Annotated in this window: 207 protein-coding genes, 3 tRNA genes, 3 rRNA genes, 1 other RNA gene and 3 pseudogenes (1 of these 217 running past the window's edge); 86 read left to right on the forward strand and 131 right to left on the reverse strand. The window is 63.1% G+C overall.

Annotation, left to right across the window (positions count from 1 at the left end; genetic code table 11):
• A partial coding sequence (locus RQP54_RS02655) for a hypothetical protein (protein WP_315676624.1) occupies positions 1-180 on the forward strand: 180 nt, incomplete at its 5' end.
• Between the two features lie 3 nt (positions 181-183).
• Here RQP54_RS02655 and rrf read toward each other — a convergent pair.
• The 6 genes from rrf to RQP54_RS02685 form a co-directional block, all read right to left on the reverse strand.
• Positions 184-296: ribosomal RNA gene (gene rrf, locus RQP54_RS02660) — 5S ribosomal RNA — on the reverse strand.
• 152 nt (positions 297-448) lie between these two features.
• Positions 449-3324: ribosomal RNA gene (locus tag RQP54_RS02665) — 23S ribosomal RNA — on the reverse strand.
• 331 nt (positions 3325-3655) lie between these two features.
• Positions 3656-3731, reverse strand: a tRNA-Ala gene (locus RQP54_RS02670).
• 25 nt (positions 3732-3756) lie between these two features.
• Positions 3757-3833, reverse strand: a tRNA-Ile gene (locus tag RQP54_RS02675).
• Positions 3834-3935: 102 nt separating this feature from the next.
• Positions 3936-5466 (reverse strand): 16S ribosomal RNA (locus RQP54_RS02680).
• The 16S, 23S and 5S rRNA genes sit together here with 2 tRNA genes alongside, the layout of an rRNA operon.
• A gap of 665 nt (positions 5467-6131) precedes the next feature.
• Positions 6132-7574 (reverse strand): mannose-1-phosphate guanylyltransferase/mannose-6-phosphate isomerase, encoded by a 1443-nt coding sequence (locus RQP54_RS02685; RefSeq protein ID WP_315676625.1) that lies wholly within the window; start codon positions 7572-7574, stop codon positions 6132-6134.
• Between the two features lie 123 nt (positions 7575-7697).
• Here RQP54_RS02685 and RQP54_RS02690 point away from each other — a divergent pair, with 123 nt between their 5' ends.
• Together RQP54_RS02690 and miaB are read left to right on the forward strand one after the other, a co-directional pair.
• On the forward strand, positions 7698-8069 hold the full coding sequence (locus RQP54_RS02690; RefSeq protein WP_315676626.1) for a hypothetical protein: 372 nt from the start codon (positions 7698-7700) through the stop codon (positions 8067-8069).
• Positions 8070-8159: 90 nt separating this feature from the next.
• Positions 8160-9488, forward strand: a complete 1329-nt coding sequence (miaB, locus tag RQP54_RS02695) for a tRNA (N6-isopentenyl adenosine(37)-C2)-methylthiotransferase MiaB (protein ID WP_315676627.1) — start codon at positions 8160-8162, stop codon at positions 9486-9488.
• A 103-nt stretch (positions 9489-9591) separates the two neighbouring features.
• On the opposite strand, the gene RQP54_RS02700 is transcribed toward miaB, so the two are convergent.
• Both RQP54_RS02700 and ffh read right to left on the reverse strand, forming a co-directional pair.
• Positions 9592-10311, reverse strand: a complete 720-nt coding sequence (locus RQP54_RS02700) for a transporter substrate-binding domain-containing protein (protein WP_315676628.1) — start codon at positions 10309-10311, stop codon at positions 9592-9594.
• A gap of 146 nt (positions 10312-10457) precedes the next feature.
• Positions 10458-11822 (reverse strand): signal recognition particle protein, encoded by a 1365-nt coding sequence (gene ffh / locus RQP54_RS02705; protein WP_315676629.1) that lies wholly within the window; start codon positions 11820-11822, stop codon positions 10458-10460.
• Between the two features lie 76 nt (positions 11823-11898).
• Here ffh and RQP54_RS02710 point away from each other — a divergent pair, with 76 nt between their 5' ends.
• The 8 genes from RQP54_RS02710 (at position 11899) to RQP54_RS02745 (ending at position 21901) form a co-directional block, all read left to right on the forward strand.
• Positions 11899-12702: an inner membrane protein YpjD gene (locus RQP54_RS02710; protein ID WP_315676630.1), complete on the forward strand. Its 804-nt coding sequence runs from the start codon at positions 11899-11901 to the stop codon at positions 12700-12702.
• Between the two features lie 11 nt (positions 12703-12713).
• Positions 12714-12935: a PP0621 family protein gene (locus tag RQP54_RS02715; protein ID WP_315677735.1), complete on the forward strand. Its 222-nt coding sequence runs from the start codon at positions 12714-12716 to the stop codon at positions 12933-12935.
• A 108-nt stretch (positions 12936-13043) separates the two neighbouring features.
• Positions 13044-14684, forward strand: a complete 1641-nt coding sequence (locus RQP54_RS02720; protein WP_315676631.1) for a sensor histidine kinase — start codon at positions 13044-13046, stop codon at positions 14682-14684.
• Positions 14663-16120: a sigma-54 dependent transcriptional regulator gene (locus tag RQP54_RS02725; RefSeq protein ID WP_315676632.1), complete on the forward strand. Its 1458-nt coding sequence runs from the start codon at positions 14663-14665 to the stop codon at positions 16118-16120. Before RQP54_RS02720 ends, RQP54_RS02725 begins: the two co-directional genes overlap by 22 nt.
• Positions 16110-16712: a 1,6-anhydro-N-acetylmuramyl-L-alanine amidase AmpD gene (gene ampD / locus RQP54_RS02730; RefSeq protein ID WP_315676633.1), complete on the forward strand. Its 603-nt coding sequence runs from the start codon at positions 16110-16112 to the stop codon at positions 16710-16712. The genes RQP54_RS02725 and ampD overlap by 11 nt, the downstream gene beginning before the upstream one ends.
• Before the next feature lie 239 nt (positions 16713-16951).
• Positions 16952-19876: a ribonucleoside-diphosphate reductase subunit alpha gene (locus RQP54_RS02735; protein WP_315676634.1), complete on the forward strand. Its 2925-nt coding sequence runs from the start codon at positions 16952-16954 to the stop codon at positions 19874-19876.
• A 134-nt stretch (positions 19877-20010) separates the two neighbouring features.
• On the forward strand, positions 20011-21195 hold the full coding sequence (locus tag RQP54_RS02740; protein ID WP_315676635.1) for a ribonucleotide-diphosphate reductase subunit beta: 1185 nt from the start codon (positions 20011-20013) through the stop codon (positions 21193-21195).
• 64 nt (positions 21196-21259) lie between these two features.
• A complete protein-coding gene (locus tag RQP54_RS02745) occupies positions 21260-21901 on the forward strand; it encodes a histone (protein WP_409997520.1) in 642 nt (213 codons plus the stop codon).
• Positions 21902-21952: 51 nt separating this feature from the next.
• Here the strand turns inward: RQP54_RS02745 and RQP54_RS02750 are convergent, their stop codons facing one another.
• The 6 genes from RQP54_RS02750 to RQP54_RS02775 all read right to left on the reverse strand — a co-directional run bounded on the left by RQP54_RS02750 (position 21953) and on the right by RQP54_RS02775 (position 26973).
• A complete protein-coding gene (locus tag RQP54_RS02750) occupies positions 21953-22903 on the reverse strand; it encodes a zinc-ribbon and DUF3426 domain-containing protein (RefSeq protein WP_315676637.1) in 951 nt (316 codons plus the stop codon).
• A gap of 41 nt (positions 22904-22944) precedes the next feature.
• A complete protein-coding gene (gene prmA, locus RQP54_RS02755; RefSeq protein WP_315676638.1) occupies positions 22945-23826 on the reverse strand; it encodes a 50S ribosomal protein L11 methyltransferase in 882 nt (293 codons plus the stop codon).
• Between the two features lie 8 nt (positions 23827-23834).
• Positions 23835-25184: an acetyl-CoA carboxylase biotin carboxylase subunit gene (accC, locus tag RQP54_RS02760; protein WP_315676639.1), complete on the reverse strand. Its 1350-nt coding sequence runs from the start codon at positions 25182-25184 to the stop codon at positions 23835-23837.
• Between the two features lie 11 nt (positions 25185-25195).
• The gene (gene accB / locus RQP54_RS02765; RefSeq protein ID WP_315676640.1) at positions 25196-25666 is read right to left on the reverse strand and encodes an acetyl-CoA carboxylase biotin carboxyl carrier protein; all 471 of its coding nucleotides are present in this window, start codon (positions 25664-25666) and stop codon (positions 25196-25198) included.
• Positions 25667-25823: 157 nt separating this feature from the next.
• Positions 25824-26384 (reverse strand): TlpA disulfide reductase family protein, encoded by a 561-nt coding sequence (locus RQP54_RS02770; protein ID WP_315676641.1) that lies wholly within the window; start codon positions 26382-26384, stop codon positions 25824-25826.
• Complete coding sequence (locus RQP54_RS02775) at positions 26374-26973, reverse strand: hypothetical protein (RefSeq protein ID WP_315676642.1); 600 nt, start codon at positions 26971-26973, stop codon at positions 26374-26376. Before RQP54_RS02775 ends, RQP54_RS02770 begins: the two co-directional genes overlap by 11 nt.
• 34 nt (positions 26974-27007) lie before the next feature.
• Here RQP54_RS02775 and mpl point away from each other — a divergent pair, with 34 nt between their 5' ends.
• Positions 27008-28399, forward strand: coding sequence for a UDP-N-acetylmuramate:L-alanyl-gamma-D-glutamyl-meso-diaminopimelate ligase (gene mpl / locus RQP54_RS02780; RefSeq protein ID WP_315676643.1), 1392 nt, complete (start codon positions 27008-27010; stop codon positions 28397-28399).
• A gap of 147 nt (positions 28400-28546) precedes the next feature.
• The gene (locus tag RQP54_RS02785) at positions 28547-29014 is read left to right on the forward strand and encodes a hypothetical protein (RefSeq protein ID WP_315676644.1); all 468 of its coding nucleotides are present in this window, start codon (positions 28547-28549) and stop codon (positions 29012-29014) included.
• A gap of 50 nt (positions 29015-29064) precedes the next feature.
• Here RQP54_RS02785 and RQP54_RS02790 read toward each other — a convergent pair whose 3' ends face one another.
• The 3 genes from RQP54_RS02790 to rodA all read right to left on the reverse strand — a co-directional run bounded on the left by RQP54_RS02790 (position 29065) and on the right by rodA (position 33030).
• Positions 29065-30195: a 3-deoxy-7-phosphoheptulonate synthase gene (locus RQP54_RS02790; RefSeq protein WP_315676645.1), complete on the reverse strand. Its 1131-nt coding sequence runs from the start codon at positions 30193-30195 to the stop codon at positions 29065-29067.
• A 211-nt stretch (positions 30196-30406) separates the two neighbouring features.
• Positions 30407-31867, reverse strand: coding sequence for a metalloprotease TldD (gene tldD / locus RQP54_RS02795; RefSeq protein WP_315676646.1), 1461 nt, complete (start codon positions 31865-31867; stop codon positions 30407-30409).
• A gap of 8 nt (positions 31868-31875) precedes the next feature.
• Positions 31876-33030, reverse strand: a complete 1155-nt coding sequence (rodA, locus tag RQP54_RS02800) for a rod shape-determining protein RodA (protein WP_315676647.1) — start codon at positions 33028-33030, stop codon at positions 31876-31878.
• A 59-nt stretch (positions 33031-33089) separates the two neighbouring features.
• Between rodA and RQP54_RS02805 the strand changes: the two genes are divergently transcribed.
• The 7 genes from RQP54_RS02805 to ruvC all read left to right on the forward strand — a co-directional run bounded on the left by RQP54_RS02805 (position 33090) and on the right by ruvC (position 39670).
• Complete coding sequence (locus RQP54_RS02805) at positions 33090-33683, forward strand: YqiA/YcfP family alpha/beta fold hydrolase (RefSeq protein ID WP_315676648.1); 594 nt, start codon at positions 33090-33092, stop codon at positions 33681-33683.
• Between the two features lie 41 nt (positions 33684-33724).
• On the forward strand, positions 33725-35767 hold the full coding sequence (locus tag RQP54_RS02810) for a ribonuclease catalytic domain-containing protein (protein ID WP_315676649.1): 2043 nt from the start codon (positions 33725-33727) through the stop codon (positions 35765-35767).
• Positions 35768-35769: 2 nt separating this feature from the next.
• The gene (locus RQP54_RS02815; protein ID WP_315677736.1) at positions 35770-36624 is read left to right on the forward strand and encodes a TonB family protein; all 855 of its coding nucleotides are present in this window, start codon (positions 35770-35772) and stop codon (positions 36622-36624) included.
• Positions 36621-37358, forward strand: a complete 738-nt coding sequence (gene mtgA, locus RQP54_RS02820) for a monofunctional biosynthetic peptidoglycan transglycosylase (RefSeq protein ID WP_315676650.1) — start codon at positions 36621-36623, stop codon at positions 37356-37358. Before RQP54_RS02815 ends, mtgA begins: the two co-directional genes overlap by 4 nt.
• A gap of 67 nt (positions 37359-37425) precedes the next feature.
• Positions 37426-38037, forward strand: a complete 612-nt coding sequence (locus tag RQP54_RS02825; RefSeq protein ID WP_315676651.1) for a lysophospholipid acyltransferase family protein — start codon at positions 37426-37428, stop codon at positions 38035-38037.
• A 12-nt stretch (positions 38038-38049) separates the two neighbouring features.
• Positions 38050-39039, forward strand: a complete 990-nt coding sequence (locus RQP54_RS02830; protein ID WP_315676652.1) for a phosphatidate cytidylyltransferase — start codon at positions 38050-38052, stop codon at positions 39037-39039.
• Between the two features lie 67 nt (positions 39040-39106).
• Positions 39107-39670: a crossover junction endodeoxyribonuclease RuvC gene (gene ruvC, locus RQP54_RS02835; RefSeq protein WP_315676653.1), complete on the forward strand. Its 564-nt coding sequence runs from the start codon at positions 39107-39109 to the stop codon at positions 39668-39670.
• A 16-nt stretch (positions 39671-39686) separates the two neighbouring features.
• Here ruvC and RQP54_RS02840 read toward each other — a convergent pair whose 3' ends face one another.
• From RQP54_RS02840 to dksA, 20 genes are all read right to left on the reverse strand, one after another.
• The gene (locus RQP54_RS02840) at positions 39687-39860 is read right to left on the reverse strand and encodes a hypothetical protein (RefSeq protein WP_315676654.1); all 174 of its coding nucleotides are present in this window, start codon (positions 39858-39860) and stop codon (positions 39687-39689) included.
• Positions 39861-39874: 14 nt separating this feature from the next.
• Positions 39875-40798 carry a UDP-3-O-acyl-N-acetylglucosamine deacetylase gene (gene lpxC, locus RQP54_RS02845; protein ID WP_315676655.1) on the reverse strand — a complete coding sequence of 308 codons (924 nt, stop codon included), beginning with the start codon at positions 40796-40798 and terminating at the stop codon, positions 39875-39877.
• A 56-nt stretch (positions 40799-40854) separates the two neighbouring features.
• Entirely contained in the window at positions 40855-42102 is a 1248-nt protein-coding gene (ftsZ, locus tag RQP54_RS02850; protein ID WP_315676656.1) for a cell division protein FtsZ, read from the reverse strand.
• Positions 42103-42279: 177 nt separating this feature from the next.
• Positions 42280-43509, reverse strand: coding sequence for a cell division protein FtsA (gene ftsA, locus RQP54_RS02855; protein ID WP_315676657.1), 1230 nt, complete (start codon positions 43507-43509; stop codon positions 42280-42282).
• A 24-nt stretch (positions 43510-43533) separates the two neighbouring features.
• Positions 43534-44319 carry a cell division protein FtsQ/DivIB gene (locus RQP54_RS02860; protein WP_315676658.1) on the reverse strand — a complete coding sequence of 262 codons (786 nt, stop codon included), beginning with the start codon at positions 44317-44319 and terminating at the stop codon, positions 43534-43536.
• Positions 44316-45284, reverse strand: coding sequence for a D-alanine--D-alanine ligase (locus RQP54_RS02865; protein WP_315676659.1), 969 nt, complete (start codon positions 45282-45284; stop codon positions 44316-44318). Before RQP54_RS02865 ends, RQP54_RS02860 begins: the two co-directional genes overlap by 4 nt.
• A complete protein-coding gene (gene murC / locus RQP54_RS02870) occupies positions 45281-46714 on the reverse strand; it encodes a UDP-N-acetylmuramate--L-alanine ligase (protein ID WP_315676660.1) in 1434 nt (477 codons plus the stop codon). Before murC ends, RQP54_RS02865 begins: the two co-directional genes overlap by 4 nt.
• On the reverse strand, positions 46711-47787 hold the full coding sequence (gene murG, locus RQP54_RS02875; protein ID WP_315676661.1) for an undecaprenyldiphospho-muramoylpentapeptide beta-N-acetylglucosaminyltransferase: 1077 nt from the start codon (positions 47785-47787) through the stop codon (positions 46711-46713). Before murG ends, murC begins: the two co-directional genes overlap by 4 nt.
• 175 nt (positions 47788-47962) lie before the next feature.
• Entirely contained in the window at positions 47963-49210 is a 1248-nt protein-coding gene (gene ftsW / locus RQP54_RS02880; RefSeq protein WP_315676662.1) for a putative lipid II flippase FtsW, read from the reverse strand.
• Positions 49207-50718, reverse strand: a complete 1512-nt coding sequence (murD, locus tag RQP54_RS02885; protein ID WP_315676663.1) for a UDP-N-acetylmuramoyl-L-alanine--D-glutamate ligase — start codon at positions 50716-50718, stop codon at positions 49207-49209. The genes ftsW and murD overlap by 4 nt, the downstream gene beginning before the upstream one ends.
• A 12-nt stretch (positions 50719-50730) precedes the next feature.
• A complete protein-coding gene (gene mraY / locus RQP54_RS02890; protein ID WP_315676664.1) occupies positions 50731-51909 on the reverse strand; it encodes a phospho-N-acetylmuramoyl-pentapeptide-transferase in 1179 nt (392 codons plus the stop codon).
• Between the two features lie 25 nt (positions 51910-51934).
• Positions 51935-54853 (reverse strand): bifunctional UDP-N-acetylmuramoyl-L-alanyl-D-glutamate--2,6-diaminopimelate ligase MurE/UDP-N-acetylmuramoyl-tripeptide--D-alanyl-D-alanine ligase MurF, encoded by a 2919-nt coding sequence (murF, locus tag RQP54_RS02895; RefSeq protein WP_315676665.1) that lies wholly within the window; start codon positions 54851-54853, stop codon positions 51935-51937.
• A complete protein-coding gene (locus tag RQP54_RS02900) occupies positions 54853-56589 on the reverse strand; it encodes a penicillin-binding protein 2 (RefSeq protein ID WP_315676666.1) in 1737 nt (578 codons plus the stop codon). Before RQP54_RS02900 ends, murF begins: the two co-directional genes overlap by 1 nt.
• Positions 56586-56915, reverse strand: coding sequence for a cell division protein FtsL (ftsL, locus tag RQP54_RS02905; protein ID WP_315676667.1), 330 nt, complete (start codon positions 56913-56915; stop codon positions 56586-56588). Before ftsL ends, RQP54_RS02900 begins: the two co-directional genes overlap by 4 nt.
• The gene (gene rsmH / locus RQP54_RS02910) at positions 56912-57832 is read right to left on the reverse strand and encodes a 16S rRNA (cytosine(1402)-N(4))-methyltransferase RsmH (protein ID WP_315676668.1); all 921 of its coding nucleotides are present in this window, start codon (positions 57830-57832) and stop codon (positions 56912-56914) included. Before rsmH ends, ftsL begins: the two co-directional genes overlap by 4 nt.
• Positions 57833-57841: 9 nt before the next feature.
• Positions 57842-58270, reverse strand: a complete 429-nt coding sequence (gene mraZ, locus RQP54_RS02915) for a division/cell wall cluster transcriptional repressor MraZ (RefSeq protein WP_315676669.1) — start codon at positions 58268-58270, stop codon at positions 57842-57844.
• 313 nt (positions 58271-58583) lie between these two features.
• On the reverse strand, positions 58584-59918 hold the full coding sequence (hslU, locus tag RQP54_RS02920) for an ATP-dependent protease ATPase subunit HslU (protein ID WP_315676670.1): 1335 nt from the start codon (positions 59916-59918) through the stop codon (positions 58584-58586).
• A 4-nt stretch (positions 59919-59922) separates the two neighbouring features.
• On the reverse strand, positions 59923-60468 hold the full coding sequence (gene hslV, locus RQP54_RS02925) for an ATP-dependent protease subunit HslV (protein WP_315676671.1): 546 nt from the start codon (positions 60466-60468) through the stop codon (positions 59923-59925).
• Between the two features lie 41 nt (positions 60469-60509).
• Positions 60510-62207, reverse strand: a complete 1698-nt coding sequence (locus RQP54_RS02930; protein WP_315676672.1) for an STAS domain-containing protein — start codon at positions 62205-62207, stop codon at positions 60510-60512.
• A gap of 53 nt (positions 62208-62260) precedes the next feature.
• Positions 62261-62746 (reverse strand): RNA polymerase-binding protein DksA, encoded by a 486-nt coding sequence (gene dksA / locus RQP54_RS02935; protein ID WP_315676673.1) that lies wholly within the window; start codon positions 62744-62746, stop codon positions 62261-62263.
• 10 nt (positions 62747-62756) lie between these two features.
• On the opposite strand from dksA, the gene RQP54_RS02940 reads away from it, so the two are divergent.
• Positions 62757-63368: a hypothetical protein gene (locus RQP54_RS02940; protein WP_315676674.1), complete on the forward strand. Its 612-nt coding sequence runs from the start codon at positions 62757-62759 to the stop codon at positions 63366-63368.
• Positions 63369-63589: 221 nt separating this feature from the next.
• On the opposite strand, the gene RQP54_RS02945 is transcribed toward RQP54_RS02940, so the two are convergent.
• The 6 genes from RQP54_RS02945 to dapF form a co-directional block, all read right to left on the reverse strand.
• Entirely contained in the window at positions 63590-64672 is a 1083-nt protein-coding gene (locus RQP54_RS02945; RefSeq protein WP_315676675.1) for a GTP-binding protein, read from the reverse strand.
• Between the two features lie 74 nt (positions 64673-64746).
• A complete protein-coding gene (locus RQP54_RS02950) occupies positions 64747-65928 on the reverse strand; it encodes a class I SAM-dependent rRNA methyltransferase (protein ID WP_315676676.1) in 1182 nt (393 codons plus the stop codon).
• Positions 65929-65950: 22 nt separating this feature from the next.
• A complete protein-coding gene (locus RQP54_RS02955) occupies positions 65951-66262 on the reverse strand; it encodes a hypothetical protein (protein WP_315676677.1) in 312 nt (103 codons plus the stop codon).
• Positions 66263-66302: 40 nt separating this feature from the next.
• Positions 66303-67259 carry a tyrosine recombinase XerC gene (locus RQP54_RS02960; protein ID WP_315676678.1) on the reverse strand — a complete coding sequence of 319 codons (957 nt, stop codon included), beginning with the start codon at positions 67257-67259 and terminating at the stop codon, positions 66303-66305.
• Between the two features lie 2 nt (positions 67260-67261).
• Complete coding sequence (locus tag RQP54_RS02965) at positions 67262-67960, reverse strand: DUF484 family protein (protein WP_315676679.1); 699 nt, start codon at positions 67958-67960, stop codon at positions 67262-67264.
• Positions 67957-68844, reverse strand: a complete 888-nt coding sequence (gene dapF, locus RQP54_RS02970; protein WP_315676680.1) for a diaminopimelate epimerase — start codon at positions 68842-68844, stop codon at positions 67957-67959. Before dapF ends, RQP54_RS02965 begins: the two co-directional genes overlap by 4 nt.
• 108 nt (positions 68845-68952) lie before the next feature.
• Between dapF and RQP54_RS02975 the strand changes: the two are divergent.
• Together RQP54_RS02975 and RQP54_RS02980 are read left to right on the forward strand one after the other, a co-directional pair.
• Positions 68953-69816: pseudogene (locus RQP54_RS02975) on the forward strand (MBL fold metallo-hydrolase); the annotation flags it as partial.
• Entirely contained in the window at positions 69813-70847 is a 1035-nt protein-coding gene (locus tag RQP54_RS02980) for an RNA pseudouridine synthase (RefSeq protein WP_315676681.1), read from the forward strand. The pseudogene RQP54_RS02975 and the gene RQP54_RS02980, both read left to right, overlap by 4 nt.
• Positions 70848-70891: 44 nt before the next feature.
• Here RQP54_RS02980 and RQP54_RS02985 read toward each other — a convergent pair whose 3' ends face one another.
• Positions 70892-71320, reverse strand: coding sequence for a CBS domain-containing protein (locus RQP54_RS02985; RefSeq protein WP_315676682.1), 429 nt, complete (start codon positions 71318-71320; stop codon positions 70892-70894).
• A 51-nt stretch (positions 71321-71371) separates the two neighbouring features.
• Positions 71372-71811, reverse strand: an RNA gene (gene rnpB, locus RQP54_RS02990) — RNase P RNA component class A.
• A 107-nt stretch (positions 71812-71918) separates the two neighbouring features.
• Between rnpB and cysK the strand changes: the two genes are divergently transcribed.
• From cysK to RQP54_RS03010, 4 genes are all read left to right on the forward strand, one after another.
• The gene (gene cysK, locus RQP54_RS02995; RefSeq protein ID WP_315676683.1) at positions 71919-72836 is read left to right on the forward strand and encodes a cysteine synthase A; all 918 of its coding nucleotides are present in this window, start codon (positions 71919-71921) and stop codon (positions 72834-72836) included.
• A 133-nt stretch (positions 72837-72969) separates the two neighbouring features.
• Positions 72970-73305 carry a cupin domain-containing protein gene (locus RQP54_RS03000; protein ID WP_315676684.1) on the forward strand — a complete coding sequence of 112 codons (336 nt, stop codon included), beginning with the start codon at positions 72970-72972 and terminating at the stop codon, positions 73303-73305.
• A gap of 74 nt (positions 73306-73379) precedes the next feature.
• Complete coding sequence (locus RQP54_RS03005; RefSeq protein WP_315676685.1) at positions 73380-75200, forward strand: NAD(P)/FAD-dependent oxidoreductase; 1821 nt, start codon at positions 73380-73382, stop codon at positions 75198-75200.
• A gap of 62 nt (positions 75201-75262) precedes the next feature.
• Complete coding sequence (locus RQP54_RS03010; protein ID WP_315676686.1) at positions 75263-77089, forward strand: diguanylate cyclase domain-containing protein; 1827 nt, start codon at positions 75263-75265, stop codon at positions 77087-77089.
• 48 nt (positions 77090-77137) lie between these two features.
• Here the strand turns inward: RQP54_RS03010 and htpX are convergent, their stop codons facing one another.
• From htpX to RQP54_RS03050, 8 genes are all read right to left on the reverse strand, one after another.
• Positions 77138-78016, reverse strand: a complete 879-nt coding sequence (htpX, locus tag RQP54_RS03015; RefSeq protein WP_315676687.1) for a protease HtpX — start codon at positions 78014-78016, stop codon at positions 77138-77140.
• A 100-nt stretch (positions 78017-78116) separates the two neighbouring features.
• Positions 78117-78887, reverse strand: a complete 771-nt coding sequence (locus RQP54_RS03020) for a DUF3025 domain-containing protein (protein WP_315676688.1) — start codon at positions 78885-78887, stop codon at positions 78117-78119.
• Positions 78888-78902: 15 nt separating this feature from the next.
• Complete coding sequence (pyrC, locus tag RQP54_RS03025) at positions 78903-79934, reverse strand: dihydroorotase (protein WP_315676689.1); 1032 nt, start codon at positions 79932-79934, stop codon at positions 78903-78905.
• A 24-nt stretch (positions 79935-79958) separates the two neighbouring features.
• A complete protein-coding gene (locus tag RQP54_RS03030) occupies positions 79959-80927 on the reverse strand; it encodes a LysR substrate-binding domain-containing protein (protein WP_315676690.1) in 969 nt (322 codons plus the stop codon).
• A 31-nt stretch (positions 80928-80958) separates the two neighbouring features.
• Positions 80959-81267, reverse strand: a complete 309-nt coding sequence (locus RQP54_RS03035; RefSeq protein ID WP_315676691.1) for a hypothetical protein — start codon at positions 81265-81267, stop codon at positions 80959-80961.
• On the reverse strand, positions 81264-81869 hold the full coding sequence (locus RQP54_RS03040) for a hypothetical protein (RefSeq protein ID WP_315676692.1): 606 nt from the start codon (positions 81867-81869) through the stop codon (positions 81264-81266). Before RQP54_RS03040 ends, RQP54_RS03035 begins: the two co-directional genes overlap by 4 nt.
• 64 nt (positions 81870-81933) lie before the next feature.
• Positions 81934-83793: an ABC transporter ATP-binding protein/permease gene (locus tag RQP54_RS03045; RefSeq protein ID WP_315676693.1), complete on the reverse strand. Its 1860-nt coding sequence runs from the start codon at positions 83791-83793 to the stop codon at positions 81934-81936.
• 10 nt (positions 83794-83803) lie between these two features.
• Positions 83804-85018: an MFS transporter gene (locus RQP54_RS03050; RefSeq protein WP_315676694.1), complete on the reverse strand. Its 1215-nt coding sequence runs from the start codon at positions 85016-85018 to the stop codon at positions 83804-83806.
• A gap of 79 nt (positions 85019-85097) precedes the next feature.
• Between RQP54_RS03050 and RQP54_RS03055 the strand changes: the two genes are divergently transcribed.
• The 7 genes from RQP54_RS03055 (at position 85098) to RQP54_RS03085 (ending at position 92457) form a co-directional block, all read left to right on the forward strand.
• Complete coding sequence (locus RQP54_RS03055; protein WP_315676695.1) at positions 85098-85514, forward strand: acyl-CoA thioesterase; 417 nt, start codon at positions 85098-85100, stop codon at positions 85512-85514.
• A 191-nt stretch (positions 85515-85705) separates the two neighbouring features.
• The gene (locus tag RQP54_RS03060) at positions 85706-86602 is read left to right on the forward strand and encodes a branched-chain amino acid ABC transporter permease (RefSeq protein ID WP_315676696.1); all 897 of its coding nucleotides are present in this window, start codon (positions 85706-85708) and stop codon (positions 86600-86602) included.
• Positions 86603-86692: 90 nt separating this feature from the next.
• Positions 86693-87769, forward strand: a complete 1077-nt coding sequence (locus RQP54_RS03065) for a branched-chain amino acid ABC transporter permease (protein WP_315676697.1) — start codon at positions 86693-86695, stop codon at positions 87767-87769.
• Positions 87766-88593 (forward strand): ABC transporter ATP-binding protein, encoded by an 828-nt coding sequence (locus tag RQP54_RS03070; RefSeq protein WP_315676698.1) that lies wholly within the window; start codon positions 87766-87768, stop codon positions 88591-88593. Before RQP54_RS03065 ends, RQP54_RS03070 begins: the two co-directional genes overlap by 4 nt.
• On the forward strand, positions 88590-89387 hold the full coding sequence (locus RQP54_RS03075) for an ABC transporter ATP-binding protein (RefSeq protein ID WP_315676699.1): 798 nt from the start codon (positions 88590-88592) through the stop codon (positions 89385-89387). The genes RQP54_RS03070 and RQP54_RS03075 overlap by 4 nt, the downstream gene beginning before the upstream one ends.
• 4 nt (positions 89388-89391) lie before the next feature.
• Entirely contained in the window at positions 89392-91248 is a 1857-nt protein-coding gene (locus RQP54_RS03080) for a long-chain fatty acid--CoA ligase (RefSeq protein ID WP_315676700.1), read from the forward strand.
• A 36-nt stretch (positions 91249-91284) separates the two neighbouring features.
• Positions 91285-92457: an ABC transporter substrate-binding protein gene (locus RQP54_RS03085; protein WP_315676701.1), complete on the forward strand. Its 1173-nt coding sequence runs from the start codon at positions 91285-91287 to the stop codon at positions 92455-92457.
• A gap of 108 nt (positions 92458-92565) precedes the next feature.
• Here the strand turns inward: RQP54_RS03085 and RQP54_RS03090 are convergent, their stop codons facing one another.
• From RQP54_RS03090 to RQP54_RS03105, 4 genes are read right to left on the reverse strand one after another with little or no spacing between them, the layout of a single operon-like run.
• Positions 92566-93063: a thioesterase family protein gene (locus RQP54_RS03090; protein WP_315676702.1), complete on the reverse strand. Its 498-nt coding sequence runs from the start codon at positions 93061-93063 to the stop codon at positions 92566-92568.
• A gap of 9 nt (positions 93064-93072) precedes the next feature.
• Positions 93073-94242 carry an acyl-CoA dehydrogenase family protein gene (locus RQP54_RS03095; protein WP_315676703.1) on the reverse strand — a complete coding sequence of 390 codons (1170 nt, stop codon included), beginning with the start codon at positions 94240-94242 and terminating at the stop codon, positions 93073-93075.
• Complete coding sequence (locus tag RQP54_RS03100) at positions 94239-95144, reverse strand: SDR family oxidoreductase (protein ID WP_315676704.1); 906 nt, start codon at positions 95142-95144, stop codon at positions 94239-94241. Before RQP54_RS03100 ends, RQP54_RS03095 begins: the two co-directional genes overlap by 4 nt.
• Complete coding sequence (locus RQP54_RS03105; RefSeq protein ID WP_315676705.1) at positions 95141-95815, reverse strand: TetR/AcrR family transcriptional regulator; 675 nt, start codon at positions 95813-95815, stop codon at positions 95141-95143. The genes RQP54_RS03100 and RQP54_RS03105 overlap by 4 nt, the downstream gene beginning before the upstream one ends.
• Before the next feature lie 112 nt (positions 95816-95927).
• On the opposite strand from RQP54_RS03105, the gene RQP54_RS03110 reads away from it, so the two are divergent.
• Both RQP54_RS03110 and RQP54_RS03115 read left to right on the forward strand, forming a co-directional pair.
• On the forward strand, positions 95928-99167 hold the full coding sequence (locus RQP54_RS03110; RefSeq protein WP_315676706.1) for a PAS domain S-box protein: 3240 nt from the start codon (positions 95928-95930) through the stop codon (positions 99165-99167).
• Between the two features lie 124 nt (positions 99168-99291).
• A complete protein-coding gene (locus RQP54_RS03115) occupies positions 99292-103671 on the forward strand; it encodes an EAL domain-containing protein (protein ID WP_315676707.1) in 4380 nt (1459 codons plus the stop codon).
• A 28-nt stretch (positions 103672-103699) separates the two neighbouring features.
• On the opposite strand, the gene RQP54_RS03120 is transcribed toward RQP54_RS03115, so the two are convergent.
• The 16 genes from RQP54_RS03120 to RQP54_RS03195 form a co-directional block, all read right to left on the reverse strand.
• A complete protein-coding gene (locus tag RQP54_RS03120) occupies positions 103700-105961 on the reverse strand; it encodes a cytochrome c3 family protein (RefSeq protein ID WP_315676708.1) in 2262 nt (753 codons plus the stop codon).
• Between the two features lie 100 nt (positions 105962-106061).
• Positions 106062-106910 (reverse strand): NAD(P)-dependent oxidoreductase, encoded by an 849-nt coding sequence (locus RQP54_RS03125; RefSeq protein WP_315676709.1) that lies wholly within the window; start codon positions 106908-106910, stop codon positions 106062-106064.
• 71 nt (positions 106911-106981) lie between these two features.
• Positions 106982-107746 (reverse strand): enoyl-CoA hydratase, encoded by a 765-nt coding sequence (locus tag RQP54_RS03130; protein ID WP_315677738.1) that lies wholly within the window; start codon positions 107744-107746, stop codon positions 106982-106984.
• 89 nt (positions 107747-107835) lie between these two features.
• Positions 107836-108642 carry a thioesterase family protein gene (locus RQP54_RS03135; protein ID WP_315676710.1) on the reverse strand — a complete coding sequence of 269 codons (807 nt, stop codon included), beginning with the start codon at positions 108640-108642 and terminating at the stop codon, positions 107836-107838.
• Complete coding sequence (locus tag RQP54_RS03140) at positions 108639-109541, reverse strand: alpha/beta fold hydrolase (RefSeq protein ID WP_315676711.1); 903 nt, start codon at positions 109539-109541, stop codon at positions 108639-108641. The genes RQP54_RS03135 and RQP54_RS03140 overlap by 4 nt, the downstream gene beginning before the upstream one ends.
• A 138-nt stretch (positions 109542-109679) precedes the next feature.
• A complete protein-coding gene (locus tag RQP54_RS03145) occupies positions 109680-110873 on the reverse strand; it encodes an acetyl-CoA C-acyltransferase (RefSeq protein WP_315676712.1) in 1194 nt (397 codons plus the stop codon).
• 37 nt (positions 110874-110910) lie between these two features.
• Positions 110911-111465 carry a DUF4442 domain-containing protein gene (locus tag RQP54_RS03150; protein ID WP_315676713.1) on the reverse strand — a complete coding sequence of 185 codons (555 nt, stop codon included), beginning with the start codon at positions 111463-111465 and terminating at the stop codon, positions 110911-110913.
• A gap of 1 nt (position 111466) precedes the next feature.
• Positions 111467-113866: a 3-hydroxyacyl-CoA dehydrogenase/enoyl-CoA hydratase family protein gene (locus tag RQP54_RS03155; protein ID WP_315676714.1), complete on the reverse strand. Its 2400-nt coding sequence runs from the start codon at positions 113864-113866 to the stop codon at positions 111467-111469.
• A gap of 63 nt (positions 113867-113929) precedes the next feature.
• Positions 113930-114370, reverse strand: a complete 441-nt coding sequence (locus RQP54_RS03160; protein ID WP_315676715.1) for a DUF2147 domain-containing protein — start codon at positions 114368-114370, stop codon at positions 113930-113932.
• A gap of 35 nt (positions 114371-114405) precedes the next feature.
• A complete protein-coding gene (locus tag RQP54_RS03165; RefSeq protein WP_315676716.1) occupies positions 114406-116202 on the reverse strand; it encodes an acyl-CoA dehydrogenase C-terminal domain-containing protein in 1797 nt (598 codons plus the stop codon).
• Between the two features lie 55 nt (positions 116203-116257).
• Positions 116258-116950, reverse strand: a complete 693-nt coding sequence (locus RQP54_RS03170; protein ID WP_315676717.1) for a TetR/AcrR family transcriptional regulator — start codon at positions 116948-116950, stop codon at positions 116258-116260.
• 105 nt (positions 116951-117055) lie between these two features.
• Positions 117056-117685, reverse strand: coding sequence for a nucleoid occlusion factor SlmA (gene slmA / locus RQP54_RS03175; RefSeq protein ID WP_315676718.1), 630 nt, complete (start codon positions 117683-117685; stop codon positions 117056-117058).
• Between the two features lie 54 nt (positions 117686-117739).
• Positions 117740-119176 carry an ATP-binding protein gene (locus tag RQP54_RS03180; RefSeq protein WP_315676719.1) on the reverse strand — a complete coding sequence of 479 codons (1437 nt, stop codon included), beginning with the start codon at positions 119174-119176 and terminating at the stop codon, positions 117740-117742.
• The gene (locus RQP54_RS03185) at positions 119173-119889 is read right to left on the reverse strand and encodes a response regulator transcription factor (RefSeq protein ID WP_315676720.1); all 717 of its coding nucleotides are present in this window, start codon (positions 119887-119889) and stop codon (positions 119173-119175) included. The genes RQP54_RS03180 and RQP54_RS03185 overlap by 4 nt, the downstream gene beginning before the upstream one ends.
• A gap of 57 nt (positions 119890-119946) precedes the next feature.
• A complete protein-coding gene (gene argB, locus RQP54_RS03190; RefSeq protein ID WP_315676721.1) occupies positions 119947-120828 on the reverse strand; it encodes an acetylglutamate kinase in 882 nt (293 codons plus the stop codon).
• Between the two features lie 76 nt (positions 120829-120904).
• Positions 120905-121462, reverse strand: a complete 558-nt coding sequence (locus RQP54_RS03195; protein ID WP_315676722.1) for an H-NS histone family protein — start codon at positions 121460-121462, stop codon at positions 120905-120907.
• A 20-nt stretch (positions 121463-121482) separates the two neighbouring features.
• Here RQP54_RS03195 and RQP54_RS03200 point away from each other — a divergent pair, with 20 nt between their 5' ends.
• From RQP54_RS03200 to RQP54_RS03215, 4 genes are all read left to right on the forward strand, one after another.
• Complete coding sequence (locus tag RQP54_RS03200) at positions 121483-122010, forward strand: phasin family protein (RefSeq protein ID WP_315676723.1); 528 nt, start codon at positions 121483-121485, stop codon at positions 122008-122010.
• A gap of 111 nt (positions 122011-122121) precedes the next feature.
• Entirely contained in the window at positions 122122-123366 is a 1245-nt protein-coding gene (locus tag RQP54_RS03205) for a patatin-like phospholipase family protein (protein ID WP_315676724.1), read from the forward strand.
• A 13-nt stretch (positions 123367-123379) separates the two neighbouring features.
• Positions 123380-124045, forward strand: coding sequence for a TetR/AcrR family transcriptional regulator (locus RQP54_RS03210; RefSeq protein WP_315676725.1), 666 nt, complete (start codon positions 123380-123382; stop codon positions 124043-124045).
• 30 nt (positions 124046-124075) lie between these two features.
• Positions 124076-124831 (forward strand): hypothetical protein, encoded by a 756-nt coding sequence (locus tag RQP54_RS03215; protein WP_315676726.1) that lies wholly within the window; start codon positions 124076-124078, stop codon positions 124829-124831.
• On the opposite strand, the gene RQP54_RS03220 is transcribed toward RQP54_RS03215, so the two are convergent.
• Positions 124823-126358, reverse strand: a complete 1536-nt coding sequence (locus tag RQP54_RS03220; RefSeq protein WP_409997521.1) for a wax ester/triacylglycerol synthase family O-acyltransferase — start codon at positions 126356-126358, stop codon at positions 124823-124825. The genes RQP54_RS03215 and RQP54_RS03220 overlap by 9 nt on opposite strands.
• Positions 126359-126519: 161 nt before the next feature.
• Between RQP54_RS03220 and RQP54_RS03225 the strand changes: the two genes are divergently transcribed.
• A complete protein-coding gene (locus RQP54_RS03225; RefSeq protein ID WP_315676727.1) occupies positions 126520-126774 on the forward strand; it encodes an acyl-CoA-binding protein in 255 nt (84 codons plus the stop codon).
• A gap of 66 nt (positions 126775-126840) precedes the next feature.
• Here the strand turns inward: RQP54_RS03225 and RQP54_RS03230 are convergent, their stop codons facing one another.
• Entirely contained in the window at positions 126841-127164 is a 324-nt protein-coding gene (locus tag RQP54_RS03230; protein ID WP_315676728.1) for a polyhydroxyalkanoic acid system family protein, read from the reverse strand.
• A 21-nt stretch (positions 127165-127185) separates the two neighbouring features.
• Between RQP54_RS03230 and RQP54_RS03235 the strand changes: the two genes are divergently transcribed.
• Positions 127186-127515 carry a DUF1840 domain-containing protein gene (locus RQP54_RS03235; protein WP_315676729.1) on the forward strand — a complete coding sequence of 110 codons (330 nt, stop codon included), beginning with the start codon at positions 127186-127188 and terminating at the stop codon, positions 127513-127515.
• Positions 127516-127521: 6 nt separating this feature from the next.
• On the opposite strand, the gene RQP54_RS03240 is transcribed toward RQP54_RS03235, so the two are convergent.
• The 7 genes from RQP54_RS03240 to RQP54_RS03270 form a co-directional block, all read right to left on the reverse strand.
• Positions 127522-128775, reverse strand: a complete 1254-nt coding sequence (locus RQP54_RS03240; protein ID WP_315676730.1) for a phenylacetate--CoA ligase family protein — start codon at positions 128773-128775, stop codon at positions 127522-127524.
• An 89-nt stretch (positions 128776-128864) separates the two neighbouring features.
• Entirely contained in the window at positions 128865-129677 is an 813-nt protein-coding gene (locus RQP54_RS03245) for an ABC transporter ATP-binding protein (protein WP_315676731.1), read from the reverse strand.
• A 193-nt stretch (positions 129678-129870) separates the two neighbouring features.
• Positions 129871-131202 (reverse strand): ABC transporter substrate-binding protein, encoded by a 1332-nt coding sequence (locus RQP54_RS03250; RefSeq protein WP_315676732.1) that lies wholly within the window; start codon positions 131200-131202, stop codon positions 129871-129873.
• Between the two features lie 59 nt (positions 131203-131261).
• On the reverse strand, positions 131262-132338 hold the full coding sequence (locus RQP54_RS03255) for a branched-chain amino acid ABC transporter permease (RefSeq protein WP_315676733.1): 1077 nt from the start codon (positions 132336-132338) through the stop codon (positions 131262-131264).
• A 129-nt stretch (positions 132339-132467) separates the two neighbouring features.
• Positions 132468-133397, reverse strand: a complete 930-nt coding sequence (locus tag RQP54_RS03260; protein WP_315676734.1) for a branched-chain amino acid ABC transporter permease — start codon at positions 133395-133397, stop codon at positions 132468-132470.
• Between the two features lie 22 nt (positions 133398-133419).
• Positions 133420-134205 carry an ABC transporter ATP-binding protein gene (locus RQP54_RS03265; protein WP_315676735.1) on the reverse strand — a complete coding sequence of 262 codons (786 nt, stop codon included), beginning with the start codon at positions 134203-134205 and terminating at the stop codon, positions 133420-133422.
• 14 nt (positions 134206-134219) lie between these two features.
• Positions 134220-136166 carry an AMP-dependent synthetase/ligase gene (locus RQP54_RS03270; RefSeq protein ID WP_315676736.1) on the reverse strand — a complete coding sequence of 649 codons (1947 nt, stop codon included), beginning with the start codon at positions 136164-136166 and terminating at the stop codon, positions 134220-134222.
• 164 nt (positions 136167-136330) lie between these two features.
• Between RQP54_RS03270 and RQP54_RS03275 the strand changes: the two genes are divergently transcribed.
• The 3 genes from RQP54_RS03275 (at position 136331) to RQP54_RS03285 (ending at position 138382) form a co-directional block, all read left to right on the forward strand.
• Positions 136331-137059: a Crp/Fnr family transcriptional regulator gene (locus tag RQP54_RS03275; protein WP_315676737.1), complete on the forward strand. Its 729-nt coding sequence runs from the start codon at positions 136331-136333 to the stop codon at positions 137057-137059.
• A 59-nt stretch (positions 137060-137118) separates the two neighbouring features.
• Positions 137119-137367 (forward strand): DUF3297 family protein, encoded by a 249-nt coding sequence (locus RQP54_RS03280; protein ID WP_315676738.1) that lies wholly within the window; start codon positions 137119-137121, stop codon positions 137365-137367.
• 67 nt (positions 137368-137434) lie between these two features.
• The gene (locus RQP54_RS03285; protein ID WP_315676739.1) at positions 137435-138382 is read left to right on the forward strand and encodes a pseudouridine synthase; all 948 of its coding nucleotides are present in this window, start codon (positions 137435-137437) and stop codon (positions 138380-138382) included.
• Positions 138383-138403: 21 nt separating this feature from the next.
• Here the strand turns inward: RQP54_RS03285 and RQP54_RS03290 are convergent, their stop codons facing one another.
• Complete coding sequence (locus RQP54_RS03290; RefSeq protein WP_315676740.1) at positions 138404-138619, reverse strand: hypothetical protein; 216 nt, start codon at positions 138617-138619, stop codon at positions 138404-138406.
• Between the two features lie 214 nt (positions 138620-138833).
• On the opposite strand from RQP54_RS03290, the gene htpG reads away from it, so the two are divergent.
• The 9 genes from htpG (at position 138834) to RQP54_RS03335 (ending at position 150326) form a co-directional block, all read left to right on the forward strand.
• A complete protein-coding gene (gene htpG / locus RQP54_RS03295) occupies positions 138834-140804 on the forward strand; it encodes a molecular chaperone HtpG (RefSeq protein WP_315676741.1) in 1971 nt (656 codons plus the stop codon).
• Positions 140805-140970: 166 nt separating this feature from the next.
• Positions 140971-142584 carry a peptide ABC transporter substrate-binding protein gene (locus tag RQP54_RS03300; protein ID WP_315676742.1) on the forward strand — a complete coding sequence of 538 codons (1614 nt, stop codon included), beginning with the start codon at positions 140971-140973 and terminating at the stop codon, positions 142582-142584.
• A gap of 108 nt (positions 142585-142692) precedes the next feature.
• Entirely contained in the window at positions 142693-143613 is a 921-nt protein-coding gene (oppB, locus tag RQP54_RS03305; RefSeq protein ID WP_315676743.1) for an oligopeptide ABC transporter permease OppB, read from the forward strand.
• 1 nt (position 143614) lies between these two features.
• Positions 143615-144526, forward strand: a complete 912-nt coding sequence (locus RQP54_RS03310; protein WP_315676744.1) for an ABC transporter permease subunit — start codon at positions 143615-143617, stop codon at positions 144524-144526.
• A gap of 2 nt (positions 144527-144528) precedes the next feature.
• Positions 144529-145521, forward strand: a complete 993-nt coding sequence (locus tag RQP54_RS03315) for an oligopeptide/dipeptide ABC transporter ATP-binding protein (RefSeq protein ID WP_315676745.1) — start codon at positions 144529-144531, stop codon at positions 145519-145521.
• Positions 145514-146509, forward strand: coding sequence for a murein tripeptide/oligopeptide ABC transporter ATP binding protein OppF (gene oppF / locus RQP54_RS03320; protein WP_315676746.1), 996 nt, complete (start codon positions 145514-145516; stop codon positions 146507-146509). Before RQP54_RS03315 ends, oppF begins: the two co-directional genes overlap by 8 nt.
• 81 nt (positions 146510-146590) lie before the next feature.
• Positions 146591-147043, forward strand: a complete 453-nt coding sequence (locus tag RQP54_RS03325; RefSeq protein ID WP_315676747.1) for an FKBP-type peptidyl-prolyl cis-trans isomerase — start codon at positions 146591-146593, stop codon at positions 147041-147043.
• Positions 147044-147218: 175 nt separating this feature from the next.
• Entirely contained in the window at positions 147219-149456 is a 2238-nt protein-coding gene (locus RQP54_RS03330; protein WP_315676748.1) for an SLC26A/SulP transporter family protein, read from the forward strand.
• Positions 149457-150047: 591 nt separating this feature from the next.
• The gene (locus RQP54_RS03335) at positions 150048-150326 is read left to right on the forward strand and encodes a hypothetical protein (protein ID WP_315676749.1); all 279 of its coding nucleotides are present in this window, start codon (positions 150048-150050) and stop codon (positions 150324-150326) included.
• Here RQP54_RS03335 and RQP54_RS03340 read toward each other — a convergent pair.
• Positions 150323-150829, reverse strand: a complete 507-nt coding sequence (locus RQP54_RS03340; RefSeq protein WP_315676750.1) for a hypothetical protein — start codon at positions 150827-150829, stop codon at positions 150323-150325. The two genes, RQP54_RS03335 and RQP54_RS03340, sit on opposite strands and share 4 nt — an antisense overlap.
• Positions 150830-150915: 86 nt before the next feature.
• Here RQP54_RS03340 and RQP54_RS03345 point away from each other — a divergent pair, with 86 nt between their 5' ends.
• Complete coding sequence (locus RQP54_RS03345) at positions 150916-151314, forward strand: hypothetical protein (RefSeq protein ID WP_315676751.1); 399 nt, start codon at positions 150916-150918, stop codon at positions 151312-151314.
• 30 nt (positions 151315-151344) lie between these two features.
• On the opposite strand, the gene RQP54_RS03350 is transcribed toward RQP54_RS03345, so the two are convergent.
• Genes RQP54_RS03350 through RQP54_RS03360 form a run of 3 tightly spaced genes read right to left on the reverse strand, consistent with a single transcriptional unit; the run spans position 151345 to position 154089 of the window.
• Entirely contained in the window at positions 151345-152031 is a 687-nt protein-coding gene (locus tag RQP54_RS03350; protein WP_315676752.1) for an HAD family hydrolase, read from the reverse strand.
• The gene (locus RQP54_RS03355) at positions 152028-153374 is read right to left on the reverse strand and encodes an aspartate aminotransferase family protein (protein ID WP_315676753.1); all 1347 of its coding nucleotides are present in this window, start codon (positions 153372-153374) and stop codon (positions 152028-152030) included. The genes RQP54_RS03350 and RQP54_RS03355 overlap by 4 nt, the downstream gene beginning before the upstream one ends.
• On the reverse strand, positions 153364-154089 hold the full coding sequence (locus RQP54_RS03360; protein ID WP_315676754.1) for an FCD domain-containing protein: 726 nt from the start codon (positions 154087-154089) through the stop codon (positions 153364-153366). The genes RQP54_RS03355 and RQP54_RS03360 overlap by 11 nt, the downstream gene beginning before the upstream one ends.
• A 144-nt stretch (positions 154090-154233) precedes the next feature.
• On the opposite strand from RQP54_RS03360, the gene RQP54_RS03365 reads away from it, so the two are divergent.
• The 8 genes from RQP54_RS03365 (at position 154234) to RQP54_RS03400 (ending at position 163082) form a co-directional block, all read left to right on the forward strand.
• Complete coding sequence (locus RQP54_RS03365) at positions 154234-155265, forward strand: putative 2-aminoethylphosphonate ABC transporter substrate-binding protein (RefSeq protein WP_409997522.1); 1032 nt, start codon at positions 154234-154236, stop codon at positions 155263-155265.
• Positions 155266-155327: 62 nt separating this feature from the next.
• Positions 155328-156419, forward strand: coding sequence for a putative 2-aminoethylphosphonate ABC transporter ATP-binding protein (locus tag RQP54_RS03370; RefSeq protein ID WP_315676755.1), 1092 nt, complete (start codon positions 155328-155330; stop codon positions 156417-156419).
• A gap of 13 nt (positions 156420-156432) precedes the next feature.
• Positions 156433-158088: a putative 2-aminoethylphosphonate ABC transporter permease subunit gene (locus RQP54_RS03375; protein ID WP_315676756.1), complete on the forward strand. Its 1656-nt coding sequence runs from the start codon at positions 156433-156435 to the stop codon at positions 158086-158088.
• A 13-nt stretch (positions 158089-158101) separates the two neighbouring features.
• Positions 158102-159214, forward strand: a complete 1113-nt coding sequence (locus RQP54_RS03380; RefSeq protein ID WP_315677741.1) for a 2-aminoethylphosphonate--pyruvate transaminase — start codon at positions 158102-158104, stop codon at positions 159212-159214.
• Positions 159211-160437: an FAD-binding oxidoreductase gene (locus tag RQP54_RS03385; RefSeq protein ID WP_315676757.1), complete on the forward strand. Its 1227-nt coding sequence runs from the start codon at positions 159211-159213 to the stop codon at positions 160435-160437. The genes RQP54_RS03380 and RQP54_RS03385 overlap by 4 nt, the downstream gene beginning before the upstream one ends.
• Before the next feature lie 23 nt (positions 160438-160460).
• The gene (gene phnX / locus RQP54_RS03390) at positions 160461-161273 is read left to right on the forward strand and encodes a phosphonoacetaldehyde hydrolase (protein WP_315676758.1); all 813 of its coding nucleotides are present in this window, start codon (positions 160461-160463) and stop codon (positions 161271-161273) included.
• Positions 161274-161352: 79 nt separating this feature from the next.
• Positions 161353-162066, forward strand: a complete 714-nt coding sequence (locus RQP54_RS03395) for an NUDIX domain-containing protein (protein WP_315676759.1) — start codon at positions 161353-161355, stop codon at positions 162064-162066.
• Positions 162063-163082 (forward strand): transporter, encoded by a 1020-nt coding sequence (locus RQP54_RS03400; protein WP_315676760.1) that lies wholly within the window; start codon positions 162063-162065, stop codon positions 163080-163082. Before RQP54_RS03395 ends, RQP54_RS03400 begins: the two co-directional genes overlap by 4 nt.
• Positions 163083-163169: 87 nt before the next feature.
• On the opposite strand, the gene RQP54_RS03405 is transcribed toward RQP54_RS03400, so the two are convergent.
• The 11 genes and pseudogenes from RQP54_RS03405 to RQP54_RS03455 all read right to left on the reverse strand — a co-directional run.
• Positions 163170-163568, reverse strand: a complete 399-nt coding sequence (locus tag RQP54_RS03405) for a hypothetical protein (RefSeq protein ID WP_315676761.1) — start codon at positions 163566-163568, stop codon at positions 163170-163172.
• 268 nt (positions 163569-163836) lie between these two features.
• Positions 163837-164901, reverse strand: a complete 1065-nt coding sequence (locus RQP54_RS03410; protein WP_315676762.1) for a serine/threonine protein kinase — start codon at positions 164899-164901, stop codon at positions 163837-163839.
• Positions 164901-166040 carry a M14-type cytosolic carboxypeptidase gene (locus RQP54_RS03415; RefSeq protein WP_315676763.1) on the reverse strand — a complete coding sequence of 380 codons (1140 nt, stop codon included), beginning with the start codon at positions 166038-166040 and terminating at the stop codon, positions 164901-164903. Before RQP54_RS03415 ends, RQP54_RS03410 begins: the two co-directional genes overlap by 1 nt.
• Before the next feature lie 37 nt (positions 166041-166077).
• Positions 166078-167568, reverse strand: a complete 1491-nt coding sequence (locus RQP54_RS03420; RefSeq protein WP_315676764.1) for a M48 family metalloprotease — start codon at positions 167566-167568, stop codon at positions 166078-166080.
• Between the two features lie 55 nt (positions 167569-167623).
• Positions 167624-168871: a methyl-accepting chemotaxis protein gene (locus RQP54_RS03425; protein WP_315676765.1), complete on the reverse strand. Its 1248-nt coding sequence runs from the start codon at positions 168869-168871 to the stop codon at positions 167624-167626.
• A 6-nt stretch (positions 168872-168877) separates the two neighbouring features.
• Positions 168878-170836, reverse strand: a complete 1959-nt coding sequence (locus RQP54_RS03430) for a DUF3604 domain-containing protein (protein WP_315676766.1) — start codon at positions 170834-170836, stop codon at positions 168878-168880.
• Positions 170837-170868: 32 nt separating this feature from the next.
• Positions 170869-171873 (reverse strand): HupE/UreJ family protein, encoded by a 1005-nt coding sequence (locus RQP54_RS03435; protein ID WP_315676767.1) that lies wholly within the window; start codon positions 171871-171873, stop codon positions 170869-170871.
• Positions 171873-172754: a peptidyl-prolyl cis-trans isomerase gene (locus RQP54_RS03440; RefSeq protein WP_315676768.1), complete on the reverse strand. Its 882-nt coding sequence runs from the start codon at positions 172752-172754 to the stop codon at positions 171873-171875. Before RQP54_RS03440 ends, RQP54_RS03435 begins: the two co-directional genes overlap by 1 nt.
• Positions 172755-172764: 10 nt before the next feature.
• On the reverse strand, positions 172765-174201 hold the full coding sequence (locus RQP54_RS03445) for a coniferyl aldehyde dehydrogenase (RefSeq protein ID WP_315676769.1): 1437 nt from the start codon (positions 174199-174201) through the stop codon (positions 172765-172767).
• Between the two features lie 25 nt (positions 174202-174226).
• The gene (locus tag RQP54_RS03450; RefSeq protein ID WP_315676770.1) at positions 174227-174574 is read right to left on the reverse strand and encodes a hypothetical protein; all 348 of its coding nucleotides are present in this window, start codon (positions 174572-174574) and stop codon (positions 174227-174229) included.
• Between the two features lie 43 nt (positions 174575-174617).
• Positions 174618-176420 (reverse strand): annotated as a pseudogene (locus tag RQP54_RS03455) (carboxypeptidase regulatory-like domain-containing protein); the annotation flags it as partial.
• Positions 176421-176587: 167 nt separating this feature from the next.
• Between RQP54_RS03455 and RQP54_RS03460 the strand changes: the two are divergent.
• Entirely contained in the window at positions 176588-177616 is a 1029-nt protein-coding gene (locus RQP54_RS03460; protein WP_315676771.1) for a helix-turn-helix domain-containing protein, read from the forward strand.
• 35 nt (positions 177617-177651) lie between these two features.
• Here the strand turns inward: RQP54_RS03460 and RQP54_RS03465 are convergent, their stop codons facing one another.
• The gene (locus RQP54_RS03465) at positions 177652-178116 is read right to left on the reverse strand and encodes a hypothetical protein (RefSeq protein ID WP_315676772.1); all 465 of its coding nucleotides are present in this window, start codon (positions 178114-178116) and stop codon (positions 177652-177654) included.
• 188 nt (positions 178117-178304) lie between these two features.
• Between RQP54_RS03465 and RQP54_RS03470 the strand changes: the two genes are divergently transcribed.
• The 7 genes from RQP54_RS03470 (at position 178305) to RQP54_RS03500 (ending at position 185599) form a co-directional block, all read left to right on the forward strand.
• Positions 178305-178886 (forward strand): chalcone isomerase family protein, encoded by a 582-nt coding sequence (locus tag RQP54_RS03470; RefSeq protein WP_315676773.1) that lies wholly within the window; start codon positions 178305-178307, stop codon positions 178884-178886.
• Positions 178883-179722, forward strand: a complete 840-nt coding sequence (locus tag RQP54_RS03475) for an alpha/beta hydrolase (RefSeq protein WP_315676774.1) — start codon at positions 178883-178885, stop codon at positions 179720-179722. The genes RQP54_RS03470 and RQP54_RS03475 overlap by 4 nt, the downstream gene beginning before the upstream one ends.
• A 34-nt stretch (positions 179723-179756) precedes the next feature.
• Entirely contained in the window at positions 179757-180431 is a 675-nt protein-coding gene (locus RQP54_RS03480) for a hypothetical protein (RefSeq protein ID WP_315676775.1), read from the forward strand.
• Between the two features lie 38 nt (positions 180432-180469).
• Entirely contained in the window at positions 180470-181642 is a 1173-nt protein-coding gene (locus RQP54_RS03485) for a zinc-binding dehydrogenase (RefSeq protein WP_315676776.1), read from the forward strand.
• A 49-nt stretch (positions 181643-181691) separates the two neighbouring features.
• Positions 181692-183335 carry a 3-(methylthio)propionyl-CoA ligase gene (locus tag RQP54_RS03490; RefSeq protein ID WP_315677742.1) on the forward strand — a complete coding sequence of 548 codons (1644 nt, stop codon included), beginning with the start codon at positions 181692-181694 and terminating at the stop codon, positions 183333-183335.
• 32 nt (positions 183336-183367) lie between these two features.
• Positions 183368-184750 (forward strand): ATP-dependent RNA helicase DbpA, encoded by a 1383-nt coding sequence (dbpA, locus tag RQP54_RS03495; RefSeq protein ID WP_315676777.1) that lies wholly within the window; start codon positions 183368-183370, stop codon positions 184748-184750.
• A 114-nt stretch (positions 184751-184864) separates the two neighbouring features.
• Positions 184865-185599, forward strand: a complete 735-nt coding sequence (locus RQP54_RS03500; protein ID WP_315676778.1) for a substrate-binding periplasmic protein — start codon at positions 184865-184867, stop codon at positions 185597-185599.
• A gap of 5 nt (positions 185600-185604) precedes the next feature.
• On the opposite strand, the gene RQP54_RS03505 is transcribed toward RQP54_RS03500, so the two are convergent.
• Complete coding sequence (locus RQP54_RS03505) at positions 185605-185982, reverse strand: Gfo/Idh/MocA family oxidoreductase (RefSeq protein ID WP_315676779.1); 378 nt, start codon at positions 185980-185982, stop codon at positions 185605-185607.
• A 206-nt stretch (positions 185983-186188) separates the two neighbouring features.
• Here RQP54_RS03505 and RQP54_RS03510 point away from each other — a divergent pair, with 206 nt between their 5' ends.
• The 6 genes from RQP54_RS03510 to RQP54_RS03535 all read left to right on the forward strand — a co-directional run bounded on the left by RQP54_RS03510 (position 186189) and on the right by RQP54_RS03535 (position 191370).
• Positions 186189-186425, forward strand: a complete 237-nt coding sequence (locus RQP54_RS03510; RefSeq protein WP_315676780.1) for a hypothetical protein — start codon at positions 186189-186191, stop codon at positions 186423-186425.
• An 80-nt stretch (positions 186426-186505) separates the two neighbouring features.
• Positions 186506-187369, forward strand: a complete 864-nt coding sequence (locus RQP54_RS03515; RefSeq protein WP_315676781.1) for an alpha/beta hydrolase — start codon at positions 186506-186508, stop codon at positions 187367-187369.
• Between the two features lie 61 nt (positions 187370-187430).
• Positions 187431-188600, forward strand: coding sequence for a DsbA family protein (locus RQP54_RS03520; RefSeq protein WP_315676782.1), 1170 nt, complete (start codon positions 187431-187433; stop codon positions 188598-188600).
• A 79-nt stretch (positions 188601-188679) separates the two neighbouring features.
• Complete coding sequence (locus RQP54_RS03525; RefSeq protein ID WP_315676783.1) at positions 188680-189897, forward strand: saccharopine dehydrogenase family protein; 1218 nt, start codon at positions 188680-188682, stop codon at positions 189895-189897.
• A 31-nt stretch (positions 189898-189928) separates the two neighbouring features.
• Complete coding sequence (locus tag RQP54_RS03530; RefSeq protein WP_315676784.1) at positions 189929-190750, forward strand: SDR family oxidoreductase; 822 nt, start codon at positions 189929-189931, stop codon at positions 190748-190750.
• Between the two features lie 17 nt (positions 190751-190767).
• Positions 190768-191370, forward strand: a complete 603-nt coding sequence (locus RQP54_RS03535) for a glutathione peroxidase (protein ID WP_315676785.1) — start codon at positions 190768-190770, stop codon at positions 191368-191370.
• A 46-nt stretch (positions 191371-191416) separates the two neighbouring features.
• Here RQP54_RS03535 and RQP54_RS03540 read toward each other — a convergent pair whose 3' ends face one another.
• Both RQP54_RS03540 and RQP54_RS03545 read right to left on the reverse strand, forming a co-directional pair.
• Positions 191417-192808 carry a diguanylate cyclase gene (locus RQP54_RS03540; protein WP_315676786.1) on the reverse strand — a complete coding sequence of 464 codons (1392 nt, stop codon included), beginning with the start codon at positions 192806-192808 and terminating at the stop codon, positions 191417-191419.
• A gap of 118 nt (positions 192809-192926) precedes the next feature.
• On the reverse strand, positions 192927-193910 hold the full coding sequence (locus tag RQP54_RS03545; RefSeq protein ID WP_315676787.1) for a helix-turn-helix domain-containing protein: 984 nt from the start codon (positions 193908-193910) through the stop codon (positions 192927-192929).
• A 101-nt stretch (positions 193911-194011) separates the two neighbouring features.
• Between RQP54_RS03545 and RQP54_RS03550 the strand changes: the two genes are divergently transcribed.
• The gene (locus tag RQP54_RS03550; protein WP_315676788.1) at positions 194012-194527 is read left to right on the forward strand and encodes a cysteine hydrolase family protein; all 516 of its coding nucleotides are present in this window, start codon (positions 194012-194014) and stop codon (positions 194525-194527) included.
• Between the two features lie 212 nt (positions 194528-194739).
• Positions 194740-195852 (forward strand): GGDEF domain-containing protein, encoded by a 1113-nt coding sequence (locus RQP54_RS03555; protein WP_315676789.1) that lies wholly within the window; start codon positions 194740-194742, stop codon positions 195850-195852.
• A gap of 280 nt (positions 195853-196132) precedes the next feature.
• On the opposite strand, the gene lpdA is transcribed toward RQP54_RS03555, so the two are convergent.
• The 5 genes from lpdA to icmF all read right to left on the reverse strand — a co-directional run bounded on the left by lpdA (position 196133) and on the right by icmF (position 205001).
• Positions 196133-197536, reverse strand: coding sequence for a dihydrolipoyl dehydrogenase (lpdA, locus tag RQP54_RS03560; RefSeq protein WP_315676790.1), 1404 nt, complete (start codon positions 197534-197536; stop codon positions 196133-196135).
• 274 nt (positions 197537-197810) lie between these two features.
• Positions 197811-199154, reverse strand: a complete 1344-nt coding sequence (locus tag RQP54_RS03565) for a dihydrolipoamide acetyltransferase family protein (RefSeq protein ID WP_315676791.1) — start codon at positions 199152-199154, stop codon at positions 197811-197813.
• A gap of 3 nt (positions 199155-199157) precedes the next feature.
• Positions 199158-200180: an alpha-ketoacid dehydrogenase subunit beta gene (locus RQP54_RS03570; RefSeq protein WP_315676792.1), complete on the reverse strand. Its 1023-nt coding sequence runs from the start codon at positions 200178-200180 to the stop codon at positions 199158-199160.
• A 2-nt stretch (positions 200181-200182) separates the two neighbouring features.
• Positions 200183-201418, reverse strand: a complete 1236-nt coding sequence (locus RQP54_RS03575; protein ID WP_315676793.1) for a 3-methyl-2-oxobutanoate dehydrogenase (2-methylpropanoyl-transferring) subunit alpha — start codon at positions 201416-201418, stop codon at positions 200183-200185.
• A gap of 280 nt (positions 201419-201698) precedes the next feature.
• Complete coding sequence (icmF, locus tag RQP54_RS03580; protein WP_315676794.1) at positions 201699-205001, reverse strand: fused isobutyryl-CoA mutase/GTPase IcmF; 3303 nt, start codon at positions 204999-205001, stop codon at positions 201699-201701.
• A 135-nt stretch (positions 205002-205136) separates the two neighbouring features.
• Between icmF and RQP54_RS03585 the strand changes: the two are divergent.
• From RQP54_RS03585 to RQP54_RS03595, 3 genes and pseudogenes are all read left to right on the forward strand, one after another.
• A pseudogene (locus RQP54_RS03585) lies at positions 205137-205637 on the forward strand (MBL fold metallo-hydrolase); the annotation flags it as partial.
• Between the two features lie 174 nt (positions 205638-205811).
• Positions 205812-206249, forward strand: coding sequence for a rhodanese-like domain-containing protein (locus RQP54_RS03590; protein ID WP_315677743.1), 438 nt, complete (start codon positions 205812-205814; stop codon positions 206247-206249).
• A 32-nt stretch (positions 206250-206281) separates the two neighbouring features.
• A complete protein-coding gene (locus RQP54_RS03595; protein ID WP_315676795.1) occupies positions 206282-207061 on the forward strand; it encodes a type III pantothenate kinase in 780 nt (259 codons plus the stop codon).
• A 42-nt stretch (positions 207062-207103) separates the two neighbouring features.
• On the opposite strand, the gene RQP54_RS03600 is transcribed toward RQP54_RS03595, so the two are convergent.
• Positions 207104-208297, reverse strand: a complete 1194-nt coding sequence (locus RQP54_RS03600) for a M20 aminoacylase family protein (protein WP_315676796.1) — start codon at positions 208295-208297, stop codon at positions 207104-207106.
• A gap of 64 nt (positions 208298-208361) precedes the next feature.
• Between RQP54_RS03600 and RQP54_RS03605 the strand changes: the two genes are divergently transcribed.
• Positions 208362-210446 carry a molybdopterin oxidoreductase family protein gene (locus RQP54_RS03605; RefSeq protein WP_315676797.1) on the forward strand — a complete coding sequence of 695 codons (2085 nt, stop codon included), beginning with the start codon at positions 208362-208364 and terminating at the stop codon, positions 210444-210446.
• Positions 210447-210505: 59 nt separating this feature from the next.
• On the opposite strand, the gene ilvD is transcribed toward RQP54_RS03605, so the two are convergent.
• From ilvD to rplN, 19 genes are all read right to left on the reverse strand, one after another.
• Complete coding sequence (gene ilvD / locus RQP54_RS03610; RefSeq protein ID WP_315676798.1) at positions 210506-212365, reverse strand: dihydroxy-acid dehydratase; 1860 nt, start codon at positions 212363-212365, stop codon at positions 210506-210508.
• Between the two features lie 123 nt (positions 212366-212488).
• Positions 212489-212565: transfer RNA gene (locus RQP54_RS03615), tRNA-Met, on the reverse strand.
• A 19-nt stretch (positions 212566-212584) separates the two neighbouring features.
• The gene (gene rplQ, locus RQP54_RS03620; RefSeq protein WP_315676799.1) at positions 212585-212980 is read right to left on the reverse strand and encodes a 50S ribosomal protein L17; all 396 of its coding nucleotides are present in this window, start codon (positions 212978-212980) and stop codon (positions 212585-212587) included.
• A gap of 81 nt (positions 212981-213061) precedes the next feature.
• A complete protein-coding gene (locus tag RQP54_RS03625; RefSeq protein ID WP_315676800.1) occupies positions 213062-214051 on the reverse strand; it encodes a DNA-directed RNA polymerase subunit alpha in 990 nt (329 codons plus the stop codon).
• A gap of 102 nt (positions 214052-214153) precedes the next feature.
• Positions 214154-214777: a 30S ribosomal protein S4 gene (gene rpsD / locus RQP54_RS03630; protein WP_315676801.1), complete on the reverse strand. Its 624-nt coding sequence runs from the start codon at positions 214775-214777 to the stop codon at positions 214154-214156.
• Positions 214778-214856: 79 nt separating this feature from the next.
• On the reverse strand, positions 214857-215261 hold the full coding sequence (rpsK, locus tag RQP54_RS03635) for a 30S ribosomal protein S11 (protein ID WP_315676802.1): 405 nt from the start codon (positions 215259-215261) through the stop codon (positions 214857-214859).
• Between the two features lie 16 nt (positions 215262-215277).
• On the reverse strand, positions 215278-215643 hold the full coding sequence (gene rpsM / locus RQP54_RS03640) for a 30S ribosomal protein S13 (RefSeq protein ID WP_315676803.1): 366 nt from the start codon (positions 215641-215643) through the stop codon (positions 215278-215280).
• 24 nt (positions 215644-215667) lie between these two features.
• Positions 215668-215781, reverse strand: a complete 114-nt coding sequence (gene rpmJ / locus RQP54_RS03645; RefSeq protein WP_084795560.1) for a 50S ribosomal protein L36 — start codon at positions 215779-215781, stop codon at positions 215668-215670.
• 114 nt (positions 215782-215895) lie between these two features.
• A complete protein-coding gene (secY, locus tag RQP54_RS03650; protein WP_315676804.1) occupies positions 215896-217203 on the reverse strand; it encodes a preprotein translocase subunit SecY in 1308 nt (435 codons plus the stop codon).
• Positions 217204-217229: 26 nt separating this feature from the next.
• Positions 217230-217661: a 50S ribosomal protein L15 gene (gene rplO, locus RQP54_RS03655; RefSeq protein WP_315676805.1), complete on the reverse strand. Its 432-nt coding sequence runs from the start codon at positions 217659-217661 to the stop codon at positions 217230-217232.
• 11 nt (positions 217662-217672) lie between these two features.
• Complete coding sequence (gene rpmD, locus RQP54_RS03660) at positions 217673-217855, reverse strand: 50S ribosomal protein L30 (protein ID WP_315676806.1); 183 nt, start codon at positions 217853-217855, stop codon at positions 217673-217675.
• 14 nt (positions 217856-217869) lie between these two features.
• Positions 217870-218394, reverse strand: coding sequence for a 30S ribosomal protein S5 (gene rpsE, locus RQP54_RS03665; RefSeq protein WP_315676807.1), 525 nt, complete (start codon positions 218392-218394; stop codon positions 217870-217872).
• Positions 218395-218411: 17 nt separating this feature from the next.
• On the reverse strand, positions 218412-218777 hold the full coding sequence (gene rplR, locus RQP54_RS03670) for a 50S ribosomal protein L18 (RefSeq protein WP_315676808.1): 366 nt from the start codon (positions 218775-218777) through the stop codon (positions 218412-218414).
• Positions 218778-218788: 11 nt separating this feature from the next.
• Positions 218789-219322 carry a 50S ribosomal protein L6 gene (gene rplF, locus RQP54_RS03675; protein WP_315676809.1) on the reverse strand — a complete coding sequence of 178 codons (534 nt, stop codon included), beginning with the start codon at positions 219320-219322 and terminating at the stop codon, positions 218789-218791.
• 19 nt (positions 219323-219341) lie between these two features.
• A complete protein-coding gene (gene rpsH, locus RQP54_RS03680) occupies positions 219342-219737 on the reverse strand; it encodes a 30S ribosomal protein S8 (protein ID WP_315676810.1) in 396 nt (131 codons plus the stop codon).
• 17 nt (positions 219738-219754) lie between these two features.
• Positions 219755-220060: a 30S ribosomal protein S14 gene (gene rpsN / locus RQP54_RS03685; protein ID WP_315676811.1), complete on the reverse strand. Its 306-nt coding sequence runs from the start codon at positions 220058-220060 to the stop codon at positions 219755-219757.
• An 8-nt stretch (positions 220061-220068) separates the two neighbouring features.
• Positions 220069-220608, reverse strand: coding sequence for a 50S ribosomal protein L5 (gene rplE / locus RQP54_RS03690; RefSeq protein ID WP_315676812.1), 540 nt, complete (start codon positions 220606-220608; stop codon positions 220069-220071).
• A 2-nt stretch (positions 220609-220610) separates the two neighbouring features.
• Positions 220611-220931, reverse strand: a complete 321-nt coding sequence (gene rplX / locus RQP54_RS03695) for a 50S ribosomal protein L24 (RefSeq protein WP_315676813.1) — start codon at positions 220929-220931, stop codon at positions 220611-220613.
• A 9-nt stretch (positions 220932-220940) separates the two neighbouring features.
• Positions 220941-221309 carry a 50S ribosomal protein L14 gene (gene rplN / locus RQP54_RS03700; protein WP_315676814.1) on the reverse strand — a complete coding sequence of 123 codons (369 nt, stop codon included), beginning with the start codon at positions 221307-221309 and terminating at the stop codon, positions 220941-220943.
• A gap of 305 nt (positions 221310-221614) precedes the next feature.
• Here rplN and proC point away from each other — a divergent pair, with 305 nt between their 5' ends.
• On the forward strand, positions 221615-222427 hold the full coding sequence (gene proC / locus RQP54_RS03705) for a pyrroline-5-carboxylate reductase (RefSeq protein WP_315676815.1): 813 nt from the start codon (positions 221615-221617) through the stop codon (positions 222425-222427).
• Between the two features lie 45 nt (positions 222428-222472).
• On the opposite strand, the gene RQP54_RS03710 is transcribed toward proC, so the two are convergent.
• From RQP54_RS03710 to RQP54_RS03720, 3 genes are all read right to left on the reverse strand, one after another.
• Positions 222473-223396: a LysR family transcriptional regulator gene (locus RQP54_RS03710; RefSeq protein WP_315677744.1), complete on the reverse strand. Its 924-nt coding sequence runs from the start codon at positions 223394-223396 to the stop codon at positions 222473-222475.
• 141 nt (positions 223397-223537) lie between these two features.
• Positions 223538-224722, reverse strand: coding sequence for a CaiB/BaiF CoA-transferase family protein (locus tag RQP54_RS03715; RefSeq protein WP_315676816.1), 1185 nt, complete (start codon positions 224720-224722; stop codon positions 223538-223540).
• Between the two features lie 19 nt (positions 224723-224741).
• Positions 224742-225725, reverse strand: a complete 984-nt coding sequence (locus RQP54_RS03720; RefSeq protein ID WP_315676817.1) for a GIY-YIG nuclease family protein — start codon at positions 225723-225725, stop codon at positions 224742-224744.
• Positions 225726-225976: 251 nt separating this feature from the next.
• Between RQP54_RS03720 and RQP54_RS03725 the strand changes: the two genes are divergently transcribed.
• Both RQP54_RS03725 and RQP54_RS03730 read left to right on the forward strand, forming a co-directional pair.
• Positions 225977-226738: a haloacid dehalogenase type II gene (locus RQP54_RS03725; RefSeq protein ID WP_315676818.1), complete on the forward strand. Its 762-nt coding sequence runs from the start codon at positions 225977-225979 to the stop codon at positions 226736-226738.
• A gap of 28 nt (positions 226739-226766) precedes the next feature.
• The gene (locus RQP54_RS03730) at positions 226767-228974 is read left to right on the forward strand and encodes a malate synthase G (protein WP_315676819.1); all 2208 of its coding nucleotides are present in this window, start codon (positions 226767-226769) and stop codon (positions 228972-228974) included.
• 137 nt (positions 228975-229111) lie between these two features.
• Here the strand turns inward: RQP54_RS03730 and RQP54_RS03735 are convergent, their stop codons facing one another.
• Positions 229112-229779 carry the 3' portion of a hypothetical protein gene (locus RQP54_RS03735; protein WP_315676820.1) on the reverse strand. 3520 nt of this gene lie beyond the right edge of the window, so 668 of the gene's 4188 nt are visible here — the last part of the coding sequence; its start codon lies off the right edge, out of view; the stop codon is at positions 229112-229114.

Below are 229779 nucleotides of genomic sequence, written 5' to 3' on the forward strand. Positions count from 1 at the left end.
AAGGATCTCAAGAAGTCTTTCTTCTTGTTTTGCTTCGCAGCGATCAGCGAAGCCTTGTATTATGACACAGTTTTTTGCAACCCGTCAAATTTTTTGCGTTTTTTTCAGCACTCAGCTCTCATCGAGACACCTAACGCTGAAAAAAACGCCCCAGCGTATGCTGGGGCGTTTTCGGCATAAATAGCCTGACGATGACCTACTTTCGCACGGGAACCCGCACTATCATTGGCGCTGAGGCGTTTCACTGTCCTGTTCGGGATGGGAAGGAGTGGGACCACCTCGCTATGGTCGTCAGGCATAACTTTTTGTCTTCGTGACTGGGTCAGGAAGACCAATTCATAGAGCTAATCAGCTTGTCTTTACGACGCTGTTCATTGCTGAACAGTCATTTGAATGCGTCAACTTGGCATAACTATTCTTTGAGACACAACTTGTGAATCAAAGTTATAGGGTCAAGCCGCACGAGCAATTAGTACAGGTTAGCTTAACGCATTACTACGCTTCCACACCCTGCCTATCAACGTCCTGGTCTTGAACGACTCTTTAGGGGGCTCAAGGCCCCGGCAGATCTCATCTTGAAACGAGTTTCCCGCTTAGATGCTTTCAGCGGTTATCTCTTCCACACATAGCTACTCGGCAATGCCACTGGCGTGACAACCGATACACCAGAGGTGTGTCCACTCCGGTCCTCTCGTACTAGGAGCAGGCTTCCTCAAATCTGCAGCGCCCACGGAAGATAGGGACCAAACTGTCTCACGACGTTTTAAACCCAGCTCACGTACCTCTTTAAATGGCGAACAGCCATACCCTTGGGACCGGCTACAGCCCCAGGATGAGATGAGCCGACATCGAGGTGCCAAACACCGCCGTCGATATGAACTCTTGGGCGGTATCAGCCTGTTATCCCCAGAGTACCTTTTATCCGTTGAGCGATGGCCCTTCCATACAGAACCACCGGATCACTATGTCCTGCTTTCGCATCTGCTCGACTTGTCAGTCTCGCAGTTAAGCACGCTTATGCCATTGCACTATCGTCACGATGTCCGACCGTAACTAGCGTACCTTCGAACTCCTCCGTTACGCTTTGGGAGGAGACCGCCCCAGTCAAACTGCCTACCATGCACTGTCCCCGATCCAGATAATGGACCTAGGTTAGAACCTCAAACACACCAGGGTGGTATTTCAACGTTGGCTCCATAAGATCTAGCGACCCTACTTCAAAGCCTCCCACCTATCCTACACAGATCTGTTCAAAGTCCAATACAAAGCTACAGTAAAGGTTCATGGGGTCTTTCCGTCTTTCCGCGGGGAGATTGCATCATCACAAACATTTCAACTTCGCTGAGTCTCGGGAGGAGACAGTGTGGCCATCGTTACGCCATTCGTGCAGGTCGGAACTTACCCGACAAGGAATTTCGCTACCTTAGGACCGTTATAGTTACGGCCGCCGTTTACTGGGACTTCAATCAAGAGCTTGCACCCCATCATTTAATCTTCCAGCACCGGGCAGGCGTCACACCCTATACGTCCACTTTCGTGTTTGCAGAGTGCTGTGTTTTTAATAAACAGTCGCAGCCACCGATTTTTTGCAACCCCTTTTAGCTCCAGACGCGAGGTCCTTCACTGACTTGGGGCACACCTTCTTCCGAAGTTACGGTGTCAATTTGCCGAGTTCCTTCTCCCGAGTTCTCTCAAGCGCCTTAGAATACTCATCTCGCGCACCAGTGTCGGTTTGCGGTACGGTCGTCAATAGCTGAAGCTTAGTGGCTTTTCCTGGAAGCAGGGTATCACTCACTTCGGCAGCAAGCTGCCTCGTTATCACTCCTCATCTAAGCCCGGCGGATTTGCCTACCAGGCACGACTACAAGCTTGAACCAACATATCCAACAGTTGGCTGAGTTAACCTTCTCCGTCCCCACATCGCACTATTGATCGGTACAGGAATATTGACCTGTTTCCCATCAGCTACGCATCTCTGCCTCGCCTTAGGGGCCGACTCACTCTACGCCGATGAACGTTGCGTAGAAAACCTTGCGCTTACGGCGAGGGGGCTTTTCACCCCCTTTAACGCTACTCATGTCAGCATTCGCACTTCTGATACCTCCAGCAGGCTTTACAACCCACCTTCACAGGCTTACAGAACGCTCTCCTACCACTTGCAATAAATTGCAAATCCGCAGCTTCGGTAACTGGCTTAGCCCCGTTACATCTTCCGCGCAGGACGACTCGATCAGTGAGCTATTACGCTTTCTTTAAATGATGGCTGCTTCTAAGCCAACATCCTGACTGTTTTAGCCTTCCCACTTCGTTTCCCACTTAGCCAATTTTAGGGACCTTAGCTGGCGGTCTGGGTTGTTTCCCTCTTGAGTCCGGACGTTAGCACCCGGTGCTCTGTCTCCCAAGCTGTACTCAACGGTATTCGGAGTTTGCATTGGTTTGGTAAGTCGCCATGACCCCCTAGCCAAAACAGTGCTCTACCCCCGTCGGTAATACTTGAGGCACTACCTAAATAGTTTTCGGAGAGAACCAGCTATTTCCAAGTTTGTTTAGCCTTTCACCCCTATCCACAGCTCATCCGCTAGTTTTGCAACACTAGTCGGTTCGGACCTCCAGTACCTGTTACGGCACCTTCATCCTGGCCATGGATAGATCACTTGGTTTCGGGTCTACACCCAGCGACTGGACGCCCTATTCGGACTCGATTTCTCTACGGCTTCCCTATTCGGTTAACCTTGCCACTGAATGTAAGTCGCTGACCCATTATACAAAAGGTACGCAGTCACCCTTGCGGGCTCCTACTTTTTGTAAGCATGCGGTTTCAGGATCTATTTCACTCCCCTCCCGGGGTTCTTTTCGCCTTTCCCTCACGGTACTAGTTCACTATCGGTCAATGATGAGTATTTAGCCTTGGAGGATGGTCCCCCCATATTCAGACAGGATTACACGTGTCCCGCCCTACTTTTCTCTAGCTCAGTACCACACAGGTCATTTCACGTACGGGGCTATCACCCACTATGGCCGCCCTTTCCAGAGCGTTCCGTTATGTCTTGCGCTATCACTAGAAGGCTTCTCCGATTTCGCTCGCCACTACTTTCGGAATCTCGGTTGATGTCTTTTCCTCGAGCTACTGAGATGTTTCAGTTCACCCGGTTCGCCTCGCATGACTATGTATTCATCATGCGATACCTTTCGGTGGGTTTCCCCATTCGGAAATCTCCGGATCAAAGCTAATTTGCCAGCTCCCCGAAGCTTATCGCAGGCTATCACGTCCTTCGTCGCCTATCATTGCCAAGGCATCCACCACATGCTCTTATTCACTTGACCCTATAACTTTGACCACTCTTTCAAGCACTCAAGTTATCTTCAAGGAATATTGACAGGTCTCTCACCTGTCGCGTTATGCCGCATTCAAATTGCTTTGAATGATTCGAATTTCAAACGTGAAGTTTGATATTCATTTTGACGCAATCAAATATGTCGCTGGCGGCACGGTGTGCACTAAACCTTTACGAATGTGCACTTTCCGCCAGCAACGCTGATTAAACTCTATGAATTGTTAAAGAACAGCCTGTTGATCAGTTAATACCAAACAACAATAAAGAAGTCTTCTCAAACTGCTTTATTGTTGATGCACAAACATCAACGCGATAAGGATTGGTGGAGGTGACAGGACTCGAACCCGCTACCTACTGCTTGCAAAGCAGCCGCTCTCCCAGCTGAGCTACACCCCCAAAACCAGAAGTACGTTGGACGACGTGGTGGGTCTGGTTGGTCTCGAACCAACGACCCCCGCCTTATCAAGACGGTGCTCTAACCAACTGAGCTACAGACCCAAGCCGGTCACCAGTGACCAGGCCACAAGTAGCCCGCATCGTTAGCGACAACCTTCCAACAACCGATAAGTGTGAGCGCCTGCTTGAGTTGCAGTTTTCCAGAAAGGAGGTGATCCAGCCGCACCTTCCGATACGGCTACCTTGTTACGACTTCACCCCAGTCACGAACCCTGCCGTGGTAATCGCCCTCCTTGCGGTTAGGCTAACTACTTCTGGCAGAACCCGCTCCCATGGTGTGACGGGCGGTGTGTACAAGACCCGGGAACGTATTCACCGTGACATTCTGATCCACGATTACTAGCGATTCCGACTTCACGCAGTCGAGTTGCAGACTGCGATCCGGACTACGACTGGCTTTATGGGATTAGCTCCCCCTCGCGGGTTGGCAACCCTTTGTACCAGCCATTGTATGACGTGTGTAGCCCCACCTATAAGGGCCATGAGGACTTGACGTCATCCCCACCTTCCTCCGGCTTATCACCGGCAGTCTCATTAGAGTGCCCTTTCGTAGCAACTAATGACAAGGGTTGCGCTCGTTGCGGGACTTAACCCAACATCTCACGACACGAGCTGACGACAGCCATGCAGCACCTGTGTTACGGCTCTCTTTCGAGCACGAAGCCATCTCTGGCAACTTCCGTACATGTCAAAGGTGGGTAAGGTTTTTCGCGTTGCATCGAATTAAACCACATCATCCACCGCTTGTGCGGGTCCCCGTCAATTCCTTTGAGTTTCAACCTTGCGGCCGTACTCCCCAGGCGGTCAACTTCACGCGTTAGCTTCGTTACTGAGTCAGTTAAGACCCAACAACCAGTTGACATCGTTTAGGGCGTGGACTACCAGGGTATCTAATCCTGTTTGCTCCCCACGCTTTCGTGCATGAGCGTCAGTACAGGCCCAGGGGATTGCCTTCGCCATCGGTGTTCCTCCGCATATCTACGCATTTCACTGCTACACGCGGAATTCCATCCCCCTCTGCCGTACTCCAGCCATGCAGTCACAAATGCAGGTCCCAGGTTGAGCCCGGGGATTTCACATCTGTCTTACATAACCGCCTGCGCACGCTTTACGCCCAGTAATTCCGATTAACGCTCGCACCCTACGTATTACCGCGGCTGCTGGCACGTAGTTAGCCGGTGCTTATTCTTACGGTACCGTCATGAGCCCCCTGTATTAGAGAGAGCCTTTTCGCTCCGTACAAAAGCAGTTTACAACCCGAAGGCCTTCATCCTGCACGCGGCATTGCTGGATCAGGCTTGCGCCCATTGTCCAAAATTCCCCACTGCTGCCTCCCGTAGGAGTCTGGACCGTGTCTCAGTTCCAGTGTGGCTGGTCGTCCTCTCAGACCAGCTACAGATCGTCGCCTTGGTAAGCTTTTACCCCACCAACTAGCTAATCTGATATCGGCCACTCCAATCGCGCGAGGTCTTGCGATCCCCCGCTTTCATCCATAGATCGTATGCGGTATTAGCACAGCTTTCGCTGCGTTATCCCCCACGACTGGGCACGTTCCGATACATTACTCACCCGTTCGCCACTCGCCACCAGGATTGCTCCCGTGCTGCCGTTCGACTTGCATGTGTAAGGCATGCCGCCAGCGTTCAATCTGAGCCAGGATCAAACTCTATAGTTCGATCTTGAATTTTTTCGCTCTTTCGAGCAACTCATAAAAACGGAATTGAAGTGAACTTCACTTCTATCTCTATGAGCGTTTACAGGTCATTTAAGACCCGGTTCCGTAGAACTTGGCAACTACCAACAAACGCCCACACTTATCGGCTGTAACTTGTTAAGGATCTCAAGAAGTCTTTCTTCTTGTTTTGCTTCGCAGCGATCAGCGAAGCCTTGTATTATGACACAGTTTTTTGCAACCCGTCAAATTTTTTGCGTTTTTTTCAGCACTCAGCTCTCATCAAGGCACCTAACGCTGAAAAAAACGCCCCAGCGAGCTAGGCTCGTCATTGGGGAGGCGGGATTGTATACCAAGAATGTGGCTTGTCAGCAAAAAATCAAGCGCCGCTCAAAGTTTCTTTGGCAGGCCGGCACTATAAATTAGCGCAGAGTCTTTCTGTAAGGGCAGATACTCGCTGCCATACCGGGGCGCCTGAAGGCGGCAGCGTCCCTAACATAAACAACCCTACGCCGCGCCCTCCCTCAGCCGGCAAGCGACTGCCTTTGGGATACACACCCCAGAAAACGAAGGGCGGCATTCCACAAGTTCAAACGATGAAAAATTCATGAAGCCCACCGATGAACGCCGGAGGCGATTCCAGTAGATCGAGTAACTTGCAAAGCCCATCAAGTGCCTCGTCCATAGGCGTCCTCCAGTCGAACGATGTCGTCTTCCCCGAGGTAGGCTCCAGACTGGACTTCGATGATTTCCAGCGGAACCTTGCCGGGGTTGGCCAGTCGGTGCACCTGACCAACAGGGATGTAGGTGCTTTGGTTTTCGGTCAGCAATAGGGTGTCGTCGCCATTCGTTACCTGCGCGGTTCCTCGAACCACGATCCAGTGCTCGGCGCGGTGGTGGTGCTTTTGAAGGCTCAGGGATGCACCGGGTTTGACCACGATACGCTTGACCTGGAAACGTTCGCCAGCATCAATGCTGTCATAGGCTCCCCAGGGACGGGCCACACGGCGGTGGTGCTGGGCCTGGGGAATGCCTGCCTTTTCCAACAGAGCGACAACGCTTTTGACTCCTTCGGCCTGCGCACTCGATGCCACCAGCAAAGCGTCGGCCGTGTCCACGATGAGCAGGTTGTCGGTTCCCAGTGCCACCACGGGGCGGTGTGGCGCGTGTACGTAGGTGTTGCTGGCGCTCACGACAAAGCCCTGGCCGTGGATGCGGTTACCCTGGGCATCGGCTGGACTGAGTTCGGCCACGGCGTTCCAGCTGCCGACATCGCTCCAGCCGCCAGTGAAGGGCACCACGGCCACGGCGCCCGCCGTTTGCGCAGCGTGCTCCATGAGCGCATAGTCAATGCTCTCGCTGCGGCAAGCAGCGAAGGCTGTGGCGTCGATACGGCGGAAGTCACCATCCGAGGTCTGCGTTGCAAATGCAGCGCGACAGGACTGAGCAATGTCGCTCGCATGCGCCTCCAGTCCGGCCAACAAAACATCGGCACGGCACAGGAACACGCCTGCGTTCCAGAAATGACCGCCTTCGAGCAGCATCGCCTGCGCGCGGTCGGCCTGGGGTTTTTCGATGAAGCGGCGCACAGCGCGGGCGTGCGGGTCGCCGCCCAAGGCCTCGCCCTGCTGGATGTAGCCATAGGCGGTGCTCGGAAAGCTCGGCTGCACCCCAAAGGTAACGATGGCGCCACCATGCGCCGCAGCCAGCCCGTGGCGCACGGTGTCGGCAAAGGCATGGGCGTCAGGAATGTGGTGGTCGGCGGGCAGGAACAGCAGCAGATCCTGTGGCGCCACGTTCAATGCGGCCCAAGCCATGGCAGCCGCAGTGTTGCGTGCCACGGGCTCCAGCAGGATGGTGCTGGCGGCATTCGCGTCCGCACTCTCCACACACTCTTGCACCAGGAAACGATGGTCTTCACTGGCCACCACCAGCGCATGCGGGCCCACCAAGGCGGCACGTTCCAGGGTCAGCGCCAGCAGACTCTTGCCGCCGACCAGCGGGACAAATTGCTTGGGCAGACTCTTACGGGACAGAGGCCACAAGCGCGTGCCACTGCCACCGCACAGGACGACACTGGTAATAGAAGCGTTAGTAAGCGAAATCGTCATGGAGTTACAACCCGGTTACGGCGACAGCGCCGAAGGCAGAAGATGATGGACTGGATTGTCGCCGATCCCCCAAAGGCTAAAATGACCACCCATCCCCTCCCGATCAGCCTCTGGATAGTCACCATGAACCGCTGCCTCCGTACCCTTCTGGCCCCCGCGGCCATCGTGCTGACCCTGGGCCAGGCCCAGGCGCAGGACATCATCCGCCAGACCATCCCTGGCAATGCCCAGCTCGGCGTGATGCAGGTGACCGTCCCGCCCGAGGTACTGATAGACGGCAAGGTAGACAGGCTCTCACCCGGCTCCCGCATCCGGGCCGAGAACAACATGATGGTGGTCTCCGGCGCGTTGTCGGGTCAGAAGTTGCTGGTGGCCTATGTGCGCGAACCCCAGGGCATGCTGCACGACGTGTGGATCCTGAACGCTGCCGAACGCGCCGCCGTGCTGCAGAAGCAGCAGGCCGGCCCCCCTGCAACAACCTCCTCCGGCAACTGAAAGCGGCCGCCCCACACAGGGGCAAAATCCTGACCTAGCCCGCACAAACATTGCGGCAATAGCTCCTATTTCAATAGCGACTGCAATACCATGGCGAAAAAAGTGTTCATCAAAACGTTCGGCTGCCAGATGAACGAGTACGACTCGGACAAGATGGCCGACGTGCTGGGCGCTGCCCAGGGCTACGAACCGACCAATAACGTGGACGAGGCTGACCTGATTTTGTTCAACACCTGCTCGGTACGCGAGAAGGCACAGGAGAAGGTGTTTTCCGACCTGGGGCGCATCAAGCACCTCAAGGCCAAGGGTGTGCAGATCGGTGTCGGCGGCTGCGTGGCAAGCCAGGAAGGCGAAGAGATCATCAAGCGCGCTCCCTATGTGGACGTGGTGTTCGGCCCGCAGACCCTGCACCGTCTGCCGGAACTGCTGGAGGCGCGACGCACACAGGACCGCTCGCAGGTGGACATCAGTTTCCCCGAGATCGAGAAGTTCGACCACCTGCCTCCCGCCAAGGTCGACGGCGCATCCGCCTTTGTTAGCATCATGGAAGGCTGCAACAAGTACTGCAGCTACTGCGTGGTGCCCTACACGCGCGGCACCGAAATCAACCGTCCTTTCGAGGACGTGCTGGTGGAAGTGGCGGGCTTGGCCGACCAGGGCGTGAAGGAAATCACCCTGCTGGGCCAGAACGTGAATGCCTGGCGCAACCCCATGGGCGCCACAGCCGAGATGGCCGACTTTGCCACTTTGCTCGAATACGTGAGCGACATTCCCGGCATCGAACGCCTTCGCTTCACCACCAGCCACCCCAACGAATTCACGCCCAGCCTGATTGCCGCCTACGAGAAGCTACCCAAACTGGTGAGCCATCTGCACCTTCCGGTGCAGCACGGCAGCGACAAGATCCTGATGGCCATGAAGCGCGGCTACACCGCCATGGAGTACAAGAGCACAGTGCGCAAACTGCGGGCCATCCGCCCGGACATGCGCATGAGCTCGGACTTCATCGTCGGATTCCCAGGCGAAACCGAGGACGACCACGCCAAGCTCATGAAACTCATGGACGACGTGGTGTTCGACAACAGCTTCAGCTTCATCTACAGCCCACGCCCCGGCACGCCGGCGGCCAACCTGGCCGATGACACCCCGCACGAGGTCAAGCTACGCCGACTGCAGGAAGTGCAGGCCAATATCAACGCCAACATCACCCGCATCAGCGAAAGCCTGCGCGGTAGCACCCAGCGCCTGCTGGTGGAAGGTCGCAGCAAGCGTGACGGCAGCGAACTGATGGGCCGCACCGAATGCAATCGGGTAGTGAACTTTGCGGCCCCCGAGCGCCTGATCGGCCAGATGGTGGATGTGAAGATCACCGACACCCGCACGTATACGCTGCGGGGCGAGGTTCTGACGCGCCCTTGACACTATCGAATCGCTATAACGTTGATAGCTAGTTACGCAATATCTACGCCGACTCCAGTCCATTTTTAACAGTATTCGGCGACTGCAAAACCAACACCAAGCGCTACCTGGACGTCAGCGCCCATGGGTAGCCATGAAGGTATTTGTCCACCACGGCCCGGATCGCATTGCGCTTCTCCAGGCGCTGCACCGCCTCCCGGAGCGCCTGTAGCACGGTCGGGTCGGCATTGGCCTTGCAGAAGAATAACTCGAAATACTGCGTACTCAACACCAAGGGTGGCCCCAACTGCTCCTTGGCAATGCCGAGTTTGATCGCGTTGTAGTACAGGCCCACCGACGACCCGATTCCGGCATCCAAGCGGTCCCGCATCAACATCCGCATGGTCTGTGCATAGTCGTTGACCTCGTATTTCTGGATCCTCGGGTCTGCATCGAAGGCGGGGTCAAACCGCCCTCCACGCGGAACCCCCACCGTTTTGCCCGCCAATTCGGCCAAGCTGCGCCATGCATTGGGCGCACGACCCACCACGATTGTCGGCAGGCCCAGCACCCGCGTCACCGCTATGGCGCCTTCGGCCAAATCGGCATTGCCGTAGCGCAAGACAAAATCCGCATCACCACGTACCACGGACAAGGCTGTGCGCTGGTAAGGCTCGATACGGTTGGTAGAGGCATAACCAGCTTCCGTGGCGATCAGGTTGCCGATCTCGAACATCATTCCTGTGGGTTTTCCGTCTTCAGCAAAGAATCCGAACGGTGCCGACTCGATGGTCACGATGCGCAGTTCGCGCGCCCAGCCCGCTCCGGCGCCGAACCCAATCATGGCCCACACTGCGAGGCACAACCTCCATCCCTTGCTCATTGGTTCCCCCTAAACGATGGATGCCCATTCCCAGCACCCACTGTTGACCGGCAGCACCGATTCCAGAAAGCAGCTGCCCGTTGCGCCGACCCTTCGCGCCCAACCGATCAGAATGGCATCTTGGGCATGCCCTTCATGCCACCCATGCGCTTCATCATCTTCATCAGGCCGCCGCCCTTCATTTTCTTCATCATCTCCTGCATCTGCTCGAATTCCTTGAGCAGGCGGTTCACGTCCTGCACCTGAACACCGGCCCCTGCGGCGATACGGCGCTTGCGCGTGGCCTTGATGAGTTCGGGCTTGCGGCGCTCCTGTTTGGTCATGGAGCAGATGATGCCTTCCTTGCGCTTGATGTCGCGCTCGGCCTTGTCCATGTCGACCTGGCCGGCCTTGGCCGCCAGCTGCGAAGGCAGCTTGTCCATGAGGCTGGAGAGGCCGCCCATCTGCTTCATCTGCTGCAGTTGGGCCAGGAAGTCGTTGAGGTCGAAACCGCCACCGCCCTTGACCTTTTCAGCCAGCTTCTTGGCGGCTTCAATGTCGACACCGGCCGTGACCTGCTCCACCAGCGCCACGATGTCGCCCATGCCCAGGATGCGCCCGGCGTGGCGCTCGGCGTCGAATACCTCCAGGCCGTCGATCTTTTCGCTGACACCGGCAAACTTGATCGGGGCACCGGTGATTTGGCGCACCGACAAAGCGGCACCACCCCGGGAATCGCCGTCCAGTTTGGTCAGCACAATGCCGGTGAGTGGCAGAGCCTCCTTGAACGCCTTGGCGGTGTTGGCGGCATCCTGGCCCTGCATCGCATCGACGACAAACAGCGTTTCCACCGGATGGATGGCGGCATGCAGCTGCTTGATTTCTGACATAAGCGCTTCGTCAATCGCCAGCCGCCCTGCCGTATCGACCAACAATACGTCAAAGAAGTGCTTCTTGGCGTAGTCCAAGGCCGCCAATGCGATGTCCACTGGCTTCTGTTCCGATGTGGACGGGAACCACTCAGCGCCCGCCTGGGCCGAAACGGTCTTGAGTTGCTCGATGGCCGCGGGACGATAGACGTCGCCCGACACGGTCAGCACCTTCTTCTTGCGCTTCTCGATCAGGTGCTTGGCCAGCTTGGCCGTGGTAGTGGTCTTACCCGCCCCTTGCAGACCTGCCATCAGGATGACTGCTGGCGGCTGGGTGGCGAGGTTGATGTCGCTCACGCCCTCGCCCATGGTGGCGGCCAATTCCTTGCTCACAATGCTCACCAGCACCTGACCCGGCTGCAACGAGCCCATCACCTCTTCGCCCAAGGCTTTTTCCTTCACCCGGGCCACGAAGTCGCGCACCACCGGCAGCGCCACATCGGCTTCCAGCAGGGCCATGCGCACCTCGCGCAACATATCGGAAACGTTGGCTTCGGTAATGCGCGCTTGACCACGCAGTTCCTTGACGAGGCGGGAAAGTTTGTCGGAAAGTGCGGAGGCCATAAGAATTTGCGTTAAACGCAGGCAATAGAAGGTGGAATGGGCCTTGCGCAAACCGGCAAGGCGCTAAACTTGGCCCATGATTTTAGCCAGCGCGTCCCCTGCCAGCCAGTTGGCCACCTTGTTGGCCGCAACCTGCTATGCATGGCCGGCCATCCGAGGTGCCCGCACACCGGACTCGGTCGCACGGCGCTGGGTGCTTATCGCTTGGATTGCGCATGCAGTCGCTTTGGCTCTGGGCATCGGTGGCGGCGACGCACGGTTTGGGTTCGCACCGGCCTTGTCCATGACAGTGTGGCTGGTCGCCGCGGTCTACGCCGTTGAATCCCAATTCTTTCCCCAAATCCGGACACGATGGGCCTTGAGTTCCGTCGGCGTTGTGGCTGTTCTATTGGCCGAGTTGTTTCCAGGCGCCCATCTGAGTTCCAACTCCTCCGGCTGGCTCGCGTTGCATCTGGTGCTTGGCGTTGCGTGCTATGGACTGTTTGCGGCAGCGGTCATGCACGCGTGGCTGATGGGGCGCGCAGAATCGAGCATTCGCTTGGCCAAGGACCCGCACACCGGCATTCCGTTGCTGACCCTGGAACGCCTGACCTACCGGCTTGCTGGCGCCGGTTTCGGACTGCTGACATTGACGCTGGTAGCAGGCTGGCTGTTCAGTGATGTCCTTTACGGCTCAGGGCACGCCTGGGTCTGGAATCACAAGACCGTATTCGCCGTGTTGGCTTGGGTGGTATTTGCCACCCTGCTGGCGGGGCGCAGGTTTTTCGGTTGGAGAGGAAAGCGCGCAACCCGTGTTCTGTATGCGGGTGCCACACTGCTGCTCCTGGCCTATGTCGGTTCTCGGTTCGTATTGGAAGTGGTATTGGGGCGGACAACGTGAAATACCTGATCGTGCTGGCCCTGGTCGCGCTGCTGGTCTGGAAATGGCAGGCCGCACGACCAAGGCGTGAGCGCCCACCACAGACGGCAGTGCCATCCAAGGGCGTGGATCCCGCGGGCACACCGATGCACGCCTGTTCGTTTTGCGGCTTGCATGTACCGCAACCAGAAGCAGTACGAGGTGCCCAGGCATGGTACTGCTGCGAAGCCCACCGCCGCCGCGCTGAGGCCTGAATGTCCGTGAATCCGGAGTCGGTACAACAATCCTGGTTCGGAGACCCCCGGGCATATACGCCAAGGCCCCCCGCAACGCCAGAAACCCACCGGCTATGGCTCGGTTTTATGACTGCGCGCCTGACTGTCGCTGCGGTGCTATTGATCGTGCAGGGTTCGCTGTTTTTCCTGACGCCAAACCACAGCCTGACCTTGACCATGCTGTGCACACTTTATTTGGCTGCGACACTGATTTCGCGTTTTGTGCTTCAGCCCCAACCATTGGGGGGGGCAATCAATCCGATGTGGACACTGCTCGTCGGGGTCGACATCTTGGTATTTGCTGCGTTACAGGTAACCCAGAACCCTGGTATCAATTACACACCCCTGTTTGCATTGCCAATACTGTTTGCCTCGGTTCTGGGTACGCTCACCTTGGCATTGGGCACGGCGGCAAGTGTGACGCTACTGCTGATGGGTGGCAGTTATTGGAATTCCCTGCAGTCTCTGACAGACGCCACACCGTACCTGGTACAGGCTGCGCTCAGTGGAGCGGGCTATTTCGCCGTAGCCTTCCTGGCACATCAGCTGGCCGTGCGGCTTGTATTGGAAAGCGAGCGCGCGCGCCAGGGTCAGCGCGCTGCAAACATGCAAAAGCGGGTTAATGAGCTCGTGATCGAAAACTTGCCCGATGGAGTCTTGATTCTGGACAGCCACGGCTGGGTTCGGGCTGCCAATCCGGCCGCTCGCGATATGCTGGAGATGGGGCCGCAGTCCTCTGGCGCAATGGATCTGAAGTCGCAACCCGCCTGGTCAGCGCTGTTCGAATTGGCGCGGACCAGCCTCGGTACAGGTCAGCCCCTCGAAGAGCAAATACGCCTAGGGCGTCAGGACCGCAGTGGCCGCCTCCTGCGCGTGCGCACACGGCTGGCCCAGCCCTTGGGCGCGGACGGAGAAAACCTATGCGTCATTTTTCTTCAGGACCACCGCGAATTGGAAGCGCGGCTGCGCACTGAAAAGTTGGCCAGCATGGGACGCATGTCCGCCGCTGTCGCCCACGAGATCCGCAACCCGCTGGCGGCCATCAGTCAGGCGAACGCTCTTTTGAGCGAGGACCTGAACGACCCACGCTTGCTCCGCCTCAGCAACATGGTGGATCAAAATGCACGCCGACTGGGAAAAATCGTGGATGACATCCTGAACGTTAGCAGGGTGCAGCCCCATTCGCGCTCCGACGAACCGTTTGCCGAACTGGTCGGCGTATCGAACTGTGTCGCACAACATGTAGCCGAGTGGCTGCAGCAAAACCCCTGGCGCCATGAAATCCCTGTTGAACGCATGGGAGAAGAGGCAGATATCCGATTCGAAAACGACCACTTGAGGCGTATTCTGTTCAACCTTCTGGATAACGCCCATCGGTATGCCAGTGCAACTCCCGGAGCAATTCGCGTGTGGGTTGATACCACTTCCGTTGAAGAGCCCTCGGTCGGCGTATGGAGCAATGGAGCCCCATTGGACCCATCCGTGCTGCAACACCTGTTTGAACCCTTTTTTTCTTCCGAGAGCCGCTCCAGCGGACTGGGCTTGTTCTTGTGTCGCGAGTTGTGCGCACAGCATGGAGCCACATTGGTATACCGTCGCGTTCCTGCCCCCATGTCGGACGGCACACAAACCGGTAACGCGTTCGTGCTGATGGCGCAACGCGCGCATGCCTCGACAACGGGACTGCGTCATACACTTTCCACCCCATGGCAACCCACCCTGTATTGAGAGAGGCCCACGTTCTCGTCGTGGACGATGAACCGGACCTGCGCACACTCTACGAACTCACCTTGTTGCGTGAGGGGTACCGCGTGGACACGGCAGAGTCGGTTGCACAGGCACAGCAGTTGCTGAAAGCGGATCAATTTGATGTCGTCCTCACCGATATGCGACTTCCGGACGGTTCCGGCACAGACATACTGACCATGCTGAAGTCGATGGGGCGTAGCGAGCGCTGTGTTGTCATCACGGCATATGGATCAGCAGAAAATGCGGTCTCCTCCCTTAAAGCTGGTGCCTTCGACTACCTGACAAAACCTGTAGACCTGCGCCAGTTCCGCAATGTCGTCAATGCAGCGATCCAGGAAGGTCAAACGATCGCGCGCGCGGTGAAAGCCAACACCGCCGTTAACACCCCCAACAGTTCGCTGTCCGATGAGCGGCTGATGCGCTTGGTCGGGCAGTCGGCGTGCATGCAACAAGTGCGGGAGCGAATCGTGAAGGTCGCCCGCAGCATGGCACCAGTGATGGTGTGTGGCGAGTCGGGGACTGGCAAGGAACTCGTGGCGCAAGCAATCCACCACTGCAGCCACCGAGCACGCGGCCCCTGGGTAGCGGTGAATTGCAGTGCCATTCCTGAGCATCTTCTCGAAGCGGAGTTTTTTGGTGCGCGCAAAGGTGCTTTCACTGGCGCCACACAGGATCGACCCGGCTTTTTCCAGGCCGCCGACGGTGGAACCCTGTTTCTGGACGAGATAGGCGACCTCCCCCAGTCCATGCAGGCAAAACTGTTGCGTGTCATTCAGGAGCGCAGTGTGCGAGCGCTTGGGGCGACACAGGAGGAAGCTGTCGATGTTCGCATCGTCAGTGCAACCCACAAGCACTTACCTACCGAGGTACAAGCTGGACGCTTCCGCCAGGACTTGTATTACCGGCTCCATGTCATCGACATCCAGGTACCCCCACTGCGAGAGCGGTTGGAGGACCTTCCGGACTTGTGTAGCTCTCTGTTACAGCGCATAGCCAAGGATTCCGGCCTGCCTGCCAAGCGCATCAGCCCAACGGGATTGGAGCAACTGCGTCGACTTCCGCTGGCAGGCAACGTGCGCGAACTCGAGAACTTGCTACACAGTGCCGTGGCCTTGAGCGATGGAGACGAAATCGACCTGAACGAACTGCAGCCGCGCCTGACCACAGACAGGGTCGATGGCTCGGTTGAGGGAAGTGCCCCGCCCCCTGGCAGCGGAACGCCCACATTGGTGGTCCCTCAGGACTTGCAAGCCCACCTTGATCAGGAGGAGCGACGCATTCTCGTGCAAGTGCTGCAAAACACCGGTTACAACCGCACGTTGGCCGCACAGCGTTTGGGCATCAGTTTGCGTCAGATGCGCTACCGCATTGATCGGCTGGGCATCGATATCCCAGGCACCGGTGATGGGGACTGAAAGGGAAGCCCCCCCCCGCTCCGTCGCAGGCACAGCGTGGCTGCGAGGGTGGTATTCGCTGGCTTTCCATCTACCCTCCCCAAATTTCGGAAAGCGCCCAGGCAACGCGCACATCGACCTGGTGATCATTCATTCGATCAGCCTACCTCCCGGGCAGTTTGGAACCGGTCATGTGCAAGCATTGTTCAGCAATACCATTGACTGGGATGCCCACCCCTACCTCCAAACCATTCGTGGGTTGAAGGTGTCCAGTCATTTCTTCATTGCGCGCAATGGCAGCCTGTGGCAGTTCGTCGATTGCGATGCACGCGCATGGCATGCGGGCGCGTCCCACTACCGAGGGCGGGACAACTGCAACGACGACTCCATCGGCATTGAGCTTGAGGGGCTGGAGGGCCAGTCGTTTGCGCTACCTCAGTACCAACGACTTGAACACCTGCTATCCGATCTGCGCCAGCGCTACCCCCTGACGTATATTGCCGGGCACGAACACGTGGCTCCGGGACGTAAACAAGACCCGGGGCCGGGATTTGACTGGCATTACCTGCGAACTTCGCGTTCCACACAGGGCCTGGCATTTCCAGCCGCCTGAACGGCAGTCCGCACAGCGAGTGGATCGTGCGCTCCAAGTTTCGGAGCACTCCACCATTCTGGCCCGAAAACTAGCAGAACCTGCAGTTTTTTACAATTACCACATTCCCTTGGAAACACTACCAGTAGTGGTCGGTTATACTTTTGACACTAGATGTAGTGCAGCCGGATCACTCCGTTCATACAGACTGCACCCCCGCGAGAGACAGCCCAAAACTTCCCACCCCATTAGAGGATTTCATGCAAACTTCCGTCCCATTCGAGGTAAGCACCACCCATGCTTTCAATCTGAGCGTCCCCGGCACCGAGGAAAGTGCAGCGGCCCCGCAGATGCTCAATCACTACCAGATCATTCGCCGCAATGGTGCCGTAGTACCGTTTGAACCCAACAAGATTGCCGTGGCCATGATGAAAGCCTTCCTGGCTGTGCATGGCACCCAGGGCGCCGCGTCAGCCAGCGTGCGCGAAACGGTAGAAGCCCTGACACAGCAGGTCATTCGTGCGCTCGTTCGCTCCCGGCCCAACGGTGGCACCTTTCACATCGAAGACGTGCAAGACCAGGTTGAGCTTTGCCTGATGCGCTCCAGCAACCATGAGGTTGCCCGAGCCTACGTGCTGTACCGTGAGCGTCGTGCTCAGGAGCGCGCAAAGCAAACGACAACGGAGACACCAGCCACCCCGGTTATCCACGTGTTGGAAAACGGAGAGCGCGTCGCGTTGAACTTGGGTAAATTGCAGGACGAAATCGAAGCCGCCTGCCAGGGCTTGAGTGCAGATGTCAAGGCCCAACCCATCGTGGCCGAGACCATGCGCAACCTCTACGACGGCGTGCCGATCGAAGAGGTCTACAAGGCCGCCATCCTGGCTGCCCGCACCCTGATCGAAAAAGATCCCGATTACACCTATGCCACGGCACGCCTGCTGTTTGGCACTATCACCCGTGAAATCCTGGGTCGATCGGTCGCGCCACAAGACATGCAGGCCGCCTATGCCGAGTATTTCCCCATCTATATCCAGAAGGGCATCCAGTACGAACTGCTCGATCCGCGTCTGGCGCAGTTTGACCTCGAGCGCTTGGGCCAGGCCATCAAGGCCGAGCGCGACCTGAACTTCGACTACCTCGGCCTGCAAACCCTGTATGACCGCTACTTCCTGCACAAGGGTAAACGCCGCATTGAAATGCCCCAAGCCTTTTTCATGCGGGTTGCCATGGGCTTGGCGCTCAATGAAATCGACCGTGAGGCACGGGCCATCGAGTTCTATGAGGTGTTGTCCAGCTTCGACTTCATGTCGAGCACCCCAACGCTTTTCAATGCTGCCACGTTGCGTCCGCAGTTGTCCTCGTGCTACCTGACCACCGTGCCCGACGACCTCAACGGCATCTACGACTCCATCAAGGAGAACGCGCTGCTATCCAAGTTTGCCGGTGGCCTGGGCAATGACTGGACCCGTGTGCGTGCCTTGGGTAGCCATATCAAAGGCACCAACGGCGAGTCCCAAGGTGTGGTGCCCTTCCTCAAGGTCGTGAACGACACCGCCGTGGCCGTGAACCAGGGTGGCAAGCGCAAGGGCGCCGTTTGCACCTACCTGGAAACCTGGCACCTGGACATCGAAGAGTTCCTCGAGCTGCGCAAGAACACCGGCGACGACCGCCGCCGCACCCACGACATGAACACGGCCAACTGGATCCCGGACCTGTTCATGCGCCGCGTGATGGAAAAGGGCGAGTGGACCTTGTTTTCACCGTCCGAGACGCCAGACTTGCACGACAAGTTCGGCCCCGAATTCGAAGCCGCGTACGTAGCCTATGAAGCAGCTGCCGCTCGCGGAGAGATCAAGCCCTGCAAGACCGTGCAAGCGACCGACCTGTGGCGCAAGATGCTGACCATGCTGTTCGAGACCGGCCACCCCTGGATCACGTTCAAGGACGCCTGCAACGTGCGCTCTCCCCAGCAGCACGTGGGCGTAGTGCACTCGTCCAACCTGTGCACGGAAATCACCCTCAATACGTCCGACGACGAAACAGCCGTCTGCAACTTGGGCTCGGTGAACCTGCTGCAGCACATCCGCGACGGGAAGCTCGACCATGCGAAATTGCAACGCACCGTGTCCACCGCCATGCGGATGCTGGACAACGTGATCGACATCAACTACTACGCAGTGAAGAAGGCACGGGATTCGAACCTGCGCCACCGCCCGGTCGGCCTGGGCGTAATGGCCTTTCAGGACAGCCTGTATGCCCTGCGCACCCCGTACGCCAGCGACGCGGCCCTTGAATTCGCCGACGAGTCCATGGAAGCCATCTGCTACTACGCCTACTGGGCTTCTACCGAGCTGGCCAAGGAACGTGGCCGCTACTCCAGCTACAAGGGATCGCTGTGGGACAAGGGCATCCTGCCGATGGACAGCCTCGACCTGCTGGCCCAGGCCCGCGGCGGTTACGTGGAAGTGGACCGCTCCTCGCGCCTGGACTGGGATGCACTGCGCAAGAAGATTGCCCAGGACGGCATGCGCAACTCCAACTGCGTCGCCATTGCCCCCACCGCCACCATTTCCAACATCATCGGTGTTGACGCATCGATCGAACCGTGCTTCGGCAACCTGTCGGTCAAGTCCAACCTGTCCGGCGAATTCACCATCATCAATGCCGCCCTGGTGCGCGACCTCAAGCGTCTGGGTTTGTGGGACGAGGTGATGGTCATGGACCTCAAGCACTTTGATGGCTCGCTGGCCCCCATCGATCGTGTACCCCAGGACATCAAGGCGCTGTACGCCACAGCCTTCGAAGTCGAGCCGAAGTGGCTGGTCGAAGCAGCGGCACGACGCCAGAAATGGATCGACCAGGCGCAGTCCCTCAACATCTACATGGCGGGTGCGTCGGGCAAGAAACTCGACGAGACCTACAAGTTGGCATGGCTGCGTGGCCTCAAGACCACCTACTACCTGCGCACGACTTCCGCAACCCAGGCAGAGAAATCGACCGTTTCTTCAGGACGCCTGAACGCAGTGTCGGCGCACGGTGAAGGCGGAGGGCAAGCATCATCGATGAGTGCCCTGGAAGCCGCCGCTGCCGCAGCACGTGCACAGATGGATGAAGCTTCCGTTGCAGCCACCGACATTCGCTTCTGCGGCGTCGACGACCCGACCTGTGAGGCTTGTCAATAAGCCTGCATGACATGCATGCCGCGCACGCATTCGATGTTCGAACACAACACATCGTGCGTTGCGTGGCCTGTGTGTTTTTTATTTGCTTTTCATTTCACACAACCACTCTCATAATCGCCTGATTGGAAACACCTATGTTGCACTGGGACGAAGAAGTCAGACCCACTCTGGCGCCTGTGATGCGCGAGCCGACTGCCATGACACCGGCAGCGATTGGGATTCCCTCCCCCTCCGTTTCCCCAACCACCAACACCCCTGCAATTCCCGCCGCGACTGCACAGCCTGCTATGAATGCGGAAGCACGTCGCGTGCGAGCGGCGGACAAGCGCATCATCAACGGCAAGACCGACGTCAACCAGCTGGTACCCTTCAAGTACAAGTGGGCCTGGGAGAAATACCTGGCTTCGTGTGCGAACCACTGGATGCCGCAAGAGGTCAACATGAATCGCGACATCGCGCTGTGGAAGGACCCCAAGGGTCTGACCGAAGACGAGCGTCGCATCATCAAGCGCAACCTTGGCTTTTTTGTCACTGCCGATTCGCTGGCCGCAAACAACATCGTGCTGGGCACCTACCGCCACATTACCGCGCCCGAGTGCCGCCAGTTCATGCTGCGTCAGGCATTTGAAGAGGCAATCCACACCCATGCCTACCAATACATCGTGGAATCGCTGGGCCTGGACGAGGGCGAAGTATTCAACGCCTACAACGAAGTTGCGTCCATCCGCGACAAGGATGAGTTCCTGATTCCGTTCATTGACGTCATCATGGATCCGGAGTTCAAGACCGGCACGATCGAAGCAGATCGCACCCTGCTCAAGTCGCTGATCGTCTTTGCTTGCCTCATGGAGGGCCTGTTCTTCTACGTCGGGTTCACGCAAATCCTGGCCTTGGGCCGTCAGAACAAGATGACCGGTGCCGCCGAGCAGTACCAGTACATCCTGCGCGACGAATCCATGCACTGCAACTTCGGTATCGACCTGATCAACCAGCTGAAAATGGAAAACCCACAGCTTTGGACGGCTGAGTTCAAGGCCGAAATCAAGGCCTTGTTCGAAAAAGCCGTGGAGCTGGAATACCGCTATGCCGAAGACACCATGCCTCGTGGCGTGCTGGGCATGAATGCATCCATGTTCAAAGGCTACTTGCGCTACATCGCCAACCGCCGCGCCACCCAGATCGGACTGGAGCCACTCTTCCCCAACGAAGAGAACCCGTTCCCCTGGATGAGCGAAATGATTGATCTGAAGAAGGAACGTAACTTCTTCGAAACCCGCGTGATTGAATACCAATCAGGCGGTGCATTGTCGTGGGATTGAAGACGCCAATGCTCGTCCGACCCTCGCACCCCGCTCACGCTGCCGCTCGGCATGCTGGCGAGGTGTGGCACCGTGTTCATGGGGCTGGGACTCCACCCAACCCCATGGATCGTTACCCGCACAAAAACCGCGGGCGACGCTCTTTGTAATCGACTCAAGGAGAATCTCAATGGCAACTGCAAAGAAACCCGCGGCTAAGAAAGCTGCACCGGCTAAGAAAGCTGCACCGGCTAAGAAAGCTGCACCGGCTAAGAAAGCTGCACCGGCTAAGAAAGCTGCACCGGCTAAGAAGGCTGCACCGGCTAAGAAGGCTGCACCGGCTAAGAAGGCTGCACCGGCTAAGAAAGCTGCACCTGCGAAGAAAGCTGCACCTGCGAAGAAAGCTGCACCTGCGAAGAAAGCTGCACCTGCGAAGAAAGCTGCACCTGCGAAGAAAGCTGCACCGGCTAAGAAAGCTGCTCCGGCTAAGAAAGCTGCACCCGCTAAGAAAGCTGCACCCGCTAAGAAGGCCGCACCTGCTAAGAAGGCTGCACCTGCTAAGAAGGCTGCACCTGCTAAGAAGGCTGCACCTGCTAAGAAGGCTGCACCCGCCAAGAAGGCTGCACCTGCTAAGAAGGCTGCACCTGCTAAGAAGGCTGCACCTGCTGCGCAGACGACCCTCAACCCCCAGGCAGCATGGCCTTTCCCCACCGCCAGCAAGCCCTGATCTTGATCAGCGTTTCGTGCGCAGAACCCGACACCACGGTGTCGGGTTTTTTTATGGATAAAACACCAACAATCGGTAGCCGCTGATCTTGTCACTCAGATCCGCTGGCGCTTTCACCGCTATCGGCACCACCACCGACAACTCCCCCCCCGCGGAAAGCGTCGACGCCGACGCGACAAACTCGGATGGTTGCAGGACGCGTCGCATGACTGCGTGGTCATGCAAGTCGGTCAGCGCAAGCTCTGCAGATGGAATGGCCAACGGCCAACTTGCTGTGTTGCGCACGACAAAACTCAATCGGTATACATCCGACTTGACCTTCACAAATGAAGAGGACTCGATGACCAGAGAGTCGATCCGCCGCAGTGGTTGAACGCGGCATCCCAACCAGTCGCACGCTTGCTCCAATACCGGCCGCAGGGCCGGCTGCATGGTGGCCAACTGGTCGCGCTCATGAAACAGCCACTGTCCGGCCAGCAGCAGGGCCATCACCCCGCCCAGAAGCCGCCATGGCCCCAAAAACCGCGCCCTGGCATCTTTGGGTTCACTTCGATGAAGGAAACTCGGCGCGGAGTGCGGCGAAGGCGTCTCGACGGGTGTAGAAGGCACTTCACCCCATGCCGCGACAACAGGATCGTCCTCCGCGCCACTATGCTGGTTCCCGTGATCGGCCACCATGGGGGCCGCCGAGGGCTCAGGAATGGGAGTAGCCGCTGATCCTTCTGCGGCCTGACGCTCGTCTTCCGCAATCGCCAGCGCAACACTTACAGCGGGATCAGGGATCGGATGCTCTTCCGCTGCCCCACCCAACTCCACTGGCTGCTCATCAATGCCCGGCTGACGCGCCTCAGCCGTTAACGGCGACGGCTGCATGTTCGCATTGGCATCGAACACCTCGTCGCATTGCCCACACCGTACCCATCCCTCAGAAATGCGCAATTGATCGGGGACGACCTTGAACAGCGTAGTGCAGGCGGGACAGCGAGTAACGAGACTGGGCATGGTCACGCATTCTAGGGCCCGATGACACGGACCCAAGTGGCTCAGGGCTGGGCCACCATCAACACCCAACCATCTTGCGCATCTGCCACCTCCAAGCGGCAATAGGGCGCATAAGCATCGGTCAACTCCTGCGCCTGCCGCTCCAGGATACCTGCCAATACCAGGTGCCCTGCACCCCGCACGTGCGAGCACAGCAGCGGCGCCAAGACCTTGAGTGGCGTCGCCAGGATATTGGCGACGACGACGTCAAATTGACCTTGCACGGTATCGACGGCTCCAGCCAGCACCTCGACCGCATTGGCCTGCGCGTTGAGCCGCGTCGATGCAACTGCGGCATCATCAATGTCCACCCCCACCACTTCGGAAGCCCCATGCTTTGCGGCGCCGATGGCCAAGATGCCAGAGCCACAGCCATAGTCCAGGACACGCCCACCCTGGGGTGTATTGACCGCCAACCAGCGCAGACACATCCGCGTCGTTGGGTGAGTTCCGGTGCCGAATGCCAGACCAGGATCAAGACGAATCACCTGGCGCGCCTGCTCAGGCGGCTCATGCCACGTTGGCACAATCCAGAATGTTGGAGTGATTTCGACCGGAGCGAACTGACTCTGGGTCAAGCGTACCCAATCCTGATCGGGAACATCCGTCACACCAAGCATTCGGCAACCATCAAAGAAATCCTGGGCTTCCAGGAGTGTCGCCGCGTCCTGCGCAACAACCTTGTCCTGGAAGAGCGCAACCACCAAGGAACGATTCCAACCATCCTTGGGAGCAGGCATTCCGGGCTCACCGAACAGCGCTTGCTCTTGATCGGTATGCGCGTCGGCGTCCTCCACGCTGACACTCAAGGCATCGAGTGCGTCGAGCGCTTCACTGAAGGTTTCAACCGAATCCTGTGGGCAAACCAGACGCAGCTCAAACATGGACCACCTCAGCGCTTGTGTTGCTCAAGCCAATGCTCGAGGTAGTGGATATTGGTTCCACCTTCCATGAATTTCGAATCCACCAGCAATTCACGGTGCAGGGGAATATTCGTCTTGATGCCCTCCACCACCATCTCTGACAGGGCCGTACGCATGCGCGCCAGGGCTTGCTCACGGGTATCGCCATGGACGATGATCTTGCCAACCATCGAGTCGTAGTTGGGCGGAACGAAATAGTTGTTGTATACGTGAGAATCAACCCGCACCCCAGGACCACCGGGCGTATGCCAAGTGGTCACGCGACCGGGAGAAGGCAGGAAGGTATACGGATCTTCGGCATTCACCCGGCACTCAATGGCGTGGCCTTGCACGCTGATCTGGCGTTGCGTGAAAGGCAGCTTCTCACCGGCCGCCACCATGATCTGCGTGCGCACGATATCAATCCCGGTCACCATTTCCGTCACAGGGTGCTCCACCTGCACACGGGTATTCATCTCAATGAAGTAGAACTCACCGTCTTCATAGAGGAATTCAAAGGTACCGGCACCACGGTAGCCAATTTTCTTGCAGGCCGCCACGCAACGCTCACCGATACGCTCGATCAGCTTGCGGTTGATCCCCGGGGCCGGTGACTCTTCCAGAATCTTCTGGTGCCGTCTCTGCATCGAGCAGTCGCGCTCGCCCAGGTAGACCGCGTTGCGATGCTTGTCGGCCAGCACCTGGATCTCCACATGGCGCGGGTTCTGCAGGAACTTTTCCATGTAAACCGCAGGGTTGCCGAACGCGGCGCCGGCTTCTGCCTTGGTCATGGTCACGGCATTGATCAGTGCCGCTTCGGTATGCACGACACGCATGCCACGGCCGCCGCCGCCGCCGGCCGCCTTGATGATGACCGGATAACCCACGGTCTTGGCGATGCGCTTGATCTGAACCGGATCGTCCGGCAACTCGCCATCTGAACCCGGCACGCAGGGCACGCCGGCCCGAATCATGGCCTGCTTGGCAGATACCTTGTCGCCCATGATGCGGATGGACTCCGGAGTCGGACCAATGAACTGAAAGCCGCTCTTTTCCACCCGCTCCGCAAAGTCAGCGTTTTCACTCAGGAACCCATAACCTGGGTGGATCGCCTCGGCATCCGTCACTTCTGCCGCGGAGATGATGGCAGGCATATTGAGGTAGCTTTGCGCGGAAGCTGCCGGACCGATGCACACCGCCTCTTCGGCCAGCTTGACGTACTTGGCATCGCGATCGGCCTCGGAGTACACCATTACCGCCTTGATACCCAGTTCCCGGCATGCGCGTTGAATGCGCAAGGCGATCTCGCCTCGGTTGGCGATCAGAATTTTCTTGAACATCGGACAGGCCCTTATTCGATCACGAACAGCGGCTGCCCGTACTCCACCGCCTGGCCATTGTCACTCAGGATCTGCGTGATGGTGCCCGACTTGTCGGCCTCGATCTCGTTGAGTATCTTCATGGCTTCGATGATGCAGATGGTGTCACCCTCTTTCACCACGGAACCGATTTCGACGAAGGGCTTGGCGCCGGGCGCCGAGGAGCGATAGAACGTACCGACCATGGGAGACTTGACCTTGTGGCCGGACTCGGCCTCCGGCGCAGCACTCGGCGCCACAGGGGCTGCAGAGGCCGCAGCAGCAGACGGGACTGCAGCCGCTACTGGGGCCGGCGCATAAGCGGCAGCCGGCACATAGGCCTGCACCTGAGCGGGGGCCGTCTTCACGATACGAACCTTACCTTCGGCCTCGGTGATTTCCAGTTCAGACACATTGGATTCGGAAACGAGGTCGATGAGTGTCTTGAGTTTGCGCAGGTCCATGAAGTCTCCAACAAAAGTCTTGGAAAGGGCGAAATGTACACCAAATGCTCTTATCTTCTTTCAAATGCACTTGATCCACAAGCAATTTGCAGCAAGAAACCGCGCTCAAATTGCAGGCCCGGGGCGAGCGCGAGGCCCGACCGCTGTACAGAAGCCGCTATTTTAATGCAGCCCACTCCCGCAGGTTTTCCGCGCTCACACGGCCCAACTTGCGCTGCGCCACCGCCCCCGCACCATTGACCACGACGGAAAAAGGCAGTCCGCCCGACAAATTCCCCAACGCACGCGCCAGCTCGGACCCGCCCAGACCGGCCATGGCAACAGGAAACTGGACCGGATTCTGGCGCAGGAAGCGCTGCACCATTTCTACACGATCGACAGCCAATCCAATCACTTGCCAGCCTTTTGCACGATTTTCAACAAAGAAGGCATCCAGCATGGGCAATTCCTCGACACACGGCGGACACCACGTTGCCCAGAAATTGATCAGCAAGGGTTTGCCGCGGAACGCCTGAACAGCCAGGGGATTGCCCTGGGGATCGGCCCAGGAAGTGGCCCAGAATGCTTCCAGTTCGGGCGTGGACTGGGTCTCTTCAGTCGCTACCTGCCCCCGGCGCGACCACCACACCCCGGCAATGATGCCGGCCAGGGTTGCACCAGCAGCCCCCAGCACAAGCCGCCGGGTTGTGCGTGGGGAGGGTGTTTTTTCATCGATCATCGCGAGATTCTTTCAACAAACGGGTCACCGCCTCCAGGGTTCCCTGTGCGGCGCGCCCCCGCGCATCGGGCAACAAGCTGCCGCGCCGGGCCAGCGCATCATGCACCATCAGGTGTACGCCCACATAGCTCTGCAGTTCCTGACACCGCACCTGGATGCTGAGTACGTCGCAAGCCAGCCCTTGCCGATCCCGGCCTACGTGCACCTCGTAGCGCACTCCCTGATCCAACAAAGCCCATTCGGCAGATTTGGGATCGTCACAATACAGCTGCAGGTGAATGTCGTTGAATCGGGTCGCGGTACCACGCCACACGGCACCACTGAGCTGCGGCGAAAAGGCCTGCAGACGTTCCATCCACTGCAGCGCCAAGGTGCGCAAAGCCTGCAGCTCGTGCGGCTGGGTATCGGCACAAAACAGAGCCAGGTACTCTTCCAGGGCCAATTCGACCTGGTCATTGCTAGGCACAGCGGTGCGCGGCGGCAACCCCAACTGGCGCAGCGCCCGCTGCTTCGCGGCGCCATAGTCCAAGCCCTCTTCCGCAATCAGGCGGGCACAGGTTTGGGCAATTTCGGCTTTGAGCGCATCCATGGGGCTGATTGTGCACTGGCACAATCGACCCTCTATGCACATCCACATTCTTGGCATCTGCGGTACCTTCATGGGAGGTCTAGCCGCACTCGCCCGCGAAGCGGGCCACAGGGTCACCGGTTGCGATGCCGGTGTCTACCCACCCATGAGCGACCAACTGCGCGCCCTGGGCATCGAGTTGATCGAAGGCTTTGGCGCCGAGCAAATGGCACTCCAGCCCGACATGTACGTCATCGGTAACGTGGTCAGTCGCGCCCGCCTGGCCAACGGCGATCCGAAGTTTCCGCTCATGGAAGCGATCCTGGATGCCGGTGCCCCTTACACCAGCGGTCCGCAATGGCTATCCGAACATGTGCTTCAGGGCAAGCATGTATTGGCCGTGGCCGGCACCCACGGCAAAACCACCACGACGGCCATGCTCAGCTGGATATTGCAGGAAGCCGGACTGGAGCCGGGCTTTCTGATCGGTGGCGTACCGGTCAACTTCGGTGTGTCGGCCCGGCTCGGGGGCGGGCGCTACTTCGTGATTGAGGCCGACGAATACGACACGGCCTTCTTCGACAAGCGCAGCAAGTTCGTCCATTACCGCCCGCGCACTGCGGTGCTGAACAATCTCGAATTCGACCACGCAGACATTTTTGACAACCTGGCAGCCATCGAACGCCAGTTCCACCATCTGGTGCGCACCGTTCCCAGTTCTGGCCGCGTAGTCGTCAATGCGCTCGAAGAGAGCCTCACCCGCGTGCTGCACCAGGGCTGCTGGAGCGACACCCGCAGCTTCGGCAGCACCGTTGGCGACTTCCAGGCGGCGGGGGAACCGCATGACTTTGACGTGCTGGTGCACGGGCAACGCACCGGCCGTGTGCACTGGGGGCTGGGTGGCGTACACAACCAGCTCAATGCGCTCGCCGCCATCGCCGCCGCCGACCACGTGGGCGTGCCCGTGGCCCAGGCTGCGGCAGCGCTGGCCGGTTTTGTGAATGTGAAGCGGCGCATGGAGGTGCGCGGACAGGTGACGCTGCCTGCGGGTGGGGCTGCGGTTACGGTCTATGACGACTTTGCCCACCACCCGACCGCCATCCGCACCACCATCAACGGGTTACGGCGGCGCATTCCGGCAGGGGAGCGCATCCTGGCGATCTTCGAGCCACGCTCCAACACCATGAAGCTCGGCGCCATGAAGTCGCAACTGCCCTGGAGCCTGGAGGAGGCCGACCTGTCCTTCTGCCACAGCGCCGGGCTCGACTGGGACGCAGCCCAGGCCCTGGCGCCCATGGGCGAGCGGGCAACGGTCCGTGCACAAATCGATGCGCTGGTAGAGTCCATCGTACAAAACGTGCAGCCGGGTGACCACCTGCTGTGCATGAGCAACGGCGGCTTTGCCGGCATCCATGGCAAATTGCTGCGGTCGCTACAAAATACATAGCTGCCTACGCAAGTATTGCGCGGAGAAACGGCACTTTTACTCTATAAGCCTGCTGATACGGCGGTCGTGATGCAGCGCAGTATTGCATACAGAATTTGGGCGTAGCATGACGGTACCTGAACGTACCCCCCACCTAGTCAGCCTCTCATGAAGTCCCGCGTCCTGCGCACCAGCCAGTTCCAGACCACTGCGTTTTCGCCGCATGGCGAGGTGGCCATGTGGTTTGAGGACCAGATCCTGTATTACGACGTCACCGGCCCCCTCAATACCGAGGTGATCGAGTGCCTGGCACTGGCGCAGACCGAGTTCCTCAAGCAGATCGAGCCCCAGGGCCCCTGGGGCAGCATCGCGGTCTGCAAGATCAGCGCAGTGATGGGGCCCGAGTGCCTGGCCCGCTATGGCGCCATGATGTCCACCCCGAAACCGGCGGGCAAAACGCCCGTGGCCACGGCGTTTGTGATGGGGCCCGATGTCGATGGCTACCGCCTGATGGCACCGTTGTTTGCCAAGATCTACGCCGGTATCCAACGCCCTTTCCGGGCCGTGGAAACCCTGGAAGAAGGCCGCCAGTGGATCTTTGCGCAGATCGCGCAGGCCCGCCAAACCGCAGCCTGAAAAAAAGGGGCACTCCATGGGTGCCCCTTCTTCCCTGCTGCAAGCGCCGATCAGCCGCGCTGGCGACGCGCAGCCACGGCTTGTGACAGGACCTCCAACACCTCGGCCGAATCGTCCCAACCCAGGCAGGCGTCGGTGATGCTCTTGCCGTACTCCAGCTTGGAAACATCGTCCTTGCCCGGTGTGAACTTCTGGGCTCCAGCGTGCAGGTGGCTTTCGACCATCACGCCGAACACCTTGTGCGAACCGCCCCGAATCTGCGCTGCGATGTCGCGCGCCACATCGAGCTGCTTTTCATGCTGCTTGCTGCTGTTGGCATGGCTGCAGTCCACCATCAGGGTCGCGGGCAGCTTGGCCTTCGTCAGCTCGGCGCAGGCAGCATCGACACTGGCAGCGTCGTAGTTGGGTGCCTTGCCGCCGCGCAGGATGACATGGCAGTCCTTGTTGCCATTGGTCTGGACAATGGCAACCTGACCGTTCTTGTGCACCGACAGGAAGTGGTGACCGCCTGCTGCGGCCTGGATAGCGTCGGTTGCGATCTTGATGTTGCCGTCCGTGCCATTCTTGAAACCGATGGGGGCCGACAGGCCAGATGCCAGTTCACGGTGCACCTGGCTTTCGGTGGTGCGGGCCCCGATGGCGCCCCAGGAAATCAGGTCGCCGATGTATTGCGGAGAGATGACGTCCAGGAACTCGCTCGCCGCGGGCAGGCCGAGGCGGTTGATTTCGATCAGCAACTGGCGTGCGATGCGCAGGCCTTCGTCGATGCGGCAGCTCTCATCCAGGTAGGGGTCGTTGATCAGCCCTTTCCAGCCTACCGTCGTGCGGGGTTTCTCGAAATAGACACGCATCACGACTTCCAGCGTGTCCGCATACTTCTGCCGCAGGTCCTTCAGACGGCGCGCGTAATCCAGCGCGGCAGCCGGATCGTGGATGGAACAAGGACCAATGACCACCAGCAGGCGGTCGTCCTTTTGCGCCATGATGTTGTGGATAGTGCGGCGGGTCTGGGAAATCAGGCCCTCGATGGCGGTTCCTCGAATGGGGAAGAAACGGATCAGGTGTTCAGGAGGCGGCAGCACGGTAATGTCCTTGATGCGTTCGTCATCGGTCTGGCTGGTGCGGTCGGCGGGGTGCGGCTGGCCATACCAGGTGCCGGTGCTGCTTGTCTTGGCGTTCATGGGTGCTCCTGAAAAAAACCGTGAAAACAAAAAAAAACCGCCGGGGGTCCGGCGGTTTGGGGGGATTCGAATCGTCTCTTTGGGTACGTTCAGATCTCTCGACCGCCGGTTGCGCGTGAGAACCAAAAGTAGGCAAAAAAGTACGATGTGCGATGACGCATGGGGCCCACTGTAGCACAGCTTTTTTCGATCGGGCTGACGCGCACAGGACTTAGGCCGTTCCGCCTACCGTGAGGCCGTCGATGCGCAGGGTCGGCTGGCCCACGCCCACGGGAACGCTCTGCCCCTCCTTGCCGCAGGTGCCGACTCCGCTGTCCAGGCGCATGTCATTGCCGATCATGCTGACGCGCTTGAGGCAGTCTGGTCCGCTGCCGATCAGCGTCGCCCCTTTGACCGGGTACTGGATCTTGCCGTTCTCGACCCAGTAGGCCTCGCTGGCCGAGAACACGAACTTGCCGCTGGTGATGTCCACCTGCCCGCCACCGAAGTTGACGGCGTACAGACCCTTCTTGAGGCTGGCCACGATCTCCTGCGGATCCTTGTCTCCCGCCACCATGTAGGTGTTGGTCATGCGCGGCATGGGGATGTGCGCGTAGCTCTCGCGCCGCCCGTTGCCCGTGGGCTTGACACCCATGAGGCGGGCGTTCATGGAGTCCTGCAGGTACCCCTTGAGGATGCCATCCTCGATCAGCACGTTGCGCTGGGTCACGTTGCCCTCGTCGTCGACATTGAGCGAACCGCGGCGGTCAGCCACGGTGCCGTCGTCCAGCACCGTAACGCCCTTGGCCGCCACGCGCTGGCCGATGCGACCACTGAAGGCGCTGGATCCCTTGCGGTTGAAGTCGCCTTCCAGGCCGTGCCCGATGGCCTCGTGCAACAGCACCCCCGGCCAGCCCGAACCGAGCACCACGGTCATCTCGCCAGCGGGGGCGGGACGCGCGTCAAGGTTGGTCAAGGCCGCATGCACGGCTTCATCCACATAGCGGCTGATCTGTTCGTCGCTGAAATAGGCCAATCCAAAACGCCCGCCACCGCCACTGGAACCCACTTCGCGGCGGCCGTTCTGCTCGGCGATGACCGTCACGGAGAGGCGGACCAGCGGGCGCACGTCGGCTGCCAGCGTGCCATCCGCACGGGCCACCAGCACCACGTCGTATTCCATGGCCAGGCCAGCCATGACCTGTGCCACACGCGGATCCTTGGCGCGGGCCAGCCGCTCGACACGTCCCAGCAACTCCACCTTGGCGGTACTGTCGAGCGTGGCGATGGGGTCCATTCCGGGGTAGAGGCTGCGGCCATTTGCTATCTTTTTACTAGCTACCCGCGCACGTTTTACCTGGGCCACAGCCGAAATAGACCGCACAGTGCGAGCCGCGTCGAGTAACGAGGCCTCGGAAATGTCGTCGGAATAGGCAAAAGCCGTCTTCTCGCCGCTGACGGCACGCACACCCACGCCCTGGTCGATGGAAAACGAGCCGGTCTTGACTATGCCTTCTTCCAGGCTCCAGCCTTCCGAACGGGTGTACTGAAAGTACAGGTCGGCCTCATCGACCTGGTGCGCCTTGATCTCGCCCAGTGCCCGCGCCAGATGGGACTCGTCCAGCCCGAAGGGTGTGAGCAGCAGGGACTTGGCCGTGGCCAGGCGTTCGAGGGTGGGTTCGCGGGAGATCATGGGGATGATTATGTCTGCACCAGCCGTTTGGCGCTGGCCACCGACATCAGAATGCCCAAGGCCAGCCCCAGTATCACCATGGCCGTGCCGCCGTAGCTGATGAAGGGCAAGGGCACCCCCACCACCGGCAGGATGCCACTGACCATGCCCATGTTCACGAAGGCATAGGCGAAGAAGATCATGGTGACGCTGCCCGCCAACAGGCGCGAGAACAGGGTGGGCGCCTCCAGCGCAATGCTCAGACCCCGCAGGATCAGGAACACGAAGGCCCCCACCAGGAACAGGTTGCCCAGCAGGCCGAACTCTTCGGCGTAGGCGGCAAAGATGAAGTCGGTGGTGCGCTCCGGAATGAATTCCAGGTGGGTCTGGGTTCCCTGCATGAAGCCTGTACCGAACACGCCGCCAGAGCCGATGGCAATCATGCCCTGCAGGGTGTGGAAGCCCTTGCCAAGCGGGTCGCGGGTCGGATCCAGCAGGGTGCATACACGCTGCTGCTGGTAATCGTGCAGGCCGGGCCAATTGACCCCTGGTGCACACAGCTGGGACTCGAAAGCCACCAACAGCACAATGCCCACGACACCCAGGACCATGGGCGGAACCACCAGCTTCCAGCTCATGCCGGCAAAGAAGATGACCGACATGCCGGCGATCAGCACCAGCAAGGCCGTACCCAGGTCGGGCTGCTTCATGATGAGCCCCACGGGAACCATCAGCAATCCACCGGCCACGACGAAGTCCAGCGGGCGCAGTTGGCCTTCACGCTTCTGGAACCACCAGGCCAGCATCAGCGGCATGGCCAGCTTCATGATCTCGCTGGGTTGGATGGTGATGCCGATGTTGACCCAGCGCCGGGCGCCCTTCTTGGTGATGCCAAACACGGCCACCGCCACCAGCAGCCCAACCCCCACCAGATACAGGGGTACGGCCAGCGCCATCAGCCGCTGCGGTGGAATCTGGGCCACGACGAACATGATGCTCGCCGCGATCAGCATGTTGCGGGCATGGTCCTGGAACCGGGTGCCATGGTCGTAACCCGAGGAATACATGATGAGCAGGCCTGCGCAGGCCAGCATGAACACCGCGAAGGCCAGCGGACCGTCGAACCCCGAAACATAGGGGGCGAAGCGCTGGCGCAGGGATATTTTTCCGAAAGAAGTCGCCATGCTCCGAATTATCGGGGGTATGGCCACGGAGCCCTCGATTGGGTCTTACCATCCGCCCCATGGCGACCACCCACCTGCTCTACCTCCACGGATTCCGCTCCTCCCCCCAATCCGCCAAGGCGCGCCAGATGCAGGCCTGGGTGCAGGCGCACCGGCCCGACGTGCACTGGTGGTGCCCGCAGTTGCCGCCGTCGCCCCGGGAAGCGATGGCCCAAGTAGAGGCAGGCATTGCCGCATGGCCACGGGACTCCATGGTCACGGTGGGCTCCAGCCTGGGTGGGTTCTACGCCACCTGGGTGGCCGAGCAGACGGGCTGTCGGGCAGCGCTGCTGAACCCCGCCATCCACCCGGCACGCGACCTGGCCAAGTACATCGGCGAGCAGACCAGTTGGCACGACCCCGAGGATCGCTTTTTCTTCTGGGAGGAATTCGTCGACGAGCTGCGAACGCTGGACTGCCCCACGTTGACCCGCCCCGAACGTTACTTCGCGCTCATCTGCAAGGGCGACGAGGTGCTGGACTGGCACGAGATGCACAGCAAATACGCCGCCTGCCCGGGCTTGCTGCTCGAAGGCGGTGACCATGCCATCAGCGACTTTGGCACGCACATGCCCGCGGTGCTGGCGCACCTGGGGCTGCAACCGGCCCTCTGAGCCCCCAGAGCGGCAACGGCGCCCATGGGACAATGGCGCCCATGTACGTATTGTTTGAAGACGCAGGCAAATTCCTGGCCGGGCGGTTGATGTCGGAGGCCGAAGCCTCGGCGCAGGTGGAGCTGGACACGGGCAAGCGCGTGAAGGTGAAGGCGGCGCACATCATGCTTCGCTTCGAAAAGCCCTCACCTGCCGAATTCATCGCCCAGGCCCAGTCGCTGGCGCAGGGCATTGAGCTCGAAATGGCCTGGGAATTCGCGCCGGAAGAGGAATTCGGCTTTGCCGATCTGGCGCGTGACTACTTCTCGGCCAGCGCCCCGCTGTCCGAACAGGCGGCCATGCTGTTTCGCCTGTACGACAACCCCCACTATTTCCGCCGCGCGGGCAAGGGCCGCTTCAAGAAGGCCCCCGCCGACATCATCGCGCAGGCCCTGGCTGCCATCGAGAAGAAGCGCCTGATCGGGGAGCAGATCGCTGCCTGGGCGCAGGAACTGGCCGCGGGGCGCTGCCCCGAGCCGGTGCAGAGCCAGATCTTCAAGATCCTGTTCAAGCCGGACAAGAATGCGCCCGAGTACAAGGCCGTGGTCGACGCCGCGCGAGCCACCCAGACCGCGCCGCTGGCACTGCTGCAGAAGGCCGGCGCCATTGCCTCCCCCTACCAGTTCCACTGGAAGCGCTTCCTGTTCGAGAACTTCCCCAAGGGCACGGGCTTCCCCGCCCTGACGGCTCCGCCCATTGCCGACGAGTTGCCGGTTGCTTCGGTGCAGGCCTTCTCCATCGACGACTCGCAGACCACCGAAATCGATGATGCGCTCTCGCTGCAGGGCCTGGGCACCGGCACCGTGGTGCTGGGCATCCACATCGCCGCGCCGGGCCTGGCCATTGCCCCCGGCAGCCCGGTGGACCAACTGGGCCGCGCACGCCTGTCCACCGTGTACATGCCGGGCTACAAGATCACCATGCTGCCGGATGACGTGGTGCAGACCTACACCCTGCTGGAAGGTCGCGACTGCCCCGCCGTGTCGCTGTACGTGACGCTGGACGAAGCTACGCTGGAGATTCAGGCCTCAGAAACCAAGCTGGAACGGGTACCGATCACCTGGAACCTGCGCCACGACCAGCTCGACAGCCTGGTCACGGAAAGCTGGCTCACCGGGGCAGACGTTTCCAATGAAACCGGCCACCAGCCCGCATGGGAATTGCGTGAGCAGCTATCATTTTTGTATCGACTGGCAAAAGACCTCAAAGCCAAGCGCGAGGTGGTGCGGGGCAAGCCCGAAACCTTCAATCGCCCGGACTACAACTTCCGCCTGATGGAGAACATGGGGCATGAGCCAGACGGCAGCGAGACCGTGCACATCTCGGTACGCCAGCGCGGCGCACCGCTGGACCTGATCGTGGCCGAGGCCATGATCCTGGCCAACAGCACCTGGGGCAGTTGGCTTGCCGAACTGGGTGTGCCGGGCATCTACCGCAGCCAGGCCTCATTGGCGCCGGGTGTCAAGGTGCGCATGGGCACCAAAGCCCTGCCCCACGCCGGCATCGGCGTGAAGAGCTATGCCTGGAGCACCTCGCCCCTGCGCCGATACACCGACCTCGTGAACCAGTGGCAGATCATTGCCTGTGCCCGGCACGGCAAGACCGCGGCCCTGGTGGCGCCGTTCAAGCCGAAAGACGCCGAACTCTTCGGCATCATCAGCAGCTTCGACGCCGCCTACACCGCCTACAACGGCTACCAGTCCGGCATGGAACGTTTCTGGACCCTGCGCTACGTGCAGCAGCATGGCCTGACCGAGCTGGAAGCGACGGTATTCAAGGACAACATGGTGCGCGCCGACAGCATCCCGCTGGTGCTGCCGGTGGTCGGCGCACAAGGCCTGCCGCGCGGAGCCCGCGTGAAGGTGCGCCTGGGAGACATCGACCTCATCACGCTGGATGTGCATGGCACGGTAGTGGAACGCCTCGACGCCACCGCCGAGCCGGTGAGCGACGATGCCGAGGACGACGAGGAGGTGGCCGGACCCATCGCCATCGCGGTAGACATGAGCGAGGGCTCCGAGTCGCCCGATAATCCTGCTCCGTGAAACTGCGCCGACTCTCCCCCCTGCAGTGGGCACTGACCATCTCGGTGGCGGTGCACGCCCTGCTGCTGACCATCCGCTTCGTGGACCCGGAGCGCTTCGACCGGGTGTTCCAGGACACGCCGCTCGAAGTGATCCTGGTCAACGCGCGCACCAACGAAAAGCCCGATGCGAAGGCGAAAGCCATTGCCCAGGCCACGCTGGTGGGCGGCGGGGACGCGGAAAAAGGCCGCGCGACCAGCCCGCTGCCGCCCTCGGCCCTGGTGGATGTGGGCGATGCAGTGCAAGACGAGACACAGCGCAAGTTGCAGCAGCTGCACGATCAGCAGATGCTGCTGCTGTCACAGCTCAAGAGCCAGCTGGCGGCCCTGCCCCCGCGCGACCCTTCGCAGCCCATGACCGCCGAAGAGCGGGATCGGGAGGAAAAGCGCAAGCAGCTGATCAAGACACTGGCCGAGATCGAGCGGCGCATCAACACCGAGAATGCGCGCCCAAAGAAGCGCTACATCAGCCCCTCCACGCGCGAGGAGGTCTATGCCGTGTACTACGATGCACTGCGCCGCGCCATTGAGGACAAAGGCACCGAACAGTTCCCCACCGCCGCCGGACGCAAGCTCTATGGCGAGCTGACCATGGTCGTGACCGTGGATTCCAGGGGCCGCGTGGTCGAGACGGAAGTCGTGGAAAGCTCCGGCAACAAGGCGCTTGACCGCCAGGCCGCGCTCATCGCCCGTGCCGCCGGCCCCTTCGGCAAGTTCAGCAAGGCCATGCGCGAACGCGCGGACCAGATCGTGGTGGTGTCGCGCTTCAACTTCACCCGGGACGAGACCCTGCAGGCCAACGTCTCGGCAGCCCAATGAGGAGCATGCTGCGTTGGGCGGCCTGCTGTGCCGGGGCCTTGCTGCTGCTGCAGTTCTTCTTCATCGCCCGCATCGCGCTGTGGGCCGTCTGGGCGCCCGAGTCCACCACCTTCGAACGCTCCCAAGCCTGGCAGGTTGCGCAGAGCAAAGGCGGCATCCCGCCCTGGCGCCAACAGTGGGTGCCCTACAGCAACATTTCCAACCACCTCAAGCGCGCCGTCATTGCCTCCGAGGACGACGCCTTTGCCGACCATGACGGCGTGAACTGGGACGCCATCGAGAAGGCCTGGGAAAAGAATGCCAAGGCAGAGAAGAAGGCCGAGGCCCGCCCCAGCCCCACCAATGGCAAGCCTACCAAGCCGCCCAAGGTCGTGGGGGGCTCCACCATCACCCAGCAATTGGCCAAGAACCTGTTCCTGTCGGGTGAGCGCACCCTGCTGCGCAAGGCTCAGGAGTTCGTATTGACCATGAGCCTGGAGCTGCTGCTGTCCAAGGAACGCATCTTGGAAATCTACCTCAACCACGTGGAGTGGGGTGAAGGGGTCTTTGGTGCCCAGGCTGCGGCCCAGCACTATTTCCGCAAGAACGCGGCGCAACTCAGCGCCTATGAGGCGGCCCGCCTGGCCGTGATGCTGCCGCGGCCCAAGTACTTCGAGAAGCTGCCCAATTCCGCCTACCTGAGCGGGCGTGCCGAAGTCATCGTGGCGCGCATGCCCTCGGCACAGCTGCCTTGACCCATCGTGCTGGGGAGGCCTCTCCACAGGCCTCTGCCACGCGCCAGCCTCTGTATGATGCCCGCCCATGCTTGCCAAGTTAATGAGTCTCTTCCTGCTTGGCCTGATCCGGGTACTGACCGGCGCACAGGCGCGCTGGTACGGCTGCCCGCCCAAGGCCGAGCAGCGCATCTATTTCGCCAACCACCAGAGCCACGCCGACCTGGTGATGATCTGGGCGGCCTTGCCCAAGGAATTGCGCGCCGTGACGCGCGCCATCGCTGCCAAGGACTATTGGACCAAGACCCCGTTCAAGCTGTGGCTCACCACGGCGGTGTTCAACGTCATCTACGTCTCGCGCGACCGCAGCAGCGATGAGGACCCGTTGGAGCCCCTGCTGGAAGCGCTGGAGAACGGCGACTCCATCATCCTGTTTCCCGAAGGCACCCGTGGCCATGCCGAGGAACCTGCGGCCTTCAAGGCTGGGCTCTACAACCTCGCCACCCGCTACCCCAAGGCGGTGCTGATTCCGACCTGGATCAACAACGTGCAGCATGTGCTGCCCAAGGGTGAAGTGGTGCCGGTGCCGGTGCTGTGTTCGGTGACCTTCGGTGCACCGATGCAGGTGGAAGAAGGTGAGGACCACCGCCAGTTCGCCGACCGCGCCCGCCGCGCCGTGATCGCATTGCGTGACGTGTAAGGAACGGCCACCATGTACCACTACATCAAGGACCTGACCCCCTTCCAGCAAGTGGGGGTACTCTTCATCATCGTTTTTGGCCTGCTGCTGGTCGGCAGCATCTGGGCGTTCGTGCTGTCGATCCGCGAGCACGACGACCCCGAGGAGGCACTGCGCTGGCGTGAGGGGGTGAATGAAATCAGCACCATGCTGCGCATCTCCTGGGTGATGATGCTGGGCTTCTGGGTGTGCTGGATTTCAGGCAAGGGGGTTGCCTTGACCCTCTTCGGCTTGCTCTCCTTCCTGGGCTTGCGCGAATTCCTTACCCTGTCGCCCACCCGCCGGGGCGACCACCGCAGTCTCGTGCTGGCGTTCTTCGTGGTGCTGCCGGCACAGTACTGGCTCATTGCCAGCGAGCACTTCGACATGTTTGCCGTTTTCGTGCCGGTGTACGTATTCCTGGCCCTGCCACTGGCCAGTGCGCTGGCCAACGACCCCACGCGCTTTCTCGAACGCAATGCCAAACTGCAATGGGGCATCATGGTCTGCATCTACGGCATGAGCCATGTGCCAGCCCTGCTGCTGCTGAAGTTTCCCGGCTACGACAACAAGAATGCCTTCATGGTGTTCTTCTTCGTGCTGGTGGTGCAGACAAGCATGATCACCCAGCACTACCTCAACCGCAAGGTGGCCAAGCCGATCGCAGCGCCAGCCATCAGCACCAGCTTCAATTGGTACAGCATGTGGATGGGTGTGCTGGCAGGCAGCATTGTCGGCGGCTTGCTGGCCGGCATTACGCCCTGGGTACCGGGCACCGCCTTCGCATTCTCGTTCATTGCCTGCACGGCAGGCGCCATGGGGCATCTGGTCATGAAGGCGCTCAAGCGGGATCGCGGCATTCCCAGTTGGGGGCCAAAGGTGGCTTCGGTGACCGGGGCCGGCGGCCTGCTCAACCGGGTGGACGCGCTGTGCTTCGCGGCACCGGTGTTCTTCCATTCGGCCAAATGGTACTTCGACATCTGAGCGACTGCCCATGGTTACAGCCTATATCCCGCATAGAAACTGCGCAGGCAGTTCCTGAAAACGTAGCATGCGCATCCTTGGCATCGACCCCGGCCTGCGCACCACCGGCTTTGGCGTGGTGGACCTCGACGCGGGTCACACCCGCTACGTGGCCAGCGGCACCATCAGCACCCTGGCGACGGAGACCCATGCCCTGCCCCAACGACTGAAGGTGCTGTTCGACGGCATCGGCGAGATCGTCGAGCGCTACCAGCCCGACTGCGCCTCGGTGGAAATCGTGTTCGTGAACGTCAACCCGCAGTCCACATTGCTGCTGGGCCAGGCCCGCGGGGCGCTGCTCACGGCCTTGGTCAATGCAAACCTTCCGGTGCATGAATACACGGCACTGCAGATGAAACAGGCCGTGGCCGGCCACGGCCGCGCGCAGAAAAGCCAGATCCAGGAAATGGTGCGCCGCCTGCTGGGGCTGAGCGGCGTGCCCGGCACCGATGCCGCCGACGCGCTGGGTCTGGCCATCACCCATGCCCACGCCAGCAAGTCGGTCGCCCTGATTGCGCAAAGCAAGGTGGTGGTAGGGGAAGCGGCAGGACGCGGCTCCCGTGCTGCCTACCGCAACCGGCGACCTGGCTGAGGCGCATTCGCAGAGCCTACAGGCGTTCCAGGATCAGCACGCCAAAGCCCACCAGACCCGCGATCACCATCCATTTGAGGATCAGCAAGCCAAACAGCTTGAAGCGCTGCTGTCCGGTAGCCACAAAGAACACGAAGCTCACCCCCGCCGCGATCAGCAGCAGGAAGATGATCCAGCGGAACAGCAGCATGACGAAGCGCGGCGCTACCAGGCCGTGGCCAACTGCGCAAAGCCTGCAGGAGCGGCTTTCTCGTTCTCGAACGTCACCACGTCCCAGGCGTCCTCCTGGGCCAGCAGGGCACGCAACAACTTGTTGTTGAGTGCATGGCCGGAGCGGAACGCGTGGTAGGCCGCTAGCAGGGGCTTGCCCACGATGTAGAGGTCGCCCATGGCATCGAGGATCTTGTGCTTGACGAATTCGTCGTCGTAACGCAGTCCGTCGGCGTTGAGCACCTTGTAGTCGTCCATGACGATGGCGTTGTCCAATCCGCCACCGAGGGCCAGGCCGTTGGAACGCATCATCTCCACATCCTTGGTGAAGCCGAAGGTTCGGGCGCGGGCGATGTCACGCGAGTAGGAACCGAAACTCAGGTCGAACTCCACGAACTGGCCGGTGGAGTCCACCGCCGGGTGCTTGAAGTCGATCTCGAAGCCCAGCTTGAAGCCATGGTAGGGCTCCAGGCGGGCCCATTTCTCGTTGGTGCCACTGCCCTCACGCACCTCCACCGTCTTGAGCAGGCGAATGAAGCGGCGCGGCGCGTTCTGCTGCTCGATGCCGGCGCTTTGCAGCAGGTAGACGAACGAGGCTGCCGATCCGTCGAGGATGGGGATTTCCTCGGCCGTGATGTCGACATAGAGATTGTCCACGCCCAGTCCGGCACAGGCCGACATCAGATGCTCGACCGTCAGCACCCGGGCAGGGCCGTTCGACAAGGTCGAGGCCAGGCGCGTGTCCGTCACCGACTCGGCCGTGGCCAGGATATCCGGCGCTTGCGGCAGATCCACGCGGCGGAACACGATGCCCGTATCGGGCGCAGCCGGGCGCAGCGTGATTTCCACCCGCTGCCCGCTGTGCAGACCGACCCCCACCGCGCGGGTGAGGGTTTTGAGAGTTCGTTGTTTGAGCACGGGCTGGATTTTACTGGCCAGCCCTGGCGCCCGCAGGGAACTCCATTTTTGCAGCATCAGTCGGCTTGCTTGCGCAGGAAGGCTGGGATCTCGTAGTCGTCCATGCCACCGCTGGCCAAGGCGTCCACGCGGGCAGCGGCCGAGGTACGGCCACGCCACACGGCCGGGGTGCCCATGCTGCTGTAGTCGGTCGAAGCGGCACCGACGGCGGGAGCCGCGGCCGTGGCACCGGTAGCCCCCATCGCAGCCGGTTGGGCGATGGTGTTGAGCGTGGGCACATGGAAGGGCACGTTGTCGGTACCGGTGCGGATTACCTGCAGCGGGGGCGCCGTGCGGCGAGCGCCCTGGCGGCTCAGGCCGGTGGCCACCACGGTCACACGGATCTCGTCGCCCAGGGCGTCGTCGTAGGCAGTACCGTAGATCACGTGGGCATCGGGCGACGCGTAGGCACGGATGGTGTTCATGGCCAGCTTGGACTCAGACAGCTTGAGGCTGCCCTTGGCGGCAGTAATGAGCACCAGCACACCCTTGGCACCGGACAGGTCAATGCCCTCCAGCAGCGGACAGGCCACGGCCTGCTCGGCAGCAATGCGGGCGCGGTCCGGGCCGCTGGCCAGGGCGGTGCCCATCATGGCCTTGCCGGGCTCGCCCATCACGGTGCGCACGTCTTCGAAGTCGACGTTCACATGGCCTGGCACATTAATGATTTCGGCGATACCGCCGACAGCGTTCTTGAGCACGTCGTTGGCGTTGGCAAAGGCCTCGTCCTGGCTGACGTCGTCACCCAGCACTTCGAGCAGTTTCTCGTTGAGCACCACGATCAGCGAGTCGACGTTGGCCTCGAGCTCGGCCAGGCCGGCATCGGCATTGCTCATGCGGCGGCCGCCTTCGAAGTCGAAGGGCTTGGTAACCACACCCACGGTCAGGATGCCCATTTCCTTGGCCACGCGGGCGATCACGGGAGCCGCACCGGTGCCGGTGCCGCCGCCCATGCCGGCGGTGATGAACAGCATGTGGGCGCCTTCGATGGCCTGGCGGATATCGGCTTCGGCCAGGTCTGCAGCTTCCTTGGCTTTTTCAGGCTTGCTGCCAGCCCCCAGGCCGGTCTGGCCCAACTGCACCAGCTTGTGCGCGCTGGAGCGAGACAGGGCCTGTGCATCGGTGTTGGCACAAATGAACTCCACGCCACTCACCCCGGTGTTGATCATGTGCTGCACGGCGTTGCCGCCGCCGCCACCAACGCCGATCACCTTGATCTGGGTGCCTTGGTTGAATGTCTCTTCTTCAATCATTTCGATGGGCATGTTGTGTTACTCCTGAAAAACGAAAACTGTGAAATGGGAAAAACCGGAAATCTGTACAAGGGACTCATGCCCGTCAGGGGGGTCGGTACATCGCCATCGCCAATGGGCGCCGCTGGCCAGCGGGACGGCATACTGACCGGACGATGGTGTGACGCGGTGTAGCTGATGGTTCATGGCTTAGAAGTTCCCTACAAACCAGTCCTTGATGCCACCCAGTACCGATTTCATCGGACCGGCCTTCTGCGCGACCTTCAGCCCCCGCATGCGGGCCACGCGCGCTTCTTCCAACAAACCCATCACGGTGGCCGCCCGCGGCTGTGCCACCATGTCCGCCAATGCGCTGGAATACTTGGGGATTCCCCTGCGCACGGGTTTGAGGAAGATGTCTTCCCCGAGCTCGACCATGCCCGGCATGACGCAGCTGCCGCCGGTGAGCACGATGCCGCTCGACAGCACTTCCTCGTAGCCTGAGTCGCGCATGACCTGGTTGACCAAGCTGAAGATTTCCTCCACCCGGGGCTCGATCACGCCGGCCAGCGCCTGGCGACTGAGCATGCGCGGGCCGCGATCGCCCAAGCCCGGCACCTCGACCTGCACCTGCGGGTCGACGAGCATCTGCTTGGCGTGGCCGCTTTCGACCTTGATGTCCTCGGCGTCCTTGGTCGGCGTGCGCAGCGCCATGGCGATGTCACTGGTGATGAGGTCGCCCGCGATCGGGATCACGGCGGTGTGCCGGATGGCGCCGTTGGTGAAGATGGCCACGTCGGTGGTGCCGGCACCGATGTCCACCAGCGCCACGCCGAGGTCGCGCTCGTCCTGGGTCAGCACCGACAGGCTGCTGGCGAGCGGGTTGAGCATGAGCTGCTCCACCTCCAGGCCGCAGCGGCGCACGCACTTGATGATGTTTTCCGCCGCGCTCTGCGCACCGGTGACGATGTGCACCTTGGCTTCCAGGCGGATGCCGCTCATGCCGATGGGCTCCTTCACGTCCTGCCCATCGATGATGAACTCCTGCGGCTCCACCAGCAGCAGGCGCTGGTCGGTCGAGATGTTGATGGCCTTGGCGGTTTCCACCACACGGGCCACGTCGGCCGGCGAAACGTCGCGGTCCTTGATCGCCACCATGCCGCTGGAGTTGATGCCGCGAATGTGGCTACCGGTGATGCCGGTGTAGACGCGGCTGATCTTGCAGTCCGCCATCAGCTCGGCCTCCTTCAGGGCCTGCTGGATGCTGGCCACCGTGGCATCGATGTTCACGACCACACCGCGCTTGATGCCATTGCTGGGCGCAACACCCAGACCGGCGAGCTTGAGCTCGCCGCCCGGCATCACCTCGGCCACCACCACCATGACCTTGTTGGTGCCAATGTCCAGCCCGACAACCAAATCCTTGTACTCTTTTGCCATAGCTTCACCTGTTCCGAATCGCTGTCATTTCTTGGGGGCCTCCAGCGCCACCGTGCTCACCCCGCGCAGACGGATGGCATAGGCGTTGTCGTGGCGCAGGTCTGCGGCTTCCACCGCGGCAGGCCAGCGGCCATAGCGGCCACTGACCTGGGTAATCGTCTTGACGAAGCGCTGCGTGCGCTCCAGCACCTCGCCGTGCTCACCGCGGCCGAGTTCGAGCACGCCGCCACTGTCCAGGCGCGCATGCCAGCCCCCACTCTTGGTGACTTCCAGTTGGTCGACGGCGAGGTCCAGCGGGGCGAAGACTTCCTGCAAGGCCTTGAACATGCCCAACACCTCGGCACTCTGGGCTTCGGGGCCGAACAGGCGCGGCAGGCTTTCCTGATCCACCTCGCCGACGTTGGCTTCGAAGACCTCACCCTGCACGTTGAGCAGCTTGGCTTCGCTGTCGGCACCCCAGTAGGCAAAAGCCTGGTGCTCCTGCAGTTTCACCAGCAGACGGTTCGGAAACACCCGATGCACCACCGCATGGCGCACCCAGGGAACGGCCTCGAAGGCGCGGCGCACCTGGCCCAGGTCGGCCGTGAAGAAGGTCCCGCGGATCTGCGGCACCACGTTGGCACGCAGGGTGAGCGGGTTGTTGTGGCTCACATCGCCCACCACCGTGATGCCGCGGATGGCGAACACCGGCAGACGCACCACCCACCCGGCTGCTGCCTGCAGCGCCAGGGCGACAAAGACCAGGAACAGGACGCTGGCGGTCCAGTTCATGAGTCGGATGTCGAAGGGGGTGGGTTCACCGGCTCTCACACGGCATCTCCATGGTCGGTCGTTGCACCCTGCAGCAGCAGCACGCACAGATCTTCATAGCTGATGCCGGCCGCCTTGGCCGACATGGGCACCAGCGAGTGACCCGTCATGCCCGGCGAGGTGTTGATTTCCAGCAGGTAGGGTTGGCGCGTGACGCGGTCGATCATCACGTCGATGCGGCCCCATCCGCGGCAGTCGAGCACCCGGTACGCCTTGAGCACCAGGGCCTGGATGGCCTCCTCCTCCCCGGCCGGCAGCCCGCAGGGCACCAGGTACTGGGTGTCATCCGTGAAGTACTTGTTCTGGTAGTCGTAATTGCCCTGGGGCGCCACGATGCGGATCACGGGCAGCGCACGGGCCGCATCCCCGGTGCCGATGATCGGACACGTCACCTCGTCGCCCTCGATGCACTGTTCGCACAACACATCGGCATCGAGCTTGCCGGCCGCCTCCACAGCGTCGGCCATGCCTGCGGCACTTGTCACCTTGCTCACGCCAATGCTGGAACCTTCGCGTGCCGGCTTGACGATGACCGGCAGTCCCAGGGCGTCAGGCACATCCAGAACCTGCTGGCGCCCGAAGGCACCACGGCGCAACAACTGGTAGCGCGGGGTGGGAATGCCTTCGGCGATCCAGATGCGCTTGGTCATGACCTTGTCCATGGCGATGCTGGAGGCCATCACGCCGGAACCGGTATAGGGGATGCCCATGAGTTCCAGCGCACCCTGCACCGTGCCGTCTTCACCGAAACGCCCATGCAGGGCAATGAAGCAGCGTGCAAAGCCTTCGCGCTTGAGTTCACTCAGGTCGCGCTCGCTGGGGTCGAAGGCGTGGGCATCCACACCTTTGGAGCGCAAGGCATTGAGTACCCCGGTGCCGGACATCAGCGACACCTCGCGCTCGGCGGACGCACCGCCCATCAGGACCGCCACCTTCCCCAAGTGCTTCATATCATTTTGGCTCATAGCCCCCGCCCTTCCTGCGTAGGCAGCTTCTGTTTTTGTAGCATTTCGGCAATCTTCCCGGGTACGGCACCAATCGACCCCGCCCCCATGCACATCAGCACGTCGCCATCGCGGGCATTGGCAATGGCCACCTCAGGCATCGCTGCGATGTCGTCCACGAACAGCGGCTCAACCTTGCCGGCCAGCCGCAGCGCCCGCGCCAGCGAACGGCCGTCCGCTGCGACGATGGGCGCCTCACCTGCGGCATACACCTCGGCCAGCAGCACCGCATCGGCGTGGCCGATGACCTTGACGAAGTCCTCGAAGCAGTCCCTCGTACGGGTATAGCGGTGCGGCTGGAAGGCCAGCACCAGGCGGCGCCCCGGAAAGGCGCCACGTGCAGCAGCCAAGGTGGCTGCCATTTCCACGGGGTGGTGGCCGTAGTCGTCGATCACGGTCACGGTGCCGCCTTGTGGCAAGGGCAGGTCGCCATAACGCTGGAAGCGCCGCCCCACGCCATGGAACTCGGCCAAGGCCTTCTGCACGGCAGCGTCGGGAATGTTGAGTTCCACCGCAATGGCTATCGCCGACAGCGCGTTGAGCACGTTGTGGCGGCCAGCCAGGTTCAGCACGATGTCCAGGTCCGGCAGCACCACGCCATTGCGGCGCTGCACGGTGAAATGCATCTGACCACCCACGGCACGCACGTTGATGGCGCGCACTTGGGCTCCTTCGTCGAAGCCGTAGCTGGTGATCGGGCAGGTCACCTGCTCGCAGATCTCGCGCACCGCCGGGTCGTCGGTGCACAGGACCGCCGTGCCGTAGAAGGGCATGCGGTGCAGGAAATCGACAAAGGCCTTTTTCAGCTTGCCGAAGTCGTGCCCATAGGTTTCCATGTGGTCGGCGTCGATGTTGGTCACCACCGCCATCACCGGCAACAGGTTCAGGAACGAGGCATCGGACTCGTCGGCCTCCACCACGATGTAGTCGCCCTGGCCCAGGCGCGCATTGGCACCGGCGCTGTTCAGGCGCCCACCGATCACGAAGGTGGGGTCCAGCCCGCCTTCGGCCAGCACACTGGTCACCAGGCTGGTGGTGGTGGTCTTGCCGTGGGTCCCGGCAATGGCGATGCCCTGCTTCAGGCGCATCAGTTCCGCCAGCATCAGTGCGCGCGGCACGATGGGCAGGTGCAGTTCGCGCCCGCGCACGACCTCGGGGTTGTCGGCCTTGACGGCGGTGCTGGTCACCACAGCGTCGGCGCCGCTCACGTTCTCGGCCACATGGCCCACGTAGGTGCGGATGCCCAGGTCGGCCAAACGCCGCAGCGTGGCGCTGTCGGACAGGTCGGAGCCCGAGATGGTGTAGCCCAAGTTGTGCAGGATCTCGGCGATGCCGGACATGCCGGAGCCGCCGATGCCGACAAAATGGATATGTTGGATGGCGTGTTTCATGTGGCGTTTCCTTTCGCCAGGGATTCACAGGCGGCGACCAGGCTGTCGGTGGCTGTCAATTTCTGGAGCTTTTTGGCCTCTAGCCCGCGCAAAAGCAGCGCAGATCGCTCTGTATTTTGTAGCAGCTGCGCCAATTTCTCGGCCGTCAGTTCGGATTGCGGCATCAGCACACCGGCGCCAGCGTCACTCAGGAAACGCGCGTTGGTGGTCTGGTGGTCATCCACCGCATGCGGGAAGGGAACCAGGACGCTGGCAGCGCCCACGGCCGCCAGCTCCGTCACCGTGCTGGCTCCTGCGCGGCAGATCACCAGGTCAGCGTCGGCAAACGCCTGGGCCGTGTTGTCGATGAAGGGGGTCAAGGTAGCGTCCACCCCGGCGGCCGCGTAGTTGGCGCGCAGCTCGTCGATTTGCTTTTCACCGGCCTGGTGGGTCACCACCGGTCGCTGCATTTCAGGAATGAGCGCCAGCGCCTGCGGCACCACGGTGTTGAGCGCCTTGGCACCCAGGCTACCGCCCACCACCAGCACCTTCAATGGGCCACTGCGGCCAGCAAAGCGCTCCTCTGGTCCGGCGACATTCAGGAATTCGGTTCGCAAGGGGTTACCTACCCACTCGCTATGCGCCAGTGCTCCGGGGAAGGCGCAGAACACGCGCTCTGCAATCTGGGCCAATACCTTGTTGACCAACCCTGCCACCGAGTTCTGCTCGTGCAGCACCAGCGGCTTGCCACGGAACACGGCCATCATGCCGCCGGGGAAGGTGATGTAGCCGCCCAGCCCCACCACCACATCGGGGCGCACGCGCCCGATGACTTGCCAGGCTTGCCAGAAGGCGCGCAGCAGGCGCAGGGGCAACAGTGCCAAGGTCAACAGACCTTTTCCGCGCACGCCGGAGAACTCGACCAATTCCAGTGGGAACCCTTTGGGTGGCACCAAACGGCTTTCCATGCTGTTGGGCGCTCCGAGCCAGTGCACGCGCCAGCCTTTGTCACGCAGCGCCTGGGCCACAGCCAAGCCGGGGAAGATGTGACCGCCGGTACCGCCTGCCATGATGAGTGCCGTGCGTTGTGTCATACACGGCCTCCGTGCATCCAAACGCGCACTGCGTGCCCGTTCGCAGCGCTGCGCGCCGCGTTGCTGTTTTGGTGAAACCGGCAGCTCATACACGGCCTCCGTGCATGCAAACGCGCACTACGTGCCCGTTTCGCAGCGCTGCGCGCCGCGTTACCGTTTTGATGAAACCGGCAACTCATACACGGCCTCCGTGCATGAGTTGCCGGTTTTCATAGTCCACCCGGAGCACGATGGCGATGGCGATCAGGTTGATCAGGATGGCCGAGCCACCATAGCTCATCAGCGGCAGGGTGAGCCCCTTGGTCGGCAAGGCGCCGAGGTTCACACCCATGTTGATGAAGGCCTGGAAGCCGATCCAGATGCCGACGCCCTGCGCCAGCAAGCCGGCGAACACGTTGTCGAGTGCAATGGCCTGGCGGCCGATGTGCATCATGCGGCGGGTCAGCCACAGGAACATGCCGATCAGCGTGACGACGCCAATCAGTCCGAATTCCTCACCGATGACGGCCAGCAGGAAGTCGGTATGGGCTTCGGGCAACCAGTGCAGCTTCTCGACACTGCCGCCCAGACCGACACCGAAGATTTCTCCGCGGCCGATGGCGATGAGCGAATGGGAAAGCTGGTAGCCCTTGCCCAGGGCGTACTTCTCGTTCCAGGGGTCCAGGTAGGCAAAGATGCGTTCGCGTCGCCATTCGCTGGTGGCGATGATCAGGCCGAAGGCGATGACCAGGATGGCACCGATGAGGAAGAACATCCGCGCATTGACGCCGCCGAGGAACAGGATACCCATGGCGATCACGGCGATCACCAGGAAGCCCCCCATGTCCGGCTCGGCCAGCAGCAGCAGGCCGACCACCGCAACGGCCGCTGCCATGGGCATGACAGCGCGGAAGAAGCGCTCCTTCACGTCCATCTTGCGCACCATGTAGTCGCTGGCGTACAGCAGCACACCGAGCTTGGCCAATTCGGACGGCTGGAAGTTCATCACACCGAGTGAAATCCAGCGGCGGGCACCGTTCACGCCCTTGCCGATAAAGGGGATCAGTACCATCATCAGCAGCACGAGCGAAAGAATGAACACCCAGGGGGCCACCTTCTCCCAGGTGCTGATCGGTATCTGGAACGCGATCAGCGCTGCAGCAAAGGCCATGACGATGGAAAACAGATGCCGGGCAAGGAAATGGGTATGCGCGTAGTTGGCAAAACGGGGGTTGTCGGGCATGGCGATCGAGGCCGAATACACCATCACGAGCCCCCACAGCAGCAAGGCCGTGACCACCCAGAACAAGGGTTGGTCAAAGCCCTTCACCACGGATCCGGAGCCGCCCATGCCGTAGGGGCCGGTGCGCACGGGGATGGCGGTGGACGCGGCCTCTTCGGCTTTGCCGAACCACCCCCGAATGGCCTGGATCGCTGCGCTCATCCCTGGGCCTCCAGGTCTACGCCAGCGTCCACGGCCAGGGCGCGCACGGCCGCGACAAAAACTTCGGCCCGATGCTCGTAGTTGCGGAACATGTCGAAGCTCGCGCACGCAGGCGACATCAGAACGGCATCACCGGCTTGTGCCAGGTCGCGTGCCCGACCTACGGCCACGACCATGTCTGGCGCGTCATGCAATGGCACACCGGCATCGGCCAGCGCCTGTCGGATGGCGGGAGCATCGGCCCCGATGAGCACCACGGCGCGGGCATAGCGTGCCACGGGGGCGGCCAAGGGGCTGAAATCCTGCCCTTTGCCCACACCACCGAGGATCAGCACCAGCTTGCGCTCTTCACCCAGGCCACGCAGCGCCGCCACCGTGGCGCCGACGTTGGTGCCCTTGCTGTCGTCAAAGTACTCCACCTCGTCCAGCACGCCGACCGATTCGACACGGTGCGGCTCACCCCGGTACTCCCGCAGGCCGTAGAGGATGGGTGCCAGCGCGCACCCCGCCGCAGCGCACAAGGCCAGCGCCGCCAGAGCGTTGGTTGCGTTGTGGCGCCCCCGGATGCGCAGCGCATCGGCCGGCATCAGGCGCTGCAGGTGGATTTCTTCTGCCTCATCGCGCCGGCGTTTCAGGGTTTCGTCGGCCTCGTGCGCGCGCACCAGCCACACCATGCCATTGACATCCTCCAGGCCAAAGTCGCCTGGCCGCTGGGGCCGGTCGCCACCGAAAGTGACATGGGGACGGTACTGTGGTTTCTGAAGCTTCTGGCGTACCGGTTCCGGCAGCATCGCCATCACGGCGGCATCTTCGCGGTTCAGCACCATCATGGCCTCGCGGCCGAAGATGCGGGCCTTGGCAGCAGCGTACTCGGCCATGTCGGCATGCCAGTCGAGGTGGTCTTGCGTGACGTTCAGGACCACGGCCGCTGTCGGCTCGAAGTTTTCCACGCCGTCGAGCTGGAAGCTCGACAGCTCCAGCACCCAGGCGTCGGGCAGTGCGTCGGCGTCCAGTGCCTGCGCCAGGGTATCGAGCAGGGTGGGCCCGATGTTGCCCGCCACCGCTACCTGCAGGCCCGCCCAACGCAGCAGATGCCCAGTCAACGAGGTCACCGTGGTCTTGCCGTTGGTGCCCGTCACGGCCAGCACCTTGGGGGCATAGCCGCGCTCCGTGTGGAGGGCTTGCAACCCGTCAGCAAACAGGGCCAGCTCCCCCTGGACGCGGATACCCTGTTCGGCCGCTGCCTGCACCAGGGAGGCGATGTCGGCAGGCGCCAAGCCCGGACTGCGCAGCACCGCATGCAGCCCGGGAACCGCTGCCAGCAGTGCCGCATCCATGGCGGCGCTCACGAAGCGCGCACCCGGCACCTCGCTCTGCAAGGCTTGCAACTGGGGCGGCTCGCGGCGGGTGTCCGCCACGGTGACCGCGGCACCCAGCCGCGCGCACCAGCGAGCCATGGCCAGGCCCGAAGCCCCCAAGCCCAACACCAGCACCGATTGACCTTGCATGCTGCCCACGTCTTACCTCAGCTTCAGGGTGGACAGACCCACCAGGCACAGCAGCATGGTGATGATCCAGAAACGCACCACGACCTGGGTTTCCTTCCAGCCCGTCTTCTCGAAGTGGTGGTGCAGCGGCGCCATCTTGAAGAGCCGACGCCCTTCACCAAAGCGCTTCTTGGTGTACTTGAAGTACGTCACCTGCAGCATCACCGACAGTGCCTCCGCGACGAACACCCCGCCCATGATGGCCAGCACGATTTCCTGGCGCACGATCACTGCGATGGTGCCGAGCGCGCCGCCGAGGGCCAAGGCACCCACGTCGCCCATGAAGACCTGCGCCGGGTGGGTGTTGAACCACAGGAACGCCAGCCCAGCGCCGCCCATGGCCGAACAGAAGATCATCAGCTCCCCGGAGCCGGGGATGTACGGGAAGAACAGGTAGCGCGAATACACCGAGCTGCCGGTCACGTAGGCAAATACACCCAGACTGGCACCGACAAGCACCACCGGCATGATCGCCAGACCATCCAAGCCGTCGGTCAGGTTGACCGCATTGCTGGCCCCCACGATCACGAGGTAGGTCAGGATGACGAAGCCCAGCACCCCCAGCGGATAGCTTACTTCCTTGAAGAACGGCAGCAGCAAGCCGGCCTTGGGCGGAAGGTTGACGTCAAAGCCAGACACCACCCATTTGAAGAACAGCTCGATGACGCGCGAATTGGAATCGCCCGAGATGCTGAACACCAAGTACAGGGCCGCCAGCAATCCGATGACCGACTGCCAGAAGTACTTCTCGCGCGATCGCATGCCCTCGGGGTCCTTGTTCACCACCTTGCGCCAGTCGTCGACCCAGCCGATGGCTCCGAATCCCAGTGTCACCAGCAGTACCACCCAAACGAAGCGATTGCTCCAGTCGAACCACAGCAGGGTCGAGACCGCAATCGACATGAGGATCAGCACGCCCCCCATGGTGGGGGTACCGCTCTTGCTCAGGTGCGTCTCCATGCCATAGCCGCGAATAGGCTGGCCGATCTTGAGTTCGCGCAACTTGCGGATCACTGCCGGACCGGCAAACAAGCCGATCAGCAACGCGGTCATGGCGGCCATCACCGCGCGGAAGGTGATGTACTGGAACACCCGGAAGAATCCGAATTCGGGCGACAGGCCTTGCAGCCATTGGGCCAGATTCAGCAGCATGGGAGTTCTCCCCACAGTGGCGATGTCATGGTTGGGTTTCCTCCTTGGGAGCGGCCGCGGCCTGCAAGGCCTGCACCACGCGCTCCATGCGCATGAAGCGCGAGCCCTTGATCAAAATGGTCCGTGATGCGCCAGCCTGTGTCAGCACGGCCTCGATGAGTGCATCCACGTGCTCGAAATGGCGTGCGCCGGGGAACGGTTCACAGCCGTGCCGTGCCAGCTCACCCATCAGGAACAGCTGCTCGACACCGCGTGCGCGGGCGTGCGCAGCCACTTCGGCATGGAAGGCCGGTCCGTCCTGCCCCACTTCGCCCATGTCGCCCAACACCAGCAGTCGCGGCGAGGGCAGCTCCGCCAGCACGTCGATGGCGGCACGCACGGAGTCCGGATTGGCGTTGTAGGTGTCGTCGATGACGGTCCGGCTCTGCCCGCCCAGTGCGAGCGACAAGGCACGGGAACGCCCTTTGACCGGGACGAAGGCTGAAAGACCGGAAGCGATGGTGGTGACCGGAACGCCCAGCGCATGCGCACATGCCGCCGCCGCTGCGGCATTCAGCGCGTTGTGGCGGCCTGCGATCTGGAGGCGCGCCCGTACCGGCTGTCCTTGCAGTCGGGCCTGCCAGTCCCAGGCACCGTCCTGCCATTCGGCAGACTCCAGCACCACTTCCGCACCACCCTGGCCGGTCGCTGCGGAGAACCGCAGGCTGCGTCGCTGCTGCGCCAACGCCATCCAGATCGGGGTGAATGGATCATCCGCCGGAAACACCGCCACACCTGCTGCAGGGAGGGCCGAGATCGCGGATCCGTTTTCTCGCGCCACGGCTTCGACGGTGTGCATGAATTCCAGGTGCTCTCGCTGGGCGTTGTTGACGAGTACCACGTCCGGCTGGGCCACGGCGGCCAGGACCGCAATCTCACCCGGATGGTTCATGCCCATCTCGACCACAGCAACCCGATGGTTCGCACGCAGTCGCAACACCGTCAATGGCACACCGATGTCGTTGTTGAAATTGCCTTCCGTGGCCAGGCTGCTACTGCCGGCATGCGCACGCAGAATTGCGGCAATCATCTGCGTGACCGTGGTCTTTCCATTGCTGCCGGTCACACCGATGAGGCGCACCTGCGACTGGCGCGCGCGCCATGCACGCGCGAGGGTCCGCAGCGCCTCACGGGTATCGTCCACGCCGATGCAGGCAACGTCTGCGGGTACAGCCGTAGTATCTGCGCCCACGCGATACACGAGCACCGTGGCGCCCGCCTGGGCTGCCTGGGCCAGCATGGTATTGGCGTCGAAGCGCTCGCCCTGCAGTGCCACGAACAGGTCGCCCTGGGTGATGGAGCGTGTATCGGTATGGACCCGGCAGGCCTTTGCGCTGCGGTTCCCCAGCAAGGTGCTTCCAGGCAGCATGTGGTGAACGTCGACCGCCTCGAACACGGCACTGCGGGCCTGCAGCGCGGCCTGCGCCTGGGCCCGGTCCGAGAAAGGACGCTTGACGCCAGCGATCTCCTGGTAGGGCTCATGGCCCTTGCCAGCCAGGAGTACCACGTCGCCAGGCTCTGCACGGGCGATCGCCATGCCGATGGCGTCGCCGCGGTCCACTTCGACGTCCACATGCTCGCGGTCCGCGACCCCCAACAGCACTTGCGCCACGATGGCTTCCGGCTTCTCGCTGCGCGGGTTGTCGCTGGTCACCACCACACGGTCCGCCGCGCGCGCTGCGATGGCACCCATGAGAGGTCGCTTGGACGGATCGCGGTCACCACCACATCCGAACACGCACCACAGCTTGCCCTGGCGCGCCTGTGCCACCGGGCGCAGTGCCGTCAGCACCTGGGCCAGTGCATCGGGCGTATGGGCATAGTCCACTGCCACCAGCGGCGCATCCACACCACCCAAGCGCTCCAGCCGGCCCGGTACCGGTTGCAAACTGGCGCAGACCTGCACCGCCGCTTCAAGCTCGACACCGAGCGCCCGCATCGCAGCCAGCACGCCCAGCAGATTGGACACGTTGTACAGGCCGATGAGCGGCGTCTGCAAGGTGCACTTACGATCACCTTCGCGCACGTCGAAAGCCATCCCCGTTTCCATGACACGCACCCCACTGGCACGCAGCCGGGCCTCGCGTTCGATCGCCACCGTCCACAGGTCCAGCGGCGCGTTCGCCAACTCCGCGGCCAACTGTGCACCGCGGCTGTCGTCGATGTTGACGACCGCACTGCGCAACCCAGGCCAATCGAACAGCTTGCGCTTGGACTGCCAGTAGGCATCCATGTCACCGTGGTAGTCCAGATGGTCCTGGGTGAAATTGGTGAACACTGCGACGGCAATCTGCGTGCCCCCCATGCGCTGCTCGTCCAGACCGATGGAAGAAGCTTCCATGGCACAGGCCTTGAAGCCCTGATCGACGAAACTGCGCAAGGTCTGTTGCAGCGTCACCGGGTCTGGTGTGGTCAATCCTGTGCTCTGGATGGCAGCCAACGGGTCTGCAGCCTGCGGGGCAGGGACAGCCCCCACACCCAAGGTACCGATCACGCCGCTCGGGCGAGCCTGCGAACCTGGCAACGCCGACAGTGCCTGCGCCAACCACCAGGCGGTCGACGTCTTCCCGTTCGTCCCGGTCACTGCCACCACCGGCAGTTGGTGCGATGGGTTGCCGTAGAACTGCGCCGCAATCTCGCCGGTATCGCGTTTGAGCCCTGCGTAGCAGGCCACTTCCTCACCGTTCAGCGTAAAGGCCTCCATGCCCTGCGCTTCCACCAGACACGCGATCGCTCCCCGCTGCACTGCGTCAGCAACAAATTGGCGTCCGTCCTGGACCGCCCCTGGCCAGGCAATGAAGGCCTCGCCGACAGCGACCTTGCGGCTGTCGGTTTGCAGGTGGGTCACCTGCCGGGCGCGCAACCAGGCGACTGCCTGCTCAGGGGTATGGAGCATCTGAACCATCAGAAACTCTCCTCCACGGCCTGCGCCACGATCTGCGGGCGCACGGCCATGTCGGGTTGCACACCCAGCAGGCGCAGCGTCTGCTGCACCGTGTCGCTGAAGACCGGGGCTGCCACATCGCCACCGAAGTACTTGCCATTGCTGGGCTCGTCGATCATCACCGCGACCACGATGCGGGGGCTCTCCACCGGGGCGAGGCCGACGAAAAAGCCACGGTACTTCTTGTCGGCGTAGCCACGGCCCTCTTGCTTGTGGGCCGTTCCGGTCTTGCCGCCGACGGAAAATCCGAGGGTCTGTGCCTTGGGGGCTGTACCGCCAGGTCCCGCCACCATGTGCAGCATTTCACGCACGGAACGCGCGGTCTTGGCATCCATTACGCGAACGCCTGCCGCGGGTTGCTGCGCCTTCACCAGCGTGACCGGCACCAGCTCGCCATCCCGGGCAAAGACGCTGTAGGCACGTGCCAGCTGGAACAGGCTGCTCGACAGCCCGTAGCCATAGCTCATGGTGGCCTGCTCGATGGGACGCCAAGTCTTGTAGGCGCGCAGTTTGCCACTCACCACGCCAGGAAAGGGCACCTGCGGTTTCTGGCCCAGCCCCACCTGACTGAACATCTCCCACATTTCCCGGGGCTGCATCTGCATGGCCAGCTTGACGGTACCGACGTTGCTCGACTTCTGGATCACCTCGTTGACGGTAAGCGCTCCGTGCGGGTGGGCGTCGGTGATGGTGGAGCCCGAAATGGTGATGTGCCCAGGCGCAGTTTGGATGACCGACTCCGGCTTGACGAGCCCCTTTTCCAGCGCCAGCGCAATGACAAAAGGCTTCATGGTGGAGCCTGGTTCGAAGGTGTCGGTCAGAGCGCGGTTGCGCAGTTGCGCACCGCTCAGGTTGGCCCGCTTGGCCGGCGAGTAGCTGGGATAGTTGGCCAGCGCCAGCACCTCACCCGACTGCACGTCCAGTACCACGACGCTTCCCGCTTTGGCCTTGTGTTCCAGCACGGCATCGCGCAGCTTCTGGTAAGCGAAGAACTGGACCTTGCTGTCGATGCTCAATTGCAGGTCCTTGCCTTCGACCGGGGGGATCATGTCGCCAACGTCTTCCACCACACGACCCAGACGATCCTTGATCACGCGTCGTGACCCAGCCTTGCCCGCCAATGCCTTGTTGAAGGTCAGCTCCACACCCTCCTGCCCGGCATCTTCGACGTTGGTGAAACCCACCACATGAACCGCCGACTCCCCTTCCGGGTAGACGCGGCGGTATTCCTTGCGCTGGTAGATGCCCTTGATGTTCATGGCCGCAATCTTCTTGGCCACATCGGCATCCACCTGGCGCTTGATCCAGACAAAGGTCTTGTCTTCGTCTGCCAACTTCTTCGATATTTCAGCCGCCGGCATCTCCAGCAAGCTGGCCAGCTCCTTGAGCTGAGAGCCCTCGAACTCGACGTCCTCCGGAATGGCCCAGATGCTTGGCGCAGGAACACTGGAAGCCAGGATCATTCCATTGCGATCGAGAATGCGGCCACGGGTTGCAGGCAACTCCAAGGTGCGCGCAAAACGCACCTCGCCCTGGCGCTGGAAGAAATCATTTGCCACCACCTGGATGTACGCCGCACGGGCCGTCAAGCCCAGGAAGGCGAGCGCCAGAACAGCCACCACAAACTTGCTGCGCCAGCCCGGCGTGCGGCTGGCCAGCAACGGACTGGAGGTGTACTGGATGCCTCGCGCGCTCACGGTTTGACCTCCGGTGTCGGCTTCTCCGCTGCCTTGGCCGGAGCTGCATCTTTCCCGGCAAGTCCTGGGTACGACACATAGGTCGTGATACCGGGCGTGGTCTGGCGCATCTGCAGCTTGTCCTTGGCCAGTCGCTCAACCCGCACGGGCGTGGCAGCAGCACGCTTTTGCACCTGCAGGCGTTCATTCTCGGCCTCGAGCCGGCGCGCTTCGGTGCGCGCGCGATCCAATTCCGTGAAGACGCGACGCGACTCGTACTGCACGCCCACAAGGTACAAACCGCTGAGCACGAGCGCCAGAAGCAACACCAGATTGATGCGCATCATGCAGCCGTCCTCTGCGCTACGCGCATGATGGCACTGCGCGCTCGCGGATTGGCAGCTACCTCCTGCGCGCTTGGCTTGATGCGGTCCAGCGCCACGAGCTTCATGGGTTTGGGCGCCGCAAAGGGAGCGCGCCGGTCATAGACCTCTTTCGAATGCTCGGCGATGAACTGCTTGACGATGCGGTCTTCCAGCGAATGGAAGCTGATGACGACCAGGCGCCCTCCTTCCTTGAGAACGTGCAGACTGGCATTTAGCGCTTGTTGCAGCTCCTCAAGCTCGGCGTTGATGAAAATCCGAAGAGCCTGAAATGTGCGCGTTGCAGGGTTCTGGCCCGGCTCGCGGGTTTTGACCGTGTCAGCCACGAGTTGGGCCAGTTCAGCGGTGGTTGAAAGAGGCCCCCGCTCCTGTCGGCGCGCAACAATCGCCTTTGCAATTGGCCCAGCAAACCGTTCTTCACCGTATTCACGTATCACCTCCGCGATGTTGTTCACTTCTGCCGTTTGCAGCCATTGCGCCACGCTCTCGCCCCGGGTCGGATCCATGCGCATGTCCAGGGGACCATCGGCCCGAAAACTGAAACCGCGCGCCGGGTTGTCGATCTGGGGGGAACTCACACCGATATCCATCAGGATGCCGTCGGCACTGCCCGCCGGCAATTCGCCCAGATGGGAAAATCCCTGATGTCGGATGCTGAAACGGATGTCATCAATGGCATTGGCTACCGCCACCGCCTCGGGATCACGGTCGAAGGCCGTCAGGCGCCCGAGCTCCGACAACTGGGACAGAATCAAACGCGAGTGACCGCCACGACCAAACGTGGCGTCCACATAGTGCCCGCCCGATTGCGCCGGTACTCCGAGGAGCGCGTCCACTGCCTCCTGCAGCAACACGGTGGAATGAACCCAGGGTTCTTGCACGCCAACGCCCTAGAAAGAGAAGTCCTTGAGCACATCAGGCATTTCGCCCTGCATGGCCTGCGCTTCCTGCGCCTCGTAGGTCGCCTTGTCCCACAACTCGAAGTAGCTCCCCATACCCAGCAGCACGGCATCCTTTTCGATGCCCGCCGCCACACGCAACTCCGGGGAAATCAATACCCGCCCAGTGCCATCGACTTCGACATCCATGGCATTGCCCAGAAAAATGCGCTTCCACCATTGCGCCGACATGGGAAGGGCAGCGATCTTGTCGCGGAACTCCTCCCAGGCGGGACGGGGGAATACCATCAGGCAGCCATGAGGGTGCTTGGTGATGGTCAACTGGCCTGCCGCATTCGCGCTCAAGACGTCACGGTGCCGGGTAGGCACGCTAAGCCTTCCCTTGGCATCGAGACTGAGAGACGAAGCGCCTTGGAACACGAGTCAACCCTTGAGTTTTTGCTGGTTGAGGTGAAAAGCAACAGACGGCACTTTTCACCACTAATTTGCACTTTTTTGCACTTTATCAGCAAATGCCATGTTTGCAACAGGGTCAGTTGCAAATTTTTTCAATGAAATCAATGACTTACGCGCGATTCCAAACAAAATTCAAAACCAAAAATCCTTGTAGATTAAGGACTTAGCGCGCGCACTGAATGTGATACCTGAAGGATTTGCAGGCACTGCAGCAGGCAATAAAAAACGCTGCGGGCCCGTGGCCGGCAGCGTTGCAAGGGAACTGGCACGCGCCCTGTCAGAGAATGTAGCGGGAGAGATCCTCGTTCTGGCTGAGCTCCCCCAGTCGGGCATTGACGTAGGCGGCGTCGATCCGAATGGTCTGCCCCCGCAATCCGGCCGCATTGAAACTCACTTCATCAAGCAATCGCTCCATGACGGTCGCCAAACGACGCGCACCGATGTTTTCGGTCCGCTCGTTGACCTCGTAGGCGATGTGCGCCAACCGGGTAACCCCATCGGGAACAAACTCTAGAGACACTTCTTCAGTGGCCAGCAACGCTTGGTATTGCCGCACCAACGAAGCATGGGTTTGGGTCAGGATGGACTCAAAATCCTGCACCGACAAGCTCTGAAGTTCGACGCGAATGGGAAAACGCCCCTGAAGTTCCGGGATCAGGTCACTGGGCTTGCTCAGGTGGAAAGCGCCCGAAGCAATGAACAAAATGTGGTCAGTCCTGACCATACCGTACTTGGTACTCACGGTAGTGCCCTCCACCAGCGGCAGCAAGTCACGCTGAACGCCTTGGCGCGACACTTCACCGGACGAGGCACCGTCGCTGCGCGACGTCACCTTGTCGATTTCATCAATGAAAACAATGCCGCTTTGCTCCAATGCGGCCAAGGCTTGCGCCTTGATGTCCTCTTCATTGACCAACTTGGCTGCCTCTTCATCGGCCAACAGTTTCTGTGCCTCTCCAATGCGCAGCTTTCGGGTCTGGCGCTTGCTCTGTCCCATTTGCCCAAACAACCCGCGCAACTGTTCTGTCATTTCCTCCATGCCCGGCGGTCCCATGACCTCCAACTGGGGGCTCGGTTGCGCCATCTCGATCTCGATTTCATGGTCATCGAGGGTGCCCTCACGCAGCTTCTTGCGAAACACCTGCCGCGCTGTGTTTTCCGGTTGCTCCTGCGTTGCGAATCCAAAGTCTGATCGCGCTGGGGGCACCAGCACGTCAAGGATACGCTCCTCTGCCGCATCCTGGGCACGTGCACGCATGGCATCCTTGGCTTGCTGGCGTGCCTGCTTGACCGCTATCTCCGCCAGGTCCCGGATGATGCTGTCCACATCCTTGCCCACATAGCCGACTTCGGTGAACTTGGTGGCCTCGACCTTGATGAACGGCGCATCAGCCAAGCGCGCCAGACGTCGCGCAATCTCGGTCTTGCCCACCCCGGTGGGACCGATCATCAGAATGTTCTTGGGCGTGATCTCGGCCCGCAGTTCAGATGCCACCTGCTGTCGCCGCCAACGGTTGCGCAGGGCGATCGCCACCGCACGCTTGGCACCCTGCTGACCCACGATGTGCTTGTCCAACTCCGCAACGATTTCCTGGGGTGTCAACGCCGCCATGGTCTCAAAGGCTTTCTATGGTGTGGTTCATGTTCGTGTAGATGCACAGTTCCCCGGCAATCTCCAGGGAACGCTTGACGATGTCCGCGGGCACCAAGTCCGTGTGCTGAATCAGCGCGAGTGCCGCCGACTGGGCGTAGGCCCCCCCGGATCCGATGGCGACAATGCCGTTCTCCGGCTCCAGCACATCGCCATTTCCCGTGATGATGAGGGAGCAGTCCTTGTCAGCCACCGCCAACATGGCTTCCAGTCGACGCAACACGCGGTCTGTGCGCCAGTCCTTGGTGAGTTCGATGGCGGCACGTGCGAGATGCCCCTGGTGCTTTTCCAGCTTGGCCTCAAACCGTTCGAAGAGGGTAAATGCGTCGGCCGTGGCGCCCGCAAAACCTGCCAGGACCTTCCCATGGTAGAGCTTGCGTACCTTGCGCGCGGTTCCCTTGACCACGATGTTGCCCAGAGTGACCTGACCATCACCTCCGATGGCGACCTGCGCACTGTCGCCACTGCCGCGGCGCACACACACGATGGTGGTTCCGTGAAACTGTTCCATAAAGTGAAGAAATAGGACAACGCCCCGGAAGTACGGGGGACTCAGACGCCGCGGGGGATCACACGGGCATGCTCATTGATGCCGATCACGTTGAAGAACGCGGCCACCAGTCGATGGACCTGCACCAACTGGATGGTACGGCCTGCACTTTGTTGGGTTGCGACCCAGTTCAGAATGCTTCCTGCAGCGGCAAAATCCACCCGAACCAGGCTGGCACATGACACCACTGCAACCGGCTTGCCCTCGATCGCGCTCAGCAGAGCGCCCAGCGCCTCACTCGCATCACCAGACAACACGCCTGCCAACGCCCCATCCGGTACCGCCGTGTCGGTTGCTGCATCGAATCGTACAGGTACCGTATGCATCGGGGCCGTCACGGTTGTTGCTGCACCATCGTCCGCCACTTCCACGGCGGCAAACTGACAGGCTGCAGGCATCCAGGGCGGCGGAGCCACCTCGAAGGTGACACAGTAATCGAGGGCTGCCAATTCAAAGTCATCCATGCGCTGCATGACACGCAGCGCATCCAGCCGCAACACCCACAATTCATGCGGTACCGAGCGATCCGATGTCGGCGTCAGACCACGCAATACGCCAACCAACGCCTCGACACCACTGAACTCCACCGCCACGGGCTCGGTACACAGACTGCCGAACAAGGCACCCAGCAGTGCCTGTGCGTCTGCAGCCACCGTCTGAATAGCAGACCAATCCAGACGCCAGGGCATAGGGCTGGATGAGAGCACAGCACGCAAATGCTCCATGGCACTTTGGTCGAGCAGTGACGGGCAGTGCCACAGCGGTGAGCCTGGCGACAACGCCCCTACGGGATCCGCCCCAGACATACCGGGCTCTGCAGGCTCCCGATAATCCGCCCATGCGGGACGCATGGATGGGAATCGCCAGGAAAACTCCAGCACTGCCTGGTCAAATCCGGGACGATTGCCAGTCGCCCGGTACAGGTCCAGCAAGGCGGTCAGCCATGACAACGCGACTTCCGTCTCGCCCGGCTGCGAACGCAAGGCCTCCAGCAACACCGACTCTGCACCACCGTCGTCCGAGTTGGCAAAACGAATGGCCGCCTCTTCCAGCTCGGGATCGGTGGTCATGTCCTGGGCTTCGGTCGCAAAAAGCTGGCTGGTGGAAAAGCCCGCCCCCATATCCGGGCCAGCAGGGTCTTGCCGCGCGAGGCCCGTGCCCACGACCGTCGCAACCATCCCGGATGCCACCTGCGTGGCGGCAAATTCGTCGGCACCGGCAGCGGGCACCGCTGGCTGGGTCGCGGGAAATTGGGTGGGCGGGGACTGGGTCGTTGACGGCACCCCGACCTGTGACTCAACGGCACCGGCCTGGGGGGCGGCTGGTGCATCCGCAGCGCCTTCAGCCTTGCCCTTCCACCACTGCTTGGACATCTGCGCTTCGATCTCGTCGATCTTCTTAAGCGTCAATGCCCGAGCGTCGGGATCGGTGACGGAGCTGCTTTGGAACATCGAAGGACGCACTTGGGCGACCTCGCCATTGGCCTGGCTCTTGCGCAACTTTCGCAACTGGTCGAACTCGCGCCGGCGCACGAAATCATTCTGCCGCTTACGCTCGATAGCGGCCTTGAGCGCGCTGCGGTCATAGCCGCTTTGCATCAAGGTATCCGGATTGTCCAGCTCCGACCAGTCCTTGGTCGGATTCTTGACAAACAGAGCCACCTTGGACAAGAGATTGGGACGATCGTCTTTGGTGGACATGCTGGTCACTCTAGCGCATGGGAAGGGAATGCACAAACACCCCCACGTTTCGCTCAGTCTCCGTACATCTTCTGCTTGAGCTCACGACGCTGCTGCGCCTCCAGCGACAACGTCGCCGTGGGACGCGCCAGCAAGCGCCCGACACCGATGGGTTCACCGGTTTCGTCGCAATAGCCATAGTCACCGGCATCGATGCGAGCGATGGACATCTCGATCTTCTTGAGCAGCTTGCGTTCGCGGTCGCGGGTGCGCAATTCCAGTGCATGCTCTTCTTCAATGGTGGCGCGGTCGGCCGGATCGGGCACGATGGAAGTGTCTTCACGCAGGTGCTCGGTCGTCTCACCGGCGTTGTTCAAGATACCCTGCTTGAGCAACACCAGACGGTGCCGGAAGGCTGCCAACTGGGCATCGTTCATGTACTCCGAATCCGGCATGGCCATCAGTTCAGCGTCAGTGAGCTTTTCGGGCGCCGTGGTTTTCCAGTTGTTCGCGAGCTTGGGGTCTTTCTTGATCGAAGCAGAGGAAACAGGAGCTATCACAGGAACGTCTTTGTATGGAGTGAAACTGGCCTTGGCCGCCGTGGAGGCAACCGATGGAGCCATGGAAGGTACGGTGACTTGCGCCAACCGGGAAGAAGGCCGTGGGCTCTTCGCGGGGACAGGCGCCGAAGCCGTTGGCGTCGCCTTGGGCGCTACCGGGGGCGCAGGTACGGAAACGGGAGCGATTGTAGCAGCGACCTTCGTCCCGGCCTTCGCAGGCGCCTTCACCACCGCTGCGGCAGCGGTCTTGGGTGTGGCAGTGACCGCCGCCTTGGCGGTGGGTTTGGCGGAAGCTTTTGCTGGCGCTTTGGCTGCCGGTTTCACCACGGCCTTGACGGCAGGTTTCGCCGTGGGCTTGCTGCCTGTCTTGGCAGCGGGCTTGGGCGCTGGCTTCGCTGTCGCTTTGACGGGGGCGGCCTTGGCTGTCGACTTGGCGGGCGCTTTCGCGCTTGGCTTGGGCGCCGGCTTCGTGCTGGTTTTGGGCACGGCTTTTACCGCAGGTTTCGCAGCAGGTTTTTTTGCTGCAGTGGCCGCCCGCGCCTTGGTGGCGGGGGTCGCCTTGGCCGCCGCCTTCTTGGCCGGGGGTGCGCTCGATTTCTTCACGTCTTGTCTCCTGGCCTGAGGGCCTTCGCCTGGTTCGGACGCCGCAGGGCGCGCTGCCGGGGCTTTGGTTTTTGAGCTGGACCGATTCGATTCGGCGCGCGAGTGTACAGACTTCCCGGAAGGGAATCCCATCAGTTGCAAAAGCGAGACAATCATTTCTCTCCCATTTCACGCGCCGTGAGCGCCTACCCTATTGCACTTGGCCTACAGCAGCTTGACAGCGCCACCGTGCCTCTTCTTTTAAACCAGTGACTGCTCCAAACCCTGCAGCAGGATGTCCTTGGGCAGGTCAATGCCAATGAACACCATCTTGCTCATGCGCTGCTCCTGCGCCCCCCAGGCCGGGCCCAGATCCGAGCCCATCAGCTGGTGCACACCCTGGAAAATCACTTTTTTCTCCGTCCCCTTCATATAGAGGACACCCTTGTAGCGCAGCATGCGCGGGCCATAGACGTTGACGATGGCGCCCAGAAAATCCTCCAATTTGGCTGGATCAAAGGGCCGCTCGGAGCGGAACACGAAGCTCTTGACGTCGTCATCGTGGTGATGGTGGTGCCCATGACCGGGGTGGTTGCAATGTTCCCCATGCGCATGGTCATGCCCTTCGTGGCCATGGTCATGGTCACAGTGGTCATGGTCGCCATGGCTGTGGTCGTGCTTACCTTCAGGCTGCAGGAAATCGGGGTCGATGTCGAGCTTGGCGTTCAGATTGAAGCCACGCAGGTCCAACACGTCCTTCAAGGCCACCTCGCCAAAGTGCACCACCTGTTGGGGCGCACGCGGGTTCATGTGCTTGAGTCGGTGCTGCAGTTCGGCCAACTCGGACGGGGACACCAGATCGGCCTTGCTGATGAACAGGTGGTCGGCAAAACCGACTTGGCGGCGCGCCTCCTGGCGGTCGTCGAGTTGCTGCGGCGCGTGCTTGGCATCGACCAGGGTCAGCACGGCATCGAGCAGGTAGGTCTCGGCCACTTCGTCGTCCATGAAGAAAGTCTGGATCACGGGGCCCGGGTCAGCCAGCCCCGTGGTTTCGATCACCACGCGCTCGAAATCCAGCAGGCCCTGGCGCTTCTTGGCTGCCAGCAGTTGCAGCGTGGCACGCAGGTCGTCGCGGATGGTGCAGCAGATGCAGCCATTGCTCATCTGGATGATCTGCTCGTTGGTGTCCGACACCAGAATGTCGTTGTCGATGTTCTCTTCGCCGAACTCGTTCTCGATGACGGCGATCTTCTGGCCATGGGCCTCGCTGAGCACCCGTTTGAGAAGCGTCGTTTTGCCGGAGCCCAGGAAACCGGTCAGGATGGTGGCGGGAATGAGAGACATGCGCGGAACCCAAAAACGAAGCAATTGGGGAGTGTAGCGGGCAAATCAAGCCCCTCCCGGCAGGCGCCAGCGGCTTATTTGCGCATGACCACCAGGCCCTTGAGGTACTCCCCTTCGGGAAAGGCCACCGTCATCGGGTGGTCCACGGCGGCGCCAGTGCGCTCCAGGATGTAAGCGTCCACTTGTGCGTCGCAGCCCGCCGATGCGACGATCTTGTGGAACAGGTCGCCACTGATACCGCCGGAACAGGAGTAGGTGAACAGCACGCCACCGGGCTCCAGCAGCTTGAAGGCCAGCCGGTTGATGTCCTTGTAGGCCCTGGCCGCACGCTCGGCGTGGGCCGCGGTGGGCGCGAATTTTGGGGGGTCGAGCACGATGGCATCAAAGGTACGGCCCTCGGCACCGAAGCGGCGCAGGCTGGCGTTGACGTCGGCATCCAGAAAATCGGCCCGCGCTGCATCAAACCCGTTCAGGGCCACATTGGCACGCGCTTTCTCGATCGCGACACCGCTGGAGTCGATGGACGTGACGTGGGCGGCACCACCGGCCAGGGCCGCCACCGTGAATCCGCCCGTGTAGCAGTAGCAGTTGAGCGCGCGCTGGAACTGCAGGCGTTGCGCATAGCGGGCGAACAACTGGCGGCTGTCGCGCTGGTCGAGGTAGAAGCCCGTCTTGTGGCCCTCGGCAATGTTGAGCGCAAGCTTCCACTGGTGCTCGCGCAGCTCCAGTTCCACCGGGCCCTCCCCGCGCAGCCACCCGGTCACCTCGGGCAAGCCTTCCAGGGCGCGGCTGCTCGCATCGGAGCGCTCATACAGTTCGGTCAGGCCTGTTTCAGCCAGCAAGGCGTCGGCAATGACTGTCTTCCAGCGCTCGACCCCGGCCGAGGTGAACTGCGCCACCAAGGTGTCGCCGTAGCGGTCGACGATCAGGCCCGGCAAGCCATCCGACTCGCCATGGATCAGCCGAACGCCATCACTTTTTATATCAAATCGACCTCTAGCCCGCACGGAACGTGCGATTGCCGCTACGAAAAACGCAGCATCTATGCGCTGCTTTTCGTCAAAGCTCCAGGCCCGGGCGCGGATTTTCGATTCCGGGCTGAACGCGGCCCAGCACAGGAACTGCCCGCTGGCGGACTCCACCCGCACCGTTTCCCCCTTATCGCCACCGCCTTTGGCGATGGCCGATTCGAAGATCCAGGGGTGGTGGCGCAGCAAAGACTTTTCCTTGCCATCGCGCAGGCGGATGGTTTTCATGGGGGCAGAGATGGAAGAGGAATCAGTAGGTCACAGCCATCGCGGGCACGTCGATGCGGATGGACGGCTTGCCCAGCATCACGGACACGGCCTGCGCGAAGTGGTGCGACCACACCGGATCGACGTACATGGCCGGATCGGCCGCTTCGGCCACGCGCAGCACCTTGTCGGCCGACAGCACCTTGCCACTGGCGCGCAGGGGCTCGCAGTCCAGTGCCACGAACTGGCCGTCGAGCCAGTCGCGCGCTTCTTCGCGGGTCATGGGGGTGGCATCGTCCAGTGCAAGCTGGAATTCCTGTTGCTTGTGCAGGATGACGTGGATTTGCTGACGCATGGTGGTTCCCTTCAGGTGTCGTGGATTCAGGTCAATGGCGTTATTTTCGCGCCTTTGCGCGCGGGTGGGCGGCGTCGTAGGCGCGGGCCAGGTGCTGGAAGTCGAGCCGGGTGTAGACCTGGGTGGTGCTGATGTTCGCGTGGCCCAGCAGTTCCTGCACCGCCCGCAGGTCCCCACTGGACTGCAGCACGTGGCTGGCAAACGAGTGGCGCAGCATGTGCGGATGCACCGGTGCAGCCAGCCCGGCCAGCTGGCTACGCCGGCGCAGGCGCTGCCACACCGACTGCGGCGTCAGGCGCGTGCCCCGCCGCCCCGTGAACAGCGCGGCATGGGCGTCCTGCTCGGTGGCGTGTACCGGCACGGACCCGCCGGTTCCACGCAGCTGCAACCAGCGCCGCAAGGCAACCAGGGCTGCCTGACCCACCGGCACGATGCGCCGCTTGGACCCCTTGCCCAGTACATGGGCCTGGGCGCCTTCAATATCGATCCAGCCTTTGGCGGAATTGCTGGCATGCACATCCAGCCCCACCAGTTCCCCCACGCGCAGACCGCTGCCGTAGAGCAATTCCACCATGGCGCTGTCGCGAGCTTCGAGCCAGGGGTCATCCACTTCCGATTCGAAGTCGGCCAGCTGCACGGCGTCATCCACCCCGAGCGCCTTGGGCAGCGGCTTGGGCGCCTTGGGTGCCTTCACGGTGGAGACCGGGTTGGCGGCGATCAGGCCTTCGTGTCCGGCCCAGGTGTAGAACCCCCGCCAGCCCGACAGGATGAGCGCGATGCCACGACCGCTGCGCCCCCCGCTGTGCATCTGCGCCACCCAGCGGCGCACATGGTGGGGCTGCACCTGCAGCACGTCGACGCCTGCCTGCGCCGCAAAACTTTGGAGCTTTTCGAGGTCCAGCGTATAGAGACTGAGTGTGCGCTCGGCCAGACGCTTGTCCACCCGCACATGCGCCAGGTAGCGGGCGATGCAGTCGGGGGTGGACGAGCCGGACACGGTCAGCGCATCGTGGACAAGGCGGCGCTGGCGATCTCGCCGATGCGGGCCAGGAAGTCGGTTCCCAGGTTGCTGTTGAAACGGGTGGCGTCGCTGGAGGCGAGCACCAGCATGCCGAAGGCCGCACCTGGGGCACCATCGTTGGACAGACGCAGCGGAACCAGCGCCAGCGAGGCCACGGACTGCGGATCCGACAGCCAACTGACGGCCTCGAAGCCGGTATTGAGCCCGCAGAACGGTTCGGTCAGGCTGTTGGCGAACAGCTTGGCATCGTCGCTCACGGGCTTGGCAAAGTCTTCACCGGCGTGGGTAGCGGCCACGTCCCACAGACGCAGGCCCACCTGCGGCACCGAGAACTGCATGGTCAGCTCCAGCACCAGGTGCTCGGGCAGGGACAGCCCGGCGGGCTTGACGAACAGGCTACGCGTCCAGCGCAGGATCTTGTCGGACAGCAGCACGTTCTCGTTGCCGTTGCGCACCATGTCCATGATGCGGTGTTCCAGGCCCTTGATCTTCTCGCGCAACATTTCAGCCTGGCGTTCCTGCAGGCTTACCGCACGGTTGCCGTGCGGGCTGGTGAGCTGCACCGCTGCCAGCAACTCGGCATGGCGCTGGAAGAAGTCTGGCGTGATGCTCAGGTAGTGGGCGATGTCGTCTTCGGTGATGGGGTTGGCCAGGGCCGGTGGGGTGGTTTGTGTCATAGGGAGTCGGGAAGCTCGATAACGCCTTGGAAAACAGTGGTGGCCGGACCGGTCATGCGTACCGGCGCGGACAAGTCGCCCTGGGCACCGGCCCAGGCAATGGTGAGTACGCCGCCACGGGTCTGCACGTCCACCCGTGCATCCAGCAGCCCCAGACGCATGCCCGCAACTGCCGCGGCACAGGCTCCGGTGCCGCAAGCCAGGGTTTCGCCCACGCCGCGCTCGTACACGCGCAGGGCGACGTGACTGCGGTCAATGACCTGCAGGAAGCCCACGTTCACGCCTTGCGGGAAGTAGCCGCTTTGCTGAACGGCCGGCCCCAGCGTGGCGACGTCAACGGTCTCCACGCTGTCCACGAGCAACACTGCGTGCGGATTGCCCATGGATACAGTCGCTACCAAAACAGGAGCAGCCTGCGCAGTATTGTCAAGGGCCAGAGGCCATTTTTGCCATTCACCCACGGCCACTGGCTGGGCTCCACGCGGGTCGAAGGGGATGTCAGCCGGCGCGAACACCGGCGCACCCATGTCCACCGTGACTCGGCCATCGGGTGTGAGTTCGGGCGAGATGACGCCTTTTTGCGTCTTGACGCGCAACACGTCCTTGGTGGTCAGGCCCTTGTCGCGCACGAAGCGGGCAAAGCAGCGCGAGCCATTGCCGCACTGCTCGACCTCGGCGCCATCGGCGTTGTGGATGATGTATTCGAAGTCAATGCCCTCGGCCGGCGAGGGGCGTACGGTCAGGATCTGGTCGGCGCCGACGCCGAAGTGGCGGTCGCCCAGGAAGCGGTAATGCGCCGCCGTCAGACCCAGGCGGCCGCGGGTCTCGTCCAGCACGACAAAGTCGTTGCCGGCACCCTGCATTTTGGTGAACTCGATGCGCATGAAGCCATTATCCGGGATTGTCCGCTGTGTCCGCGTCCACAGGCCAGCGGCATGCCGCACAATCCCGCCATGTCTTCCCTCCGCCCCGCCATCGACGACTCCACCCCCTGGCAGCACGAGACCGCGGTGCGCCTGAGCCCCCGGGTGCAGCGCCTCACCGCCCCCAACCCCGGCATGATGACCGGCCCCGGCACCAACAGCTACCTGATCGGCACGCCTCTCAGTGGCTTCGTCGTGGTGGATCCCGGCCCGGCCCTGGCTGAGCACATTCAGCGCCTGTGGCAGGCCTGCCCCCACCCCGACGGCGCAGGTGGTCACATCGTGGCCATTGTCTGCACCCATTCGCACGCCGACCATGCGCCGGGTGCGTGGCCCCTGCAAGCCCTGTGCCCCCACCGTCCACCGGTGCTGGGTTTGCCCAGCGCCCCCACAGCTCGGGCCAACAGCCAGTTCACCCCCGACCGGACGCTACAAAATGGTGAGCGTATTGCGCTGGTTTCATCGGGGCCAGAGGGCGATTCGAGCCACATCGAGGTGCTGTACACCCCGGGCCATGCGGCCAACCATGTGTGCCTGCTGGTCGAGGAGGATGGCCTGCTGCTCAGCGGCGACCACATCCTCAACGGCAGCACCACGGTGATCGACCCACCCGACGGCCACATGGGCGACTACCTGCACAGTCTGGACCAGCTGGCGGCGCTCTGCAGCCGTCACGGCGTGCGCACCATCCTGCCCGCCCACGGCAACGTGCTCAACGACGCGCTGGGCACCATCGCCCAACTCAAGACCCACCGTCTCAAGCGCGAAGCCAAGGTGCTGGCGGCGATGCAGTCCCTCCCCGCCGGATCGCCCCAGGAATGGGTGCCCCTGGCCTACCAGGACGTCGACCAGCGCCTGTGGCCGCTCGCGCTGCGTTCACTGCTAGCCCACGTGGAGCACCTGCGCGAAACCCACCAGGCCCCCACACCATGACCGATCGCAAGACCCTCTCCCTGCCAAAGCGCCCGCAAGCTGTGGCCATTCCCGTTGCCACTGCCAAGGCAGCACCGAAAAAAACAGCGCCCGCCAGCGCGCCGCGTACGGCTGCGCCCTCCGCAAGCGGCCACCCACCCCGCCCCATACGCCCGGCCACACCCAGCAGTGCCAAGCCCGCTGCGGCTCGCCGAGCTGCGCCCGCCGGTGCAGCCACGCATGCACAGGGACGCAAACCCGCCCCCGCCGCACCGCGCGTGGCGGGTGAGCGACTGTCCAAGCGGGTGATGCAACTCAAGGGCTGCTCGCGCAACGAAGCCGAGCAGTACATCACCAGTGGGTTCGTGCGCGTGGACGGCGTGGTCGTCGAAGATCCGCCCGTGCGCGTGGCAGAAACTGCCGTCGTGACGATTAGCCCCGACGCGACGCTGCTGGCGCCCCAGGCGTTCACCTTTGTGGTGAACAAACCGCCGCAGTGGCTTGACGGCGTCGACGACGATGAAGACACACCCTCTGCCCGCCGGGCCAAGGCGCCGCCCAGCGCCCGCACCCTGCTGGTGGCGGGAAAGCAGTGGGCGCAGGGGCCTGCGCAGCAGGCCTTCCTCAAGCGCCACACCCTGCACCTGGAAGCCAGCGTGCCGCTCGAACCCGGCGCCAGCGGCCTGGTGGTGTTCACACAGGATTGGCGTATCACGCGCAAGCTTGAAGAGCACCTGGGCGAGATGGAACACGAATACATGGTCGATGTCGCGCAGGCCGTGTCAGCCGATCAGCTTCAGGCCATCACGCGCCTGCTCAAGGACCCGCGCGAGCAGTTGCCAGTCGCCAAGGCCAGCATCAGCTCCAGCACACCCACGAGCACGCGGCTGCGCTTTGCCGTGAAGGGCGCACACCCGGGCTTGATCGCCTACGTACTGGGGAAAGTGGGGCTGCCGATTGCAGCCATGCAGCGCACGCGCCTGGGGCGCATTGCCCTGGGTTCGCTGCCGGTAGGCCAGTGGCGCTACCTGGCTGCGTTCGAGAAATTCTGAAGCGGCACAGGGGGGCGGGGCACCCAATGCCCCCTGTATTCAATTCAACCGCTGATGTAGTGCTGCAGGAAGCTGATGGTCAGCTCATGGTCTGCAATGATGTCGTTCATGATGTCGCGGATCGAGATCATGCCCAGCACCTTGTTTCCCTCCATCACCGGCAGGTGGCGTATCTTCTTCTGGCTCATCAGGGCCATGCAGTCCCGGGTATCGGTCTGGGGCGAGACGGTCACGACGTTGGCAGTCATGATGTCCTTGACCAGCGTGTCGCGTGAAGACTTTCCAGCCAGGGCGATCTTGCGGGTGTAGTCGCGCTCGGAGAACACGCCCACCAGCCGGCCGTTGTCCAGCACCATCATGGCACCCACGTCATGATCAGCCAAGCGGCGCAGGGCTTCGAACACACTGTCCTGAGGAGCCAGGCTGAATACCGTGCCCTCGCGCTTTTTCAAGAGTTCTGCAATGGCTCGCATGGTGCACCTCCGTGAATAGTGAATTCAGGGATCAACCATACCGCAAAAAAAGTGTGAAGCCCACCGATAAGCCGGATTCTGTGCATGCGGGTTTCCCCGCATGTGACCACCATTAATCTGGGCCGCCAGTCACCTGGACGGCTCGATGCCACCTACCCGCACACTCCGGGGGCCCCGTCAACGTGTGCCTACTTGGTGTTGCTGCGCGTAGAGATTGCCCGTTTCACCCGAAATGGGCAGAGCCCATTTCGGGCGGCTATGCGCTCCCGGTTGCCCGGGGCACGGCTTGCGCCGCGCTGCACGCATAGAACACCCCATGGGTTGTCCAGATCGACTCGTCTCTGTTGCTCTGATCCTCACCTTAGGGCCCCGCACTTGCGCACGGGGCTTGTCGGTGGGCAGCCGTTAGCTGCTACGCTGCCCGATGCAGTCCGGACTTTCCTCCAGTGCGGCCTTCCGGCGCTTGCACCAGCGGTGGTCTGGCGGGCTTCACAAGCGGGATTATCGCCTGCCACTGGCTAGCGGCATATCCATATGCCCGAACCGGTAGATCAAATCGCGCAGAATGACAACCTTGTTCTGTCAAGGAGACCGCCCCATGAAAGCCGACAACATCCTGCAAACCATTGGCAACACCCCCCACGTACGCATCAACCGCCTGTTTGGCGCCAGCCACAACGTCTGGGTCAAGTCCGAACGAAGCAATCCTGGCGGCTCCATCAAGGACCGCATTGCGCTGGCCATGATCGAGGACGCCGAGAAGAGCGGCGCGCTCAAGCCCGGCGCCACCATCATCGAGCCCACCTCGGGCAATACCGGCGTGGGCCTGGCCATGGTGGCCGCCGTGAAAGGCTACAAGCTCATCCTGGTGATGCCCGACAGCATGTCCATCGAGCGCCGCCGACTGATGCTCGCCTACGGTGCCAGCTTTGACCTGACGCCGCGCGAAAAGGGCATGAAGGGCGCCATTGCCCGTGCCCAGGAACTGGCCGAACAGACCCCGGGGGCGTGGATTCCACAGCAGTTCGAGAACCCCGCAAACATCGACGTGCACGTGCGCACCACGGCCCAGGAGATCCTGGCCGACTTCCCCGAAGGGTTGGACGCCATCATCACTGGCGTCGGCACGGGGGGCCACATCAGCGGCGTCGCGACGGTTTTGAAGAAGCAGTGGCCGCAACTGAAGGTGTTTGCTGTCGAACCTGCTGCATCCCCGGTCATTTCCGGCGGCGCACCCTCGCCCCACCCGATCCAGGGCATTGGCGCCGGTTTCATCCCCAAGAACCTCAAGACCGAACTGCTCGACGGCGTGATCCAGGTCGACGCCGAACCCGCCCGCGAGATGGCACGCCGTTGCGCCCGCGAGGAAGGCATGCTGGTAGGCATCTCCAGCGGCGCCACCCTGGCGGCCATAGCCCAGAAACTGCCCGAACTGCCCGCGGGAGCCAAGGTGCTGGGCTTCAACTACGACACCGGGGAACGTTATCTGTCGGTGGAAGGCTTCTTGCCGAACTGAGTGACAGTGGTGACCGCGCGCCAACCGTGGCGCTGCGGGCACTGGCGCGAAAGCGCAATTGGCGTTACAACCATGGCCTGTGGTGGCGCATCGGCACTGCGCCCGCCGAACCAGCCCAAAAAAGGGGGAGACCATGGCACTTGAACACCTTCCCTCCGGCGTCAAGACCCGACTGGCGCCGCTGGGCGCAGGGCTGCCCCTGGCACGCACCGAGGCCTTGCTCAAGAGCAGCCAGCTCGAAGTGGTGCGTGTGGTGCTGCAGCAGGGCAAAACCATGCGCGAACACAAGGCCCCCGGTGAAATCACCGTGCTGTGTCTCGAAGGTCGACTGGCACTCTCCACGCCACAAGTCCGCCACGAGATGGAATCAGGCGACTTTCTGCACCTGGAGGCAGGTGTACCGCACGCGCTGGAAGGACTGACCGATACCTCGGCCCTGGTAACCATGGTGATTCACCCATCCGTCTGAACGCACGACGGGCGCAGCCCGATTGCGCCAGGTTTTATCATCGTGGCCTTGCTTGATCACCACGAGCCCGACCGATGATTAGACTGACCGAACTCAAACTCCCGCTATCCGCCCTGCCCGTCGAGGTGCGCCGTGCGGCCGATGCCCCCACCGAAACCGAAGCCGACCGGGCCCCCGTTGCCCACCCGGTCGCGGCACTGACCCGTCTGGCGGCCCAGGCATTGGGCGTCGCGCCGGAAGCCATCGCCCGACTCACGGTCTTCAAGCGTAGCTTCGACGCACGCAAGGCGGAACTGCTGGCGGTCTACATCGTCGACCTGGAACTCACGCAACCCGACAGCGAGCCCGCGCTGCTCGCACGGTTCGAGAAGCACCCCCACATCGGCCCTACGCCGGACATGGCCTACCGTTTCGTCGGCCAGGCTCCGGCCGGCTTTGGTGCGCAGGAGGGCGAGCGCCCGGTGGTGGTGGGCTTTGGCCCCTGCGGCATGCTGGCCGCACTGGTGCTGGCGCAGATGGGTCTGAAGCCCATCGTGCTGGAGCGCGGCAAGACCGTGCGCCAACGCACCAAGGACACCTGGGGACTGTGGCGCAAGAAACAGCTCAACCCCAACAGCAACGTGCAGTTCGGCGAAGGCGGTGCCGGCACCTTTTCCGACGGCAAGCTCTACAGCCAGATCAAGGACCCGCGATTCCTGGGCCGCAAGGTGATGGACGAGTTCGTGAACTGCGGCGCTCCACCGGAAATCCTGTACGAAGCGCACCCGCACATCGGCACCTTCAAGCTGGTCAAGGTGGTGGAAGGCATCCGCGAGCAGATCGAGTCGCTCGGCGGCGAGATCCGCTTCGAGCACCAGGTGACCGACTTGCTCCTGAATCGGGAGCGCTCTACGCAACAGGTAAGCGGGCTGGAGGTCGAAAACATAGTCGACGGCAGCCGCAGCGTGTTGCCCTGCCGAAACGTCGTCATGGCCCTGGGCCACAGCGCCCGCGACAGCTTTGCCATGCTGTACGAGCGCGGTGTGGCCATGCAGGCCAAGCCGTTCTCGGTGGGCTTTCGCATTGAGCACCCCCAAAGCGTGATTGACCGCGCCCGCTGGGGCAAGCATGCCGGTCACCCCCTGCTGGGCGCTGCCGACTACAAGCTGGTGCACCACGCTGCCAATGGCCGCGCGGTCTACAGCTTCTGCATGTGCCCGGGCGGCACGGTGGTAGCCGCCACCAGCGAGCCCGGCCGCGTGGTCACCAACGGCATGAGCCAGTATTCGCGCGCCGAACGCAATGCCAATGCCGCCATGGTGGTGGGCATCGAACCGGCCGACTACCCGCAGGACGAGGCGGCCTTCGTGCAGGCCTGGGGACCCGAGCGTGGCGCGCGCTACGCCGAAGAAGCGGCCCAGATGCGGCGCCAGAACCCGCAGGCCACCCACCCGCTCGCGGGGGTCAACCTGCAGCGCGCACTGGAAAGCCGTGCCTTCGTGCTCGGCGGCGAATGCTACGAAGCGCCGGGGCAGCGCGTGGGGGACTTCCTGGCGGAAAAACCCTCCACGGCCGTGGGCGAGGTCATTCCCTCGTACAAGCCGGGCGTGCGCTGGGGCGACCTGGCGCCGGCCCTACCCGCCTATGCCATCGAGGCACTGCGCGAAGCGCTGCCGGTGTTCGGTCGCAAGATCAAGGGCTTTGACATGCCCGACGCTGTGCTCACCGGCGTAGAGACGCGCACATCCAGCCCCATCAAGATCCCCCGCGGCGAAGATCTGCAGTGCACGAATGTGCGCGGGCTCTACCCGGCCGGGGAAGGTGCCAGCTACGCCGGGGGCATCCTGTCGGCCGGGGTCGACGGCATCCGCGTCGCCGAAGCGGTTGCCCGCGCCATCCTGCACACCCAAGGCTAGCCAAGCACCCGACCACTCCATACAATGCGGGGTATACCCCTGCACCGTTGGAGCTTGTCGGCGTGTTCCTTCCCCGGTTTTTCAGTGACCCTGATGAAATCGCCTGGCTGCGCGAGCACAAGTCATTGGCACGCTACATCGTGGTCGGCGCCGCAGCACTCTTCCTGTCGTACGCGCTCGTCGACAACTACATCACCCCCTACTCCTTCGAGAGAACCTGGCTATGGCGCCTCCTGGGCGCCCTGATGTGCCTGAGCACCCTTTGGAGCCTAGAAGAGTCGCGTCTGTCACGCTGGGCCATTGCCCACTTCACACTGGCCAGCTCCAGCGTCATTGCCATCGTCTGCCTGATCTTCCTGCAATTGCTGCGGCAACCGGCGATCGCGCTGGCCTCGTTGATGCAGTGCTTCATGCTGATGGCCATGCTGGGCCCCTTGCGCTCGTTGACCTGGGCGGGCTCCCTTGTGGCCGCACTCGCATTCAATGCCGGGCTGTACGCTGCAAACGCCGACCTCCAGACCGTGGTGCTGCACAACGTCTTCATCGTGTTCGGGGTTTCGGTGCTGCTGTCGACCAGCCATGCTGCGCACCGCAACTACCGCCAACAACGTAGCCTGCAACAGTTGGCGCAGGACCAGGCCCGCATCGTGGAACATGCCTCGGACGCCATCATTGCCTGTGATAGTCGGGGCAGGGTCACGAGCTGGAACCATGGGGCCACACAGATCTTCGGCTACGGTGTCGCCGGAGCCATGGGCAAACCATTGGACATGCTGTTTTCCCCCGGCAGCCACACGCTGGACAGCCAGCGCCTACGACAGACCCTGAAAGGGGAAACCACGGAACCTTTCCAGTCGCGCTGGCTCGACGCCCTGGCACGCGAGATCGACGTGACCGTCACGATGTCCCCCTTGGAAGCCTCGAACGCCTACGCCGCAGGTGTGTCGGTCATTGCGCAGGACATCACACTGCTGCTGCACGCAGAGCGGCGACTGCGCGAAAAGGACAGCCAGTTCCGCACGGCCATCGAGACCAGCCGCGAGGGGTTCTGGGCCGCTGACCAGCACGGCCGTCTGATCGACGTCAACCAGGCCTATTGCCGCATGTCCGGCTATGCCCGCGCCGAACTGCTGACCATGCACATTGAGGCACTGGAAGCTGCCGAGAATCCGGAAGAGACACGCCAACACATCGAAACCGTGATGCGCAAGGGCTACGACAGCTTCGAAACCCAGCACCGACGCGCCGATGGCAGCGTGTGGCCCGCAGAAGTCAACGTCAACTACACCGACCTGAATGGAGGGCGCTTCTACGTCTTCATCCGCGACCTGACCGAGCGCAAGCGCGTCGAAGCATTGGCCTGGCGTCAGGCCAACTTCGACCTGCTGACCCAGTTGCCCAACCGCGCCTTGCTATTTGACCGCCTGGAAAAGGCCTGTGCCCAGGCCAGCCGCCAGAGCCAGAACGTGGCCCTGTTATTTGCCGATCTCGATGGCTTCAAGCAGGTCAACGACCAGCACGGCCACGCGGCGGGCGACGCCGTGCTGCAGGAAGTCGCACAGCGCTGGGAAACCTGCGTGCGCTCGGCAGACACCCTGGCGCGCCTCGGCGGTGACGAATTCGCCGTGGTGCTGGGCGGTGGCATCGACCATGACTCGGCGGCAACCACGGCCCAAAAGCTCATCGATGTACTTCGGGCCCCCATTGTCCTGCCCAACGGCGCCGTGGCGACCGTGGGTGCCAGCATCGGCATTGCCACCTTCCCGCTGGACGCGCGCAGCATGGATGCCCTGCTCTCCCGCGCCGATGCCGCGATGTACACCAGCAAACGCAAGGGCAAGAACACCTACTCTTTTGCCGATCAGCCCCCAGTGGCAGCCCAGGCATGAAAAAACCGCCCGAAGGCGGTTTTTTCATGGGTGAGACCGACGGCGCGATTACTGGCTGTTCTGCAAGGCAGCAATGCGCTCCTCGATCGGCGGGTGGGTCGAGAACAGTTGACCGATACCACCGGCAATGCCCATGGCCGCGACGCTCTTGGGCAGTTCACCTGGGGTCATGCCGCCCAGTCGGGCCAGGGCATTCACCATGGGTTGCTTGCGGCCCAGCAACTGGGCCGAGCCGGCGTCGGCGCGGAACTCGCGCTGGCGGCTGAACCAGGCCACGATGATGGCGGCCACGAAGCCCAGCACGATGTCGAGCACCAGCGTGGTCACCATGTAACCGATACCGGGGCCGCTGCTTTCGCGGTCGTCGCCCTTGCGCAGGAAGCTGTCCACGGCGTAACCGATGACACGGCTCAGGAACACCACAAAGGTGTTCATCACGCCCTGGATCAGGGTCATGGTGACCATGTCGCCATTGGCGATGTGGGCCACTTCGTGACCGATCACCGCCTCGATCTCCTCGGCCGTCATGCCGCGCAGCAGGCCGTCGGACACGGCCACCAGGGCGGAGTTCTTGAAGGCGCCAGTGGCGAAGGCATTGGGTTCGCCCTCGAAGATGGCCACTTCGGGCATGCCGATACCGGCCTTCTGGGCCAGTTTCTGAACCGTGCCCACGATCCAGGCTTCATCGGCGTTCTGGGGTTGCTCGATCACGCGCAGACCCGGCGTCGTCCATTTGGCCATGGGCTTGCTGATGAGCAAGGAAATGGTGGCACCACCGAAACCCATGATCAGGGCGAAGCCCAGCAGGGCCGACAGGTTCAGGCCATTGGCGGTCAGGTGGCGGTTCACGCCCAGCAGGCTGGCCACCACCCCCAACACCAGCACCACGGCCAGGTTGGTCAATACAAACAGAACAATGCGTTTCATGGTTTCCTTCTCAGATCCGACGGAAAACGACGGACTCAGGCGCGAATGGTAGGGGCGGTGCGCCGAATTTCAAGAAATGCACCCTACAGGCCCAGGGAGTTTACGGGCTTTGCGGTGCCACCTGCCGCGGCGGACGGAACACCCCGGGGTCCGCATAGAACGCCGGGTCTTCGTTGTCCGCACACCACCCCGGCACCCCCAGCACCGGCAGGTGGACGAAAGGCTTGCGTGCCAGCAGATCGGCGTCCAACGTGGCGGCCAGCCAAGCGTCGAGATCCGCTATCTCTTTCATAGCTGACGGCGCACGGAATACGTGGGCCGTGATGGCTTTTCGCGGAAAAACCAGCTTCTCGGTCAGGGCATGACCGAACAGGATCAACCGGCTCTGGCTCCACAGGCTGCGCAGACCGCTGAAAACCGCCGCCCAGTCCTTGGCTGCCAGGGCCTCCCACAGCGCATCCGGCGCCTGCAGCAGGGCCACGTTCTCGTCGAACAGGGTCAGGGCGTCGCGCGCCGGGCCGCGCTCGGGGGCCACGCCCAGTGCAGCAATCTGCTGTGCCTGCTGCACATTGAGCCGCTTCTTGGCGAGCGGAAAGCGCATCCAGCACAGGGCATTGAAGAAGTCGTGCAGCCCTTCGCGTGTGGGCACGCAACCGGTCTCGAAGATGTGCTGCTCGTAGGCGGTACCGGCGGGCAGCTCGGCCTGGGCAATGAAACGCACCGGCGCCAGGCCCGCCTCATTGAGTACGTGCGGCTGCGGCACCCCGGCCAACACCCGCTGCGCAAGCCGTTCACCCGGGTCACGCCAGAAGTCGAGCCAGGGTGCGGACCAGTCGATGTGGTCCAGCGTGACGATGACGCTAGACGCCATGCGCGTGAAGTCCGTCTACACCAGCTTCCACGCCAGCGCTTCGCCAGCCGCCAGGGGCTTGAGCGTAGCCTCACCGAAGGCAAAGCTTTGCGGCGGCGTCCAGCTCTCGCGTTTGAGCGTGATGGTGCCCTGGTTGCGCGGCAGGCCGTAGAAGTCGGCGCCATGGAAGCTGGCAAAGCCTTCGAGCTTGTCCAGCGCGCCCGCAGCATCAAAGGCGTGGGCGTACAGCTCCATGGCAGCGTGGGCGGTATAGCAACCGGCGCAGCCCGTGGCGTGCTCCTTCAGGTGCACGGCATGCGGGGCGCTGTCGGTGCCCAGGAAGAACTTGGGCGATCCACTGGTGGCGGCGGCCACCAGGGCCTGGCGGTGGGTCTCGCGCTTCAGGACCGGCAGGCAGTAGTAGTGCGGGCGGATGCCGCCGGTGAAGATGGCATTGCGGTTGTAGAGCAGGTGGTGGGCCGTGAGGCTGGCTGCCGTGAACCGGTCGGCCTCGGCGACGTACTGGGCTGCCTCCTTGGTGGTGATGTGCTCGAACACGATCTTGAGTTCGGGGAAGTCGCGGCGCAGCGGGATCAGCTGGGTGTCGATGAACACCGCTTCACGGTCGAACAGGTCGATGTCGGGGCTGGTCACCTCGCCGTGCACCAGCAGCAGCAGACCGGCCTTCTGCATGGCCTCCAGCGTCTTGTAGGTCTTGCGGATGTCGGTCACGCCCGCGTCGCTGTTGGTGGTGGCACCCGCCGGGTAGAGCTTGCAGGCCACCACGCCCGCGTTCTTGGCCCGGGCAATCTCCTCGGCCGGCAGGTTGTCGGTGAGATACAGGGTCATCAGCGGTTCGAACTGCATACCGGCAGGCACTGCCGCCTGGATGCGGGCCTTGTAGGCCAGTGCCTGCTCGGCCGTGGTCACCGGCGGCTTGAGGTTGGGCATGATGATGGCGCGGCCGAACTGCGCGGCGGTATGCGGCACCACGGTGTTCAGGGCAGCACCGTCGCGCACATGCAGGTGCCAGTCGTCGGGGCGGGTAATGGTCAGGGTAGCGGTCATATCAAATTCCAGGAAGGGACAGCGTCAAGCCGTCTTGGGGGGGTGTTGGGTACTGAGGAATTCCCACAGCGTCTGGGCATTGCGCTTCGGGACGCCGTGGACAGTGGCGCTGCTGCGCGTGTGTTCCTGCTTGATGGGGCGCTCGCGGTAGGCGCGCACCTCCATGGTGATCTGCAGACCGGTAGCACCGGAAGGCAGGGCACTGACCAGCTTCTTGGCGCGCAGGTCCTTCTTGACCGCACTGTAGGGCAGGAAGGCGATGCCATGGCCTTCGAGCGCCATGGCGCGCAGGCCTTCGGCCATGTCGGTCTCATAGACCTGCTCGACATGGATCGGCGTCGGCGCGTCACGCAGGATGAGGCTGACCATCTGCCCCAGGTAGGCGCCCGGCGCATAGCCCAGGTAGGGCAGCGGCTGGCCGCTGCGGCCGGGCAGCTGGAACAGGGGCGCACCCTTGGCATCGGGCTTCACATAGGGTGCCAGGGTTTCCTCGCCCAGGCTCACCATCTCATAGCGGTCCGCGTCCAGCTGGTAGGGCTGGGAGGGGTGGTGGTAGGCAATGAGCAGGTCACAGCTGCCTTCCACCAGGCGCAGCACGGCGTCGTGCACGTTGAGCGCAATGAGGCGGCTCTTGATGGGGCCGAACTTCTCGCGCAGCCCGGACACCCAAGCTGGGAAGAAGGTGAAGGCCAGCGTGTGCGGCACGGCAAACTCGATCACGTCCTGCCCGGCCGTGGTGTGCACGCGCAGCATGGTGCGGGTGCTCTGCAGTGCCTGCAGGATTTCCAGCGACTGGCCGTACAGGGTCTCGCCCGCAGGGGTGAGGCGCGTGGGGTAGGAGCTGCGGTCCACCAAGTCGGTGCCTGCCCAGGCCTCCAGCGACTGGATGCGGCGCGAAAATGCAGGCTGGGTGACATGGCGCAACTGGGCCGAGCGACTGAAACTGCGCGTTTCCGCCAGCGAAACAAAGTCTTCGAGCCATTTGGTTTCCATGGGGGGTGATTATCGCCTCCCCCTCGCTGGATCAAGGCCGTTGCAGGGCGACGCGAATGCGCGCAATGGTGTCGTCCATGGAGGCATGGGCCGACACTTCCAGCCCCAAAGAGCGGGCAATCTGGTTGACCCGCGCCGGGTTGAGTGGCATGCCGCCCGCATCAATGGCGGCAATCAATGCACGCGCCTGCTCCCGCTCTGCCGACACCGCGGCCTCCACCTTCTGCTGGGCTTCCACGTTGCCGGCTTCCTGACCCTGCCCCGTGCGCGGATGCACGACCACCCCATACAGGCGCGAGAGCGCCTGGCTGATGCGGGCATTCTTGCGCGGATCGGTCACAGGGCCACCATGCGCTGGTAGGCGCTGCGGGTATCGCTCGCCACGGTCTCCAGCACCTGGGCATAGGTAGTCTGGTGCCGCGCCAGCAGCCGGGCGCTCGCTGTGGTCTTGGAGCGACAGAACCAGTGGCAGGTGTGCTGCAGCAGGAACAGTTCAGCACAGACCACACGCGCCCGGTCGCGGCGCGACAGTCCACCGGCGTTGTCCAGGGCGCTGCGCAGCTGCAGCGCATGCAGGCGCAGGGCATCGCGCATGTCGAAACACGCGCTCGGCATCAGCGCCGTGGCAAACGGCAGGTAGATCGGCCACTTGCCGACCCGCACCAAGGGCGACTGCACCTGGGCAAAGTCATCGGCCAGACGCTGCAGTTGCTGGGCCAGCGTTCTCTCCTTCTCACCCAGCATTTCCCACAGCAGTTCCTTGCGCTGGGCATCCTCCTCACCCATGGCGCGCAGGTAGCCCTCGCACAGGTCCTCCATCAGGGTTTCGATGCGGTAGCGGCCCAGGTGGGCCCCCAGCAGCGCGATGCGCGCGAACTGTTGTTTCTGCTTGACGAAGTACAGCACTGCCAGCAGCAGTGCCAGGAAGGTCAGGTTAGGCATAGGTCGTCGCTATCCAATATATAGCTGCTCACGCAATGTTTCCATGGGTTGGAGGCCCATTTTGTTACGAATCGCTGTCGGCGTCGGCACTCTGCTGCAGCGCCCACATGGCCGCATAGCGCCCACCCTGCGCCAGCAGCGCGGCGTGCGAGCCGCGCTCGATGATGCGGCCTGCCTCCATCACCAGGATCTCGTGGGCGTCCACCACGGTGGACAGGCGGTGGGCAATGACCAGGGTGGTCTTGTTGCGCGACACCCCGGCCAGCTCGGCCTGGATGGCGCGCTCGTTGGCACTGTCCAGCGCGCTGGTGGCTTCGTCGAAGATCAGGATGGGCGGGTTCTTCAGCAGGGTGCGTGCAATGGCCACGCGCTGCTTTTCGCCACCCGAGAGCTTGAGCCCTCGCTCGCCCACCATGGTGTCGTAGCCCTTGGGCGTGGAGGCAATGAAGTCATGGATGTGCGCCGAACGCGCCGCCTGTTCCACCTCGGCACGGCTGGCCCCGGGGCGGCCGTAGGCAATGTTGTATTCCACCGTGTCGTTGAACAGCACCGTGTCCTGCGGCACGATGCCGATGGCGCGACGCACCGAGGCCTGGGTGACCGCGCGGATGTCCTGCCCGGCGATCAGGATCCGGCCGCAACCGCTGCCATCCACATGCGGCGTGACATCGTAGAAACGGTACAGCAAGCGTGCCATGGTGGACTTGCCCGAGCCGCTGGGGCCGACCACGGCCACGGTCTTGCCGGCAGGGATCTCGAAGCTGATGTGGTGCAGGATGGGGCGCGCCGGGTCGTAGGCGAACGAGACGTCCTCGAAGCGAAGCGACGCCCCGCCCACGCCGCTGTCCAGGCGCAGGTCGGTGGCACCGGGTGCATCGGCGACCTCGCGTTCGCGCTCCATCAGCACGAACATCTTGTCCAGGTCGGTCAGGCTCTGCTTGATCTCGCGGTAGATCACGCCCAGGAAGTTGAGCGGAATGTAGATCTGGATCATGAAGGCGTTGACCATGACCAGGTCGCCCAGGGTCATGTGGCCCTGCACCACGCCTTCGGTGGCACGCCACAGCATGGCCACCAGCCCCACGGCGATGATGGCCTGCTGCCCACCATTGAGCAGCGACAGCGTGGTCTGCGCCTTGAGCCGGGCCCGGCGCAGCCGCTCCAGGCTCTGGTCATAGCGCTTGGCTTCGAACGCCTCATTGCCGAAGTACTTGACGGTCTCGTAGTTCAGCAGCGAGTCGATCGCCTTGGTGTGGGCCGCCGAGTCGAACTCGTTGGCTTCGCGGCGGAACTGGGTGCGCCACTCGGTGATCTTGACCGTGAACAGAATGTAGGCCACCAGCGCCGCGAGCGTGATCCAGACGTAGGCCATGTCGAACTTGGCACCCAGCACGGCCAGCACCAGAGCCACCTCGATCAGGGTGGGGACGATGGAAAACAGCGAATAGGAGATCAGCGACTCGATGCCGCGCACCCCGCGTTCGATGTCGCGCGTCATGCCCCCGGTCTGGCGCTCCAGGTGAAAGCGCAGGCTCAGGGCATGCAGGTGCTCGAAGGTCTGCAGCGCGATCTGCCGTGCAGCCCCCTGCGTGGCCTTGGCAAACACCAGCTCGCGCAGTTCGGTGAACAGCGAAGCCGAGAAACGCAGCGCACCGTAGGCCAGCAGCAGACCGACCGGCACCACCAGCAGCGCGGCCTTCTGGGGGTCGCTGCCCGCGGTCATGCTGTCCACCAGGTTCTTGAGCAGCACCGGCACCCCCACGTTGGCCAGCTTGGCCGCGATCATCAGCACCAGGGCCGCGCCGACGCGCCATTTGTACTGCCACAGGTAGGGCAGCAGGCGGCGCACGGTCTGCGCATCGGATCGCACAGCGTTGGGGTCGGTGGGGGTGGGCGCGGGAAGGGAGTGGGAAAGCGAGCGCATCAGAGGATTATCAGACCAAGGCGCGTGCCTGCGCCCGTGCAAGCGCCCATACGCCGACGCTGGTCAAGGCCACTACCGCGCACAAGCCCACCGTATAGCTGCCCGAAAGGCTCCAGGCCCACCCCAGCCCCAGGGGCGCTGCGGCACGCACCAGGGCCTGCGGCAGCCCCAGGGCGCCGTTGAGCGCGGCCACATGCCGCTGGCTCACATACTGGGCCAGCGCTGTGCCCTTGACGATGGTGAGCATGCCATTGCCCATGCCAAACAGCACCACAAACAGCAACACCACCGCCTGGTGGGCGGCACCGAGCCAGGGTGATGCCAGCAGGGCCGCCAGCCCCAGCGGGATCAGCGCAGGTATCCAGCGATTGGCCCGGTGCACGTCCAGGCGGCGCTCGAACACGAACAGCAGCACGCGGCCCAGCACCTGGAAGGCGCCGATCGAGGCCGGAATGGCGATCACCCAGGCTTCGGGCAAGGCATGCTCGCGCAGCAGGCTGATCATGTGGGCCGGCAGCGAGGCCGTGGCAGCGGTCATGAGGACCATGAAGGCACCGATCAGCACAAAGGGCGCCGAACGCATCAAGGCTCGCGGCGCGTCGCCGGTCGGCTCTTCGGCCTGCGGCGCCGCTGATGGGTGCTGTGGCGCGGGCGCTCCGCGCAGCAACAGCAAATGCAAGGGCAGGCACACCAGCAGGTGCAGGGCGGCCAGCGCCAGCAGGGTGTCTCGCCAGCCGATCGTGGCCATGCCCCAAGCGCCCAGCGGAATGAACACCGTGCTGGCCAGTCCACCCAGGAAGGTCATGGTGATGATGGCGCGACGGAAGTCCGCCGGAAAGCGGCGCGTGACCACGGCAAAGGCCGGGCTGTAGAGCACGCAGGCCATGGCTGCCCCCAGCCCGACCCACAAGGCATAAAACCCGGGCGCGCTGTCTACCCACCGATGCAGGCCCAGGCACAGTGCCGCCAACACCGTGCCACCGGCCATGACGCGGCGCTCATGGCCACGGTCGATCCACTGGCCCACGGGATAAGCCAGCAGCCCTTCGGCCAGCAAAGCCAGGCTGAACGCCAGCGACATGCCCACACGGTCCATGCCCAGCTCGCGCTCGACCGGCTCGACCAGCAGGGCAAAGGTGTAGAACACGCTGCCCCAGCTGATGAGCTGGGCCAGGGACAAACCGACCACCCAGGCCGGACGGTACTCAGAAGGCGCTTTCGTCACCCGCCCATTGTGGCCCACGGAATCCGCCCGTCCGCGCTGCGGCGACAATGCAGGTTTGCGAACACTCTTTGCCCCGACCATGACCGACGCTCCCACCCCTGCACTGGTGACCCTACCCTCTGACCATGAACTCGTGCTCAAGGTCATTCCCATGCCGGCCGACACCAATGGCAATGGCGACATCTTCGGTGGCTGGGTCATGGCCCAGGTCGACCTGGCCGGCTCGGTGCTCCCGGCGCGCTACACCCAGGGGCGCATGGCCACGGTGGCGGTGAACGAGTTCATCTTCAAGCACCCCGTGCGGGTCGGTGACATCCTGTCGTTCTGCGCCAAAGTCACGCGCATCGGTCGCACCTCGATTACCGTGTCGGTCAGCGTGTTTGCCGAGCGTTACCGCAGCCAGGGTAGCTACATCAAGGTGACGGAAGCCACGTTGACCTATGTGGCCATCGACGACCAGGGCCGCCCGCGGGAAATCCCGAAGACCATCGCCTGAGGCATCCCTCTCCCTCGCTCGAAGCGGCCCGATTGGCCGCTTTTCTTTTGGGGTTATGCCCTAGGACAAACCCTCGAATTCCGATCGATTTCGCCCGAAAAGTCTCTGCCGCGACAAGGCATCGGTAACAACCCTATCCGCGCCACCGCAGGGCAACGGTATAACCCTCGAAGACACAACGAGGAGACACCGTGCAGGTTCTACAGCTGTTGATCAGCGGTGTGGCCCAGGGCTGCATCTACGGGCTGATCGCATTGGGCTTTGTACTCATCTACAAGGCCACGGAAACCGTGAGCTTCGGCCAGGGCGAGCTGATGATGATGGGGGCCTTCGCCGGCTTGGTGGGCATGACCACGCTGGGCTTTCCCTATTGGCTGGCCGTCATCAGCGCGATCCTGGCCATGGCCATCGTCGGCATGCTGACCGAGCGCATCATCATTCGCCCCATCCTGGGACAACCGGCTTTCTCGATCGTCATGCTGACCATCGGCATCGGCTACGTGGCACGTGGCCTGATCACCATGGTGCCCGGCATCGGCACCGACACGCATGCGCTGCCGGTCCCCTACAAGGACGAGATCCTCAAGTTCGGTGGCAACGAGTTCGGCGTGGGCGCACTCATCATCAACGTCGAACAGCTGGTGGTGATCGTCGCCACCGGCGTACTGTGCCTGCTGCTGTTCCTGCTGTTCAAGTACAGCAAGATCGGCATCGCCATGCAGGCTGCTTCGCAGAACCAGCTGGCGGCCTACTACATGGGCATTCCGGTGCAGCGCCTCAACGGCCTGGCCTGGGCCATGGCCGCTGCCGTGGCTGCCATTGCAGGCCTGCTGCTCGCCCCCATCACCTTCGTCCACGCCAACATGGGATTCATCGGCCTGAAGGCGTTTCCGGCTGCCGTGGTCGGTGGTTTCGGCAGCCTGCCCGGGGCCATCGTGGGCGGCATCATCATCGGCACGGTCGAGGCGTTTTCCGGCTTCTACCTGCCCGACGGCTTCAAGGACGTGGCAGCCTACATCGTCGTGCTCATCATGCTGATGGTCAAACCCAATGGCCTGTTTGGTGAAACCCTGCGTAAGAAAGTCTAAGAACTTATGCGCCCCCACACTCGTCACTTCGTGTACTCATTGCCCCCCAAGGGGGCCACAGCCTCCTTGAGGCGGCTCTTCGGAGGCTAGATGCGTTTCATCTTCAAAACCGACTACGACCAGGACATCCGGCTGGCCAAGCACGGCGGTCATGTCTTCTGGTACGGGCTGCTGTGCGCCGCGCTGGTCGCAGCACCCTGGGCATTGCCGGAATATTGGTTGGCCCAATTGACCTTTGTCCTGATCTACGCCATTGCCGGCCTGGGGCTGATGCTGCTGGCCGGCTTCACCGGACTGTTCTCGCTCGGCCATGCAGCGTTTCTCGGCGTGGGCGCGTATACCCAGGCGGTGCTCACCAACGCAGGCGTGCCGTTTCCGCTGGCCCTGGTGGCGGCGGCGGCGCTCTCTGCCGCTGTGGGTCTGGTGGTGGGCCTGCCTGCGCTGCGCGTCAAGGGCATCTACCTGGGCATGGCCACACTGTCCTTCGGCTTCATCGTCGAAGAGGTGCTGGCACGCTGGGAGTCGGTCACCAAAGGCAATGCGGGTATGCACATCCACGCACCGGACCTGTTCGGATGGAAAGTCGAGAGCGGCGAACAGTTCTACGCTGTCTGCCTGGTCATCACCATCGCGGCAACGCTGGGCATCCTGAACCTGCTGCGGTCTCCCACCGGACGCGCCTTCGTGGCCATCCGCGACTCCGAAATCTCGGCTCAGAGCATGGGCATCCACCTGGCCTACTACAAGACCCTGTCATTCGCCATTTCGGCGGCGCTGGCTGGCGTAGCAGGGGCCCTGTACGCGCACAAGCTGCAGTTCATCTCGCCCGACCAGTTCAACATCCTGCAGAGCATTGACCTGCTGCTCATGATCGTGATTGGCGGCCTGGGCTCGGTGCATGGCGCGTTCCTCGGAGCCATCTTCCTCATCAGCATGCCGCAGCTGATCTCGCTGGTGAAGGACTACCTGCCGGCGTTCATCGGGTCGGCACCGGGCCTGCAGGGGACGGTCTATGGCGCAGTGCTGATCGCCTTCGTGCTGTTCGAACCCATGGGGCTGTACGGACGCTGGCTCAAGGTCCGTACCTACCTGCAGATGTTCCCCTTCTATCGCAAAGGCATGTTCAAGCGGCAGAAGTCTTTCCAGAAATCGGATCGTTTGAAATGACCGACACCTTACTTGTAGCCAAGAACCTCAGCGTGCGCTTCGGTGGCGTGCTGGCGGTCAACAACGTGTCCTTCGATGTCCGCAAAGGCGAAGTCTTCACACTGATCGGCCCCAACGGTGCGGGCAAGACCACGGTGTTCAACCTCATCAGCCGCATCTACACGCCCACCACCGGCGAGATCGAATACACCAGTCGCAATGGCCCCATCGTGCTGACGCAGCAGCCGCCCCAGGCCATCGCCTCGCTCGGTATCGCGCGCACCTTCCAGAACATCGAGCTGTTCGAGCATGCCAGCGTGCTGCACAACCTGCTGATCGGGCGCCATACCCACCGCAACAGCGGCTTCTGGAGCGACCTGCTCTTCACCCGCACCGTGCGCGAAGCCGAACTGAACTCGCGCCGCAAGGCCGAGGAAGTGATTGAACTGCTGAACCTGCAGCACTACCGCGACGCGCTGGTGGCTGGCCTGCCCTACGGCGTGCGCAAGGTGGTGGAGATGGCCCGCGCCCTGTGCACCGAGCCGCAACTGCTCCTGCTGGACGAGCCCTCCAGCGGCCTGAACGTGGAGGAAACCGACGACATGGCGTTCTGGATTTCCGACATCAAGGAGGAACTGGGCATCACGGTGCTGATGGTGGAACACGACATGAGCCTGGTCTCGAAGGTATCGGACCGCGTGCTCGCCATGAACCAGGGCGAGGTGCTCGCCATGGGCTCGCCGCGCGAGGTGCAGACCAACCCCGCGGTCATCGAAGCCTACCTGGGTACCATCGACGATGTGTCGTCGCTGCGCCGAACCCAAGCGATCCAGGAGGCTGCATGAGCACGGTACCGCCCGCCATCAGCGACCTGCCGGTCCTGAAGCTCTCCAACGTGGAGAGCGCCTACGGCCCCATCAAGGCCATCCGCGGCGTCAGCCTGCAGGTGCGCCGGGGTGAAATCGCCACCGTGCTGGGCTCCAACGGCGCCGGCAAGACCACCATTCTCAAGACCATTTCGGGCATCATCGACCCGCGCAAGGGCAGCGTGGAGTTCAAGGGCGAGGACATCACGGCCAAAGACCCGGCCCTTATCGTGCAGCAGGGCTTGTCGCACGTGCCCGAAGGGCGCGAGGTGTTTCCCTTGCTGTCGGTGCATGACAACCTGGTCATGGGGGCCTATACCCGCAGCGACCGCGACGGCGTGGTACGCGACATGGAAGCCGTCTACCAGTACTTCCCCATCCTGAAGGAACGCAGTGCACAGGATGCCGGGCTGCTGTCCGGTGGGCAGCAGCAGATGCTGGCCATCAGCCGCGCCCTCATGGCGGACCCGGACCTGATCCTGCTGGACGAACCCAGCCTGGGTCTTTCCCCGAAGCTCACCAAGGAGATCTTCGAGATCGTGGTGCGCATCAACCGCGAGCGCGGCACCACCATCCTGCTGGTGGAGCAGAACGCCAACATGGCCCTCAACGCCGCCGACTACGGCTACGTGCTGGAGAACGGCCGCATCGTCATGGAAGACACCTGTGCCCACCTTCGCGAAAAGGACGACATCAAGGAGTTCTACCTGGGCATGAAGGACGACGGGGTCCGCGGCGAGCGGCGTTGGAAGAAGAAGAAAACCTGGAGATGAGGCCATGAGTCGTCTATGGGATCTGGGCCACATCGTGCCCTACACCACTACCGTCATGGCAGGAGACACCATTCCTGCCATCTTCTGGAACGCGGTCGCAGCCCGCGGGTCGAACATCTGGATGCGGCAGAAGCACCTGGGCTTGTGGCGCACCTGGACCTGGGAGCAGACCGCGCAGGCCGTGCGCGAGATTGGCGCCGGACTGGTCAGCCTGGGCTTCCAGCCCAGTGAAACGGCTGCCGTGCTGGCCAACACCACGGTGGACTGGGTGCTGGCGGACCTGGCCATCCTGTCTGTGGGCGGCGTGTGCAACGGCATCTACCCGACCGACGCGCCGGCCCAGGTGCAGTACCTGTGCGAAGACTCGCGCACCACCATCCTGTTCGTCGAAGACGACGAGCAACTCGACAAGGCGCTCGAAGTCAAGGAAACCCTGCCGCTGCTGCGCAAGATCGTCGTCTTCGACATGGAGGGCCTGCGCAAGCTGCAGCACCCCGACGTACTGAGCCTGGAGGCCTTGCGCGCGCTGGGCCGGGAGCAACTGGCCAAGACACCACGCGTGGTCGAAGAGCGTGCTGCGGCCTGCAAACCCGAGGACCTCGCCATCTTGGTCTACACCTCGGGCACCACCGGCAAACCCAAGGGGGCCATGCACCTGCACAAGGGTCTGGTCTACGCCATCCGGGGCTACAACACGCTGGTGGCCCAGGACGAGCGTGACGAGCGCATGTGCTTCCTGCCGTTGTGCCATATCGCGGAACGCCTGGGTGGCGAATACTTTGCCCTGTACACCGGCGCCAAGCTCAACTTTGTCGAAAACCCCGAGACCATTCCGGAAAACGTGCGCGAAATCGCCCCGACCGTGTTCACGGCGGTTCCGCGGGTCTGGGAGAAGTTCTATTCGGCCGTGATGATTGCCCTCAAGGAGGCCGGCACCCTTCAGCAGGCCGTCTACGGCTGGGGCATCGGCGTGGGGCAGCGCATTGCCGACCGCGTGCTGGCCAAGCAGCCTGTCGGCGCAGGCCTCAAGCTGCAGTTCATTCTGGCCCAGTGGCTGGCCTTGAACAACGTGCGCAAGCTCATCGGCGTACACCGCGCCCGCTTTCTGGTCACCGGTGCGGCACCGATTTCACCGGAACTGGTACGCTGGTACATGGCACTGGGACTGCCCATGCTCGAGGTCTGGGGCATGACCGAAACCTGCGGCGCCTCCACGGGGGTCCCCGCCTCGGGCATGAAGCCCGGCTCGATCGGTCCCGCAGCCCCATTCAACGAGGTACGGCTCGATCCGGCCACCAGCGAGATCCTGGTGCGCGGCCCCAACGTCTTCGCTGGCTACCTCAACCAGCCGGAGAAGACTGCCGAGACCATCGACAAGGACGGCTGGCTGCACACGGGCGATGTCGGGGTCATGGACGAGGAAGGGTATTTCCGCATTACCGACCGGATGAAAGACATCATCATTACGGCAGGTGGCAAGAACATCACCCCCAGCGAACTCGAAAATGAACTCAAGTTCTCTCCCTACATCACCGACGCTGTGGTCATCGGTGACCGCCGCCCCTACCTCACGGTGATCATCATGATCGACCAGGAGAACGTCGAGAAGTTCGCCCAGGACCAGGACGTGCCGTTCTCCAACTACGCCTCCCTGACCCGCGCGCCGGAAGTGCAGGCCCTGATCCAGACGGAGCTGGACCGGGTGAACAAGAAATTCGCCCGCGTGGAGCAGATCAAGAAGTTCTTCCTGCTCGACAAGCAGCTCACTGCGGAGGACGAGGAGTTGACCCCGACCATGAAGCTCAAGCGCAAGCTGGTCGAGAAGAAATACGAGGCCCAGATCCAGACCATGTATGCATAGTTTTTTTGCCGTGTTGTTTTTATAAGGAGACTACCCATGAAACTCACACCCACCCTCGTGCTGGCAGCGCTTGCGCTGTCCGGCGGCGCTGCACTTGCACAGCAGCAAGGCGTAGCCAAGGACGAGATCGTGCTCGGCACGATCCAGGACCTCTCCGGCCCGCTGGCCGGCTTCGGCAAGCAGGCCCGCATGGGCATGGAGCTGGCGGTGGCGGAGCTCAATGAAACCGGTGGCGTGAACGGCCGCAAGATCAAGCTGCTGGTCGAGGATTCGGGTTATGACCCCAAGAAGGCGGTGCTGGCAGCACAGAAGCTGGTCAACCAGGACAAGATCTTCATGATGGTGGGCCACATCGGCACGGCCCAGAACATGGCCGCCATGCCGGTGCAGTTCGAGAAGAACGTGATCAACTTCTTCCCCATCACTGCTGCGCGCGAGATGTACGAGCCCTTCCACAAGCTCAAGTACTCGTTTGCCGCGCCCTACTATGTGCAGATGCTGGGCGCGGTTCCGAAGCTCGTGAAGGAAAAGGGCGTCAAGAAGGTCTGCACCATCTACCAGGATGACGATTTCGGCCTCGAAGTGGTCAAGGGTGCAGAGGACGGCCTCAAGAGCATCGGCATGGAACTGGCAGAACGCACCTCCTACAAGCGTGGCGCCACCGACTTCTCCTCCCAGGTACAGAAACTGCAAGCCAGCGGCTGCGAAATGGTGGTGCTGGGCACCATCATCCGCGAGACCATCGGCACTGTGGGCACAGCCCGCAAGCTGGGCTACAACCCGGTGTTCCTGGGCTCCAGCGCCGCCTACACCGACCTGATCCACAAGATCGGCGGCAAGGCCATGGACGGCATCTACGCCACCATGACGGTGCAGAACCCCTACACCGATGAGCAGAGCCAGCCGATCCGCTTCTGGGCCAACAAGTACAAGACCAAGTTCAACGACGACCCCACCGTGTTCTCGGTCTATGGCTACCTCATCATCAACACGTTTGCCAACGCGGCCAACAAGGCCGGCAAGAATCTGACGACCGACAGTTTCATCAAGGTCATGGACAGCATGAGCCTGCCCTCCGACATCTTCGGCAGCGCGCCCGCCAGCTTCAGCCCGACCAAGCGCCTGGGCAGCGATGCGTCGCGCCTGTCACAGATCCAGGACGGCAAGTGGAAGACGGTGTCGGAATACTTCTCCGCCTCCAAGAAATAGACCACAAGCCCTGCAGACACAATGAACCGCCTTCGGGCGGTTTTTTATTGGCAAACCGGGGGCTAGCCCGCAAGAACAGTGCGCAGGCAGCTCTTGTTTTCGTAGCAATCAGGAGACGATGTAGGCAGCCGAACCGGTCGCCAGCAGCTTGCCGTCCGTGCCCAGAAAGGCCATGCGGGTGTTGGCCACACGCGACCCCAGGCGCAGCACTTCGGCCTGCAGCTCGAAGGCGTCCCCGATGCCTGGGCGCAGGTAGTCGATGCGCAGATCGATGGTGCCGAGCTTGGCAAAGCGATGCAGTCGCTGCATCGGCGGCTCGTCCATGTGGCGCGCACCAATGGCGGCCATGCAGGCCAGGCCACCCAAGGCGTCGAGCCCGGCGCTGATGACGCCCCCATGGATGCGGTTGTAGCTGAAGTGCCCCACGAGGTCGGGTTTCATGGCAATGCGCCCACGCACTTCGGCCGAGTTGATCTTGGTGATCTCCAGGCCCAGCACCTTGTTGAACACCACCATCTCTTCGAACACCTTCTTCAGCCCGGCTACAAACTCCGGCTCGAACTCGATGACGGCCTCTGCGCTGGTCTTGTCCGCGTTTGCTCCCATGCCTGCCCCTTACAGTCCGAGCTGGCGCGAAGCCAGCTCCTTCATGATCTCTTCCGTGCCGCCGCCGATGGTCATGACCTTCACCTCCCGGTAGATGCGTTCCGATTTGGTGCCGCGCATGAAGCCCATGCCGCCCAAGATCTGCACCGCCTGGTCAGCACAGAAGCCCATGGTCTGCGTCGCGTGGTTCTTGAGCAGGCAAACCTGTGCGACCCACTCGGCGCCCTTGGCATGCTTGTCACCGCGGTCCCCTGCGTCGGCGCGATCGGACACTGCCTGCAGCCAGGCCCGGGTCGATTCGATGCGCATCTTCATGTCCATGAATTTGTGGCGGATGACCTGGTGGTCGATGATGGCCGTGCCGAAGGTCTTGCGCTGGCGCGCCCAGTCCAGGGCTTCGTCATAACAGGCCTCGGCAAAGCCCAGTGCCATGGCGGCCATGGACAGGCGCTCCCCGTTGAAGTTGGTCAGGATCATCTTGAAGCCCGTGCCCTCTTCGCCCACCAGGTTGCTCACCGGCACCCGCACGTTGTCGAAGCGCAGCTGGGCCGTGTCGGAGCACAGCCAACCCATCTTGTCCAGCGGTGTGCGCTCAAGCCCGATGGCGTCACCGGGCACCACCAGCATGGAAATGCCCATGGGCCCCTTGTCCGCCGGGTTGGTGCGCACAGCCACGGTGTACCAGTCCGCGCGCGTGCCGGACGTGATGAATATCTTCTCGCCATTCACCACATAGTGGTCGCCATCGCGCACCGCGGTGGTCTTGAGCGAGAGCACGTCGGTGCCACCACCGGGCTCGGTGATCGCCAGCGCGGCGATCTTCTCACCTGCCAGCACCCCGGGCACCACCTGCTGCTGCAGCGCCGCACTGCCATGGCGGATGATGGGCGGCAGACCGATGTTGTGGCTGAACAGGCTGGCCATGAGTCCCCCGCTACCACCGGCCTTGGCCAGCGCGATGGTCAGGGCGTTGCGCACTTTCCAGGGTGCTGGCGTGCCACCGAGTTGCTCGGGATAGCCGATCGCCAGCCAGCCCAGCTCGGCCGCGCGCTGGTACAGCGCGCGGGGGAAGAAGCCCTGCTTCTCCCACGCGCCCAGCTGCGCCGCGACCTCGGTCTGTATGAATTTTCGGGCGCCATCTTCCAACTGGACGATGTCCTCCTGCGTGAAGTCCATCATGCGCCTGCGCCATCCTTTCCGGACGTGAACACCTTGGGCGTCTGGGCCCGGTGAAAACCGTCGAAGGCCTTGACCGATGGCCGCTGGAGGGTATCGCCCGAAGCCGGGCGCCCCGGCCAGCCCATGCGCAGCTGCGGGCGGGCGCCGTCGATGCGCAGTGTGGTTCCGCTGACAAACGCGGCTGCCGGACTCAGCAGATAGACGATGCCCGCAGCCGTTTCCGCCTCGGTGCCGAAGCGTCCCAGCGGCACGGTCTTGGCCATTTCGCGCAGCATGGGCCCCATCTCGGGCGGGTACTTGTCCATGCCGCTGGAAGCGATGTAACCGGGTGCCACGGCATTCACGCGCACCCCCTTGCAAGCCCACTCGGCAGCAGCGGTCTCGGTGAAGCTCACCATGCCGGCCCGCGCCGCTCCGCTGTGGCCCATGCCTGGCATGGATCCCCACATGTCGGCCACGATATTGACGATGGCACCGCCGTGCTTCGCCATGCTCTGCAGGTAGCACTCCCGCGCCATCAGGAAGCCACCGGTCAAGTTGGTGTTGACCACGGCCTCCCATCCCTTGGCGCTGATCGCTTCCAGCGGCGTCATGTACTGGCCCCCCGCGTTGTTGACCAGTCCGTCGATGCGCCCGCGCTCCTTCACGATGGCTTCGACCATGGCGCGCACTGCGTCCTCCTGGCGGATGTCGCAACTATGGAAGCTGACTGCACCGCCGTCGTCACGGATTTCGGCCGCCACCGCCTCCAGCTTTTCGGGCTTGCGACCGACCAGCACCACATGGGCACCCAGACTGGCAAGCTCATGGGCGGTACAGCGCCCGATGCCGGACCCTCCACCCGTCACCACCACCACCTGCCCGGCGAACAGGCCAGGCGCAAAGACCGATCGATAGCTCACGTAAGACTCTCCTTCAGAAACAAACCCATGCAGGCATCGGTCAGGTCCTCGATCGATGCGCTCTTTCGGGGATCAAACCATTGCACCGACCAATTCAGTGCCCCCAACATCAGCAGCCGCGACAGCTTCACAGGCGCACCCAGGGCACCGGCGGCATGCAAGGCTTCCAGCACCGGACTCCAGGCTGCCTCATACTGGGCTTGCAGCTTGGACAGCGCCACACGCTGTTTCGCTGCAAGCGAGCGGTGTTCGTACAGCATGACCGGCACGAAATCATTGCCCGGGCCAAGCAGGGTCTCGAAGTGCGAGCGGACCAGGGCCCGCAGCCGCAGCCGGGCCGGTGACGCCGCCCCCACCTCCAGCAACGCCTGCCCTTGGCGCGCGATGGCACTGTGCATGCCGGACTCCATGACGGCATACAGCAGCGCCTGCTTGCTCTTGAAGTGGTAGAACGGCGAACCGCTGTGCATACCGACGGCCTGGGCGATGTCGCGTGTGCTGGTGGCGGCAAAGCCCTGACGCCGGAACAGCGACGCCGCTGCCGTGATCAGCGCCTGGCGACGGTTGCCATCGTCACGTTCCAGATCGGTCTTGCGGGGTCTTCCGCGGGGTCGCTTGGTCTCGGCAGGCGTCGCCTTGACGCCGGATAAGGAGGGGGAGCGAGCATCCATGGCGCCGAGCATAACCGGGGTGATTATTTTTAGCAAGCACTTGCTTTGTAAAAATAATCAGGCAATCAGTGGTAAGGTTCCGAAAACGCCGAGACCTCCACTGACCACGCCAATGCCCCGCTCGCACTGGACCTCTCTTTCCGTCCGCATCGTGGTCGGCGCGCAACTGATTTTCCTGGTCAGTGTCTGGACCCTGGCCTGGTATGCCAACGGCAGCCTGCGCGCCGACATGGAGCGCGAGATCGGAGAGCACCAGCGTGCTGAACTGGTTTTTCTGGGGCGGCGTCTGGAAGCCCGTGTTGCAGACCTGCTCGGGTCGTTACGCGTGGTCGGCGCAGACATCCCCATGGCTTCCCTGGCCGATCGGCAGGCCCTGGCGCAGTTGCTGGCCCAGCGCCCCTTGCTCGCCCGTCAATTCAATGGTGGCGTGGCAATCCTCAACGCCGAGGGAACGGTGGTAGCCGCAACATCCCAATCCCTCCACCGGCCCGGCGCCCCCCTGAACGACAACCATGCCGTTACTGCGACACTGCAAAGCGGTCAGGTCGGTGTCGGCCCCACCATGGCCGCCGTCGGCGCTTCCGGCATCGCCACCCTGACCCTCTCCATTCCACTGGCGGTTCGGGACGGACGGCCGCAAGGCGCGTTGGTCGGGACCATCCTGCTGAACCAGCCCGGCGTCCTGGGGCAAACCGAACTGACCCTGGATGGACAGGGGCTCAAGGTGGTGCTGGCCGACCTGCAACAGCGCACCATCTTCCTCGAGTCGGGGCAGCAGGGGCGCCTCAAGCCCATGCCGGCGGCGGAACGCCTGGCGCCCCTGGACCGGCTCCGCATACCGGAAGACGGTACTGCCATCTATACCGGCCAGGACGGCATCGAGGTGCTCGGCACGGGATACCACACCAGCACCCTGCCGTGGTACCTGGTGGTGACCCAGCCGACCGAGGTGGCCTTTGCACCGCTTGAACTGCACCAGCGCAAGCTGCTCACGGCCGCAGCATTGCTGAGCCTGTTTGCACTGCTCGTGGGCGTGCCATGGCTGCGGCGCGAGTTGCGCCCCATCCGTGACACGGCCGTGGCGCTGCGGGCCATGGGAACCGGCCAACAGGCCCAGCAGCCCCTGCCCATCCCCCCACAAGCCGACGTGGCCGAACTGGTCGCCGGATTCAATGGCTTGCTGGCTACCCTGACCGAACGGGAAACCCTGCTGCGCGACCTGTTCAACACCTCCAGCGTAGGCATCCTGCTCGTCAACACCGAGGCACGCATTACCCAAGCCAACGCCTATATGGGCGAACTGTTTCACTGCAGCGTCGACGATCTGATGGGCATGGAGTATGCGGAGTTGGTGGCACCTGTGGAGCGTGACGCAGGTCGCACCCGTACCCTGGCGCTGCTGGCCGGGCGCTTTGAAACGGTGGACATCGACCGCCAGTTCCTGCGCCGCGACGGCAGCATCTTCTGGGGGCGCCTTACGGGGCGGCGCATGTTCGGCCCGGACCAGCAGCTGCGCGGCCTGGTCGGAACCATCACCGACATCACCGAACGCAAACTGCTGCAGCAGTTCGAGAACTTCCGATCCCAGACGCTGGAACGGCTGGCGCGCGACGAGCCGCTGGAGAAGCTGCTGCTGGCGACCGTGGCTGGACTCGAAGACATCCTGCCTCAATCGATGTGCAGTTGCATCCTGCTCACCCCCGACGGGCAAGCGCTGGGCCGAAGTTTCGGGCCGCGCCTGCCGCACGCCTACCATGCCGCGCTGCAAGGCCTGCCCATCGGCCCCCACGTGGGCTCCTGTGGCGCCAGCGCCTACCTGGGCCAGCGCGTGGTGGTCGACAACATTGCCACCCACCCCAATTGGGCGCCCTACCGGGAACTGGCAGCCATGGCAGGCTTGGGCGCCTGTTGGTCGCAACCCGTGATCGGCAGTGATGGGCGGGTTCTGGGCACGTTCGCGGTCTACCACGCCACGCCGCACACACCGGGCAATATCGACATCCTCCTGATCGAGCAGGTGGCCAAACTCGTGGCCATCGCCATCGAACGCAGCAACGTCGCCCAGCGCCTGCGCGAAAGCGAAGAGCACTTCCGCTTGCTGACCGAAGGGGTGGACGACGTGGTGTGGCGCTTGGACGCCGAGCACCACTTCACCTACATCAGCCCGGCGGACGAGCGCATGCGCGGCTTTGCGGCATCGGAAGTGATCGGTCACCACGTGTTCGAGATCATGACCCCCGCCGGCATCGAAGTCATCAGGAACTCCATACTTTCCCGCGAGGCGGACGAAGCCGCTGGCAATGCTTCGGACACCCGTACCCTGGTACTGGAACAGGTCTGCAAGGATGGAAGCACGGTATGGACCGAAATCCGCTCGACGGCGGAACGCGATGCGCAAGGCCGAATCTCGGGCTATCGCGGTGTCACCCGCAACATCACCGCACGCCGCGCGATCGAAGCCCGCCTGCACCTGGCCGCCAGTGTGATGACCTACGCCCAGGAAGGCATCATGATCACTTCGGCGCAAGGCACGATCCTAGACGTCAACCAGGCCTTTTGCGACATCACCGGCTATGCGCGCGAAGAGGCCATGGGTGCAGACCCGTCCATGCTCAAATCCGATCGGCACGATGCGGCGTTCTACCGCGCCATCATGGATACCCTGCAGACCCAGGGGCGCTGGCACGGTGAGTTCTGGAACCGCCGCAAGAACGGGGAACTCTACATCCAGCGCGGAACGATCAGCGCCGTGACCGATGCGCAAGGCGTGGTGCAACACTACGTTTCCGTGTTTTCCGATGTCACCGAACTCAGGGAACAGCAGCAGCAACTGGAGCACCGCGCCCACTACGATGCCCTCACCGACCTGCCCAATCGGGTGCTGATGATGGACCGTCTGCGGCAAGCGATGGTGCAGGCACAGCGGCGTGGGCAGCCACTGGCGCTGGTCTTCCTCGACCTCGATGGCTTCAAGCCCGTCAACGACCTCCACGGTCACGCCGTCGGTGATGCCCTGCTGCAGGTGCTCGCGGCGCGCATGCGATCCGCCTTGCGTGACGGAGACACGCTGGCACGACTGGGCGGCGACGAGTTCATCGCCATTCTGGTCGATCTGCCGGAACACGACGCCAGCACCCCCTTGCTCCTGCGCCTGCTGCAGGCCGTGGCACATCCCGTCCAGATTGCCGGTCACACCTTGCAGGTCAGTGCCAGCCTGGGCGTGAGTTTCTTCCCGCAGTCGGATGAGGTGGATGCCGATACGCTGTTGCGGCAGGCCGACCATGCCATGTACCGCGCCAAGCTGGCGGGAAAGAACCGCTTCCAGCGCTACGACCCCAGCGACGCACCGTAGCCCGGCCGGGGCATCCGCGCCGCCAACGCCCTGGCGTACCCGGCGCGAGGCCAAACCTTGCGCCAAGTCAGAAACTAGCTTCCCGCAAGGTGATAAAACGATCGGTTGCTAACCAACCCACCTGATGCCCTCCTTCTTTCACGACTTGTCTCTGCGCAATCGCGTCAGCCTGCTGATTCTGGCGATTGTGCTCCTGAGCCTATGGAGCCTGGCCCTGTTCGCAAGCATTACCTTGCGCCAGGACATGGAGCCGCTCGTGGGCGAGCAGCAGATGGCAACCGCCCAAGTCATCGCCGACGATCTTGAGCGCGAACTGCGCCGACGCCTGACGGCACTGGAAACAGTGGCCGCACGCCTGGAAGCGTCGGCCTTGCGATCGCCCGCAAAGGTACAGCACCTGCTGTCTTCGGGGCCGGCGCTGGACGCGCTGTTCAATGGCGGGGTCACAGTGCACGGCGCCAACGCGGCAGTCCTCGCAGACAGTCTCGCGGACGCGGGGCACCTGGGGCGTACCCTGGAGCAGCTGCCCATCCTGCGGTCAACCCTGCAAGGCGGACAAGTCCACATCAGCCCCGCATGGATAGACCGGAGCAAGGCACCGGTCCTGGCCATGGCAGTACCCGTGCGCAGCAGTGGCGGCGCCGTCATTGGCGCGGTCCTGGGCCACATCCAGCTGGATCGCCCCAGCTTTCTGGATGCCGTGCGGCACAACAGCTTCGAGGCGGGAGGCACGACCTTCCTGCTGGCCGACCGGACCCAGCGCATGATCATCGCCAGCACCGATGCCCGCAGGGTGGGCACCTCGCTGACCGCAGCGGGACAGAATGCTGCCGTCGACCGGTTCGTCGGCGGCGAAGAGGGAACGGCCGCATTCACCAACAACATCGGGGTGGATGTCCTGGCCAGCGTGCGCCAGGTACCTTCTGCCCCATGGATGGTGGCGGTATCCACTCCGACAGCCACCGCTTTTGCCCCGGTGCATCGCATGCAGCGGCGCCTGTGGTGGGGTGCGGCCCTGGTTTCTCTGCTGGCCATGGCACTCACCCGCTGGTTGGTCGCGCGCCAGACCACGCCCGCCCTGTACGCCTTGCGCGAGCTCACGGGACGCATCGCCGAGGTGCAGCGCGACGCGCCATTGCAGCTGCTCAACGTGCGTCGCAATGACGAAATCGGTCGGCTCATCGACGCGTTCAATGCCCTGATGCTGGCCGAGGCCCAACGCAAGGCGCTGTTGCGCGAGGTGCTCAACACCAGCAACGTCGGCATCTGCGCCTGCGATGATGCGGGTCGCATTACCCTGGCCAACGACATGCTGATGCGCTTGTTTCAGCGCCCGCGCAGTGTCCTGCTGGGCATGCACTACCTGGAACTCGTGGCAGCCCGCGAGCGCCACCTGGCCCGGGCCAACGTCGCGGCCTTGCAGGCTGACCCGGACACCCCGATGGACACGACCCGCCGGTTCCTGCGGGCCGATGGAACGGAGTTCTGGGGCCAGGTGTCCCTGCGCCAGTTCCGTCCCAGCGTCGATGGCGTGCGTGGTGGGGTGTGCGTGATCACCGACATCACGGCCCAGGTGCAGTCACACGAATACGAACAGTTTCGCCGCCGCACGCTCGAAGCCCTGGCACGCAATACGCCGTTGACCGAAGCCCTGGAAGGCATCGTGTCGGGACTGGAGACCTTGTGCCCACCCGCACTGTGCAGCATCCTGCGCGTGCAAGCCGGGGGCGTGCGCCTGGGGAGCTGCGTCGCCCCGCAGCTGCCGACCGCGCTCCAGGCCATTCTGAACGCCACCGAAATCGGCCCCATGGGCGGGGCCTGTGGCGCTGCCGCCCACTACAGGGAACGCATTGTCGTCCATGCGGAAGCCACCCCGGACGCCGCGCAACGCGAGGGTTTGCTGACCTGCTGGTCCCAACCACTGCTCGACGCACAGGAAAACGTGCTGGGAACCTTGGCGCTGCACCACCGCACGGCCCGCAACCCCAGCCCCGCCGACATCGAGCTGATGGAGCAGGCGGCCCATCTGGCAAGCCTGACCATCACCCAGCACCTGGATCGCCAGGCAATGGCCGACAGCGAAGCGCGCCACCGCGCGATGCTGGAATGGACCCCGACCCCGATGGCGGTGCACCGGGGCGGGCGGGTGGTCTACGCCAACCGCGCGGCGGCACGCATGATGGCGGCCCCGGATGCCACGGCACTGCTCGGCAAACCGATCCTCGAATTCGTGCACCCGGACTCCCGCGCGCTGGTGCTTGAACGTGCCAAGGCGGTGGCGTCGTCGGGCGTTGAGCTTCCGGTGGCCACGGAAAGGTTCCTGCGCTTCGACGGTCAGGTGATCGATGTCGAAACCCTGGCCGCCCGCTTCGATTTCGACGGCAACCCCGCCGTGCTGGTTTCGATGCAGGATGTCACCCGCCGCAACCAGGCCCAGCAGCGCCTGCAACTGGCGGGACAGGTATTCGACCATGCCCGGGAAGGCATCATGGTGACCGACACGCAAGGACTCATCATCGAGGTCAACGCCGCCTTTTCCCGCATCACGGGTTACGACCGCGACGAGGTGCTGGGACACAACCCCCGCATCCTCAAGTCCGGACGCCAAGGCCGGGACTACTACGGAACCATGTGGAAGACGCTGCAGGCATCCGGCAACTGGACCGGTGAGGTATGGAACCGACGCAAGAACGGGGAGATCTACGCCGCGCTGCAGACCATCAGCACCGTACGTGATGCACAGGGTCGCCCGCTCAACTATGTCTCGCTGTTCTCCGACATCACGCTGGCCAAGGAGCATGCGCAGTACATCGAGCGCATCGCCCATTTCGATGTGCTGACCAACCTTCCCAACCGCGTGCTGCTGTCGGACCGCCTGCACCAGGCCATGGCGCAAAGCCAGCGCCGTGGTTTGCTCACGGCCGTGGCGTTCCTGGACCTCGACGGATTCAAGGGCATCAATGACCACCACGGCCACGACACCGGCGACCAGCTGCTCATGACGCTGGCGCAGCGCATGCGCAAGGCGCTGCGCGAGGGCGACACGCTGGCACGCATCGGCGGGGACGAGTTTGTGGCGGTGCTGGCCGACCTGCCCGACACCCAGGCTTGCGTTCCGCTGTTGGCACGCCTGCTGCAAGCCGCGGCGACCCCGGTCACGGTGGACGAATGCAGCCTGGAGGTGTCAGCCAGCATCGGCGTGTCCTTCTTCCCCCAAGTGGACGAAGTGGATGCCGACCAGCTGCTGCGCCAGGCCGATCAGGCCATGTACCAGGCCAAGCTGGCCGGCAAGAACCGCTACCATGTGTTCGACGCGGACCAGGACCGCCATGTGCGTGGACACCATGAGAGCCTGGACCGCATCCGCAATGCCCTGCACAACCGCGAGTTCGTGCTGCATTACCAGCCCAAGGTCAACATGCGCACCGGTGAGGTCCGTGGCATGGAGGCACTCATCCGATGGCAGCACCCCACTGAGGGCCTGCTCGCCCCCGCTGCGTTTCTCCCGGTCGTGGAAGACCAACCCCTGGCGGTGGACATCGGGAAGTGGGTACTGGCCGAAGCTGTGCGCCAGCTGGATGAATGGCAGCAACAGGGCCTGCAGCTGAAGGTCAGCGTCAATATCGGCGCCCGCCAGCTCCAGCATCCCGACTTCCTGGACCAGTTGCGCAGCTTGCTGGCCGAAACCCCGCAGGTTCGGCCGGAGCAAATCGAATTGGAAGTGCTGGAGACCAGCGCGCTGGAAGATCTGGCCCACGTCTCTAGCGTGATCCAGGCCGGCAATGCCATGGGCATCGGATTCGCTCTGGACGACTTCGGCACCGGCTATTCGTCGCTGAGCTACCTCAAGCGCCTTCCCGCCGGACTGCTCAAGATCGACCAGAGCTTCGTGCGCGACATGCTCGACGACCCCGACGACCTGGCCATTCTCGACGGTGTGATCGGCCTGGCCAGTGCCTTCCGCCGCGAAGTGATTGCCGAAGGCGTGGAAACCGAGCAGCACGGCACCCTGCTGCTGCAGCTGGGCTGCGAGCATGGTCAGGGCTACGGCATCGCCCGCCCCATGCCTGCCCGTGCGGTGCGGGCGTGGGTAGACGACTGGCGCCCTGCCCCTGCCTGGCAGTGCGCCCAGCGGGTGCACCGTGAAGACTTTGCGCTGCTGTATGTGATGGTGGAGCACCGCGCCTGGTGCCACGCCATTGGTGCGTTCGTACGGGGCGAGGGCCAGGCACTGAGTCCGCGCGAGTTACGCGAGTGCCGCTTCAGCCGCTGGCTGGACCGGGAAGGGGCACAGCGCTACAGCCACCATCCGGCCTTCCTGCTGATGGACACCCTGCATGAACGCCTGCACGACCACGCCACGGCCCTGCACCGCTGGGCACAGGACGGGGACAGCGAGAGAGCCCGCGCAGGGCTGGTCGAACTGATGGCAATGGAGAACCGCCTGGGCCAGCAGATCGACCGCCTGCTTACCCCGCACACCCCGCTCCCTGCCGCGGCGTGATTGCGGCGTCCAGCGCCCCAGGTTGCGCTCAGCGCTCGATGGCGCGCAGGCGCATCCGGTAGCTGTCCTGCGCCGGGCGGGGCAAGCCCGCCCGCGGCCCCAATTGCACCAGCGCCTCCAGGGTTGCGCGCTGCTCCCCATGGCGGCGCAGGCTGTCCTGCAGCGTCGCGATGGCCGCCGGGCCCTGCCCGGCCGCGTCCTGCGCCAAGGCCAGCGCGTAGGCGTACGCCGCTTCCTGCGGTGCGCGGCGGCTGGCCTGCTGCAGTGCCTGCAAGGCCTGCGCCTGCTGTCCGGCGCGGTGGCGGGCCAGGCCCAGCGCATACCAGACCGCCCCGCTGGCCGGCTGGGCCCGCACCGCCGCCTCCAACACCTGCAAGGCCTGAGCCTCTTGCCCCTGCGCCCGCAGCACATCGGCCAGGTTCAGGCGCGTGGCGACAAAGTCCGGCGCTGCTGCCAATGCCTGCTCCAGCGCAATGCGCGCGGTCTGCAGGTCGCCCTGGGTGGCCGAGAGCAAGGCCAGATTGTTCAACGCTTCCGGCCGGTCAGCATTGGACTGCTGGCCGCGCACGTAGTCGGCCAGCGCGGCTTCACGCAGATGGGCGGCCTGCGGTGCAAGCTGCGCTGCCGGCACATCGGCCAGCGCCCGGCCCGCGGCCATGCGCAGGGTGCGCAAGGGGTCGTCCAGCAACGGCAACAGGACCTCCATGCGCTGCGGCGCCGGAGCCTGCTGGAGCAGCTCCACCGCAGCTGCCCGCACCAGACCTTCCGCGTCCTGCGCCGCAGAACGCACCAGGGACCATTCGTCCCTGTTCCACGGCCCATTCAGGCGTGCCAAGGCGCTCGCGCGCGCCATGGCGCTCTGGCTGCGGTCGGCCACGACCGCGGCCAGCAGGGTTCGCGCCTCGGCCCGCCCCGTTTCCTGCGCATACAGCGCATCGGCCAGGGGCGTGGGGCGCTGACCGAGTTGGGGGTACCAGCGCTGCGCCGCTGCAGCCACCCACGCCGTTCCTTCCTTGCGATGGCAATTGCTGCAGGCGTTGGGCGTTCCGCGCGCCACGCTCCGATCAGGCCTAGGCACGCGCAGACTGTGGTCGTGGCGCGGGTCCACCTGCATGTACGTCGTGGTTGGCATGTGGCAGTTGGTGCACTGGGCACCTGCTGAATCCTGGGTGTGGTGGTGGTGGGCCGGGGTGTCGAAGCGCTGCGTGTCGTGGCACTGGGCGCACACGGCATTGCCCGGCGCCCGCAACTGGCCGCTGTGCGGCTCGTGGCAGTGGCTGCACGTCACCCCCTTCGCGAACATCTTGCTCTGCAGGAAAGACGCAAGGTTGAACACCTCGGCACGCATCTGGCCGTCGCTTTCGAACAGGCCGGGCTCGATGCGGCTGATGCGGTGTGTGTCGGCCAGGGATTGGCCAGCGGCATGGTCGGGCCACTCCTGGCTGCGGTGGGCATGGCAGCGTGCGCAGACCTGCACCTCGGTGCGCGCCTCGGTCGGACCGCTGGGAATGCTGCTGGGGCGTGCCACACCGGTAGCGGGGTCTATCGGCCAGGACACGGCCGCACGGGTGCTGAAGTCCACGGCAAAGCCCTTGGCTGCTGCATCGCGCTGCCCGGACTGGGCCCACTCCACATGCCGCGAGCCCGGGCCGTGGCAGGCCTCGCAGGCCACGTTCATCTCGGCGAAGGTGCTGCTGAACGTCTTGCTGGCGGGGTCGTAGCGCTTCTGGAAGTCCGTGCTATGGCATTCGGCACACATGGTGTTCCAGTTGCTTTGCCGCTGGGTCCAGTGCAGCTCATCCCCCGCCGCTACGCCGTGCGGCCCCTGCAGGTGGAACCAGCGCTGGCCACCCTGGGCCTGGGGGCGGCTGTCCCAGGCCGTGGCCAGGGCCTGCACCTGGCCCCCATCGAGCGCCACCAGGTACTGCTGCAGGGGGTAGATGCCGAAGGTGTGCAACACCTCAAAGCGTTGCAGGCGGCCGTCGGCGCCGTCGGTCTGGACAAAGAACCTGTCGCCCTCCCGCGAGAAGCGGCTGGTGACCTTGCCGTGGCGCAACTGTTCACCGACAAAGGGGGCCAGCACCGTGTCGCGGCGCGCGCTCTGCATGCTGTGCGCGTGCTGCGAGCCGGACCAGGCCTGGTGCTGGGCCGCATGGCAACTGGCGCACTGCGCTGCGCCCACGAAGCGCGCCGGTAAGGCTGCGTCCTGGGCTGGCGCCGTGGCCGTTCGCGCGCCCAACCACCACCACAGCAGTGCTGCAGCCGCTGCCAAGGCCAGCAGCATGAACATCCGGTGTGGGTGGAAAACCTTCCACGGCCACCTGTCGCTATGCATTCAGTAGCTACCTACGCAATTTTCATAAGGGCCAGAGGCCAATTTGGCACTGAAATCAGTCGAGAAAGAAGTCCGGCAGCAGGTTCTTGTTGCCGGGTGTCATGGCGTAGGCGTCAAAGTCCGTCATGCCGTGGTGGGCCAGCACGGCGTCGTCGATGTAGAAGTTGCCGGTCTCGCTGCTGGGCTGGGTCAGGATGTACCAGGCGGCGTCGGCCATGATCTCTGGCTTGCGGCACAGGGCCACGTCCACGCCGGGAATCATCTGCATGGCGGCGGTGGCGATGGCCGTGCGCGGCCACAGGCTGTTGACGGCGATGCCCCACTTCCTGAACTCGGCCGCGTGGCCCAGGGTGCACATGCTCATGCCGTACTTGGCCATGGTGTAGGCCGTGTGCGGGGCAAACCAGTGGGGCTTAAGGCTCAGTGGCGGCGACATGGTCAGCACCTGGGGGTTGCGCCCCGCCTGGGCCGCCTTGCGCAGTTCGGGCAGGCAGGTGGCCGTGCACAGGTAGGTACCGCGGGCATTGATGCCGTTCATGAGGTCGAAGCGCTTCATCGGCGTGTCCGGCGTGCCGGTCAGGCTGATGGCGCTGGCGTTGTTCACCAGAATGTCGATACCGCCGAAGGTCGCCACGGCCTGCGCCACGGCGGCAGCCACCGCTGCGTCGTCGCGGATGTCCACCGCCAGCGGCAACGCCTTACCACCCAGGGCCTCGACCTCGGCCGCGGCGCTGTGGATGGTGCCGGGCAGCTTGGGGTTGGGGTCGGCGGTCTTGGCCACGATGACGATGTTGGCACCGTCGCGCGCGGCGCGCTTGGCCACCTCCAGGCCGATGCCACGCGAGGCACCGGTAATGAAAAGCGTCTTGCCAGCCAGGCCGCGCTCCGTTGTTGAGTTACCCATAGTGTCTCCTGTTGCTATGTTTTTATGCGCTTGTTACGCAGATTGCATGCGGGCCAGAGGCCCATTTAGCATCAAACCTTACTGAAGTCGGGCTTTCGCTTCTCTAGGAACGCATTGAAGGCCTCGATGGCCGGGGCTTCCTTGAGCATGCGGCCGAACACGTCGCCTTCTTCGCGCATGGTGTCGAGCACGCGCTGCATCTGGCCCTTCTTCATGAGGCGCTTGGTTTCGATCAGCGAATTGAGTGGCTTGGCGGCCAGCTTGCGCGCCTGGGCCTGGGCGTAACCATTGGCCTCGGTGGGCGGCAGGATGCGGTTGACCATGCCGACTTCCAGCGCCGCCTCGGCAAAGAAGGGCTCACCCAGCAGCAGGGCCTCGGCTGCGCGCTGGTAACCCATGAGCTGCGGCACCAGCAGGGTGGACGCCGCCTCGGGGCAGATGCCCAGGTTCACGAACGGCATGGAGAACGCGGCGTTGTCGCCGGCGTAGACCAGGTCGCAGTGCAGCAGCATCGTGGTGCCCACACCCACGGCCGGCCCGCACACCGCCGCCAGCAGCGGCTTGGGGAACTGGGCCAGGCCGCGCAGGAAGCGGAACACGGGCGAGTCGTCGGTGCTCTCGGGCCGGTTCAGGAAGTCGGCAATGTCGTTGCCGGCCGAGAACACGGTCTCGTGCCCCTGGATGACGAAGACCCGCACGGCGGGGTCGGTGGCGGCCGCGGCCAGCGCATCGGCGCAGGCAGCGTACATGGCCTGGGTGAAGGCGTTCTTGCGCTCGACGCGGTTCAGGGTTAGGGTGCAGACACCGGCTTCGGTGTGGACGCGGATCTCGGGAATGCTCATGGTTTTGTTTCCTCGTATCTTGCTAGGGATGGCGGCAGTGTATGCGTGCCCCGCTCCTCAGCACTGCCACGCACGCGACGCACTCACTGCTTGTAGTAAACCAGCTGATGGGTCGACACCAGCATCACACCGGCCTCGCTCCACAACTGCGCCGTCTGGTCGAAGAAGCCGTTGCGGAAGGCCTGAGCCCGGGCTTGGCCAAGCAGGTAGCCCTCGCCCACCTGGGACAGCTCGGCCGCATGGACGTGGAAGTAGGTGGTGAGCGTAACGGTACCGGCCGGCACATGGGTGGAGCGGCGCACGAACACGCGCGGAAAGAAGATGTCGGAGATGGCGGCGAGCGAGACGAAGTCCAATGCGCGCGGCGGGTTGTCGCGCACCCACAGCTGGCTGACACTGCTCTCGCCGCTGCCGTCCCACACCTGCGGCAACGGGCCCGTGATGACGCGCTGTTCGTAGCGCTTCACGAACTCCATGGGTGGCTTCATGGTGGGAATCGGCACCTCGTGGGGCGGTGGGCACGTCGGCATGGGTTCCTCGTCCAGGCTCCAGGTATCACGGCGCACCGCCGTCACTGCTGTGCCGGTGAACACCGTCTCCTCACCCTGGGTCATGGCCAGGGTCCAGTGCTGGGTCGAGCGGTTGGTGCGCACGGGAGTTGCTGTGATGACGAAAGCACCGTCAGCCACCGCGGCGCAGAAGTTCACCGTCAGCGCGATGGGATCGCCCAGGCGCTGCGGGTGCTGCATCAGGGCGTTCACCACCTGCGCGGTGGTGATGCCGCCGAAAGGTCCCACCATGTTGGCGTAGGCCGCATGCGTTTGGCCTGCCCACTGGTGCTCGCCCGCGGGCGTCAAGGCAACGGCTTGGTCGAATACGTGGGCGCTCATACAGCAACGTCCTGTGGCAGGTTGCGCAAATGCTTTTCCAGCCGCGGCCACAGGCCTGCGACGTGGTCACGGCGGAAGGCCCCGAGGTGCCCGATGCGGCGCGCGCCGACGTCCCCCGGTGCCACACGCAGCATGCGCCGCGGGGCGTTGGCGTAGAGGTTCATCAGGCTCAGGATTCCAGCCTCGGTCATCATTTCGTCGTCATCGATGGACAGTGACAGCACGGGGAAGCGTACCTGCTCGTAGCCCTGACGCACAGCACCGCCCTCGGCACCGGCGCTGTAGTGCGGGTGGAGACACCACTTGCGCCACTGGCGGATCACGCCATTGGGCAAGTCGCCCACCGCCCCGAGACGTTTACCCGGGAAGTAGCCGAACAGGCGCGTGGTCACAGGCACCAGGAAGTACCACATGAAAGGCACACGGCGGCGCAGCTGCGGTGCGTTCTGCTTCCAGTAGCCACTGCCCGCAGCCACGCCCAGCAAGCCGTGGAGCTTGTGGCCGTTGCGCAGCATGCCCGGCAACTGGGCACCGAGGCTGTGGCCCAGTGCGTAGAGCGGCTTGCCCGGCTCCAAGGCAGCGGCCCAGTCCACCACCGCTTCGTAGTCATGCGCCCAGTCGAACAGGTTGGCCCGAAAGCCACGCAGCCCCTGGTGCGGTGTGGTGGGGATGGAAGCACCCGAGCCACGGTAGTCGAACGTGACCACCTGCCAGCCTTGTCCGCTGAGCCAGGATGCAAAGTCCGCGTAGTAGGCCTGCGGCACCCCCATGGCCGCCCCGATGACCACGGTGCCGTGGGCCGGGTTGACGGGTGCGAAATGGCGCAGCTGGATGCGGCCACCGCCTTCGGTGTCCAGCGTGTGGCCCCGCTCAGCCACTGTACTTGCTTGCGTCGTCATCGTTGTTGTTCCATGAAAAATGGCCCCCACGCTCCGCCGCTACGCGGGTCACTGCCCCCCCGAGGGGGAGTCCTTTCCATCTTGGGGCGGCCCTGCGATGAAAAAAGCCACCCGCAGGTGGCTTGTCGGTGGGCGTGATCACACGCGCTCGAAAATTCCCGCTGCCCCCTGGCCGGTACCCACGCACATGGTGACCATGCCGTACTTGAGGTTGTGGCGGCGCAGGGCGTGTACCACGGTCGCGGCCCGGATGGCGCCGGTGGCGCCCAGCGGGTGGCCCAGGGCGATGGCACCGCCCATGGGATTGACCTTGGCCGGGTCCAGGCCCAGGGTATTCACCACGGCCAGGGACTGGGCAGCAAAGGCTTCGTTCAGCTCGTACCAGCCGATGTCCTGGCTGTTGATGCCGGCGTAGCGCAAGGCAGCGGGAATGGCCTCAATGGGGCCGATGCCCATGATCTCGGGCGGCACACCGCGCGCCGCGTAGGACACGAAACGCGCCAGCGGGGTCAGGCCGAACTGCTTGACCGCCTTCTCGCTGGCCAGGATCAGGGCGCCGGCGCCGTCGCTGGTCTGCGAGCTGTTGCCGGCGGTCACGCTGCCGCGGGCCGCGAACACCGGCTTCAATTTGGCCAGGCCTTCGAGCGAGGTGTCGGGGCGCGGGCCCTCGTCCAGGTTCACGGTGCGGGTCTTGGTTCGGACTTCACCGGTGGCCAGATCGGGCGTGCGCTCGATCACTTCGATGGGGGTGATCTCGTCGGCGAACTCGCCGGCCTGCTGCGCCTTGATGGCGCGCATGTGCGACTCCAGCGCGAAGGCGTCCTGCATCTCACGCGAGACTTTCCACTGCTGGGCCACTTTTTCGGCGGTGAGGCCCATGCCGTAGGCAATGCCCACGTTCTCGTCGCGCTCGAAGATGGCGGGATTGAACGAGGTCTTGTTGCCGCCCATGGGCACCATGCTCATGGACTCGGCACCACCGGCAATCATCACGTCGGCCTCACCGACGCGGATGCGGTCGGCCGCCATCTGGATGGCGGTGACGCCCGAAGCGCAGAAGCGGTTGACGGTGACACCACCCACGGGGTGGCTGAAGGCCAGGCCGGTGGCGATGCGGGCCATGTTCATGCCCTGCTCGCCCTCGGGGAAGGAGCAGCCGATGATGGCGTCTTCGATGGCCTTGGGGTCCAGCGTGGGCACCTGGAGCATGGCGCTCTTGATGGCCGCCACCAGCAGCTCGTCCGGGCGGGTGTTCTTGAAGTAGCCGCGGCCCGAGCGACCGATGGGGGTGCGGGTGGCGGCGACGATGTAGGCGTCTTGAACCTGTTTCATGGAGTTACTCCTTAGTCCGTTCGTTTCACACCCGGCCTCAGGCGCGGGCGGGCTGGGCAGGTGCCGAGGCAGGCACCGCCTGCTTCTTGGCTGGCACCCAGGCCCAGATGAATTCACACTGAATGGGCTCTTCGCCCGAAGCGTCGGTCACGATCACCGGGACCGTCACCTCGCCCTTGTCCTGCGCCTGCATCAGCCGGCGCTGATCGTCGGTCAGGCGGGCCACGGCACGCATGTCACCCTGGGTGCGGCGCTTGAACTGCACCTTGAGCTCCTTGGCCAGCGGCAGGCAGTCGTCGCGCACGTTCATGCCCACCACCATGCCGGTAGCCGTTTCGGCCAGCAAGGTCATGGCCGCGGCATGCACACCCTTGATGTGGTTCTGCACCCGCCGTTCGTTGGCGATGGCGATTTCCACCTTCTCGGGCGTCATGACGCAGAAGTCCAGGCGAGCCGTGCCGGTGAAGGGCACGGCGCGACGCAACACCAGGTTGCGCGCATGCTGGCGCAGCGGTGCCGGCACCAGGTCCAGCTTGGCCAGGGTGCGTGTGAGGCGATTGGGCCGCTGGGCGGCTGCTTGGGGCTTGGCCATGTCAGTTGCGCACTGGCTTGCCCGTGCTCATCATGCCCATGATGCGTTCCTGCGTCTTGGGGTGGGTGATGAGGCTGCAGAAGGCCTTGCGCTCCAGTGCCAGCAGGTACTCCTCGGTCACCATGGAGCCTGCTTCCACCTGGCCACCACAGACCACTTCTGCAATCAGCTTGCCGATGTGGAAGTCGTGGGCGCTGATGAAGCCGCCGTCGCGCATGTTCACCAACTGCGCGGTGATGGTGGCAATGCCGCTGCGACCCGCCACGGGGAAGCTGCGCTTGTGCGGTGCGCGGTAGCCACTGGCGTACATGGCCTTGGCTTCGTTGATGGCCACGAACAGCAATTCGTCCTTGTGCGGCACGATGACATCGCTGTCCAGCAGGTAGCCCAGCTTGCGGCTTTCCAGCGCGCTGGTGCCGACCTTGGCCATGGCCGCGGCCGTGAAGCCTTCGGTCAGGAAGGGCAGGATGTCCTTGGAGGTGGAAAGCGCCATGTTCTCGGCAGCACCGCGGGCGATATAGGTCAGGCCACCGGCACCAGGCACCAGGCCCACGCCGACTTCCACCAGGCCGATGTAGCTTTCCATGGCTGCCACGCGCTTGCTGGAATACACCGCCAGTTCGCAGCCGCCACCGAGCGCCAGACCGCGGATGGCAGATACCACCGGCACATTGGAATAGCGAAGCTGGAGCATGGCCTTCTGCAGTTCGGCCTCGGCCCCTTCGATGGCCTTGGCGCCACCCATCATGAAGGCGGGCATCATGCTCTGCAGGTCGGCACCGGCCGAGAACATCTCGTCGGGCGACCAGATCACCAGGCCCTGGTAGCTCTCCGCGGCCAAGGCCTGCGCTTTGAGCAGGCCTTCGATGACGCCGCCACCGATGGCGTGCATCTTGGTCTTGATGGAGGCGATCAGAACATCGTTGTCGAGCGTCCACAGACGGATGGATTCGTCCTCGAACACGGTGGTACCGGCGGTTTCGGCCTTGGGTGCGTTGGAGCCCAGCACGGTTTCGGGGAAGTGCTGGCGCTGGTACACCGGCAGATTGCGCGGCGCCACAAACTGGCCTGTGGTCGGGTTGAACGAGCCTTCCTGCTGGTGCACACCACCGCGCTCAGCCACAGGGCCTTCGAACACCCACTTGGGCAGCGGCGTGTTGCACAGGGCCTTGCCCGCGTCGATGTCTTCCTGCACCATCTTGGCCACTTCGAGCCAACCGGCTTCCTGCCAGAGCTCGAACGGACCTTGCTTCATGCCAAAGCCCCAGCGCATGCAGAAGTCCACATCGCGGGCGTTGTCGGCAATGGATGCCAGGTGCACGGCAGCGTAGTGGAAGCCATTGCGCAGGATGGCCCAGAGGAACTGGCCCTCCTTGCCTTCCGAATTGCGCAGGAGCTTCAGGCGCTCCGCGGCCGGTTTTTTCAGCATGCGGCCATACACCTCATCGGCCTTCTGGCCGGCGGGCACATATTCCTTGCTCGCCAGGTCAAAGCGCAGCACATCGCGGCCAACTTTCTTGAAGAAGCCGGCCTTGGTCTTTTGGCCTAGGTTGCCCAGCTCCACCAGGGTCTTGAGCACTTCGGGGGTGGCGAAGCTGCCATAAAACGGATCGGTCTCCAGCGAGAGCGTGTCCTGCAGCGTCTTCATTACGTGGGCCAGGGTGTCCAGGCCCACCACGTCGGCAGTGCGGTAGGTGCCGCTGGAAGCCCGGCCGAGCTTCTTGCCGGTCAGGTCGTCCACCACGTCGAAGGTGAGACCGAAGTTCTGCGCCTCTTTCATCGTGGCCAGCATGCCAGCGGTACCGACGCGGTTGGCGATGAAGTTGGGGGAATCCTTGGCGCGCACCACGCCCTTGCCCAGACCGCTGGTCACGAAGGCTTCGAGCGCATCGAGGTAACGCGCTTCGGTGGTGGGGGTGTTGATCAGTTCCACCAGCGCCATGTAGCGCGGCGGGTTGAAGAAGTGGATGCCGCAGAAGCGCGGCTTGATCGCTTCGGGCAGCGCCTCGGAGAGCTTGGTGATCGACAGGCCCGAGGTGTTGGATGCCACGATGGCGTGGGGAGCCACGAAGGGAGCGATCTTCTTGTACAGGTCCAGCTTCCAGTCCATGCGCTCGGCAATGGCCTCGATAATGAGGTCGCATTCCTTGAGCACGTCCATGTGTTCCTCATAGTTGGCCTGCTGGATCAGGGCCGCGTCTTCCACCACGCCGAGCGGGGCGGGTTTGAGCTTCTTGAGGCCTTCGACGGCCTTGGTCACGATGCCGTTCTTGGGACCTTCCTTGGCCGGCAGGTCGAACAGCACCACCGGCACCTTGACGTTGACCAGATGGGCCGCGATCTGCGCGCCCATCACGCCGGCACCGAGCACGGCCACTTTGTTGACTTGGAACTTGGACATGGAGCTTTCCTGTCGAGATCGCTCCGCCGCGCACAGGGCGCTGCAGAGCGGATTGGAGAAAATTTATTGCGCGCGCAACCAGGTCTGGGTGCGCCCGAACAGCGGCGTGCCGACATAGCCACGCACTTCAAGTTTCTTGCCGCCATCCACCGGGGTGATCTTGACGCGGTAGACCGTGCCGCCCTGCGGGTCGACGATGGTGCCGCCGTCCCAGTAGTCCTTGACTTCGTGCTTCTTCACACCACGGATGATTTCCAGGCCAGCGATGGGTTGGTCCTTGCGGTCATCCTTGCAGTCGGTGCACTTGTCCGTGGGTTTGGCGGTCGGACTCAGGTCGCGCTCGATCTTGCCGCTGAGCACACCGGCGGTCTCGATGATGCGGATTTCGGCGGTGACCGAGCCGTCCTTGTCGCTCACCGACTTCCACAGACCCACGGGGGTCATTTGGGCAAAGGAAGCGGCGCAGGCAAGGCCCAGGCTCAGTGCAATGGCGGTACGTTTCATGGTGTCTCCTCGTTGTAGATATGGTGGTTTGAAACTCAGGCAAACACGGCGTCGGTGTCCATCAGGACCTTGGCGCCGGTACGGGCGGTGCGCATCGCTGTTTCGGTCTCGGGGAACAGCTTGGCAAAGTAGAAACGGGCCGTCTGCAGCTTGGCCACATAGAACGGGTCGTTATTGCCCGCGGCGATCTGGCGCAGGGCTACCTGGGCCATGCGGGCAAAGAAGTAGCCGAACACCAGGTGACCGCAGACGCGCAGGTAGTCCACGGCAGCAGCACCCACTTCATCGGGATTCTGGAAGCCCTTGAAGCCGATTTCGGTGGTGAACTTGGTGACCTTGTCGCCCAGGATGGCGATGGGGGTGATGAATTCGGACATCTTCTCGTTGACGCCTTCCTCTTCCACCAGCTTGCCCACGAGCTTGCCGAACTTGCGCAGTGTGGCGCCGTTGTTGGCCAGCACCTTGCGCCCCAGCAGGTCCAGCGACTGGATGGTGTTGGTGCCTTCGTAGATCATGTTGATGCGGTTGTCGCGCACGTACTGCTCCATGCCCCATTCCTTGATGAAGCCGTGGCCGCCGAACACCTGCATGCAGGCATTGGTGGAGATGTGGCCGTTATCGGTCAGGAAGGCCTTGGCGATGGGGGTCAGCAGGGCCAGCATTTCGCCGGAATCCTTGCGCACCTTCTCATCGGGGTGGTGGTGCTCCTTTTCGAGCAACATGGCGCAGTAGCTCTCGAGCATGCGGCCGCCTTCGGCGTAGGCCTTGGCGGTGAGCAGCATCTTGCGCACATCGGGGTGCACGATGATGGGGTCGGCCGGCTTGTCCTTGGCCTTCGGGCCGGAGAGGCTGCGCATCTGGATACGGTCCTTGGCATAGGCCAGGGCATTCTGGTAGGCCACTTCCGTCAAACCCAGCGACTGGTTGCCCACGCCCAGACGTGCGGCATTCATCATCACGAACATGCCCTGCATGCCCTTGTTGGGTTCGCCCACCATGGTGCCCACGGCGTCTTCCAGCACCATCTGGCAGGTGGCGCTGGCCTTGATGCCCATCTTGTGCTCCAGGCCGCCGCAGTAGATGCCGTTGCGCGCACCCAGTGAACCGTCCTTGTTCACATGGAACTTCGGCACGATGAACAGGCTGATGCCCTTGATGCCGGGAGGCGCATCGGGAAGGCGTGCCAGCACCAGGTGGATGATGTTCTCGGCCATGTCATGCTCGCCGGCGCTGATGAAGATCTTGTTGCCGGTGATCTTGTAGGTGCCGTCCGCCTGGGGTTCGGCCTTGGTGCGCATCAGCCCCAAGTCGGTACCGCAGTGGGGTTCGGTCAGGCACATGGTACCGGTCCATTCGCCGCTGGTCATCTTCTTCAGGTAGGTGGCCTTCTGCTCGGGCGTGCCGTGGGTTTCCAGCGCGGCATAGGCACCGTGGGTCAGGCCCGGGTACATGGTCCAGGCCTGGTTGGCGCTGTTGAGCATTTCGTAGAAGGCCGTGTTCACCACGAACGGCAGGCCTTGGCCTTCGTGTTCGGGGTCACACGCCAACGCTGCCCAGCCCGCGTCGATGAACTGGCGATAGGCTTCCTTGAATCCTTTGGGCGTGGTGACCGCGTGGGTCGCCTGGTCCAAGGTGCAACCTTCGGCGTCGCCCGACTGGTTCAGCGGGAACAGCACTTCGGCCGCAAACTTGCCGCCTTCTTCCAGAACCGCATTGATCGTGTCCGCATCGATGTCGGCATGGCGCGGAATCTGCTTGAGTTCGTCAACCACGTTGAGTACTTCGTGCATCACGAACTGCATGTCGCGCAGCGGGGGGGTGTAAGTCGGCATGGTCTGAACTCCTGGTTAAGGGGTGAGAAAAAAGGGAAGGTGTCGTCAGTTCGACTTACACCAGCGAAAACTGCGCCAGTGCCTTCGGTTCGGCATAGCGTTGCAATACATGGCGGATCCCGGCCGTAGCGCGTTGCACGGATCCGGGCTTCTTGAGGAAACGGGCTTCGTAGTGGACGGCGAGGATCAGGCCATGAACTTCATAGGCGATCTGGTGCACATCGGCGTCCGCCTGGATATGCCCTTCCTGCTTGGCTTGTGCGATGGCCCGCACCACGGCGCTGAGCCAGATGGTGACGGATTCGGCGAGCGTGTCGCGCACCGGACCGGGTCGGTCGTCGAAATCGACTGCACCGCTGATGAAGATGCAACCGAACTGCATTTCGTTGGCCACCACGTTCATCCAGCGGTCATACAGGGCAACCAGCCGCGGCAAGCCGCGGGGCTCGCGCATGGCCGGGTAGAACACTTCCTGCTCGAACTGGCGAAAGTACTCGCGTACCACGGAGATCTGCAACTCTTCACGGGAGCCAAAGTGGGCAAAAACGCCCGACTTGCTGCGCCCGGTAGCCTCGGCCACGGCGCCGATGCTGATGCCCTCCAACCCTACCTGAGAGGACAATGCCAACGCCGCTTCCACGATGGCCTGCTTGGTCTGTTGCCCCTTGTGTGACACCCGGCCCACCACAGGCTTGGCCGACGCAGCAGCAAGCTCAGTGGCCGTGGCAACGGGTTCGGGATGGCGCATGGGCGAGACCTCAAAATAGAACGATCGTGCTATTTTGCAGCAATTCCCGAAAACCCTCCAGTGAATTAGGTGATCTAGAGTTGACCACCTAAGGATGTTCGGGGTTTACCCGAACATCCAGGCGAGATGCTCGTCGAGCCGCTCGGTCGGCAGGCGAGCGAAGTCGCTGCGTACGAAGCGCTGCAGGCGCCCCACCATGAACGCGGAAAGCACCGCCGCTGCCACAACGGCATCGGTTTCTGCGGCGCCTGCATCCAGACGCAGGGCCTGACGCAGCGCCGCTTCAAGCTTATCGAACAGCTGGTTCATGCGCTGCTGCAGGCGTGGGTGTTCCAGCACCAGGGCGTCACCTACCATGACCCGCGCCATGCCCGGATTCTTCTGGGCAAACTGCAGCACCACCGCCACGATGGCGCTGCACTGGCGACGACCGGCACCAGGACCCTCGGTCGCGGTGGCGATGCGATTGACAAGCGTCAGCAGGGAGGACTCGATGAAGTCCAGCAGACCTTCGAACATCTGCGCCTTGCTGGCGAAATGGCGATACAGGGCAGCCTCGCTCAATGACAGACGAGCGGCCAAGGCCGCCGTGGTCACACGCTCCGCACCCGGTGCTTCCAGCATCTGTGCCAGCGTCTGCAGGATCTGCAGACGCCGCTCCCCGGGCTTGGGGCGCTTGCGCACCGGCAAGGGCGCAGAGGGCTCGGCCTGGGCAGTGGAGGGCGTGTCATCCATGGGGTGGCAGTCGGAATGGGTAGTGAAATTTTCGCACACCGCCATGCGCATGCGTCATGGCTTCTGCACTGGAAATCCGACACTGGCTCTCAAGCCCGTGCCGAGCGGCGATGGGGCGAGCGCCACATGCGTGCCATGCACGGCCGCAATCTCCTGCACGATCGCCAGTCCCAACCCGCTGCCTTCCCCGGGCGCACCGGGAACCCGGTAGAACGGTGCCAGCACCTGCTCATGCTCAGTCGGCGCGATCCCAGGACCATCGTCTTCCACCTGCAGGAAAGGTGCCCCGTCTTTCCGTCCACACCGGACGGTCACGTGCCCACCCGTGGGCGTGTACTTGATCGCGTTGTCCACCAGGTTGGACAGCATCTCGCGCAGCAGCCACTCGTGTCCGTCCACTTGCGCCGGAGCCGTGTCCACCCCGAGGTCTATGCCCTTGGCGGCAGCGGCGTCGAGGTGGTGCAGCAACACCGTCTCGCAGAGTTGCGCCAAGTCGACCCGGTGGGCAGCACCATGGGCCTGGCGCGCCTCCACCCGCGAAAGCGCCAGCAGCTGGTTGGCCAGCTGGGAGGTTCGCCGCACCGCCGCACGCAGTGCCTGCACCTGCTCTGCGCTGACGGTGATGTCAACGGGCGCCAGCGCATGCTTGGTCCCGGATACGGACCCGGCGCGGTCGCGCCAGTCAGCGGTTCCGCCATGGGTGGACGCCTGGGCCCATGCTTCCACCTGGGCCTGCAACGCCGCCAAGGGAGTACGCAATTGGTGCGCCGCGTCGGCCACGAAGCGCTGCTGGCTCACCGCCTGGGCACTGACCAGGGAAAACAGCCGATTGAGCGCGAGCACCAGCGGGCGTACTTCGTCGGGACTCGCCTCGGCATCAAAGGCCGAGAGATCGCGCGGACTGCGCCGCTCCACCTGGTCCTTGAGTTCCAACAGCGGGCGCAGGGCACGACGAACGGCCCAGTTCACGGCAAAGAACAGCCCCAGCACCAGCAAGGCATTCGGCAGCAGTACCTTGAACCAGAGCTGCTGCATCCACTGCTGGCGCGCGTCCGAACCATCGGCGATGCGGGCCACCAACTCTCCGGCCACGGTCTGCACGCGCTGCGCCACCACCCGGTAATGCACGCCCCCCTGCTCCTCGCCATAGTAGGCAGGTGTCGCATCGGCCGGTGTGGGGCCGGTCAACCAGACTTCCCCGGCCCGCACCCGACCCTCCAGATCCGATAGCGAATAAGCCGCCAGTCCGTTGTGCTCGGCCAGGAACTGGTCGACTGGTGGCGCCGTCAACAGCGGCAAGGGCGCGTCCTCCGACAGCGGTCGGGCCACCACCGAGTCGGCTAGCAAGGGCACCAGTGCCAGCAGCGCACGGTCCTGTTGCAGCGAGGCATTGCCCGCCAGGCGGTAGTCAAACCAGGTATTGAATCCGGCCAGCAACAACAGCGGCACCAGCAGCAGTGCCAGCAGGCGCCGCTGCAGCCCGGTACTCATGGTGCAACGTCAGCTGCAGGCGGCAGCGGTACCAACTCCAGGCGATAGCCGAAACCCCGGATGGAACGCAGCGCGATGCCATGGGGTTCGAGCTTGCCCCGCAGGCGCGAGATGTAAACCTCGACCGCGTTGGGCGTGATCTCCTTGTCCCAGCCGGTCAGGGCCTGCAGCAGCTTGTCCTTGTTGGTAGGCTTGGGCGCCTGCATCAGCAGGTACTCCATCACGGTCCACTCGCGCGGCCCCAGCTCCAGGGGTTGGGCTGCCTGGTCTCCGTGGCGCGCACGGATGCTGGCCTGGCGCATGGCCGTGTCCAGCTCCAGCGGCCCGAACGTCAGGACCGCCGAAGTGGCGGCCTGCGAACGCCGCAGCAGCGCACGCAGCCGAGCCAGCAGTTCGGGCAGCTCGAAGGGCTTGACCATGTAGTCGTCCGCACCCTGATCGAGCCCTTGCACCCGGTCCTGCAGCGCATCGCGCGCGGTGAGGATCAGAACCGGCATGCTGTGACCGGCCTGGCGTAACTGCTGTGTCAGGGCCAGCCCGTCCATGCGTGGCAGACCGATGTCGATCACGGCCAGGTCAAACGTTTCACGGGCAGTGACTTCCAGCGCGCGCTCGGCCGAGCCGACCCAGTCCACGGCGTAGCCGGCATCGGACAACCCCAGCTTGATACCACTGGCCACCATGACGTCATCCTCGACCAACAGCAATCGCATTTTCAGCCTCCAGCCAGCGAATCCATTGCGTAACGAGCTATCAAAACAAGAGCAACGTCAATGCGAGCGGATCATGGTGCCAAACGCCTGATCGGTCAGGATTTCGAGCAGCAGCACATGGGCCACGCGACCATCGACGATGTGCACCGAGTTGACACCGCTCTTTGCGGCATCGAGGGCACCGGCAATCTTGGGCAGCATGCCACCACTGATGGTGCCATCGGCAAACAGCTCGTCGATACGCTGCGCCGTGAGCTCCGTGAGCAGATTTCCTTCCTTGTCCAGCACACCGCGGATATTGGTCAGCATCATGAGCTTCTCGGCCTGCAGCACCGTCGCCAGCTTCGCCGCCACCACATCGGCATTGATGTTGTAGCTTTCGTTGTGCTCGCCGAAGCCAATCGGGCTGATGACCGGAATGAAGGCATCGTCCTGCAAGGCCTTGACCACACTGGGGTCGACCGCCACGATGTCCCCCACCTGGCCCACGTCGTGTTCCTTGCTCGGGTCGGTGCTGTCGACCATCTTGAGCTTGCGCGCACGGATCATGCCGCCGTCGCGTCCGGTCAGACCCACGGCCTTGCCACCGGCCTGGTTGATGAGTCCGACGATGTCCTGCTGCACCTCACCGGCCAGTACCCACTCCACCACTTCCATGGTCTCCGGGTCGGTCACCCGCATGCCCTGGATGAATTCACCTTTCTTGCCCAGGCGCTGCAGCAGCCCCTCGATCTGGGGGCCGCCACCGTGCACCACCACCGGATTGATGCCGACCAGTTTCAGCAGCACCACATCTTCGGCAAACGCCTTTTGCAATGCAGGGTCAGTCATGGCATTGCCGCCATATTTGATCACCATGGTTTTGCCATGGAATTTGCGGATATACGGCAGCGCTTGCGCGAGTATCTGGGCTTGGTCGGAGGCTGGCAGGGTGGACATCACAGTATTCCCGAAAAACAAAAAGGCCAACTCCCTGCGGGAGCGGCCCGGGTACGAGACCGATTATCTGACGGACTCAGGCAGAAATGGCGAACGATTCCTTGCTTTGACCTTGCGCCACCAGCGCCGACAGCCATTTGGGCATCAGGCCACGGCCCGTCCAGGTTTCGCCGTTGGGTCCGCGGTACTTCGGAGCAACGGCAACGCCCGCGCGCTTGGATGGTTTGGCCGCCTTCGCAGTGCGCGGTTTGGCCGCAGATTTGCGTCCCTTGGCCGGCTTGGCAGTCTGCAAATCCTTGATGGTGATACCGAATGCCTGCATTTTGGCCAGTATGTCCTGCACCGTGGCGTCAAATTCCTTGGCGCGAATATCGTTGGCCTGCTTTTGCAGTTTTTCAATTTGGCTTTGAATATCCAAAAGGTTGGTCATCAGTATCTCCGTCAAAATGGAAAACAAATCATAGCAAACCCAGAAGCATATTGCCCTGAACAAATAACAATGCAGGGATTTCCGACCTCCTGACGGCGACGCATTGGGCAGCGCATGCTGCAGTGCACAAAGCGCAATCGGGGCCTGGTCTAAACTCCAGCACAGTACATGCCCGGCCGAGGCTGTTTCGGTCAGAGCATGCAAGCCACCCACCGGAGTACCCCATGGTCAAGAAACTGCACAAATCCACCACTGCCACCCCCGCCAGCGCCCTGGGTGAAACGATGAAAGACTCGGCACAGCAAATTCTCCAGGCCGGTCTCGGCGCAATCGCGAAAGCCCAGGTGGAAGGCGCTCGCGCACTGGAAACCCTGGTCAAGGACAGCGCCACGATCCAGCGCAAGACCAAGGCTGCAGCCGGCGAGAAATTGACCGAGGCGACCTCCCGCATGACCCACATGGCCAACGACATTTCCAAGCAGGCCTCGGGCCAGTGGGACAAGCTGGAGAACATTTTCGAAGAGCGCGTAGCCAAGGCGTTGAACAAGCTCGGTGTACCCTCCGCCAAGGACGTGAGCGCGTTGATCGAGCGCATAGACGCCCTGAACAAGGCCGTCCAGGCCCTGGCAGCCAAGTCCAGTGCCAAGGCACCCGCCAGCAAACCCGCTGCCAAGGCAGCACCAAAAGCGGCAGCCAAATCGGCCAGCGCCAAGGCACCCGCCAAGAAGGCCAGCCGCCGCAAGGCATCCTGATCGACCACGGCCCTTGCCACCCGAGCCCGCACCCGGGGGCCTCCCTTGGACTGGGCACTGAAGGCGCCCCGTCTTTGAACAACCACACCTGCAGTCTCCGACCCAACGCCGATGGAAAACCTACCCGCTCACCGCCCCCGCATCGCGCTCGCTCTGGCGGGTGGCGGTCCGCTTGGAGCCATCTACGAGATCGGCGCCATGTGTGCGCTGGAAGAGTCCTTGAGCGGACTCGATTTCCGACAGCTGGACCACTATGTCGGCGTTTCGGCCGGTGGCTTCATCACGGCAGCATTGGCCAACGGCTTCACGCCACGCGAACTGTGCGCCTCCTTCATTGAAAACGACAGCGAACCTTCCGAGACCTTCGACCCCTCGTGGCTCATGGTCCCAGCCTATGGCGAGTTCCTGCGCCGTGGCCTGAAGCTGCCGGGGCTGCTGCTGAGCGCCTTCTGGAAGCTGGCTGTGCAACGCAAACCCCTGGTGCGCATCATCGAGCACCTGAGCGCGAGCCTGCCCACCGGCGTGTTCTCGAACCACCAGATCCACACGCAATTGGAGCGGCTCTTCAGCCAGAATGGCCGTACCAACGACTTCCGCCAGCTCAAGACAAAGCTCACGTTGGTCGCCACACATCTTGACAGCGCAGAAGCCGCGCCCTTTGGCCAGCCCGGTTGGGACCATGTACCCATCTCCCAGGCAGTGCGGGCCAGCTCGGCGTTGCCGGGTCTTTTCCCCCCCGTGGAAATCGATGGCGAATACTACGTGGACGGCGCGCTGAAGAAGACCATGCATGCCTCGGTGGCACTGGAAGACGGTGTGGATCTGCTGATCTGCCTCAACCCCCTGGTGCCCTTCGACTCGACGCACCCCCAGCACGCGCGGGTCATGCAGCGCGCGCTCCCGTCAGAGAAGCGCCGCATCCCGCGCATCGTCGAAGGCGGCCTGCCGGCAGTGCTGAGCCAGACATTCCGCTCCATGATCCACTCCCGGATGGAACTCGGCCTCAAGCACTACGAACGCGCGTACCCCAACACCGACATCGTGCTGTTCGAGCCTGACCACCGCGACCCGGAGATGTTCCTGGCCAACACGTTCAGCTATTCACAGCGCCGCCAGCTCGCCGAGCACGCCTACCAGCGCACCCGCCAGATGCTGCGTTCGCGCAAATTGGGCCTGAGTGAAAAGCTGGCCCGACACGGCATCACGCTCAACCATGCGGTGCTGGATGACCACAAACGCCACCTGTGTGCACCGCTGCCCGCCAGCACCCAAGTCGGCCGTGCCATTGCCACCCTGCAGGAGGTCATGGACGATCTGGGCGATGCTGTCTCGCGCGCCCAACGCCGTACTGCCTAGTGAGAGCCCCACCATGGTCAAAAAAGCCCCCCGCCGCACTGCCGAACGTATCCTGGAAGTCACGCTCGAACTGTTCAACCGCTTCGGCGAGCCCAATGTTTCGACCACGCTGATCTCGGCCGAGCTGGGCATCAGCCCGGGCAACCTGTACTACCACTACCCGGCAAAGGACGAGCTCATCAACTCGCTCTACGACCGCTACGAGCGCGCGCTCAACGAACTGCTCAATGCCAGCGACAACGTGCGCGACGTGGAAGATGCCTGGTTCTTCCTGCACTCGCTGTTCGAACTGATCTGGCAGTACCGTTTCCTGTACCGCGACCTCAATGACCTGCTGAGCAAAAACCGGCGGCTGGAAACGCACTTCCAGTGGGTGCTGAAGAACAAGACGCGCTCGGTGAAGGCGATGCTCGACAGCCTCAACCGCACCGGCGCCATGCGCATCGACTCGCGCGAGATGGACGCTACCGCCACCAGCATGGTGGTGGTACTGACCTACTGGCTCAGCTTTGAGTACGTGCGTGACCCCCGCAACGCGCTGGAGCCGGGCAGCGCCCAGTCGGCCCTGCTGCGCGGCGCCCAACACGTGCTCAGCCTGCTCACCCCGTACCTGGAAGCAGGCCAGCGTGCCCATCTGCAAAGCCTGGTGTCCGCTTACCAGACACCCAGCGCTGCCTGAGCGCTCCCGTATCGCACCCACGCAAGCGACATGACAACGTCCGTGGCCCATCGGTTCGACCGCGCCAAGCTCCGACGTCTGTGGTCACGCCTGCACGCCAGCGATGCCGAACCGCTGCCTGACACCGATCGGCTCACCGAAGCCTGGTGCCACTTCCACAGCGGACAGTTCGAGAAGGCAGTGGCACTGGGCCTGGCACTGGGCGCGCAGGGCCACAACGTCGCCAACAAGGCGGCCTGCATCCATGCGTCCTACCTCGAGCCCTCGGAGAAGCAACGGCATGCGGTGTTCTTGGACGTGGCCCGGCGTGCTGCCGACGATTGTGGCAAAGACCCCCACAACGCCAGCGCCCACTTTTGGCACGGTTACGCGCTGGGGCGCTATAGCGAAGGCATCAGCGTCACCAAGGCGCTCGCCATGGGCATCGGCAGCAAGACCAAGCAGGCACTGGAAACCAGCATCGCGCTGCGGCCGGATCGCGCCGATGCCTATGTCGCACTGGCCATGTTCCACGCCGACATCATCGACAAGGTCGGAGCCCTGATTGCCCACATGACCTATGGCGTACGCAGGGACACGGGCATGGCCCTGTTTTCCAAGGCATTGTCCTTGAGTCCCCAGTCACCCTATGTGCTGGTGGCTTGCGCGCAAGGACGGCAGATGCTGGAGTCCACGGGCGACGACGGCGGCACCCAGGCGCTCTATCAGCACGCTCTGCGCATGCAGCCCGCGGATGCCCATGAAGCCCTGCTGCTGGCCTTGGCCCGCGAACAAGCCTCAGTCTGATTCTCCCCACGGTAGCATCAAGGTCAGCGTGGTCAGCTGGCCGAACTCGGGCGCAAAGCCGTCAATGATCGCCTGGGGGTCGGGGCACAGCCCCGCATCGGCGACAACCCCAAACTGCACGCCTCCCCCATAGCTGAGGATGGACACGCCCAGTCCGACGGTACCGGTCTGTGGAACCCAGAACAGCGATTCCTCGATGGTCGACCCGCACAGGTGCAATTTCTCGCGCGGGCCCGGCACGTTGGTCATCACGGCCGTCGTCTTGCGCGAGAACAGGCCCAGCAAGGCGTCCTGTGCCGGCTTGACCAACAGACCCGCCAAGGCCAGCAAACCGTAGGACATCAGCGGCTGGGTACTGCCCTTGAGCGCCTGCATCCTTCGCCGCACCTCGTACACCCGCTCCAGCGGGTTGTCCAAACCCAGAGGCAGCACCACCGGAATCAAACCGAAATGGTTCCCGAGCTGGTGGGCCTGCGCCAATGGCCGCAGGTTCACCGGCACCATGGCACGGATCTCGGTGCTGTGGGTGTCGATGCCCTTGCGCCGCAGGTGCGCTGCCAGCGCACCTGCCACACACGCCAGCAGCACGTCGTTGATGGAGCAGCACAGGGCCTTGCTCACTGCCTTGACGTCGTCGAGTGGCAGGGGGGGGCACCAGGCCACGCGCTTGGCGCCGATGGGCTGGCCTTTCAGCGGCGTTGGCGTGTCGTCTGGCATGAGCGCCAGTGCCGCCATGTCGGAAGCCACCTGCAATGCCAGGTGCGCCGCATCGACAGACCCCTGCAGGCTGTCTTCGAAGCCCTTCTGCGGGTGCATCCAGAAGCCTGCCGAGCGTGCCGCCTGGTCTCCCGCCATGGCAACGGCCTTGACGGTCAAACCGGTCAGAGGCCGGATGATGGTGTCGGCCAGCCATTCCTCGGCGCCCCAGGCCAGCCCCGCATGGTGTTCGGTCCTGGCGGGTGGAACGAGTGGTGGCGTTCCGCCATCGGTCACCGATTGCATCACTGAGATCAGGGCGATCCCGTCGGCGATGCAGTGATGGATGCGCACCAACAGGGCCGACCCGCCACGGTAGTCCTCCACCAGATGAAACTGCCACAGCGGATGGCGCGGATCCAGGGGCTCCATGGCCAGCTGCCCAAGCCGGTCCTGCAGGGCTCGCTGGGCACTACCAGCGGCATGGCGTGGCAAGGTTTCCGTTACAAGGTGGCGGTCGATGTCAAAGTCGTCATCAGGGACCCACTGGGCTCCCGCGGCATCTTCGACCACCCGTTGCGTGAAGCGCGGGTAGCACAGCAAGCGTTCCTGCAGCCGCTGGCGCAGGGCTGCGCGCGAAATGCCAGGCCGCAGCACCCAGACACCGACGATCACCATCCGGTTGATGTCGGAATCCATCCGCAGCCAGGCGGTATCCACCCGCCCCATGCGTTCGCTGTGCGGGCCCGGGGTCACCAGGGGGGCCGTCTTCTCCCGCCGGGGCCGCGGGCGGCGTGGTGTGCTGGACGGTGAGGGGCGGCGCGGCGGCATGCAAACTCCTGGGACAGGGGAAATGGGGGCGCGGCGTCCGCACGCCGGGCCCGGTGAGCGTATTTTGACGGCAATTAGGGCCTAAGATAGCGCCTTGTCACCTGCCTGCGGGCGGGCTGTTCATGAACCGGAGGCTTTGCCCCGCCACACTGGAGTACACCATGGCCGATCTGAAAAAACAATTTGACGCTGCCGTCGCCAATTCCAAGAAACTGACCGAGCGTCCCGACAACAGCACGCTGCTGAAAATCTACGCCCTCTACAAGCAGGCCACTGCCGGGGACAACACCGAGAAGCGCCCCGGCATGATGGACATGGTGGGACGCGCCAAGTGGGATGCCTGGAACGGACTCAAGGGCACCGACAGTAAGGCTGCCATGCAGGAATACATCGACCTGATCAAATCCCTGAGCTAAAAAACAGCCAGACTATCGGTAGATACTGCGCAGGCAGCTACCGAAACCATAGCGCCTTGGAAGGCGCTATTTTTTTGCCGCAGCCGATTTACGGGCCGGCTTGCTGGCCAACAACTCGTCCAGGTTCTTGACGATCTCGGCCTCGATGCGCCCCTTGAAGGCCCCGAGCAGGAAGCCGAGCTTGGCATGCAACTCGAAAGCCGTGGCGGTGACTTCCAGCGTGCCGTTCACCCCAGAGCGGGTGAAGTGCACGGTGTCCCCCGCCTTGCCCTCGTCGAAGGTGCACGCCATGTCAAATTCGTCCTTGACGTGCGCCGCCCACTCCTTGGCCACCTTGCGGGCACCGGCCAGGCCTAGACTGTGCTCGCGATGTATGTGAAGATCCGCCACCAATCGCTCCTCTACTGCGCTATGTACAAATTCAAATCCCGGGTCACCGGCGACCTGATTATGCTGGAGCCCAACGGCCGCCAGATACTGAAAATTCTAGGGCGAACCGAAGAAGCTGACAGGGCACGTGGCATCCTGGAGCCGGCCGATATGCCGGGGGCGATCGCGGCCCTGCACGCTGCCATTGCCGCCGACGAGCAGCACCGCAAGGAGGCAATGGAGCAGGCGCTTGAGGAAGGATTGCCGCCCCCCAGTTTTGAGGGTATTTCGCTGCGCCAGCGCGCCACGCCCTTTATCGCGATGATCGAGCGCTGTCTTGAAGCCAACAAGGAAATCGTCTGGGGGGTTTGAGCCGCGCTATTGGTAGGAGCGGGCGTCTTCGATGACCTTGCCATCGTTGGGCAGGCTGCCCGGAGCCAGCACTTCCACCGTCGCGCGCAGCTTGGTGACGTCACGCACGGCCTCGCCAATGCGTTCGGCCAAACCGGCGACGCTGCTGCCCGCTTCCACCCTGAGTGTCATCACGTCGTTGGCCATTTCACCCGAGACCACCAGACGCGCCTTGAGTACCTCCGGGAAGCGCTTGGCCACGGTATCGACTTGTTTGGGGTGCACGAACATGCCACGGATCTTGGTGGTCTGGTCGGCACGACCCATCCAGCCCTTGATGCGGGTGTTGGTGCGCCCGGTCGGGCAGGTACCCGGCAGAATGGCCGAGAGGTCACCGGTGCCGAAACGCACCAGCGGATAGTCGGGGTTGAGCACCGTCACCACCAGCTCGCCGACCTCACCCTCGGGCACCGGGTCACCCGTGCCCGGTCGCACGATCTCGACGATCACGCCCTCGTCCAGCACCAGACCTTCGCGGGCCGCAGTCTCGTAGGCGATCAGGCCCAGGTCCGCCGTGGCATAGCACTGGAAACCATCGATGCCGCGCGCCATGAACCAGTCGCGCAGCGAGGGCGGAAAGGCTTCGCCCCCGAACATGGCCTTCTTCAGGCTTGGCAAGGCCACGCCCAATTCGGCGGCTTTCTCCACGATGATGCGCAGGAAGCTGGGTGTGCCGATGTAGCCTGCAGGCTGCAACTCGCGCATGGCCTGCACCTGCTGTTCGGTCTGGCCGGTGCCGCCCGGAAACACTGTGCAACCCAAAGCATGGGCTCCCGTTTCCATCATCGAACCGGCGGGCACGAAGTGGTAGGAGAAACAGTTGTGGATCAGCTCCCCCGGACGAAAGCCCGCGGCAAAGATGGCACGCGCCATGCGCCAGTAGTCGCGTGCCGTGCCTTCGGGTTCGTAGATAGGGCCGGGACTCGCAAACACTCGCGGCATGCCCGCGCCCCAAGCCAGGGTGGTAAAACCGCCGAAGGCATCGCCCCCGGCTTCACGGCCTTGGCTCTGCAGCGCCTGCAGTTCACCCTTGCGGGTCACGGGCAACTGCGCCAGGGCGGCACGGCTGGTGACGGACGAGGCATCGACCCCCTGGAGAATGCGCGCAAACGCTGCACTGCGGCCCTGCGCCTGGGCTACCTGGGCCGGCAAGGCCGCCAGCAATGCCGCTTCGCGTTCGGCCGGCGTGCGGGTCTCCAGCGCGTCATACACAGCGTTCATGCCACCCTCCTGAATCCAATCGTTTTGCTATTAAAGCGATAGCTGCATACGAAATACCCATGCGGACTACAGCCAAATTTCATCTTGAATCACGCGAGCCAGCGCTTGCGTCGCTTGTAGCTCTTGACGTCCTTGAAGCTCTTGCGCTCTCCGCCCCCCATGCCGAGGTAGAACTCCTTCACGTCCTCGTTGGTGCGCAGGTAGTCGGCGGCACCATCCATCACCACCCGGCCGCTTTCCATGATGTAGCCATAGTCGGCGTACTTCAGGGCCATGTTGGTGTTCTGCTCGGCCAGCAGGAAGGTGACCTTCTCCTTGGTGTTGAGGTCCTTCACGATCTCGAACACCTCTTCGACGATCTGCGGCGCCAGCCCCATGGAGGGTTCGTCCAGCAGCACCATGGAGGGGTTGCACATGAGCGCCCGGCCGATTGCGCACATCTGCTGCTCACCGCCCGAGGTGTAGGCCGCCTGGCTGGTGCGCCGGGTCTTGAGGCGCGGGAAGTAGGTGTAGACCTTGTCCAGGTTGGCGGCGATCTCGCCCTTGTCACTGCGCGTGTAGCTGCCGGTCAGCAGGTTTTCTTCGATGGTCAGGTGGGCGAAGCAGTGACGCCCCTCCATGACCTGCACCACGCCACGCTTGACCAGATCGGCCGGTGACAGGTTCTCGATGCGCTCGCCCCGCAGCTCGATGCTTCCCTTGGTGACCGCACCGCGCTCACCCGCCAGCAGGTTGGACACTGCCCGCAAGGTCGTGGTCTTGCCCGCGCCGTTGCCGCCGAGGATGGCGACGATGCCGCCTTCGGGTACCTGCAGGGACACGCCCTTGAGCACGAGGATCACGTGGTTGTAGATCACCTCGATGCCATTGACGTTGAGAACGATGTTGGATGTTTCACTCATGGTCGTGACTCCGTTCAAACCAAATGCAAAGCCCGCACCGCGAGACTTGCATTTGGCGGGTGGCAAGCGAAGCAAGCCACCCGACCGGGGCAGGGACACCGTGGAACGGGCTTGGCCCGGCCACCGGTGTCGCCCCCCTTGCCGGCGAAGCCGTGCCAAGGGGGAAGGCGCACAGCGCCTCAGGGGGTTGCACTCAAGACTGGCAGTCCGCGCCGGCGCGGCGGGTCAGCTTCTTCTCGGCGGCGTACTTGTCGGCCGCGGCCTTGACCATGGGCTTGATGATCTGCTCATCAGCCTGGTACCAGTCGCTGCTGAAGTCCCACTTCGAACCGTTCCAGGTGTGCACGCGGGCCCAGTTGGCGCCCATGTGGTCCTGGCAGCTGGTGGAGATGGGACGCAGCACGCCCTTGAAACCCAGCGCGTCGAGCTTGGGCTGGGTCAGGTTCAGGTTCTCGTAGCCCCAGCGTGCCTGCTCGCCCGTGACGACCTTGCCCTTGCCATAGCGCTCCTGGGCAGCGCGCACGCCCTCGACGGCGAACATCGCGCTCATCAGGCCACGCATGTACAGCACCTGGCCCACTTCTTCCTTGGGTCCGGTACCTTTGCCCTTTTCGTGCAATTTGCTCAGCACTTCCTTGACGACAGCAGCACCGGTTTCGGTACCGTGCTGCATGGTCACGGCGTTGTAGCCCTTGGCGCCTTCGCCCACGTCCTTGACGTCGGGCTCAGCACCGGCCCACCACACGCCGTACATCTTTTCGCGCGGGTAGCCGGTAGCCTGGGCTTCCTTGAGCGCGGTGGAGTTCATCACGCCCCAGCCCCACAGCAGCACGTAGTCAGGCCGGTTCTGGCGCACCTGCAGCCAGGTCGCCTTCTGCTCGACGCCGGGAGCGGTCACGGGCAACAGGTTCAGCTGGAAGCCAAGCTGCGCAGCACGTTCCTGCAGCAGCGGAATGGGTTCCTTGCCGAAGGGGCTGTCGTGGTACACGAGGGAAATCTTCTTGCCCTTGAGCTTGTCCATGCCGCCTTCCTTCTTGGCGATGTGCTGGATCAGCACGTCGGCCGCAACCCAGTAGGTGCCGGCAATCGGGAAGTTCCACTTGAACACACCTCCATCGGCCGACTCGCTGCGGCCATAACCCGCGGTGATGAGCGGAATCTTGTCGTTGGGAGCCTTCTCGGTCAGGGCGAAGGTGATGCCGGTGGACAGCGGCTGGAACACGGTGGCGCCCTTGCCCTTGAGGCGCTCGTAGCACTCCACGCCGCGGTCGGTGGCGTAGCCGGTTTCGCACTCCTCGTAGGAGATCTTGACACCGTTGATGCCACCGCGCTCGTTCACGAGCTTGAGGTAGTCCACATAGCCGTTGGCAAAGGGCACCCCGTTGGGCGCATAGGCGCCGGTGCGGTAGACCAGTACCGGGAAGAATTGCTCTTTGGCCTGCGCGTGGGCCGTGGTGACGGGAACCAGCGCCGACAGGGCTGCCGAGGCTGCGAAGGCGGCGACTGCGATTTGACGAAGCTTCATGGTATGTCTCCTAGGTTGGTGTGAAGCAGGTGAGGGAAAACGGATCAACAAACAGCGGATCAGTGCGGGAAAGGCCACAGGCGCAGTTTCTGCTTGCCGATGGACCAGAGCTTGGCCAGCCCGTGCGGTTCCACGATCAGGAACCACACGATCAGGGCGCCGAACACCATGAACTCGGTGTGCGACACGGTAGCAGTGGAAATGGTCACCCCGGCCAGCGCGCCCAGTGCCGGCAGGAACTGGTTGAGCACGATGGGCAGCACCACGATGAAGGCGGCACCGAAGAAGCTGCCCATGATGGATCCCATGCCGCCGATGATGACCATGAACAGCAGCTGGAACGAGCGGTCGATGGAGAAGGCCGCCGGCTCCCACGAACCCAGGTGTACGAAGCCCCACAGGCCGCCGGCCACACCGACGATGAAGGAGCTGACCGCAAAGGCCGACAGCTTGGCGTAGACTGGGCGGATGCCGATCACACTTGCTGCCACATCCATGTCGCGGATCGCCATCCACTCGCGGCCGATGGCCGAACGCACCAGGTTCTTGGCCATGAGCCCGAAGGCCAGCAGGAAGCCCAGGCAGAACAGGTATTTTTCGGTGGGTGTATCGATGGCCCAACCCAAGACCTGCAGGTTGGAGACCGACACCGAGCCCGAGGGATTGTTGTTGGTGAACCAGCCAATGCGCAGGAAAGCCCAGTCACAGAAGAACTGCGCTGCCAAGGTGGCCACGGCCAGGTACAGGCCCTTCACCCGCAGGCTGGGAATGCCGAAGAACATGCCCACCAGGGTGGCAAAGAAGCCGCCGGATAGCAGCGCCACGATCAGCGGCATGCCATCGACGCGCACATAGGTGTTGTAGGCCATGTAGGCACCCACGGCCATGAAGGCCCCGGAGCCCAGGGAAATCTGGCCGCAGTACCCGACCAGAATGTTCACCCCGAGCGCTGCCAGCGACAGGATGACGAAGGGAATCAGGATGGCCCGGAACATGTATTCGTCGGCCAGCAGGGGCACGGCGATGAGGGCAAAGGCAATCAGTGCCAGTACGCCCCAGCGGTCCTGGGCGATCGGAAAGATCTGCTGGTCGGCGCGGTAGCTGGTCTTGAACTGGCCGTTCTCGCGGTAAAACATGGTTCGATACCTCTCAATCTTTTGTCTACGACCCGCTTCGCTTAACTTTGCTTTGCTTTGCAAAGTTAGTCTGCGACGAAAGAGCATCCTTCGCCCATGGCGAAGAACCCTCCGGGTTGATCGCGTACTTCATACGCGATCGATGATCTTCTCGCCGAACAAGCCCTGCGGCCGGAACAGCAGGAACACGAGGGCCAGCACATAGGCAAACCAGATCTCGATGCCGCCACCGACCATGGGGCCGATGTAGACCTCGGAAAGCTTCTCACCCACACCGATGATCAGTCCGCCGATGATGGCGCCCGGCACCGAAGTGAGGCCGCCGAGGATGATCACCGGCAAGGCGCGCAGCGCCACGGTGGTCAGCGAGAACTGCACGCCGAGCTTGGAGCCCCAGATGATCCCGGCAACCAGCGCGGTGATGCCTGCCACGCACCAGACGATGACCCAGATGCGGTTGAGCGGAATGCCGATGCTCTGGGCGGCCTGGTGGTCATCAGCCACCGCACGCAATGCCCGGCCGGTGCTGGTCTTCTGGAAGAACAGCGACAGGACACCGACCAGAATGGCTGCGATGACGGCTGCGATGATGTCCTCCTGATTCACCAGCACACCGCCTTCGAACACCGACTCGAACAGGAACAGCGGGTCCTTGGGCATGCCGACGTCGATCTTGTAGATGTCGCTACCGAAGATGGTCTGGCCGGCACCGTCGAGGAAATAGGTGATACCCAAGGTGGCCATCAGCAGCGTCACACCTTCCTGGTTGACCAGGTGGCGCAGCACCAGGCGTTCGATCAGCCAGGCCAGCACGAACATGAGCACCGCCGCGGCCGCGAAGGCCAGCAGGTTGCCGACCACCTTGCTTTCGATGCCAAGTGCGTTCGGTATCCACTCGGAAAAACGCGCCATTGCCAGGGCTGCAAACAGCACCATGGCCCCCTGCGCAAAGTTGAAGACCCCCGAGGCCTTGAAGATGAGCACGAAGCCCAAAGCCACCAGGGCGTACAGCATGCCGGCCATCAGGCCGCCAAACAACGCTTCCAGAAAAAATCCCATTGCCTTGCTCCTTCGTGCTGGCTCAGTGGCCGGTGCCCAGGTAGGCCCGGATCACGTCTTCGTTGTTGCGCACTTCGTCGGGGGTGCCATCACCGATCTTCTTGCCGTAGTCCAGCACCACCACGCGGTCGGAAATGTCCATCACCACGCCCATGTCGTGCTCGATCAGCACCACCGTGGTTCCGAATTCGTCGTTCACGTCGAGCACGAAGCGGCACATGTCCTGCTTTTCCTCGACGTTCATGCCCGCCATGGGCTCATCGAGCAGCAGCACCTGCGGCTCCATGGCCAGGGCGCGCCCGAGGTCGACCCGCTTTTGCAGACCGTAGGGCAACTGGCCCACGGGCGTCTTGCGGTAGGCCTGGATTTCGAGGAAGTCGATGATGCGCTCGACGAACTCGCGGTGCATGATTTCCTCGCGCTCGGCCGGGCCGATGCGCAGCGCCTGCATCAGGATGTTGCTCTTGATCTTGAGGTTGCGCCCCGACATGATGTTGTCGAGCACGCTCATGCCCTTGAACAGCGCCAGGTTCTGGAACGTGCGCCCGATGCCCATGGTGGCCACCTGGTGGCTGTCCATGTGCTTGAACTGCTGCCCACGGAAGGTGATGGCACCGATCTGCGGCTTGTAGACGCCGTTGATGCAGTTGAGCATGGAGCTCTTGCCGGCGCCGTTGGGGCCGATGATGGCGCGGATCTCGTGCTCGCGCACATTGAACGAGATGTCGGTCAGCGCCTTGACGCCGCCGAAGCTCAGGGAGATGTTCTTGACGTCAAGAATGACGTCGCCGATGTGTTTCTTCGCCATGCTGTAAAGCCCTCTTATGCCGCGGCCTTGACCGGAGCAAATGTCTTCGCGTCGCTCAGCGCCAGGGTGGCGCTGACGCTGCCGGTGCGGCCGTCCTCGAACTTCACCTGGGTCTCGATGAACTGGCTGGTCTTGCCTTCGTACAGCGCATCGACCAGCACCTTGTACTTGTCGCCGATGAAGCCACGGCGCACCTTGTTGGTACGGGTCAGCTCGCCATCGTCGGCATCGAGCTCCTTGTGCAGCACCAGGAAGCGGCTGATCTGGCTGCCTGCCAGCAGGCTGTCTTCGGCCAGGTCGGCGTTGACTTTCTCGACGCACTCCTTGATGAGTTCATAGACCTGCGGTTTCTGTGCGAGGTCGGTGTAACCGGCATAGGGCAGGTTGCGGCGTTCGGCCCAGTTGCCCACCGCTTCGAAGTCGATGTTGATGAAGACGCAGACCTTCTCGCGCCCGTCGCCGTAGGCCACCACTTCCTTGATCTGCGGGAAGAACTTGAGCTTGTTCTCGACGTACTTGGGTGCAAACATCGCGCCGTCAAAGGCGCCACCCTGGATGCGGCCCACGTCCTTGACGCGGTCGATGATCTTGAGGTGGCCGTGGCTGTCGATGAAACCGGCGTCACTGGTGTGGTACCAGCCATCCGCCGTGAGCACTTCGGCCGTGGCGGTCGGGTTCTTGTAGTACTCCTTGAGCAGACCAGGCGACTTGACCAGGATCTCACCGTTGTCGGCCACCTTGATCTCGACGCCTTCGCAGGGCACGCCCACGGTGTCGGCACGCGCCTCGTTGTCGGGCTGCAGGCACACGAACACCGCCGTTTCGGTCGAGCCGTAGAGCTGCTTGAGGTTGATGCCGATCGAGCGGTAGAAGGTGAACAGGTCGGGGCCGATGGCCTCACCGGCGGTGTAGGCCACGCGTACGCGGCTGAAACCCAGGGTATTGCGCAGCGGGCCGTAAACCAGCACATTGCCCAGGGCATAGGCCATGCGGTCACCGAAGGACACCTCCTTGCCATCCATCAGCGCAGGGCCAACCTTCTTGGCCACCTTCATGAAGGCGTGAAACATGCTGCGCTTGATGACGCCGGCATCCTCCATGCGGATCATCACGCTGGTCAGCAAGCCTTCGAACACCCGGGGCGGCGCGAAGTAGTAGGTGGGGCCGATCTCCTTGAGGTCGATACTGACCGTGGCACTGCTTTCCGGGCAGTTCACCACATAGCCACACGCCAGCCACTGGGCATAGGAGAAGATGTTCTGGCCGATCCAGGCCGGCGGCAGGTAGGCCAACACTTCCTCACTGGACTGCAGCTTGTCGAAGTCGGCACCGGCGCGGGCCCGGTTGAACAGCGTGTCGTGCGTGTGCACCACGCCCTTGGGGTTGCCCGTGGTACCCGAGGTGAAGAACATGGCGGCCACATCGCCCGGTTGGATCTGGGCCACCTGCTCGGCGTAGAAGCCGGTGTGGATGCCGACAAAGGCCTTGCCCGCCGCCAGCAGTTCATCGACCGCAGCCAGGCCCGGCTCGTCGTAGTTGCGCATGCCGCGCGGGTCGTCGTAGAAGATATGGCTCAGCTGCGGGCACTGCTCGCGAATTTCGAGCAGCTTGTCGACCTGCTCCTGGTCTTCCGCAAAGGCAAAGGTGACGTCGGCGTTGTTGATGGGGTAGACGCACTCGGGTGCGGCAGCGTCCTGGTACAGCGGGATCGGAATCGCACCCAGCGACTGCACCGCCAGCATGGTGGCGTACAGGCGCGGGCGGTTGGCGCCGATGACGACCATGTGGGCGCCGCGTTGCAGGCCGGCCTGGTGCAGGCCAGCGGCCATGTGCTCCACCATGGTGGCCATGTCCGACCAGGTGAGCGTCTGCCAGATGCCATATTCCTTCTCGCGCATGGCGGCGGCCTGCGGGCGCTGCGCGGCATGCTGGAGCATCAACTGTGGAAACGTAAATTGCATTCCTGATCCTTTCGCCGCCGCTGGCACGGCCAGCTGCGCATAGGCACTGATTGAGCCCAAATCGTAGCGATCCGTTTGACGTCAAGTTGTCGTTTGGACGACAATTGACTGCAATTGACCTAGGTGTTTTCCCTTCGCTGAATCGCAACTTACAAACTGCTGGCATGTATACCGACAACCCGATCTATCAGCGCCGACGTCCCTTGCTGCGCCACGAGTTGCGCGCCATTCCCTGGCTGGACGTGCTCTCCGCCAAGGAGCAGGATCGCGCCATCGACGAGCTGCGCATTGCCGACGTGCCGGCTGGTGATTACGTGTGCCGCGTTGGGCGCCCGGTGACCTACTGGTTCGGCGTTGTCGAAGGCCTGCTCAAGATGAGCAGCGACACCGAGGAGGGCACCACCATGACCTTCACGGGCGTGCCGCCTGGTGGCTGGTTCGGCGAAGGTACGGCCATGAAGCGCGAGGTCTACCGCTACAACATCCAGGCGCTGCGCAAGAGCCTGGTGGCCGGGCTGCATGTGGACACCTTCCATTGGCTGCTGGACCACTCGATCGGCTTCAACCGCTTCGTGATGAACCAGCTCAACGAACGCCTGGGGCAGTTCATTGCAGCGCGCGAGATCGACCGCATGAGCAACCCCGACATCCGCGTGGCGCGCAGCCTGGCCACGCTGTTCAACCCCACCCTGTACCCGGCGGTCGGGCAGGTGCTGCGCATCACGCAGCAGGAACTGGCCTACCTCGTGGGCTTGTCGCGCCAGCGCGTCAACGAAGCGCTCAAGTCCCTGCAGGACCAGGGCTGCATCAAGATCGAATACGGTGGCCTGCGCGTGCTCGATCTGGCCGCCTTGCGCTCGCGTGTGTTCACCACGCGAGCCGCGGCGGCCTGAGAGTGGGAAAATAGCGCCTTTGCGGCGCCTGTTGACCGCCGCACACACCCAACGACACCATGAACGACACCACCACCCGCCCCTCCCTGCCCGACCACCTGTCCATCGACCCCCGCAGCCCCCACCACGTCGCCGCGGTGTTTGCGCACGACATCGGCATCCGCTTCAATGGCAAGGAGCGCTTCGACGTCGAGGAATACTGCATCAGCGAAGGCTGGATCAAGGTGCCCGCTGGCAAGACCGTGGACCGCAAGGGCAAGCCGCTGCTGATCAAGCTCAAGGGCAGTGTCGAGGCCTACTACCTCTGATTTCACAGCAAAATACCACTCTAGCCCGCGTGGAATGTGCGCGAACAGCTACCAAAACAATAGCGCCATGACAGACCAGAAACCTCCCACCACGTTCCGCCGCGCCGCACCTCCGGCCCCTACAGGCGCTCCCAAACGCGCCCCCGTGCCTGCCGGGCAAAGCAACACGGCCGCCTTTGGGGCCAATGGCACGGTACGCCTGAACAAGCGCATGGCCGAACTGGGCCTGGCCTCGCGCCGCGAAGCCGACGACTGGATCGCCAAGGGCTGGGTCAAGGTCAACGGGCGCGTGGCCGAAATGGGGCTGCAGGTGGCACCAGACGCCCGTATCGAGATCGACAAGCAAGCCCAAGGGCAAAAGGCCAACCAGGTCACCATCCTGCTGCACAAGCCCATGGGCGTGGTCAGCGGCCAGGCCGAAGACGGGCACCAGCCCGCCATCACGCTCATCCAGCCCGGCAACCGCTGGATGGACGACAACGCCCGTTTCTTCTTCCACCCGCGCCAGCTGCAGCACCTCGTGCCCGCCGGACGCCTCGACATTGATTCGACCGGCTTGCTGGTACTGACCCAGGACGGACGGGTGGCGCGCCAGCTCATCGGCGAAGACAGCCGCATGGAAAAGGAATACCTGGTGCGCGTGGCCTATACCGGGGTCGAGAACCCGGCGGCAGCGACGTCAGCCGCCGCCACGCATGCGCCACTCAAGAGCATCGACGACCGCGACCCGGTGCGCAACGATGTGCAATCCGTGTTCCCGGCGGCCAAGCTGGCGCTGCTGCGCCACGGGCTCTCGTTGGATGGCCAGCCACTGCGTCCCGCTCAGGTGGAGTGGCAGAACCCCGAACAGCTGCGTTTCGTGCTGACCGAAGGGAAAAAGCGCCAGATTCGGCGCATGTGTGAACAGGTGGGACTGAAGGTGGTGGGACTCAAGCGCGTGCGCGTCGGCCGCGTCATGCTGGGCAACCTGCCCGTGGGGCAGTGGCGCTATCTGCAGCCGCACGAGAAATTCTGACCCAGGCCGCGCGCGGCGCGCTCACACCGGAGCGTCGCGGTCAAAAGGCTGGGTTTCCTCGAAGTCCGGATGTGGCGGCTCGGCATCGGCGGGATCCTCGCTCATCAGACTGTCGAACTCGGCCCAGGCCGTGTCGGTGTCCCGCTCCTTGACTGCCGGCTGCGGAATCGGGTCCAGCAAAGGGTCGTAGCCCGGCATAGTGGCGGGCGAACCGGGTGGTGGACGGTTGGTACTCATGAAAACCCCTTGCAATCCCTGGCGTGTTTGTTGACTTCGGACAACTTTAGCGCATCCGGCCCCTGCCTGCCAGAACCAGCGCTTTCGCCCGCTCTGGTACCACGCAAGGGCTCTTGAAAGCCTGCTCCTCGCCCATAATTGCGCCCTTTGCCGACGCCAGACTGACGGAAATGACGCCGCTGGCTTGTGTTGATTTACCGCTTTTGATTGAACCATGAGCAAACAAACCCTGTCGTTCCAGGCCGAAGTGGCCCAGTTGCTGCACCTTGTCACCCACTCCCTGTACTCCAACAAGGAAATCTTCCTGCGCGAGCTGGTGTCCAACGCCTCGGACGCCTGCGACAAGCTGCGCTTCGAAGCCATCAACAACGCCGCCCTGTACGAAGATGCCCCGAACCTGGAGGTGCGTGTCACGTTCGACAAGGACGCCAAGACGCTGACCATCACCGACAACGGCATCGGCATGAGCCAGCAGGAGGCCATCGACCACCTGGGCACCATTGCCAAGAGCGGCACCAAGGACTTCATGAGCAAGCTCTCGGGCGACCAGAAGGCCGACTCGCAGCTCATCGGCCAGTTCGGCGTGGGCTTCTACTCCGGCTTCATCGTGTCCGACAAGATCACGGTGGAAAGCCGCCGCGCCGGCCTCAAGGCCGAGGAAGGCGTGCGCTGGGTGAGCGCCGGTGCCGGCGACTTCGAGGTGGACACCATCACCCGCGCCCAGCGCGGCACCAGCGTCATCCTGCACCTGCGCGAAGACGCACTGGAATACGCCAACACCTGGAAGCTCAAGAGCGTCATCGGCAAGTACTCCGACCACATCAGCCTGCCCATCCTGATGGAAAAGGAAGAGTGGAAGGACGGCGAACTGATCGACCCCAAGGACGAGAACGGTGGCCGCCAACCGGGTGCCATGGTCAAGACCGGCGAATGGGAAGCCGTGAACAAGGGCAACGCCATCTGGGCCCGCGCCAAGAAGGACGTGACGGCGGAGGAATACAACGAGTTCTACAAGCAGATCAGCCACGACTACGAGCCACCCCTGGCCCACAGCCACAACCGCGTCGAGGGCAGCACCGAGTACACCCAGCTGCTATACATCCCGTCCAAGGCGCCGATGGACCTGTACAACCGCGACAAGGCCCGCGGCGTGAAGCTGTACGTGAAGCGCGTGTTCATCATGGACGACGCCGAGGCCCTGCTGCCCTCCTACCTGCGCTTCATCAAGGGCGTGGTGGACTCGGCCGACCTGCCACTGAACGTGAGCCGCGAGCTGCTGCAGGAAAGCCGTGACGTGCGCGCCATCCGTGAAGGCAATACCAAGCGCGTGCTCTCGGTACTGGAGAACCTGGCCCAGCACGACAGCCACAGCACGGCCACCGAGGGCGACGTGACCGATGTCGTGTCGGAAGAGGACAAGGCCAAGGAAGGCAAGTACAGCAAGTTCTACGCCGAATTCGGCGCCGTGCTCAAGGAAGGCCTGGGCGAGGACTTCTCCAACAAGGACCGCATTGCCAAGCTGCTGCGCTTTGCCTCGAGCACCACCGACAGCGTGAGCGTATCGTTTGCCGACTACAAGGCGCGCATGAAAGAGGGCCAGGAGGCGATCTACTACATCACCGCCGAAACGCTGGCCGCCGCCAAGAACAGCCCGCAGCTCGAAGTGTTCAAGAAGAAGGGCATCGAGGTGCTCCTGATGACCGACCGCGTCGACGAGTGGGCACTGAACTACCTGCACGACTTCGACGGCACCCCGCTGCAGAGCGTGGCCAAGGGTGCGGTCGACCTGGGCAAGTTGCAGGACGAAGCCGAAAAGAAGGCCGCCGAGGAAGCTGCGGAAGCCTTCAAGCCGGTGCTGGCCAAACTCAAGGAAGCCCTGAAGGACAAGGCCGACGACGTGCGCGTGACCACCCGCCTGGTGGACAGCCCCGCCTGCCTGGTGGTACAGGACCATGGCATGAGCACCCAGCTGGCCCGTCTGCTCAAGCAGGCCGGCCAAAGCGCTCCCGACGTCAAGCCCATTCTGGAAGTCAACGCCGAGCACGCGCTGGTGAAGAAGCTCGGCGGTTCGGTGCACTTCCACGACCTGGCCCACATCCTGTTCGACCAGGCCCTGCTGGCCGAAGGCGGTCTGCCCGAAGACCCCGCCGCCTATGTGAAGCGCGTGAACGCCCTGCTGGTCTAAGCCGCGAACGTCGCCATCACAAAGCCGTGCAGCCCAGATGCTGCACGGCTTTTTTTGTGTTGCGTCAAATTCGAATCAAGTTTTCCGACACCCGGGTAAACCCATGGACTGAGGACCGGTTCCGACTCCTAGAATCCGCGCTTTCAATATATTAAGGAGCTCATTCATGGCCTCTTCTTTCGCACAGCGCGGACTCGTCGCCGCCCTGGCCCTGGCCTTCACCGGTCTGGCCGCTGCCGCCACCATCCCCAAGGGCGTGCAGCTGCACGACAAGCAGGAACTGACCCGCAACAACGGCTCCGAGCCCGAGACCCTGGACCCGGCTCTGGCCGAAGGCGTGCCGGCCAACAACATCATCCGCGACATGTTCGAAGGCCTGACCGCTGTGGACGGCTCCGGCACCATCGTTCCCGGTGTGGCCGAGAGCTGGAAGCAGACCAACCCCACCACCTGGGTGTTCAAGCTGCGCAAGGACGCCAAGTGGTCCAACGGCGACCCAGTGACCACCGAAGACTTCGTCTGGAGCATGCGCCGCTTTGTCGACCCGGCCACCGCCTCCAAGTACGCCTCCACCTACGGCAAGTTCATTGCCAACGGCATGGAGGTGGTCGAAGGCAAGAAGAAACCAGAGGAACTGGGCGTCAAGGCCATCGACAAGTACACGCTGGAAATCACCACGGCCTTCCCCGTGAACTTCCTGCCCGACGTGGTATCCAACCTGCAGCTGGGCCCCGTGCACCGCGCCACCGTCGAGAAGTTCGGCAAGGCCTGGACCAAGCCCGGCAACATCGTCAGCAATGGCGCCTTCACCATGGCCGACTGGCAGGTCAACTCCAAGGTGGTGCTGGCCAAGAACCCGCAGTACTGGGATGCCAAGAACGTCCAGCTGACCAAGTTCACCTATTTGCCAGTGGAGAGTGGTGATGCCGACGTGAAACTGTTCGAATCCGGCGAGAACGACTGGGTCTACCAGCTGCCCCCCGGAACCTACGAGAAGTACAAGGCCCAATACCCCAAGGAAATCCGCAATGCGCCCATGCTGGGCATCCGCTACTACTCCCTGCTGAACACCGACCCCGTGCTCAAGGACGTGCGCGTGCGCAAGGCCCTCTCCATGGTGATTGACCGCGACCTGATGGCCGACAAGGTGACGGCTGACGGCCAGGTGGCGGTGTACGGCGCCATCATGCACGGCACCAAGGGCGCCGAGGTCACCGCCTACGACTGGGCCAAGTGGCCCATGGACAAGCGCGTGGCCGAGGCCAAGAAGCTGCTGGCCGCGGCCGGTGTGCAACCCGGCACCAAGCTGAAGTTCGCCTACAACACCAGCGAGTACCACAAGAAGATGGCCATCTTCGTGGCCTCCGAGTGGAAGAACAAGCTCGGCATCGACATGGACATGGAAGCCATGGAGTTCAAGGTGCTGATCAAGAAGCGCAATGACGGCGACTACCAGGTGGCACGCAACGGCTGGGTGGCCGACTACAACGATGCCACCACCTTCCTGACCCTGATCGAGTGCGACTCCGACCAGAACGCCCACAAGAACTGCAACCGCGCCGCGCAGAAGCTCATCGACCAAGGCAACGCCAGCCTGGATCCGAAGAAGCGCACCCAGCTGCTGACCCAGGCCGCGAAGATGATCATGGACGACTACCCCATGATTCCCTTGCTGCAGTACACCGTGCCGCGTCTGGTGAAGTCCTATGTGGGTGGCTACACCCAGACCAACTCCATGGACCGCTACCGCGGCAAGGAGCTGTACATCATCAAGCACTAAAATTGCGCCTGTAACGCTCCAGCGGCCACTGCACCTTACCCGGCGCAGTGGCCGTTTGGTTTCAAGCAGCCCGCCCACCCACGGCGGGGTTTTCCGGAGTCACCATCCATGTGGTCCTATGCCCTGCGTCGCCTGCTGGCGACCCTTCCCACGCTGCTGGCCGTCATCACGGTCTGCTACCTGCTCCTGCACTTCACCCCTGGCGGACCGTTCGACAGCGAACGCAAGGTTTCGGCCGCCGTGCTGGCCAACCTGCAGGCCAAATACCACCTCGACGAGCCGCTGTGGAAGCAATACCTGCTGTACCTGCAGAGCCTGCTGCACGGTGACCTGGGCGCCTCGTTCCGTTACGAGGATTGGACCGTCAACGAACTCGTGGCCAAGGCCCTGCCGGTGTCGGCGGCCATCGGCGGCGGCTCGCTGCTGATTGCCTTGGTCATCGGCGTGGCGCTGGGCACCATTGCCGCGCTGCGCCAGAACAGCGCGTTGGACTACGTGGTCATGTTCCTGGGCAACGCCGGGCATGCCTTCCCCTCCTTCGTGGTCGGCCCGGTGCTGATCCTGGTATTTGCCATCTGGCTCAAGGTGGCCCCGGCCGGTGGCTGGGCCGATTTCGCGCCACGCTACATGGTGCTGCCCATGGCTCTGCTGGTGGTCATCAATGTCGCCACCATCGGCCGCGTGATGCGCGGCAGCATGATCGAGGTGCTTTCCAGCAACTTCATCCGCACCGCACGCGCCAAGGGTCTGCCCACCCGCACCGTGGTGCTGCGCCACGCCATGAAACCAGCCCTGCTGCCGGTCGTCTCGCTGATCGGCCCCATGGCCATTTCGGCCATCACTGCCGCGGTGGTCACCGAATCGGTGTTCTCGCTGCCGGGCCTGGGCAAGCTCATCGTCAATGGCGCCTCGAACCGGGACTACACCCTGGTGCTGGGCCTGGTGGTGCTCATCACCGTCATCGCCGTCACCCTCAACCTGCTGGTGGACCTGGCCTACGCCCTGCTCGACCCCAAGATCCGCTACTGACATGACACCGTCCAAGAATGCGCCCCTGGTGGCGGCGCTGCAAGACACCACCCTCGCGTCGGTACAGGGCCGCAGCCCCTGGGCCGACGCTTGCACCCGATTCCTGCGCAACAAGGCAGCCGTGGTCAGCCTGGTGCTGCTGGCTTTCATCGCCCTGGCCTGCATCGTCGGGCCCTGGGTGCTGCCCAATGCGTTCGACTCCTCGGACTGGAACGCCATGAGCGTGCCCCCGACCTGGGAGGGTTTCCACTGGTTCGGCACCGACGAATCCGGCCGGGACCTGCTGGTGCGCTGCCTCATCGGCGGACGCATCTCGCTCATGGTCGGCCTGCTGGCCACGCTCACCTCGGCCAGCATCGGCATCGCCTGGGGCGCCACCGCCGGCTTCCTGGGCGGCAAGGTCGACGCGCTGATGATGCGCGTGGTCGACATGATGTACGCCGTGCCTTACCTGCTCATCGCCATCCTCATGGTGACGCTGCTGGGCCGCGCCTTCTACCTCGTGGTCATCACCATTACGGTGTTTTCGTGGATGGACATGGCACGCGTGGTACGCGGCCAGACGCTCTCCTTGCGTTCGCGCGAATTCGTCGAAGCGGCGCGTGCCATCGGCGTGCCCACACACCGCATCATCTTCCAGCACATCGTGCCCAACCTGCTGGGCATCGTGGTCATCTACACCACCGTCACGGTGCCTGCCGTGATCCTGACCGAGTCGGTGCTGTCCTTCCTGGGACTGGGCATCCAGGAACCCATGACCAGCTGGGGCGTGCTGATCCATGACGGCACCACCGTGATGGAAATCTCGCCCTGGATCCTGCTGTTTCCGGCTGGACTGCTCTCGGCCACGCTGTACTGCTTCAACTACATCGGCGACGGCCTGCGTGACGCGCTCGACCCCAAGGACCGCTAAACATGGCCTTACTCGAAGTCAAGAACCTCGGCGTGCAATTCGCCACCCAGGACGGCACCGTCTTTGCCGTCAACGGACTCAACTTCTCCCTCGACAAGGGCCAGACCCTGGGCATCGTCGGTGAGAGCGGCTCGGGCAAGAGCCAGAGCGTGCTGGCCATGATGGGCCTGCTGGCCAAGAACGGGAAGGCCACGGGCCAGGTGCTGTACCAGGGCCGCGACCTGCTGACATTGAGCGCGGCCGAGCTCAACCGCATCCGCGGCAACCGCATGGCCATGATCTTCCAGGACCCCATGACCTCGCTGAACCCCTACCTCACGGTGGAGCGGCAGATGACCGAGGTGCTGCAGTTCCACAAAGGCATGGACCGCCGATCAGCCCGCCTGCAGGCCATCCGCCTGCTCGAAGCCGTGAAGATCCCCGAAGCGGCACGGCGCGTGGACATGTACCCGCACGAGTTTTCCGGCGGCATGCGCCAGCGCGTGATGATCGCCATGGCCCTGCTGTGCGAACCCGAAGTGCTGGTGGCCGACGAGCCCACCACGGCCCTGGACGTGACCGTGCAGGCCCAGATCCTGGCGCTGCTGCGTGAACTGCAGCGCGACTTCGGCACCGCCATCGTCATGATCACGCACGACCTGGGCGTGGTGGCCGGCCTGTGCGACGAGGTGCTGGTGCTGTACGGCGGGCGCGTCATGGAACAAGGGGATGCCAACCACATCTTCCACCACCCCAGCCACCCCTACACCCAGGGCCTGCTGCGCGCCATTCCGCGCATGGACGGCCAGCACGAGCACCTGCTCGCCATCCCCGGCACACCCCCGAACATGGCCCGCCCGCCCAAGGGTTGCCCCTTTGCCCCGCGCTGCGCCTACGCCCAGGACGCCTGTGCCCAGACCCCACCCACCCTGCAAGCCACCGGACCCTCCGGCGCCTTGCGCGCCTGCCACCGCCCGGTGCAGGACCTGACCGCCCCGGAGCACGCCCATGCCTGACGCCCGCACTCCCCTGCTGTCCGTGCGCGACGTGCACGTGGAATTCCCCATCAAGGCCGGCAACGACTGGCCCTGGACACCCAAGCGCACGCTCAAGGCCGTGGGCGGTGTCAGCCTGGACCTGTACCCCGGTGAAACGCTGGGCGTGGTGGGCGAGTCGGGCTGCGGCAAGTCCACGCTGGCGCGCGCCATCCTCAACCTGAACCCGGCCACCCGTGGCTCCATCCGCTGGGAAGGCAAGGAGATGGCTGGGGCACCGGCCGAGCAGTGGCTGGCCCTGCGCCGCGACGTGCAGATGATCTTCCAGGACCCGCTGGCCAGCCTGAACCCGCGCATGACCGTGGCCCAGATCATTGCCGAGCCGCTGCGCACCCACCACCCCGAGCTGCCGAACGATGAAGTCATGGCGCGCGTGCGCGCCATCATGGACCGCGTGGGGCTGACGCCGCAGCAGATCAACCGCTACCCGCACGAGTTTTCGGGTGGCCAGTGCCAGCGCATCGGCATTGCCCGCGCGCTGATCCTCAAGCCGAAACTCATCGTCTGCGACGAGCCGGTGTCGGCGCTGGACGTGTCGATCCAGGCCCAGATCATCAACCTGCTGCAGGAGCTGCAGCAGGAAATGGGCCTGGCGCTGATCTTCATCGCCCACGACCTGGCCGTGGTGCGCCACATCAGCCACCGCGTGATGGTGATGTACCTGGGCCGCGCCATGGAAGAGGCCCAGCGCGACACCCTGTACGCCACACCGCGCCACCCCTACACCCAGGCGCTGCTGTCGGCCATCCCCATCCCCGACCCGGACAAGGAACGCGGCAAGACCATCCAGCTGCTGCAGGGCGACCTGCCCTCGCCCCTGAACCCGCCCAGCGGCTGCGTGTTCCGCACCCGCTGCCCGCAGGTGCAGGAGCGCTGCGCCCAGACCGTGCCCACGCTGGCCGACACCGACGTGGGCAGCCGCGCGGCCTGCCTGCGCACCGTCGCCTGAGCGCCCTTTTTTCGGGTAAAAATGGCCTTCTGCCCCCGCAAAACCTGCGTGGGGAGCTACTTTTTCCATAGCAACACAGATATGCACCAACACTTCACCCGCACCACCACCGCCCTGGCCCTGGGCCTGACCCTGCTCAGCGCCCAGGCGCAGACCGCCACCGATCCCCTGTTGGCCGCGGCCAAGGAACCCGGCGCCGTCACCACCGCCAGCGGCCTGGTGTACCGAAGCCTGGCCGAGGGTACGGGTGCCAGCCCCACCGCCAGTGACCGCGTCAAGGTGCACTACAAGGGCACCTTCCCCGATGGCCGCGAGTTCGACAGCTCGTACAAGCGCGGCACGCCCATCGAGTTCCCCCTGAGCGGCGTCATCCCCTGCTGGACCGAAGGCGTGCAGAAGATGAAGGTGGGTAGCAAGGCCAAGCTCACCTGCCCGGCCTCCATTGCCTACGGCTCGCGCGGTGCCGGCGGCGTGATTCCGCCCAATGCCACCTTGCAGTTCGAGGTGGAGTTGCTGGGCATCAACGGCAAGTAAACCGGTGCATGGAGCGCCTGGCCGTTTTTTCGGCCAGCGCTTCTGCAGAACCGCAAGCCCCCCGGCTGGCGTACAGTCACCATGCGGGTAGTGCTGCTTTTCGCCTGGCCGCAAAGGCAGCATCGACGCCATTCACGTGCAACTGCGTTGGGTTGAACACTGCGGGAAGCTCACCATGAACGTTCTGTCGCGCATTCCACCGGGACTCGTCGGCGATTTCTGGGGCGGGCTTGCCGCCATGCTGGTGGCCCTGCCCTCGGCGATCGCGTTCGGCGTCACCATCTTCTCGCCACTGGGCGGCGCATACGCGGCCTACGGCGCGCTGGCCGGCATCCTGGGGGTTACGGCCCTGGGCCTGGTCGCACCGGCCATGGGCGGTACCCAGCGGCTGATCACGGCCCCCTGCGCACCTGCCGCCGCCGTGTTGTCGGCCTTTGCCATCGAGTTCATGCGCACCGGTGCGACGCCGCAGACGGTGCTGTTCCTGCTGATGGCCATTGGACTGCTCTCGGGCGCGCTGCAGGTGCTCTACGGCACGATCGGCCTGGGACGGCTGATCAAGTACATGCCCTATCCGGTCGTCAGCGGCTACCTGTCGGGCGTCGGCCTGATCATCATCGGCAGCCAGCTGCCTAAGCTCCTTGGCGTACCCGGCGGCCAAGGTTTCTGGCAGGCGCTGGTCCATGTCGATGGATGGCAGTGGCAGGCCATCGTGGTCGGCCTGGTCACGGCCGGCACCATGGTGGGCGGGCCACGCCTGACCCAGCGCGTGCCCGCGGTGATCCTGGCCCTGGGCGCCGGCATGCTCAGCTACTTCGGTCTGGGGCTGATCGACCCTGCCCTGCTGGTGGTCGAGGGCAACGCACTGATTGTCGGCCCCATGGGCGGTGGCGCGGGCGGCAGTGCTGGTGGCTTTGCCGAGGCATTCGCCGGCCGTCTCGCGTCGGTACAAGGCATTGACCTGGCGCAGCTGCACTCCTTGCTGGTGCCGGCACTCACCCTGTCCGTGCTGCTGTCGATCGATACGCTCAAGACCTGTGTGGTGCTGGATGCGATGACACGCACGCGGCACAACTCGAACCGCGAACTGGTCGGCCAGGGCCTGGGCAACCTGGCCTCAGGCCTGGTGGGCGGCATTCCCGGCGCCGGCACCATGGGCGCGACGCTGGTGAACATGTCCAGTGGCGCCGTCAGTCGGCTCTCGGGGGTGATGGAAGGCGCACTGGCCCTGCTCGCCTTCCTGTTGCTGGGGCGCCTGATCGCTTGGGTGCCGATTGCCGCCCTGGCCGCGATTCTCATCGTCATTGGCGTGCGCATGATCGACCGCCACAGCTTTGCCCTGGTGAAGACCCGGCACACGGTGCTCGATTTCGTCGTCATCCTCGCGGTGGTGGGGGTGGCCTTGTTCGTCGGCCTGATTCCGGCATCGGGCACCGGCATTGCGCTGGCGATCCTGCTGTTCATCCGCGAGCAGCTCGGCGCATCCATCGTGCGGCGCAAGATTCTGGGCAACCAGAGCTTTTCGAAGCGCACCCGCCCCGAAGACGAGATGCGGATTCTTGCCGCCGAGGGCGGGCAGGCGGTCATCATCGAACTGCAAGGAAGCCTGTTCTTCGGAACCACCGACCAGCTCTACTCGGTGCTGGAAGACGAAATCAAGACGCGCAAGTACATCGTGCTGGACATGCGCCGGGTGCAAACCATCGACATCACCGCCGCCCACTTGCTGGAGCAGGTGCGCGACATGATGTCCGAGAAGAACGGCTTCCTGGTGTACAGCCACCTGCCGACGCGGCTGCCCTCGGGTCAGAACATGCAGCAGTATGTGAACCAGACCGGATTGGCGCCCTACAAGAGCGCAGCGCGCGTGTTCGACGACATTGACGAGGCCAAAGGCTGGATCGAGAACCGCATCCTCAAGGAGGTGGCCGGCCGACTGAATGATGTGCCGGCCAAGGAGGTCGAGGAAGCCCCCCTGCAACTGCACGAATTCGAGCTGTTCAAGGCCCGAAAAGAGGACACCCTGATCGAGCTGGACGCACTCCTGGTACGCGCCAGCCACGCCAAGGGCGAAAGGATCTTCTCGCGCGGCGACCCGGGCGGCCAGCTGTTCTTGGTACGCAAGGGACTGGTGCACTTCTCCATCCCTCTCGGCAGCGGACAAGTCCGTAGCCTCAACATGTGCGGCCGTGGCGCCTTCTTCGGCGAACTGACGTTCCTGGATGGCGGCACCCACTCCGTGGACGCTACGGCGTTCAGCGATGTGGAGCTGTTCGTGCTGTCACGCAGCGCCTTCGACGCCTTTGCGGAACAGCACCGAAAAGCAGCGCTGAAGCTGATCGAGGGCCTGGCCAGTACCCTCACCATTCGCGTTCGCCACCTCACCGGCGAGGTGGTGGCGCTGGAGTCCTGAACAGACGGTGTTTTCTCGCCGGCGTGGGGGGAATCTCGATGCAAAACAAAGGAATTTTTCCCGATTGCGTCGACTTCAAGGCTGTTAGCTGTCGCCTACCAGTTCAACGCCAACTCACACAATCGCCCCAAAGCGGGATTTGGGCAGCTCTAACTCACTGGCCCTTTGCAGACGTTTCTCGTTCGCAATTTTTGACAGCTAAATTTCCATCACATTTGCGCACAGGGTGTGTCATTGCTTAATAGGCATGCACATGGCAACAGTCCGCACCATTACGTGCTTTAACAAAGTTTTCCAGTAGTTATCCACACCGTTGAACACAGACGCTGTGGATAAAGATTGGATCCCCAGTTCAATCAAAACTCCTTTGCAGATACGGCAAAAACTGCTGTGACCCCGTGCAGGCATACGCTGGCCGACGGCGCAAACGTCCCTCGCCAGCGCGCAAAACAGCCCTTCAGTGTGACGCGCTGATGACATTTTTCTTGCGAGTTTATGAATTTGAATGGGCACTCAAAATTTGCCTCTCAGGCACATATTGCAACGCAACAATTCAACATTAAGATGGGACGAAATGTCTGGAGAAGTTCGATGCGCGCCATCAAGAAAACCCGCCTCTACATAGAGCACAACCCGGATTCCGAAGCGGCCAAATTGCTGGCTCGCTTGGTACTTTCACTTGAAAGAGAGACCGAATTCCCGGTATCGGATTTGTACAAGCTGGACTTTGATCGCTTCAAACTCGCACTGAATTTATTGGACGAGTGGAGACTAGATAGGTACTACGCTGGCAAAGGGCGCTTGTTCGACGTGTCGTTCCAAATGCACAACATGCAGCCCCCTGAAGCCGGGACCTCGACCAATTCCTAGGCAGCGTTTGGATGACCTTGGAGTCTCTGCTGCCCATGCTGTATCGGTGATGGACGGTGATCGGCGATCACGATGTCTTGTTCGGATGTAATAAGCACTGGCCATGCGATTCCCGGCTTGAAATAGCACAGGCAGGGTTCCGGCTCAGTGCAGGGAAAGGCCCAGCGGGCATTGGGGTAGTGCCAAGCCGAACCATCGGGAAGTTGAACTTCGGCGTCACACTCAAAATACTGACCGCGCTGGACGGGATAGATGTGCAGTAACCCTGGGGACATGATTTCCAAATGTGCAGCAGTTTTTGCGTCCGTCCAAGCTTGCTTCGCATTGCTCACATGCATGCAGTACAGCGCGCAGAGTGCGGCTGCAATCCAGCACAGGTCGTCATCAAGAAAAAAAGCCAAAGCCCAACTCAGGGACAGCAGTCCGAACCCGCAAACGAGTGCATAACCCCGATCGTAATGGACCCGTATGGCTTCTAGTTGTGCGCTTGGGTTGGCGTTCATGGTGTGGCCTGTTGTGAGTAGTTGCGTCACATAAATGTCGAATTGTTTTGTGACAATTTCATAACAACACTTCAGCAACTTGCAGCATGACAACACAAGACAAACGCCGCCATTCCCGCTCACAGTTCTTTCTGTTGCACAAGGATGGTCAACCTCTGCCGGTCTACGCATTCAGAGATGAACTTGACCTGGTCGCAATTCCCGCATTGCTGCTCGACATGGGCGCGGGTGGAGTACAGGTTCTGACGACAGCAGACGATGCTCCAGTTGCTGGCACCTATGACCTAGAGGTACGGCACTCGGAACTGCTAGACGCAGAGATGCCGCGCGTCAGGATAGTTAAAGCCTGGCAACGCCAAGACGGGATCAATGTAAGGACGGGATTCGCTTTCAGTGACTGCCAAGAGGTACAGAACCTTCTTGGTAAATGCTTGGCAGCTTCTGAACACCATTTGTTGCGCTGTGTGTTGCACCCATCGGAATAGGGTCGCGACACGAAAGAATGACATTGCCCGCTAGCGAAACAATTCAACAATTTCCCAGTTTCGCTCCTGTGCGATACGACGCAGCGCATCGTCGGGATTGGTCGCAACAGGCTTGTCGACCGCTTCAAGTAATGGAAGGTCGTTGATCGAGTCCGAATAGAAGGTTGTGCGCGTGATGGCCATGTCCAGACCACGTGAACGTAGCCACTGCTCTACACGAGCAACTTTTCCTTCCCTGAACGAAGGAACCCCCGAGATGCCTCCGGTGTAGCCGCCAGTGTTGGCATCTATTTCCAAGTCCACCGCGATTAGGTGTTCAATGCCGAACAGCGGTGCGATCGGTCTGGTCACAAACTCATTTGTCGCCGTGACTAGTACTATCGTATCGCCCAACTCCTGGTGCTTTTTCACCAAAGACAAAGCAGCCGGCATTATCACCGGGGCTATAACATCCGAGACGTATGCAGAGCGTGCGTTGAGGCACTCTTCGCGACTTCGTATACGCAGCGCCCTCGTTGCAAACTCTATGTATTCGTGGATATCAAGCGTGCCGTTTTTGTATTGTGAGTAGAACTGATCATTGCGACTCGCAAATTGATCTGGATCCACCCAACCCAGCATCACAGTGTAGGTTCCCCAGCTGAAATCCGAATCCATAGGGATCAGGGTGTGATCAAGATCGAAGAACGCGAAACTTGGAGTGGACTGTGATTTCATTTGCTTTCAGCTTGAATTGCATTAACCACACACTGCGCTGCCCACAGCATGTCTTCGTCCGATACGTTCAGCGGCGGAGACAGCACCAAAACGGATCCCTGCCCAACCTTGAAGGACAAACCGTTGCTGAGGCACCGATAGAGCACCGCCTCAGCCATATCTGACGCGCTGCGATTTGGGATGCTTTGCATTTCGATGCCAATGAGAAGTCCCAGCCCGCGAACCTCGCGCACACTGGGCAAACACCGGGTCCCGTCGGTTAGCAGTTGCTTTAGCTTCAGGCCTTTCTGAGTTGACTTGATAAGCAATTGCTCGTCATCCAACGTATCTAGAACCGCTACTGCCGCAGCACATGCCACTGGATTTTTCTCGTGGGTGTAGTGCCCCAGCGAAATATGCTGTGCCACGTCAAACTCAGCACGGGCCAACAGCGCCGCTAGTGGCATGCTGGCACCCCCCAGACCCTTGCCGAGGACTAGCATGTCCGGCTCTATGCCGTAGTGCTCAATGGCAAACAATGTGCCAGTGCGCCCCAGCGCGATGGGAATTTCGTCGACGATAAGCAAGGCACCATGTCGGTCACAAATCGCGCGCAGTTGACGGTAGTAATTGGGCGGAGGAATCTGCACATCCGTGCAGCGGATGGTTTCCACCACCACAGCTGCCACATCACCTTCCTTGCGCATGCAGTAATCGATGTAGTCCACACAGCGCAAGGTACAGGTGCCACCGCATCCCAACGCGCATGCCCCTGGATCGCAGGGTGGAACGTGCATTGCGCCACTCATCAGCGGGCCCATGCCAGCGCGAAAGACTGATTCGCCACCCAGAGAGATGGCATCGAGCGACGCGCCATGGAACGAGTCCCACATTGAAATCGTCTTGAATCGCCCGGTTACAACCCGTGCGAGCTTGATCGCCATGCCTATGGCGGAGGTACCACCCGGGGCAAACAACGCCTTGGCATTGCCCATCGGGGCTGCCGAGCAAAGTCGCCGCGCCAGATCGATGGCGTGGTGATTAGTGTAGCGCCTCGGGCAAAAAGCCAACTCCTCCAGGGTGGCGGTCATGGCAGCAACCACATGAGGGTGTGCATAACCAACTTGGTGCAGGCTGTTGCCATGGAAATCCAGAATGCGACGCCCCTGTACATCGGTCAGCCACGAGCCCTGAGCCTGCTGCAACACATTCAGGCATGGAGTGGACATTGATTGGTGAAAGAACCAACGAGCGTCTTCATCCAACAATGCCTGGGTGGTTGTGTCAATGTGATCCCGCGCCCAGGCCTGTCGGCGCGGCCCTATGTTCACATCGCCCTCGGAAACGTCGGCGCTATTGGTCATCGCTCACCCCTGCCAACTCCCCATCCTTGATCATGCGCTGCCTTCCGCCATGTGCATGGGCAAAGAGGGCGTTTGCACATGCTTCGGCGTCGCCCTTCTCTATCAGGTCGACGATCTGGGCATGCTCCTTGGCGAAGTTGATGATCGCGCTGGGAGCATAGAGATTGCGCTTACGAAACAATGCCAGTTGCTTGGCTACCTTGCGGTAGGTGTCGGTCAGGGCCTGGTTTCCAGCAAAAAAAACCAGTTCGTCGTGGAAGCGCAGGTTGAGACTATGGAATGCCTCTACGTCTGACTCCTTGACGCGGCGCATCTGGTTGGTGAGGCTGCGCAGAGTGGCGAGTTGTTTCTTGCTGATGCTGCCACAGAGCAATCGCCCGGCCGTGGCGTCCAAGCCGGCGCGCAGGTCATACAACTGCGCCGCCTCTGACAACGCAATCTTGCGCACGAAAGTTCCTCGGTTTCGCTCTAGCTTGAACAAACCGCCCATTTCCAATAGCCGAATAGCTTCTCGCAATGGACCGCGCGAAACCCCGAACTTGCGTGCCAGCTCGACTTCGTTAAGACGCTCCCCAGGCAGCAAGTCCCCACGCACGACCATGTCCTCGATGGAGTCTGCAATGAGGCGCGTGACTGGGGTAGTGCGTAGCAGTTCCAGTGCTTCAGCACGATCTATTTCAACTGTTTCGTTCATGGCAATGACTACAAAGTTCATGCCAGTTTAATGGAAATTGACAACTGCAAACTGTCAACAGTTTGTCACAAACGCTCACTACGATTGCGCCCAGGACGCTTGCGAAGCCGTTGGGCGCGGAGTGTTCTGAATGCCCACCGACCGATTCTCTAACGGAGTTGTTACATGTTCATGAAAACCAACCTGAAGACCCTTGCCATGGCCTGCGCCCTGGTCCTGGGCTGCAGTCAGGCCATTGCTCAGAAGGCCACACTCAACGTCTATACCGCCCTGGAAACCGACCAACTCAAGGCCTATCAGGAATCCTTCAACAAGTCTTACCCTGATGTCGAAATCAAGTGGACACGCGACTCCACCGGCATCATTACTGCCAAGCTCCTCGCCGAGAAGTCAAAGCCGGTGGCCGATGTCATCATGGGCGTGGCAGCCTCCAGCATGGTGGTTTTTGACAAGGAAGGCATGCTAGAAGGCTACGCCCCTGCCAACCTGAAGGAAATCAACCCTCGCTTCAAGGCTGCCAGCAACCCACCGACCTGGGTGGGTATGGATGTATGGGGTGCCGCAGTTTGCTACAACACAGTGGAAGCTGCCAAGCTGGGGTTACCAAAGATCGAATCATGGAAAGACCTCACCCGCCCGGAATTCAAGGGCAAGGTGGTCATGCCCAACCCCAACTCCTCGGGAACGGGATTTCTGGATGTAACCGCCTGGCTGCAAATGTTTGGCGACAAGGCCGGCTGGGAGTTCATGGACAAGTTGCACGACAACATCGCCGTGTACACCCACTCGGGCTCCAAGCCTTGCGTTATGGCCGGCACTGGCGAATTTCCGGTGGGCATTTCCTTCGAATATCGCGCTAATGTTGTGAAGTCCAAGGGCGCCCCCATCGACGTGGTGTTCCCCAAAGAAGGGCTAGGGTGGGATGTAGAAGCCATTGCCATGGTCAAGGGCACCTCCCAGGCCGCCGCTGCCAAGAAGCTGCTTGACTGGGCCAGTACCCGCGAAGCCAATGAGTTGTACGCCAAGAACTTTGCCATCACTGCCATTCCCGGCATTGCCACCAAGCTCGAGCACGTGCCAGCTGACTATGAAAAGCGTCTGGTCAAGAACGACTTCCAGTGGATGGGCAAGCACCGTGACGCAGTGCTGACCGAGTGGCAAAACCGATACGCGACCAAATCCGAGCCCAAGAAATAAGGGCATCCCGAACGTCCTGACTCTGGGGCGCCAAAGCGGCGCCCCATTTTTGACTGACCCGCATGGCATACCTGCAACTAGAAACTATCACCAAGCACTTTGCTAGGCAAAGGGTGCTATCTGAGGTGTCGCTGGACATTGAGGAGGGCGAGTTTGTGGTGCTGCTTGGACCGTCTGGTTGCGGCAAGACCACGCTGCTGCGGGTGATTGCCGGGCTTGAGCAGCAAAGTGCTGGCCGGGTGCTGCTGCGGGGCCGCGACATCAGTGCACTACCCCCTGCAGAACGCGACTATGGCATCGTCTTCCAGTCGTATGCGCTGTTTCCTAACCTCACGGTGGCAGAAAATATTGGCTACGGCATCCACGGGGCTGGTACCGAGCGGCAGGCGCGGGCTCAGCGCGTGGCGCAGATGCTCGAACTGGTGGGCCTGCCTGGGCTCGAGCAGCGCTACCCAGCTCAACTATCTGGCGGGCAACAGCAGCGCGTCGCAATTGCCCGAGCCCTGGCCACTGCGCCGGGACTGCTGCTTCTCGATGAGCCGCTATCGGCACTGGATGCGATCGAGCGTGTGCGCCTTCGCACCGAAATCCAGAAGCTACAAAAGCGTTTGGGTGTAACCACCATCATGGTCACACATGACCAGGAGGAGGCGCTGGCGGTGGCCGACCGCATCGTGGTCATGCAAGGTGGGCGCATTGAGCAGTGCGGTACGCCGCACGCTATTTATGCCCAGCCTGCCACCGAATTCGTCGCAGGCTTCGTCGGGCGGATGAACCACATTCGTGCCATGGCCACCAGCGCGCACCGAGCGAACTGCGGCAACCTGGAGCTCCCGAGCACGCGCCAACTGCGCTTAGGCGAGCCTTACCGTTTTGGAGTGCGCCCTGAAGATGTGCAGATCCTTGGTGCCACCGAGCCCGATGCTTCTAGCCATTTTGCCAAAGTACTCAAAGTTGAATACCTGGGGCCGCACACAGTGATGCGTCTGGCCGTCCGTGGCTGCGATGGGCTCGAACTGCAGGCGCTGCTGGAAAGCCGCGAACTGGCCGAGTTGTCCATCAAGGAAGACTCCATGGTGCGAATCCGTATTCCGGGTGATCGAGTGCATAGCCTGTCCGAAAGTCCTGCGCGCGAGGCCATGGGCGCTACCTGAAAGCATCAAGGCCATGAAAAAAAATTTTTCGGCCGGTACGATCGCGCTGGTCGGCTTGGTGGGCCTTCAGTTGGTGTTTCTACTAGCTCCGGTGGGTGCACTGGTGCGCAAGAGCATTCAGTCACCCGCAGGTGACTGGACCCTGACACCATTTCTGGAATTCCTATGCAGTCCGGGCATTGGCGAGGCCGCATTCAACACGGCCTGGGTAGCCATGTGTGTGGTGCTGCTGACAGTACCAACGGCTTTCCTCTATGCCTATGCCATTCTGCGTACGGCCATTCCGCTCAAGGGCTTGTGGCGCATTCTGGGTCTGGCCGCGCTGCTGGGCCCGTCGTTGGTCGGGGCCGTCGCTTTCATCCAGTGGTTCGGCAACCAAGGCGTCTTCAAGCCGCTGATGGGCAACCTGTCAATCTACGGTCCATTGGGCATCATTCTGGGAACGTCGTTTGCCGCGTTTCCGCACGCATTGCTCATACTGCTGGTCGCTCTGGCCAGCGCAGACGGGCGCCTTTACGAGGCGGCCCGCGCCATGGGGGCAAGTTCGTGGAAGGTATTCACCACTATCACCCTGCCGTCCGCGCGCTACGGCCTCGTGAGCGCTTGCATGGTGGTGTTTGCCTATTCGGTCAGCGAGTTTGGCGTGCCCAAGGTCATTGGCGGTAATTTCAAAGTGCTGGCGGTGGAAATCTACATTCAGGCGGTGGGTCTGCAGAATTTCGCCCGGGGTGGCATGGTGGCGCTGATGCTGCTGCTGCCGGTGGTGTTGGCCAGTGCAGTCGAGGTGTTTCTGCGCCACACTAACCGCACGGCCCTGGGTGCACGTGCTACGCCACTGCAAATCCTGCCCAGCCTGGGGCGCGACGCGTTCTTCTTTGCTTACGTGTTCTCTTTGGCCACCGTATTTTTGGGCATGCTGGCCATGACCGTGTACTCAGCCGTCATCAAGTTCTGGCCCTACAACCTCAACCTGACCTGGGACCATTTCCGCTACGGGCTCACTGACGCTGGCGTCGGCCATGCCTTCGCCAACAGCCTGCAGTTGGCCCTTGCCACGGCGCTCATCGGCACACCGCTGGCGTTCCTGGGGGCCTACCTCGCCGAAAAAACCGCGGCTGGCAGCAACGTCCTGGGCGCGGTCTACCGATTCATGGCGCTCTTGCCCATGGGTGTTCCCGGACTAGCGTTGGGCCTGGGCGCCATCCTTGTGTTCAACCAGGCCGACAGCCCGCTGTCCGTGATGTACCGCACCATGGGTTTGCTGGTAGCCATCACGGTAGTGCATTTCTTTGCGGCCAGTCATGTCAGTGCAACGTCTGCGCTGCGCGCATTGGATCGTGAGTTTGAGGCCATTTCTGCCTCGCTGAAAGTGCCGCAGTGGAAGACCTTCTGGCGAGTTACGTTGCCCGTGTGCCTGCCCGCTGTGCTGGACATTTTTCGCTACCTGTTCATCAACGCCATGACTACGGTGTCTGCCGTGGTCTTCCTGTACGCCCCCGAAACGCTGCCGGCTACCGTGGCCATCATCAATCTGGATGAAGCCGGGGAACTGGGACCGGCTGCCGCCATGGCGACATTGATCATGCTGGCCAACCTGGTGTTCAGCGCTGCCCATGCCGCCCTCGGCCATCTTTTATTGCGCCGTCACCACGCCTGGCGCACCCGTTAATCTGGAGAAAACAATGTATCGATTCGACCGAGACGCACTGCTGCTGACGCCCGGACCCCTGACAACGTCCCTTCGCACCAAGCAGGCCATGCTGCATGACCACGGTTCCTGGGACTCGGGCTTCAATGGCATCACCGCTGAGGTCTGCAAAGAGTTGCTGCGAATCGCCCAAGGTCAGGACACCCACGTATGCGTTCCGCTGCAAGGCAGCGGTACCTTTGCGGTCGAGGCTGCACTAGGAACACTGGTGCCGCGCCAAGGCAAGGTGCTGGTTCCGAACAACGGTGCCTACTGTGCGCGCATAGTCAAGATCCTGCACTACCTTGGACGAGAAACTGTGGAACTCGTCTTCCCGGAAGATCAACAGGCCGACCCTCAATCGATCGCCGTAGCTCTGCAGCGTGATCCGGCCATCACCCATGTGGCGCTGGTGCACTGCGAAACGGGGGCCGGCATTCTCAACCCATTGACCGACATCGCTGACGTGGTGAAGGCCGAAGGTCGACGCTTGATCGTGGATGCAATGAGTTCCTTCGGTGCGCTAGAAATAGATGTGCAGCGCCTGTCTATCCAGGCGTTGATCGCTGCAACCGGCAAGTGTCTGGAAGGCGTGCCAGGAATGGGCTTCGTGATTGCCGAACGCCAGAGTCTGCTAGATGCCCAAGGAAACTGCCATTCACTGGCACTGGACCTGTGTGATCAGTGGCAATACCTTCAGAAAACAGGGCAGTGGCGCTTCACCCCGCCCACCCACGTAGTAGCCGCCTTGCGTGAAGCTATTGTCCAGTTCCACGAGGAAGGTGGGCGGAGTGCTCGGCTCGCACGCTACAGCGCCAATTGCGATGCATTGGTCCACGGCATGACACAACTTGGCATCAAGCCTTTCTTGAGTGAATCAGTGCAAGCGCCCATCATCGTCACCTTCCATGCACCGGAGCATCCTGAATATGCTTTCAAGGCCTTGTACGAACACGTGCGCGCACAAGGTTTCATTCTGTACCCGGGAAAACTTACACAGACCGAGACGTTCCGCGTTGGCTGCATCGGAGCCATTGATGCGCACGACATGGCCAAGGCCGTGGCCGCCATTGGGCATAGCTTGCGCGCGCTGCAGTGGCTAGCGTGACGCGCGACATCCTCATCGTTGGTGCCGGTATCGTCGGCGCGGCTGTCGCCTGGCAACTGGCTCGTATGGGGCACGGTCACCGCGTACTGGTACTGGATCGCGGCTTGCCGATGGCGGGCTCCACCAGTCGAGCTGCGGCACTGGTCACACTGCTGCGCTCCGAACCGATGCAAATCGCCATGGCACAGGAAACGTTGGCGGCTATCGGGCACTTCGAGAGGCTGATGCCAGGCTCTGTAGGTCATCATCCCGTGGGCTCCTTGCACGTGGTCACGCGTGAACAACTGCCAGCATTTCGAGCTCAGCTGGATACCTGCAGTGCGCTGGGGATACGTACCCAATGGGTTGACGCATCCTATGCCCGTGACCGTGCGCCTTGGTTGCATGTGCCGCCGGATGCGGATGTCTTGCATGTACAGGACGATTGCTACGTAGATGCCTACCAGCTGGGCATGGCCTATCTGCAGGCTGCGCAAAAAGGCGGGGTGGCGCTGCAGCTGCAAACGCCAGTGACCAGGTTGGACGTGCGAGAAAGAATCCTGTGTGGAGTGGAACTGTCCAGTGGCGAATGCATCGCTGCCAGCCATGTGGTGATGGCAGCAGGCTCCTGGAGCAACTTACTCACCACACCCGCCGGGGTGCCACTGCCAATGGCACCGGTGCGCAGCCAGTACTGGATTACGGCTCCATCACTGGCCATTCCCCACGACAGTGCGATTGTTTTCATGCCAGCCATCAAGGCCTACGCGCGACCGGAAGTCGGCGGCTTGCTCTTCGGCTTGCGCGAAGCGCACTCCGCGGTGGCCGATGCCCGGCACCTACCCCAGGATCTGGAAGGCTTTGCCTTTGACACCCAGGACCCACAAGGCTGGAACAACCTTGCCCAAGGCGCCACTGCGCTAGAGGCGTACTGGCCAGGACTGGAGCATGCCCCCATTGCGCACTACGTCAGTGGGCCCAGCAACTACACAATTGACCGCCAACTGATACTGGGAGCCGCCAGCACGCTGCCAGGCTTGTGGGTGGCTTCGGGATGCAATGGTTCTGGTATCACCTTTGCCGCCGGCATGGGTCGTCTTTTGGCGCAACAACTGTTGGGCTCCGACCCACCGTGGCTGGACGGCACACACATGGCGCCGCAGCGCTTCGATAGCTTCGACCCCTACGACACGGCCTTCTTGTCCGCTTGCGCCGCTGCGCGCTCAGGCAAGGCCACAGGTTAACTTCATTGAAAAGGAATTCAACTATGGCACAACAACTTCAGGCGCTGGTATTGGACTGGGCTGGTACTGTCGTCGACTTTGGCTCATTTGCACCAACACAGATCTTTGTCGATGCGTTCAAAAAAGCCTACGACTTCGAACTGAGCATCGCCCAGGCCCGCGCCCCCATGGGCCTGGGAAAGTGGCAGCACATTGAAGCGATTGGCCGGATTCCCGAGGTCGCTCAGACTTGGCACAGCCGCTTCGGACACGCTATGACCTCACATGATATTGACCACATCTACCAGACGTTCATGCCCTTGCAGGTGGAGCGCGTGGGTGCGCACAGCGATTTCATCCCGGGCGCGCTTGATGCAATCGCGCATGCACGCGGACTCGGCCTCAAGATTGGTTCCACCACCGGCTATCCGCGCGCAGTGATGCAGGTGCTGATGCAAATTGCGGCAAAGAATGGGTACTCGCCCGACTGCACCATCTGCGCGGACGATCTGGAGGCTGGATCGCGGCCCGGTCCCTGGATGGCGCTCGAATGCGTGCAAAAACTAAAGATCGAAGCAGTTTGGCGCTGCGTCAAAGTCGATGACACCGTGCCGGGGCTGGCTGAGGGCCGCAACGCCGGCATGTGGACCGTGGGTCTGGCGCTTTCGGGAAGCCCAGCGGGCTGGACATTGGACGAATATGAGCGAGCCTCTGATCAAGAGCGCCAGAACGTACGCGAACGTGTAGCTTCGGAGTTCAAATGCGTCGATCCTCACTATGTCATCGACTCCCTGCGGGATCTACCGGCGGTACTCAACAGGATTGAGCATCGCATGCAGGCGGGTGAACGGCCCTGATACCCTGCGGCCCATGTCTCGCATGCAGCAACCGCCATCCAGCTATATCCCATGGCGCCACCAGGGGCACACCCTTGGCATGCTGCACCGGGCCTTGCAGATTGGCTTGCAGGACCTGTCCGAATGTTCCAAGGATGATGCAGGTGCTGTGTTCGAATTTCGAGGAGTGTCGCTGACCGAGTCGCTGGAACAAGCGCACTCTTCCTTGGTGCGCGCCCAGCTTGCTCCACCGCCTGGCCAGGAAAAGATTGATGTGTGGCAGCCGAACAGTCGCGTCTGCATTGGCCAGGTGGACCGACAGTTGGCGCGCCTGCTTGGCATGGAAATGCACAGCGCCCACCTGCTTGTGGTGTCCGACCGTGGTATCTGCCTGCAGCAGCGCGCCTTGCACAAAGCGGTCGATCCCGGACTGTGGGACACCACCGTCGGTGGCACCTGCATTGCAGGTGAATCGCCCGAGCAGACGCTGGTGCGTGAAATGTACGAAGAGGCGGGACTCGTTCCCAGCCAGCTTTTGGGCCAACGGCATATCGGAGACTGGCATTTCGATCGACCTGCGCACCTCGGCACTTACTCGGCGTGGCAGAACGAGCACATTCATGTCTGCGTTGCACGCCTGGCCGATCCTCACTGGGTGCCACTTTGCCACGACGAGGAAGTCATGGCTTTCGCGTGGTACTCCCTTGATGACTTGCAGACCCTACATTTGAACTTGCCGTTGACGCATGAACTGAGAGTCGTGGTGCAGGCACCGCAGTTCCATGCCTTTCTCACAGAGGTGGATCTCTCATGAGCAATGAGGCCGCAACTGCATCTGAATATGGAGCTGATCGCAGTGGCCTGGTTTTTGGCTTCCACTTCAGTGCAGATGGAAAGCCGCACCCGCTGACCACGCAGGACGCACTGAACGCCATTGCCGACAATGCGTTGGATGGATTCTTGTGGCTCCATTTTTCTCTGGCACATGCCAGTGCTGAACGATGGATTGCCGAAAACTTGCCGGTGCCCCAGGCTTTTCGTGAAGCTTTGCACGACGCCTCGCGCAGCACCCGTATTGAACTCGCAGACGATACTTTGGTGGCGGTGATGAACGATGTCAGCTACGACTTCCAGTTCGAACCTTCTGACATTTCGACCTTGTGGCTTTCGGTAGGGCCACGCCTTGTGGTCAGCGCACGCATCCAGCCGTTACGGTCCATAGACTTGCTTCGCAATGCAGTGCGCAAGGGGAGCACAATCCTTTCTCCGGTGGGGCTCCTCGTGAGACTCATGCAGGACCAGTCTGATGTGCTGGCCCACATTGCTCGCACAGCGAGCACCAAGGTCGACACACTGGAGGACAACCTCCTGTCAGGGCGTTTGGCCGCCAAGCGCGCCGATTTAGGCACCTTGCGGCGTGTACTTGTGCGGCTGTTACGACTGTTGGCCCCGGAACCCGCCGCCCTTTTCCGTCTGTTACGCGTGCCACCTGGATGGGCGGACGCAGAGGACATCGCCGAATTGCGGCACGCAGCCGAAGACTTCAATCTTTCGTTGAGAGACATGTCCAACTTGCAAGAACGCATCAAGCTGTTGCAGGAAGAGATTGCCGGACGAGTCGCCGAAGCCAATAATCGCAGCCTGTTTGTTCTTACGGTAGTGACCGTGCTGGCGCTACCAATCAACATCCTGGCCGGATTGTTCGGAATGAACGTTGGAGGCATTCCATTCTCCGAAAACCCCCACGGATTCTGGATCCTTCTCTCCATCGTTGCTGTCTTTACCGTAATCGCGGCCTTGCTTGCCCTTCGGTACGGCAATGAGCGGTAATCAACTTCGTTGTGCGTCTCCGACACCCCACTGAGGAGAAGTAGCTCCTCTTTAGGCAGTTGCGTCAATTCACCACTGTTCCTTGCCTTAAGGAACCGCATGCAGATATTTTTTTACCTGCAAGTCTCTGTCGCTGATATGGTGCTCGGCCCATACCTTTAAGTCTGATACCAAAGCGTTGTGATCACCAATCCCCGCTTGCTCCGCTCTCAAGTGGTCCTCAAACTTCTTTCTACTCAACAGATGAATTGCACGGTGTTCTTCTAGCGTTGGGCAAAGATTCCGCGCAAGAATGGCCTCCTCCAACCCATCGTGCAACTTGGACATCGCAACAAAGTCGTCAAGCAAGTCGCAAAGTGTGCTGGATAAGGCGCTTCCCTCGACGCAAGCCACAACCGCGCGTCCAATTTCGATCAACGTGATGTGTTGCTCATCGAGCTCTGCATTTTCAGTACTCAGCTGGGCTGACCAAGAATCAATGTGCATTAATAAAGCGAGCTATTAGTTGATCAAGCAAATTCGCGAACGGATTTCCTGAAGGATATTTGAAGTCATCTTGTGCTGGCTACCCCAAAACCAGTTACGCCACTGTCATCTCACAAATTTCTAGGAAACAAGCTTGTTCCATCATTTCGGACAGGGGGATTAGGAGCTGATGAATTTATTTGAACCGACAAGCAGACATTCGTCACAGTCGGCTACTGGCCCAAAGCGTGAAATCCAATCCCCTCTGGCTGCGCCGCGGCGGCGTCACTCAGACGATGAGTGGCTCTTCCTGCATGGCCTCGATCTGCTCGTCGAGCATCTGCACCTGCCCCTGCCAGTAGTCGCTGCTGCCGAACCAGGCAAAGTGGTGGCGGAACGTCGGGTCGTCCCAGCGCCGCGCCAGCCAGGCGCTGTAGTGGATCAGGCGCAGGGTGCGCAAGGGTTCGATCAGGGCCAGTTCGCGGCGATCGAACGCACGGAACTGCTCGTAGCCGTCCACCAGCATACCCAGTTGGCGCTGGCGGTCGCGGCGCTCGCCGCTGACCAGCATCCACAGGTCCTGCACCGCCACGCCGGTGCGGGCGTCGTCCAGGTCGACGAAATGCGGGCCGGGGCCAGCGCTGACGGCGGCGTCCAAGGGCGTCCACAGGATGTTGCCGGGGTGGCAGTCGCCATGCAGGCGAATCTGGCGCAGAGCCGCCACTTCACTGCCATTTTGGCCTGTAGCCCGCGAAATATCTGCGTGAGCAGCTATCAACTCCATAGCGAGAGCCGACTTCTTCTCCCAGGCACTGCGCACATCCAGCGGCAGGAAGTCGTTCTCCAGCAGCCAGTTGCGCGGCTCCACCCCGAAGGTCTGCAGGTTCAGCGCCGGGCGGTGCACGAAGGGCTGGCGTGCGCCCACGGCGTGCAGCCGCGCCAGGAAGCGCCCGATCCACTCCAGCACTTCGTCGTCATCCAGCTCGGGCGCGCGCCCGCCCCGGTAGGGGCTGACGCTGAAGGCGTAGCCGCCCTGCTGGTGCAGGGTCTGGCCATCGAGCACCAGCGGCGCCACCACCGGCACTTCGGCGGCGGCCAGCTCCAGGCTGAAGGCATGTTCCTCGGCAATCTGGTCCTTGCTCCAGCGACCGGGGCGGTAGAACTTGGCCACCACGGTGCCGATGTCGGTACCGGGAACCGGGCGGTCCAGGTGCACCAGGAAGACACGGTTCTCGTAGGAGTTGAGCGCCATGAGGCGCCCGTCGCCCAGCAACCCGACCGCGGCCAGGGCGTCGAGCACCCGGTCCGGGTCGAGGGCTGCAAAATCCTCGGCAGCGTTGTGGTCCGTGGCCACTAGACCACCGCCAGCAAGGGTTGCAGCACGCTGGCACCGAGCTTCTTGGAGCGGGCCCCGTTCCAACCCACCAGCGCATCGGGCCAATCGGCGTTGTCCTTGAACGGCATCTCGATGGTGTGGGCCAGGCAATTGAACTGCTGCGCCACCCAGTTGGTGGCCAGGCTCAGGTTGGCCTGTCCGGGCTCGTCGTAGCCGTAGTGGTGGGTGTCCTGGAAGTCGGGGCAGGCCGCCATCCAGGCCGCCTTGAAGCGCCCCTCCAGGTCGGCAATGAAGGGGGTGTAGCCGGGGGTTCCTTCCGAACCGACCACGAAGTTGTAGGGCAGCGCCTCGTCGCCGTGGGCATCCAGGAACAGGTCCACCCCGGTGGCCAGCATCTTCTCGCGCACCAGGAACACCTCGGGCGAGCGCTCCATGCTCGGCGAGAGCCATTCGCGGTTGAGGTTGGCGCCGGCCGCGTTGGTGCGCAGGTTGCCGCGCACCGAGCCATCGGGGTTCATGTTGGGCACCACATGGAACACGCACTGCGCCAGCAACTGGCGCGAGACCGAATCGGTGCGGTCCAGCAAGCGCTCCAGGAAGCCCTCGACAAACCACTCGGCCATGGTCTCACCCGGGTGCTGGCGCGCAATGAGCCAGACCTTGCGGCGCTGTGCCAGGGGCATCAGCGAGTCTGGCGCGGTGATGCGCAGCAGGCTCAGGTCGCGCCCGTCCAGCGTGGCGCCCAGGCGCTCCTGCTCCACGCAGTCACTGGCCGAGGCACCCGCCAGCAGGTCCAGGTGCTGCTCCCACGAATAGGGCTCGAAATAGGCAAAGTAGACGGTCTGGGCACTGGGCACCATGTGGGCGCGCATGACGCTGCCATCAAATTCGGTGTCAATGCGGAACCAGTGCTGGCGGTCGAAGCTCGCCACCACCCGGTAGCCCTCCCAGCCCTTGGGGTAGGCGCACTGGCCGGCGTTCTCGAAATGCAGCGTCACCGGCTGCGCGGCCGCCCCGTGCAGGGCGAAATGGAACCATTGGGCGAACTCGGCCGCATTGTCGGCACGGATGCGCAGCCGGATGTTGCGGCTGTCCTGGCACTCCAGCACCTCGATGGCGCCGGAGTCGAAAGCGGTGGAAATGTGCAGTGCAGTCATGCAGCGAGCATACCGCGGGCACCACCCGCCCAGCACCTTATCGCGCCACCACCACCTTCACCATCTGCCCCGGCTTGGGCTCGCCGCCGCCATAGACACCGTTGAGCAGGCGCAGCTGCTGCTCGGCGCGAGGCAGGGGCGAATTACGGGCCAACTCGGCAAAACCGCCCTTGGGGTACGGCGCGGTGGCGATGGCCCATTCGCGCGCCTGGCTGCGGTCCTGCGCGCTTAGCGGTCGAAACGAGGATTCCACCGCCTGCAAGCCGGGCATGGCGCGCTGCAGGGCTGCGGTATCGCGCGCCAGGTACTGCAGCAGGTAGGTGTTGTCACCGGGGCCACTGACCACCGTGGCCTCCAGGCGCTGGCTGCCCTGGGCCGTCTGCCGCGCCCCGACGAAATGGGTGGCCGACAGACCATTCATGCTGCGTGCCTCGGTGCGGCCCTGGGTCGGCTTGAGCACGTTGCGCAGCACCTCATTGTGGTTGCGCCCGGCCGAAGGCGGCACCACGCGCAACACCAGGCCGGCGTCCCCGGCGGCATTGAGCACGGTCAGCTGCGCTTCGTCGTTCTGGATGCGCCAGCCCTGCGGTGCCGTCAAGGCCACTCCCAGTGTTGGGTGGTAGAACTCGCGCCCCCGCACCAGCCCTTGTGCCGCGCTGTCGCCGAAGGTGATGCCGGCAATCGCCTTCTGGTAGCGCGCACGGCCCTCGTCTTCGTACTTGCCGTTCTGGTACTGGGCTGCCAGGTTCGAGATCATTTCCAGCCGCTGGTCGTTCGAGGGGTGCGATGCGAGCCAGTCGTTGCCCTTGGGCACGGGCCGCCCCTCGGCGCGTGCCACGTCGGCCGCGTACTGTTCCTGGGCCTTCAGCGCGCGGATCACGTCGACCATGTTGCGCGGGTCGTAGTGCACCCTGGAGAGGTATTCCGCCCCCAGCGAATCGGCCTGCAGCTCCTGCTCACGGCCATACGAAGCGATGTATCCGGCGGCCGCAGTCTGGGACAGATCACCCGCCAGGCGCCCGGCCCCGCCAAAGCCCTGGCTTTCCAGCACTGCACCGAGGACCGAGGCCGCCAGCACGCCCAGGGTGGCGTCCTGCTGCTTGGTGGCGCGCTGGGCACCATGGCGCGCAGTCACGTGGCCAATCTCGTGCCCCATGACCCCGGCCAGGTCGGCTTCACTCTCCAGGTAGGGCAAGATGCCACGCGTGACGTACACGTAGCCACCCGGCAGGGCAAAGGCGTTGATCTCGGGGCTGTCGAGCACCGTGAAGTGCCACTGCAGGTGGCTGCGGTGCGACTGCGCGGCCAGTTTGTTGCCCAGGGCCGTCACGTAGGCCTGCAGCGCCGGGTTGGCCACCTTGCCATATTCCTTGAGCACTTCGGCGTGGGCCTTGGCGCCTTCGGCCAGCTCGTCGTCCTCGCTCATCACCGAGCGCTCGGCCTCGCCCGTCACCGGATTGACCATGGTGCTTCCGCACCCGGCCAGCAGGGCCACCCCCAGAATCAGTCCATACCCAAAACGCCGCATACGTTCTCCTTGCACCCTGTGTTGCCAGGGATTGTAGGAAAGCGCAGCAATCGCTCTACAGGCGGAAGGCGGCCACGGCCTCGTGCATGCGGGCCGATTCGGTGCGCAGGGCAGCAGCTGCAGCGGCAGACTCCTCCACCAAGGCCGCGTTCTGTTGCGTCATCTGATCCACGTGCCCCACCACCTGGCCAAGTTCGTCGATGCTGGTGCTCTGGGCGGCGGTGGCTTCGCGCATGTGCCCCACCAGCGCGGCCACCTGCTGCACCGCCTCGGCGATGGCTTGCATGCGTTCACCGGCCTCCTGCACCTGGTCGGACCCGGTCTCGACCTGCTCTACCGAGGAGGTGATGAGGGTCCGGATTTCCTTGGCGGCCTCGGCCGACCTGCCGGCCAGGCTGCGCACCTCGCTGGCGACCACGGCAAAACCACGCCCCTGCTCGCCCGCGCGTGCTGCCTCCACCGCCGCATTGAGGGCCAGGATGTTGGTCTGGAACGCGATGCCATCGATCACCGCAATGATCTCGGCGATCTTGCGCGAGGCGGCGTGGATGCCCGCCATGGTGCTCACCACCCGGTTGACGGAGGCGCTTCCTTCCTGCACGGCGTGCGAGGCCGAGGTGGCCACGGCACTGGCCTGCTGCGTTGATGACGCATTGGTGCGCACCGTCTGCGTCAGGCTTGCCAGGGTCGCTGCCGTCTGCTCCAGGCTGGCGGCCGTCTGTTCGGTGCGGGAGGACAGGTTCATGGAGCCCTCGGCCACTTCGGCCGCCGAGTGCGCAATGACTTCGGACGAGGCGCGCACCGCGTTCAGGGTTTCCTTCAGCGAGGCCTGCATCGAGGCCAGCGCCTCGGTCAGTTCTCCGGTTTCGTCGCGGCTGATGGCCACGATGTCACCGCGCAGGTCGTGGTTGGCAATGCGCATGGCCGCATCGCGGGCCTGGGTCACTGGGCGCACCACCCGGGCACGGATGAACAGGCTTGCCAGCACGATCCCAAGCCCCCCAACGCCCAGCGAGGTGAGGCCGAAGCCCAGCGCCAGGCGCAGGTCGCTCAGTAGCTCATTGCGCATGGCCCAGAACGACGCAGCGTCCCGCGCTGCGCCAACCTGCCCGATCTCGGCCCAGAGCTTCCAGAACACCACGCCGGAAAAGCAGGTACAGGCCACCAGCACTGCGCCAAAGGCCAGCAGCAGTCGTACCAGTATGGTGACACCACCAGCCGATGCCGCAGCAAACGGCTTGGCGACCAGGGGCCCGGCAGCCGGCGCATCCACCGGTGTCAGGGAGTAGTGAGTGGGTGACATGGGGTGCTACCTCGCAGGGGTGTACCAGATGGGGGAACTCCAGGCGCGTTCCTGGATCGTCTGCGGCACATTGGGTGGATGGGCCACACCGAGCTTGAGCGCGTCGTACTGGCTGTAGCGGCACACCGGGTTCTCCAGCACGCGCACGTAGTAGAAGGCCGACTGCGTGGGCTGGAACTCGGGGTCGCTCCAGGTGGTGGCAAGTTCGGGTGCGCCCTTGTCCTGCGAGATGGCGCAAGTCTGCAGGTCCACCTTGGCACCGTTGTCGGGGCAGCGGTGCGTCTTGGCATCGGGCTTGCCACCATCCGAGCAGGCCACGTCGTACACCCGTTCCTGGGTGCTGCCGTCGGCGGTGAGCCAGCCCTTGACGATCTGCACGCGCTGCAGCGGGGCGGACTGCACATCGCGCAGGGCCCACACCAGGAAGGATGGCGCCTTGCCCGCAGGGGCCGCGGCCAGGGTGCCACCCATGGGCACGCCCTGGGCATAGGCGGTCTTCACCATGTCGCCCTGCTGGTGCAGGTTGGATGCAAAGCCGTAGCCACCGAAGAAGCGCACCCGCAGGCGTGTGCCGCTGGTGCCCCAGCTCTCGCGGCGCTGCAGGCTGTCCCAGATCGCCGGGCGCGTGTTCTCCTCGGCCCAGACACCGGTCAGGCCACCGGGGTTGATGCCGCCGGGTGCGATGCCCAGCTTCTTGGAGACGATGGTCTGCTTCATGCCCAGCCGGTACTCGGGCGTGGTGTCGATGGGGGTGGCATGGCCGTTGTAGCCCTTCTCAGCCGTGTCGCCAGGCATGCCGTTGTGGTTGTCGGTGCTGCCGACCAGGCCGAACTGGAACGGGTTGAAGCCCCATTTCTTCTCTTCCGCCAGACCCTTCTTGAGCACGTTGCGCACCATGTCGTTCTGTGCCACGCAGCGCACCGCATGGATGCCGGTCTTGTCGTCAACGAGCTCCTCGCCGGGCTTGCAGGTCGGCCACAGGTTCTCGAAACCACACTCCTCATCGGTGTTGCCCACACCGCGGGCGCATTCGGAGCCGCCCTTGGCCTGGAACACCTCGACCAGGCGTTCGTACTTGGCACGCAGGGCCAGGTTCTCGCGCGTCACGGGCGACGCGTCGGAATTGCGGTCGCCGAACATCAGCCCCCAGGAAAAGTTCGGGTTGTGCGGAATGGACAGGGCCTTGCAGGCGCCAGTGCAGTTCAGGTCCAGCCAGCGCAGCAGGTCTTCGGCAAAACCGTCGGTGGCACCGAACACGGTATCAGGCACCTTGGCACCACGGTAGATGATGTTGCGGTGAAGCATGCCGCCCATCACCAGCGTGGGGCTGTATTCGTAGCCGATGAAGCTGGTGAACTTGCCGGGCTCGTAGGCGTCGTTGGCCGCATTCTGGGTGTCCTGCCAGACCGAGGGGGCGGAGGCGATGCAGTCCTGCCCGTCCTTGCCGCAGATGCCCGGCGGGTAGTAGCCGCGCTTGGGGCCGTTCTGCACCAGGGCGTCGAACAGGCGCGGAAACACCGGCAGCAGCTTGTAGCGCAAGCCGATGCAGTCCAGGCTCCAATAGTTCGGGCTCTTGGAATTCAGGCACTGGTGCACCCCGCCCATGCCCTCGGCATGGTCGGTCACCGCGGCGAAGTCCAGTGGTGCGGCCAGCTTCTGCACGATGCCGCTGTCGCCGATCTCCATCGGTTCGCCCTTGGCAAAGCGGTAGGCCATGCGCGGGTCGAGCCGGTTGCCGAACACGTTGGCGTCCATCGAGTACTTGGTGTGCAGGTGCAGTTCGCCGAAGTAGGCATTGCGCTGCGGGTTGGGTGGCGGGGCGTCGGCGCCACGCAGCGGCTCCATCACCTTGGCCACGGACAGCACCAGGTCCGGGTCGTGCTGGGCAAACACGAGGTAGCCCACCCCCCCGACCACTACCAGGCCCACCAGCCCACCGAGCCATTGGAATATGCGTTTGATCATCATCGGTCTCCAGTTGTCATTGTTCGAGTCATTCACAGGCCCAGCACCGGCACCATGCGTTGCAGCCACCAGAAGCCCGCCCAGCCACCCAGGCCCCACAGAGGCGCAGCCCGCCACGACGCCGGTGCGTGGCGGCTGGCGTGGCGCAGCAGGGCCAGCAGGGGCAGCACCAGGCCCACGAACAGCAGTTGCCCCAGTTCGACCCCCAGGTTGAACAGCAGCAAGGCGGCAGGCACATCGCCCGCAGGCAGCCCCACCTGCGACAGAGCCCCGGCAAAGCCCAGCCCGTGCAGCAACCCGAATACGAAAGCCACCACGGCAGGATGCGGCGTGCCACCGGCAGGCCGCCCGGCCTGTCGCAACACCAGCTCACGCGCCAGGAACAGGATGGACAGGGCGATGCAGGCCTCCACCGGCGCGGCGGGCACCCGCACCCAGCCCAGCGCCGCCAGCCCCAGCGTCAGGCTGTGGGCCAGGGTGAACGCGGTGATGGTCTGCAGCAGCCGCAGTCGCTCCCGCACCAGCAGCACCAGGCACAGCACGAACAGCAGGTGGTCCGCCCCGGTAAGGATGTGCTCCACCCCCAGCAGCAGGTAGTCCGAAACTGCCAGCGCAAGCGCTGCGCGCGATGCCAGGGCGACCTCGGGCGCGCGCGGGTGGGCGATGGCAGTCCACTGCGTGCCATCGGCATAGTCCACGCGCACCAGCACATCGACCAGCGTCAGCGGCAAGCCTGCGAAATGCACGCGCTCACCGCCGTGCAGTCCGGCACTGCAGGCCAGCTGCCAAAGGGCCAGGCGGGCACCGGGAGACGGACGCTGCTCGGGCGCGCTGCGCATCGTGCAGGTCTCGGGAAACACCGGGCGTACCTCCGGCACCACCCCCTGGGTATCGGGCAGGCGCCACTGCACGTCAAAGACACCGGGCGTGCGCTCCTGCAGCATCAGCGAGGCCGGCAGGCTTTCGTGCGCGCACGCCGTACCCATGCCGACCAGCAGCAGGACGACCAGCCACACCCAGGCGCCGATGCGGACCATCAACGCCCGCTCCCGAGCGCCTGGCCCGGCACGGCCTGTGGCTGCGCATCCGCACGCACCACGGTGTAGCGTGCGCGCAGCCGTGCATAGGCGTCGTCCCGGGCTGCTGCCACACGCGCCTCGCCCAAATCGGCCGCGACGCGATCGCGCACCTGCTCCCAGGGCGCCACGCGACCCGGCACACGTTCCAGCACGCGCACCAGGTGCCAACCGTAGGGCGACGCCAGCGGCGCCGACCATGCCCCGGGCGAGAGCGTCTGCACGGCCTGGGCAAAGGGTTCGCCGAAATCGCGCACCAGCTGTTCCGGGGTCTGCGCCGGCAGCATGCGCCCCAGCATGAACCGGTCGCCAGGCTCCGCTGCCCCGGCCAGCAGGGCGTCGCGCACGCGGCGTAGCCGCGCTTGCGTGGCCTGCGTCGTCGCCTGGGGACGGACATACACCTGCTCCAGACGCAGGCGCGGTGCCAGCTGGTAGCGTTCGGGGTGGGCTGCGAGGTAGGCGCGCTGTTCGGCTTCGGTCGGCGCCTGCACCTCGCCATGGGCCAGGAATTCCATCTTCTGCGCCAGGCGTCGGCGCACGATGGCGTCTTCCTGGTCCAGCCCCTGGGTGCGGGCTTCGCGCACCAGCACTTCCTCGCGCACATGGGCCTCCACCAGGTCGTCGAGCTGGCGCTGCGTCGGCGGTCGGCCCCACTGCTGCAAGGCCTGCGCGCGCAGGCGCTGGAGCGTATCCGCATCCACGGAAATGGTGCTTTTTTGGCCACTAGCCCGCATGGATATTGCGTAGTCAGCTACAAATATCAGAGCGCCTAGCAACAGGAACAGCACCAGGGGCTCACGCCCCCAGCGCCGTACGCGTTCCATGCCTGCCTGCCGTGCCATGGGCTGCGCCTCAGAACGGCTTGACCACGTTGGGGTCGCCCTTGCCGGTGAACAGTGCCAGCGACAGGTGCTGCACGACGTTGCCGTAGGGCGGGTAGAACAGGTCGATGGGGAAGAAGCGGTGGCGCTTGAACACGGTGCGGGCGTGCGAGAGTTCGCGGAAGCCCTCTTCGCCGTGGTAGGTTCCCATGCCCGAGTTGCCCACGCCGCCGCACGGTGCGTCGTGGTTGATGAAGTGCCAGCCCCAGTCGTTGAGGGTGACGCCGCCGGAGTGGGTGTGGGTCAGCAGGTGCTCGCGCGCACGGGCATCGTGGCTGAAGCAGTACAGCGCCAGCGGGCGTGGGCGGCTGTGGATCTCGCGCAGCACCTCGTCGAGGCTGTCGTACACCAGCACCGGCAGGATCGGGCCGAAGATCTCCTCCTGCATCAGCGCCATGTCGGACGTGCAGCCGGTGACGATGTGCAGGGGCAGGCGCTGGCCATCGCCTGCGGGTCCGCAGACCGTGACCGTGGCGCCCTTGGCGCGGGCGTCGTCGAGCAGCTGGCGGATGCGGGCCGCATGGCGTGCGTTGATGACCGAGGTGTACTCGGCATTGCCCAGCACATTGCTGCCATAGAAGCGCGCCTGGGTCTCCTGCAGCGCCTGCACGAACTCGGCCAGGCCGGCACGCGGCACCAGGGCGTAGTCGGGGGCGACGCAGATCTGGCCGCAGTTCACCCCCTTGCCGTGGGCAATGCGCTTGGCGGCATCGCGCATGGAGTAGTCGGGCAGCACCACGGCGGGCGACTTGCCACCGAGTTCGAGCGTGACCGGCGTGAGGTTCTTCGCTGCTTGGCCCATGACAACGCGGCCGATGGCGGGCGAGCCGGTGAACACGATGTGGTTGAAGGGCAGCGCCGTGAAGTCGTTGGGGTCGCCCTGCTCGGCACCGAACACCGCCACCAGGTGGGGCGGGAACACCTCGGCCAGCAGCTGGCGCAGCGTGGCCGTGGTGCGCGGGGTGTTGTCGGGCATGCGCAGCATCACGCGGTTGCCAGCGGCCAGCGCGGCGGCCATGGGGCCCAGGGCCAGGTAGACCGGGAAGTTCCAGGTGGCGATGACGCCGACCACCCCCTTGGGCTGGTAGTGCACCTGCAGGCTGTTGCTCAGGAACAGCAGTTCGGTATGGCGCTTAGATGGACGCATCCAGCGGCGCAGGTGGGTGATGGCGTGGTTGATCTCCAGCGTCGTCGGCAGGATGTCGAGCATCTTGGTCTCGGCCGCGGCGCGGCCGCCGAAGTCCTGGTCGATGGCCGCGATCAGCACGTCCTGGTAGCGCAGCAGCTGGCGCTTGAGCGCCTTGAGCCGGTCCTTGCGCTCGGCCGCACTCGGGTAGGGCTGGGCCAGGGCGGCCGCCTGCTGATGTTCAAAGGTCGGCTGCAGTGCCGGCAGGGGGGGTGTCGTCATGGGGTTCTCCTCGGGTTCTTGGGGTTCAGGCGTGCCGGTGTCCGCGCAGGTGCATCAGCTGACGCACCTGCAGCACCACCACGACCCAGGTCACCACGAACGAGGCCAGGGCAAAGCCCAGGCCCACGCTGTCGCCCTGCAGCCAATGCACGTAGACCGGCAGCGGTGCACGGTACTCGTCGTAGGCCGGGGCGATGCCAAGGCTGGCAATGCCACAACTGAGCACAAAGCGGGTCGAGTCCTTGAACCAGAGCTGGGCGAAGTGATCAAACAATTTGGCCAGGGCCACAAAGGGCAGTCCGTACACCACCAGCAGCGGGGCCATCAGGACGGTGATGAGGGCGTAGATGAAGAAGGTTTGCAAGCTATCCATGGTCGTGCTCCGGTTGTTGCTTGGAAGAGGCCCGGGTGGTCTTGGCACTGGCGGGCTTGGCCGCAGCCACCGCGCCGGGTTCGCCATCGGGGTAGAGGCAGATGAAGGACGCCAGACCGCCTTCGATACCGTAGGCCGGCAGGTTGCTCGAACTCGAACACACGGCACCGTCCTTGGTGAAGGCCCAGTCGCGCAGCCAGGTCACGCGGGTCGGCAGCGGGTAGCTCACGAACTCCTTGGTGGTGGGCAGGAAGCGGAAGGCGCGGTCCGACATGTTGGAGGTGATCCAGACGTCGCCGGTCTTGGGGTGCACGTTGAGCGCGTAAGGCACCTCGTACTCGTTGTGTGCCAGCAGCGGCAGCTTGAAGGTCTCGAACTTCTGCGTGCGGGTGTCGAACTTCATCACGCCGCTGTCGTCGAAAGCCGGAATCCAGAGGTTGCCTAGCTTGTCGAAGCGCAGGCGCCGCGGGCCCTTGAACGGCGTATCGAACTCGGTCACCTGCTGGGTCTTGGGGTCGATGCGGCCGATCTTGTTGGCATTGAGCTTGGCGTACCAGATCGAGCCGTCCAGCGGGTGGACGTCGATGCCATAAGGGAAGGGAAAGGCACTGCGCCCCTGGAATGCCCACTTGGCGTGGTTCACGCCCATGTGCATGTTCATCTTGGGGAACCAGGCCCCGATCTTCAGCACCCACGGGAACAGGTAGTGCGACACGCCGCTCCAGAAGCCTTCCTCCGGCAGGTGGATGATGGTGAACTTCTCGGTCTTGGGGTCGAAGCGGCCGACCTCGTTGGACGCCACGATGGTGAACCAGACGATGCCCTCGGCGTCGATGCGGATGGTGTGCGGGTACAGGTGCGAGCGCCCCACATCGAACAGCTTGAACTGCTTGGTGGCCGGGTCGAACGAGGCGATGGTGCTGGACAGCGCGTTGGTGATCCAGAACTTGCCATCCTTGGCCTGTACCATGCTGTGCGGGCCGTGCTGGCCGGTGAACACGCCGATGGGCAGCTGCACGCCCTGGAACACACCGCCTTCGGGCAGACCGATGTCGGGCAGCTTGTACTCGTTGATCTTGCCGGTCTTGCGCTCCAGGTGCCAGATCACGTCGTGCCCTTCGTCGGCGCCGTAGAGGTCCTCGTCCTCACCCACATCGGTGTCGTGGATGAAGGTCATGGCATCACCAGCCACCCATTCCTTGATGCGCGTCGGTGCGATGCGCGGATCCCACACGTGCTTCTGCACCGCCTGCACCGGCTTGCCGTCGAAACCCTTGGCCAGGGTCTGGGTGATCTCCTTGGACTCCTTGTTGGTGAGCATGGCGAAGTAGCCCTCCATGCGCAGCACGGTGGAGCGCCAGGCGCTCTCCTCGCGCGGTACGCGGGTGAGCGCATTGCCGACCTGGTGGCAGTAGTTGCACTGGCTGATGAAGGCCTCGCGCGTGTTGGCGCTGGGGAAGGGCAGCGTGCTCTGGTGCGCCGAGGCCGACAGACTCTCGGACAGCTCCGCCGCCACACTGTGGCGCACCAGGGAAAAGTCGGCGCTGCGCTGTGCCACCAGCGGCAGGTCCACCACCATGCTGGCGTCCCTGAAGTAGGGTTGGCGGGCGCGCACCGTGAGCTTGCCGGCAAAGTCCACCGACAGGCTGTAGCGGCCGCTGGCATCGGAATACACGGTTTCGCGGCGCTTGCTGTCGGCACTGAACACCGTGACCATGGCCCCGACCAGGGGCTTGCCCTGCTCCATGACCACACCGCTGAGGGTGCCCGCCGGGGACACGATGGGCCAGGCCGCCAACAGCGCCACGGCTAGGGAAACTGCCGACCCTTGGTTCCATGTTTTCATCCGATACTCCATGCGTATTGATTGCGTACCATCCGCCAGCCCGAAGGCCGCGGTGACTGGGTTCGCATGGTGTCGGGGATGGCGCTCCGGCGCGATGTTTGGATCCGACACGCAGGTGTCAATAATCGACAACCACGGGTTAACCCGTAGACGGAGACCACTACCCCATGGCTTTTTCCGGTCGGCGCATGCCGGTTCGTTACGTGCTGCTGTTGCTGCAGTGCCTGCAGGACCTGGGCGTGGAGCGCGCGCGCGTGCTGCAGCTGGCCCGGTTGGATGCCGCCAACCTGGAAGCGCGCGATGCCATGCTCAGCCACGAGGAAGTAGATCGGCTCATGCTGGCGGCCACGCAGGCCAGCGGACGCAGCGACATTGCGTTCGAATTCGGCCGACGCATCAAGATGAATTCGCACGACCTGCTGGGCTACGGCCTCATCAGCTGCCCCAACCTGGACGGTTTCCTGCGCATGGCCAGCCGCCATTACCACCTGATGACGGAGACCTGGACCCTGCGCTACCACCGCTGGCCCGAGGGCGGCGAGGCGGTCTACACCCCGCTGGTGGCCCTGTCCAGAACCACCCTGCAGTTCTACCTGGAAGCGTTGGCCATGGCGCAGCAGGTGCAGATGGAACTGATGCTGGGCAAGCACGCCCTGCCCTACGACTACCACCTGAGCATGGCCGAACCACCCCATGGGGAGCGCTACCGTGCCCTGGCCCCGGCACGTTTCCATTTCAACCCCACGGCGGCACCGTGCCTGCGCGTTATCATGCCGGCAGCCCTGCTGGACCAGCCGCTGCCGCTGGCCAACGACGATGTCATGCGCGACATCGACGCACGCTGCACCGCCCTGGGCCGCACACCGCCACGCAGCGACGTGGGTTGGCCGGCCTACATCATGATGGCCCTGCGTGAAACCCAGGGCACCCAGGTCACGCTGGAGGACATTGCGCGGCGCGTCAACGTCTCGGCCCGCACCATCGACCGCCACCTCAAGAAGGAAGGCACCGGCTTTCGCGAGCTCTCGGACAAGGTGCGCTTCGAGCGCGCCTGCGACCTGCTGTGCCAGCCCGGCAGCTCCATCACCGAGGTGGCCGCCCAGCTGGGATTCAGCGACGCGGCCAATTTCAGCCGGGCCTTCAAGCGCGTGCAGGGAATCTCGCCCGGCGAATACCAGCGCAGCGCGGGCAGCTGAACCGCTTCAGCGCGGGCAGCGGGGCCGGGCCGGGCTCACACCGGCCTCAACTGCTGCGCTGCCCACGCGCGCGCCAGCTCCATGGTTTCGAAGAACGCAAAGGGCAAGCGCGCCTCCTCGAAGATGCGCCGGTAGAGCGAGAGCAGGAAGTGGATGCCTTCGACCTCGGGAGCAGCCACCCAGGCCACGCCCGCAATCCGGGAGCGCTGCGCCGCAAACTGCTTGAGCCCCTGCTCCCAGGCTTCCAGGGCATCGGCGGTCATGACGGCATTGCCCTGGAAATGCACGATGGCGGCAAAGCGTCCCTGCGGCGGCAGGTGTTGCAGCAGCGCCTGCCGTGCCGCGCCCAGGCCCTGGACCGCCTGCAGGTTGAAGGGACCGTGCGCTTCGTACAACACCAGCTGCCCCTGCACGCACAGGCGGAACTCCCCATGCGGCGCGAAGTGACCGGGGGCGAAGTCGCTCGATGAAAGCCAGAGGCCTGGGCGCTGCATGTCCATGGCGCAAGTGTTGGGGACGCATGCACCTCCCAGTCCTAGGGTTTGCCCTGATTTGGCGGCAATGGATAGCACGCTGTCCGGAATAGACATCGCCCACAGCGAGCGCAAGCCCGACGATCCGTGCCCACGGCGATGCGTCATTGGCCATACGCCAGCCTTCCCCCTCGATTGAAAAGGAGCAAGCATTCATGAAGATTCCCTTTGTGCTGGCACCGCTGGTGCTCGGTGCGGCACCGCAGGCACCCGCCCAGGCCGCCGAGGTGGCGGGCATTCACTTCGAGGACGCGATCCACCTCGGTGACACCGCCTTGCAGCTCAACGGCACCGGGGTGCGCTACCTGGCCATCTTCAAGGTCCTCGCGGCCGGCCTGTACCTGAGCAAGAAATCCACCACGGCAGAAGCCGCCTTTGCCGCCCCCGGCCCCAAGCGCATGCAGATGACCATGCTGGTGGACATGGATGCCAAGAAGTTCAGCAGGGAATTCATCAAGGGCTTCACCAACAGTGTGGGCAAGACCCCGATGTCGCGCCTCATCCCAGGCCTGACGCGCATGGGCGCGCTGATCGACAACCGTGGCCGCTTCGTGCGTGGCGACACCATCACCGTCGATTGGGTGCCCGGCACCGGTGCCGTGATCGCCATCAATGGCGTCGCGCAGGGCGATCCGTTCCGCGAGCAGGAATTCTTCGACACCCTGCTGTCCAACTGGATTGGCCCCACACCGGCCGACTGGAAGCTCAAGGACGGCCTGCTGGGGCAAAGCTCATGAGCCTGGCCATTCCTACCCAGACTTCCTTCCAGGGCCGTTATGTGCAGGTCAACGGCATCACGATGCACGTCATCGTCGAGGGCAGCGGCCCCGAGGTGCTGCTGCTGCATGGTTTTCCTGACACCCACGCGATCTGGCGCGAACAGATCCCGGCACTGGTGGAGGCGGGCTACCGCGTCATCGCGCCGGACCTGCGCGGCTGCGGCCTGACCGACATGCCGCGGCACGTGTCCGACTACCGCATCGGCACCCTGGTGCAGGACGTGGCCGCCTTGCTCGACGCGCTGGGCGTGGAGCGCGTGCGTCTGGTGGCCCACGACTGGGGCGCCGCCATCGGCTGGCAGTTTGCCATCCAGCACCAGCACCGCGTGGTGCGCTACGCGGCGCTTTCGGTCGGGCACCTGAGCTGCTACACCACCGCAGGCTGGATGCAGAAGCTCAAGGGCTACTACATCGCACTGATCCAGCTGCGTGGATTTGCCGAGTGGCTCTTCACGGCCTTCGACTGGGCCTTCCTGCGCTTCTTTGCCGACGCACCGCATGAATACCTCCACGTGCGTGCGGGCAAGTCCGCTGCGGGGCGCATGACTGCGGCCATGAACTACTACCGCGCCAACCTGGGCCTGCTCATCCCGCGCCAGCACGGATTCGTCAATGTGCCGGTGATGGGCGTGTTCAGCACCAAGGACCGTTTTTTGGTGGAGAACCAGATGGTGCGCTCCGAGGCCTACTGCAAGGCCGGCTGGCGCTTTGAACGCCTCGAAGGCGTGGGCCACTGGATGACCTCGGAGGCCCCGGAACGTGTCAATCCCCTGCTGCTGGATTTCCTGCGCTGATCCTTTAACCCTCGAACAAGAAAGAGACAAACCCATGACCTCCGACCGTTTCATGCACAAGCTGGCTCTGGCCCTGCTGGTGCTGTTTGGTGCCTTCTGCCTGTGGCAGCAACCTGCTCTCGTTACCGGCAAGCTCACCAAGAGTGAAATCGACCAATACCTGGCAGCGGCCGACAAGAACCTGCCATTTCCGCCCGACGTCGACAAGCAAGACCTTATTCAACGGGTGCGGGCCTGGGCCGAGGCCGACGACGGCAAGCCGGTCTACATGCTCAACCTGATGCGCTACAACGCCAGGATCGACGACGTGCCTGGTGCGCCCAAGGACTTCCAGGGGACGCCCAAGGAAGCCAACCTGCTCTACGAGGACAAGGCCATCGGCATGCTCATCAAGAAGGGCGGCGTGGGGGCTTCGTTTGCCAGTGAAACCCAGGGGCCCAACGTCATCAGCATCGGCAAGGACCCGGCCCTGGACCACTGGAGCCGCGTGCTCGTCATCCGCTACTCCAGTCGCCGCCATTTTCTTGAACTCATCAGCGACCCGGCCTACGCGCCCATCGAACCCTACAAGATGATGGCCCTGCGCCTGTTGCTCATACCCACTTCAGGCGACCTGATCACCCCCGACTACCGCTTGGTACTGGGCGCGTTCTTCGTGGCCCTGTTCCTGGCCTGCGGCTGGTGGCGCGCTGCGCGCCGTACGGCATGACCCCTGCCCCTCTCTCCATTCATTGACAAGGAATAACCATGAAAGCTGTTGTCTGCCAGAACGCCGAACTGACGGTGCGCGACATCCCTGACCAAACGCCTGCACAGGGGCAGGTGCTCCTGAAGGTGCTGCGCTGCGGCATCTGCGGCTCCGACCTGCACGTGCGCCACCACTGCGACCTGTTCGGCCGCCTCATTGGCCGCGCCGGTTACAAGAACTTCCCCGATGCCAGCGAACCCATGGTGTTCGGCCACGAGTTCTGCGGCGAGGTGCTCGACCACGGCCCGGGCACGCCCAAGAACATCAAGGCCGGCACCCGCGTCTGTGCCCTGCCCTTCATCCGCCAGGGCAAGGACATCGACTGCATCGGCCTGTCCGCACGCTCGCACGGCGCCTATGCCGAGCGCATCGTGGTGGAGAACTCCATGATGGTGCCGGTACCCAACGGCCTGTCCAACGACATGGCCGCCCTGACCGAACCCATGGCCGTGGGGTTGCACGCGGTGAATCGCGGCGAAGTGAAGAAGGGCGACGTGGCCATTGTCATCGGCTGCGGGCCGGTGGGCCTGGCCGTGATCTGCATGCTCAAGGCCAAGGGCGTGCGCACTGTCATTGCCAGCGACTTCTCGCCCGGCCGGCGCGCGCTGGCCAAGCAGTGCGGCGCCGACGTGGTGGTAAACCCGGCCGACGAGTCGCCGTTCTCCACCTGGGAACAGTACGGCTTCCTGGGCGGCATTCCCGAACTGCTGGAACTGGCCGTGGGCACGCGTGAGAAGCTGGGCAAGCTGCCGGTGCCCTGGTGGCACACCTGGCGCCTGGCCGAAGGCCTGGGCCTGAAGCCCAAGCGCCCGATCATTTTCGAATGCGTGGGCGTGCCCGGCGTGCTCAACAACCTGATCGACAGCGCGCCGCTGTTCTCGCGCATCGTGGTGGTGGGCGTGTGCATGCAGACCGACCAGATCGAGCCCGCCATGGGCAACAACAAGGAAGTGGACCTGCGATTCGTCATGGGCTATTCGCCGCTGGAATACCGCGATGCACTGCACATGATCGCTGAGGGACAGGTGCGCTGCGAGCACCTGGTGACGGGCGTGGTGGGACTCGGTGGTGTCGACAACGCCTTCGAGGCACTGCGCGACCCCGAGCGCCACGCCAAGATTCTGGTGGACCCTTCCAGCCGCGCCACCACCCCCGCGCCGCCTACGCGCTGAAAGAAGTTCCCCCGTTTTCCAACCTCACACTTTGGTGATTCCGATGACATTGAATGGACAAATGATGCACATGCCCCTGCTGGTCTCCAGCCTGCTGGTGCATGCCGAACGCCACCACCCGGAGCAGATGGTGGTCTCACGCCGCGTAGAAGGCGACATCCACCGCGAAACCTTTGCCGAACTGGCCGCGCGCTCGCGCCGTGTGGCCAACGCCTTGAAGCGCCTGGGCGTGCAGATGTCGGACCGGGTGGCCACCCTGGCCTGGAACGGCTACCGCCACATGGAGCTCTACTACGGTGTCTCGGGCTCGGGTGCGGTGCTGCACACGCTGAACCCGCGCCTGCACCCCGACCAGGTGGTGTGGATCGCCGACCACGCCGAGGACCAGGTGCTGTTCTTCGACATGAGCTTCCTGCCCATCATCGAAGCCATTGCCGGTCGGGTGAAGTCCATCAAGGCCTTTGTGGCCATGACCGACCGCGCCCACATGCCGGCCAGCAGCAAGGTAAGCAACCTGCTGTGCTACGAAGACCTGCTGGCCCAGGAGTCCGACCGCTACGAGTGGCCCGAGTTCGATGAACAGTCCGCATGCACCCTGTGCTACACCAGCGGCACCACCGGCAACCCCAAGGGGGTGCTGTATTCGCACCGATCCACCGTATTGCACGCCTTTGGTGCTGCCTTGCCGGACGCGCTCAACTGCTCGGCCACCGATGCTGTGCTACCTGTGGTGCCCATGTTCCACGTCAACGCCTGGAGCCTGCCCTACATCGCCTGCATGGTCGGCGCCAAGCTCGTGTTCCCGGGCCCAGGTCTGGATGGCAAATCCCTGTACGAACTGATGGAGCAGGAGCACGTCACGGTCTCCGCCGGTGTGCCCACGGTGTGGCAGGGCCTGTTGGGCTACATGGAGCCGCAGGGCCTGAAGTTTTCCACCATGAAGCGCACCGTCATCGGCGGCTCAGCCTGTCCTCCGGCCATGCTCAAGACCTTCGAGCAGCAGTACGGCGTGCACGTGCTGCACGCCTGGGGCATGACCGAAATGAGCCCCCTGGGCACCGTCATGGCCTTCAAGCCCGAGCACCTGCGCCTGAGTGAGGAGGAGCGCCTGGCGGTACAGGCCAAGCAGGGCCGGGCGGTGTTCGGGGTGGACATGAAGATCGTCGACGCGCAAGGCCAGGAGCTGCCCCGCGACGGCTCGGTCTCGGGTGACCTGCTGGTGCGCGGACACTGGATCATCGACACCTACTTCAAGCAGCAGGACAGCAGCCCACTGGTCAAGGACGGCGCAGGTCGTGGCTGGTTCCCCACCGGGGACGTGGCCAAGATCACCTCCGACGGTGTGATGCAGATCACCGACCGCAGCAAGGACGTGATCAAGTCCGGCGGCGAGTGGATCGGCTCCATTGACCTGGAAAACATCGCCATGGCCCACCCGGCTGTGGCCATGGCCGCCTGCATTGCCGCCAAGCACCCCAAGTGGGATGAGCGCCCCTTGCTGGTGGTGGTGAAGAAGCCTGCAGCCGAAGTCAGCCGCGAGGACATCCTGCAATTCTTCGAAGGCAAGATCGCCAAATGGTGGACGCCTGACGACGTGGTCTTCGTCGAATCCATTCCGCTGGGGGCCACCGGCAAGATGATGAAGGTGAAACTGCGCGAGCAGTTTGCCGACTACCAACTGCCCACGGCATAGGGGTGCGCGGCCCCAGCCCGGATAATCGGGGCATGACCACCTTTGCCTCGCTGAATCTCGCCCCTGCACTTGCCACCAACCTGGAGTCCCTGGGCTACGCGGAGATGACGCCGATCCAGGCCGCCAGCCTGCCGCTGGCCCTGGCCGGCAAGGACCTGATTGCCCAGGCCCAGACCGGCAGCGGCAAGACCGCGGCCTTTGGCCTGGCGCTCCTGGCCAAGCTCAACCCGCGCTGGTTTGCGGCGCAGGCGCTGGTGCTGTGCCCGACGCGCGAGTTGGCCGACCAGGTGGCCACCGAACTGCGCCGCCTGGCGCGCGGCATGGAAAACATCAAGGTCGTGACACTGTGCGGGGGCGTGCCGCTGCGCGGCCAGATCGCCTCGCTGGAAAACGGGGCCCACCTGATCGTGGGTACGCCAGGGCGCGTGATGGATCACCTGGAACGCGGCACCCTCACGCTCGAAGGCCTCAACACCCTGGTGCTGGACGAAGCCGACCGCATGCTGGACATGGGTTTCTTCGACGACATTGCCACCGTGGCGCGCCAGTGCCCGCTGAAGCGCCAGACGCTGCTGTTTTCGGCCACCTACCCCGAGGGCATTGCCAAACTCGCAGCCCAGCTGCTGCAGGACCCGGTGGAGGTGAAGGTGCAGGCCGCGCACCAGCGTGCCGACATCGTCCAGCGCTTCTACGAGGTCGACCGCGCCAACCGCCTGCCCACCGTGGCCAAGCTGCTGCTGCACTTCCGCCCGGCCAGCACCATTGCCTTCTGCAACACCAAGCAACAGTGCAACGACCTCGCCGAGCTGCTGCGCGGCCAGGGGATCGTGGCGATGGCGCTGCACGGCGACCTGGAACAGCGCGAGCGCGACCAGGTGCTGGCCCAGTTTGCGAACAAAAGCTGCTCGGTGCTGGTGGCTACCGACGTGGCCTCGCGCGGGCTGGACATCAAGGAGCTGGAGTGCGTGATCAACGTGGACATCACGCCCGACCCCGAGGTGCACGTGCACCGCATCGGCCGCACCGGTCGCGCCGGGCAATCCGGCCTGGCGCTGAACCTGGCCAGCATGATGGAAATGGGTGCCGTGGGGCGGATCGAGCAGTACCAGAAGGCCCAGTCCGAATGGTTCAAGCTCGATGAACTGACACCCACCAGCACCGAGCCCCTGCTGCCACCCATGGTGACGCTGCAGATTGCCGGTGGACGCAAGGAAAAGATCCGCCCGGGTGATGTGCTGGGTGCGCTGACGAATGCGGAGGGCGGCGTGGCCTTCACGCGCGAACAGGTGGGCAAGATCCAGGTCACGGACTTCTGCACCTTCGTCGGCATCGACCGGGCGCTGGCGCAGCAGGCCTGCGACAAGCTCAACGCAGGCAAGGTCAAGGGCAGAAACGTGCGCGCGCGGCTGCTCTGAGTCGGACCCGACGAAGTCCTCTCTGCGGGGCTTGGCAAGCCCCCCAGGCCCGCCTATCATGCAAGCAACAATGCTTCAGGGAGTTGGGCCCTCGCCGTGACAGGAGAATCCACCATGCACTTGCGTACCCTGCTTGGCATCCTCGTCTGGACATTCACCACCTGGTCGGTGAGCGCACAGACGCTGACCGTCGTCACCGAAGAGTACCCCCCCTACAACTACCTCGATGCCAACAAGCAGGTTGCAGGCCTGTCCACCGAAGTGGTGAAGGAGGTGCTGCGCCGAGCCAAACTCGACTACCGCATCAACCTGTATCCGTGGGCACGGGCCTACCACATGGCCCAAGAACAAGCCAACGTGCTGATCTACTCGATCGGCCGCAATGCGCAGCGCGAAGCCCTGTTCCAGTGGGTGGACATCATCGCGCCCTACAACGTGTACATGTACCGGCTCAAGTCGCGCCCCGAGGTGCAGTTGCAGAAGGTGGAGCAGCTCAGCCGCTACCGCATCGGTGCCGTACGCGACGATGTACGTGCGCAGTACCTGGAGAAAATGGGCATCACGGCCGAACTGGTGGTCGAGGACAGTGCCAATGCCCGCAAACTCGCCAGTCAGCGCATTGACCTCTTTCCCATCGACGAGATCGCCATGGTGGCGCTGTACCGCCGCGAAGGCCTGGACCCCGCAAGCGTGGAGAAGGCGCTGGCATTGCCGGACCTCTCGGCCGGCCTGTACATGGCGTTCAGCCTGAAGACGCCCCCCGAACTGGTGGAACGCTGCCGCAGCGCCCTGCGCGACATGCGCCGTGACGGCACGCTGGACAAGATCAAGTCCGCGTACCTGCGCTGACGCGTTCAGTAGCCCGTGGTGCGCCCGGCAATCACGGGCAGGTCGGTAGCGCTGATGAGCGCCCAGATCACTCGGGCAATCGTCTCCGACGCGATCACCGTGTGCTGGTTCCCTGCCGCCCCCATCTTCTCACGCAATTCACGGCGCACGGCAGGCAAGCCGGTGAGGTCGAAGACCACGTCCACCTGCTTGCCCATGGCCACGATGGCATCGAGCGAGCTGATGTTGACGCCACGCTCACGGGCCAACTGCAGGCCCGGTGTCTCATGCGCCTCGGCCACGGCCACGACTTCCAGGCCCTGGGCGTTGCGCTCCAGGATCTGTCGCAGGAAGGCCGAGCCGATGCGGCCCAGCCCGATGATCGCAATGCGTTGTTTTTCCATCGTGCAGACTCCCTTGAGGAACAGGTACGCCCCATGATGCCACGCCCCGTGCGCTCCGCGCAATCCATCCCGGGGCCACGCCTTGTAGGTGTTCTTCCTACACGCAGTCCATCCCGCGGCTGACTCGTCTTTTCAAGGCCCGTGGCTACAGTTCCTCTACGCGTCACTGGCTTTGCAGTGGCCGCTTGCAGGACAGGAGTCAGACCATGAAGACCACGGAACACAGCCTCAACCCTTTCAGCCTCATGATGGAGCCCGAACTGGTGCTGCAGACCATGGAGCGCTCACAGCAGCTGCGCAGCCTGCGCCGCCACAAGCTGCGCCCGCTGGACAAGCCGCTGATCCCCTACACCGCCGAGGCCCTGGCCGCGCGCGCCGCGTATGACGCTGCCATCGACGCCGAGGACTTCGAAGTCCAGGCCGACAATTACCTGCTCAACTGACCCCGCGCGCAGCCTGCGCGCTGCACTGCAGTGCGCCGCTTCGCGGGCCATAATGGCCGCTCCCTGTTGACGGAGTGACCATGCCCACGCTGTACCGCGAATTCGACACCCAGGCCGCGCTCGACGCGCAGTACAACCCTTCTGCGGGACTACCTCCCGGTGTCAACCCCGCACTGCCCTACGTGGAGGCGGCGCAACAGGCCCGCTCCACCCTGCGCCATACGCTCGACGTGCCCTTCGGGCCCACGCTGCACGAGACGCTGGACATCTTTCCTGCCGACACCCCCAATGCCCCCGTGTTCGTGTTCATCCACGGCGGCTACTGGCGCGCCTTCAGCTCCAAGGAATTCAGTGGCGTGGCGCTCGGCCTGCAGCCGCTGGGCATCACCACCGTGGTGGTGAACTACGCCCTGTGCCCCTGGGTCAGCATCGACGAGATCACGCGCCAGTGCCGCGCCGCCGTGGCCTGGACCCTGCGCAACATCCAGCACCACGGTGGGGACCCCACGCGCGTGGCGGTGGGCGGCCACTCGGCCGGCGGCCACCTGAGCGCCATGTGCCTGCTGACCGACTGGGCGCGCGACTACGGGCTGCCCCGCGACCCGCTCAAGGCCGGGTTGCTGTTCAGTGGCCTCTTTGACATTGCCCCGCTGCGCTACACCTACCTGCAGCCCATGATCCAGCTCGACGACGGCGTGGTGCGCCGCCAGTCGCCCCTGCACCATGTGCGCCACAGCGGCACCCCGATCTGGACCACCTGGGGCGCCAAGGAAAGCACCGAGTTCGCGCGCCAGTCCACCGCCTTCCACGATGCCTGGACGGCCGCCGGAAACCGCGGCGAGCTGTCGGCCACGGCGGATGCGGACCACTTCGAGGTGATCCATCCGCTGTTCGACCCGCAAAGTGCCCATTGCCAGTGGCTGCAGCGGCAACTGGCTGCCTGACACGCAGGTGACTGGCCGCCTGACGGCTGGCCGCTAGGCTGGTGAAAACGCGAGGAGCCCTATGTCCCTGAAAACCTGGTTGACCCCGCATGTGATGCAGTTCCTGCTCGACCCGGCGCGCGAACTGAAACGCCGCGCCGCGGTGGAACGCAAGCGCCAGCGCAGCGGTGAGCCGCACACGGTGCACTACTTCCACCAGGCCGACGACCCCTACAGCCAGTTGCTTGCCCAGGTGCTTCCCCAGCTGCAGGCACGCTATGCGATCCGCATCGTCGTGCACCACGTGAGCCCGCCGGCCGATTCGGCCGCCCCCGACCGCCCGCGCCTGCAGGCCTACAGCCTGCGCGACGCCCAGTTGCTGGCTGCGCACTACGTGCTGGACTGGCACGCCGCCACCCAGGCAGCAGCGCCCGCCGCCACCGACCCGAACGAGCGCCGTGCCCAGGCCGACGCGCTGCGCACACGCTGGGGCCACTACCTCGGGGCCACGCTGTACTACGGCGGCGAGTGGTACTGGGGCATCGACCGCCTGCACCACCTGGAGGCGCGACTGCAGGCGCTGGGGGCAGCGCTGCCCGGTGTGCAGGGGCCGCTGTTTCCCCCGGGTGCAGACCTCACGGCACCCGTGCCCGTGGCGAACCCGCCCGCCATCGACTTCTTCTTCTCGCTGCGCAGCCCCTATTCGGCCATCGTCTGCGAACGCGTGTTCCGGCTGGGGGCGTTGACGGGCGCCAAGGTGAACCTGCGCTTCGTGCTGCCCATGGTGATGCGCGGCTTGCCGGTGCCGCGCGAGAAGCGGCTGTACATCGTGCGCGACACGGCCCGGGAAGCGCGGCTGCGCGGCATCCCGTTCGGCCGCATGAATGACCCCGTGGGCCGTCCTACCGAGCGTGGCCTTGCACTCATGCCGCTGGCCATTGCACAGGGCAAGGGCGAAGCCTATGTGGCTTCGTTCATGCGCGGCGTGTGGGCTGAGGGACTCGACGCTGGCACCGACGACGCTCTGTTTTCGATAGCTGGTCGCGCAGGTTTGATGCGGGCTGAGTGCCAAAACGCCCTACAAGACCCGGCCTGGCGCACCCAAGCGGAGGCCAATCGCGCCGAGATGATGGACCTGGGGCTGTGGGGCGTGCCATCGTTCCGTGCCGGCGCCACCAGCGTTTGGGGCCAGGATCGCCTGTGGGCGGTGCAGGAGGCGGTGCTCGGCAGCACTTCCGTGCACCGCGCCTGAGCACCATGCCGCTTTAGCCGCACGCCCTGCCGGGCTACTGCGGGCGGCGTAAGCTCCCGCTTCGACTGGAGAACCGCCCATGCCCCGCGCAAGCGAAGCTTACGACCTCGTCCTGTATGGCGCCACTGGCTTTGTGGGGCGCCAGACCGTGGCCTACATCGCCGCCCACCCCGATGTGCGCGCCAGTGGCCTGCGTTGGGCCCTGGCCGGGCGCAACCGCGCCAAGCTCGAAGCCCTGCAGCGTGAACTGCAGGTGCCCCAGGCCGGTGTGCTGGTGGCCGATGCCGCCGATACATCCGCGCTCGACACCCTGGCGCGCAGCGCCCGCGTGGTGCTGAGCACGGCCGGGCCGTTTGCCCTATACGGCACGCCGCTGGTGGAGGCCTGCGTGCGCCAGGGCTGCCACTACGTGGACATCACCGGCGAGACCCCGTGGGTCAAGGGGCTGATCGACCGCCTGCACCAGGAAGCCCAGCGTCGCCATGCCCGCATCATTCCGTGCTGCGGTTTCGACTCCATTCCCTCGGACATCGGCGCCTTCCTGGCCCAGAACACCATGCGCTCGGTACACGGCCGCGACTGTGTCGATGTGAAGGCCGCCTACAGCATCCGTGGGGGCTTCAATGGCGGCACCCTGGCCTCGTTCTTCCACATGCTCGACGCCGGGCAGGCACAGGCCATGCGCGACCCGTTCCTGCTCAACCCCGCCGACCACCGCCCCGCACACCCCGAGGCCCATGCCGACCCGGTGGGGCCGCGCTTCGATGCCGACCTTGACAGCTGGCTGGGCCCTTTCTTCATGGCTCCGGTGAACACGCGGGTAGTGCGACGCAGCGCTGCACTGCTGGACTACGGCGCCGACTTCCACTACCAGGAGTACCTGCGCCTGGGCCGCGGCGGCAGCCGGGCCGTGGCAGCCACGGCCCTCAGTGCCAGCTCGGTCGCCACGCAATGGGCCATGGGCCTGAAGCCGGTGCGCGCGCTGGCCCGCCGCCTGGCTCCGGCCCCAGGAGAGGGGCCGTCGCAGGCGAGCATGGACAAGGGCTCCTTCCAGAGCCGCATCGTCGGCCGGGCGGCCGACGGCACGCTGGTGCACGGCCGCATTGCCGACCAGGGCGACCCCGGCAACCGGGCCACGACCAAGATGCTGTGCGAATCAGCCCTCGCACTGGCCTTGCAAGACAAGGAACTGCCGCAGGGCCGCAAGCACGGCGGCGTGCTCACGCCCGCCAGTGGATTGGGCGATGTGCTGGTGGCACGCCTGCGCGCCGCCGGCATGACCCTGCAAATGGGGTGATACTCCCACTCCCGCCAATCATCGATTCACCATGGTCCGCAAGCCTTCCACTGCTTCCCACGAGAACCGCCCTGCGGCCCTGATCACCGGGGCCTCGGCGGGCATCGGTGCCGAACTGGCACGCTGCTTTGCCCAGGCCGGGCACAACCTGGTGCTGGTGGCCCGCCGCGCCGATGCCCTGCAGGCCCTGGCCGACGAATTGCGCAGCCGCCACGGGGTGCAGGTGAGCGTGCAGGCCACCGACCTGGCACAGCGCGGCGCCGCCGAGCAGCTGCACACGGCCTTGGAACAACGCGGCATCGTGGTCGACGTGCTGGTCAACTGCGCCGGTGTACTGCACCAAGGTGCCTTCGCCAGCATGGACAGCCACCAGCAGCAGGCGATGATCGACCTCAACATTTCGGCACTGACCGCCATGCTGGGCTGCTTCGTGCCTGACATGGTGCGCCGTGGCAAGGGTCGCGTGCTCAACGTCGCCTCGGTCGCCGCCTTCCAGCCCATTCCTTCGCTGGCCACCTATGCCGCCAGCAAGGCCTACGTGCTCTCGCTGTCGGAATCGCTGGCCGAGGAACTCAAGGGCACCGGCGTCACGGTGACGGCACTGTGCCCAGGCATCACCGCCACCGCCATGCTGAAGAACGCCACGAAGGAAAATGCCAAGCTGCAGCGCATTCCGGGCTTTCTGGTCGGTGACGTGGGCGAAGTGGCCCGCGCTGCCTTCGAAGCCACCGAGCGCGGCGACGCCATCGTGGTTCCCGGCGCCATCAACCAGGGCGCCATGATCGCCTCGCGCGCGACCCCGAAGTGGTTGTTGCGCATGCTCGGCGGCGCCATTGGCCGCCGTACCCTGTGATGGACAAGGAGACCGCCATGCCCCGTACCGCCCCCGCGATCGCACTGTTCGCTCTGACTGCCTTCGGACTGGTCGGCGCCCATGCCGCCGACGCCAAGCCAGCGGCCCCGACAGCGCCCAGCACTGCCCCCGCGTGCCCGGCCCTGTTGCGCCACGAATTCCCCCGCCTGCAGGACGACGCACCGCAGAACCTGTGCCAGTACACGGGCAAGGTGCTGCTGGTGGTGAACACCGCCAGCTACTGCGGCTTCACCAGCCAGTACGAAGGCCTGGAGCAACTCTATGCCCGCTACAAGGACAAGGGCCTGGTGGTGCTGGGCTTTCCGAGCAACCAGTTCGGCAGCCAGGAGCCCGGCTCGTCCAAGGAAATTGCCGACTTCTGCTACAACACCTACGGCGTGAAGTTCCCCATGTTTGCCAAGAGCGACGTGCGCGGGGACAAGGCCAACGCCTTCTATGTGGAACTGGCACGCGCTACCGGCACCACGCCCAAATGGAACTTCTACAAGTACGTGGTCGACCGCAAGGGCCAGCCCGTCGACGCCTTCTCCAGCATGACCACTCCCAACGACGGAAAGCTTGTCAAATTACTGGAGAAATTGCTCGCCAGCCCGCAATGACGTTGCGTAACCAGCTATCAAAATAAGAGCAGCTGTTGCGCGCAATTCAGATTGCGGCGAGAACGATTCGATTGCGACCGGCCTGCTTGGCTTGGTACAGCGCCGTGTCGGCCTGGGCCAGCAGGCTGTCAGCACTGCCCGCATGCGGCGCATATTCGGCCACTCCTGCACTGATGGTGACGCCCACGTGGAAGCCCTTGATGCGCACGGGGTTGTGTTCCAGGTCGTCACGCAAGCGCTCCAGCGCCAAGCAGGCTTCCTGTGCACTGGCCCCCGGAAACAGAATCGAGAATTCTTCTCCGCCATAGCGGGCTGCAATGTCCATGCCGCGCAGGAAGGCCTGCATGCGCTGGGCCACCTCCACCAGCACCTGGTCTCCAACAGCGTGGCCGTGCTGGTCGTTGACCGACTTGAAATAGTCCAGATCCAGCATGGCCACGGCGTAACGGTAATCGCCACTCTGGCGCCGGGCACGTTCGTGCTCGTGGGCCAGCATGGGGGCAAAGACCATGCGGTTGACCAGCCCCGTTAGCGGGTCGTGTCCCGCAATGCGTTCCCAGTTGCGGGCCGCGTGCTGTTCACTTTCCAGCTCATGGCTGCTGTACAGCCCCCACAGCACCGTCACCGTGGTGCTGAACAGAAATGCCACCAGCATCTGGTGGCGTGCGGCCTGCGGAAACAGGCCAAAGGGGCCCTGTGGCAGGGATGCCGCGGACACGGCGACCACGATGACCATCAGCAAGGCCCAAGACACGTATCGTGTGTCGCTCTGGAACACCATGAACAGCAGGACCGGAATGACCAGGTAGATGCACTGTGGAAGCCCCGTGTGGGCAAGAAACAGGAACAGCAGCACCAGCGCCATGCCCCAAGCGAAGTTGCGCTTTTTCAAGGCGCTCCCGGCGCCTTTCCTCTGCATGCTTTCATACAAGGGGTAGACCAGCAATATGCCCAAGCTGTCTGCCAGCAGCAGCATCTGCACGAAGTCTGGCGCGGCAGCCAGGGCGATGTACCCTCCAATCACCAGATTGGCCGCCAGGGCCAAGGAGGAAAAGACCGTGGGTAGCACGCAGACCCGCAGCACAAAGGCCAGGCAGTCGGACGTGCTCTGGATGCCCCGCGGCAAGTGGCGTTGCATCTGGCGCGCCGCAAACCAGGGCGTCAGCATATCTACCAGGGCGGCCAGTGCGGTGTGCACTACCTGCCATTGCCAAGCGGCATGGGCCATGCCGGAGAAGTTGGCCACAAAGCTTGCCACAGCGATCCACGGCAGCGCCCGCCAGCCAGCGTGGAGCACCATGACCAGGCCAATGCCGGAGGGCAGCCACAGCAAGGTGATGTTGCTGGGCTGCAAAGCGAACAAGGCCATGCCCAGACGCGCACAAGCCCAGTAGAGCAAGGCCGCTATCGGCATCTCCCACCCTTTGACCCACCGCATCAATACCCCCCTGTGTAAATTCGCGTAACTCCATCCTACGCCGATTCTCGACAGCCCTGCAAGAAGCCGACCATGCCAGTCGACGCACCGGACCGAACCGTTGCCACGCCCGAGTGGCCTATCCCCGAAACTGCCGCCGCCACTGCTGCGGCGTCAGGCCCAGTACCTTGCGGAACTGCAGGCGCAGGTTCTGTGCACTGCCCAGGCCGCACTGGGCGGCGATGGACTCCATGGAGGCATCGGTACGCTCCAGCAACTGCTGGGCCCGCCCAAGACGCTGCTGGGCCAGCCACGGCCCCAGGGCCATGCCGGTGGCGGCGCGGAACTGGCGACTGAAGGTGCGCCGGCTCATGTGCAACTGCTGTGCCAGCGCATCGAGCGAAGGAGTCTGGTCCAGGTCCGCCAGCAAGGCATCGAGCAGTTGGCCCATGCGCTCGCTGCGGGCTTGCAGCGGCGGCACCGCGCATTCGATGAACTGGGCCTGCCCCCCATGGCGGTGCGGGGCCAGCACCAGCATGCGGGCCGCGTGGTTGGCTGCGCCTGCACCGGCCGTACTGCGCAGCAGATGCAGGCAGCAGTCCAGCGCCGCGGCGGTTCCCGCCGAGGTGAGCACCGTTCCGTCCTGCACGTAGAGCACGCTGGCGTCCACCTGTACTGCCGGGTAGCGCCGTTCCAGTTCCGCCGCGTAGGCCCAGTGGGTGGTGGCCTGGCGGGCGTCCAGCAGCCCGGCCTGGGCCAGCACAAATGCGCCCAGGCACAGGCCCACCAGCACGGCGCCGCGCGCGTGGGCCGCACGCAGGGCCCGCAGCACGGGCTCGGGCACGACCTCGTGCACATCGCGCCAGGTGGGCACGATGACCACGTCGGCCAGATCCAGCAGCTCCAGACCCCACTCGGTGGTGATGGTGAAACCGGCCGTGGTGCGCAAGGGCCCCGCCTCCATGGCGACGACGCGCACGTCAAAGAAGGCCGATGCCTCGCCCAGCGCAATGCTGGGCACACACAGGTGAAAGGGGCTGATGCGGTCGAACGCCAGCACCGCCACGCGACGGGGCGACAGTGCTTGCTGGCGGCGCGGTGCTCGGTTCTGTGGTGTCTGCATGTTGGCCCAATACTATCGCACTATGGCCATCGGGCCACTCGCACGCAAGGCGGAGCCCGCGCACGATAGGGGCCATTCCATCAACCCAACAGGAGCCCACCATGAGCCACCCCGCATTGATCGTCATCGACATCCAGAACGACTACTTCCCTACCGGCGCCTACCCGCTGCACGACACCGAGGCGGTGCTCGCGCGCAGCGTTGAAGCCATACACCGGGCCCAGGCGCAGGGTGTGCCGGTGGTGCTGGTGCAGCACGTGGCACGGGGGCCGTCCCCCTTCTTCAATGGCGGCACAGAGGGTGTGCAGATTCACCCTGCCCTGCGTGCCGCTGCTCCCGACGCGCCCGTGGTGGTGAAGGGCCATGCCGACAGCTTCCTGAACACCACGCTGCAGGACACCCTGGCCGCGCTGGGCGCGGACACGCTGTGGCTGGCCGGCATGATGACCCACAACTGCGTCACCCACACCGCCCTGTCACCGCAGGCCCAGGGCTATGCCGTGCGCGTGCTGGAAGACCTGTGCACCACGGTGGACCCGATGATCCACGCGATTGCGCTCAGTGCCCTGCGCGACCGCGTCGAGGTCGTGAGAAGCGCCACACAGGGCTTGGCGTAAAACGTCTGGCACGCGTTCACTGGTCCGGGGCCGAGGTGCCCCTGCGAATCAACCAGCGCACTGCACAGAGCCCGCACGGAGATGATGTGCGTTCGCGCTACCGATCAGAGAGGTCCACGCCTGCGCAACTGGACGACAGAACTTGATCACACTACGATGCCGGCGGTTTTCCTGATTTAGGGAGGAATATGCCGCCTGACGTGACTGAGCCCATGTCGACACCCATGAGTTGGGAGTCGATCCAGCAGCGCCTGGGTGCGCAAGTCTGGCGAGCTTTGCTAGTTTTCATGCTTATTGGGGCACCGGTTTCAGCCTTGCGTGCCACCAATACTGGCTGGCTTCCCATCTACGGCTTTCACTTGTCCATTCTTGGATTGGTTCTTTTTGTACAGCTACTTGGTACCCGTGTCACGTACAAGGCCAAAGCAGCATTGACGATCCTCATTCTTTCAACAACCTCTCTCGCTGGAATGTCGGGTTTGGGGTTGCTGAGTCAGGCAACCACTGCGTTCGTTGCTTGTGTGGTACTTACCAGCCTGTTGTTCTCGAGCAGGGCCACGGCATTCGTTGCTTTTGCGTTTGTTGCCTCCATCTCCGCCATTGCATTCGGCTTTGTCAGTGGAAGCCTGCAGATTGCGTTCGATACAAACCTGTATGTTCTTCAGCCCTTGAACTGGGCGCTACCATTGTTGGCTGCATTGCTGGTGGCGACGACCCTTGCCTTATCGATATCGGTATACAAGAATTCGACCTATGCGCTACTGGTGGAAGTGGAGCGGCAAAGGGATTTGCTTGCCCACCAGGCAACGCACGACCGGTTGACCGATCTTCCTACGCTTCGGCTTGCAACCGACCGCCTGGATGTGGCCCTCAAGACCGCTCAGCGCAAGCAAAGCAAAGTTGCCTTGATGTTCTTGGATCTGGATGGGTTCAAGAAGGCCAACGACACCTATGGCCATGAGGCCGGTGACGTAGTCCTTCAAACCATTGCGCTTCGGTTGCTTCATATGGTCCGAGCCAGCGATACGGTTGCACGTATTGGGGGCGACGAATTCATCGTGGTCTTGGGTGACATCCAAGATTCGTCGCTGGCTGCGGAAACTGCCAAGAGAATCATCGCCGCCATTGCGGAGCCGATTCCCTACAAGGACCATCAGCTGTGCGTTGGATGCAGTGTGGGCATTGCGGTATTTCCCGAACACGCCACCGACGCAGCGGCCCTGCGACGTGCTGCCGACGCAGCGATGTACGAGGTCAAGCGCTCTGGCAAGAACAACTTTCTCTTTGCTAACGTTGGAATGCAGTCTCACTCGGATGTGGACTAGAGCGGAAACAAACGCGCAGCGAGTTGATGTGTTCCTGGCGTCCCGGGTTGAGCCACGTTCCTGTCCATCACCAGCCACGAGTAACGCCGTGAAAGGACTTATCTCCGTGTTTTGGCACGAGTCATCACTGTGCCCCAACCATGACTTCGCTGCCCAGTTTGATCGTCCGAAAACCGACACCGATGGGCGATGGCAGTTGGCCCGAAGCAGCTGCAGCCCGCGGAATGAATCCCTAGCCTAGCAAGCACGCCCCTGCCGGGGCGTGCTCGTTCACCGCCACCTATATGTGCAGCGCGTGCCCCAGGGCGCGCAGCGCCGCTTCCTGCACCGCCTCGCCCAGTGTCGGGTGGGCATGGATGGTGCCGGCCACGTCTTCGAGGCAGGCACCCATTTCCAGCGACTGTCCGAAGGCCGCCGCCAACTCGGAAACCCCCGCCCCCACGGCCTGCCAGCCGACGATCAGGTGGTTGTCGCGCCGTGCCACCACGCGCACGAATCCGTCGGTGGACTCCAGCGTCATGGCACGGCCATTGGCCGCAAACGGGAACTGCGCATGGATGCAGTCGAGCCCGGCCTTGGCGGCCTCCTGGGGCCCTAGCCCCGCCGTTACCACCTCGGGGTCGGTGTAGCAGACTGCAGCAATGGCCGCAGGGGCGAAGCGGCGGCGCTGGCCGGCGATGACCTCGGCCACCAGCTCGCCCTGCGCCATGGCGCGGTGCGCCAGCATGGGCTCGCCGGTGAGGTCGCCAATGGCCCAGACGTTGCGCATGGAGGTGTGGCACTGGTCGTCGACCTTGATGGCGCGGCCCTGCATCTCCAGCATCAGCTTTTCCAGACCCCAGCCGTGGGTGTGTGGCACGCGGCCGATGGCCACCAGCACCTGGTCTGCCTCCAGCACGCTTTCCTTGGCACCGCTGTCGAGGATGCGCACGCCTTGCGTGGCTTCGTCCAGGCCCTGCACCTTGCAACCCAGCAGCACCTGCACGCCCAGTTTGCGCAGCGAGGCCGCCACCGGTTTGGTGAGTTCCTCGTCGTACAGCGGCAGGATGCGTTCCTGCGCTTCCACCAAGGTCACCTCGGAGCCGAGCTTGCGGTAGACCGTGCCCAGCTCCAGGCCGATGTAGCCGGCACCGACCACCACCAGCTTCTTCGGGATGTGGTCGGGCGACAGCGCCTGCTTGCTGGAGATGACCTTGCCTCCGAAGGGCATGCCCGGCAGCCCCAGCTCGACCGAACCGCTGGCCAGCAGCAGGTGCTCGCACTGGATGCGGGTGGGTTCGGCGTCACCCCGGCCCAGATCCACGTCCACGGTCTTGCCGTCAACCATGTGCGCCCAACCCTTGATGACCTGCACGCCGTGCTTCTTCATCAGAGCGCCCACGCCACCGGTCAGGCGCGCCACGATGCCGTCCTTCCAGCGCACGGTTTGGGCCACGTCGATGCGCGCACCGTCCACGTGGATGCCCAGCGTGTGGTCGCCCATGCAATGGTGCGCGTGGTGGTAGGCGTCGGCGGCATGGATCAGCGCCTTGCTGGGGATGCAGCCGATGTTCAGGCAGGTGCCGCCGAGCTGCGCGCCTTCCACCAGGGTGGTGGCAATGCCGAGCTGAGCCGCGCGGATGGCGGCAACGTAGCCGCCGGGGCCACCGCCAATGATGAGCAAAGTTGTCTTTTGGGTAACCATGGTAGAACTTGTCCACTAATGAATTGGGGATCACGCTCTGGCATCTTCGGGATGGCGTGCAAGGCGCAATACCCAAGGCAAGGCTGGCCGCCTTGCCTGGTGTTGCAACGCCGCAGGCCACCCGAAAATGCCAGAGCCCTTCGGGTTGGGATGAAATCGGGCGATTTGCCCGCCAAGTTTCTTGCATGGGCATGAGCCCATGCGGCGCAACGTTGGCATGCATCTCATCCCGATTGCATCCCAACGTGACCTCAATTCATTAGCGGGCAAGTTCTCACTCCACGAACAGGGTGGCCGGGCACTCCAGATAGCCCCGTACCTTTTGAATGAACTCGGCGGCGTGCATGCCGTCCACCACGCGGTGGTCGAAGGACGACGACAGATTCATCATCTGCCGCACCACCACCGCACCGCCCCGCACCATGGGGCGCTCGACCATGCGGTTGACACCCACGATGGCGACCTCGGGCCGGTTGATCACCGGCGTGCTGACGATGCCCCCCAGTGCACCCAGGCTGGTCAGGGTGATGGTGGAGCCGCTCAGCTCCTCGCGTGCCGCCTTGCCGGTGCGCGCGGCCTCGGCCAGGCGTGTGACCTCGGCCGCGCAGGCCCACAGGTCCATGGTTTCGGCATGGCGCAGCACCGGCACCATGAGCCCGGCCTCGGTCTGGGCGGCCAGCCCCAGGTGCACCGCGCCGTACTTGGTCAGCACGTCGGCCTCGTCGTCGTAGCGGGCGTTGAGGTGCGGGAACTCGCGCAATGCCTGCACCATGGCCCGTGCCAGGAAGGGGATGACGGTGAGCTTGCCGCGTGCCTTGCCGTGCTGGGCGTTGAGGCGCTGGCGCAGGGCTTCGAGCTCGGTCATGTCGACTTCCTCGACGTAGGTGAAGTGCGGAATGCGGCGCTTGGCCTCCTGCATCTTCTGCGCGATCTTGCGGCGCAGGCCGATGACCGGCACCGCTTCCTCGTCGCTGCGTTCCAGGTAGCGGCTGTCGCTGCCGCCACTGGGAATGCCGCGCGCGGCACGGGCCACGTAGGCGTCCAGGTCGGCATGGCTGATGCGCCCTGCCGGTCCCGTGCCCGGCACGTACTGCAACTCCACTCCCAACTCCCAGGCGCGGTGGCGCACCGAGGGCGCGGCAATCGGCTTGTCGCCGGGCGCGCGGTGGTGGGCCGGTGTGGCCGGGGCGTTGCGTGCTGCGTTGCCGTTGCCGGCCTGCGCGGGGGCAACGGCACGACTGGATGCCGGAGCTGGCGTGGATGCCGGAGCTTCCTGCAGCATTGCTGTCGCTATGGAAACAGGAGCTGCTTGCGCAGATTTTGCTTGGGTTGGAGCCACTTTTCGCTCTGCATCGCCTTCCTTCAGGTTGCCTGCGCCCTCGACCTCTATGCGGATCACTTCCGAGCCCACGGCCATGACCTGTCCCACGGCACCGCCCAGGGCCAGTACCTTGCCGGATACCGCGGACGGGATTTCCACCGTGGCCTTGTCGGTCATGACGTCAGCCAGCACCTGGTCTTCGACCACCGTATCGCCCACCTGCACGTGCCAGGCCACCAGTTCCACTTCTGCAATGCCTTCGCCGATGTCCGGCATTTTGATGACATGAATTCCCATGGCTTATGCCTCCAGCACGCGCTTGTACGCTTCAGCGACCCTTGTGGGGCCGGGAAAGTAATCCCACTCCTGGGCGTGGGGGTAGGGGGTGTCCCATCCCGCCACGCGCTCAATGGGGGCTTCCAGGTGGTAGAAGCAATGCTCCTGCACCAGCGCGACCAGCTCGGCACCGAAGCCGCTGGTGCGTGTGGCCTCGTGCACCACGACGCAGCGCCCGGTCTTCTTGACCGAGGCCACGATGGTGTCCAGGTCCAGCGGCCAGATCGAACGCAGGTCGATCACCTCGGCGTCCACGCCACTTTCGCGGGCGGCGGCTTCGCAGACGTAGACCATGGTGCCGTAGGCCAGCACCGTCACGGCACTGCCGGGGCGGAAGATGGCGGCCTTGTCCAGCGGCACGGTGTAGTAGCCCTCGGGTACTTCGCCCATGGGGTGCTTGGACCAGGGCACCACCGGGTTCTCGTGGTGGCCGTCGAAGGGCCCGTTGTACAGGCGCTTGGGCTCCAGGAAGATCACCGGGTCGTCGTTCTCGATCGAGGCAATCAGCAGGCCCTTGGCGTCATAGGGGTTGGACGGCATGACCGTGCGCAGCCCGCAGACCTGGGTGAACATGGCCTCGGGGCTCTGGCTGTGGGTCTGGCCGCCGTAGATGCCGCCGCCGCAGGGCATGCGGATGGTGATGGGGCAGGTGAAGTCACCGGCTGAGCGGTAGCGCAGGCGCGCCGCCTCCGACACGATCTGGTCGCTGGCCGGGTAAAAGTAGTCCGCAAACTGGATTTCCACCACCGGGCGCAGGCCGTAGGCGCCCATGCCCACCGCCGAGCCGACGATGCCGCTCTCGGAAATGGGGGCATCGAACACGCGCGAGGTGCCGTACTTCTTCTGCAGGCCTTCGGTGCAGCGGAACACGCCGCCGAAGTAACCTACGTCCTGGCCGTAGACGACCACGTTGTCGTCGCGCTCCAGCATCACGTCCATGGCCGACCGCAGGGCCTGGATCATTGTCATGGGGGTAGTTTTACTCATGGTCAGATCCCCAATTCCTGGCGCTGCCGGCGCAGGTGCGCGGGCATGTCCTTGTACACGTCTTCAAACATCTCGGCCGGGCTGCGCACATGGCCATCGGCCAGGGTGCCGTATTGCTCGGCTTCCTTCTGGGCCGCGGCCACAGCGGCCTCCATCTCCTTCTGCGTGGCTTCGTGCTCGGCATCGGACCAGGCCCCCAGCGCAATCAGGTGCTGCTTGAGGCGGGCAATGGGGTCGCCCAGCGGGAAGCGCGCGGCGTCGTTGGCCGGGCGGTACTTGCTCGGGTCGTCCGAGGTGGAGTGTGGGCCGGCGCGGAAGGTCACCCATTCGATGAGGGTGGGGCCGCAGTTGCTGCGGGCCCGCTCCAGCGCCCACTGGGAGGCGGCGTACACCGCCAGGAAATCATTGCCATCGACGCGTAGCGAGGCAATGCCATTGCCCACGCCGCGCGCGGCAAAGGTAGTGCCCTCGCCCCCGGCGATGGCCTGGAAGGTGGAGATGGCCCACTGGTTGTTGACCACGTTGAGCACCACCGGGGCACGGTACACGTGGGCAAAAGTCAGGCCGGTGTGGAAGTCGGCTTCGGCCGTGGCGCCGTCGCCGATCCAGCTCGACGCGACCTTGGTGTCGCCCTTGATGGCCGAGGCCATGCCCCAGCCCACGGCCTGGATCACCTGCGTGGCCAGGTTGCCGGAGATGGAGAAGAAGCCTTGCTTCTTGCTCGAATACATGACCGGCAACTGGCGCCCCTTGAGCGGGTCGCGCTCGTTGCTGTACAGCTGGCAGATCATGTCCACCATGTTCACGTCGTCGCGCGCGAGCAGCAGGCCCTGCTGGCGGTAGGTGGGAAAGCACATGTCGCCGTCGACAAGCGCCATGGCATGGGCGCAGGCAATGGCCTCTTCGCCCAGGCACTGCATGTAGAAGGACATCTTCTTCTGGCGCTGGGCAATCAGCATGCGCGCATCGAAGGCACGCGTCTTGAGCATGGAACGCATGCCTTTGCGCAACTGCTCCACGCTCAGGTCCGGCGCCCAGGGGCCCACGGCCTGGCCGTTGGGGTCGAGCACCCGGATCAGTGCGAAGGCCAGGTCACTGGTCTGTGCCGCCTGGACATCGACCGGGGGTCGTCGGACGGTGCCGGCCTCGGAAAGGGGAAGGTAGGAGAAGTCTGTGTCGTGTCCCGGTCGGCCGGTAGGCTCGGGCACGTGCAGACGCAAGGGTTCGTGCGTTGGCATCGATAAGCTCCATGCAAGTTTGTGGCTTGCTGCTGGTGGACAAGGTCTGCGCGCAGCGGGTAGCCACACGCAAACCGGACAAGGCGACAGTACCGAACGGGGTCACCGCCTGTACTGTTTGCGCTCAGGAAGGATAGCCAAAAACCCTGCTCGCGCCAACAGGGTTTTTCAAGATAAGCGATTCCGCGTCGAAAGCGTTTGGGCCTAGGCGCGAAGCCGCAGACAGTGCATTGGCACGTCCAGGCGAAGCAACAACGGCCCGGACGCTTTCGACTTAGAGTTACATGCTGCGGCGGTACTGGCCTCCCACTTCAAACAAGGCACTGGTGATCTGGCCCAAGGAGCACACGCGCACCGCATCCATCAGCACTTCAAAGACATTCTTGTTGTCGATGACAGCCTGCTGCAGGCGCTGCAATTGCGCGGGCGCCTCGGCTGCATGGCGGGCGTGGAAGTCTGCCAGACGCGCCAATTGGCTCTGCTTTTCCTCGTCGGTGGATCGGGCCAGTTCCAGCTTCTCCAGCACCGCATCGCCCTTGGGGTTGCGGAAGGTATTGACGCCGATGATGGGGTACTCGCCGGTGTGCTTGAGCATCTCGTAGTGCATGCTCTCTTCCTGGATCTTGCTGCGCTGGTAGCCGGTTTCCATGGCACCGAGCACGCCGCCGCGTTCGGCAATCTTCTCGAACTCGGACAGCACCGCCTCTTCCACCAGTTCGGTCAATTCCTCGATGATGAAGGCGCCCTGGTTCGGGTTCTCGTTCTTGGCCAGACCCCACTCGCGGTTGATGATGAGCTGGATCGCCATGGCGCGGCGCACCGAATCTTCGGTGGGCGTGGTGATGGCCTCGTCGAACGCATTGGTGTGCAGGCTGTTGCAGTTGTCGTAGATGGCGATCAGCGCCTGCAGCGTGGTGCGGATGTCGTTGAACTGGATTTCCTGTGCGTGCAAGCTGCGGCCACTGGTTTGGATGTGGTACTTGAGCTTCTGGCTACGCTCGTTGGCGCCGTACTTTTCCTTCATGGCCACGGCCCAGATGCGCCGTGCCACCCGGCCCATGACCGTGTACTCGGGGTCCATGCCGTTGGAGAAGAAGAAGGAGAGATTCGGCGCGAAGTCGTCGATGTGCATGCCGCGCGCCAGGTAGGCTTCCACCAGCGTAAAACCGTTGGACAGCGTGAAGGCCAACTGGCTGATGGGGTTGGCGCCGGCTTCGGCAATGTGGTAGCCGCTGATGGACACCGAGTAGAAGTTGCGCACGTTGTGGTGCACGAAGTACTCGGCAATGTCGCCCATCACCTTCAGGCTGAATTCCGTGGAGAAGATGCAGGTGTTCTGGCCCTGGTCTTCCTTGAGGATGTCGGCCTGCACCGTGCCGCGCACATTGGCCAGCACCCATTCCTTGATCTTGGCCACTTCGGTGTCGGTGGGCTCGCGGCCGTTGTCGGCCTTGAACTTGTCGATGTTCTGGTCGATGGCCGTGTTCATGAACATGGCCAGCATGGCGGGTGCGGGCCCGTTGATGGTCATGGACACGCTGGTGGTGGGGTTGCACAGGTCAAACCCGCTGTACAGGACCTTGAGGTCGTCCAGCGTGGCAATGGACACGCCGCTGTTACCCACCTTGCCGTAGATGTCCGGGCGCAGGTCGGGGTCGTTGCCGTAGAGCGTGACCGAGTCGAAGGCGGTGGACAGGCGCTTGGCGGGCATGCCTTCGCTGAGCAGCTTGAAGCGGCGGTTGGTGCGGAAGGCATCGCCCTCACCTGCGAACATGCGCGTGGGGTCTTCGTTCTCGCGCTTGAAGGCAAAGGTACCGGCGGTGTAGGGGTAGCTGCCGGGCACGTTGTCCAGCATCAGCCACTTGAGGATTTCGCCGTGGTCCTCGAAGGTGGGCAGGGACACCTTGCGGATGGTGGTGCCGCTCAAGGACTTCGTGGTGAGCGCGGTGCGCAGTTCCTTGTCGCGGATCTTCACCACGTACTCGTCACCCGCATAGGCTTTTTGCATGTCAGGCCACTGGGCCAGCAGCTTGCGCGCGTCGCTGTCCAGGCGCTCATCGCGGCTTTGTGCCAAGGCCAGCACGGTGGCGCGGGCACCGCTCTCGCCCGTCTTGCTGGGGTTGTCTTCCTGCAGCATGCGTGCGGTTTCGCGCAGTTGCTGCAGTTCGCGCGCCAGGCGGGCCTGGGCGCGGGCGCGGGCCTTGTAGCCGCGCACGGTGTCCGAAATCTCGGCCAGGTAGCGCGTGCGGCTGGGCGGAACGATGGGGGTCTGGTTGGAGCTGGCGCGCACCGTCACACGCGGCAAGCGCCCTTCGGTCACGGCCAGGCCCAGCGCCTGCAGGCGCGGCAGCAAGGCCTGGTACAGGGCGGTCACGCCGTCGTCGTTGAAACGTGCAGCCTGGGTGCCGAACACCGGCATGGCTTCGGGCGGGGTCGAGAAAGCCTCGCGGTTGCGCTGCACCTGCTTGGAGACATCGCGCAGCGCGTCTGCTGCGCCCTTGCGGTCGAACTTGTTGATGGCCACGAACTCGGCAAAGTCCAGCATGTCGATCTTCTCCAGCTGGCTGGCGGCACCGAACTCCGGCGTCATCACGTACAGCGGCACGTCCACCAACGGCACGATGGCGGCATCGCCCTGGCCAATGCCGGATGTTTCCACCACGATCAGATCAAACCCCGCCACCTTGCAGGCGGCGATCACGTCAGGCAAGGCCTGGCTGATCTCGCTACCGAAGTCGCGGGTGGCCAGCGAGCGCATGAAGATGGTGGAGCCGTTCTGCCACGGCCCGATGGCGTTCATGCGGATGCGGTCTCCCAGCAAGGCACCACCGCTCTTGCGTCGGCTCGGGTCGATGCTGACCACGGCCACGCGCAGGCTGTCACCCTGGTCCAGACGCAGGCGGCGGATCAGCTCATCGGTGAGCGAGGACTTGCCCGCGCCGCCGGTACCGGTAATGCCCAGCACCGGTATTTTCTTGGTAGCAGCCTGGGCACGCAGCACGGGGGCCAGCGGGTGATTGCCGGGCTGCGCTTCGAGTGCGGTGATGAGCTGGGCCAAGGCCCGCCATGCTTCGGGGGTATGCCCGACCAGGGTTTCGACCGCGGTAGGGGCCAGGCCGGTGATGTCCTTGTCACAGCGCATCACCATCTCGCCGATCATGCCTTGCAGCCCCATGCGCTGGCCGTCTTCGGGGCTGTAGATGCGGCCTACGCCATATGCATGGAGTTCACGGATCTCGCTGGGCACGATCACGCCGCCACCACCGCCGAACACCTGGATGTGGGCACCGCCGCGCTGGCGCAGCAGGTCCACCATGTACTTGAAGTACTCCACGTGTCCGCCCTGGTAGGAGCTGATGGCGATGCCCTGCACGTCTTCCTGCAGGGCCGCGGTCACCACTTCGTCCACGCTGCGGTTATGCCCCAGGTGGATCACTTCCGCACCCATGTTCTGCAGAATGCGGCGCATGATGTTGATGGCCGCGTCATGCCCGTCGAACAGGCTGGCGGCAGTGACAAAACGCACCTTGTGGGTGGGACGGTAGTTGGCAAGCGCTTTGAAGTCGGCGGACAGATCGGTCATGCGGGTCTCCAGGGCATTGCGGGTCGCGGCCGCAATTGACGTTTACGTAAACGTCAACTATATCCGACTTGTCCTACGGATGCATTACAGTGCGCACTTCGGCGGTTTCTGCCGCTGCCCTACCCCGTACGCACCATGCAACCGCTGCAACTCTTTGACCCCGCCTCCAGCACCTACACCTACCTCGTGTTCTGCGAGGAAACCCGCGAGGCGGTGATCATCGATCCGGTGGACGAACAACTGGAACGTGACCTGGCCACGCTGCGCCAGTACGGTCTGAAGCTGGTATGGGCCATCGAGACCCACGCCCATGCCGACCACATCACCAGCGCGGCCCAGCTGGCCGAACACACCGGCGCCCGCACGGCGGCACCTGAGGCCTGCGGCATCGGTACCGCGGCGGTGCAGCTGCAGCACCAGCAGGTGCTCGAGTTCGGGCGCGAGCGGCTGCAGGCGCTGCACACCCCCGGCCACACGGCAGGCTCCATGAGCTTTGTCTGGCGCAGCAACGTCTTTACCGGCGACACGCTGCTCATCAACGGCTGCGGCCGGACCGACTTCCAGAGCGGCAGCGCCGAGGACATGTTCCACAGCCTGACCCAAGTGCTGTTTGCGCTGCCGGACGACACGGTGGTCTGGCCGGGCCATGACTACCAGGGCCGCACACGTTCGACCATCGGTACGGAAAAGACCTCCAATGCACGCGTGGCCGGAAAGACACGGGATGAATTCATCGCCATCATGCAGGGATTGAACCTGCCGGCCCCGAAGCGCATCAACGAGGCCGTGCCGGCCAATCTGACCTCGGGCGTGCGCCACGACGCCGGTGGCGCCGGGCTCAACGAGGCCCGCGCCGCGGCCGGTTATGCGGGCGACGTGGGCGCCGAACTGGCCTATGCCTGGTGGCAGGCTGGCGACGCCGTGCTGGTGGATGTGCGCACCGACGCCGAGCGCGAGTGGGTGGGCTTTGTGCCCGGTGCGGTGCCGGTGGCCTGGAAGCAATGGCCCGGCATGGCCATGAATGCGGACTTCGACGCGGCCCTGCGCGCTGCCGTGCCTGCAGGCAAGAAGGTGGTGTTACTGTGCCGCAGCGGCGTGCGTTCCGTGGCGGCCGCCAAGCGCGCCACCGAACTCGGGCTGGAGGCCTACAACATCCTCGAAGGCTTTGAAGGTGACGCCGACGCCAGCGCCCACCGGGGCAACCGCGGCGGCTGGCGCATGCGCGGCCTGCCCTGGCGCCAGAACTGAGCGGCGAAGAGCTGCCCCACCCCGAGAAGCACATGACATTTCTTGCCTTGGACATTGGCAATACGCGCCTCAAGTGGGCGTGCTACGCATCCGCAGACCCCGAGGCACCCTTGTTGGCCGAAGGGGTGGAGTTTCTGGAAAACATCGACAAGCTGGGCGAAGGCGTGTGGACACAGATTCCCGCCCCCACCCACATCCTGGGCTGCACCGTGGCGGGCGACGCCATCAAGCGCCGGGTCGAAGAGCAGATGGAGATGTGGGATGTGCCGCCGCGCTGGGTCGTTCCGAGCGAAACCGAGGCCGGCGTGACCAACGGGTACGACCACCCGGCTCGGCTGGGTGCCGACCGCTGGGTAGCCATCATCGGCGGTTACCACACCATGCGCCGCCGGGGCTTGCAGGGCCCCATGGTGGTGGTCATGGTCGGAACGGCGGTCACGGTCGAGGCTGTCGATGCGGACGGTCGCTTCCTTGGCGGACTGATCCTGCCCGGCCACGGCATCATGCTGCGGGCGCTGGAATCCGGTACGGCCGGGCTGCACGTGCCCACCGGGGAGGTGCGCGAGTTCCCCACCAACACCAGCGACGCCCTGACCAGCGGCGGCACTTACGCCATTGCGGGGGCGGTGCAGTGCATGGTGCAGCACCTGCGCAAGCACACGGGCCAGGAGCCCTACTGCATCATGACCGGCGGTGCGGGCTGGAAGATGGCGCCGAGCATGACCGTACCGTTCGAACTGGTGGACAACCTGATCTTCGAAGGCCTGCTGCACATGGCGCAGGCCCGATTTGCAAGCAAAATCAGCGCCTAGCCCGCACAAACATTGCGCAAACAGCTACCAAAAACGTAGCGACTACGCAGCCTTCGCCAACCAGGACTCGACCAGGCGCACCCAGTAGGTCGCGCCCAGCGGGATCAGCGCGTCGTTGAAGTCGTAGGACGGGTTGTGCAGCGTGCAAGGGCCGCCCGCATGGCCCAGGTCGCGGTGCGAACCGTCACCGTTGTACAGGAAGGCGTAGCAGCCCGGCTTGGCTTGCAGCATGTAGGCAAAGTCTTCGGCGCCCATGGTCGGCTCCTGCGCCAGCACCCGCTCCTCGCCCACCAACTGTGCCATCACCTGCCTTGCAAATGCAGCCTCCGCGTCCGTATTGATCGTGGGCGGATAGTTGCGTGCAAATTCGAATTCCACGCGCACGCCATGCGCCGCCCCCAGATGCTGGGCGATGTCGCGCATGCGCTGCTCCACCTGGTCCAGCACGGCCAGGCTGAAGGTGCGTACCGTGCCCTGCAGCTCTACCGTGTCGGGGATCACGTTCGTGGCCTCGCCGGCATGCACCATGGTCACCGACACCACGGCCGAGTCGATGGGGCGCACGTTGCGGCTCACGATGGTCTGGTAGGCCAGCACCAGCTGGCAGGCCACAGGCACCGGGTCGATGGTGGTGTGGGGCATGGCTGCGTGGCCGCCCTTGCCGTGCAGCACGATCTTGAACTCGTTGCTGGACGCCATGACCGGGCCGCCACTGGCGGCGAACTGCCCCACCTGCCCGCCGGGCCAGTTGTGCATGCCAAAGACCGCCTCCACCGGAAACTGTTCGAACAGTCCCTCGCGGATCATTTCGCGGGCACCGCCACCGCCTTCTTCGGCGGGCTGGAAGATCAGGTGCACGGTGCCGTCGAAGGCACGGTGTTTGGACAGGTACTCTGCCGCGGCCAGCAGCATGGCGGTGTGGCCATCGTGGCCGCAGGCGTGCATCTTGCCGGGGTGGCGGCTGGCGTGGGCGAAGCTGTTGTGCTCCTGCATGGGCAAGGCATCCATGTCGGCCCGCAGCGCAATGGCCCGTGCCGAGCTTCCCGCCTTCAGGGTACCCACCACGCCGGTGGTACCCAAGCCCCGGTGCACGCGAATGCCCCACTGCGTGAGCTTTTCCGCCACCACGTCGGCGGTACGCACTTCCTCGAAGCAGAGTTCGGGGTAGGCATGCAGGTCGCGCCGAATGGCGGCAATGGTCGGCGCGTTGGCAACGATTTCGGGGATCAGCTTCATGGGGCTCATTATTGCGCCAGCCCTGCCCCGCAAGGGCCAGAGGGTTTCTCGCTACCATCGGGCCATGAACGCCTCCACCGCCTCCCTGCAGACCGGCACCCACGACGTGCTGGGCGTCTGCCCCCACGACTGTCCTGACACCTGCTCCCTCGTCACCACCGTGCAGGATGGCGTCGCCATCAAGGTGCACGGCAACCCTGCCCACCCCCATACCAATGGCGCCCTGTGCACCAAGGTGTCGCGCTATACCGAGCGCACCTACCACCCCGAACGCCTGCTGCATCCGCTCAAGCGCGTCGGTCCCAAGGGCCCCGGCGCGCGCTTCGAGCGCGTGGGCTGGGACGAGGCGCTGGGCGCCATTGCAGAGCGCCTGCAGGCCCTGTGCGATGACCCCACCGCCGGGCCCGAGGCCATCCTGCCCTACAGCTACGCCGGCACCATGGGCTTGGTGCAGGGCGACGGTATGGCGCAGCGCTTCATGCACAAGCTGGGCGCTTCGCTGCTGGACCGCACCGTGTGTGCTGCCGCCGGAGCCGAGGCGCTGACGCTCACGCTGGGCACCAAGCGTGGCATGGGGGTCGAACACTTCGCCGATGCGAAACTGATCCTGGTTTGGGGCAGCAACCCAATCACCAGCTCGGTCCATTTCTGGCGCTACGCGCAGGAAGCGAAACGAAGAGGTGCGCGGCTGGTGTGCATCGACCCACGCCGCAGCGAAACCGCCGAGCGCTGCCATGAACACATCGCCCTGCTCCCCGGCACCGACGCGGCGCTGGCCCTGGCGCTGATGCACGAGCTCATCACCCACGACTGGCTGGACCACGACTACATCGCACACTACACCGAAGGTTTTGCGGCCTTGCGCGAGCGCGCGCTGCAGTGGACGCCCGAGCGTGCTGCAGCGGTGTGCGGCATCGAGGCGCAGCAGATCCGTGACCTGGCTGCCGAATACGCGGCCACGGCCCGGCGCGGCGAGGGTGCGGCCATTCGCCTGAACTACGGCATGCAACGGGTGCGTGGCGGCGGCAATGCCGTGCGCGCCGTGGCCTGCCTACCCGCGCTGGTGGGCGCTTGGCGCGTGCCTTCCGGCGGCATGCTGCTATCAAGCTCGGGCAATTTTGCGGCGGACAAGGCCACGCTGCAGCGCCCCGACCTGCTGGGTGCGCGCAAGCCACGCACCGTCAACATGTCGGACATCGGCAACAGCCTGTGCCACGCGGGCGGCGACGGCTTTGGCCCGCGTATCCGTGCCGTGGTGGTCTACAACAGCAACCCCGTGGCCATTGCCCCCGATTCGTCCAAAGTGGTGCAGGGCTTTGCCCGTGAGGACCTGTTTACGGTGGTACTGGAACACTTCCAGACCGACACCGCCGACTATGCCGACTACCTGCTGCCAGCCACCACGCAATTGGAGCACTGGGACATCCATACCGCCTACGGCCACACGGACGTGCAATTGAACCGCCCCGCCATCGCGCCCTTGGGTGAAGCCAAATCGAATGCACAGATCTTTCGTGAATTGGCAGCACGCATGGGGTTCGACGAAGCATGCTTCCACGACAGTGACGAAACCATGTGCCGGCAGGCCTTCGGTGCCACCATCGATTTCGACACGCTGCTGCGCCAGGGCTTCTTCACCCTGCCGACCGCGGCCGCACCGTTTGCGCAAGGTGGCTTCGGCACGCCCAGCGGCCGCTGTGAGTTCGATTCCCGCGTGCTGCGCGCTCGCGGGCTGGATGGCCTGCCCGACCACGTGCCGAACTACGAGCCTGCGGGGGCGGACCCACACTACCCACTGGCCATGATCTCGCCCCCCGCACGCAACTTCCTCAACTCGAGCTTCGTGAATGTGTCTAGCCTGCAGGCGCTGGAAAAGGAGCCGGTGCTGGAGATGCACCCCACCGACGCCCAGGCCCGCGGCATTGCCGACGGCCAGATGGTGCGCGTGTTCAATGCCCGCGGCGAAACCCATTGCCGCGCCCGCGTCGGCGGACGTGCCCGCCGTGGTGTGGTGAATGGCTTGGGTGTCTGGTGGCGCAAACTGGGTGCTAACGGCACCAATGTCAACGAACTGACCCACCAGGGCCTGACCGACCTGGGCGGCGGGCCGTGCTTCTACGACTGCGCCGTGGAAGTGCAGTCGCTATAAAAAAGAAAGCGCCTGCCGCACATTCTGTGCGGGCTGGCGCCTTGTTTGGCTTGTAGAACTTAGTCTTCGAGCTTGGACAGGTCGCGCACGGCGCCCTTGTCGGCCGACATCACCAGCTTGGCATAGGCCTTCAGGGCCGCCGATACCTTGCGCGGGCGGGGTTGCGCGGGCTTCCAGCCCAGCTTGTCCTGCTCCGCACGGCGCTTGGCCAGCTCTTCGTCCGACACCAGCACGTTGATCGAACGGTTGGGAATGTCGATGCGGATGCGGTCGCCATTCTTCACCAGACCGATGGCGCCACCGGCAGCCGCTTCGGGCGAGGCGTGGCCAATGGACAAGCCCGAGGTGCCGCCGGAGAAGCGGCCATCGGTCAGCAGCGCGCAGGCCTTGCCCAGGCCCTTGGACTTGATGTAGCTGGTGGGGTAGAGCATTTCCTGCATGCCGGGGCCGCCCTTGGGGCCTTCGTAGCGCACGATCACCACGTCACCGGCCTTGACTTGGTCGTTCAGGATATGGTCCACGGCCTCGTCCTGGCTTTCCACCACGTGGGCCGGGCCTTCGAACACCAGCAGGCTGTCGTCCACGCCAGCGGTCTTGACGACGCAGCCATTCAGGGCAATGTTGCCCACCAGCACGGCCAGACCGCCTTCCTTGCTGAAGGCGTGCTCGAAGGAACGGATACATCCTTCGGCACGGTCGATATCCAAACTGGGCCAACGCGCGTTTTGGCTGAATGCAACTTGGGTGGGAATCCCGCCGGGGCCCGCCATGTAGAAAGTCTTCACCGCGTCGCTGGGGTTGCGGGCAATGTCCCACTGGTCCAGTGCGTCCTTCATCGTCTTGCTGTGCACGGTGGGTACGTCGGTGTGCAACTTGCCGGCCCGGTCCAGCTCACCGAGGATGGCCATGATGCCGCCAGCGCGGTGCACGTCTTCGATGTGGTACTTGTTGGTGTTGGGCGCCACCTTGCACAGCTGCGGCACGACCTTGGACATGCGGTCGATGTCGGCCATGGTGAAGTCGATCTCGGCTTCTTGTGCAATGGCCAGGATGTGCAGGATGGTGTTGGTCGAGCCGCCCATGGCGATGTCCAGCGCAATGGCGTTCTCGAACGCCTTCTTGCCGATGGCCCGCGGCAGCACGGTGAGCTCTTCCTGCTCGTAATAGCGCTTGCACAGCTCCACAGCCAGGTGCCCTGCGCGCTTGAACAACTGTTCGCGGTCAGCGTGGGTAGCCACCACGGTGCCATTGCCAGGAAGGGACAGGCCCAGCGCTTCGGTCAGGCAATTCATGGAGTTGGCGGTAAACATGCCCGAGCAACTTCCGCAGGTGGGGCAGGCAGAGCGCTCGACCTCGGCCACGTCGGCGTCGCTCACCTTGTCGTCGGCGGCCATGACCATGGCGTCGATCAGGTCGAGCTTCTTGAATTCAATTGTCTTGGTGGTAGGGTTGAGCAGCTTGACCTTGCCCGCTTCCATCGGGCCACCGGACACGAACACCACGGGGATATTCAGGCGCATGGCAGCCATCAACATCCCGGGCGTGATCTTGTCGCAGTTGGAAATGCAGACCATGGCATCTGCGCAATGGGCATTGACCATGTACTCGACGGAGTCGGCAATGATGTCGCGGCTGGGCAGCGAATACAGCATGCCGTCATGCCCCATGGCAATGCCATCATCCACCGCAATGGTGTTGAACTCCTTGGCCACGCCACCAGCGGCTTCGATCTCGCGAGCCACCAGCTGGCCCAAGTCCTTCAGGTGCACGTGTCCGGGGACAAACTGCGTGAAGCTGTTCACCACCGCGATGATGGGTTTGGAAAAATCACCATCTTTCATGCCGGTCGCGCGCCACAAGGCGCGTGCACCGGCCATGTTGCGGCCAGCGGTGGAGGTTTTGGAGCGGTATTGCGGCATGCTTTGGTCTCGGAAATTCGAAGGAATGCGGATTAGACACACTGAGCCTAACACCCATGGCGACAGGCGAAAAAAAAGCCACACAATGTGTGGCTTTCTTACCGTGGTACACCACGAGAGTATTGGTTGCGGAGGCTAGATTTGAACTAACGACCTTTGGGTTATGAGCCCAACGAGCTACCAGGCTGCTCCACTCCGCGTCAAGACTTTAATTATAGCTTATTCTGCGGCCGCAGGAGCAGCTTCTGCAGAAATTTCTGCGCGATCGACCAATTCGACCAGGGCCATGGGGGCGTTGTCGCCGACACGGAAACCCATCTTCAGGATGCGGGTGTAGCCACCGGGACGGGTCTTGAAGCGGGGGCCGAGTTCGTTGAACAGCTTGGTCACGCTGTCGCGGTCACGCAGGCGGTCGAATGCCAGACGGCGGTTGGCCAAGGTGGCTTCCTTGGACAGGGTGATCATGGGCTCGATCACGCGGCGCAGTTCCTTGGCCTTGGGGACTGTGGTCTTGATGACTTCGTGCTCGATGAGCGAGTTCATCATGTTGCGCAGCATCGCCAGACGATGGGAGGATGTGCGGTTGAGTTTGCGGAGTCCGTGTCCGTGGCGCATAGTAGTTCCTTCTAAAAAATAACAGGCAGCCGTGTCAGGTACTGCCTGGGGCACCGAACCCTTGCGGGTTCAAACAAATAATTAACGCTTTTCCAGCGCTGCGGGCGGCCAGCTTTCCAGCTTCATGCCCAGGGTCAGGCCGCGGGAAGCAAGCACTTCCTTGATTTCGTTGAGCGACTTGCGACCCAGGTTCGGGGTCTTGAGCAGCTCGTTTTCGGTGCGCTGGATGAGGTCACCGATGTAGTAGATGTTCTCGGCCTTGAGGCAGTTGGCAGAGCGCACAGTGAGTTCGAGCTCATCGACGGGGCGCAGCAGGATCGGGTCGAACTGGGCACTACCACGGGAAGCCGGAGCGTCAAATGCGCCAGCCAGGTCGCTGCCTTCGAGCTGCGCGAACACGGCCAGCTGCTCGACCAGAATCTTGGCCGAAGCGCGCACGGCATCTTCCGCAGTGATGGCACCATTGGTTTCGATCTCAACCACCAGCTTGTCAAGGTCGGTGCGCTGTTCCACACGGGCGCTTTCCACCGTGTAGCTCACACGCTTCACGGGCGAATAGGAGGCGTCGAGAATGATGCGGCCGATCGACTTGTTGGGCTCGTCACCGTAGCGACGCATGGTTCCGGGCACGTAGCCACGGCCCTTTTCGACCTTGATCTGCATGTCCAGCTTGCCACCAGCCGACAGATGGGCGATGACGTGCTCGGGATTGATCACGTCCACGTCGTGCGGGGTCTGGATGTCGGCTGCAGTCACGACACCTTCGGTGTCCTTGCGCAGGCTCAGGGTCACTTCCTCACGGTTGTGCAGCTTGAACACCACACCCTTGAGGTTCAACAGGATGTTGACCACATCTTCCTGGACGCCGTCGATCGACGAGTACTCGTGCAGAACACCCGCAATCGTCACCTCGGTCGCAGCGTAGCCGGGCATGGAGGACAGGAGCACGCGGCGCAGGGCATTGCCCAGGGTGTGGCCGTATCCGCGCTCGAAGGGCTCCAGAGCGACTTTGGCACGGTTCGGGCCAATTTGCTCGACGTTGATGGACTTGGGTTTCAGCAGGTTTTGCATTAAGACTTCCTCTCAATACCCCCGACTCGTTACATCGGTAAGGCTGGTGAAGCACCTAAGCCCCGCGCAAGCGGGGCCCAGGAACGGATACAGATTCAAAGATTAGCGAGAATACAGTTCAACGATCATGGATTCGTTGATGTCCGCGCCAAACTGGTCGCGATCGGGAACCGACTTGAAGACGCCTTCAGCCTTTTCCACGTTCACTTCGACCCAAGCGGGCATGCCCACTTGCTGAGCCAGTTGCAAGGCCTCGATGATACGGGCTTGCTTCTTGGACTTTTCACGAACGGCCACCACATCGCCAGCCTTGATCATGAAGGACGGGATGTTCACGGGCTTGCCGTTCACCAGAATGGCCTTGTGAGAAACCAGCTGGCGTGCCTCAGCGCGGGTGGAGCCGAAACCCATGCGATAGACAACGTTGTCCAGGCGGGACTCCAGCAGCGACAGCAAGTTGGCACCGGTGTTGCCCTTGCGACGGTCGGCTTCTTCGAAATAGCGGCGGAATTGCTTTTCCAGCACGCTGTACATGCGCTTGACCTTCTGCTTTTCGCGCAGCTGGACGCCGTAGTCGGAGGTACGGGCACCCGAAGTGCGGCCGTGCTGACCGGGCTTGGAGTCGAACTTGGCCTTGTCAGCGATGGAGCGACGGGCGCTCTTCAGAAACAGGTCAGTGCCTTCGCGGCGGGAGAGTTTGGCCTTGGGGCCGAGGTAGCGTGCCACTTGATCTTTCCTTCTATGTCAACTTCTGCCGAAAAGGCAGGAGCCAGCCGACAGGGCTGGCGGTGGGCTTGTTAAAAAATTAGATGCGGCGACGCTTCTGAGGGCGGCAGCCGTTGTGCGGCACGGGAGTCACATCAGCGATCGAGTTGATGCGGATACCGAGTGCAGCAAGCGCGCGAACGGAAGATTCGCGGCCGGGACCAGGACCCTTGATCTCGACGTCAAGGTTCTTGATACCTTGTTCCTGGGCGGCACGGCCAGCCACTTCGGAAGCCACCTGGGCAGCAAACGGAGTGGATTTACGCGAACCCTTGAAACCCTGACCACCCGACGAAGCCCAGGACAACGCATTGCCCTGACGGTCGGTGATGGTGATGATGGTGTTGTTGAACGAGGCGTGCACGTGGGCGATGCCGTCGGCAACGTTCTTGCGAACCTTCTTGCGGACGCGTTGAGCGGCGCTATTGGAGGGAGCTTTTGCCATGGTGGTGTTTCCCTAATTATTTCTTCAGAGACGCGGCGGACTTGCGGGGGCCCTTGCGTGTACGAGCATTGGTGCGGGTACGCTGGCCACGGACCGGCAGACCGCGACGATGACGGAAACCGCGGTAGCAACCGATGTCCATCAAACGCTTGATGTTCATGGTGGTTTCACGGCGCAGGTCACCCTCAATGGTGAACTGGGCGATCTGGTCGCGGATTTTTTCCAAATCGGCGTCGGTCAGATCCTTGACCTTTTTGGAGTAGGCGATTCCGCATGCTTCGCAGATCTTGCGAGCGCGGGTGCGACCGATACCGTAGATGGCGGTCAGGCCGATCTCGGAGTGTTGGTGCGGCGGAATGTTGATGCCAGCGATACGTGCCATATTTATCCTCTAAAACTCGTGCAATTAACCCTGCCGCTGCTTGTGGCGGGGATCCGTGCAGATCACGCGCACAACGCCTTTACGACGAATAACTTTGCAGTTGCGGCAAATTTTTTTGACCGAAGCCGAAACTTTCATTTTTTCTCTCCTAAAACAACCAGTTCCGCAACGCGTTATTCGTCTCGAAACCGCCTAACGATTTACCCACTTGCCCGGCCTACTTGATTCCAGCCAGACTACCTAGACCCAACATCAAGCCTTGAAGTTTGCTTTCTTCAACAAGGACTCGTATTGCTGTGACATGAGGTAGTTTTGCACCTGGGCCATGAAGTCCATGGTCACCACAACAATAATCAAGAGGGATGTACCGCCGAAGTAGAACGGAACGTTGTACTTCAGAATCAGAAACTCGGGCAACAGACACACAAAGGTGATGTAGATCGCGCCAGCCAGAGTCAAACGGAGCAGTATTTTATCAATGTACTTGGCCGTATTGTCACCAGGACGGATTCCGGGAATGAATGCGCCACTCTTCTTCAGGTTCTCTGCCGTTTCCTTGCTATTAAACACCAGGGCGGTATAGAAGAAGCAGAAGAACACGATCGCAGCGGCATACAGCATCACATAGATGGGTTGCCCCGGGCTCAACGTACTGGAAATGTCCTTGAGCCAATGCATGGACTCGCTGGATCCAAACCAGTTGGCCACGGTCGCAGGCATCAGGATGATGGACGACGCGAAGATCGGTGGAATGACGCCTGCCATGTTGAGCTTCAGGGGCAGGTGGGACGATTGTCCACCGTACACCTTGTTGCCCACCTGCCGGCGTGCATAGTTGACCAGGATCTTGCGCTGACCGCGCTCGACAAAGACCACGAAGTAAGTGACCAGGGCCACCAGCACGATGATCATCAACGCGACGATGATGTGCATGGCGCCGGTACGGACCAGTTCCAGCAATCCGCCGATGGCGTTGGGCAGACCCGCAGCAATACCGCCGAAGATCAGGATCGAGATGCCGTTACCCAAACCACGCTCGGTAATCTGTTCACCCAGCCACATCAGGAACATCGTGCCGGCGGTCAAGGTAATGACTGCGGACATGCGGAACCCAAAGCCAGGAGTAATCACCAGGCCTGCCGTCGACTCCAGCGCCAAGGCAATGCCCAGAGACTGGAACAGTGCCAGACCCAGCGTACCGTAACGTGTGTACTGCGTGATCTTGCGGCGACCGGCTTCGCCTTCCTTCTTCAGCTGCTCGAATGCGGGCAGGACGTAGGTCAGCAATTGCATCACGATCGACGCCGAGATGTACGGCATGATTCCCAATGCAAAAACCGTGAAACGCGACAAGGCACCACCGGAGAACATATTGAACAGACTCAATATGCCACCCTGCTGACCCTTGAACAAAGCCTGCAGCTGTACTGGGTCAATGCCAGGCACTGGGATGTGTGCACCGATACGGTACACGACCAGGGCCAGCAGCAAGAACACCAGTCGGCGACGCAAGTCGCCGAACTTGCCGGACTTTGCTATTTGCGAAGCGTTGGTTGCCACAAACGTCCTTACCTAGTTCAACCGATTCAGGCCAGCGAACCGCCAGCGGCTTCGATCGCTGCCTTGGCAGCAGCGGTAGCACCGATACCGGTCAGCTTGACAGCCTTGGTCAGCGCGCCAGTGTTGATCACCTTCACGACCTTGGCGATCTCACCAACCGCACCAGCCGACTTCAGCGCCAGCAGATCGACTTCGGCCAGACCCAGGGCTTCCAGGGTCGACAGGGTGATCTCGGCGTTGAACTTCAGGGACTGGGACTTGAAGCCGCGCTTGGGCAGACGGCGATGCATGGGCATCTGACCGCCTTCGAAGCCTACCTTGTGGTAGCCACCGGCACGGGACTTCTGGCCTTTGTGACCGCGACCGGCGGTCTTACCCAGACCAGAGCCGATACCGCGACCGACGCGACGCTTGGCGTGCTTGGCACCTGCAGCGGGTTTGATGTCATTGAGTTCCATCATTACACCTTTTACAGAACCTTCACCAGATAGGCGATTTTGTTGATCATGCCGCGCACTGCAGGAGTGTCCTGCAGTTCGCTAACGCTGTTGAGCTTGCGCAGGCCCAGGCCGCGGACGGTCGCGCGGTGCGACACCTTGCAACCGATGGGGCTGCGGACCAGCTGAATCTTCACAGTTTGTTGTGTAGTCATACTGAAGCCGCCTCTCAGGCAAAAATTTCTTCCACCGACTTGCCGCGCTTGGCGGCCACGTCTGCGGGAGTGGTGCAGGCAGACAGAGCGTCCAGCGTTGCACGAACCATGTTGTAGGGGTTGGACGATCCGTGGCTCTTGGCCACGATGTCGGTGATACCCACCACTTCGAAAACAGCGCGCATCGGGCCGCCGGCGATGATGCCGGTACCCTTGGGGGCCGGGCTCATCATCACGCTGGCTGCACCGTGGTGACCGTGCACCTGGTGGTGGATCGTTCCACCCTTGAGGGACACCTTCATCAGGTTGCGGCGAGCCTCTTCCATGGCCTTCTGCACGGCTACGGGAACTTCCTTGGACTTGCCCTTGCCCATGCCGATGCGACCATCACCATCGCCAACCACGGTCAGTGCGGCGAAGCCCATGATACGGCCACCCTTCACCACCTTGGTCACGCGATTGATCGCGATCATCTTCTCGCGCAGACCGTCTTCGGGACCTTCTGCCTTGCCTTGCATTTTTGCTTGTACTTTAGACATGTTTTCTTCCGATCCGCTTAGAACTGCAGGCCTGCTTCACGCGCGGCATCTGCCAGCGCCTTGACGCGTCCGTGGTAGGCAAAGCCAGCACGGTCAAAAGCCACTTTCTCAACACCGGCGGCCTTGGCCTTTTCAGCCACGCGCTTGCCGATGATCTGGGCGGCATTCACATTGCCACCCTTGCCGGTAGCACCCAAGGCCTTGCGGACTTCGGCTTCGGCGGTAGAAGCAGATGCCAACACCTTGGAGCCGTCGCCAGAAATGACGGAAGCGTAGATGTGCAGATTGGTGCGGTTGACCGTCAAACGTGCGACGCCTTGCTGGGCAATGCGGATACGGGTTTGACGAGCCCTGCGCAGACGCTGTTCTTTCTTGTTCAACATCGTGCAGTTCCTTACTTCTTCTTGGTTTCTTTGATCGTGATCTTTTCATCCGCATAACGGATGCCCTTGCCCTTGTAGGGCTCGGGAGGACGCACGGCGCGGATTTCGGCAGCGATCTGACCCACACGCTGGCGGTCCGCACCCTTGATCACGATTTCGGTCGGGGTCGGGGTAGCCACGGTGATGCCAGCAGGCATGTCGATGTTCACAGGGTGGGAGTAACCCACAGCCAGGTTCAGCTTGGCGCCAGAAGCCTGGGCCTTGTAACCCACGCCCACCAGGGTCAGCTTACGCTCGAAACCCTTGGTAACGCCAAGCACCATGTTGTTCACCAACTGGCGAACGGTGCCGGTCATGGCATCGGCTTCGCGAGAATCATTGGCGGGCGTGAAGCTGAGCTTGCCAGCTTCGTTGGACACCTTCACCAGGGCGTTCTGCGCAACTTGCAGAGAACCACCAGCGCCCTTGACGGCGATCTGGTCGTCCTTGATGGCGACATCCACACCTGCGGGGATGACGACGGGGAGTTTACCTACACGGGACATTCTTGATTACTCCTGTGTATTAAGCGACGTAGCACAGCACTTCGCCGCCGACACCGGCTGCACGTGCTTTGCGATCGGTCATCACGCCCTTGGGGGTAGTCACAATGGCCACACCCAAACCGTTTTGCACCTGGGGAATCGCGTCGCTACCACGGTAGACACGCAGACCAGGGCGGCTCACGCGCTCAATGCGCTCGATCACCGGGCGGCCAGCGTAGTACTTCAGGGAAATTTCCAGATCCGACTTGCCGTCGGCATTGGAAACCTTGAAGCCATCGATATAGCCTTCGTCTTTGAGAACCTGGACGATGGCAACCTTCACCTTGGAAGCAGGCACCGTCACGGAAGTCTTGGCCACCATCTGCGCATTGCGGATGCGCGTCAACAGGTCGGCGATTGGATCACTCATGCTCATATTGAATCTCCTGCCGCTTACCAGCTGGCCTTGGTTACGCCGGGAATCTCACCAGCGAAAGCCATTTCACGAATCTTCATGCGCCCCAGACCGAAGTGCTGGAACGTACCACGGGGGCGACCGGTGATTTCGCAACGGTTACGCTGACGACCGGGGTTGGCATTGCGGGGCAGCTTTTGCAGACCCAGACGCGCAGCAGCGCGCTCTTCGTCGCTACGCTTGGCATCGCCAGCAATCGCCTTCAACTCAGCGTACTTGGCGGCGTACTTGGCAGCCAGTTTCTCACGCTTCAGTTCACGTTGGATTAAAGCCATTTTTGCCACAGTTGACCTCAATTCTTGAAGGGGAAACGGAAGCCAGCGAGCAGCGCCTTGCACTCTTCGTCGGTCTTGGCCGTTGTGGTGATGCTGATATTCAGACCACGCAAGGCATCCACCTTGTCGTACTCGATCTCAGGGAAAATGATCTGTTCTTTGACGCCGATGTTGTAGTTGCCACGACCGTCGAAAGCGCGACCGGAGATACCACGGAAGTCACGCACGCGGGGCAGAGCCACGGTAACGAAACGATCCAGGAATTCGTACATCTGAACGCCACGCAGGGTCACCATGCAACCGATGGCTTGCTGTTCGCGGATCTTGAAACCAGCGATAGCCTTCTTGGCCAGGGTCACGACGGGCTTTTGACCAGCAATCTTGGTCAGGTCGGACACAGCGTGCTCCATGACCTTCTTGTCAGCCACAGCTTCGCTCACACCCATATTCAGGGTGATTTTGGTGATGCGAGGCACTTCCATCACCGACTTATAGCCAAACTTGGCCATCAGGTCGGCTACGATTTTCTCGCGATAGACTTGTTGGAAACGTGCCATGCTCATGCCACCTTGATTTCTTCGCCGCTGGACTTGTAAACGCGAACGCGCTTGCCGTCAGCCTGCACCTTGATACCAACACGGTCAGCCTTGCCGGTAGCCGCATTGAAAATGGCTACGTTGGACTGATGGATCGGCATGGCTTTTTCCACGATGCCGCCGGTTGTGCCCTTCATGGGGTTCGGCTTGGTGTGCTTCTTCACCAGGTTGATACCCTCGATTACGACGTGGGAGTCATCAGCACGCAAGGACACCTTGCCGCGCTTGCCCTTATCGCGACCAGCGATCACGATAACTTCGTCACCTGTACGAATTTTGTTCATGGCGAGTCCTTACAAAACTTCAGGGGCCAGGGACACGATCTTCATGAACTTCTCGGTACGCAGTTCACGCGTCACCGGTCCAAAGATGCGGGTGCCGATAGGCTCCAACTTGGCATTGAGCAGCACAGCTGCATTGCCGTCGAACTTGACCAAAGAACCGTCGCCACGGCGAATGCCCTTGGCAGTACGAACCACCACAGCACTGTAGACGTCGCCTTTTTTGACGCGGCTACGGGGGGCAGCTTCTTTGATGCTAACTTTGATGATGTCGCCCACGGTAGCGTAGCGACGCTTGGACCCACCGAGCACCTTGATGCACAGCACGGACTTTGCGCCGGTATTGTCGGCAACTTCCAGTCGAGATTCAGTTTGGATCATTTCAATATTCCCAACTTGCACCAGGCCGTCACCACATCGGTCACAACACCCAGTCAGTCTTGGGCCCGCTGTCCGCACTACAAACCACTTGCAGCACTTCCACGTGGGCAGAAACCTCGCGCTTTTCACGCGAAGCCCTCAAGTATGCAACACTTCAAAGAGCAGGTCAACACCTTTTTGCACGATATTTCGCTTGGCGGGTGCTGATTTGTGGCTTGTGCGCCGCAAATTCCGCAGGAAATGCTCCCCAACACCGGTGAAAATCGCCGCTGAGCTCCTTTGTCCCTTTTTACGCATACATATATATGGCACGACGCATTGCATTCATTGGTGGCGGCAACATGGCCAGCGCCATCATCGGTGGCCTGCTGCAGCAAGGATTCCCTGTGGTCCACATGGACGTGGTGGAACCATGGGCTGATGCCCGCGCACGCCTGGACCGCGACTTCCAGCTGACCGCCCATGCGCAAGCCGACGCCTTTCTGGCCGAAGCCGACATGATCGTCTGGGCCGTGAAGCCCCAGATGTTCAAGGAAGCCGCCGCCGCGGTCGCTGGGTTCAACAGCCGGGCAGTCCACCTGTCGGTGATGGCCGGCATCCCCAGCGACAGCATCGCGCGTGCCACGGGCAACGAGCGCGTGATCCGCACCATGCCCAACACGCCCGCTCTCATCGGCAAGGGCATGACGGCCCTGTTCGCCCGCTCCGCCGTCACCGAGGCCGACCGGCAGTGGGCCACGGAGATTCTGGCCAGCACCGGGGCCACGCTGTGGCTGTCGGATGAAGCGCAACTGGACGCCGTGACCGCCCTGTCCGGTTCCGGCCCGGCCTACATGTTCTTCTTCATGGAGGCCATGACCGAGACAGGCGTGAGGATGGGACTGCCGCGCGAGCAGGCCTACCAACTGGCTGTTGCCACCTTCATAGGCGCTGGCGAGTTGGCGCGAGCATCCACCGAGCCGCCCGAGGTGCTGCGTCAGCGCGTCACTTCCAAGGGCGGCACCACCTATGCCGCCATCACTTCGATGGAAGCCAGCGGCGTCAAGGATGCCTTTGTGCAGGCCATGCTGGCGGCGCAGAAGCGTGCGCAGGAGCTTGGCCAGGAGTTTGGTTCCTGAGCGATTTCAGGCACCAGCCCGCATGGGGATTGCGTAGGCCGCTACTCAGGTGATAGCGCCTTGCCAGAACCCTGGCATGCTGTAGTGGTGCTTGAGGTAGTCGATCCACAGCCGCACGCGCAGCGCCAGGTGCTTGCGCTGCGGGAACACGGCATAGATGCCGTTGGGCGGCGCAGCGTAGTCTTCCAGCACCGCCACCAGGCGCCCGGCTGCAATTTCCGACTCCACCTCCCAGGTACTGCGCCAGGCCAGGCCGTAGCCGGCCAGGCACCAATCGTGCAGCACCTGTCCGTCGGAGCAGTCCAGCGGGCCGGAGGGCTTGATGTAGTGCACGGTGGTGCTGCCCGGCGTTTCGCGAAAGGCCCAGCCGCGGGTCTGGGAGGCGTCACTCGATAGCGTGAGACAGTCGAAACGCGCTAGGTCTCCGGGTGCGCGCGGGGTGCCGTGGCGCGCCAGGTAGTCGGGCGTGGCCACGCACAGGCGGCGGTTGTCGGCCAGGCGCACGCTCACCAGGGACGAATCCGGCATATCGCCCACGCGCACGGCGCAATCGAAGCCCTCCCCGGCGATGTCCACGATGCGGTCGGACATGTTGAGCGAGATGGTGACTTCGGGGTGCTGGGCATGGAAACGCGGCACCAGCGGGGCCACGTGGCGCCGCCCGAAGCCCGCGGGGGCCGTGATGCGCAGGTGCCCGCTGGCCTTGACGCCACCGGCGCTGATGCTGGCCTCGGCGTTGGACACATCGGCCAGGATGCGCTGACAATGCTCCAGAAAGGCACTGCCCTCGTGCGTGAGCGTGAGCTTGCGGGTGGTACGCAGCAGCAGCTTCACGCCCAAGCGCTCTTCCAGTGCATCGAGCCGACGGCCCATGATGGCGGGGGCCACGCCTTCTGCCTGGGCGGCGGCGGTGAGGCTGCCACGCGTAGCCACCGAGACGAAGCTTTCTAGCTGCTTGAGCTTGTCCATCTCATTCTGTGCCGGGTTGGGTGGCCATACGTTTTGCTCCATGTCCCCCGCCCGCTGTGCGGGCTCCTCCTTTACCTACGCAAAACGCATGGCCACCCAGCCCTTTAGCCCTCGTTAAACATGTGTAGTCAGCTACATTGTTCATAGCACTACACCATCCGCATGCAACTGCGCCACCTCGCCTTCGCTGTAGCCCAATGAACGCAGCAGCGCGTCGGTGTGCTCGCCCAGCTTGGGGGGATTCAGGCGCAGGCCCAGACGCTCACCACCCAATTTCAGCGGCAGCAGCGGTACCTTGGTGGCACGGCCATCGGGCAGTTCCATGGGGGCCAAGCCACCCGTGGCGTTGAGGTGCGGGTCGTCGAACAGGTATTGCGGATCGGTGATGGGGGCAAAGGGCAGGCCGTGCTGCTCGAACACGGCCGAGAGTTCGGCTGAGGTGTGGGCCGCCAAGCGCGCGCGCAGCAGCGGGATCAGCCACTCGCGCGCCAGCACCCGTCCATTGTTCGCGGCAATGCGCTCGTCGGCTGCCAGGTCGGCATACCCAAAGGCCTCGCAGAAGGTCTTCCACTGCCCGTCGCCCACCACAGCCAAGAAGATCTGCTCGCCATTCTTCACCTTGAACACGTCGTAGATCCCCCAGGGCGAAATGCGCTCGGGCATGGGCGCGGCGGCCTTGCCGGTGACGGCAAACTGCAGCATGTGCTGGGCCACCAGAAAGATGTTGTTCTCGAACAGTGCGCTCTGCACCTCCTGGCCCTGGCCGGTCTGTGCGCGTTGCATCAGCGCCGCCAGCGCACCCACGGCGCCGAACACACCGCCCATGATGTCGTTGACGCTACTCCCCGCACGCAGCGGGTCACCGGGGCGCCCGGTCATGTAGGCCAGGCCACCCATCATCTGCACCACTTCGTCGAGCGCCGTGCGGTGGTCGTAGGGGCCGGGCAGGAAGCCCTTGTGGCTGACGTAGATGAGGCGCGGGTCCAGCTTGGACAGCGTGGCGTAGTCCAGACCCAGCTTCTGCATGGTCTCCGTCTTGAAGTTCTCACTGACCACGTCAGCGGTGGCGATGAGCTTGAGCACCACCTCGCGGCCTTGGGCACTCTTCATGTCCACCGCAATGCTCTTCTTGTTGCGGTTGAACAGCGGGTAGAAACCGGCACCACTGCCCAAGAGCTTGCGCGTGTTGTCGCCCGTGAGCGGCTCGACCTTGATGACCTCGGCCCCCAGGTCGCCCAGCACCATGCCGCAGGTCGGGCCCATGACCATGTGGGTGAACTCGACGACGCGGATGCCAGATAGAGGGAGTGTTGATTGCTGTGTCATTTAATGGTCTGCAAATGCACTAAGGTGTACTCGATCCGCTCGTCTCTGCAGAGGGAAAAGAGCAAAACGCCGTTCGGCTCAAAACAAGTCCCGCATTGGCATCAGCTACTCTTGCAAGTAAACGATCCGCCGCAATCGACGTCATTTTTGACAGCTTCTTCGCTTCCAATTTATCCGCGAGGATCAATTCAATAACGGTGTACTTGGTCAGCACATCGATATCCTCATGCCAGCTATCCGGAATTTCGGGAATGGAGAGCAGTAGGTCTCTAGTCTGCTGATTGAATGGAACGCCATGGTGAACGAACGCATCAACCAGGCAACTTGGCTCTTCTGCAAACTCAAGAAAATAGAAGTCGTTTGAGCTTTGCATTGTTGGAATGAAATGCTGAGGACAGCTACGTACAGCCAGCATGCGGATGTCTTTCAGTTCTTCATAGCCTACATCTACTTCACTTTTCCCATGCAGCACCAAAATGTTTTCAAGCCACCCAACAACTCGTTCTCTCTGTAATGCACCACTTATCCAGCTGTTGAATCGATCGGCGACTTCTTTTCGTAGGTTCGCGAGCAGAGCTTCCTTTTGCACCAAATTGTCTGAATGCACTTCCGCACTCGACACTCTTGCATCGGAGGTCTTAGTCTCATAAAGCGCTCTATTTGGCCGCACTGGAAAGGACTCAATTCCAGAACACTGAAGAACATCCCGGTTTTTCTCCAGAAACGACTTTACGTCCTCTAAAACCGAAACATCAAACCATTCCGTATATCCGTCCCCACCGTGAGCGCGTGGGGTATTTGCCTTCTCATACAAAGCATGAAGCAATTTTTCCAATCGCTTGGCGAGCCGGACATTGCGTAGCTGCACGCACCATGAGTTTTCCAAATCAAAATCATCAGGCAGCTGTCTTTCTCGAACCCAAAGATCAATCGCTCTTCCGATCTTAAAAACAGGTTCTTTCGCATCCAGCAGAAGATAGAGATACGCTTTTTGTTGTTCCATGTGTCCTCCACGATCTCTATACGTCGTGACCATTGACTCAATACGCCCAGCATCCATCTTTGCCAAGACATCTTCATCCTCTGCCCAGCAAGGACTAACCGTCGAATGCGACGTCCCGAAGTGGCAAAGGGCGAACGGCTTCAGGAATCTGGACTGACTCTAACGGGCGCATCAATTACCTCTATTTTTGTCACAAATAAATTCAATATTACCGAATTAATCGACCGCCAAGTATCCAATACAGTAGCGCCATGTCCAAAACCCCGGCCACAGCCACGTCCAAAGCGAAAGCAGGCGCAGCCAGCACCCCGCAGGCGGTGCTGTTCGACGCCTATGGCACGCTGTTCGATGTGTACAGCGTCGCGCTGCTGGCCGAGCAGCTGTTCCCGGGCCAAGGCCAGGCCCTGAGCCTGCTGTGGCGCGACAAGCAGATCGAATACACCCGGCTGGTGACCACCTGCAATGATGGCGCGCATTACCGCCCGTTCTGGGAATTGACCCGCGCCGCGCTCACGTTCGCTATCAAGAAGTTAGCACCCCACGCAGATTCCACGGGGGCTAGAGCCGAATTTGATGCCAAGGTGGAGCAGCTCATGAACCAGTACCGGTCCCTGAGCGCCTTTCCCGAAAACCGCGAGGTACTGCAGACCCTTCAGGCCCAGGGCGTGCCCACCGGCATCTTGAGCAATGGCGATGTGGCCATGCTCACGCTGGCGCTCAAGAGCAGCGGCCTGCACCCTTTTGTGGACCACATCATCAGCGTGGACGCGGTGAAGAAATACAAGACCCACCCGGCGGCCTACGCCCTGGGTGAAAGCACGCTGGGCTTGCCCGCAAGCCAGATCCTGTTTGTGAGCAGCAATGGCTGGGACGCGCTGGGCGCGACCTGGCACGGCTACCAGACGCTGTGGGTGAACCGCAGCAACCAGCCCTTCGAGGAGCTGGGCACGCAACCCACGCGCATTGGCACCAGCCTGCGCGACGTGCTCGGCTTCTTTCCCGTTTCCCCTTGAATCCCTGTTTCTTAGAAAGGCACTTTTCATGACCGAACGTACCGCCATCCACCGCCTGCAGGTGGCCAAGCAACTGCACAGCTTCATCGAAGAGAAAGTGCTGCCCGGCACTGGCGTGTCCTCCGAGACCTTCTGGAAGGGCTTTGACGCCATCGTGGCCGACCTGGCCCCCAAGAACATCGCCCTGCTGGCCGAGCGTGACCGGCTACAGACCGAGATTGACGCCTGGCACAAGGCCAACCCCGGCCCCATCGCCGACATGCCCGCCTACAAGGCCTTCCTGGAAAAGATCGGCTACCTGGTGCCCAACCCGGGCAAGGTGAAGGTCACCACGGCCAACGTGGACGCCGAACTGGCCAAGCAGGCCGGCCCGCAGCTGGTGGTGCCCATTCTGAACGCCCGCTACGCGCTCAACGCCGCCAACGCGCGCTGGGGCTCGCTGTACGACGCGCTGTACGGCACCGACGTCATCTCCGAAGAGAAGGGCTGCGAGAAGGTGGGCCCCAAGGGCTACAACCCCAAGCGTGGCAAGAAGGTCATCGAATACGCACGCCACGTGCTGGACCGCACCGCGCCGCTGAAGAAGGGTTCGCACGTGGGCTCCACCGGCTACGCCGTCAAGGGTGGCGACCTGGTCGTCACGCTGAAGGACGGCAGCACCTCCAAGCTGGCAGACAAGGACCAGTTCGTGGGCTACACCGGTGACGCCAAGGCCCCCAGCAGCGTGCTGCTGCAGCACAACGGCCTGCACCTGGACATCATCATCAACCGCGCCACGCCCATCGGCAAGAGCGACGCGGCTGGCGTGGCCGACCTGGTGGTGGAAGCTGCGCTGTCCACCATCCTGGACCTGGAAGACTCCGTGGCGGCCGTGGACGCCGAGGACAAGGTGCTGGGCTACAGCAACTGGCTGGGCATCCTGCAGGGCACGCTGACCGAGTCGTTCGAGAAGGGTGGCAAGACCCTGACCCGCGGCCTGAATGGTGACCGCATCTACAAGAGCGCCGACGGCAAGAAGGAAGTCAAGCTGCACGGCCGCAGCCTCATGTTCGTGCGCAACGTGGGCCACCTGATGACCAACCCGGCCATCCTGTACACCGCCGCCGACGGCTCCACCAAAGAGATTCCCGAAGGCATCATGGACGCCATGGTGACCACCACCATCGCGCTGCATGACTTGAAGCGCAGCAAGAAGGACGCGATCCGCAACTCGCGCAAGGGCTCGGTCTACATCGTCAAGCCCAAGATGCACGGCCCGGCCGAAGTCGCCTTTGCGGCCGAGCTGTTCAGCCGCGTGGAAAAGGTGCTGGGCCTGGCCGACAGCACCGTCAAGCTGGGCATCATGGACGAAGAGCGCCGCACTTCGGTGAACCTGAAGGCCTGTATTGCCGCCGCCTCCAGCCGCGTGGCCTTCATCAACACCGGCTTCCTGGACCGCACCGGCGACGAGATGCACACCAGCATGCTGGCCGGCCCCATGCTGCGCAAGGGCGACATGAAGACCAGCGCCTGGATCCAAGCTTATGAGCGCCACAACGTGCTGGTGGGCCTGGACTGCGGCCTGCGCGGCAAGGCGCAGATCGGCAAGGGCATGTGGGCCATGCCCGACCTGATGGCCGAGATGATGAAGCAGAAGATCGGCCACCCCAAGGCCGGTGCCAACACCGCCTGGGTGCCCAGCCCCACCGGCGCCACCCTGCACGCCCTGCACTACCACCAGGTGCTGGTCTCCAGCATCCAGAAGGACCTGGAAAAGACCAAGTACGCCAAGGTGCGTGAAGAGCTGCTCAATGGCCTGCTGACCATCCCCGTGACCGCCACCCCGAACTGGAGCGACGCCGAAAAGCAGGCCGAACTCGACAACAACGCCCAGGGCATTCTGGGCTACGTGGTGCGCTGGGTGGACCAGGGCGTGGGCTGCTCCAAGGTGCCCGACATCAACGACATCGGCCTGATGGAAGACCGCGCCACGCTGCGCATCAGCAGCCAGCACATGGCCAACTGGCTGCACCACGGCGTGGTGACCAAGGCCCAGGTCGAAGAGACCTTCAAACGCATGGCCGCCAAGGTGGACAAGCAAAACGCCGGTGACAAGGCCTACACCCCCATGGTGGGCAACGAAAAGGGCGCCGCCTACCAAGCCGCCTGCGACCTGGTGTTCAAGGGCCTGGCACAACCCAGCGGCTACACCGAGCCGTTGCTGCACGCTTGGCGCTTGAAGGTGAAGGCCCGTTAAGGCTCTTCATCGCTGCGCAGTCGCTACTGTTTTGCTAGCTGCCTGCGCAATAAATACGCGGGCTATAGACCAATTTGGCATGTAAACTCCAAACCAACGGCACCTGTAGGTGCCGTTTTTACTCCAAGGGCCGTTCGTTACTCCTCCGCAGGCTGTTTGTGTCCAACCGTATGTCCCCCGGAAATGCGACCTTCGCTCTCCAATACGTAGACAGCGCATTGGTGCGCCAATCCACCAACGTGCTTAGACCCATTCCATGCGGACTTTTCGGAAAGTACCGCCCAAACCAGAACAAGGCCACGTGCGGTCAGGTATTTTTCTAGCACCACCTCATCAATCAATAGCACTGGGCCAGACCGTCCACATGCTTTGATAACGCAGCGCCCGGATTGGTCAAATATTTCCATGAACCCTGTCTCAGTCAACCTTGGTGCAGTGAGCGGTTTTCCAAACATCTGCCCCAAATCGCGGTGCAAGGATGGGGCAGGCAACATGACACTCCTGTCATCGTCTGAGATTTCGCAGACTGGCAGATAAAACCCTTTGCCACTGCTTCCCCGAAACCACGTGTGGTTGTCGAGACAGTATTCATCCACTTCTTGAAATGAAGGATGCCAGGGGTATTCCGACACCCAGCATTGAGTAGCTTTCGGGACATCACACCCGTCCCCATAGAAATTATTGGATTGCAGCCTCTTCAACCGGCTGGACAGCTCTCCCCTTGGAACTAAAAACGCTCGCACGTCAATCCACTGTGACATTTGAGCCGATGTGAATCGTTCCACGCCAAAGCCCAAGTCCTCAT

The organism is Curvibacter sp. APW13, assembly GCF_032337135.1.
Lineage (GTDB): Bacteria > Pseudomonadota > Gammaproteobacteria > Burkholderiales > Burkholderiaceae_C > Allorhodoferax.

What these genes read in the sequence shown, in the direction of transcription:
- RQP54_RS03135 (WP_315676710.1), bottom strand. Translation starts at nt 108,642, where the DNA reads ATGAGCGCCCACGTATTCGACCAAGCCGTTGCCTTGACGCCCGCGGGC.
- RQP54_RS03020 (WP_315676688.1), bottom strand. Translation starts at nt 78,887, where the DNA reads ATGGCGTCTAGCGTCATCGTCACGCTGGACCACATCGACTGGTCCGCA.
- RQP54_RS03255 (WP_315676733.1), bottom strand. Translation starts at nt 132,338, where the DNA reads ATGTTTTACCGCGAGAACGGCCAGTTCAAGACCAGCTACCGCGCCGAC.
- RQP54_RS03095 (WP_315676703.1), bottom strand. Translation starts at nt 94,242, where the DNA reads ATGATGGACTTCACGCAGGAGGACATCGTCCAGTTGGAAGATGGCGCC.
- RQP54_RS03080 (WP_315676700.1), top strand. Translation starts at nt 89,392, where the DNA reads ATGAGTCGTCTATGGGATCTGGGCCACATCGTGCCCTACACCACTACC.
- RQP54_RS03120 (WP_315676708.1), bottom strand. Translation starts at nt 105,961, where the DNA reads ATGTTCATGCTGCTGGCCTTGGCAGCGGCTGCAGCACTGCTGTGGTGG.
- accB (WP_315676640.1), bottom strand. Translation starts at nt 25,666, where the DNA reads ATGGACCTGCGCAAACTCAAGACACTCATCGACCTCGTTTCCGAATCC.
- proC (WP_315676815.1), top strand. Translation starts at nt 221,615, where the DNA reads ATGGCACGACGCATTGCATTCATTGGTGGCGGCAACATGGCCAGCGCC.
- RQP54_RS02690 (WP_315676626.1), top strand. Translation starts at nt 7,698, where the DNA reads ATGAACCGCTGCCTCCGTACCCTTCTGGCCCCCGCGGCCATCGTGCTG.
- RQP54_RS02980 (WP_315676681.1), top strand. Translation starts at nt 69,813, where the DNA reads ATGACCGATCGCAAGACCCTCTCCCTGCCAAAGCGCCCGCAAGCTGTG.
- RQP54_RS03375 (WP_315676756.1), top strand. Translation starts at nt 156,433, where the DNA reads ATGAAAAAAAATTTTTCGGCCGGTACGATCGCGCTGGTCGGCTTGGTG.
- argB (WP_315676721.1), bottom strand. Translation starts at nt 120,828, where the DNA reads ATGTCCACCCTGCCAGCCTCCGACCAAGCCCAGATACTCGCGCAAGCG.
- RQP54_RS03110 (WP_315676706.1), top strand. Translation starts at nt 95,928, where the DNA reads ATGCCCCGCTCGCACTGGACCTCTCTTTCCGTCCGCATCGTGGTCGGC.
- RQP54_RS03325 (WP_315676747.1), top strand. Translation starts at nt 146,591, where the DNA reads ATGCACCAACACTTCACCCGCACCACCACCGCCCTGGCCCTGGGCCTG.
- rplO (WP_315676805.1), bottom strand. Translation starts at nt 217,661, where the DNA reads ATGGAACTCAATGACATCAAACCCGCTGCAGGTGCCAAGCACGCCAAG.
- RQP54_RS03075 (WP_315676699.1), top strand. Translation starts at nt 88,590, where the DNA reads ATGAGCACGGTACCGCCCGCCATCAGCGACCTGCCGGTCCTGAAGCTC.
- RQP54_RS03595 (WP_315676795.1), top strand. Translation starts at nt 206,282, where the DNA reads ATGACATTTCTTGCCTTGGACATTGGCAATACGCGCCTCAAGTGGGCG.
- RQP54_RS02750 (WP_315676637.1), bottom strand. Translation starts at nt 22,903, where the DNA reads ATGCCCAGTCTCGTTACTCGCTGTCCCGCCTGCACTACGCTGTTCAAG.
- mtgA (WP_315676650.1), top strand. Translation starts at nt 36,621, where the DNA reads ATGAGGAGCATGCTGCGTTGGGCGGCCTGCTGTGCCGGGGCCTTGCTG.
- RQP54_RS03460 (WP_315676771.1), top strand. Translation starts at nt 176,588, where the DNA reads ATGGCTTTTTCCGGTCGGCGCATGCCGGTTCGTTACGTGCTGCTGTTG.
- RQP54_RS03730 (WP_315676819.1), top strand. Translation starts at nt 226,767, where the DNA reads ATGACCGAACGTACCGCCATCCACCGCCTGCAGGTGGCCAAGCAACTG.
- RQP54_RS02785 (WP_315676644.1), top strand. Translation starts at nt 28,547, where the DNA reads ATGAAGTCCCGCGTCCTGCGCACCAGCCAGTTCCAGACCACTGCGTTT.
- RQP54_RS03275 (WP_315676737.1), top strand. Translation starts at nt 136,331, where the DNA reads ATGTATACCGACAACCCGATCTATCAGCGCCGACGTCCCTTGCTGCGC.
- mraY (WP_315676664.1), bottom strand. Translation starts at nt 51,909, where the DNA reads ATGCTGCTGAATCTGGCCCAATGGCTGCAAGGCCTGTCGCCCGAATTC.
- RQP54_RS03430 (WP_315676766.1), bottom strand. Translation starts at nt 170,836, where the DNA reads ATGATCAAACGCATATTCCAATGGCTCGGTGGGCTGGTGGGCCTGGTA.
- RQP54_RS03520 (WP_315676782.1), top strand. Translation starts at nt 187,431, where the DNA reads ATGTCCCTGAAAACCTGGTTGACCCCGCATGTGATGCAGTTCCTGCTC.
- RQP54_RS03150 (WP_315676713.1), bottom strand. Translation starts at nt 111,465, where the DNA reads ATGGCCAAGCCCCAAGCAGCCGCCCAGCGGCCCAATCGCCTCACACGC.
- RQP54_RS03070 (WP_315676698.1), top strand. Translation starts at nt 87,766, where the DNA reads ATGACCGACACCTTACTTGTAGCCAAGAACCTCAGCGTGCGCTTCGGT.
- RQP54_RS02735 (WP_315676634.1), top strand. Translation starts at nt 16,952, where the DNA reads ATGCAAACTTCCGTCCCATTCGAGGTAAGCACCACCCATGCTTTCAAT.
- RQP54_RS03165 (WP_315676716.1), bottom strand. Translation starts at nt 116,202, where the DNA reads ATGCCGACTTACACCCCCCCGCTGCGCGACATGCAGTTCGTGATGCAC.
- RQP54_RS03040 (WP_315676692.1), bottom strand. Translation starts at nt 81,869, where the DNA reads ATGCCTAACCTGACCTTCCTGGCACTGCTGCTGGCAGTGCTGTACTTC.
- RQP54_RS03365 (WP_409997522.1), top strand. Translation starts at nt 154,234, where the DNA reads ATGTTCATGAAAACCAACCTGAAGACCCTTGCCATGGCCTGCGCCCTG.
- RQP54_RS03435 (WP_315676767.1), bottom strand. Translation starts at nt 171,873, where the DNA reads ATGGTCCGCATCGGCGCCTGGGTGTGGCTGGTCGTCCTGCTGCTGGTC.
- RQP54_RS03485 (WP_315676776.1), top strand. Translation starts at nt 180,470, where the DNA reads ATGAAAGCTGTTGTCTGCCAGAACGCCGAACTGACGGTGCGCGACATC.
- murF (WP_315676665.1), bottom strand. Translation starts at nt 54,853, where the DNA reads ATGGTTCAGATGCTCCATACCCCTGAGCAGGCAGTCGCCTGGTTGCGC.
- RQP54_RS03515 (WP_315676781.1), top strand. Translation starts at nt 186,506, where the DNA reads ATGCCCACGCTGTACCGCGAATTCGACACCCAGGCCGCGCTCGACGCG.
- rplE (WP_315676812.1), bottom strand. Translation starts at nt 220,608, where the DNA reads ATGGCACGTTTCCAACAAGTCTATCGCGAGAAAATCGTAGCCGACCTG.
- RQP54_RS03475 (WP_315676774.1), top strand. Translation starts at nt 178,883, where the DNA reads ATGAGCCTGGCCATTCCTACCCAGACTTCCTTCCAGGGCCGTTATGTG.
- RQP54_RS03185 (WP_315676720.1), bottom strand. Translation starts at nt 119,889, where the DNA reads ATGCGATTGCTGTTGGTCGAGGATGACGTCATGGTGGCCAGTGGTATC.
- RQP54_RS03380 (WP_315677741.1), top strand. Translation starts at nt 158,102, where the DNA reads ATGTATCGATTCGACCGAGACGCACTGCTGCTGACGCCCGGACCCCTG.
- RQP54_RS03280 (WP_315676738.1), top strand. Translation starts at nt 137,119, where the DNA reads ATGAACGACACCACCACCCGCCCCTCCCTGCCCGACCACCTGTCCATC.
- RQP54_RS02740 (WP_315676635.1), top strand. Translation starts at nt 20,011, where the DNA reads ATGTTGCACTGGGACGAAGAAGTCAGACCCACTCTGGCGCCTGTGATG.
- RQP54_RS03425 (WP_315676765.1), bottom strand. Translation starts at nt 168,871, where the DNA reads ATGTCACCCACTCACTACTCCCTGACACCGGTGGATGCGCCGGCTGCC.
- ftsW (WP_315676662.1), bottom strand. Translation starts at nt 49,210, where the DNA reads ATGAGCGCAGCGATCCAGGCCATTCGGGGGTGGTTCGGCAAAGCCGAA.
- RQP54_RS03160 (WP_315676715.1), bottom strand. Translation starts at nt 114,370, where the DNA reads ATGAAACGTACCGCCATTGCACTGAGCCTGGGCCTTGCCTGCGCCGCT.
- RQP54_RS03285 (WP_315676739.1), top strand. Translation starts at nt 137,435, where the DNA reads ATGACAGACCAGAAACCTCCCACCACGTTCCGCCGCGCCGCACCTCCG.
- RQP54_RS03200 (WP_315676723.1), top strand. Translation starts at nt 121,483, where the DNA reads ATGGTCAAGAAACTGCACAAATCCACCACTGCCACCCCCGCCAGCGCC.
- RQP54_RS03265 (WP_315676735.1), bottom strand. Translation starts at nt 134,205, where the DNA reads ATGGCGAAGAAACACATCGGCGACGTCATTCTTGACGTCAAGAACATC.
- RQP54_RS02965 (WP_315676679.1), bottom strand. Translation starts at nt 67,960, where the DNA reads ATGACACAAACCACCCCACCGGCCCTGGCCAACCCCATCACCGAAGAC.
- RQP54_RS03240 (WP_315676730.1), bottom strand. Translation starts at nt 128,775, where the DNA reads ATGAACGCTGTGTATGACGCGCTGGAGACCCGCACGCCGGCCGAACGC.
- RQP54_RS03480 (WP_315676775.1), top strand. Translation starts at nt 179,757, where the DNA reads ATGACCTCCGACCGTTTCATGCACAAGCTGGCTCTGGCCCTGCTGGTG.
- tldD (WP_315676646.1), bottom strand. Translation starts at nt 31,867, where the DNA reads ATGATCTCCCGCGAACCCACCCTCGAACGCCTGGCCACGGCCAAGTCC.
- RQP54_RS02950 (WP_315676676.1), bottom strand. Translation starts at nt 65,928, where the DNA reads ATGAAAACCATCCGCCTGCGCGATGGCAAGGAAAAGTCTTTGCTGCGC.
- RQP54_RS03105 (WP_315676705.1), bottom strand. Translation starts at nt 95,815, where the DNA reads ATGGATGCTCGCTCCCCCTCCTTATCCGGCGTCAAGGCGACGCCTGCC.
- RQP54_RS03340 (WP_315676750.1), bottom strand. Translation starts at nt 150,829, where the DNA reads ATGAACGCCAACCCAAGCGCACAACTAGAAGCCATACGGGTCCATTAC.
- rplN (WP_315676814.1), bottom strand. Translation starts at nt 221,309, where the DNA reads ATGATCCAAACTGAATCTCGACTGGAAGTTGCCGACAATACCGGCGCA.
- RQP54_RS03180 (WP_315676719.1), bottom strand. Translation starts at nt 119,176, where the DNA reads ATGAGTACCGGGCTGCAGCGGCGCCTGCTGGCACTGCTGCTGGTGCCG.
- cysK (WP_315676683.1), top strand. Translation starts at nt 71,919, where the DNA reads ATGAAAGCCGACAACATCCTGCAAACCATTGGCAACACCCCCCACGTA.
- RQP54_RS03170 (WP_315676717.1), bottom strand. Translation starts at nt 116,950, where the DNA reads ATGCGCCATCCCGAACCCGTTGCCACGGCCACTGAGCTTGCTGCTGCG.
- RQP54_RS03575 (WP_315676793.1), bottom strand. Translation starts at nt 201,418, where the DNA reads ATGCCAACGCACGAACCCTTGCGTCTGCACGTGCCCGAGCCTACCGGC.
- RQP54_RS03205 (WP_315676724.1), top strand. Translation starts at nt 122,122, where the DNA reads ATGGAAAACCTACCCGCTCACCGCCCCCGCATCGCGCTCGCTCTGGCG.
- RQP54_RS03030 (WP_315676690.1), bottom strand. Translation starts at nt 80,927, where the DNA reads ATGGAAACCAAATGGCTCGAAGACTTTGTTTCGCTGGCGGAAACGCGC.
- prmA (WP_315676638.1), bottom strand. Translation starts at nt 23,826, where the DNA reads ATGTTTGAGCTGCGTCTGGTTTGCCCACAGGATTCGGTTGAAACCTTC.
- rplF (WP_315676809.1), bottom strand. Translation starts at nt 219,322, where the DNA reads ATGTCCCGTGTAGGTAAACTCCCCGTCGTCATCCCCGCAGGTGTGGAT.
- RQP54_RS02775 (WP_315676642.1), bottom strand. Translation starts at nt 26,973, where the DNA reads ATGGATGCGCTCAAAGCCGAAATTGCCCAAACCTGTGCCCGCCTGATT.
- ftsA (WP_315676657.1), bottom strand. Translation starts at nt 43,509, where the DNA reads ATGGCAAAAGAGTACAAGGATTTGGTTGTCGGGCTGGACATTGGCACC.
- RQP54_RS03115 (WP_315676707.1), top strand. Translation starts at nt 99,292, where the DNA reads ATGCCCTCCTTCTTTCACGACTTGTCTCTGCGCAATCGCGTCAGCCTG.
- RQP54_RS02790 (WP_315676645.1), bottom strand. Translation starts at nt 30,195, where the DNA reads ATGAACGCCAAGACAAGCAGCACCGGCACCTGGTATGGCCAGCCGCAC.
- rodA (WP_315676647.1), bottom strand. Translation starts at nt 33,030, where the DNA reads ATGGCGACTTCTTTCGGAAAAATATCCCTGCGCCAGCGCTTCGCCCCC.
- RQP54_RS02725 (WP_315676632.1), top strand. Translation starts at nt 14,663, where the DNA reads ATGGCAACCCACCCTGTATTGAGAGAGGCCCACGTTCTCGTCGTGGAC.
- RQP54_RS03270 (WP_315676736.1), bottom strand. Translation starts at nt 136,166, where the DNA reads ATGCAATTTACGTTTCCACAGTTGATGCTCCAGCATGCCGCGCAGCGC.
- RQP54_RS03605 (WP_315676797.1), top strand. Translation starts at nt 208,362, where the DNA reads ATGAACGCCTCCACCGCCTCCCTGCAGACCGGCACCCACGACGTGCTG.
- RQP54_RS03540 (WP_315676786.1), bottom strand. Translation starts at nt 192,808, where the DNA reads ATGCGGTGGGTCAAAGGGTGGGAGATGCCGATAGCGGCCTTGCTCTAC.
- RQP54_RS03570 (WP_315676792.1), bottom strand. Translation starts at nt 200,180, where the DNA reads ATGAGTAAAACTACCCCCATGACAATGATCCAGGCCCTGCGGTCGGCC.
- ftsL (WP_315676667.1), bottom strand. Translation starts at nt 56,915, where the DNA reads ATGATGCGCATCAATCTGGTGTTGCTTCTGGCGCTCGTGCTCAGCGGT.
- RQP54_RS02710 (WP_315676630.1), top strand. Translation starts at nt 11,899, where the DNA reads ATGATTTTAGCCAGCGCGTCCCCTGCCAGCCAGTTGGCCACCTTGTTG.
- RQP54_RS03715 (WP_315676816.1), bottom strand. Translation starts at nt 224,722, where the DNA reads ATGACACAGCAATCAACACTCCCTCTATCTGGCATCCGCGTCGTCGAG.
- RQP54_RS03525 (WP_315676783.1), top strand. Translation starts at nt 188,680, where the DNA reads ATGCCCCGCGCAAGCGAAGCTTACGACCTCGTCCTGTATGGCGCCACT.
- RQP54_RS03470 (WP_315676773.1), top strand. Translation starts at nt 178,305, where the DNA reads ATGAAGATTCCCTTTGTGCTGGCACCGCTGGTGCTCGGTGCGGCACCG.
- RQP54_RS02805 (WP_315676648.1), top strand. Translation starts at nt 33,090, where the DNA reads ATGGCGACCACCCACCTGCTCTACCTCCACGGATTCCGCTCCTCCCCC.
- RQP54_RS03065 (WP_315676697.1), top strand. Translation starts at nt 86,693, where the DNA reads ATGCGTTTCATCTTCAAAACCGACTACGACCAGGACATCCGGCTGGCC.
- ruvC (WP_315676653.1), top strand. Translation starts at nt 39,107, where the DNA reads ATGCGCATCCTTGGCATCGACCCCGGCCTGCGCACCACCGGCTTTGGC.
- ftsZ (WP_315676656.1), bottom strand. Translation starts at nt 42,102, where the DNA reads ATGCCCATCGAAATGATTGAAGAAGAGACATTCAACCAAGGCACCCAG.
- RQP54_RS03400 (WP_315676760.1), top strand. Translation starts at nt 162,063, where the DNA reads ATGAGCAATGAGGCCGCAACTGCATCTGAATATGGAGCTGATCGCAGT.
- RQP54_RS03125 (WP_315676709.1), bottom strand. Translation starts at nt 106,910, where the DNA reads ATGGGTAACTCAACAACGGAGCGCGGCCTGGCTGGCAAGACGCTTTTC.
- rpsH (WP_315676810.1), bottom strand. Translation starts at nt 219,737, where the DNA reads ATGAGCATGAGTGATCCAATCGCCGACCTGTTGACGCGCATCCGCAAT.
- RQP54_RS02720 (WP_315676631.1), top strand. Translation starts at nt 13,044, where the DNA reads ATGACTGCGCGCCTGACTGTCGCTGCGGTGCTATTGATCGTGCAGGGT.
- murG (WP_315676661.1), bottom strand. Translation starts at nt 47,787, where the DNA reads ATGACACAACGCACGGCACTCATCATGGCAGGCGGTACCGGCGGTCAC.
- RQP54_RS03545 (WP_315676787.1), bottom strand. Translation starts at nt 193,910, where the DNA reads ATGCAGACACCACAGAACCGAGCACCGCGCCGCCAGCAAGCACTGTCG.
- RQP54_RS03000 (WP_315676684.1), top strand. Translation starts at nt 72,970, where the DNA reads ATGGCACTTGAACACCTTCCCTCCGGCGTCAAGACCCGACTGGCGCCG.
- RQP54_RS03140 (WP_315676711.1), bottom strand. Translation starts at nt 109,541, where the DNA reads ATGACGACGCAAGCAAGTACAGTGGCTGAGCGGGGCCACACGCTGGAC.
- htpX (WP_315676687.1), bottom strand. Translation starts at nt 78,016, where the DNA reads ATGAAACGCATTGTTCTGTTTGTATTGACCAACCTGGCCGTGGTGCTG.
- RQP54_RS03225 (WP_315676727.1), top strand. Translation starts at nt 126,520, where the DNA reads ATGGCCGATCTGAAAAAACAATTTGACGCTGCCGTCGCCAATTCCAAG.
- RQP54_RS02770 (WP_315676641.1), bottom strand. Translation starts at nt 26,384, where the DNA reads ATGATCGATGAAAAAACACCCTCCCCACGCACAACCCGGCGGCTTGTG.
- RQP54_RS03310 (WP_315676744.1), top strand. Translation starts at nt 143,615, where the DNA reads ATGACACCGTCCAAGAATGCGCCCCTGGTGGCGGCGCTGCAAGACACC.
- rplR (WP_315676808.1), bottom strand. Translation starts at nt 218,777, where the DNA reads ATGTTGAACAAGAAAGAACAGCGTCTGCGCAGGGCTCGTCAAACCCGT.
- RQP54_RS03350 (WP_315676752.1), bottom strand. Translation starts at nt 152,031, where the DNA reads ATGAAATCACAGTCCACTCCAAGTTTCGCGTTCTTCGATCTTGATCAC.
- RQP54_RS02825 (WP_315676651.1), top strand. Translation starts at nt 37,426, where the DNA reads ATGCTTGCCAAGTTAATGAGTCTCTTCCTGCTTGGCCTGATCCGGGTA.
- rplQ (WP_315676799.1), bottom strand. Translation starts at nt 212,980, where the DNA reads ATGCGCCACGGACACGGACTCCGCAAACTCAACCGCACATCCTCCCAT.
- dbpA (WP_315676777.1), top strand. Translation starts at nt 183,368, where the DNA reads ATGACCACCTTTGCCTCGCTGAATCTCGCCCCTGCACTTGCCACCAAC.
- RQP54_RS03440 (WP_315676768.1), bottom strand. Translation starts at nt 172,754, where the DNA reads ATGGCACGGCAGGCAGGCATGGAACGCGTACGGCGCTGGGGGCGTGAG.
- RQP54_RS03045 (WP_315676693.1), bottom strand. Translation starts at nt 83,793, where the DNA reads ATGCGCTCGCTTTCCCACTCCCTTCCCGCGCCCACCCCCACCGACCCC.
- RQP54_RS03725 (WP_315676818.1), top strand. Translation starts at nt 225,977, where the DNA reads ATGTCCAAAACCCCGGCCACAGCCACGTCCAAAGCGAAAGCAGGCGCA.
- RQP54_RS03250 (WP_315676732.1), bottom strand. Translation starts at nt 131,202, where the DNA reads ATGAAGCTTCGTCAAATCGCAGTCGCCGCCTTCGCAGCCTCGGCAGCC.
- lpdA (WP_315676790.1), bottom strand. Translation starts at nt 197,536, where the DNA reads ATGGTTACCCAAAAGACAACTTTGCTCATCATTGGCGGTGGCCCCGGC.
- RQP54_RS03360 (WP_315676754.1), bottom strand. Translation starts at nt 154,089, where the DNA reads ATGAACTTTGTAGTCATTGCCATGAACGAAACAGTTGAAATAGATCGT.
- RQP54_RS02945 (WP_315676675.1), bottom strand. Translation starts at nt 64,672, where the DNA reads ATGTCTCTCATTCCCGCCACCATCCTGACCGGTTTCCTGGGCTCCGGC.
- mpl (WP_315676643.1), top strand. Translation starts at nt 27,008, where the DNA reads ATGCACATCCACATTCTTGGCATCTGCGGTACCTTCATGGGAGGTCTA.
- RQP54_RS03330 (WP_315676748.1), top strand. Translation starts at nt 147,219, where the DNA reads ATGAACGTTCTGTCGCGCATTCCACCGGGACTCGTCGGCGATTTCTGG.
- RQP54_RS03335 (WP_315676749.1), top strand. Translation starts at nt 150,048, where the DNA reads ATGCGCGCCATCAAGAAAACCCGCCTCTACATAGAGCACAACCCGGAT.
- RQP54_RS03625 (WP_315676800.1), bottom strand. Translation starts at nt 214,051, where the DNA reads ATGCAAAACCTGCTGAAACCCAAGTCCATCAACGTCGAGCAAATTGGC.
- miaB (WP_315676627.1), top strand. Translation starts at nt 8,160, where the DNA reads ATGGCGAAAAAAGTGTTCATCAAAACGTTCGGCTGCCAGATGAACGAG.
- ffh (WP_315676629.1), bottom strand. Translation starts at nt 11,822, where the DNA reads ATGGCCTCCGCACTTTCCGACAAACTTTCCCGCCTCGTCAAGGAACTG.
- phnX (WP_315676758.1), top strand. Translation starts at nt 160,461, where the DNA reads ATGGCACAACAACTTCAGGCGCTGGTATTGGACTGGGCTGGTACTGTC.
- RQP54_RS03155 (WP_315676714.1), bottom strand. Translation starts at nt 113,866, where the DNA reads ATGTCCAAGTTCCAAGTCAACAAAGTGGCCGTGCTCGGTGCCGGCGTG.
- RQP54_RS02840 (WP_315676654.1), bottom strand. Translation starts at nt 39,860, where the DNA reads ATGCTGCTGTTCCGCTGGATCATCTTCCTGCTGCTGATCGCGGCGGGG.
- rpsM (WP_315676803.1), bottom strand. Translation starts at nt 215,643, where the DNA reads ATGGCACGTATCGCTGGCATCAACATTCCGCCGCACCAACACTCCGAG.
- rpsE (WP_315676807.1), bottom strand. Translation starts at nt 218,394, where the DNA reads ATGTCTAAAGTACAAGCAAAAATGCAAGGCAAGGCAGAAGGTCCCGAA.
- RQP54_RS03720 (WP_315676817.1), bottom strand. Translation starts at nt 225,725, where the DNA reads ATGGAACAACAAAAAGCGTATCTCTATCTTCTGCTGGATGCGAAAGAA.
- hslV (WP_315676671.1), bottom strand. Translation starts at nt 60,468, where the DNA reads ATGGAACAGTTTCACGGAACCACCATCGTGTGTGTGCGCCGCGGCAGT.
- RQP54_RS03445 (WP_315676769.1), bottom strand. Translation starts at nt 174,201, where the DNA reads ATGACGACACCCCCCCTGCCGGCACTGCAGCCGACCTTTGAACATCAG.
- RQP54_RS03420 (WP_315676764.1), bottom strand. Translation starts at nt 167,568, where the DNA reads ATGCGGCGTTTTGGGTATGGACTGATTCTGGGGGTGGCCCTGCTGGCC.
- RQP54_RS03465 (WP_315676772.1), bottom strand. Translation starts at nt 178,116, where the DNA reads ATGGACATGCAGCGCCCAGGCCTCTGGCTTTCATCGAGCGACTTCGCC.
- htpG (WP_315676741.1), top strand. Translation starts at nt 138,834, where the DNA reads ATGAGCAAACAAACCCTGTCGTTCCAGGCCGAAGTGGCCCAGTTGCTG.
- RQP54_RS03530 (WP_315676784.1), top strand. Translation starts at nt 189,929, where the DNA reads ATGGTCCGCAAGCCTTCCACTGCTTCCCACGAGAACCGCCCTGCGGCC.
- RQP54_RS02985 (WP_315676682.1), bottom strand. Translation starts at nt 71,320, where the DNA reads ATGCGAGCCATTGCAGAACTCTTGAAAAAGCGCGAGGGCACGGTATTC.
- RQP54_RS03600 (WP_315676796.1), bottom strand. Translation starts at nt 208,297, where the DNA reads ATGAAGCTGATCCCCGAAATCGTTGCCAACGCGCCGACCATTGCCGCC.
- rplX (WP_315676813.1), bottom strand. Translation starts at nt 220,931, where the DNA reads ATGAACAAAATTCGTACAGGTGACGAAGTTATCGTGATCGCTGGTCGC.
- RQP54_RS02700 (WP_315676628.1), bottom strand. Translation starts at nt 10,311, where the DNA reads ATGATTGGGTTCGGCGCCGGAGCGGGCTGGGCGCGCGAACTGCGCATC.
- accC (WP_315676639.1), bottom strand. Translation starts at nt 25,184, where the DNA reads ATGTTCAAGAAAATTCTGATCGCCAACCGAGGCGAGATCGCCTTGCGC.
- murC (WP_315676660.1), bottom strand. Translation starts at nt 46,714, where the DNA reads ATGAAACACGCCATCCAACATATCCATTTTGTCGGCATCGGCGGCTCC.
- rpsK (WP_315676802.1), bottom strand. Translation starts at nt 215,261, where the DNA reads ATGGCAAAAGCTCCCTCCAATAGCGCCGCTCAACGCGTCCGCAAGAAG.
- RQP54_RS03300 (WP_315676742.1), top strand. Translation starts at nt 140,971, where the DNA reads ATGGCCTCTTCTTTCGCACAGCGCGGACTCGTCGCCGCCCTGGCCCTG.
- RQP54_RS03500 (WP_315676778.1), top strand. Translation starts at nt 184,865, where the DNA reads ATGCACTTGCGTACCCTGCTTGGCATCCTCGTCTGGACATTCACCACC.
- rpmJ (WP_084795560.1), bottom strand. Translation starts at nt 215,781, where the DNA reads ATGAAAGTTTCGGCTTCGGTCAAAAAAATTTGCCGCAACTGCAAAGTT.
- RQP54_RS03245 (WP_315676731.1), bottom strand. Translation starts at nt 129,677, where the DNA reads ATGAGTGAAACATCCAACATCGTTCTCAACGTCAATGGCATCGAGGTG.
- RQP54_RS03555 (WP_315676789.1), top strand. Translation starts at nt 194,740, where the DNA reads ATGTCGACACCCATGAGTTGGGAGTCGATCCAGCAGCGCCTGGGTGCG.
- RQP54_RS03215 (WP_315676726.1), top strand. Translation starts at nt 124,076, where the DNA reads ATGACAACGTCCGTGGCCCATCGGTTCGACCGCGCCAAGCTCCGACGT.
- rpmD (WP_315676806.1), bottom strand. Translation starts at nt 217,855, where the DNA reads ATGACTACACAACAAACTGTGAAGATTCAGCTGGTCCGCAGCCCCATC.
- RQP54_RS03370 (WP_315676755.1), top strand. Translation starts at nt 155,328, where the DNA reads ATGGCATACCTGCAACTAGAAACTATCACCAAGCACTTTGCTAGGCAA.
- RQP54_RS03055 (WP_315676695.1), top strand. Translation starts at nt 85,098, where the DNA reads ATGACCGACGCTCCCACCCCTGCACTGGTGACCCTACCCTCTGACCAT.
- icmF (WP_315676794.1), bottom strand. Translation starts at nt 205,001, where the DNA reads ATGACCGATCTGTCCGCCGACTTCAAAGCGCTTGCCAACTACCGTCCC.
- RQP54_RS03355 (WP_315676753.1), bottom strand. Translation starts at nt 153,374, where the DNA reads ATGACCAATAGCGCCGACGTTTCCGAGGGCGATGTGAACATAGGGCCG.
- oppB (WP_315676743.1), top strand. Translation starts at nt 142,693, where the DNA reads ATGTGGTCCTATGCCCTGCGTCGCCTGCTGGCGACCCTTCCCACGCTG.
- oppF (WP_315676746.1), top strand. Translation starts at nt 145,514, where the DNA reads ATGCCTGACGCCCGCACTCCCCTGCTGTCCGTGCGCGACGTGCACGTG.
- RQP54_RS03450 (WP_315676770.1), bottom strand. Translation starts at nt 174,574, where the DNA reads ATGGATAGCTTGCAAACCTTCTTCATCTACGCCCTCATCACCGTCCTG.
- RQP54_RS03090 (WP_315676702.1), bottom strand. Translation starts at nt 93,063, where the DNA reads ATGGGAGCAAACGCGGACAAGACCAGCGCAGAGGCCGTCATCGAGTTC.
- RQP54_RS03510 (WP_315676780.1), top strand. Translation starts at nt 186,189, where the DNA reads ATGAAGACCACGGAACACAGCCTCAACCCTTTCAGCCTCATGATGGAG.
- ilvD (WP_315676798.1), bottom strand. Translation starts at nt 212,365, where the DNA reads ATGCCGCAATACCGCTCCAAAACCTCCACCGCTGGCCGCAACATGGCC.
- RQP54_RS03315 (WP_315676745.1), top strand. Translation starts at nt 144,529, where the DNA reads ATGGCCTTACTCGAAGTCAAGAACCTCGGCGTGCAATTCGCCACCCAG.
- RQP54_RS02685 (WP_315676625.1), bottom strand. Translation starts at nt 7,574, where the DNA reads ATGACGATTTCGCTTACTAACGCTTCTATTACCAGTGTCGTCCTGTGC.
- RQP54_RS03005 (WP_315676685.1), top strand. Translation starts at nt 73,380, where the DNA reads ATGATTAGACTGACCGAACTCAAACTCCCGCTATCCGCCCTGCCCGTC.
- murD (WP_315676663.1), bottom strand. Translation starts at nt 50,718, where the DNA reads ATGCAAGGTCAATCGGTGCTGGTGTTGGGCTTGGGGGCTTCGGGCCTG.
- RQP54_RS03210 (WP_315676725.1), top strand. Translation starts at nt 123,380, where the DNA reads ATGGTCAAAAAAGCCCCCCGCCGCACTGCCGAACGTATCCTGGAAGTC.
- RQP54_RS03290 (WP_315676740.1), bottom strand. Translation starts at nt 138,619, where the DNA reads ATGAGTACCAACCGTCCACCACCCGGTTCGCCCGCCACTATGCCGGGC.
- RQP54_RS03405 (WP_315676761.1), bottom strand. Translation starts at nt 163,568, where the DNA reads ATGCACATTGATTCTTGGTCAGCCCAGCTGAGTACTGAAAATGCAGAG.
- ampD (WP_315676633.1), top strand. Translation starts at nt 16,110, where the DNA reads ATGGGGACTGAAAGGGAAGCCCCCCCCCGCTCCGTCGCAGGCACAGCG.
- RQP54_RS03395 (WP_315676759.1), top strand. Translation starts at nt 161,353, where the DNA reads ATGCTGCACCGGGCCTTGCAGATTGGCTTGCAGGACCTGTCCGAATGT.
- hslU (WP_315676670.1), bottom strand. Translation starts at nt 59,918, where the DNA reads ATGGCGGCGTTGACACCCCAGGAAATCGTTGCGGAGTTGGACAAGCAC.
- RQP54_RS03710 (WP_315677744.1), bottom strand. Translation starts at nt 223,396, where the DNA reads ATGGACAAGCTCAAGCAGCTAGAAAGCTTCGTCTCGGTGGCTACGCGT.
- RQP54_RS02865 (WP_315676659.1), bottom strand. Translation starts at nt 45,284, where the DNA reads ATGAGCCAAAATGATATGAAGCACTTGGGGAAGGTGGCGGTCCTGATG.
- RQP54_RS03415 (WP_315676763.1), bottom strand. Translation starts at nt 166,040, where the DNA reads ATGACTGCACTGCACATTTCCACCGCTTTCGACTCCGGCGCCATCGAG.
- RQP54_RS03145 (WP_315676712.1), bottom strand. Translation starts at nt 110,873, where the DNA reads ATGAAACAGGTTCAAGACGCCTACATCGTCGCCGCCACCCGCACCCCC.
- RQP54_RS02810 (WP_315676649.1), top strand. Translation starts at nt 33,725, where the DNA reads ATGTACGTATTGTTTGAAGACGCAGGCAAATTCCTGGCCGGGCGGTTG.
- RQP54_RS03235 (WP_315676729.1), top strand. Translation starts at nt 127,186, where the DNA reads ATGTACAAATTCAAATCCCGGGTCACCGGCGACCTGATTATGCTGGAG.
- RQP54_RS03505 (WP_315676779.1), bottom strand. Translation starts at nt 185,982, where the DNA reads ATGGAAAAACAACGCATTGCGATCATCGGGCTGGGCCGCATCGGCTCG.
- RQP54_RS03345 (WP_315676751.1), top strand. Translation starts at nt 150,916, where the DNA reads ATGACAACACAAGACAAACGCCGCCATTCCCGCTCACAGTTCTTTCTG.
- RQP54_RS03220 (WP_409997521.1), bottom strand. Translation starts at nt 126,358, where the DNA reads ATGCCGCCGCGCCGCCCCTCACCGTCCAGCACACCACGCCGCCCGCGG.
- slmA (WP_315676718.1), bottom strand. Translation starts at nt 117,685, where the DNA reads ATGGATGACACGCCCTCCACTGCCCAGGCCGAGCCCTCTGCGCCCTTG.
- RQP54_RS03535 (WP_315676785.1), top strand. Translation starts at nt 190,768, where the DNA reads ATGCCCCGTACCGCCCCCGCGATCGCACTGTTCGCTCTGACTGCCTTC.
- RQP54_RS02955 (WP_315676677.1), bottom strand. Translation starts at nt 66,262, where the DNA reads ATGCGTCAGCAAATCCACGTCATCCTGCACAAGCAACAGGAATTCCAG.
- RQP54_RS03260 (WP_315676734.1), bottom strand. Translation starts at nt 133,397, where the DNA reads ATGGGATTTTTTCTGGAAGCGTTGTTTGGCGGCCTGATGGCCGGCATG.
- RQP54_RS03085 (WP_315676701.1), top strand. Translation starts at nt 91,285, where the DNA reads ATGAAACTCACACCCACCCTCGTGCTGGCAGCGCTTGCGCTGTCCGGC.
- RQP54_RS03550 (WP_315676788.1), top strand. Translation starts at nt 194,012, where the DNA reads ATGAGCCACCCCGCATTGATCGTCATCGACATCCAGAACGACTACTTC.
- RQP54_RS03565 (WP_315676791.1), bottom strand. Translation starts at nt 199,154, where the DNA reads ATGGGAATTCATGTCATCAAAATGCCGGACATCGGCGAAGGCATTGCA.
- RQP54_RS02930 (WP_315676672.1), bottom strand. Translation starts at nt 62,207, where the DNA reads ATGTCCACCAAAGACGATCGTCCCAATCTCTTGTCCAAGGTGGCTCTG.
- pyrC (WP_315676689.1), bottom strand. Translation starts at nt 79,934, where the DNA reads ATGACCGCTACCCTGACCATTACCCGCCCCGACGACTGGCACCTGCAT.
- RQP54_RS02830 (WP_315676652.1), top strand. Translation starts at nt 38,050, where the DNA reads ATGTACCACTACATCAAGGACCTGACCCCCTTCCAGCAAGTGGGGGTA.
- dapF (WP_315676680.1), bottom strand. Translation starts at nt 68,844, where the DNA reads ATGCGCATCGAGTTCACCAAAATGCAGGGTGCCGGCAACGACTTTGTC.